The sequence below is a fragment of the Planococcus sp. CPCC 101016 genome (genome assembly GCF_007859295.1).
In the GTDB taxonomy this organism is placed as follows: Bacteria; Bacillota; Bacilli; order Bacillales_A; family Planococcaceae; genus Planococcus.
Genome location: NZ_VOHB01000002.1, coordinates 403,700 through 634,385 on the forward strand (window position 1 = coordinate 403,700; position 230,686 = coordinate 634,385).

A 230,686-nucleotide genomic window follows, 5' to 3' on the forward strand; every position below is an offset into this window, starting at 1 on the left:
AGAAATTAGTGCCAAATCCAAAGGCATTGCAGCTGCCGGCTCTCTGTTGCCAAAAACAACAAAAGGACTGACCGGACGCGCTCTCCTGAAAATGATTCAGGATGCACCGCCCGCACCGCCAACTGAAGGAAGCCTGTATGAGTCGGGCCCTGAAGGAACGGACGTATCTGGAAATTTACGAGAGCGATTAAAGGAACAAAAATAATGGAATGTGATAATGAGGAGGAATAAGCCATGGCAAAAAAGAGGTCCCATGAAGGGATGACAGTGTTGATAACGGGTGCTTCCAGTGGATTTGGAAAAGGTGTGGCCAGAGAGCTGGCAGCACAGGGCGCTAACCTCGTGCTTGCTGCACGCCGGACAGGATTGCTTGAGAAGCTGGCAGAAGAACTGGGGCCAAATGCGATTGCAGTGACGACAGATGTCAGTCAGGAAGAGCAAGTGGCACATCTCTTTGAAACGGCCCTCGCCCGCTTCGGCAAAATTGATGTTTGGATCAACAACGCCGGGGTAGGCGCGATTGGTCCGTTCACAGAAATTCCAGTAAAAGATCTGGCTCGCGTCGTTGATGTCAATGTCAAAGGGACCATCAACGGCAGCCATTTTGCATTGCGCCATTTCAAGGAATTGAAACGCGGCATCCTCATCAATGTCGGTTCGGTTACGAGTGAAATTGCTTTTCCATACTACACAGGATACAGTGCCAGCAAGCATGCAGTCTTGGGGCTCAGCTCCGCTTTGAACGAAGAAGTGAAACTCGAAGGTTTTGATGATATCCATGTCTGTACGGTAATGCCGTGGGCTACGGATACGCCTTGGTTTGAGCATACGGGAAATTATACGGGCCATATGGCGGAAATGAAACCGATGGATGATCCAAAAATCGTTATTGATGCGATTGTCGAATTGATTGATAAGCCGCAGGAAACGGTAGCGGTCGGTGCCAAGTCAAAAGCGTCGGCGATTTCCAGCCACATTCTGCCCGGTGCTACTGAAAAAATGAATGCCAAATTTGTTAAGAAAGTCATTGAAGATGCTCCTCCTGCGGGACCTACTAATGGCAGCCTGTATATTCCCATGGAAAAAGGCACGGAAGTGGAGGGTGGCATCCGGGAGCGGATGAAGAAGGAGTAAATAGGTTAAACCTGAAATATTTATAGTGGTATTTTATTTGAGCAAAAGTGGAGACAGGCTGTCTTGAAGCCTGTCTCTTTTTTTGATTTTTAAAGATAAAACAAATTTGTATCAAGCGATTGGTTATATTTCCTATCATTTACATTATAATTCCAGTGTGTTTGAATAGAGACAGCATTAAAAAAGGTGGGAATTCAATTGAACAAGACAGAAGACTATGAAAACATTAACCCGTTCACCTCTATTTGGACGCGGCCACGTGCAACGGTAAGACACGTCGTTGAGGAGAAGTCTCCAGGCTTTATCTTCCTGCTGATTGTTCTTTCGGGTTTTGCTGCAGGCCTTCTCAGCAGTTTGGATTCAGAGCAACTTTTTCCGGTAGGGGGTCTTTTGTTAATGGCTCTTTTCTTTGGGCCGATTGGGATTACAGTGAGTACTGCCATTGGAGCAGGCATTTATCTTTTGGTCGGAAAGCTGTTTAAAGGGACAGCTACCTATACAGAAATGTTCCGGGCCATACTGACTGGCCAGATTCCACAGATTTGGCTTCTTCCGATTGTCATTTTGTGGATGTTGGTGCAACCCGAAACCTATTTCTTGCAGCCCGGTGAAATGCCTTTTGCAGGTTCAGATCTGCTGTCGCTGATTTTCCTCTTGATTTTAGGAACTGTATCTATCTGGACCTTCGTTATCCAGTGCAAAGCAGTAGGAGAAGCCCACCGGCTTTCTTCTTGGAAAGGGTTCTTTATCATCATAATCCCAACCTTGCTGTTCATTATTGCGATTTCGGCAATTGTCGCCGTAATTTTAACGGCAATTGTATAAGATCTATTTAAAAAACAAGGCGACCTCTCCGGCTGCCTTGTTTTTTTAAGGTTTATCCGCTTTGCGGACGACTCCATCTTCTTCAATATCCGCCACTTCACGGCGGACGGTTTCGTTGATGACCTTTACATCTTTGACTTTGCGTTTGCCGATGACGATTTCTTCGCGGACCACTTTCTTCTTGCCAATATCCAGGCGCTCTTCGGAAAGGGGGATATAGATAGCATCACCTTTTTCATATGCTTCTTTCGGACTCAGCACTTGTTCGCCGTTTCCGCTATCCGCTTCTGAAGAAACTGAATTCTGTCCAACAACGATTTCCTCACGTTCCACGGGCACCTGGATTTCTTTGTTGTCATCCATCACCTGCTTGTGCACCTGGACTTCGCCTGTTTGAACCTGTTCTTTATCAATATTCAGCCGTTCTTCATGAAGTGTCAGGCTTTGTTCTTCGGCATTAAGGGGAGAGGGGGCATCCGGTTTAGCATTTGGTTTCAAGGCATTTTTTTGTTGGTCTGAAGATAAGCTGTCAGTGTAAAGAAGCAGCTTGCCGTTATTGACTTGCTGGAAATAATAATCCGTTTCTTCCTCTTCTAACCCCATTCGGTTAAAAGCATCTTTTGTGATATCTTCGCCCGATAAAAAGGCGATAACTTTCCCTTTAAAGTTGTCCCGGTCTTGGGTGTCGACATGAACGGAGGTGTACTCAATGAGCAAGGAAATTTGTTCATCATGTTTCGACACGATGTATAAATCCTCTTCTTCATAACCTGCTGCTTTTAATTCACCGATTTTAATCAAGGCTTGCGCTTGTGCATCAAAAAGACCGATGAGTTTGTTTCCTTTTTTCTCCATGTTTAGTTCCTCCTATGTCAGTTCCGCCAATTGAATTGATTAAAGCTAATTTACCCTTAGTTGAGTATCCGATAAACCTTGGCTAACAGAACCGGAAAAAAGGCGCCTCCGAAACAATCTTCGGAAGACGCCTTTTATTATTTCTTAAAACGAGTTGCGTTGATCTTTTTTCGATGGGATGTCTTCATCAATGTCCGCTTCTTCGCGGCGGACGGTTTCATTCACTACTTCAGTATCCTGCACTTTGCGTTTGCCGACAACGATTTCTTCGCTGACAACTTCTTTTTTGCTGACTTCTAAACGTTCTTCAGAGACAGGAATATGAATAGTTTCGCCATCGTCGTAAACGCCTTTATCTGTCAAACCGCCGTCTGTGGAGCTGACTTCTTCGTTTACCGGACGGCGCTCTATATAGACCTCTTCACGTTCAACCGGTACTTCAATGGTTTGTTGATCTTCGACAACATGTTTGCCGACATTCACTTCACCTGTCTGCACCCGTTCTTTATCAACACTCAAGCGCTCTTCATGAAGGCGCAAATGCTCTTCTTCGTCATGGCTGCGAGCAGTAGAACCTGCAGCAGTTTCGGCTGTTCCAGCTTGAGTTCCTGTATAAGGCTTATAGGATGTTCCGTAGTCACTATTTACATAGAGGACTAGCTTGCCATTTTCCACCTGTTGGTAATACTCATCCGCTTCGCTGCTTCCTAACCCCATTTGCGTGAAAGCATCCCGGGTAGAATCTTCTCCCGAAATAAAGGATTTGAATTTGCCCATCATATTATCGTCTTCCTGTGTATTCAAGTGAACATCCGTTTGACCTTGAACCATAGATAATTGGTCATCGTGCTTAGCGATTACGTACATATCTTCTTCATTGTAGCCTTGTGCTTTTAATTCACCGATTTTATGCAGAACTTCTGCCTGTACATCGTATGCCTGAATAAATGTTGTGCCTTTGTTTGTCATTGTCAATTCCTCCTAATAGTGATAAATCACCTGTGAAGTAAGGTAATGATAAACTACCCCGTTGCTTTTCAAAATAAACCCCCTTGCTATTGGAGCAAAGAGAAAAGCTTTTTATAAGTTTTGTTAGAAAGTACAGAAAACCTGTTGGAATATGGAGTATACATAGATTCAGCCGAACCGAATTTGAAGATAGAAGATAATTTTGAAAAGACATTAAAAATAGGACGACGGAAAAAATAGGGACTTGCTTTACTATTAAATCTTATATAGAATTTAAAACGTAATCATTACATTTTAAAGAAATAAAGGAAGAGGAGACAGCATGATGGGAAGACATATTCCAGTTACGGTTTTGAGTGGTTATCTGGGAGCCGGCAAAACGACATTGCTGAATCATCTATTGCATAACCAAGAAAATTTGAAGATAGCGGTCATAGTAAATGATATGAGTGAAGTAAACATTGACGCGGCATTAGTGAAGCAAGGCGGTTTTTCACAGACGCAGGAAAAATTGGTGCAAATGCAAAATGGCTGTATTTGCTGTACGTTGAGGGAAGACCTTATGGTGGAAGTGGAAAAGCTGGTTGAGCTTGGGAATATCGACTATATTGTCATTGAATCCTCAGGAATCAGTGAGCCGCTGCCTGTAGCACAAACTTTTACATACAGTGATAAAGAAATAGGAATTGATTTAACGAAGCTTTGCCGTTTGGATACCTTAGTGACAGTGGTGGATGGCTATGCTTTTTGGAAGGATTTTGCATCAGGTGAGTCTTTGTTGGACAGAAAGCAGGAAACGACAGAAGAAGATGTCCGTGAAATTTTGGATTTGCTGATTGACCAAATTGAGTTTGCCAATGTAATTCTATTGAATAAAATGGATTTGGTGTCACCTCAGGAACGCATTCAACTGCATGGGTTGCTTGCAGCTTTGAATCCAGAGGCGCAGATCATCGAAACTGAGCACTCAAAAGTGGCTTTGGACAGGGTATTGAATACCGGTTTATTCGACTTTGAAAAGGCTAGCCAAAGTTCCGGCTGGCTCAAGGAACTGAACGGTGAGCATATACCTGAAACAGAGGAATACGGGATTTCTTCATTTGTTTACCGCAGCCAGAAACCATTTCATCCGCAACGGCTGATGGATTGGATTATGGAGTGGCCAGTGGAAATTGTACGTGCCAAAGGCTTTCTATGGTTAGCGACAAGGACAGATGCAACTGTTCTCCTGTCACAGGCAGGACCATCACTCGGCATTGAACATGCAGGACAATGGGATCTGGAAAATGGCGTTAAAATGACCGAATTGGTGCTGATCGGAATTGGCATGGACCAGGCGGATATTATAAGAGGACTGGATCTTTGTTTGCTGACAGATGAAGAAACCAGTCAGGACTGGACGGGATTCCATGATCCACTTCCAGGGTTTCAATTACTTTCTTAAAGAGAAAAAGAGATGAGAATCAATATAGTATTAGCATATACTGCAACAGGGGACCGAGATGACAGCACAACTAAAAACAAGCGGACAAATCCGAAACGTACGGAACTGAAGAAATACAGCGTCGTCTCAAAAAAGTTACTATTCACTTGAAAATCAAACAGTTTTCAGGGATTTTAAATAAGCCATGCTTTTATTTTTAAGAATTTTTCCACTGCGATAAGACATTTTATAAAAATTTCTCAACAGCAGATAGAGGTCTGCTGTTTTTTGTTGTATAAGAAATCAGTTCTAAAGAATGAAATGTCCAAACAACATACAGTTCTCAAATGATATGCAGTAATATTGAACTATTGGTGCTATGATTAGGAAATAATTTGCATTTAAAGAAAAGTAATCTTTTTTTAATTATTAAAATACAGAAAGCAGGAATCTCGATGAGCATCGAAATTTTAAAGCGCAACAACGTTCAAGTGACCGGGCAAGGCGAAAAAACCTTGTTATTCGGCCATGGTTTTGGCTGTGATCACCGAGTCTGGAGCAATACCATCAAAGAGTTTGAAGGGGATTACAGAGTGGTCACATTCGACTATGTGGGATCGGGAAACAGTGACAAGACCGCTTATTCAAAAGAGCGGTACAGCACTTTAGACGGCTACAAGCAGGATCTCTTGGAAGTCTGTGACGCATTGGAACTTAAGGAAATGATATTCGTTGGGCATTCTGTCAGCGCCATGATCGGCATGCTGGCGTCGATTGAGCGTCCGGAACTGATGGAAAAAATGGTCATGATCGGACCATCTCCATACTATATGAACCAACCTGGCTATAACGGCGGATTTGAACAAACGGATATTGATGAATTATTGGATATGATGGAAACCAATTATAAAGAATGGGCGAAGTACTTGGCACCTGTCGTCATGCAAAATGAGGAGCGTCCTCAATTGGCAGAAGAGTTTGAGCAGCTCCTGTGTTCGAATGATCCAATGATTGCACGGCAGTTTGCTGAAGTGACGTTTACTTCAGACTTACGTGATAAGTTGGATAAAGTGACAGTGCCAACCCTGATTCTTCAGCCTAAATTTGATGCGATTGCGCCGCCTGAAGTTGGTCGGTATGTCCACGACCATATCGCAGGCAGTCAAATGATTGTGATGGAAGCTGTGGGACATAACCCGCATTTGAGCGATTCTGCAGAAACGGCGAAATACATCAAGGCATACTTGGCAAATTAGAGGAGTGAACACATTGGAACAAAGACTCGATAGAGCGCCTTGTGGTTATTTGGTTCTGGACCAGGAATTGCGCATCGTTGAAATGAATACAACATTGCAGAACATGACTGGGACAAATAATTCACAGCATATGCATGATTTGCTGACAATCGCTTCACGGGTTTATTTTCAGACGTATTTCACGCCCTCGATTAAGATGCATGGTACTGTAAATGAAATGTTTTTGACGCTGAAAAGTGATCAGGGGCCAATGCCGGTCCTAATGAATACAACAGAACATGAAGGATTTTACGAATGTGCTTTGATTCAAATGAGTGTTCGGGGAGAGTATGAAAAAGAATTGCTGTTGGCAAAGCGCAATGCTGAAAAGATTAACCGGGAAACAGCACAAGCTTATGAAAAATTGCAGACTTTGATGAATGAAGTGGAATGCAAACAGCAGGAATTAGTGAATCTTAACTCAGAACTTCAGCAACTGGCAACTACAGACTCGCTGACTGGTTTGAAAAATCGCCGTTACTTGGAAGACAGGCTTGAGGAGTTTTTGGCACAGGCAAAAAATGGCCGAGAAATTGCAATCTTGATTTTGGACATCGATCATTTCAAGAAAGTCAATGATACCTATGGCCATCAGACGGGCGATGCCGTGCTTCAAGAATTAGCGGACCGGCTAAAAAAGGAAGTGGGATCTGCTGATATCGTGGCACGTCTTGGCGGTGAAGAATTTATAGTAGTTATGCCGGACGCGGATACAGAAAAAGGCTTGGCTATGGGCACTGCCTTATGCACTCATATGGAATCCGCTGACTGGGCGCATGTGCCTGTCACAGTCAGTATAGGTGTGGCAGCATATGAGCAGGGAGATGAAGTGGTTAGTCTGCTGTCGCGGGCGGATGAATTCCTTTATAAAGCCAAAGCGGCTGGAAGAAACCAGGCTCTTGGAAGTTGATGCAAAGCTGTAAGATACATCCGCCTTCAAGGTGGATGTATTTTTGGATTGTGAATAATAAAATAAATCTATTACAATTTATGTTGCAACAGCTATAATGGAGCAAACGAGAATATTTTTGTCTTTGGAGGTTCTGATGGAAAAAGATAATCGATTGCTGGGGGAACGGGTATTAGCGGATAAGGAATTAATCGCTCAATTGATTCATGAAGAAGTGGTCAGAGACCTTCCGGCTGAACAGCTTCAAGCAAACGAAGCTTTTCTCGACACGGTCAATAGGACTCGAATCGATTTTATCGCATTGATTGGCGAATCAATCTGCAATAGCTGCGATGTTCAAAAAGTTTACAGTAATATTCAGAAGTGGGGAGATAGGACAGGAAACTTTTTCCTGGAGAATGACAGTTCACTCGATGACGCGTTGGCGGAAACTTCACTTTACCGTAAACATATTGGGAAAGTCATCAAAACAGAAGCTGTACAAAAAGAAATGAAGCTTCAGCTTCTTTTTGATGTTATGGAGTTTTTCCACTCTTTGCTAGATTATGCCGCTTATTCGTACACTCACGCTTATACGGAGTCGTATCAGCGGAAGTTGAAATCAGCGAGAAAAGAATTTCTTGAACTTTCTGCCCCGGTAGTGCCTGTCAGTGACCAAGTGGCCATTTTGCCTTTAGTGGGCAGTATAGAAATTGATCGGGCCCGCTACATTCTGGAGAAAACATTGCTGTCTGCGAACCAGTTGAAAATAAGCGTCCTGATTGTGGATTTATCCGGAGTGGTGCGGGTGGATTCGATGGTAGCGGAACAGATCATCAAAATTATTCAATCGCTGAAGCTGGTTGGTGTACGTTCAATTTTGACAGGGATACGACCTGAAATTGCCAGAACATTGACTGAAATTGGGGTCGACTTGAAAGATTTGGAGATCGGCGGCAGTTTGAAACGTGTATTGGAACAAATGAAAGTCGAATAACCGCAAAAATGCTGAAGCCCTCGGGCTTCAGCATTTTTTATTGCTAACTTTAATTTGTTACAGCTTCTGAATGGATATCGGGCAAAGATTTACGCAAGGTCATTGTTTCTTCCTCTGTTAACGGAATCATCGGCAAGCGCACTCCGCCTACTTCAACACCGGTCAAGTTAAGTGCAGCTTTGACAGGAGTAGGATTCGGTGCCGCGAACAATGCGTTCATCGTCGGCAATAGTCTCCGGTGAATGGCAGCAGCCGTTTTCACATCGCCAGTTTTGAAGCTGGTGATCATATCCTGCATATCGTTGCCGATAATATGCGCCGAAACTGAGACAATTCCGGTTCCGCCGATTGACAGCATCGGCAAGGTCAGACTGTCGTCGCCGCTGTAAACAGAAAATGAATCCGGAGTTTTTTCGATGATTTCTGCAGCTGCATCCAAGTCGCCGCTCGCTTCTTTAACAGAGACGATGTTGTCGATTTGGGACAGGCGAATGATCGTCTCCGGAGACATATTGACCACGCTGCGGCCTGGAATATTGTAAAGCATGATCGGCAGTCTGGTAGACTGGGCAATTGCCTGGAAATGCTGGAACATGCCTTCTTGGGAAGGTTTGTTGTAATAAGGCGTGACCAGCATGATGCCGTCAACGCCTGCTTCTTCCGCTTGTCTGGTCAATGAAATGGAAGCGCGTGTATTGTTTGAACCAGTTCCTGCGATTACCGGAATTCGTCCGGCGACTGTGTTGACGGTGAATTGGAACAATTCCACTTTTTCGTCTGTCGATAAAGTCGGAGATTCTCCCGTAGTACCGGCGACGACAAGGCCGTCTGAACCGTTTGCGATTAAATGCTCTATTAGTTTTTGCGTCGCTGGAAAATCGATTTCTCCATGGCGATCGAAAGGCGTCACCATTGCTGTGATTACTTGGCCGAAATTCATAAAGAACACACCCTTTTCTAATTTTTGTCGAAGCTTAGAGGTGAGGGGCCAGTCAGGAATGAACAAAAAAAGCAGCAACGAGGGGTCCCGTTGCTGCAGTAGAAACAATGTTTATCATTCGTTCCTGTGCATCAGATAGCCCTCCATATAGTTTCCTATATGACAGTCCTGCATCTATTCGATGCAGACCCAGCGAACAGGAACATGAGATTCCCGCCACTTCGGCAAATCCCCCTTTCGGCAAACGTCAATGGATCTCATCATCCTCGTTTTGCGTACTGATGGTTTTTGCGCCTCTATCCTACTCCATGTAAAATGGAGCAAGAAATATTTAATTAGCTGTACTATAACAAATTTTGCTGTCCATTGCAAGGTGAAGAACATAAAATTTTATCGGAAAGGAGTGGGTGAGATGAACGAACTGGCATATGAACGGCAATTGAACATCGCCACGGCAGGGAATCAGCCAGGTTTTACCGATTCTCTGCACCACAACCGCTATGAGCCGACTCCTTATGAATTGCTCGACAGGCTCTTTCAAGATTATCACCTGATGCCTGAAGACCGGCTGGTGGATGTCGGATGCGGAAAAGGACGCCTCAATTTTTATGTCCACCATTTATTTGGTATCGAAAGTGCAGGAATCGAAATGAATCCGGTATTTTATGGAGAAGCTTTAGAAAATAAAAAACATTATTCTAAAACGCATAAAATTTCGGAGAATATGATCGAGTTTTATAATTGTCTGGCTCAGGATTACCCCATCCATGCACGGGACAATAAATTTTATTTCTTCAATCCATTTTCAGTGCAGGTATTCATTAGTTTTATTAATCGAGTGCTGGATTCAGCTGAAACAGCTCCGCGGACGGTGGAACTGATTTTATTTTTTGCTCCGCAGGAATATAGCGATTTCCTGGAAAACAGTACCATTTTTGAATTGGTGGAGGAGGTTCAGCTGACCGGTTTCTATAAGGAGCCACGAGAGCGTTTTTTAATTTATCGTCTGCCCAAAATGGATTAGAAGTAAGAGGGCAACGGGTATGCTTAGAATAAAAAACAATTGTGAAGCGAGGGAGCCTTATGGAATGGAAAGGGAGAAAAGCCAGCAGAAATGTTGAAGACCGGCGTGGCAAAGGCGGTGCAGTGGTAGCGGGAGGCGGAATTGGAGGCATCCTGATTGTGCTGTTGGTGGCGTTCTTAGGCGGTGATCCGGGTGTCGTCCTGGATCAATTGGGCGGGTCTGCAGGAACAAGCTCAGTCCAGCCGTATGAAGCGACAGCGGAAGAAGAAGAGCTGGCAGAATTTGTCTCGGTTGTTCTCGCGGATACAGAAGAGGTGTGGACAGAAGTCTTTGCGGAAGAAGGCCTGGAATACGTTGAGCCGACACTTGTACTTTATACAGGAAGTGTCGAATCCGCATGTGGAACGGCAGGTGCGGCCGTCGGTCCTTTCTATTGTCCAGGGGATGACAAATTGTATATTGATTTAAGTTTTTACGATGAACTGCAGAACCAATTCCAGGCTCCCGGTGATTTTGCCATGGCCTACGTGGTTGCGCACGAAGTGGGGCATCATGTACAGAACCTGCTTGGCGTCATGAAAGAGGTCCAGCCTCTGCGCAATCAATTAAGTGAAGAAGAATACAACAAAGTGCAGGTTCGTCTGGAGCTGCAGGCCGATTACCTGTCGGGTGTCTGGGCACATCATGCACAAGGTATGGGTTATTTGGAGGAAGGCGATCTGGAGGAAGCACTGACAGCGGCAAGCGCAGTGGGAGATGATACCATCCAGCAGCGGTCACGCGGTTATGTAGTGCCGGAAAGCTTTACCCATGGCAGTTCGGAACAGCGCAAGCGCTGGTTCTACAAAGGCTTCCAAGCCGGTAATCTAAAAGAAGGCGATACCTTCAATGCGACCGATTTGTGACCTTGCGGCAATTTTAAAATAGAAAATTAAAGAGTGCGTCGTTGATATTTTCGCTGCAGTGATTCATTATAAAGAATAGACAGTCTTTTCATGTAGTTTGAAAAGAAATATAGTTCTATGAAGGAAGTACAACATGATGGATGACAATATCACACGCATAGAATACGGCGAAAAAGAATTAATTCTGATCGGTACGGCGCACGTTTCCAAAGCCAGTGCGGAGCAGGTGAAAGCAGTTATCGAAGCCGAGCAGCCGGATTCGGTGTGCATTGAATTGGATGCGCAGCGCTATGAATCGGTTACGCAGGGCAGCAAGTGGAAAGAGACGGATATTTTTAAAGTGATCAAAGACAAGAAAGCCAGTTTGCTGTTGATGAATCTGGCGATTTCCTCGTTTCAGAATCGTCTGGCAGATCAGTTTGGCATCAAGCCTGGACAGGAAATGATCCAGGGAATTGCGTCAGCTAAAGAAGCCGGAGCAGAATTGGTGCTTGCCGACCGCAATATCCAAGTGACGTTTTCACGCATCTGGGGCAATATCGGATTTATGGGCAAGGCTCAACTTTTAACTTCCGTATTCTTCAGTATTTTCAGCAAAGAAACAATTTCGGAAGAGGACCTGGAGAAGATGAAATCGCAGGATACCTTGAACGCCGTAATGAATGATTTCACGCAATCCTTCCCTAAATTGAAGGAACCGCTGATCGATGAACGGGACCAGTACCTGGCGCAAAAAATCAAAGAAGCCCCAGGCAAAAAAATAGTTGCCGTCCTCGGAGCAGCCCACATTCCGGGAATCATCAAGGAAGTTCATAACGAACACGATCTGGAGGAATTATCGAAAATTCCGCCGAAATCGAAATGGCCGAAAATCATTGGATGGGCCATTCCGTTGGCGCTAGTCGCTATGATCGCAGTCACATTCCTGAACAACCCTGCAGCGGGAATCGATCAGACCATCAGCTGGGTGTTGTGGACGGCATGTCTTGGAGCTATTGGAGCGACCTTAGCTCTCGGTCATCCACTGGCCATATTGACCGCTTTTGTGGGAGGTCCGATTGGGGCCTTGCATCCGCTTTTGGCTGCCGGCTGGTTTTCGGGGCTCGCGCAAGCGTATGTTCGCCGGCCGAATGTCGGAGATTTCCAGACCTTATCAAAAGACGTTTTTACCATCAAAGGATTTTGGGACAATAAAGTCACTCGTGTGCTGTTGGTAGTGGTGTTGACCAATATCGGAACAGCAGCGGGCAATGTCATTGGCGGACTGGATGTCCTCCGCTTATTTTTCCAGAATCTCTAAACGAATTTTTGACCGGATAGCGAAATTCAGCTATCCGGTTTTTTAGTTTAGTGCTGAGGTTTATTTTTGAAAAAGGGGTATAGATATGTAAGTGCTAGATAAAAGTAGGGAGGCGCGTAAAAGTGGGCTTCTTTCTGGTCGGGATTTTGCTTTGGTCATTGGTCATTGCTGCCGTCGTACTGGCGATTGTCGGCTTTTGGAGAAAGTCATGGCAAGCGCTTGCATGGAGCGGAATCGCTCTGCTTCCGCCAATGCTGCTTATTTTTATGGGGGAAGAGGGAACCTGGTTCCGCCTAAGTATCTTGTTGCCGCTGCTGTTGTTTATTGCCGCTTTTTTAATGAAACAGCAAAAGATTCAAAGCTCGTAGAACCGGATGAAAATTCATCCGGTTTTTCTGTGCATTTTATTAGCGTTTCCAAAGTTTGAGTTATACAATTATTATACAAAATGAAAAGGGGCACAGCCTATGAAATACATATTGGATCGCAGCAAACTATTCATCTTTTTGATTTTGATTTTTTCCATTATAGGCGTGTATACGTTTCTTACTTTGCCGCAACGTGAAATCCCGGAAACACCGTCAAGTCTGGTGTTGGTTTCGACGATTCTGCCTGGTGCAGGACCAGAAGAAGTGGAAACATCCATAACCAATCCGTTGGAAAGAGAGGTCCAGAAAGTGGACGGGATTGCTTCAATGCAATCCATTTCTTCGAATTCGGCTTCGATCATCACGCTTGAACTGGAGGATGGGGAGAATCCGGACGACCTGATCAACAGCATCCAACAGCAGGCGGGCAGTGCAGCTTCCGGATTTCCAGAAACTGCGCAGGCACCCTCTGTCGAAAAACTGGACCTGACTTCCCCTTTGGTCTCCTATATGTTTTACGGGGATGAAGAAGAGTTAGGCAATATGGAAAGCGCTTTATCCGAGTTATCCGATGAGGTGGAAGCGGTCTCTGGAGTAGCCGGCACGACAATTAAAGGATTAAATACACAACAAGTACTGATCGAACTGGACAGCGAAAAGCTGGCAGCCAATAATCTGCAGGCTTTCGAGGTGCTGGAATCACTGCAGCAGGCCAACCAACCGCTATCACTCGGAACCCATGACAATGGCAACGAGCAGGTCAGTTTGACCGTTCAGCAAAGCGGAGGCATCGAAAAGCTTGAGCAGCTGCAGGTAGGCGGAGCAGCTGTTCCGCTTGCTGACGTAGCCGCCATCGAAACAGTAGATCAGGAAACGACAGACATCGTCACTTTCGAAGGCGAGCGTGCAATTTCCTACACCGTTTTTTTGCAGACGGAGCAGGATGTGCCTTCTGTTGATGACAATGTGTCAGAAGTGATTGAGGCGTTTACCGAAACATTGCCGGCCGGAGTCCAGGCCGAAAAATACGAATCGCAGGCAGACAACGTCAACACAATCTTCGACAGCCTTTATATTTCATTGGCTATTGCGGTATTGGCGGTTTTGATTGTTACTACAGCGGGTCTGACCTTGTACGGAGCTTTTGCGGTTGCATTGACCGTGTTGGCGTCAGTTCTGATCGGCATGATTCCAATTCCGTTTATGGGTGTCGATTTGAATCAGATCTCGGTTATCGGCCTCATCATTGCCATCGGTATTCTGGTTGATGACAGCATCGTGGTCAACGACAATATCCAGCGGCGCTATAAATTGGGCGATTCACCGCTAAACGGCGCAATCACCGGCGTCCGCGAAGTATATCCGTCGATTATTTCCTCCAGTTTGGCAATTGTCGTAACCTTCTCACCATTGCTGCTGTTGTCCGGCGGCAACGGGGCGTTCATTAAAGCCTTGCCGAGTATCCTGATCACCACTATCCTTGCTTCAACGGTGCTGTCGATTACCTTGGTTCCGATGATGCAATACTTGAAAACGAAAAGAAGAGCGAAGAAAATTTCAGATACTCCTGGATTTTTAGGGAAGCCACTCGAAAAAATAGCGCTGTTTTATTCCAATAAAGTACTGAGAAGCGTGTTGAAACGTCCGATTCTTGTCGGAGTCGGCGGCTTGGTAGTGGCGACAGGTCTATTGTCTCTGGCGTTCTTTACGCCGTTTGAATTTTTCCCGGCAGCAGACCGGGAAGAAGTGACAATGGATGTCCGTCTGGCAGAAGGCACGACCATTGAAGAGACGAATGCATTTCTTGCTGATTTGACTGAGCAAGTCCAATCAGAAGATGAAAATATTACCGAAACGGCCATATTTGCCGGAGAAGGTTTGCCAAACCTGTTTTCAGCGTCGATGGACAATACTGGCGGCAACACGGGCCAGGCAGCGTTCCGCATCGATCGTGACAGCACGACGGCTGCCGACTTTATCAGCAAGTGGCAGCCAGAACTGCGTGAGCGTTTCCCAGAAGCAGAGATTTTCCTGGACACGATTGTCCAGGGGCCGCCTGTTGGCGCGCCAGTTACTGTAGACGTCAAGGGTGAGGACATTGCAGAATTAGAATCACTTCGTGATGTGCTGAAAGCGCAGATGCTGGAAAATGGCGCGACGATTGTAACCGATAATCTGGGAGATCCGGTACCGGCTATTGAATACGTACCGAACCGAGATGCTTTGCAGTCGAATAATATCGCGCTCAGCACCGTGACCAATCAATTGCAGCTCTTGACGCAAGGCGTGCCTCTCTACACCATCTATGAGGGACAAATGCCATATGAAGTATACTTGAAACAATCAGGCATTGAAGATGGGGAACCGATTGACTTGTCACAGTTTGAGGTTCCTTCACTTGCTGAACAAGGACCGCCGCAGTTGGTTCCGATGGATGAATTGCTGACGGCTGAAGAAACAGACCGATTGGCGCAAATCCCTCATCAGCAGGCAGACCGCACGATTACGCTGCGTGCTTTCGGCGAAGTCGATGATTTTGAAAACAGGATGCTGGACGTAGTGGATGCTGAACGCAATTCATTGCCGGAAGGATACCAACTGTCGACAGGCGGTGAAAATTCGGATCAGGAAGCATTCTTTGCTGAAATCGGCGTGCTGTTTCTGGTCGTGCTGTTGCTTGTCTACCTGGTGATTGCCTTCCAGTTTAAATCGTTCAGCTTGCCATTCCTTGTCCTGATCGCCGTTTATCTAGGAATTTCCGGTGCGATTCTCGGCTTGTTCCTGACACAGACACCGCTTAGTTTCCTTGGCGTTATGGGAATTGTTTCCCTGACAGGGATTGTCGTTCGAAATGCGGTTGTGTTGATCGACTTTGTGGAAGTGCGCCGCCTGTCCGGTGACTTTGATATCAAAGAAGCCATCATCGAATCAGGCTATGCCCGCATCAAGCCGATTCTTCTGACATCGATTACGTCGATTATTGCGCTCGTACCGGTCGCTTTGTCGGGAGACCCGTTGTTTGAACCGCTGGCAGTTACCATCATTGCCGGATTGGCGTTCTCAAGCTTGTTCACATTAGTGATGATTCCATCCTTGTACTTGGTGTTTTACCGTGTGAATCGCCGAAGAAATGAAGTTACCGAATAACGGCAAACTGCGCGGCCTCGGGGCTGCGCAGTTTTATTTGGATCGATGAATATTTAAAAAGCGAAAGGGTAAGCAATAAAGTAAAGGCTATAGTAGGGGGAGAGGGCATGGCGAAGATACGGCAGAAGGAAACAGAAACCGATATTGCGAAAGGTCCCTTTCTGGCTGTGCTGATGGCCGGGGTTTTTGTGGCTATCTTGAATCAAACCCTGCTTGCGACAGCTTTGCCGCATATCATGGACGACTTGAATATTACTGCCAATACGGCACAGTGGCTGACGACTGTCTTTATGCTGGTCAATGGTGTCATGATTCCCATCACCGCTTTTTTGATCGGAAAATTTTCTACACGCAATCTGTTTTTCGTGGCAATGGGTTTATTTGCGACCGGAACCATCATCTGTGCTTTTGCTCCAGGTTTTTCAGTTCTAATGGTCGGCCGGATTGTCCAAGCAGCGGGAGCGGGCATCATGATGCCGCTGACACAAACTGTACTGTTCATCATTTTTCCGGTTGAAAAACGCGGGCAGGCGATGGGCTTATTCGGACTGGTCATTTCTTTTGCTCCCGCCATCGGTCCAACGCTGTCAGGTTGGCTTGTCGGTCAATACCCTTGGCGAGCGCTGTTTTATATCGTTATACCGATTGCGCTTCTAGATTTGCTCCTGGCGTATTTTTTCTTGAAAAATGTCACTAAGCAAACCTTTCCAACCTTGGATTACTTATCGATTGTCCTATCGACGCTTGGTTTTGGAGGAATTCTCTACGGTTTTTCCAGCGCCGGCTCGCTTGGGTGGGACAATCTTGCAGTGAGTGTTTCCATTGGGGTTGGCATTATATCACTGGTGTTCTTTATCCGCCGGCAATTCCGTCTGGATGAGCCGATTCTGGAATTCCGGGTATTTGCCTATGGTATTTTTACTTTATCGACAATCCTGAGTGTGATCGTTTTTATTTCGATGATCGGCAGTGCGACAATCCTGCCGATTTATATGCAGAACATGCACGGCTTTACGGCGCTTGAATCCGGACTGATGCTGCTGCCGGGAGCCATCATTATGGGTTTGATGAATCCGATTACTGGAAGGGTTTTTGATAAAGTAGGAGGCAAATGGCTCGCTGTTGTGGGCTTGTCGATTGTAACGGTGTCCACTTTCCAATTTACAGTGCTGACAGCGACAACTTCTTTCTTGTATTTGACTATCATGCACGCAATCCGCATGTTTGGTGTCGCTATGGTGATGATGCCGGTAACGACAGCAGGGCTTAATCAGCTGCCGGAACGGCTGATTCCACACGGTACAGCCATGAGCAATACAATGCGGCAAGTGTCAGGATCAATCGGAACGGCTCTTCTAGTGACTGTGATGACCAGCACAGCGCTTGATCCTGAACAATATGGCGTTGAAGGATTGATACGCGGCGTCAACATTTCATTTATGGTAGTTGGTGTGTTAAGTGTCATTGGAGTGGTTTTATCGTTCTTTTTAAGGAAAACCGGCCCGGTAATGGAAGAAGAGAATGAGAAGAAAGGATAGGCTTGATTGAGGTGGAGAGAGAGCAAATGAAGGCGTTATCATTTTGTCACACGATAGCCATTTACTTCTTTCTTTAGATTTGGTAAGATGTCTGACGACAGTAGAGTTAAACAATGTATTTGCTTAATTTTCTGATAAAAAATATACCGATGAGGTGAAGTTGTGAATTTATTGTGGGGCATCTTTGGCGTATTCGTTGTTCTCGGAATCGCCTTCCTATTATCAAGCGGCAAGAAGTCTATTAAGCCACGGACAATTCTCGGCGGATTAGCTATCCAAATTACGTTTGCATTTATGGTGCTGGAATGGGAATTCGGTAGAAAACTCCTTTTGGGGCTTTCGAATCTAGTCCAGAACGTCATCAATTACGCAGGTGAAGGAATCGCCTTCGTGTTCGGCCCAGCGGCGGATACACAAGGTTTTGGTTTTGTTTTTGCTTTCCAGGTATTGACGATCATCATTTTCTTCTCTTCTTTAATTTCAGTACTTTATTATCTCGGCGTTATGCAGATTATCATTAAACTTTTGGGAGGCGCGTTGTCTAAGCTTCTTGGAACCAGTAAAGCGGAATCGATTTCCGCTGCGGCAAATATTTTCGTCGGCCAGACGGAAGCACCGCTTGTCGTACGCCCGTTCATCGCGGGGATGACCAAATCAGAGTTGTTCGCAGTAATGACTGGTGGACTTGCATCCGTTGCCGGTTCAACTTTAGCCGGTTACGCACTTCTCGGTGTGCCTCTTGAATACTTGCTGGCTGCCAGCTTCATGGCTGCACCAGCCGGTTTGATCATGGCTAAAATGATGATGCCAGAAACAGAGGAAGTCGAAGAAAAAGACTTCGTTATGGAAAAAGACCAAACTTCGGTCAACGTTGTGGATGCAGCGGCACGCGGAGCATCTGACGGCCTTCAATTAGCGTTGAATGTCGGTGCGATGCTTCTTGCGTTCATCGCTTTGATCGCTCTATTGAATGGTGTACTTGGTGGAATCAGCGGCTGGTTCGGTTTTGAAGGCCTGACCATCCAAAGCATTTTGGGCGTCATCTTCGCGCCGCTTGCTTGGGCGATCGGTGTACCTTGGGCAGAAGCTGTCCAAGCTGGTAGTTTCATCGGACAAAAATTGGTGCTTAACGAATTTGTTGCGTACACAGCCTTTGCTCCTGAAATTGCCGATCTGTCACCTAAAACTGTCATCGTTGTCAGCTTTGCCCTTTGTGGTTTCGCTAACTTGAGCTCATTGGCAATTCTTCTTGGTGGACTTGGTGCCATGGCGCCAAGCCGCCGCCCGGATATCGCCCGTCTCGGCATTCGCGCCGTTGCGGCAGGTATGCTCGCTTCATTATTGAGCGCAGCCATTGCCGGAATGTTCGTCTAAACTAACTATTATGAAAGGACTCGCAGCTGATGCGGGTCCTTTTTTTGTTTTAGTGCTTTTCGCTTGCGAAAAGCGGGGCATTTTGGGGTTATGGGTGGTCGGTTTTGGGAGATCGATTGGCTTATAGGCGCTTAAATGGATTTACGGTCGTTCGATTGATTTTACAGTCGCTCAGGCAAATTTGCAGTCGCTCAAAAATTTTTACAGTCGCTCAGCCGGATTTGCAGTCGCTCATCAACTTCCATGTAAATAGGCCCCGCAATTTGCGGGACTCAATTTTCACTATTCTCGATAATGATAGGTACGATTTTTCGCGGCGCCAGAGCTCTCTAAATCCAGTTTTGTCAGCAAGCGTTTAGCGACGGCTGGAGATTCCAATCCGCAAAACTCACGAAACTTCTGATTAGTGATCTCCGGCTCCACAAATGTGAAATACTCCTGAATCGCCAAAAGATGTGCTGAGGCATCATTCACACCACATTTGTTGCAGATCCAGCTGCGTTTGTCCCGCTGCATCGACAGGGTTCGGCAATGCCGGCAATAAACGCCGGGTTGCAAATCTTTCGGATCAATAAAATAGTGTGTGCATAAAGGGGGTTGTTTATAAGGGGTTTCATTGCTCAAAATCAGCTTTCTAATTTTACCCAATTTGATGTTTTCAGCTTCTAGGGGGAAAGCTTGCAGAATCCGTAAGAGGTATTCAATCATTTGATAGGTCTTGCAGATAGAAGCGCGATGCGGTTTGGACGCGAATTCGCAATCTTTGGCAGTAAAGACGATCAGTCCGGATACTGGCAGATTGATCTTTTTCATCTTGAAGAACTGCGTCAGAAAACGAATGTGCTTATTCAATTGGACTCTTGGATCTTCCATGATGGCTTTCTCTCCGGCCAAATTAATGCGATAAAATTCACCTGTCTTTTCATCAAAATGGAGTTGCCCGTTGATGTTTTTGGACTCAATGATGACAGCGCCGCGCTTCGTCAGCAGCAGGCCATCCATCTGAACGGGCCAAGTGCCCATTTTCAAGCTGATATCCCACAATATCTGAAATTCTTCCTCCAAATAAAATTCATTGAATTTCTTTTGCAGACGGCTCTCGCCTCTTTTTCCGGCAGTTGTCCAGTGGAGCTCCCGTTCAAGAAATGGCCGTTGCGGATGATGGTTTACCAGTCTCGCGAGCAGCAATTCCATAGCTTGTACCCGAGGCAATAAATCAATTTTTGTGCCTATATAGATTCCTCCTTCTCTAAATTAATAGAAGTATAGCATTTGAACTTTCTTTGCGGCTATCTTATTTTCAAACCTAATGCAAAAACCTAATTACAGGCTTTTCGCAAGCGAAAAGCGACCAGTTTTGAGTTATTTGGCCATTTGCAACCGTTCGTAGTGATTTACTGTCGTTCAGGAAAATTTGCAGTCGCTCAAAAATTTTTACAGTCACTTAGCCGGATTTGCAGTCGCTTAAATTTTTTTTACAGTCGTTCGCGGACAGTCCATTTCATCATCAAGCATATCTCCTTGACAGCTTTCTCTTTTTGGATTACACTCCTATCTTGGCTTACCTATTTCGATAGGTAGAGCGGGTAGGGAGAGGGCTAATTTAATAGAAGGTTATGACTATGTTTAATTGGATGGACCGATATTTTGGTCTTCAAGAAAACGACACAACGGTCAAACGAGAAATAACGGCAGGCTTGATCGGCTTTTTTACGGTGGTGTATATTATTGCCGTTAATTCGCTGATCTTATCGGAAGCTGGCATGCCGCTTGAAGCGGCAATTGTGGCAACCATTGCAGCATCGGTTTTCGGTTGTTTGCTCATGGGATTTTGGGGCAATGTACCGATTTTGCTGGTGCCGGGTATGGGAATCAATGCGTTGTTCTCCTATACGATGGTTCAGTCGATGGGCTTGTCGTGGCAGGAAGCACTGGCAGTTGTCTTTGTTTCGGGAATCATCTTTGTGGCAGTGGCATTTACGCGTTTTGCGAAAATGTTGAGTGCGGCAGTGCCTTATTCCTTGAAGGAAGCGATTACAGTGGGGCTCGGGTTATTTCTTATGTTGATTGGCCTTGAGAAGGGCGGCATCGTGGAACGCGGTACGAGTTCAATTCTGGCACTCGGGTCGTTTGCAGAAGCGCATGTACTGGCAACGGTGCTGACGTTTCTGATCGCGATTGTGCTGTTTATCCGCAATGTGCCGGGGAATTTCCTCATCACGATTGTGGTTGGTACAGTTATCGCTTCATTCTTCGGGCTGATCGATTTCGGCAGCATGAATGAATCATCGATCAATGCCGCGGAAGCATTTGCGGTATTCGGAGCGTTGTCGTTTGGGAATATCCTGTCCATAACCTTTTGGGTCGCGGTATTCTCGCTGACGATGGTGCTGGTGTTTGAGAACATTGGACTTGTCCACGGGCAAGTGGCATTCATCGAACGTCCGGAGAAATTCGGTCGGGCTTTTCAGGCGACTTCGGTGTCAGCAATGACATCCGGCGTTTTTGGCACGAGCCCAACAGTGGCAACGGTCGAAAGTGCAGCCGGCATGACAGCGGGTGGCCGGACAGGTTTGACGACCATTACGGCCGGCTTGCTGTTTCTGGTAGCTTCGTTCTTTATTCCTGTCATCAAACTGATTCCGGACAGTGCAATTGCGCCGATTCTGATCATCATCGGAGGCTTGATGCTGCAAAACATCAAAAACCTCGATATGAAGGACATGACCGAAAGCTTCCCAGCCTTGCTGATTGTGGCACTGATTCCGTTTACTTACAGCATTGCGGACGGTATTGCCATCGGATTCATTTTGTATCCGATTTTGAAAATCGCTACCGGCAGACGGCGTGAAGTTTCACCGGCTTTGTTTATCATCGCCGGCTTGTTCCTGGCGAATTTTGTGTTTCATTATTTAGGCTGAGGCCAAAACAGTAACGCACTTGCTGAGGCAAGTGCGTTTTTTTCTATTGCGGTGTACAATGAAGATAACAGGATGTAAAAGGAGCGGATAAAGATGAAATACACCAAATCCAAAATGGAGCAATTGGTCAGTGATCATCCGGAATTGAAAAAACGGTTGAAAGTGTTGATGAAAGACATGGAGCTTGAAAAAGGCTTTGCTTTAAAAGCGCTGTACCATTCTGAAGTAACGGACAATGGACCTTATCAAAAGGATTACCAAGATCTCGACTGGCAGTAAGCCTATAAAAAAACTATACAGAAACCCCCTCAATCTGCTAATTTGAGGGGGTTTCTGTCTGTGTTAAAACTTTTGCTTATCCAGCCATTGCTGCCATACCTTTAGATCGCTGCCCAAGTACCAGCGATTGCCTTCAGTTTGTTCACAATCGACACCCATTCCTCCGAGAATAAAATGCATTTCAGGATTCGCCTTGGCTAAAGTGTCGATATACTGATTGGCCACCGGAAGCAATTTAGGCGAAGCGATGGACATGCACATCAATTTGAAGTTCTGTTTAATGACCATTTCCTCTAAACCTTCCAGAGGCGTGTCCGGTCCGATATAAACCACGGAAAACCCGTTTTCCCGGAGGAATAAAGTGAATAATAACAACCCCAACTGGTGCTGTTCGCCGCTTGGGCTGAGTGCCATAGCCTTTGGCAAATTTGGTGAAACCGGAAAGATCCGGAAAAACTGATTGAAACGCTGTTGGACAATATGAGTAATCATATGCTCATGAGCTACACTGATGACCCCATTTTCCCAAGCTTCTCCAATGCGTACCATCAATGGCGCGATAATGTAAAAGAAGACTGTTTGGTGATGGAATAAAGAAAAATGCAGATCCAGTAAATAGTTAAAGCGCTCCGTATCCATCTCGGCCGCCGCCTGGAAAAGTTGATTTATTTGTTCGTCGTATTCCAATGTTTTGTTTTTATGATGTTCGTTAGTCGGGACAATGAACTGTTTGCGCGAAGCATGAAGCTTTTTTACGGCTTCGCTAATTTTCATGCCGTTATCCTGGACTTGTATTTTTAGCCATTTCAAATCTTCCAGATTTTGATCCGAATACAAGCGGTGTCCAGATTCCGTTCGAGCCGGAGTAATTGCGCTGTAGCGCGTTTCCCAGGAACGGATTGTCACTTTCGGCATATCTAAGATTTTGGCAGCTGCTTTGATATTGTACATAGCATTACCTTCATTCTATAGATTTTATGGTAAGTGTTGTACAAATATTATACAACGGATAAACAAACCCGTAAAGCTAGAGACAATATTCGACAAAAGAATAAAAAAGGGCTCTCAAAAGAGAGCCCATCAATAGCCAACAAATCTTATGCAGTTGCAGAGGTTTTGGCAGCGCGCGAACGCTGCCAAGAGATGGTGATAAACATGGTAATGATCAGCATAATCAGACCCAAGATGAATGGATAAATAATATTAACATCGTAAAGCGTGCCGGCAAGCAAGGGGCCAATTACATTTCCGATGCTCATATAAGCATTGTTCATCCCCATTGCAAAGCCAACTTCGCCATCTGCCATTTTTGAAATTAAGGTGTTCAAGACAGGGCGCAAAATAGAAGTGGCCAGGAAAATTATCAGGGAAACGACGAAAAACATGGCGTAGCTTCCTGCAAACAACGACATCAAGAAACCTAATGCCGCCACACCAAGGAATGTGATCAGAATAGCCACTTCCCCGTAGCGGCGAACAATCCGATCAACCACAAACAACTGAACAATAACGCTGACGACTCCAGTTGCAGTAATCATAAAGGCGATATCTTTCGCTGTTGAATTGAATTGATTATCCAGATAGAGGCCAACCACTGATTCATAAGCCAGCAGACCGAAGCTCATGACAAGGGTGATAACCAAAGGAATGAAATACGGCATTTTGGTGGAGCGGCCAATCTTGGTAAGCATGGATTCGTCATCTGTCAACGTGGCAGCCAATGCCGGATCGGCGTCTGTTGCATCGTGTTCTTTCAGCCAGATAACTGAGAAAATTACAGCGCCAAGCGATACCAGCGCAGAAACCAGGAAAGGCAGTTTTATGCCATAATCAGCTAAAAATCCACCAATCCCAGGTCCGACGACAATTCCAAGAGACATGGCGGCGGAAACCAAACTGGTTCCTTTTGCACGTTGGTCAAATGTCGTAATGTCTGCAATATAGGCGAAAATTGCCGGTATGAGCATGGCTGCTCCGATGCCGCCGATGACGCGTGACAGATACAGAATCGCGATAGCATCAGAAGCATAGAAAACGAACATGGATATGGTTAAACCCAATAATCCGTAGATAATCATTTTTCGACGCCCGTATTGATCTGCCCATTTTCCGGCGATCGGTGAAAAGACGAACATCGCAGCGGCAAAAATGGCGATCATCAATCCTGCCGCTGTCCCGCCTTGATCAATGGATTGCAGATATGAAGGCAGAATCGGAATGACAATTCCAAAGCTGGCTATGGCGATGAACATATTGATCATCAAGATAAAAATTTTCTTTTTTTGGTCGGCAGACATGTTAAGTATCCTCTTTTCTACTAAAATGTTAAGGTGATTTATTCCGTTTTACCGGATCAGTAAAGACCTGATTAGTATTTCTTTTTATATTCTTCAACTTTTCTATGTTATTTGAGCTTCCACTTCTTGTCAACGGAATAGACTTGAACTATTTACCAATTTTTAAGGCCATAAAAAAGGGAATCTCTAGACTAGAGATTCCGCTTCGGAAGCATCATTCGCTGCCAATAAAGCGAGTGTTTTGGCAGCGCGGGAACTTCGCCAAGCGACGGCAATCGACAACGTGACGATCAGCAGAGCGAGACCCAAAATAAATGGATAATTGATATTTAAATCGAATAGGAGACCAGCTGATAAAGGACCCAGAACATTTCCGAGACTCATATAAGCTGTATTCATTCCCATTGCAAAGCCGACTTCGCCTTGTGCCATTTTCGAAATTAAAATATTCAGCACCGGTCGGAGAATGGCCATAGCCAGGAAAATTACCAGACTGACACCGAAGAAAGCGGCATAGCTTCCGGCGATCAAAGACAATAGGAAACCGCCAGTCGCTACCCCGAGAAAGGCGATCAAAACAGCCACTTCGCCGAAACGCCTGATCAGGCGGTCAACCACGAAGACCTGGACAATGACGCTGACAAGGCCGGTGGCAGTAATCATCATGGCAATATCTTTAGAACTCGATTCGAATTGACTGGTCAAATACAAGCCAATGACGGATTCATAGGCGACCAGGCCGAAGCTCATAACAAAGGTGATGATCAGCGGAATAAAATACGGCATTTTGACCGAACGGCCGATTTGCTCGAACATCGTTTCCGCGTTGATAAACTCCTCGGCCTGTTTTGAGATTTCTTCTGCAGGCTCAATTTCCTTCAATAGGATGAGTGAGAACAGAACGGCTGTCAGTGTGACGATGGCAGATACCAGAAATGGCAGTTTCAGATCGAAGTCTGCCAGGAATCCACCAATCCCAGGTCCAATAACTAAGCCGAGTGACATAGAAGCTGTTACAAGACCTGTAGCTTTTGCTCGTTGAGCCGAAGTGGTAATGCCGGCCACGTAAGTGAAGATGCCCGGTACTAAAAAGGCGTCGCCGATTCCGCCGACAATACGGGAGGCATACAAAATCCAAATCGAATCGGTTGCATAAAACATCAGCATGGACACTGTTAACAGGGACAAGCCTAAGATGATGACTTTACGGGGACCGTAAGCGTCTGCCCATTTACCGCCGAGAGGTGAAAATAACAGCTGAGCTCCTGCAAAAATAGCGATCATGAGTCCTGCGGCAGTGCCGCCTTGATCAATAGACACGAGATAGGCGGGGAGGATAGGGACGATAATTCCAAAGCTTGCTATAGCAATAAACATATTAACCATCAATATGGTGATTTTTTTGCGTTGGCCAGAAGACATTAATAAAAGCCTCGTTTCATTTCATATTATTGCACGAACACATTTCGTTTTGACAATGTTTTATATATTAGGATGGATATCCGTTGAAGTCAATGGAATAAACTCAAATTATTATTACGAATGTGTGTCAAAATATTATTCTATAAAAAGAATTTTCTAATTATTTTCATTTTTACTCTCTATTTGGTTTCCTGTTTTCTAAAGTGCAAAGAAAAGCGGAAACGGTATTTTTAATTGCAAGCAAACAGAATTGAGATGGAAATTGCCTGGTTCACTTTGTTGCAGGATTGTGAAGAAGTGCCGGTGAAAAGTAGTTCTCAGAAGCTTGGTTTGTTTTGGAGGGATGGGGAATGAAGTATAATAGAGGTACAGGCCAAACAAACTAAAGCCTCTGAAAGGTGATATAGGTGGACAAAAAACTTCGTCGTATCAAAGCCATTGAATTACAGAATCGGGTTGTCTCTGCTGATGAGGCAGCGTCTTGGATTGAGGATGGAATGACACTTGGGTTAAGTGGGTTTACACGAGCAGGGGATGCCAAAGCCATACCGTATGCATTGGTTCGCCGTGCAGAAACAGAGCAATTTAAAGTGAATGTCTTTACTGGTGCTTCTTTAGGATCAGATGTAGATAAATTAATGGCGGAAGCGGGAATCGTCCATAAGCGCTTGCCGTTTCAGGCTGATCCCGCCATGCGCAGAAAAATAAATGCAGGCAATATGCTATTTGTCGATCATCATTTGTCCCAGACGGCTGAATGGATCCGGGCAGGGGTCATTGAACCAATCGACTTTGCTGTAATTGAAGCATTGGGGATGACAGAGGACGGCATGATCATTCCAACGACTTCCGTCGGAAACTCTTCGGTTTTCGTCAAGCATGCGAGAAACGTGATAATCGAAATCAATATGTCGCAGCCGGAATTGTTTGAAGGAGTGCATGATATTTATGAACCCGGATTGCAGGGGCAGCGTTCGCCGATTCCACTGACTCGGGTCAATGACCGTATCGGCACCATTGGTATACCGGTCGATCCTGAAAAAGTTCGAGGTATTGTTTTTACTGGGCAACAGGATTCTCCTTCTACGATTTTGGAGTCGGATGCGGAAACCGAAGTGATGGCTGGACATTTATTAAACTTCTTGCGGGCAGAAGTAAAGTCCGGTCGGCTGACCAATCGGCTCGCACCTTTGCAGTCAGGAATTGGGTCGGTAGCCAATTCGGTTCTTCTTGGTCTGATCGATTCGGAGTTTGATGATTTGGAAGTATATTCCGAAGTGCTTCAGGATGCTGTTTTTGACTTGATTGATGCGGGAAAAGTGAAGTTCGCTTCGGCTTCGTCCATTACCCTTTCACAGGAGAAAATGGACCAGGTATTTGGAAACTTTGAAGATTACCGTGATAAACTTATCTTGCGGCCACAGGAAATTACAAATCATCCAGGTTTGATTCGCCGGCTCGGACTTATTTCCATTAATACGGCATTGGAATTCGATATATACGGCAATGTCAACTCGACTCATGTTTCAGGCATCAAGATGATGAACGGCATTGGCGGATCTGGAGATTTTGCCCGCAATGCCCGTTTATCGATCTTTGTCACCAAGTCGATAGCGAAAGACGGCATCATTTCAAGTGTTGTCCCGTTCGCTTCGCACGTGGATCATACCGAACACGACGTAGATATTGTAGTGACCGAACAAGGCTATGCGGATCTCCGCGGCCTGGCTCCGCGTGAGCGGGTTCCTTTGATCATCGAACATTGTGTACATCCGATGTATAAAGATCAGATGCGCGCTTACTACGAGGAAGCGCTGCTGCGTGGTGGCCAGACGCCTCATGTGCTGGAAAAAGCATTTTCCTGGCATGCTAATTTAACCAATAACGGCACGATGCTTTTGTCAGAATAAAAGCAACCAACCAGTCCTCTTGAAGGGCTGGTTTTTCTAATGGAAGGAAGTTTTAAGGTATAATCAAAACATTGAGTTGAAACAGGAGGTTTACAATGGAAAGTTTTACACTGGGTTCGCTGTTGGACGTCATGGGAGAATTATTCTCTGATGAAATTTCAATAGCTGTGACGAATACGAAGGAATACATTTACTACAGGCCGAGCAAGCGGGTGGATTTGAAAATAAAGTCGGGAGATCCTGTAAAACCCGGTACTATTGCCCATAAAGCCTTACAGGCGAATCAGAAGACATCTGAATTCATCAATCGGGAAATTTTTGGCGTGCCTTATCATGGCATGGCCGTACCGTTTGAACATGAGGGAGAGTTGCAAGGCTGTGTGATGGCCATCTACCCCGCATTTACCGAAGGCAAGTCAGTGGTTACGGTAAAAAGCCCAGATGGCTGGAAGCCGATCCCTTTCACTGAGGTAAAGTATTTAGAGGTGAAAGACCGCAAAACCCATGTTCATGCTGAAGGCTATTCGGGCACCAATAAAAACTCCCTGCAAGAATTTGAATTCCTCTTGCCCCGGGAATCCTTCATCCGCTGCCATCGCTCCTTCATCGTTAATGTGCATCATATAGAAGAAATCTATCCGGATACACATTCAACCTTTGTTTTGGCGATGAATAACGGGCAAAAAATCCCCGTCAGCCAGTCCTATTCCAGCTACTTCAGAAAACTGCTGGGGTTCTAAAGAAAAGCGGAAGCAGCCGTGTAGATTCGACGGGCATAAGGCGCACTGGCGAAGCGGCATTTCTTCAGCCGCATAGCCAGAGTGACTTATGACCCTAGAATCTGGCTGCTGGAGCTGGACAAAAAGAAAAGCGGAAGCAGCCGTGTAGATTCGACGGGCATAAGGCGCACTGGCGAAGCGGCATTTCTTCAGCCGCATAGCCAGAGTGACTTATGACCCTAGAATCTGGCTGCTGGAGCTGGACAAAAAGAAAAGCGGAAGCAGCCGTGTAGATTCGACGGGCATAAGACGCACTGGCGAAGCGGCATTTCTTCAGCCGCATAGTCAAAGTGGCTTATGATCCTAGAATCTGGCTGCTGGAGTCTGGGAAATAAAGAAAAGCGTTACTTTCAGGGCAGCTTCAAGACACTGAAAGTTATGCTTTTTTTCGTTGATAAAATGCTGCTTCAAGTCTCTTATTCTCTGCTTGGCAGGGATAAACTCTTTTCCACTCTGCAAAGCTCGATTCCGAAACAGAATAAGTTAAAATTATCTAATAATTAAAAGATGATAGACAATGAAAAATTATACCCTTTTGCGTAAAGCAGGATTTTTAACTGAGTATTCGCTTATGAAAACGCTTTATTGAATTAAGGGAAATAAAACTAACTTCGGAAGAGAGTGATAATGATGGAAAAAAAACTTGAGCGCATTAAAGCGAAACAGTTGCAAGACCGGACGGTAACGCCGGAAGAGGCGGCTTCATGGATACAGGATGGCATGACTTTGGGGCTTAGTGGATTTACACGCGCTGGAGATGTGAAAGCGGTTCCTTTCGCATTAGTGAAACGCGCGGAAAACGAGAGCTTTAAAGTGAATGTGTTTACGGGCGCTTCTTTAGGCTCTGATATCGATCGGTTATTTGCGGAAGCGGGAATCGTCAACAAACGTTTGCCGTTCCAGGCAGAGCCGGCAATGCGCAAAAAAATCAATGATGGCGAAATGCTCTTTGTGGATCATCATTTATCCCATACAGCAGAATGGATTCGTACAGGAGTAACCGAATCGATTGACTTTGCAATCGTAGAAGCTCTATCAATTACAGAAGACGGTATGATCATTCCGACAACTTCTGTCGGGAACTCTGCTGTGTTTGCGAAGCATGCGAAAAACATTATCGTTGAAATCAATATGGCGCAGCCTGACTTATTCGAAGGATTGCACGACATCTATGATACCGGCAAACAAGGAGAGCGGTTGCCAATTCCTTTAACAGCTGTCGATCAGCGCATCGGCACCATCGGAATTCCAATCGACATGGAGAAGGTGAGAGGCATTGTTTTCACTGAACAGTTGGATTCTCCTTCAAATATTGTGCCGCCAGATGAAGATACGCAAATTATGGCGGATCACTTGCTTGAATTTTTGCGTTCTGAAATTCGCGCGGGCCGACTGACAGAAAAACTGGCTCCTTTGCAATCAGGCATCGGATCTGTGGCGAATGCTGTTTTGCATGGCATGGTCGATTCCGAATTTAAAGACCTCGAAGTATACTCTGAAGTATTGCAGGACGCTGTTTTTGATTTAATTGATGCAGGAAAAGTGAACTTTGCATCTTGCTGTTCGATTACATTATCCGAACCGAAAATGAAACAAGTCTTCGGCGAATTTGAAAACTATCGAAATAAGATTATTATGCGTCCACAGGAAATTTCCAATCACCCTGAAATTATCCGCCGACTCGGATTGATTTCAATCAATACTGCTTTGGAGTTCGATATGTACGGAAACGTCAACTCGACACATGTCTCGGGTACAAAAATGATGAACGGCATCGGTGGTTCAGGAGATTTCGCACGAAATGCCCGTTTGGCGATTTTTGTAACGAAATCGATTGCTAAAGGCGGCAATGTTTCAAGTGTGGTGCCGTTTGTTTCACACGTCGATCATACCGAACACGATGTGGATGTAGTCGTAACAGAGCAAGGCTATGCAGATCTGCGTGGACTGGCGCCGCGTGAACGTGTAGAAGTCATCCTTGAAAACTGTGTGCATCCAACATACCGAGACCAACTTCGTGCCTACTACGAAGAAGCGCTAACGCGCGGCGGTCAGACTCCACACGTGTTGGAGAAAGCTTTCTCGTGGCATACGGATTTGGCTGCAAACGGTACTATGCTGCAGAAAAAAGAGCAGTTGGTATAAGAAAAGCGTAAGCACCTTATAGCCCCAAAAAACCAGATGCCTTAAAAGCGTCTGGTTTTTTGGGTTAATGATTTCCATATATTTCAGCAGTACTACGTGAATACAATTCAATGATATGGCCAAATGGATCTTCGGTATAAACTAAGTAATGAGGCTTGCCCTTGTTGATATTCCAGATTTTGCTGCGCTGCTTGCCACCGTGCTGGACGGCTTTTTCGATAGTGCCGATTAGATCGTCAACGACCAGGCAAATGTGAAAAAATCCGGCGTGAGGCGAATACTGTTCAGCTTGATATGTAGGGTCTTGAAATTCAAAAAGCTCAATGCCGACGCCACCTGACGACATCAAATGGACATTGCGCATTTTTTTCAGCTCGGCGCCTTGGAGATCCAATGTCATCGCTTCCGAATTTTTATTCGCAGCGTTGAATTCGAATGGACCGGCTAAAATATAGAAGCCCAAAACTTTTTTGTACCAATCGATAGCTTTGTCCAAATCAGGAACTGCCAGTCCGACATGGGTAATAGCACTCATAATATCAACTCCTCTTTTCCAATATCTACCCTTGAAAACGAGACAGTAAGCAGGATTTTAAGTCAGATTTTTCTGTCTAAACAAAAATAGTTGTTGTCAAGCGTTATTTTTAGTATTATAATAAGCAATTGTGAAATTTGAAATGAGGGTTCTGAAATGAAAAATTCCATCTATGGATTAACGATAGATCAGCTAAAAGAATGGTTTTTAGAAAACGGCCAGAAAAAGTACCGTGCTGAACAGGTATGGGACTGGTTGTATATTAAACGTGTCACTGAATTCTCGGAAATGAACAATCTTTCCAAAGACTGCATCCAGCTTCTTGAAGATAACTTCACCATCCGTACATTGAAAGAAACCGTCAAACAGGAATCTGCGGATGGTACAATCAAGTTCCTTTTCCAAATGCAGGACGGCAATCTGATTGAAACGGTATTAATGCGTTTTAAATACGGGAATTCTGTCTGCGTAACAACGCAGGTCGGTTGTAACATCGGCTGTAGTTTCTGTGCCAGCGGACTTTTGAAAAAGAGCCGTGATTTAAACGCGGGTGAAATTGTTGAGCAGATCATGCAAGTTCAAGCGCATTTTGATGCACAGCAAAAAGATGAGCGCGTCAGCCATATCGTGGTAATGGGAATCGGCGAACCGTTCGATAACTACACGAATCTGATGGGCTTCCTGAATGTTGTTAATTCTCAAAAAGGCTTGGCTATTGGAGCTCGCCACATTACGGTGTCTACAAGCGGCATCGTACCGAAAATCTATGACTATGCAGACGAAGGCCTGCAAGTGAATCTGGCTATTTCGATTCATGCACCAACAAACGAATTGCGTACACGCATCATGAAAATCAACAAAGCTTACCCAATTGAAAAATTGATGGCCGCCATTGATTATTATTTAGAGAAATCCAACCGCCGCATCACGTTTGAGTATATTTTATTGCGTGACGTCAATGACCATGTAGAAGAAGCGAATCAGTTGGCTAAATTGCTGGAAGACAAGCGTCATCTATCATACGTCAATCTAATTCCTTATAACTCGGTGGATGAGCATGATCAGTATCAGCAAAGCACGCCGGAAGCAATCACCGCTTTCTACGATGCGTTGAAAAAGAAAGGCATCAACTGCGGAGTACGCCATGAACAAGGCGCTGACATCGATGCAGCTTGCGGACAATTACGAAGCAAGCAAATCAAAAAAGAGAAAAAAGTGGCAACCGTTTAATAATATGAAAAAAGCGTTCCTGAAATTTCAGGAACGCTTTTCTTTTGCCTGGAATTGAATGGCCACTCACACTTTTCTAGTTGTCCAGCTCCAGCAGCCAGCGTTTGTCGGAGCTAAACGGCTGCTTGCGCTTTTCTTATTTCCCACCAGAAGATAGATTGATTCCTTGGATAAAGTACTTCTGGAAGAAGAAAAACAGCAGGATGACAGGAAGGAGCACGAGAAGCGATCCGGCCATTAGATAATTCCATTGTGTACTAAGCTGTCCTTTGAATACTGCCAGTCCGAGTTGCAGCGTGTAGAGATTCTCATCGTTCAAATAAAGCAAAGGTCCGAGGAAATCGTTCCATGCGCCGTTGAACGAAAAAATAGCAACGGTTGCAAGTGCCGGTTTTGTTAAAGGAAGCCCAATTTTCCACCAAATATAGAAATGGTTTGCTCCTTCCATTTTTGCTGCTTCGATCAATTCAGTAGGAATAGTCATATAGAATTGCCGAAGCAGGAAAATATAAAAGGCACTTCCAAAGAAATGCGGCACAATCAAAGGATAATACGTATTAACCCATCCTAAATTGGAAAATAGAACATATTGTGGGATGAGTGTTACAAATCCGGGAATCATCATTGTCGACAGTACAATGGCGAACCAAATGCTTTTGCCACGAAACGGTATTTTGGCAAAGCCGTATGCAATAAAAGAATTTGCCACGACACTGCCAATCACTACAAAAGTCGTGATTGTAATGGTATTAAGGGTATAAGTAGTGAAAGGTGCAGCTTGCCAGGCGCGGATATAATTTGTCCATTCCCAGGATTCCGGAAAGAAGGACGGCGGGTACGACATAACTTCCCCCATGGTCTTTAATGAAGTGGCAAACATCCACCAGAGAGGCGACAGAACCAGAAGGCTTCCTGCAGCCAATAAGACGAAGTTCAAAATTTGCCACATATTATTCCGGTTGCCGCGGTGTTCCCAATAACGTATTTTTGTGTTGGTACCAGACTGGCTTTCCAGTCTATCCTGTTCATCAGAAAACTTGGTTTCTTCATTGGTCTTAGCCATTTATTTCTCCTCCCCTTCGTAATGCACCCAGCGGGGAGCCAGTTTCAAATTGATGATTGTCAGGATAAAGACGATGACGAATAAAATCCAGGACATTGCCATTGCATAGCCCATATTGAAGCTTCCGAAGGCTTGATTCCACATATAGAGATTGTAGAACAGCAAGGAATTTGCAGGTCCGCCTTCTCCATTCCCGGACATAATATAGGCTTCCTGGAAAATCTGGAAACCTCCAATTGTACTGGTGACAACATCAAAAAATATAACGGGAGTAATCATAGGGATTGTGATATGAAAAAATTGGCGTCCTCTGCTTGCTCCATCAATCTCTGCTGCTTCATACAGGTGTTTTGAAACGCCTTGCATACTCGCAAGATAAAGAAGCATTGATCCGCCGACACTCCAAAGTTTCATCAGGATTAAGGAAGGTTTAGTCCAATCCGGATCATACAGCCAGTTAGGACCGTCGATACCGACCCAGCCAAGGAGCAGGTTGACCATTCCGGTTCCTGGCTCGAGCAATTGCATCCAAAGCAGATATACGCCGACACCTGAAAGTACAGCAGGCAAATAGTATAAGGTCCGGAAATAACGAATTCCCGGTACATTTTGATTTAAAAGTGATGAAATGAAAATGGCTCCCAAAGTTGTTAGGGGGACGGAGAATGCGACATAGTAAATCGTATTCCACAAAGAAGTCCGAAAAAGACCATCTTCCATGATGAGCGATTGGTAGTTTTCCACTCCGATGAAATCCATCTGCGATGTAATATTATAGTCTGTGAAGCTTCCTGCTAAGGAAAACAATAAAGGCCCGGCGGTGAAAGCGAAGAACCCCACAATAAACGGTAAGATAAAAATATAGCCGTATATGCTTTCTTTGCGCCTCATGGTCAATTTTCTTTTTCCCAAAGGACTTTCCTCCTAGCTTACTGATTTTTCTCGATTAAATTTTTTATATCTGCTTCTGCTTGCGCCAGTGCTTCTTCGGCAGTCTTTTGGCCAAGGAAGAATTCATCAACTTGCGGATTGATAAAATTATAGTAGCCTGGTGCTTCTACAGGTGCGGGAGTCAGCAAAGTATTTTCCATACTCTCTACCGCCATCTGGTAGACCATTTGGCCTTCTTCCGTAAGATCACCAGACTGTGCAGCGGCTTCAGCTCCTTCGATATTGGCTACATTATCAAAGTTTTCCACTGCCCAGTATGTTTGTACTTCTTGATCTGTTAGATATTCGATGAACTTCCATGCCGCTTCCGGATCGCTTGACCCTTCAGGTATTTCAGCTACGAAACCACCGCCCCAGCTTGTGTGTCCGTTGCCTGGTTCATATTCAGGAAGCTGGACTACACCGAAATTCAGGTCTTCTGCGTACTCGCTGATTTGCTGATAGAATGTTGGTTGTTGAACAATCATAGCTAGATCGCCGCTGAAGAAAGGATTTCCTTGTTGGCTGTCAATTTGGGCTTGAAATGCATTGACAACATCTACTCCGATTCTCTCTCTCCAGGACTTCAGCCAGTTCAGGACTTCAACGTTTCTTTCCGTATTGATATTGACTGTGTCAGTATTATTATCTTCGCCAAAATAGTTTTCACCATTAGCATTTAGTAACCAGACATCATATCCGACGCCCCAAAGCGGATAGAAACCGAGACGTTCGTACTCATCGTCATTTTTAATGTCCAGTTTAGCTGCATACTCTTCCAGTTCTGCCCATGTTTCCGGCGGATCTTCCGGATCAAGGCCGACTTCTTCAAAGGCATCCTTGTTGTAGAAAAGCACACGTGTATCCGTATTGAAAGGGATGCCGTAAGAGTCTCCTTCATAAAGTGTTGCATTCCAAAGTTCAGGATAGAATTTTTCTGAGAAATCTCCACCGGTGAATTCAGAAAGGTTCATTGCCTGATTTTCCTTGCCGCGAAGCGCAGTTGCGTTAATATCGTTGATTACGACATCCGGAGGGTTGCCCGCTGCAATAGCAGCCAGTTCTTTTGTCCAAATATCTCCCCAAGGGCTGTAGGTATGTTTGACTTCGATTTCATCTTGAGATGCATTAAAGTCCGCAACAATTTTGTCAATAATCGGGCGTCTAAGTTCAGAACCCCAGAAAGACCAAAAATCGACCACTGTCTTGCCTTCCTCGTTAACATTCGCTTCATCATTGTTACTTGTCTGGAAGCCTGCGCAACCGCTAAGAATTAGAGCCGATATTGTTACACTGATTAAAAATAACCGCGTTTTTTTCATCTCTTCCTCTCCTTTTTTGTTTAAATAGATAAAGTCAGGGTATTTATGGAATAAATTTAACTTCGACTCCCGAAGATTTATAGGCTGCTCTGCGAGAGCCCTTCTAAATGGTTCCCCATTTTTCCTATTTAGAAACACAAAATATTCCAGCTTCTATAAAGAGAAGTATACAATAATAAATTAGGCTTTCCAACCTCGTATTTGTAATTTACAGATAACTAATTATAATTAGAATAAATCGAAAATAAGGAGAATGCGAAATGGCAGAGATCAAAATTGAAAAGCTAGGGAAAAGATATGACAAAGGCGCTCTTGCCGTCTCGGATTTTAATCTCCATATTCAGGACGAAGAATTCATCGTTTTTGTTGGTCCGTCAGGATGCGGTAAATCAACAACTTTGCGGATGATTGCAGGATTGGAAGAAATAACGGAAGGTGAATTTTACATAGATGGCAAACGGATGAACGAGGTCGAGCCAAAGGACCGCGACATTGCGATGGTTTTTCAAAACTACGCCTTGTACCCGCATATGACAGTATTTGAAAACATAGCTTTTGGTTTAAAGCTGCGGAAATTCAAAAAAGCTGAGGTTAAGAGATTGGTTAATGAAGCTGCAGCTATCCTTGGGTTGGAAGACTATTTAGACAGGAAACCAAAAGCGTTGTCGGGCGGACAGCGCCAGCGTGTCGCTCTTGGACGCGCCATTGTCCGTGATGCCAAAGTCTTTCTGATGGATGAACCTCTGTCCAACCTGGACGCCAAACTGCGTGTCCAAATGCGTGCAGAAATCGTCAAACTTCACAAAAGGTTGAAAACAACAACCATTTATGTGACGCATGACCAAACAGAGGCCATGACAATGGCTACTCGCATCGTAATAATGAAAGATGGGTTTATCCAACAGGTCGGTTCTCCGAAAGAAGTCTATGATTACCCGGAAAACCGCTTCGTAGGTGGCTTTATCGGTTCTCCTGCCATGAACTTTTTTGAAGGGAGAATTGAAAAAGGAGCTTATCTGATGGGGGACAAAGTGTTGGACATTCCAGCACAAGTAATGTCCATGTTGAAGAACGAAGGCTATGAAGGAAAAGCGGTCACCTTGGGTATTCGCCCAGAACATATTCACGTCAATAATGAGGATTTATCAGGCATTCCAGCGAGTGAATTCGAAGCGGTCATTACAGTTTGTGAACTGACCGGAGCTGAAACGATCTTGCACGCTGTTTACGCAGAACAGGAATTTATTGCGCGTGTAGATGCCGCTACAACAATTGAGCCAGGCCATACGGCGACGCTTGCATTTGATATGGCCCACGTGCATTTCTTTGATGATGAAACAGGAAATCGCATAAAAGCTGTAGAATTTTCTGAATCTATGATATAGTGATTTCGTAAATCACAAATAAAACACACCACTAGGGGAGCCGGATATCGGCTGAGACAGGCATAAGCCTGGACCCTTTGAACCTGATCTGGATCATACCAGCGGAGGGAAGTGGCGACCGTCTGCTATTTCTTTTATCGACTGCATACGCCGCTTCCCTTTGCCGGGAAGCGGCGTTTTTTATTTGGTCAAAGAACAGGGAAAGTGACCGTAACAGTCGGTCACTGAGATCTGAAAGCAAAGAGGAGATGGAGAAATGACATTTTGTGAAGAAGTAAGAGAAGAGTGCAACAGCTTGTGGCAGGCCAGTTTTGATCATCCGTTCGTTAAGGGCATCGAAGATGGAACATTACCGGTTGATGTATTCCGTTTTTATGTAATGCAGGACGCTTATTATTTATCTCATTTTGCTAAAGTACAGGCTATTGGCGCATCCAAAGCTAAAGATTTGGAAACGACACAGCGCTTTGCACTTCATTCCGCGCATACCTGCAGTGCTGAACTGGCTCTTCACGAATCCTTTATGGAACTGTTGGAAGTGACAGACGAAGAATGGGCTGTGTTTGAGCCATCGCCGACTGCGTACGCCTATGTGTCGCATATGTACCGCTCGTCAGAAGGTGATTTGGCGGACGTGTTGGCTTCTATTCTGCCATGTTATTGGCTTTACTATGAAATTGGAGAGCGCTTAAAAAATGCCGAACCCGATCATCCGATATACAACCGCTGGATTGAAACTTATGGTTCGGAGGAATTTGGAGCCCTTGTCAACGAACAGATATCCCGTATGAACCTGCTGGCGGAAGGATTGCCGGAAGCGCGGCGTCGTGAGTTGAAAAGCCATTTCCGCAAGAGCAGCTATTACGAATGGAATTTCTGGGATCAAGCATGGAGAAAAGAATCGTGGTCCATCAATTTTGCAGAAGGAGTGGGTGTTTAAAGATGCTCAACAAAATAAAGCAGGAAAATCCTCTAGTCCATTGCATCACCAATCATGTGGTATCGAATTTCCAAGCAAACGGTCTATTAGCAATCGGAGCTTCTCCGATAATGGGAGAAGCTCCTGAAGAAGCAGCAGAACTTGCTGCATTATCAAAGGCTTTGTCATTAAACATCGGCACCTTAAACGCAGAGTCGCTGAAAAGCATGCTGCTAGCCGGAAAAACAGCCAATCGAATTGGCATTCCTGTCGTTCTGGATCCTGTAGGAGCAGGAGCGAGCCGTTTCCGTTTAGCGGCTGTTCATGAAATTCTGGATACAGTTGACGTCAGCGTCCTCCGCTGCAATGCAGGAGAGCTTGCAGCTGTTTCTGGGAAAGAGTGGGAGTCGAAAGGCGTTGATGCGGGAGAAGGGCTTCTGGACATCAGAGAGATGGCCGTTTCTACCGCCAAAAATTTGGGATTGATTATTGCAGTCACCGGAAAAACGGATATTGTGACGGATGGAGAATCGGTGACTGAAATTCCTTTTGGGGATCCGGCTATGGCTTTCATAACGGGAACGGGTTGCTTATTGAGCAGTGTTACAGCTGCCTGCCTCGCCATTCAGCCAGAAAATCCGATGGAGACTGTTAGCAATGCGCTGCGGGTTTATGCTATTGCGGGAGAACAGGCTGGAAAACTTGCAGCTCTTCCGGGTGATTTCCATAGGACTTTCATCAATTGCTTGGCAAGTATAACAGACAGTGAAGTAAGTGAGCGCGTCACGATACAGGAGGGGATGTTATGAGTGAAATACCGCAAACTCTAACGATAGCGGGCTCAGATTCAGGAGGAGGAGCTGGCATCCAAGCCGACTTGAAAACTTTTCAGGAGCTGGGCGTCTACGGCACTTCTGTCATTACTGCGGTAACTGCTCAAAATACAACAGGCGTTTCCGCCATTTATCCGATGACTTCCCAAGCGGTGCAAACACAATTGGAGGCAATCGGCAGCGATTTTGAGATTGCTGCTTTAAAAACGGGGATGTTATTCGACCCGGAAATCATCGAGAAAACAGCAGCAGCCATCCAGCGTTACAGCTGGAAAAAGCTGATTGTAGACCCGGTCATGATTGCTAAGGGCGGTGCAAAATTATTGCAGCCGGAAGCTGTGGAAGCTCTTAAGTTTCATTTGCTTCCATTGGCCTATCTTATGACTCCGAATATTCCGGAGGCGGAAGCTCTGACCGGCATTGCCATTACAGATGCATCCAGTCGACGCCAGGCAGCTGAACAGATTTTATTGCTGGGTGCGCAATCTGTTGTGATCAAAGGAGGTCATGAAGCAAATACGAAGTATGCAGAAGATTACTTTCTGGATACAAATGGCGAATCGATACTGTTTCGCTCAGACCGGATTGAAACTGATCAGACGCATGGCACCGGTTGTACATTTGCAGCAGCTGTAACGGCGGAACTTGCCAAAGGACGAGATCTGCAGGAAGCGATCTGCACAGCTAAAGAATTTATTCAGGCTGCAATCAGCGATCCGTTGAATATTGGCTCGGGACATGGACCTACTAATCATGCAGCATATAAAGCGGGTCAAGCAGCAAACAGGGAGGCGGCCAGAATTGAAATTTTTCGATAAACCTGCGATCTATTTTATAATGGGTTCCCAAAATTCAGGGGCAAGAGATCCTTTTGAATTACTAGAAGCAGCGCTCAGCGGAGGAATTACTCATTTCCAACTGCGTGAAAAAGGACATGGAGCTTTGAAGGGGGAGGCGTTGCTCGAGTTTGCTTTGCGCTGCCGGCAGTTATGCCATAACTATGGCGTACCGCTGATTATCAACGATCATTTGGAACTGGCTTGCGAAATCGAGGCAGACGGCATTCATGTCGGTCAGGATGATGTATCGGCTTTATATGCTCGCAAGATGATAGGAAAAGAGAAAATTTTGGGTGTGTCTGTTCATTCAGTAAAAGAAGCACAACAGGCAATTTTGCACGGCGCAGATTATGTCGGGATGGGCCCGGTCTTCGGCACAGTCTCGAAACCTGATGCTAAAGCACCTGCGGGCGTCAAAGGAATACTGGCTGTCAAAAGTAAGTTTCCTGCCTTGCCAATTTTGGGCATTGGCGGCATCACTCCCGAAAATGCAGGGCAGGTCTGGAAATCAGGTGTATCAGGAATTGCCGTCATTTCAACAATTACGGAAGCAGAAGATATTGAAGGACGTATCAAGGCGTTGCGAACATCCTGCAAAGAGGGTGTCAAAGAATGAAAACAAAGAAACTGATCCTTATGGCAATGTTCGTTGCAATTGGAGTAGCTGGTTCAGCTTTTGTTTATTTCCCAGCAGGAATCGCGCGTGCATATCCAATCCAGCACGCTATTAATGTCCTCGCGGCTGTTCTTTTTGGACCTGGTCCGGCAGTGCTGATTGCTTTTCTGACCGGAGTCGTCAGGATATTGACGGGAACAGGCTCACTATTGGCTTTTCCCGGCGGAATGATTGGAGCATTGCTGGCTGGACTTATGTATGCTAAGTTCGGCAAAGTTTGGCTGGCTGCAATAGGGGAAGTAGTAGGAACGGGAATCATCGCTTCTTTGGTTGCTGTTCCTTATGCCCGGATTTTTTTAGGCACTGAATTCGGAGCTTTATTTTTTGTTCCTCCTTTTTTCATCTCTAGCCTGAGTGGGGCAGTTTTAGGAGTAGTATTGGCAACGCGGCTCATGAAGACAGATACCATAAAAGTTTGGCAATAACACATGAACTTTAGAAAGAAGTTTATAATTTCGCAATTGTGGGCAAACAAAGAAATATAGACTTTTGAAAAGGGAGTGGACAGATTATGGTAAGAGTTGCAGTCGAACACCCATTTACATCAGTACGTGAAGCATTAGAGAAAAAAGGGTATCAGGCAGAAATGCTGGAAGACAAATCAGATTCTACGGATTATGACGTTATCGTAGTGAGAGATCAGGAAGATTTAGCTGACTATCACATGAGCGTGTCCCTAGTTGAAGCTAAAGGGCGTACTTTATATGAAATCGTAGATGAAGTAGAAGAACGTCTTGTGCGCGGCGGTAAAATCCAAGCGCCACAGCCAACTGAAGCTGAGCGCAAAGATAGTGGCAGCGGCGGTGGCGGTTTCTTAGCTGGAGCAGCAACGGGAGCAGTTATCGGAGCAGCTGCAGGATTATTATTCGCACCAAAAAGCGGCAAAGAGCTTCAGGAAATGGTCAAAGAAAAAGCAGCCAGCTCTAAAGAGCAAGGCGATGACAGCTCAGGCGGCACAATGGATCAAGTGAAAGAAAAAGCGAATCAATTGAAAGATAAAACTACTGGTCTTACAGATAAAGCGAAAGAAAAAACTTCTGGAATTACAGAAAAAGCCAAAGGCAAAGCTGATGAACTTAAAGCAAAGCGTGTAGAAAAACAAGAAGAAAAAGAACTGAAAAAGCAAGAAAAGGTCGTTCAAAAAGAAGCGAAAGAGCAAGAAAAGGCTCAAAAAGAACATGAAAAAGCTGAAAAAGAAGTAGAAAAAGAGATTAAAAAAGCCGATAAAGAAGCCGATAAGGAAAAAAGCGGCATCGAAGTGGTTGAACTAGGCGATGCATCTGTCGAAAAAGACACTACCGGCAGCGTAACGGTCAAAGCTGAAGACAAAAACAAAAAATAAAAAAAGTTAAGGTGTCCGCCAGATAGTTTGGCGGACACCTTTTTAGTTTGAAGCGATAAGGCATCTGTTTTTTTAGAGAACAAACTTTTTTATCTGTCAGAGATACATGGGCGCTTCCGCTTTTCAGTGTCCAGACTCCAACAGCCAGCTCCTCGAGTCGCTTCAGAATTACCAGCAATGGCTAATAGCGCCATTACCGATAATTCTTCCAGCGCTTGTCGGAGCTGAACGGCTGCTTCCGCTTTTCTTCTTGTCCAGACTCCAGCGCCCAGCTCTTCGGGTCATAAGTCAATCCAGCTGTGTGGCAAAGAACGCCACTCAGCTGGCCTGCCTTATGCCTGTCAGAGCTACATGGGCGCTTCCGCTTTTCTTAGTCCGTTGCTACTTTATCGATTGGTTCATGGGGCTTTGGTTCCGGTACACGGGATAGGATGATGAGACCGATAACGAATAAAATAACAAGGCTGAAAACACCCATGCTTGAATTGCCAGTTACTTGGGAAGTGACTGCAACGAGCAGAGGGCCTGTGATTGCAGCAAATTTCCCAAAGACATTGTAGAACCCAAAGAATTCATTGGAATTTTCCTTAGGCACAAGTTTTCCGAAATAAGATCGGCTGAGTGCTTGGATGCCCCCTTGGCTAGTGGCCACAAGCATAGCCAAAATCCAAAAATCAGTAATGGTCTCCAAAAAGAAGGCATAGATACAGACTACAATATAAACACAGATTCCAACATAAAGCATTTTTTTGCCGGTAAACCGATTGGCTAAACGGCCATAAAGAATGGCGAATGGAGCAGCGACTACCTGCGTAACAAACAAAACAATCAAGAGATTGGTCGCGCTCAGACCCAGGTCAGTGCCATACGCAGTAGACAGAGAAATAATGGTGCCGACACCATCAATGTAAAAGAAATAAGCAATTAGAAACAAAAATAACGCACGGTATTGACGTATTTCCCGTATGGTTTTTCCGAGACGTTTAAAGCTTTGATGAACCGGATTGGGTTCACGTTCAATATAGTGAAGCTGCCTGACATGGCGGAACATAGGCAATGAAAAACAAACCCACCAGACAGCCGTAATTAAAAAGGCAATCCGGCTGGCAACGGTAACAGAAATTGGCAATACTCCATTTTGAGCTAGCAAGATAATGGCGATGGAAAGTATAAATGGGATGGTCGATCCGATATAGCCAAGTCCATAACCAAATGCAGAGACACTGTTCATTCGTTTTTCTGTAGTAACATCGACAATAAAAGCATCATAAAATAAATTAGCCCCCGTTGCTCCCAATGCTGCAAACACATAACAAATCAGCATCAATAACCAATTTTCACTTGGCACGAAAGCCAATAGCGCTGTAGAAATGGTGCCCAAGAGGAAGAAAGCTGTAAAAAACTTTTTCTTCATCCCCTGGTAATCGGCAATCGTCCCCAATATAGGTCCGATCATGGCCAGAATAAATGTGAAAATCGCAATTGTATACCCTAGATAAGCCGTGGAGTCAGATAGGCTGACACCTGCTTCGGTAGCTGATGCTTTATAATAGATCGGAAAAATCGCAGTTGTGATAATAATGGAGTAAGCGGAACTTCCCCAATCGTACAATGCCCAGCTTTTTTCTTCTTTCGAAAACTTCTTCATCTCTTTATCCCCTTTATTTTGCTTTGAAAAAATAAAGCCACGAACAGCCAGTTGATATGAAGTTCGTCCACTTGGTAAAATTTCTATATATCAGATAATTTCATTGTACAAGAAGACCCCGTAAAATGATGCAGAATGTTTAAAAAAATACAGAAATTTTACATATTAAGTTAATGAAAAATTTTCCTCTGAAAATTAAAAGGTGAAATTGCATCAAAGCGGAATTTTTCTTTTTACAAAATAACCAGTTAACACATGGCTTGAGTCTTTTTTAGGCTTCCTTTAAACTTAGGAAGGAACAGAAAGAAGGGCTTACATTTGAAATTGATTTCATGGAATGTCAACGGCTTGCGTGCCGTTATGAAAAAAGGATTTATGAATTTTTTTACTGAAGCAGACGCAGATGTATTTTGCCTGCAGGAAATCAAGTTGCAGGAAGGGCAGATAGAGATGAACCTTCCTGGCTATCATACATATTGGAATTATGCGCATAAAAAGGGCTATTCCGGCACGGCAATTTTTACGAAACATAAGCCGTTATCGATTCAATACGGTTTGGGGTCAGAAGAGCACGATACAGAGGGACGGCTGATTGCATTGGAATTCGACAGCCATTATGTGGTAACCGTCTATACACCGAACTCCCAACATGGCCTGCTTCGTTTAGATTATAGGCTATTATGGGAAGATGCCATTTTGTCGTTTGTAAAAAGCTTGGATAATCATAAACCCGTTATTTTATGCGGAGATTTGAATGTTGCTCACGAGGAAATCGATTTAAAAAATCCAAAAGCCAATAAAAAAAATTCAGGGTTTACACCTGAAGAACGCGGCAAAATGACACAGTTTTTATCCAGTGGCTTTATAGATACATTCCGACATTTCTATCCGACAGAAACAGGGTTTTATTCCTGGTGGTCGTACCGTTCCAATTGCCGTGAAAAGAATGTAGGGTGGAGAATCGATTATTTTCTAACTTCCCAAAATCTTATTTCGAAATTGAGAAATGCAAAAATTCATGCAGATATATGGGGTTCCGATCATTGTCCAGTCGAACTGGAAATTGACCTATAAAAAAACACACTCAAAAGAGTGTGTTTTTGCATGAAAGGCGAAATTTATAGTTTCACGTGAAACTATGCTAAGTTCATAACTCGTTGGGTTAGGCGTTTACAGTTGTCTTGGTCAAAATAATCAATGTAATCCGTGGCTTTCGGATACCATTCATTATAAGTGATTTTTTCCTCGACAATTTTCTTAAGATATTCGTAAACATGATCGATTGAATCGGCTTTATACCCATAAAGGTCTGTATCCAAGTCCAAATAGGTTCCTCTTTTTTCTAAATACTCTTGCTTATCGAACATAAAGAATACAATGGGTTTGTTCAGATAAAGGAAATCCCAGGAAACACTGGTGATGTCAGTCAGCAGCATGTCATTATGGTCAATGGAATACTCGATGGTTTCATGGTTAAAATCCAGGAATTTGATGCCGTGTTCATTATCAGTCAAACCGGTGAAATATCTTTCGAACTTTTTCATGAAAGGATGCAAGGCAATGTTCATGTGAAGGTTGTGGTCGGCAAGCAATTGCTGGATGCCTTCGTGTTTCAACAACCCTACCGTACTCTTGAAATAGGTGCTGTCGATAAACTCTTCTTTCGTCAAGTCAAAAAGCCATTCACGCCACGTCATCATCATCAAGATGTTTTTAACTTCTTTGGAAGGCTGATTGGGCGGATAGCGATCGAATCGGGGAAAGCCGGTAATAATTAGTTTCTGTTCGGGAATTTTCCATTTATTTAACTTTAGTTCATATTCATATTGAGATGCACAGTTGAAATAATCAGTGCGCTTCAATAATGGGACATCTTCTTTCTGAATCAGGATCTTTTTGAATCCTTCAATGCCATGACTGACGTGGGTAATGATTGTTTTGCGGTTAAGGAAGAGGAATTTGTCAGCTGCTGGTACGATATCGTAAAGAAGAGAGTGTCCATGGAACGTATAATCGGCCCGAAAAAACAACAAATAGTTTTTGAAACTTCCAAGTGGCACGGCATTTTCAATTTTTTCGTTTTTGGCATAGGAAGTTTTTGGGTCATACATCCAATAAGCAATTACTTGATCTTTATGATTGTTTATTAAGTATTTATGGTATACGGCGGCATTATCTTCGTATTTTTCCCCGAGGTTTCCGCCAACCAAGGCAATTTTCTTTCCGTTTTTTTTCTTCATGAAAAAGGAAAGAATATACGCCGCTGAGACTTTAGAAAATACCTTCAAGGGATCCCATCTCCCTTTTTCTTTTAATTCTACACTCATCTAAAAGCCCTGCTTTCTGCTAGTTGTCATTACTTTAGTTTTTCATATATTGCCGTCTTTGTCTATCTTCATTTAATAAACTAATTTTTCATTCAACTTTTACATGTTTTTAGTTCTCCAGAAATTAAAAGATTTTCTCTGCTAATGAGTTTTCTACTATTTTTCTTCAATAAAGCATAGTTGGAAATTAAGTTTGTCTTTATTTATTGCGTTTATTTTTGGGGAAAGGTGGGAAAAGTATAAGGTGATAGCACATTGCAGAGGAGGATATTCATGAAAGAGAATAATGAAGAGAAAAAGAATCAAATGGGTACCAGCGAAAATGAAGAAACGCTGACGAATCGACAAGGACATCCGATTAGAGATAATCAAAATATGCGAACTGTCGGGAACCGTGGCCCTGCTACACTTGAAAATTATCATTTCATTGAAAAAATCTCACATTTCGACCGGGAAGAAATTCCGGAACGAGTTGTCCATGCGCGTGGTGCAGGTGCATTTGGTTATTTTGAAACCTACGGCAAAGTCGGCGATGAGCCGGTGGAAAAATATACACGCGCCAAAGTATTTTCAGGTGCAGGAAAACAAACACCATTATTGGTCCGCTTCTCAACAGTTGCAGGGTCAAGACATTCTCCGGAAACAGATCGCGACCCTCGTGGTTTCGCAGTGAAAATGTATACAGAAGACGGCAACTGGGATTTGGTCGGAAATAACCTTAAAATTTTCTTTATCCGTGATGCCATGAAATTTCCGGATATGATTCATGCTTTTAAAACGGATCCGGCTTCGAACGTAGCAGATCCCCAACGGATGTTTGACTTTGTTGCACGGACGCCTGAAGCAACTCATATGATTACGTTCCTGTTCTCCCCATGGGGAATTCCGGCAACGTATCGTCATATGCAGGGATCCGGTGTTAATACGTACAAATGGGTCAATGATAAAGGTGAAGCAGTTCTGGTTAAGTATCATTGGGAGCCGAAACAAGGCATCCGTAACCTGACTCAAAAAGAAGCTTCTGAAATTCAGGCAGAAAATGTCGGGCATGCCACACAGGATCTTTATGAAGCAATTGAAAGTGGAGATTATCCTGAATGGGAACTATTCGTTCAGATTATGAGTGACGACGAACACCCAGAATTGGATTTTGATCCGTTGGATGATACAAAATTGTGGCCGCAGGATAAATTCCCATTCCTTCCTGTGGGGAAAATGGTGCTGGATCGCAATCCAGTCGATTACCATGCTGAGATTGAGCAAGCGGCATTCGGTACAGGAGTTCTTGTTGACGGATTGGATTTCTCAGACGACAAAATGCTTCAGGGCCGCACCTTCTCGTATTCAGATACGCAACGTTACCGTGTTGGAGCCAATTACCTGAAATTACCGGTCAATGCTCCTAAGAAGCGTGTAGCAACGAACCAGCAGCGGGGAGGTATGGATGTGAAGAACCCTGATGAAAATCCTTCGAATCCGCATATTAATTACGAACCTTCTGTTCTAGGGGGGTTCAAAGAGGCAGATTCGAGTGGAACGCCAGCTCATGAACCAGCCTATAACGATAAAGTAGTATCGGCGCCGATCGACCGTACCAATAACTACGGCCAGGCAGGTGAGACTTACCGCAGCTTCGAAGATTGGGAGCGTGATGAGCTGATCAACAATCTAGGAGACGCATTGTCAGTATGTGATCCCCGTATTCAGGAAGAAATGATCCATCACTTTACGCAGGCGGACGAAGACTATGGCCGCCGTGTCCGTGAGAATATGGAACAAAAGATGCAAGCTAATGAAGAAATGAAAAAAGCTGGACCGAAAGTATATGGCCAGCCAGCTGCTAACAAAGTAGCGCAAGGTGCTGCAGCTAAAGGACACGAAGCAAAACCATATTAATATCTTAAAAAAATACGGGTAAGCCGCTGTGGCTTGCCCGTATTTTTATTGGTTTTCTGCCTTATATCGAATTTGAGTTTTAATCATTGTTTACGGTTGGCTAAGGATGAATGATTCACTCCAAAAACATTTTCAACATCAATGAGAAAGGCGATGCCTTTGCCTGGAGCGTTCAAGTCAACGGCTTCTTCAATGCTTTTGACAACTTTCTCTGAATAGCTGCTTGGAACGAGCGTCAAAACCACATCTTTTTCAGGGTCGATAGTGAAGTTCAGAAACTTCTCCTGTTCGTTTACTCCTGTACCTCGACCGTTTAGTATAGTCCCACCTTCTGCACCGGCTTTTGCGGCGGCTTTTACTACAGTTGAAGAGTCACCCGAATTAACAATAGTTACGATTAATTGGAAATCTTTCGCTTCTGAATCCAAATCAGTAACACCTCTCTTTTTTTTCCTGTCATCTGTTCGGTGTGATAAATGCGGCACTCCAAGCAATTTACTTAAGTGAACTGTGAAGCCAAGACCATAGCCGGATTTCCCTAATTTTCCAGCTTCAGAAACGGCTTGTGCAACGGCTTTCTCGTTCTCTCCATCCAATGCGAAAAAGATGACATCCTTCTCATGGGTCGCAGGCAAACCTAAAAATGTAGCTTTTTCATTTCTTCCCATACCTTCCCCGTATATAATGGTTGCGCCATCAACCCCGGCATTTTTAGCGGCGGCAATTACATCGCGTGAATGTCCTCTTTTGACGATGGCGATCATCAATCTGTGATTAAGAATCATTGGTTTTCTTCCCACCTTTTTTAGTGAAGATTAGACCCAGTATGAGTACTGCGATGATTGGAGTGAGAGCGACAAGTGCAATCATGCCAAAGCCATCAGTCAAAGGGTCGCTGCCTGCTGTAGCACTTGAAATGCCAACTGCCACAGCAACGATAAATGTAACGGTCATGGGACCAGTTGCCACTCCTCCAGAATCAAAGGCGATGCCGATAAAAGTTTGAGTCGAAAAAAACACAAGTATGAGAGCAAGGAGATAACCAGGAATAATGAAATACCAGAGCGACCAACCAGTCAAAATTCTCAGCATGGATAAAGCGATGGAGACACCGACACCCATTGATAATGTGTAAAGCATCATTTTCTGAGAAATGTATCCGCCGGTTTCTTGGTCGACCTCGTCTGTCATGATGCTGACTGCCGGTTCTGCGAATGTAGCGGCAAAACCCAAGACAAAACCGATTGGAATCAAAAGCCATTTGTTCTCCCAGCTTCCAAGCGTTTCTCCCATCATCGTCCCAACCGGCATAAAGCCGACATGAACTCCTTGAAGAAAAAAAGAAAGACCGAAAAAGGTTAAAACGAAGCCTATTCCTACTTGCATAACACGCTGCATCGGCAGTTTCAGCATGAATATCTGAAAGGCAGCAAAGAAAATAAGGAGAGGGAGCAGTGCCATGCTCACTTCCAGCATGACTGTTTGAAATCCTTCGAAAATATGGATAGTCACCTGAATAACACCCCCAGGATCATGACTGCCAGAATGGGTCCAATAGAGGCGAGGCCAATCAAACCGAATTTCTCACCGGAACTGTCATCCTCTGAACGCAGTACAGAAGCAACGCCAATACCCAACGCCAGAATAAAAGGAACGGCCATCGGTCCAGTTGTGACGCCACCGGAATCGAAGGAAATAGAGATGAAGGCTTCGGGGACAAAGAAAGACAGTAGGAAAACCAAAGCGTAGCCGCCAATAAGCAAATAATGAAGAGGAATTTTAAAGATAGTACGGATCATTGCCAATGCAACGAAAATAGCCAAACCGAGAGAGACTGATAAGATTAATATCGCTGAACTGATTGCACCTCCAGAGACTTCGTCAATTTGTTTGGCCAGTACACGGACATCCGGCTCGGCTACAGTGACCGCGATGCCCAATAAAAAACCGGTGGCGATAATAAAACCGGCTTTTTTGGTACTGGGAAGCCTTCTGCCAATCATTTCGCCAATTGGCAATAGCCCGGCATTAACGCCGACAAGGAATAGAAAAAATCCAGTACTGACAAAAAGTACCCCGATGAGAAACTGAATGATTGCTTCAAAAGGCATTCTAATAATAACAATTTGTAAAACCAAGACGACTATAGTGACAGGAAGGATTGCGGCGGCAACTTCTTTGAAAGTGTCTCTCACATTTTCCATTGAATGTCCGTCTCCATTTCTGTTTTTTATTTCTATTCCCTGGGAATCCCTTCATAAACTTTTGCTTCATTGATATAAAAATAGCGTTGCCGCTCTAAAGAGTCGGCAACGCTATTACTAACCTGCTTTATTAAGAAAACATGAAAAAATCATCATATCTTTATTTTTTGATCAATTCTTCCAAAGCATCTTCTGTAGAAGAGTCGGCCAATTTAACGTTCGAACGGTATGCTGCTCGTGTGATCAAATGACCCGCCACAGGTGCTGTTAAAAAAACAAAAGTGATCCCCAATAAAAGCCGGACGCTGATAAAGTTTTCAGATGCCCAGAAATAGATGAAGGTTCCAGACAATGACAGCAGAACAGCAAGTGTAGAGCTTTTTGTAGCAGCATGCGAACGGGTATAAACATCCGGCAGCCGAAGAATTCCGATTGCGCTGATTACCGCCATTATACTGCCAATCAAAATCAGAAAAACCCCGAAATACTCAGCGATTATGTTTATGCTCAACGATATCGCCCCTTTCAACGAAACGTGCCAAAGCAAGTGTACTGATGAATGCAAGAATACCAACAATCAATATAACTTCAAGAAATGCATGCGTGTGGAGTACAACGGAAAAGACAGCTACTCCTGAAATCAAATTAACCCCGATCATATCCATTGCTACAACACGATCAGGCATGGAAGGCCCTCGAATAATCCGGTACAATGCCAGAATGATTGCCAGAATGAAAAGGGAGAGGGAAATGGTCAGTATGGTTTCAATCAATTTCTTGTCACCTCCATAATCGCTTTTTCAAAAACTTTAATGGACTTTAATACCGAATCACGTGAACTTTCCACATCCATTGCGTGGATATAGAAAATTTTCCCGTCTGGTGACACTTCCATAACGACCGATCCTGGTGTCAAAGTGAGCAGGAGGGCGAGTGTCGTCAATTCATAATCACCTTCCATACTGTGTTCATAAGTGAAGATACCAGGTTTTATGTTCAGCTTTGGACTTAAAATCTGTTTCATGATTAATAGACTGGATTGGAAAAGTTCTGAGACAAAGATCAGCAGCAGCTTAAGTGCCGAGTAAACTCGCAGCAAATAGAACTTTGTTCCAAAAAAGCGGTGCATGAGGAAAAGGATGCCAATACCAATCAAATATCCGGTCAGAAAAGTCGTGATATAAAAAGCATCTTCGTCCATCAGCAATGTCCACAATAACGCAATGGTGATATTTAATAAGAACTGAGCGGGCACTCTACTTCACTCCTTTCATAGAGAAAGTGGATTTACTCAATTATGCCCAATACAGCATCGATATAAATCCCAGGATCCAATAATGTTTCAGCAGCGGTCGCAACATAAGGCGCCAAACCTTCGATGCCTAAACCGATGCCAATGGTCAATAACACAAGTGCTAAACAGGGCAGCAGGACGCCTCTTCTCAAGGGCAGCTGTTCTTCTTTACTGACAATGGTTTCGCCCCAGAAACAGTTTTTAAAGATGCGTAGCAGCGAGTAAAGGACGAAAATACTGGATATCAGGGCTAAAGCTAGGAGGAGGTACGATCCACTATCAATTGCGGCCCCTGCTATCAGAACTTTTCCAATAAAACCGCTGAGTGGTGGAATGCCGGCAAGCGACAGCATAGTGATGAAAAAAGACCAGCCAAGCAATGGGTAGTTCTTCATGAGACCGCTCATTCCGGCCATTTTTGAGGTGCCGCTTAATGTGATCATTGTACCGACAAGAAGAAACAGCAGCGCTTTGGCCACCATATCATGAATAAAGTAGTAGATGGCCCCTTCAATTGCAGCAGGAGTGGATATTGCCAATCCTGCCAACATGAAACCGACAGCAATGATCACATTGTAAGCTGCAATGCTGCGGATATCATTGAAAGCGATGGCCCCTAGGCTTCCTCCGATTAAAGTCAACCCCGCCATAACGCCGATGAGGGTATGTGTGATTTCCGGCTGGTGATAAAAAATCAATGAAAAAACACGGAACAAGGCATAAACTCCAACCTTCGTAAGCAATGCGCCAAAAAGGGCAGAGGTGACAACAGGCGGTGAACTATAAGATCCGGGAAGCCAAAAGTAAAGTAACAACCCAGCTTTCAAACTGAACACCACCAAAAAGACGATGCTGATGGTGGTTAGAAGAGGTGTCTGCCCTACTTCCGCAACCCGTTCAGCTACATGTGCCATATTCAAAGTGCCGACAGTTCCGTAGAGGAAAGCCAAGGCCACCAGGAAGAACCAGGATGAAACGATATTAATCGATACGTACTTGATTGCTTCGCGCAGCTGACGTTTGGAATTACCTAAAGTCAGGAGTACGTAAGAAGACAGCAGCATGACTTCAAAGCAAACGAACAGGTTGAACAAATCACCAGTCAAAAAAGAACCGTTGACGCCGGCCGCTAGAAACAGTACCGTCGGATAAAAATACATGGTCTGCAATTCTTTGCTGGTGGAAATCAGGGCATAGCTCAGGCAGATGGTTGTTACAATGCTGGATGTCAACACGAGTAAAACGGCAAAGGAATCGGCAACAAACAAAATGCCGAAAGGCGGTTCCCAGCCCCCGAAATCCAAACGTATAATTCCATCAGCCTGAATCGCATACAAAAGATAAAATGATATGCCTGCAGTGACCGCCATGGCCGTAAGACTGATCCAGGCTTGGATGCGTCCGTAAGTGCGCAAGAAAATCAGCACTACGCCTATTATTATTGGAAGAAGCATGGGAAGGACTAAAATATTATTCATCATCAGAACCTCGCATAGCTCCTAAATTGTCTGTTCCCAATTCCTGATAAGCGCGATAGGCGAGCACCAGGATAAAAGCTGTAACAGCGAAGCTGATGACAATTGCCGTCAAAATTAACGCTTGAGGCAAGGCATCAACATACGACTCTGCTTCTTCCCCGAGCAAAGGAACCGTTCCCAGCTTCAAACCACCCATCGATAAGATCAGCAGATGGACGGCGTGAGACAGGATAGCTGTACCCAGGATGACGCGTACAACATTTTTTGATAATACAAGATAGATGGCGACCGTGGTAAGGACGCCGACCAAAATAATGATCAATGATTCCACAGGCTACTCATCCTCACTTATGCTAAGAATAATATTCACGACAACACCAACAACTGTCAGCGCGATGCCGGCTTCAAATATGGTGACAGTGGCAAGTTCAGTCTTACCGAAAATCGGCAAATCAAAGTAGCCGAAACTCTGGCTCAAGAAGGCCTCGCCGAAAAACATAGGGACAACACCGCTCGTCATGGCCAGCAATACACCGAATGCAGAAAGTTTTTTAAAGTCGATAGGCAATGCTTCACTGACGGTTTCTGAATCATAAGACAAAAACATCAACACGAAAGCAGAAGCAATAACCAATCCTCCAATGAAGCCGCCGCCTGGTTGGTTGTGTCCGGATAAAAACAGGTAGATGCCGAACGTTAAAATAATCAAAACGACAGCTTTTGAAACAGTTTTTAATATCACGTCATTGATGCTCATCTTTATCCGGCCCCTTTCCATGTTTCAAGCGGATTAACGTATAGACGCCGAGTCCGGCAATGAACAGAACAAGTGATTCAAGCATTGTATCAAAAGCACGGAAATCTCCAAGAATCGCATTGACAATATTGTCTCCACCGGCAAGTTCATAGGAATTTTCAAAATAGCCCGAAATGCTGGTGAATAGCGTTCCGCTGTTTACGGTCAGTCCAATCAGTGTGACCGTAACTCCAGCGCCGATGGCAATAATCGCGTTGCGAATATTTATCCGTTTTGAAGCATTGTCTTTTGTCCATTCAGGCAAGAAATTAAAGCACAGCAGGAATAATACAGTGGTCACTGTTTCGATGACCAATTGTGTCAAAGCCAAATCCGGTGCACGGAACAACACGAAGAAAATAGCGATAGAGAAACCCAGTACACCATTCAGTAAAATAGCTGTCAGGCGCTTTTTGGCAAACAGGATACTTATGGCGGCAATCGCCATGACGGCAGTCAACATGCCCTCGTAAACGCTGACTGGGGAATCGGCGGACAAGTCAATGGATAAGGCGCCGGTGAAAATCAATGCCCCGCCAGATACAGCAATAAAGAAAGAGAAGATGTAAGCAAAATAAGCAGGGAGATGTCCGGTCATATAATGCGTGGTAATCCAATTAGAAACCCTTTTCAAATCCTTCAGAAAAGAATTGTACAGCACAGTGAAAGTCCATCCCGCAGGCTGCAAGCGATAGATTTTGTACCAGCTGCGGATGGTAAGGAAAAGGACCGTTCCGATAACGATAATTCCTAAGGTCATAAATAATTCGGTATTAAAACCATGCCACGCTGAAATGTGGGGAGATGCTCCTGGAATTCCAGGAATGACGCCATTCAACGCGGGCCTCAGCAAGTGGTCACCTAATAGGTTTGGCATGAAGAACAAGGCGATAATTAAAACGCATAGAATGGCTGGAGAAATCAGCATTCCAATTGAAGGTTCCACCGGTCTTCTATCCAGTTTCTTCAAATGAGAAGGACCAAAGAAAGTTCGGAAAACAAAAATCATACAATATACAAAAGTAAACACAGAAGCGATCCACGCAATGATAGGAATCAGTAAGCCCCAGGTTGCGACTTCGAAAATTGGAAGTCCCGCCGCGTTAACGGAAGCCGTGAAGAACATCTCTTTGCTTAGAAATCCATTAAAAAAAGGAAGTCCGGCCATTGAAAAGCTGCCGATGACAGCGAATGTAAAGGTGATAGGCAGGAATGCCATCAATCCACCCAAGCGCCGGATATCACGCGTTCCCACCTGGTGATCGACAATGCCGACCACCATGAAAAGGGCGCCTTTAAACGTGGAGTGGTTGACCATATGGAACAATGCTGCAAAAACGGCCAAGCCATAAATTTCACCTTGACTGCCGGCTCCAAAATGGAGGGCTGCTGAACCAAGACCGAAAAGGCTCATAATTAAACCGAGTTGACTGATAGTGGAATAGGCGAGCAACGCTTTCAGGTCGGTCTGTCGGACAGCGCAGAAAGCTCCCCAGAATAAAGTGACAAGCCCGACAAGTGTGACTGTCCAGAACCAAGCAGCATCGCCGCCGAAAGTCGGGGTAAAGCGGGCAACCAAATAGATGCCTGCTTTAACCATGGTGGCAGAATGCAGATAAGCACTAACCGGAGTTGGTGCTTCCATAGCGTCCGGCAGCCAAATGTGGAAAGGGAATTGGGCAGACTTGGTGAATGCGCCGAGCAGCACCAGGAACATGGCCGGATAAAACAAGCTATGATCGGTGTACTGCCCCATGACAGCTGCAACTTCCCGAATGCTGAATGTTCCGGTCATGGAATGGAGCATTAAAAATCCGGCAAGCATTCCGAATCCGCCAAACACGGTGATCAATAAAGACTTTTGGGCACCGTAGCGGGAATTTTTCCGGTGATACCAGAAAGCGATCAACAAAAAGGAAGAAATACTGGTTAATTCCCAGAAGACGTATAGGACAAGGAGATTATCAGATAGGACAACGCCGAGCATAGCTCCCATGAACAGCAGCAAATAGGCGTAAAAATGCGGAAAAGAATCGGATGATGATAAATAGTAGATGGAGTAGAGAACGACAAGGCTCCCCATGCCGGTAATGAGTAAAGCCATGATCAAACTGAGGCCATCAAGATAAGTTGTAAAGTTTATGCCTATCGAGGGAATCCAATTGACTGTTTGGATCAGGGTTTCGTCAGTTGAAATAGTGGGGATCTGAAAGACGAAAATAGTGAATAGAACAAGTGGTACAAGCAGCACGAGCCAGCCGATATGCAAGGCTCCAGTTCGTTTATGTATGAGTGGGATCAAAGCGGTAGCGATAAAAGGAATCAATATGGCTAAAATCAATAGATGCACAGCAGAACCTCCGGTATTGGGATAGAAAAGCGAGTATGAATGGAAAAATTAATGAGCGGGTATATAATAAAGAAAAGTAGATTTCACCTTTGCTGTTGTTTGATGAGCTCTCAAAGCAGCCAATATAAATTATACAGGAAAACCTTGGCTTTTTCATTTGCCAGCCAATGCTGGTAAGAAAAAGGCCGGCAAGTTTTTTTAACTAGGAAATCTGAAAATTATTGAAACCCTTGATTTTATGTAAAGGAAGAAGTATAATTTCATAGTTTTGAAAGTCAGGATATGAATTATATTCCCAGAGGGGTGAACATAAATGAAGAAAATCAGAGGACGGATGGATGAGAGCATCCTGGTATGTGTTTTTTACGGGCCGAATGGCGAACGTTTGATCAATCGGGGTAATAAACTTGCTACCATGCTGGATTGTCCGTTGTATATTCTAACGGTGGATCAGTCATCCATTAACGAGTTCGATACTGAAAAAGCATCTTATATTGAACGCTGGAGAGAGCTTGCTGAAGAATACGAAGCTGAAGAATTTATGGTTCGTGATAATGAAAAACGCCCCTCTGCAAAAGTGATTGCAGAAGTGGCTCACGAATTTAATATTACGCAAATTATTATCGGACAGACGGCAAGAAGCAGATGGGAAGAAATTACCAAAGGTTCATTCCTGAATATGTTGTTGCGTGAGATTCCACTTGTCGATCTTCATGTCGTTTCGTTGGCGCGTACAGTGAAAGGCGTCGAAGGGGATGAGTTTGAAAAAGGCGTTCGCTGTTACTTGGTGAAGGATGAGGAGAGCTACAAAATTAATTTTACCCAATCAAAAAATTGTCAGCTCGAAGGGATCTTCTTCAAGGAAATCGGGACAGATTTCGATAACGGCATCTTCAAATTCATGCACGACAATAAAGTGTACCAGGTGGAAGTGACAGAAGACCGAATTGACTTGCCTGAGGTCATTGATGAATGCTTGGATAAAGAATTAGTGAAAAAATAATTTCAGACAACAAAAGGCTGCTTCGCCATCGAGGCAGTCTTTTGTTTGCTCAAGAGGAGAATCAGTCGGTTATGAAGAAAAGCAAAAGGTTGGAACCGCTTATCCCAAAGGAACTGGAAACCCGTTCTTTTGCAGCGGCCATAGATGGTGACCAGTACGTAAGCAATTGCAGAATCTCGCAGGAAACGATTGATTTCAGCACGGAAGACGCTCTTCATATCGACAATGTTGTTTTTGAAAACGTCAATTTTTTAGAAACCAGTTGGCCGCGTTCGGAGTTTGTCGATGTGGTTTTTTTGAACTGTGATTTGTCGAATGCCGATTTGAGCCGGACAGTTTTTCATCGGGCGGAATTCCGCAATTCCAAATTGGTTGGAACCAATTTTGCTGAAGCTGGAATCCGCCATACGCTTTTTGATGAATGCGTATTGAATTATGCCGTTTTCGGTTTTTCCTTATGCAATACTGTGAGTTTTGTCTCTTCCTCTATGCACTTTGCGGATTTTTATCAAATGGAATTGAAGACCAGCGAGTTTCATAAATGTGACATGAATGACATTAACTTTACAGAAACGAGCCTAAAGGGCATCGACTTAAGCAGCAACACCTTCGACAGCATCCAGGTATCGATTGAAAAACTTCAAGGGTGCAAGGTATCGTCAGATCAGGCTATCGCTTTTGCAAGGCAAATGGGAATGATCGTCGAAAACTAGTATTATAGAAGAAACATAAAAAAATGCCCGGCAGATTTAAACTGCCGGGCATTTTTATGTTAAAGAACATGGACGCCTTCGCTTTTCTTGTGTCTAGCTTCAGCAGCCAGCCTCTCGAGTCGCTTCAGCCTAACCAGCAATGGCAAAGAACGCCATTACCGGTTAGGCTTCCAGCGCTTGTCGAGGCTAAACGGCTGCTTCCGCTTTTCTTGTTACCGGACGCCTTTCATGAAGCTTTGGATGCGTGGTGCGAAGATGAACAATAGGATACTGAGGGCAATTGAGGCGCCTCCGATGATTCCGAAATACATCATTTCGTTTTCCACTGTGTAGAATTTGACCAACTGTGCATTGATTGCTTGAGCAGCAGCATTTGATAGGAACCACAGACTCATGGTTTGCGCTGAGAATGCTGCAGGAGCCAATTTGGTTGTCGCTGATAATCCCACAGGAGAAAGGCAAAGTTCGCCAAGTACAACGATGAAATAACTAAGGACAAGCCAGAGTGGATTAACTAATGCAGCAGGTCCGCCAAAATATGCCGGCAATAGAATAACCAGGAACGATAATCCTGCAAACAACAGGCCGAGTGAGAATTTTTGCGGAATAGACGGCTGTTTGCTTCCAAGTTTAACCCATAGCCATGCAAAGACCGGAGCTAGCATAATAATGAACAAAGGATTCAAGGACTGGAACCATGCAGGAGAAATGGTGATTCCTGCAAACTCAAGGTTCGTACGGGTGTCCGCGTATGCGGCAAGAATAGTTGATCCCTGTTCCTGGATTGCCCAGAACATGACAGAGGCGATAAATAAGGGAATGTAAGCCAATAGATGCGAGCGCTCAACTTCTGTTGTCTTTTTACTCCGATACATAACCGTGAAATAAGCGATTGGAATTAAAATACCAAAAATACCGACAATCGCCACAAAGCTATCAAATGTCAGCAATCCGGTCGGGATACCGATTGCTACGGCTGCTGCAATGATTAATGCGCCGATTGTAAAGATTTTGATCGTTGTTTTACGTTCTGAAGGTAATAAGGGATTCGGCACAACGGTTCCTGCCAGACCCAGATTCTTTTTCTTTGTAACTAAGAAAATGACCAAGCCAAGGAACATTCCGACTGCTGCAATACTGAAACCTAAATGGAAGCTGATTCTCATTCCTACAGTACCGACGATCAACGGTGCGAGGAAGCCTCCCATGTTGATTCCCATATAGAAAATGCTGAATCCGGCATCTCGGCGGTCATCATTTTCTTCGTAGATTTCACCAACAACACTCGATACATTCGGTTTCAATAAACCGGTACCCAGAACAATTAATACCATGGAGACGAAGAATAAAGCAAGGTTGCCGGGAATCGCTAGAGCGATATGCCCAAGCATGATGAGAATTCCTCCATAAAAAACAGCCTTTGATGTACCGAATATCCTATCGGCTAACCAACCACCGATAATTCCGGACATGTAAACAAGCGATCCGTAAATGGACATGATGGATAAAGCGGTGGTTTGATCAAGACCAAGACCGCCCTCGGAAATTTCGTAATACATATAAAAAACCAGAATGGCTCTCATTCCATAGTAGGAGAACCTTTCCCAGAACTCTGTAAAGAATAGCGTGAATAGCCCTTTGGGATGACCAAAAAAGCCTTTTTGAGGAACACTGCTGACAATTTCTTGTCTAGAATACTTTTCAGACATCATACTAACCTCCATTTGTTTATTCTAACATAATACTTTTTTTAGTTAAAAAAATCAAAAAAAATTTATAAACTAGTACAAAAGGCTTTAATAAACTTTTTATTAATAAAATTTTAAATAGTTTTTAAAACAATTATTTTTTTGAAATAGTTATTAATTTCTGATTAAGATAATTAACTAATTCAGACTTTCTGGTAATGAAAGTGATGAAAATTTAAAGTGTCTATTTACCTGCTATTTCGAATAGTTCTTAAAATGGTAAAATCAGTAATATAAATATCCTATTAATTTTCCATATTTAGTAATGATTAGTTAGTGTTCACTAATTATTCACACTTTTTTAAAGAATTATCCAAAAAAGATTGTGAAAAAGCGCAAGGTGCAGTATATTTAAAATAGTTAGAATATTAATTAGGGAGCAGGAGCATATAATGAAACAGTTAAGCAAACGAATCAAGGACTTAAGAGAAGCAAAAGGACTATCTACTGAAGAGTTGGCAGAAGAAATCGGCTTTGCAAAAAGTACGGTCTGGGCTTATGAAAGTGGAAAGAAACAAGTGTCTGTAGTGCATCTCGAAAGACTTGCAGATTATTTTGAGGTATCAGTCGACAGTTTGTTGGATCGCAGCGAACGGACAATCAATGTGGATCTTCAAAATACCAGTTTCTTAAACGACTACAATCTAATGTTGGATGACCAGCCGCTCAATCAGCATGAGATTGCCGAAGCTGCATCTTTCATTCAAGTTAAACGCCGTATGGGTAGTTATGGAGTCGCTACAAACTAATTACCGATAAGCCCAATAAAAATGCCTTTCCTTTATATAAAGGAAAGGCATTTTTTGTTGCAGAAAAGTGAGAGGAGTCGGAAAAATTCAAGTTTATCGAAGTCTGTTTATCTCATGTCCCTTCGGGAAGACATAAGGTATATGAAAAATGTATACCAGGAGGATGATTTAAATGAGTAAAACGATATTTATCACAGGAGCAGGAAGCGGACTGGCGAAAGGGGCAGCATTTGGTCTTGCAAAACAAGGGCATAAAGTGATTGCGCCAGTCGAAACGGCTCCGCAAGTTACAGCGTTGCGGGAGGAAGCTGTAGCAGAAGGAGTGGACTTGGACGTCTTTAAAATGGACATTAAAAATCCGCAGGACTTGGCGCAGATGCTGGAGTACGACTTTGATATTTTCGTCGCGAATGCTGCAGTCAATGAAGGCGGTCCGCTTTCAGAAGTGCCGATGTCTAATTTCAGGGAATTATTCGAGGTCAATGTCTTCAGTACTTTAGAGACTGCCCAAGTTGCAGCGCGCAAATTCGTAGCTAAAGGAAAAGGGAAAATCATTTTCATGTCTTCGATGGCTGGAATTATGGCGACGCCATACGTCGGACCCTATACTGCGACTAAGCACGCCATCGAAGCTATTGCGACGACGATGCAGAAAGAGCTGGAAGGCCACGGAGTACAAGTAGCGACCATCAATCCTGGGGCTTTTGCAACAGGCTTTAATGACCGCAGTGCAGAAGCGAAGTGGAAATGGTACGATGAAGCCATTCATTTCACCCGGAAAGAAGATATGGAAGAGGCGGACAAAGCTTTGGAAAATCAATACGATCCAGCTGACATGATTGCGAAGATGGTGGAAATCATCCCTCTTGATACACATAAATTCCGTACTGCCTTCCCTGAAGAAACTGAAAAGCAAATGAAAGAAGAGGAAGCGAAACGTTGGGAGATGGAAATTTAAAAGGAGGGGTATGAGTATGGAGCCTCAAGCAGAGATTGCTGCCATCCTGGAAGAAGGGAAAACGGATCTTCATACTGCCTGTAAACTATTCGATTCCTTGGAGACAGTAGATTTAGAGTTTCTTCTTGGGACTTGGAAAGGAAGAGATTTTCATACCGGCCATCCTTTGGATGGGATACTGAAGAAATTAAAGTGGTATGGCAAAGCATTCCATGATGCGGACAATGTAGATCCACTTCTTTTTGAATTTATAAAAGGAAAAGTGGTTGCGATTGATCCGGTGCCTTTTATGTCAAAACAGAAGTTAACGGAGGCAGCAGGCGGAGAAGCGCGTATGCGCATGGTTGAATTTCGCGGAAAACTGAGTGCTGCTATCATTTATGACCATTTGCCGATCCATGATCATCTTCGGAAAGTAAATGACAATTTGTTGCTCGGTATGATGGACCTTAAAGGAGATACCCAAGCGTTTTTCTTTTTGCTCGAAAAAGTGGAAAAATAAACAATCGTCCTGAGTGCTTATGCTCATGGGGCGATTTTTTATGGTTTTCTACCCTTCTTCCTAAGATTTAACCAAAGAAAAAGGCGCAAAAATGTGGTAAGCTAACTCATACGATACGAGTATTAGGAGTGTTCTATTTTGTTGGAAAGCGCGAAAAAATTACTGCAGTCCCATTTTGGCTATGAGTCTTTTCGGGTCGGCCAGGAACAAGCCATTACGCAGGTCTTTGAAGGGCATAATTCGATTTGCGTCATGCCGACAGGCGGCGGCAAGTCCATGTGCTACCAAATTCCCGCGCTTGTTATGGAAGGAACCACCATTGTTGTGTCGCCTTTGATTTCATTGATGAAAGACCAAGTAGATGCCCTTTTGGCAGCCGGCATACCGGCTGCTTATATAAACAGTTCCCTCGGTTTTGATGAAGTACGTGAGACGCTGATGGATGTTCAACGCGGTGCCGTCAAATTGCTTTACATTGCGCCTGAACGATTGGATTCGGAGATGTTCCTCAATGAACTGCAGGGAGTTCATGTACCCCTGATTGCTGTCGATGAAGCCCACTGTATTTCCCAATGGGGCCATGATTTCCGCCCAAGCTACCGTTTGATCAGTCGCATGACTGAACTGTTTCCCAATAACCCGACGGTACTTGCCCTTACTGCCACTGCCACCCCTCAAGTACGTGAAGACATTTGCCGGATCCTAGATATTGAAGAAGAGCACACCGTCATGACTGGTTTCGAACGTGCCAATTTGACGTTTTCTGTCGTACGCGGCCAAGACCGGGAGCGCTTCGTAAAAGAATACGTAGCGAAAAATGATAAGGAAGCAGGCATTATTTATGCAGCTACCCGAAAAACTGTGGATTCAGTGTATGAGATGCTCTTGAAGAAAGGCATTAAAGCAGCAAAATACCATGCAGGCATGCCGGATCATGAAAGAAAGCTCGGGCAGGAGCGGTTCCTGAATGACGAAGTTACTGTCATGGTTGCAACAAATGCGTTTGGTATGGGTATTGATAAATCCAATATACGTTTTGTTATCCATTATCAATTGCCGAAGAATATGGAAAGCTATTACCAGGAAGCAGGCCGTGCAGGCCGTGATGGCTTGCCAAGTGAATGTATTGTGTTGTACGCCTCTCAAGATGTCCAGACCCAGCGGTTCTTGATAGATCAAGCACAAGACCCTAGCCGCATTCCGGGTGAACTGGTGAAATTGCAGGGCATGGTTGATTATTGCCACACCGAAAGTTGTCTGCAGCAGTTTATTATCCATTACTTCGGAGATACAGCTGCTGAACCGTGTGGCCATTGCGGAAACTGTTTGGATGACCGTGAAAGCATGGATGTTACGAAAGATGTCCAGATGGTTCTGTCATGTGTCATCCGTATGGGGCAAAAGTTCGGCAAAGCGATGACTGCTCAGGTGCTGACCGGTTCCCGCAATAAAAAAGTGCTGGATTTCGGATTTGATAAGCTGTCGACCTATGGAATTCTGAAACACCAAAACGCCAAGGAAGTTTCAAACCTAATTGAATTTATGATTTCTCAGGAATTGTTGGCAGTAGAACAAGGTTCATTTCCAACAATTTATGTGCCTGACGGCGGAAGAGATGTGCTGCTTGGAAAACGGAAAGTGTTAAGAAAAGGTGCTGTTGTCACTAAACGCATCGCTTCAAATGATCCTTTATTTGAAGAGTTGCGTGTAGTTCGTAAAAGTTTGGCTGATAAAGCCGGGGTACCTCCTTTTGTCATTTTCTCTGATAAATCACTGCAAGATATGGTAGCGAGAAGACCAAAGAATGAATCAGAATTTTTAGAAGTTACTGGAGTGGGAGCCAATAAGCTTGAAAAGTATGGTGAAGCATTTCTGGAGGCAATTCATTCTTTTGATGCGATAAATAATTGAATAAATATAAGTAGAGAAACTCCATATAAAATACGGGTTTCTCTATTTTCAAATTGTCAGACTTGTATATTTATTCATTATAATCTTATGAGTATATGTCGCTCAATAAATGCGAATGGAAGCGTTTTCAACGTAATCATAGGATTTTGGCCTCAGAATAAATATTTTTTTACTCGGAGGAATTGTATATATATTCAGACTTATGATATACTATCAAAATATTATGACACATCAGTGTAATGAAGGAGGCGGTTTGATGAGCAAGAAAGAGTATCCAATCCCACAAGGGCTTTATCATCCAGAGCAAGAACATGAGGCGTGCGGAATAGGGATGATCGCCAATATTAACGGTAAAAAATCACATGCAATCGTTCAAAATGCGATAAATATATTGTGTAACCTGGAACATCGCGGAGGCCAATCGTCAGATACGAGTACAGGAGATGGCGCTGGTATCCTGACGCAGATTCCCCATCGGTTTTTCTTGAAGCAATGTGAAAAAGAAGGTATTACATTGCCTGAAGAAGGCAAGTATGGCATCGGTATGCTCTTTATGCCGCAGGATTACGATTTGCGTATGAAGACAAAAGAAATGATTCACCAAATCGTTCAGGAAGAAGGGCAAATTTGTCTTGGGTGGCGTCCGGTCCCAGTAAATGATTCATTCGTTGGTAAAGTCGCATCAAAAACCAAACCTGTTATTCGCCAAGTATTCATTGGCGCTGCAAACGGATTGGAAAACCGCATAGACCTTGAGCGGAAGCTATACATTATCCGTAAGCGGATCGAACAGGCAATGGTCGGCGAAGAAGATTTCAAAGACGTTTATTTCAGCAGCCTTTCAGCAGGTACAATCGTCTACAAAGGCATGCTTATTCCGGAACAATTAGATTCATTTTATATTGACCTCAACCATCCTGAATTCAAATCAGCATTGGCTCTCGTCCACTCTCGCTTTAGTACAAATACCTTCCCAAGCTGGCAGCGTTCACACCCTAACCGCTATTCTATCCATAATGGTGAATTCAATACCCTAAGAGGAAACGTCAATTGGATGCGCGCTCGTCAAATGCTTTGTGCATCTCCTGCATTCAGTGAACAGGATCTTCAAAAAGTACTGCCTGTTATCGATGAAACTGGCAGTGATTCATCAATGTTTGACAACTGCTTTGAATTTTTGCACTTGTCTGGAAGATCACTGGCACACACAGCGATGATGATGGTTCCTGAACCATGGGTAAATGATCCGACCATCAAACAGGAGAAAAGAGATTTTTATGAGTACCACAGCACCTTGATGGAACCATGGGATGGACCTGCTGCATTAGTCTTTACTGATGGCAAACAGATTGCTGCTTGTCTTGACCGAAATGGCCTGCGCCCAGCCCGTTATTATGTGACGAAGAGCGGCATGATCGTCATGGGTTCAGAAGTGGGCGCGTTGGACATCTTTGCGGATGACATCATCTACAAAGATCGCTTGCGCCCAGGTAAAATGCTATTGGTCGATTTGGAAGAAGGCAAAATTATTCCTGATGAAGAAATCAAACTTCAAATTGCAGGAGAGTTGCCATATAAAGATTTCATCGAAAAAAATATGTTCGATATGGAAGATCTTCCAGAGCCGACAAAGCCATCAAACTTTAACGAAACACAACCTTTAATCAAGCGGCAGCTGGCTTTCGGCTATACGATGGAAGAAGTTCAAAAAATCATTAAGCCATTAGCGACTGACGGCAAAGATCCTGTCGGTTCAATGGGCTATGATTCGCCTTTGGCTGTTTTATCGAAAAAACCACAGCTTCTTTATAATTATTTCAAACAGTTGTTTGCTCAAGTAACGAATCCTCCTATTGATGCGATTCGTGAACATATTATTACAGCAGCACGAACAACTATCGGTGCAGAAGGGAATCTGGTTCAACCGACTCCTGAAAGTGCCCGCCATATCCGGTTGGAAACACCGGTTTTGACAGATGCGGAACTTGAGAAATTGCGTCAGCAGAATATCGCTGATTTCAAATCCGCTACAATTTCGATGTTGTTTGCTAAAAATGCTGGAGCGGAAGCAATGGAGCAAAGATTAGATGCTATTTTTGCAGAAGCAGATCAAGCGCTTAAAGAAGGCGCCACATTGATCATTTTGTCTGACCGCGGCGTCAATGAAGAATATGCAGCAATTCCTGCTCTATTGGCAGTTTCGGGCTTACACCATCATTTAATCCGTGAAGGCACCCGTACACAAATGAGTATTTTGCTGGAATCTGCCGAACCTCGTGAAGTCCATCATTTTGCGGCACTTCTCGGTTATGGAGCAGAAGGCATCAACCCATATCTGGCTTTCGATACAATTAAAAATTTGGTTGAAATTGAAGATATTCCGAATATCAGCTTTGAGGAAGCGGAACAAACATATGTGAAAGCTGTTACCGACGGCATCATTAAAGTCCTATCCAAAATGGGAATTTCAACTATTCAGAGCTATCGCGGTGCGCAGATTTTTGAAGCAGTCGGCATCCATATGGATGTAATCGATAAATACTTCACTCGTACGTCCTCCCGTCTTGGCGGAATCGGCTTAGACATCATTGCGAAAGAAGTGCTGATGAGACATGAAGCAGCTTATCCGGTTGCCGAAGGGGACGATCAGGCTCTAGAGTCTGGCGACGAATTCCAATACCGAGAAAATGGTGAAAATCATCAGTATAACCCGAAGACCATCCATACACTGCAGCATGCATGCCGTACCAATAATTACGAAGTCTTCAAAAAATACAGCAACCTCTTAACCGATGAAAAAGCGAATCTCCAATCGCTGCGCGGCTTGATGTCATTTAAGAAACAGGCGCCAGTGCCGATTGAAGAAGTGGAAACCATTGAAGAAATATGTGCCCGCTTTAAAACCGGAGCTATGTCATACGGCTCTATCAGTAAAGAAGCGCATGAAGCACTTGCTGTTGCAATGAACCGCATAGGCGGAAGAAGCAATTCAGGTGAAGGCGGAGAAGAAATATCCCGCTTTATTCCAGATGAAAATGGCGATAATCGCCGTAGTTCCATTAAACAAGTAGCATCCGGACGTTTTGGTGTAACCAGCCATTACTTAGTGAATGCGGATGAAATTCAAATCAAAGTGGCGCAAGGGGCGAAGCCTGGAGAAGGTGGACATTTGCCAGGCAAAAAAGTCTACCCTTGGATTGCGGAAGTTCGCGGTTCTACACCAGGGGTCGAATTGATCTCACCACCTCCACACCATGATATTTATTCAATCGAAGATTTAGCTGAATTGATTTTCAACTTGAAAAATGCAAATCCAACTGCCCGTATAAGCGTCAAATTGGTATCAGCTGTCGGAGTTGGAACAATTGCTGCCGGTGTTGCAAAAGGCCGCGCTGATGTTGTATTGATCAGTGGCTATGATGGCGGAACGGGAGCGGCACCAAAAACCAGTCTGAAACACACAGGTCTGCCGTGGGAAATTGGTTTAGCTGAAACGCATCAAACACTTCTATTAAATGGACTGCGCGATCGGATTGTCGTTGAAACAGACGGTAAAATGATGACTGGCCGTGATGTAGTAACAGCGGCTCTTCTGGGTGCTGAAGAATTCGGATTCTCAACAGCGCCTCTAGTTGTACTTGGCTGTGTCATGATGCGCGTCTGCCATTTGGATACGTGTCCAGTCGGCATTGCGACTCAGAATCCTGAACTGCGCGAAAAATACGGCGGTGATCCGGAGCATGTTGCAAACTTCATGCGCTTTATCGCACAGGAAACCCGTGAATTGATGGCTGAACTGGGCTTCCGTACGATCAATGAAATGATCGGCCGCACAGATGTCCTCGAAGCAAACCAGGCAGTTGATCACTGGAAAGCAGGCGGCATTGATTTGAGCGCATTGTTGTATCAGCCGGACCTGCCGGAAAAAGTGGGACGCTATGCAACGATTAAGCAAAATCACGAATTGGAAAAAACCTTGGATCATCAGGAACTATTGCCTCGTTGCCGTAAAGCCATTGAAAACGGTGAACGAGTCGAAGTGGCAACAGCAATTCGCAATATTCATAGAGCTACAGGAACGATCATTGGCAGTGCCGTCTCGAAGCGCTATGGTGCGGAAGGTTTGCCTGACGACACTATCAATCTGAATTTCCAAGGGTCTGCAGGTCAAAGCTTTGGAGCGTTTATTCCAAAAGGGATGTCGATGAACTTAATCGGCGATGCCAATGATTTCGTCGGAAAAGGACTGTCGGGCGGTAAGATTACGGTCTATCCGGCATTGGATTCAACATTCATCCCTGAGAAAAATATTATCATCGGCAATGTTTCTTTCTATGGAGCATCCGCTGGCGAAGCTTATATTTATGGAGTGGCAGGCGAGCGTTTTGCTGTCAGAAACAGTGGAGCGAAAATTGTCGTCGAAGGCGTGGGCGACCATGGCTGTGAATACATGACAGGCGGACGTGTAGCAATTCTTGGACAAACCGGGAAAAACTTTGCAGCCGGCATGTCAGGGGGCGTAGCGTATGTCCTCGATGAAGAAGGCACGTTCAGCGAACGTTGCAATGCGGAAATGGTTCATTTGCAGCCGCTTGCCGATCCGGCAGAAATTGAAGAACTGCGAGAAATGATCGAGAAGCACGTACATTACACAAGCAGCGCCAACGGAGTCCGCTTATTGGCTCATTGGGAAATCTATTCTGCTAAATTTGTGCGCGTTATCCCGAAAGCTTACCTCCAGATCAACGAAAGAATCAACAAACTGCAAAGCAGCGGCATGGCGAAATCCGAAGCTGAAATGGCTGCTTTTGAAGAAAGCAAAATGGCGAACGCCGGGAAATAAGAAAAGCGAAAGCGGCTTGCGTCCCGAAGAGCTAGGTGCAGAAGTCTGGACATAGAAAAGCAGACCAAAATATCGGGCTTTCTTGTGCATCTAAATAAAAATCCAATGGTTTCTACTAACTAAAGTAGAAACTCATGGATTTCAACATGAGAAATTGTGAGTAGGAGGGAAATAATGGGGAAACCAACAGGATTTATGGAATATGGCAGACAGACACTCAAAGAGCGTCAGCCAGCTGAACGTACAAAAGACTGGAACGATTATACAATCCCTCTGTCAAATGAAGAAGTAGCTAAACAAGGTGCGCGTTGTATGGACTGTGGAGTGCCAACTTGCCATACCGGAATGGAACTGGATAATGTGACGACCGGTTGCCCGGTAAATCATCTCATCCCGGAGTGGAATGATTTGGTTTACCGTGGACAATGGAAAGAAGCCTTGCACCGTGAACATTTGAAGAACAACTTCCCGGAATTTACAGGAACAGCATGTCCGGCTCCTTGTGAAGGTGCATGTGTATTGGGAATCAATGAACCGCCTGTAGCAATCCGTACAGTAGAGCGTTCCATCATCGAACGTGGATTTGCAGAAGGTTGGGTAGTAGCGGAACCGCCTAAAACACGGACCGGCAAAAAAGTGGCAGTAATCGGTTCAGGTCCAGCAGGACTTGCGGCTGCTGCTCAATTGAACAAAGCGGGTCATCTGGTGACCGTATTTGAAAAAAGCGACCGTGTAGGCGGATTGCTGACATATGGAATTCCTGAGATGAAACTATCCTATGACATGGTCACAAGACGTGTAAAACTTCTTGAACAGGAAGGAATCACTTTCATTACCAGTGTAGAGGTCGGAAAAAATTACCCTTCTTCTAAATTGAAAGATGATTTCGATGCTGTGGTCATGTGTACAGGGGCGACTGTCCACCGCAATATTGATGTAGAAGGCCGTGATCTTGACGGTGTTCACTTTGCTATGGACTTCCTGCACACCAGCACGAAAAGTCTGCTGGATTCGAATTTTGAAGATGGCAACTATATTTCTGCGAAGGGCAAGAACGTAATCGTCATTGGCGGCGGAGATACAGGAACTGACTGCTTGGCGACTTCTGTACGCCACGATTGTGAAAGTCTTGTACAGTTTGATGTCTACGATAAAAAAGGTGCGATTCGTGATGAAAAAGGCAATCCGTGGCCGCAATATCCGAAAGTTCACCGGATAGAATACGGCCATAAAGAAGCAGCTGCCACTTTTGGAAATGATCCAAGAGCCTATGCGGTCATGACAAAGAAATTTGTCGGCGATGAAAACGGAAAAGTCAAAGAAGTGCATACAGTGAATGTGAAGTTGAAAATCGATGAACAAGGCAATCGGATTCGTGAGGAAATTCCAGGAACTGAAAAGGTATGGAAAGCGGATTTGGTATTGATTGCTATCGGTTTCAGCGGACCAGAACAGGACCTGATCCAGCAATTAGAAGTAGAAACAGAAGCGAATTCCACAGTGAAAGCGGAATACGGAAAATACACAACCAATGTAGAAGGCGTTTTTGCAGCGGGAGATGTACGCCGTGGCCAAAGCTTAATTGTGTGGGCTATTAATGAGGGCCGTGAAGCGGCTCGTGAATGTGATCGTTTCCTAATGGGGACGACTGTATTGCCGTAATAAAAAAGAATTGTTGATTAAGAGCTGTGGCAGAACTTGAGAGCAAGTTCTGCCACAGCTTTTTATGTGGAATTGCCACTTAGGCACAAATAGAATAATAAAATTATGTTAGAAATATGAGTTTATTTTAACTTTGACAGTAATTTGATAATCTGCTTTTCAACTAGATTTCATATATGTAAAAACCATGTCTTTTATCTAAATAATGCAATATCTAGTTGTGCAAAAGACCTACTGAGTATATACTATAGAAGGTAAGAGCTGGTATTTTAAGTCAAATTATAGTGAGATGTTATTTATTTTCACTTATAAGAGTTTGGAATTTCAATGCCTGCTACCTAAATAGAACTAGGGGGAAAAGATATGTTTAAAAAGAGTTTAATCGCTGTTTTGTTTTCATTGATTATGGCAATGGTTTTAGGTACGAGTGCATTTGCACAAACTGATATCCCACCTGTGAAATATGACACTAGCAAAGAGATGACGCCGGAAATCACTAAAGCGATAGAAAATATTAACTTAGTCAATGCTGAAATTGAGTCTGAGATTAATAAGGCTCAAAAAAGTTCAGAAGAAATTTTCGCAGCTTATCAATTAGAAGTAGAGAGCGTCGAGAGTATTTCAGAAAAAAATAAATTGTATTCTGTATATAATAAGAAAATTAACACATTAATAAACGACTTGAAAGCGACGACAAGAGAACTGACTAAAAATGGAATGAAAGCTGCTAGAGAAGCTGGCATTAATACGAGACCTGAATTGATTAGAGTCGAGTTCGCTGACCGATTTGCTATGATTGATCCGATGGTAGTAGTAGGTTGGTGAAACGATTTGTATAATAGCACGCTTGTAGAGTACTATGAGAGTACAGAATAATCTTCTGAATTCTCATAGTTTTTTAGAAGGAAGTGAACTTGTGAAAGGCTTAGATATATTAAAAAATGGATATCTAGAAAAAGTAAATAATGAGTCAACCTTTATAAGTTTACTAGGACGAGGGGACGGTCTCGAAATAATCAAACAAACAGTGATGAAGGATAAGTTAATCATTCTTTTTCCTGGTAAAGATGCGTCAGTTCATGAATTTTTTTATATACTAAATGGTGTTTTAGAAGTAGAAATTAACGATGAAAGAATTCAACTTAGAGAGAATGATTTTATTTCTGCTAAAAGTTTAGAAGAAACAGTTCATTTTACTGCTTTAACAGAGGTAAGTTTTTTATCTGTATCTACTGCTCCTACATTTCACTATCTTAGTGAAGTTATTAGCGAATTAAGAAAAATTGGAGCCGCTGTAGAACAAAAGGATCGCTATACTTTTAATCACAGCTCTCGAGTAGCTAATTATGCAGTAAAAACTGCTACTAAAATGAAATTGAGAAGAGAGCATATGGAAAATTTATTTTTGGCTTCCATCCTCCACGACATCGGCAAAATTAATATTCCGGAAGAAGTTTTAAAGAAACCGAGCAAATTAACAAATGAAGAATTTGAAATGGTGAAGAAGCATCCTGGTGATGGGGCTGCTATGATTCGTGACACTCCTTATGCCGATATTGCCGATATTGTGGAACAGCATCACGAGCGTGTTAACGGAAGAGGCTATCCGTTTGGACTTAAAGGCGATGAAATATTAATAGAAGCAAAAATTATTGGCGTCTGCGATACGTTCGATGCGATGACGGAAGACAGAGCTTACCGATCTGCCTTTTCTGTCGAATATGCAATGGCTGAGATTAACAGTTTGAGGGGAATTCAATACGATGAGGAAGTTGTAGAGGCTTTCGAACAGGTTCTGAAAGAAGAGGGAAGATTAGATTCATAGCGGCAGAACCCAGACACCCAGAACATTTTGAGGTGTCTTTTATTTTAGTTAAAATGTTTAGAATTATGTGATTTAGTCAATACTTTATACACAGTGATTTATACAAAATAAGGAGGAGATTCATATGGCTAGAAATTCATCAGGCGGCATGTTCGGTAAACTTGTATTGATTGGTCTTGGTGCTGTAATTGGAGCAGCAATGACTCAACAGAAGACGGAAACAGGTGGAACTTCTCAAACTAGCAAAGCAGATATGAAAGCGAATATTAAAAAAGGGCTCGATCGCTTAAATGAGCAATCAGGCGGCATGGTTGATAAAGTGAAGCCGACTGTCAACAAAGCAGTGGATAAAGTAAAAACTGCAATTGATGCGCAGCAGGAAATGATGAACAAAGAAAAAGAAGCATTGGACAAAGCTAATAAGACATTGCAGGATGATATCGGTGGAAATGCTGAGAAGAGCAGCAGCTCAACAAGCGACAAATCCACTACAAGCTCATCCGACAATATTTCTTCAAATACCGATAAACCGACAGGTGGGGTTTACGGAGGCAGCACGGCGTATACCGAATCATTGAAAAAAAATGATTCCGATGATTCGTCGAAAAAAGATAGTTCATCTTCAAATGATTCAACATTCGGAAAATAAATTTGGTATAATAGAACTAAGATAAGCTATGTGCGTTTCTTGAAACGGCATAGCTTTTTTCTTAATTCATTTTATCTGAATATTCTACGTTTTAAGGAGGTTGTTCATTTGTTTAAAACATATTCAACTGGAGCATTTTTTGATGAAATGTTTACACCGCAGGGAAAGCCGAAATCGCATTACAAGAAATTCTTTGAAGTGCTTCAAAACTTTTCGGCAGAAGAATTGAGAGAAAAACATGAAACAGCCCAATTGTCGTTTTTAAGGCAAGGCATCACGTTTACTGTCTATAACAATAATGTCGGTACAGAGAGAACGATGCCTTTTGATTTTGTTCCGGTCATCATTCCTTCCGAAGAGTGGGAAGTGGTGGAAAAAGGAATGATCCAACGGGCGGAAGCGCTCAATCAATTTTTGGAAGATGTCTATCATGACAAGCGAATTCTCCAAGATGGAATTGTTCCGAGGCGTTTAGTCGAAGAAAATCCTTATTATTATGAGGAACAAGTGAAAGATATTGATATTCCACTGAAAAATCATATCTTTTTAGCCGGAATCGATTTGATCCGGGACGAAAACGGAAAATATCATGTACTCGAAGATAATTTGCGCAACCCATCAGGCTTGTCATATGTTTATCAAAACCGGTATGTTATGCGTCAAGTCTACCCCGAATTTTTCGCCAATCAATCGGTTCATACCCTCGAGCACCAGTTATCCCATTTGCATCAAGCGATATTGGATCATGCACCGGAATCGAGAAAAGACAAAGCTTTTGCGGTCTTGTTAACGCCTGGAATGTACAATTCTGCCTATTACGATCATGTGTTTTTAGCGCAGCAGATGGGGATTGATTTGGTAGAAGGACGGGATTTGATCGTCAAAAAGAATATCGTCTATATGAAGTCAATCCGAGGTTTGAAGCGTGTGGATATTATCTACCGCCGAATTGACGATGATTACTTGGACCCTGAAGCTTTCCTGGCAGAATCGGCACTGGGTGTTCCGGGCTTGCTGCTGGCCTATAGAAAAGGCAACGTGGCTATCCTGAATGGCATCGGCAATGGAGTAGCGGACGACAAAGCCATTTACGCCTATGTACCGGATATGATCCGGTATTACCTGAATGAAGAACCCATCATTGATAATGTTAAAACCTACCTATTAGATAACCCGGAAGAGCGGGAATGGGTGTTGGATCATTTAAACGAATTGGTAGTTAAAAATGTCGGTGCTTCGGGTGGTTACGATATGTTGGTCGGGCCGCATGCTTCGGAAGAGCTGATTGAAAAATTCCGCGAAAAAATTATTGAATCCCCTCATCAGTATATCGCGCAGCCAACCATCAAATTATCCAGGGCTCCTGCATATCAAGGAGAAGAGTTTTACCCATGCCATGTTGATTTAAGAGTTTTTGTGGTCCGTGGAGTTGATACGCATGTTATGCCGGGCGGACTTTCGCGAGTTGCTTTAAAAGAGGGCTCGTTAGTTGTGAACTCTTCACAGGGCGGCGGCGGCAAAGATACATGGGTGTTCAAGAAAAGAGAAGAAGAGGGGGACGCCTAATGCTTAGCCGCGTAGCAAATTCTTTGTATTGGATGTCAAGAAATGTTGAAAGAGCTGAGAACAACGCCCGTATTTTGGATGTGCAATTATTGCAAATGATCGAAGCTGCTGATGAAGAATTGATCCGCGACGGTGATTGGAAGCTGATTTATGAAATTTGTGCTTCGACAGAAACGATGGAGCAGATCAAAGCCATGCCCAGCTACCAGGAGGACCAGCTTGTCCATTACCTGGCTATGGAAGAAACCAACTTTAATTCTGTTGCAAGCTGTGTAAAAGTCGTTCGCGAAAATGCGAGAATCAGTAGAGACCATATTCCGGATGATTACTGGGAAGCCTGGAATCGCTGTTATTTAACTTTAAAAGAAATAGACCATCAAAATTGCACCGTCAAGGAAATGCGTGAATTTCTTGAACAAGTCAAGCTGACATCATTGACCACTCAAGGAATCGTGGAGTCTTCTATGTCCCGGGGAGTGGCCTATCAAATTATTAAAATCGCTAAATGGCTGGAACGCGCTGAGAAAACAGCACGTATTCTAAATGTTGTTTGTGAACGTACAAGAGAGCGCGTATTCGAAGTTCAATCCGAAGATTATTATTATTGGTTGGCTGCGTTGCGAATGACAAATGGCTATAATGCTTACTTGAAAATGAATCCGCCGCAGATGAATCCAAAGAAAGTGCTGACATTCCTAATTGCCAATACAAATTTTCCGCGTTCAATCCGTTATTGCCTCACTCATGTCCGCCGGGCGATTGATGAGCTGGAAGGCGGGAAAATTTCTCATTATTCGTGGGAGCTTTATGCAAAGCTCGATCAGTTGCAGGAGGAGTTTGAAGAAATTAATATAGACGAGCTGAACTCAGATGAAATTATGGACTTTCTAAATGATTTCCAAAATGGCTGCAATGAAGTCGGACAAGTTTTTTCAAAAACCTATTACTTAAGTGATTCTGAGACAAAACCGATGGAGTCCAGCCAATCACAGAGCATGGGCACGAAAGGAATAACTTCAATGAAATATAAAGTAGAGCATACAAACGTATTTGAATATGAAACTATTGTAGATCAGAGCATGAACTCGATTCGTTTAAAGCCGAGAACTGATGAGTGCCAGCGGCTATTGTCTTATCGTGCAGAAATCACGCCGGCTTCGCTTACCAAAGAACATATTGATATTTGGGGCAATCACGTTGAAACTTTTTTCATTGCAGAGCACCATCAACATTTGGAAGTGAAGACAACGTCGATTGTCAGCATTCAAAAAAGTCCATTTATTCATCGAATTGATTATTCACCGGAAATGAGTGCTATTTTTCATTCGCAATTATTCGGAGAGCATTATCTGGCATTTTTAAGTAATACCGCCTATACGTATTTGACAATTGATCAAATGAAGCAAATTGACCGAGAACTCGGAATCATGAAAAATCCGGTACAGTATGCGGTTGATGTGATGGAATACATCCATAATCATTTCACCTACGACGGCGAAACAACGACAGTCGATACGAAAGCGGAAGAATCTTTTGAGTTGAGAAAAGGGGTTTGCCAGGATATTACCCACGTTATGCTTGGCATTCTGCGCAGTAAGCACATACCAGCCCGTTATGTCAGCGGCTATTTGTATGTCGGGGAAAATTCTGCACTTGTTGGTGATGCAGCAAGTCATGCGTGGGTGGAAGTGATGGTTCCCGGCATAGGCTGGGTGGGCTTGGATCCAACCAATAACGTCGAAGCGCTGGAAAATCATATACGAGTCGGCGTCGGAAGAGATTATAACGACGTCAGTCCGGTTCAGGGTGTCTACCGGGGCGGCAGCCAGTCGCTGGATGTCAAAGTCTCAGTCAGTTTGTTGGATCAATAAAAGAGGATTCACTCAAAAAAGGCATCTTCAGTCCATAGCAGCCGTTGAAATGGGATAAATCTTAATAATCGTTTAACGGCAGAATTTTCTAATCCGTGCGATAATAGGAGAACCTGAAATTTTTGAACGGAGATGGAGAGCAATTATGAACAATAAAAAGTTTAATGAGTACGGAATAAGTGAACCAATCGTAAAAGCCCTTGAAGGACTAGGCTATACAGAACCGACAGAAGTGCAAAGAAAAGTCATTCCTGTCGCCCTGTCAAAGACTGACTTAACAGTAAAGTCCCAAACAGGAAGCGGAAAAACAGCCGCTTTCGGGATTCCAATCTGTGAGTTGGTTGATTGGGAGGAAAACAAACCTCAAGCGTTAATCTTGACGCCTACACGTGAATTGGCGGATCAGGTAAAAGAAGACTTAACAAATATTGGCCGCTTTAAACGCATCAAAGCAGCGGCAGTCTATGGGAAGCAGCCTTTTGCCTACCAACAAGCTGAATTAAAGCAGAAATGCCATGTTGTAGTCGGAACACCGGGTCGTGTGTTTGACCATATCGAACGCGGTACACTGAATCTGGAGCGAATCGAGTACTTGGTTCTCGACGAAGCGGATGAAATGTTGAATATGGGCTTTGTGGAACAGGTTGAATCGATTATTAATAAGTTGCCGAAGCAGCGTACGACTATGCTGTTTTCAGCAACTTTGCCTGAAAATGTAGAAAACTTGCAGAAAAAGTATATGATCGACCCTCAACATATTGAAATTGCCTCAACAGAAAATTTGACAGCTCAAATCGATCATACCTTGTTTGTTGTAGCTGAACAGAAAAAGTTCTCCTTATTGCGTGACGTGACGATTATTGAGAATCCGGATAGCTGTATTATTTTCTGCCGGACAAAAGACAATGTCGATTTTGTCATGGAACAATTGGAAAAGCATTATTATACCTGTGATAAATTACACGGCGGAATGCTGCAGGAAGACCGTACTGCGGTCATGAACGACTTTAAACGTGGAGAATTCCGCTACTTGGTAGCGACGGATGTTGCGGCCCGAGGAATTGATATTGACAGTATTACGCATGTTATCAACTACGATCTGCCGATGGAAAAAGAAAGTTATGTGCATCGTGCCGGCCGTACAGGACGCGCTGGAAAAACAGGAAAAGCGATTTCGTTCGTTACGCCAAACGAAGACAAGTTTTTAACAGAAATTGAAGACTATATCGGGTTTGAAATTCCGCGCAGAACTGCTCCTTCAATCACTGAGGTTGAAGAAGCGATGCCGGACTTTACAGAAAAACTTGAAAGCCGTCCGAAATTGAAGAGAAATAAAAATGAGCAAGTTAATAAAGATATTCTTAAGCTATACTTTAACGGAGGCAAGAAAAAGAAGCTCCGTGCTTTTGATTTCGTCGGAACTTTGACAAGTATTCCTGGCGTAACGGCTGAAGACATCGGAATCATCAAAATTCAGGATACGGTTACCTACATTGATATTCTAAATGGCAAAGGTCCTATGGTTCTGAAAGCGATGAAAGATAAAACTGTAAAAGGAAAGATCTTGAAAGTGCATAAAGCCAATAAATAATAGGAAGAACGTACGCTGGTTAATAGCGTACGTTTTTTTATTTCCCTGGAAATTCAGATGGATGAATCATAAGGAATGGTTTGAAAGTCTTTTATTTTACCATTTTTTAGGTTTTAAAAAGAGTCTAATTAATACTTATGTCACAAAATGAAGCGGTATTGTAATGAAACATGCTCTTTATTGTTACGCCCCTGTAATATTCCCGTGCTATTTTAATTGTACTTAGAAAAAGCAAAGGGGATAGCAGATTGAAAAAACTATTGGCAGTCTTGAGTTTTGCACTGATTTTATTCCTAGGCACTTCGATTGAAAGTTCAGCAGCATCAACTGTATACACAGTAAAAAGCGGGGATACCTTATATAAGATTTCACAAACGCAAAAAGTATCGGTCAGCAATTTAAAAACTTGGAACGGCTTAAAGTCAAATACAATTTACCCGAAACAAAAGCTTCAATTGAAAAAAACAACTGCTAAGCCAGTTTCCAAAAAAACCACTCCTTCCCGTTCTACAAGCGGATCGGTAGCTAAAGAATTCACAGTAAGTGCAACGGCTTATACGGCCTATTGCAAAGGATGTTCAGGAATTACAAGAACAGGACTTAACTTAAAGAAAAATCCTGGATTGAAAGTCATAGCAGTAGATCCGAAAGTCATTCCACTTGGAACGAAAGTTCATGTTGAAGGTTATGGCTACGCAGTCGCTGGAGACACAGGCGGTGCCATTAAAGGAAATAAAATAGATGTTTTTATTCCGACCCAAAGCAAAGCGCTTAAGTGGGGACGCAAAAACGTAAAAATAAAAATACTAAACTAAGCGAAAAACCGGCTCATATTTATGAGGCGGTTTTTTTGTGTTCAGCTTTAATGCGTTTTTTTACTGCTGAGAACTATTTCGAAAGGAACAAGTTAAAAAGAGTGAAAGAGGGTAAATTCAAATAAATAGTCTTTTATAACCTTAGGCGGTATAATATTTGTATAATTAATGTAGAATGTTAGGGCGATTTGAAATGGAGGCATCTGTTATGTCGGAGAAGATGATTGTGATAGGGGCCGGACCGGGTGGCTTAGCTGCCGCAATGTTATTGGCCAGTAAAGGGTACCAGGTGGATGTCTATGAAAAACAGCCATGGGTAGGGGGCAGAAATGCAGAACTGCGACTTGGTGATTTTACTTTTGATACAGGTCCGACTTTTTTGAGTATGCTTCATTTAGTAGAAGAGCTTTTTGAAGCGACAGGCCGTAATTTAAAAGATTATATGAATGCTATTGAACTAGATCCCATGTATGAGTTGATTTTTGAAGACCAAAATCTGGTGATGACACGCAATAATCAGGAAATGAAAAAACAGATCAATGAAAATTTTAAAGGTGATGGCGACGGCTACGAGCGTTTTATGAAAGAAACCGGAAAGAAATTAGAAGCCCTATCACCCATGCTTCAATCGAAAATGGACAGCTATTTTGGCATGGTCCATCCGAAAGTCTTAAAGGCATTGCCAGAACTTGAAGTGAATAAAACTTTATATGATGTTTTGTCCCGTTATTTCAAAGATGAGCGGCTTAAAATGGCTTTTGCCTTTCAGTCCAAATACTTAGGCATGTCCCCATGGGAATGTCCAGGTGCTTTTTCCATACTTTCTTATATGGAGCATGCTTATGGCATTTATCATCCGATCGGAGGAGTTAATCAATTATCGCAAGCAATGGCAAAGGTTGTAGAAGAACTCGGCGGTAAAATCCACACCAGTACAGGTGTGAAGAAATTATGGATTGAAAATCGCAAAGTAAAAGGCGTGGACCTTGAAAATGGGCAGCGTGAAGCAGCAGACGAGGTAATTATCAACGGTGATTTTGCCCATGCCATGAATAATTTGGTGGAGCCAGGAATCCTAAAAAAATACACGCCGGAAAAGTTGGCAAAGAAAAAATATTCCTGCTCAACGTTCATGCTTTACTTGGGTCTTGATAAAAAATATGACCTTTCTCACCACACCATCGTATTCGCAAAAGATTATAAAAAAAATGTAGAAGAGATGACAAAATCACGCATTCTCTCTGCAGATCCTTCCATTTATGTGCAAAATGCCAGCGTGACCGATCCGACCTTGGCGCCGGAAGGGAAATCAGCGCTATACATTCTAGCACCAGTTCCCAATAACTTCAGTGAAATCGGTTGGGAAAAAGAACAGCATGCATTCCGTGAATTGGTATTGGATATTATAGAAGAAAAGACAGAATTCAAAAATTTGCGGGACCATATTGAAGTTGAAAAAATGTTGACCCCAATGGGATGGCAGGAAGATTATTCAGTTTATGAGGGAGCAACTTTCAATCTCGGACATCAATTAACGCAAATGATGGTGTTCCGTCCCCACAACAAATTTGAAGAATTAAGAAACTGCTGGTTGGTTGGAGGAGGCACTCATCCAGGTAGCGGATTGCCGACGATTCTGGAGTCTGCCCGCATTACCGCCAACGGCATTCTTAAGCAGCATGGCAAAGAAGGAATCCCGATTCTGCCTCTCCCAGCACTGGAGGGGTTTGCATGAAAATTGCTATGATTGGTGGCGGCGTCGGGGGAATGATGGGCGCATTGTATTTAACGAATATGGGGTTTGAAGTCACGATTTTTGAAAAAGAGGAAAAGCTTGGAGGCCGTTTAACTTTTGTTGAAAGGGATGGCTTTAAAGTCGATCAAGGACCTACAATTGTCTTATTGCCTGAAATGTTTCAAGAGCTCCTTCAACAGGCAGGGATTCCAGAAGAAGAAATCGAATTATTACTATGTGACCCACTTTATTCCATTCGTTTTCCGGATGGCACTGTCTATACCAAATATCCTGATATCAATCGTCAACTGGAAGAGATTAAAAATGTCTTTCCTGATGAAAAAGAAGGGTTTCTTCGGTATATTTCAGATGGGCGCAAGCGTTTTGAAATCGGAAAATCATCATTCTTAGAGCATTCATTTATCAATAAATCCGATTTTTTTACAGCCCAAAATATAAAAAAATTAATGAAGTTAAAGCCGCAGCAGTCTGTCAAAAAAATGACGTCAAATTATTTCCGGGATGAGCGGCTGCAATTAGCTTACTCCCTCCAGTCCTTGTATATCGGTGGAGATCCATTCCGTGCCCCCGCAATGTATTCACTTGTCCCTTTCAGTGAGCACGAACATGGAGTATATTATTTGAAAGGCGGCTACGGAAGTCTTATTCCAGTGTTGGAAAAAGCGCTGCGGTCACGAAACAACTTGACAATTAAAAAGAATTGCACGGTTAAACAGATTGTAACAGAAGATAAAAAAGCCAAAGGGATTGAAACAGCAGAAGGTTTTGAAGCATTTGATGCGATTGTTTACAACGGCGATTTTCCTGGAATTGAAAAAGTATTGCCTGAACAGAAAAAACGAAGTTATACGGCCTCTTCAGGATGTGTCTTACTGTATTTTGGTTTGAACAAAGTATACGAAGAAGGAAATGTCCATCAATTTTTTATTGGCGATAGTTACGAAGATCATATGGACGACGTATTTGTAAAGAAACGGAAGACCGAAAATCCGGCGATCTATACGTTCCACCCATCTAAGATAGATGATTCACTGGCTCCTGAAGGCAAGGGGGTTCTGTATGTATTAGTTCCAGTGCCGTCCGGGACGGACATCGACTGGGCGAGTGATACAGCTTGGATCGATCGAATCATTGATCGCATGGAAGAATTGGCTTTTCCGGATCTCAGGGAAGCAGTCGAATGGATGGAAGTCCGTACGCCTTCAGAAGCAGAAGCTTTCGGCCTGTTTAAAGGAGGCAGTTTCGGAATTGGTCCGACGCTGTTCCAATCAGGTGTTTTCCGTCCCCAAGTCAAACCATATAAAACGGATCGCTTGTATGCGGTTGGCGCTTCAGTCCATCCCGGAGGAGGCATACCGATTGTCATGCAAGGTGCAAAGCTGCTGGCAGAGCAAATCCAAGGCGATTTTGCAAAGGAAAGGGGCAGTGCATGATGAATTTGAAAGATGCTTATACCTCCTGTGAAAAAGTCATCGCTACACATTCAAAAAGCTTTTACAAAGCATTCTCTTTGCTCCCTAAGGAAAAGCGGAAAGCTGTTTGGGCGGTTTATACGTTTTGCCGGACAGTAGACGATATTGTAGATGAAGGGCTTAATTCCGAAGAAGAACTTGAACAATTCAAAAACGATTTTGAAGATTTCTTAACCGGGGTCTATGATTCCGAAAACCCGACATGGGTAGCGTTGGCACATGTATTTGAAAATTATGATATGGATGTCGAGGCTTTTAGGGGATTAATTACAGGACAGGAAATGGATTTGACCATCAATCGCTATCGCACGATGGAAGAACTGTTGAATTATAGTTACCACGTGGCCAGTACTGTTGGATTGATGCTGCTGCCGATTTTGGCTCCAGGCAAAACGGGCATCCTAAAAGAAGGTGCAATATCGCTAGGTTACGCTATGCAAATAACCAATATTCTCCGTGACATCGGAGAGGATCTGAAATTGGGCAGAATCTATTTGCCCGAAGAAATCATGGGCAAATATGAATTGTGTGAAGACGAACTGCGTTCCGGAATTGTCACTCCGCAATTCATTGCGGTTTGGGAAGAGCTGGCATCAAAAGCCGAGTTCCATTACAAAAAAGCTTTTGAGACCATACAGGATTATCCGCTATCTTCACGGGTTCCTGTCAAAGGAGCAGCGCTTGTATATCGTGAAATTCTCGTTACTATTCGATCCAAGCAATACAATGTCTTCCGCGAAAAGCATTACGTACCGGAAGAATCGAAGCAAGCGATTTTGGCTTGTTTGTAAACCGAAAAGTGGAAGCAGCCATCTAGCCGCGACAAGCGCTGGAAGTCTTACTGGTAATGTTGCCCTTTGCCATTGCCGGTAAGACTGAAGCGACTCGAGGGGCTGGCTGCTGGAGTCTGGACATCGAAAAGCGGAAGCGCCCATGTAGCTCTGCCGGGCATAAGACAGATCAGCGAAGTGGCATGTTTTAAGTCACGTAGCTGAGTTGGCTTATGCCCCAAAGAGCTGGGCGCTGGAGACTGGACAATGAAGAAAAGCGGAAGCGCCCATGTTGCTCTGATAAGCTTAATTGATATATATCCTTAATTGTAAAAGACACTTCCATCACGATGATGGAAGTGTCTTTTTGAATTTCCCAATGATTTTATTCGCTACATTCAAGCCGCTCAATACGACCATGGGTGATCCGCCGCCGGGATGTGTACTGCCGCCGACGAAATACAGATTTCGGATATCGCGGCTGGCATTTGGCGGCCGCAGAAATGCGTCTTTCGGTCGATTGGATGAAGGTCCATACAAGGCGCCGCGGAAAGATCCGAATTTATCTCGGATAAAAGCGGGAGTAAAGAGTTGCTCTTCCGCAAGATGACTGCGAATATCGACCCCATAGTTTAAAAGAAAGTCATAAATACGTTCTTTATAAGCCTCTGGATCAATTTGAAGATGCCCCTCTTTGGTCAGAGCGGGTGCATTGACAAGGATAAACAAGTTGTCGCCATCAGGAGAGACCGACGGATCCGTGTAGGAAGAATTACTGATGTAGACTGTCGGCTCATCGCTATAGACTGAAGCATCAAACAAGTCATTGAATTCCTTTTGATAATCCGAGGAGAAAAAGACATTATGGTGTTTGAGGCTGTCGAGTCGTTTTGTTAAGCCAACAGTTATAACAAATGCCGAAATCGACGGTTCGAATGCGGCAACCTTAGCGTCAGATAAGGATGGACGCTCCGCTTCATTGACCAAATCTGGAAATGCTGATAGCAGATCTCCATTTAAAATGACCAAGTCCGCAGCAATTCGGGTTCCATCTTCAAGCTCGATGCCGTGGGCTTCTCCGTTGTCCGTCATGATTTTTTTGACCACCGCATTGGTGTTCAATTGAGCACCGGATTTTCTGGCCACTTCAGAAAATGCTTTTGCAATGCCGGTGTTGCCGCCTTTTGTGTAGTAAACTCCTTCAACCAGTTCCAAGTAAGCGATCATGGAAAAAGTGGCCGGTGCCCGGTAAGGGGACGAACCGATGTATGTAGCATACCGGTCGAAGGCCTGAACAAGTAAGGGATCTTTGAAATAGCGCTGAAAAAAATGGTGCATGGATTCTGCCGGGCGAACTTGAGAAAGGGCGAAGCCAAGAGACGGTGAAAGGTAATCGCGCCAGGATTGAAAAGTCACCGGGAAAAAAAAGCGTTCCGATAATCTGTAAAGGCGGCTGATTTCTTTTATGAAAGCCGGGTATTTCTCCGCTGCCGAAGAATCGAAGGTTTGAAGATGGTGAATCATCTGTTCCTGATTGCTTGTAAAGTCAAATGCACGGCCATCTGGAAAATGATTGCGTGTATGTGCTTCTAAAGAAATGAACTCCAGGTAATCTGCTGGATTTTCACCTGTTTGGGAAATGACTTTATTGAAGACCGCCGGCATCGTAATCGTGTTTGGGCCGAAATCGAAATGATAACTCCCCAGTTTAACAGGCATAAGTTTGCCGCCCAAATGATTGTTTTTTTCAAAAAGCTCCACTTCGAATCCTGCATGTGCCAGTGTTACTGCGGAGGCGAGTCCACCTAATCCGCCGCCGACTATGACGATTTTTTTCATGAATAATGCCTTCCTTTCCATGAATAAGGCTGTTTTTTCAAAGATTTCCGCATGGATTGCATCAGGACACCCAACATTGCCGCAGCTTGCAGAGGAATTAGAAACGCCAGATACCAGCGTTGGTTGGTGACCATGTCGACATACCAGCGTTGAGCTACTGTCAGCAAGTAAGGCATGATCCACAAGTAGAAACCGCTGAACAGGCCGTATACTGCTAGCACTGGAGGGAGAACATAAAAGATCGTATAAAAAAGAATAAGGCCGACTGCAAGTACAGGTGAGCGTCCGATTCCGGCATAGCTGTTTTTCAGAAATCCTTCCCATACTTCAGAATTGGTGCTATACATCCGGCATTTTACCGACATTGTAATGTTGGCCAATACTACCTTGAATCCATGCTCCTTCATCTCACGGGCAATATGCACATCCTCGACCAGTGAAGTGTGGACCGCTGCATGTCCGCCGATTTTTCGGTAGCTGCTTGTTTCAAACATCATCCACATGCCGTTTGCCGCGGTAGCCGCTTTGAATTTCGTATAATTTGCCAAAGCAATCGGCAAGTGGAACAAGATGACAAAATGCAGCATCGGGACAAGAAGCTTGCTAAGAAAAGGCGATACATCAAAGGCTGGGAAGCCGGTTAACAATTGAGATTTTTTTCGCTGCATCAAGGCCAATGACTGTACAATCGCTTTTGGCCTGAAGCGGACGTCCGCATCGACGAACAGCAAATACTCCCCCGAAGCGGCTTGCTGCAATTGGTGGCAAGCATGGACTTTTCCGACCCAATTTTCAGGAAGTTCTTTGCCCTGCAGAATAGCAAAACGAGAGTCTCCAGCAATCGTCCGTTCCAGCTCATCTTGTGTTCGATCTGTGGATTGATCATTTAAAATAATGAATTCCACATGTTCGTATGAAGAATTTTTCAAAGACTTTACCAGAGTTTCTACATTGCGCTCTTCGTTTCTCATGGGTACCAGTACTGACACCAAAGGGGCAGCAGACAGTCTCGGCTCCTTAGGCAAGGCCGGGAGAAACAGGCGATTGATGATAATCCAAGCTAAAAAAGTCAAGTGGATCCCAATGTAAATGCCCATGATCATTTTCTCCTTTTTCCAAGCGATTGAAACGCATCGCTGTTTTCGCTGATAACCGTCTTTTTTAAGGAATCAAGCTGTTCAGTGCAAAGCTGCTGCAAATAAAGCGTTTTTTCTTTGCGGGTCATATGTCCAATTTCTTCAGTGGACACAGGCTCGTGCTGGCGGATCCAGATATCCGGTTTTTGTTGGTGCCCAAATGAATAGTAAAAGCTGAGCGGCACAACAGGAACTTCTGGGCAATGCTCCATCAGATAAGCGATACCGGTTTGAAAAGCCAGTGGCCTTGTTTCAAGGTGAAACTCATCTCCCTGAGGGAAGAGTACAACTGACTTTCCCTGCTTCAGCAATGCTTCAGCGTATTGGAGTGAAGTCAGAATCTCTTTTGGTTTTTGGCGATTGATAGAAAATGCTCCAAGGTAACGGAAATAAGAATGCTTTTTTAATCCTTCTTCATGCATCATCATGTGGATATCGTGATGCCAGACTGTACGGTTCAAATAGAAAAATACTAGGCCATCCCACCAGGAACTGTGATTGGCAATAAACAATACCGGCTTTTCGGGAATGGCTTTTACGCCTTGTCCAAGAAGGCGCGAAAAGGAGGATCGGATAAGCGGCGTCAAGTACAGATTAAAACCTGTTTCAAATAAAGCCGATTTCTTCGCATCAATCATACAGGTCGCCTCTTCCAGGCCAGTAAAACAATCAAAACAGTTAAGAAAGCAGTCAAGGAAGCGGCCAGTATTAATCCGCCGATTGCTCCAAGCATGATAAACATAGCGATCATTAATACATACAGCAGGACCATTCGTTTTTCAGGGAGTTTGGCCATAATGACCATAGATTTCTTTTTCATCGTCAAGTCGATTATAAGATGCAGAACAAACGCCACGACAAACCAACCGAAAAAATTGGTCCAGGGAATATCATAATAATGTCCGGTATCTTCCCATATCCAATATTGTTTAATTTGATAAGCCACCGGATCGATGATCAAATCAATAATGACGGCGCCAATCCCGCCGACTAGTGCATATAGTAAGCCACCGGAAGGAACAATCCAGCGCGCGACTACGTGGGTAGTGGCCATGACCATCAACCAGGCGAAACCAATCGCAATGGGGACGCCAAAAACATTCGGTGCAAAACGGTCTGTGTAATCATAGGAACCGAACAAAAAACCGCTGTCTGCGCCAGCCCATTCTACTATGAAGGTGGAGAAGAATATGAGGACGCCAATAGCCGAACCAACACCGATGCCAAAGCGTTTAAGGAAGTACAAAAAGCCTAAGGTGCCGGCAAGCATCAGAAAGAATGCATTGGCCCACTCCAGCCAGGAGGGCAGTAAATCGAAACCAAGTAAAATAATTCCGCATATGTACCAAAAAATAAAAAGTTTAAATATCCGATTTTCCCACATTATGAACAGCCCCTCAATAAATTCACTTATACAAAGATTATACAGGAGACTGTCATAAATATAAAAACATGTGAGGTTCTATAGAAAGAAAGAGTGGCGTGGTGACCATACAAGGTGTTTTAAGCTTCCAAAATAAGGGGATAAATGGTGTAGTTTACTTTGCCGTTAGTTAGTTTTTTCGAGACATTCAAGTAGTTAAGTAATGGAAATCACGTATTTATTTAAATTTAAAAGAAAATTTTATCTAATTTTTCTACGGAGGATATAGCTCAAAGCCTTGAGGAGCAAGCACTCAGCTGTAACTGTTGATTTATCTGAGTATATCGTTAGTCTTGAATTTTCTGTAAACTATTGCAGGGTTTCCTGCATAATAGTATACTTTAGAAGAGTAAATGAGTGTGTTCTTTAAGTGGAGGCGTTAAATATGCAGGATTTACTGCGAAGTGTGTCTAATTCTTACCCAGAATTTAGTTCAGGCCAAAAAAAGGTCGGTGATTTGTTTTTTAAAGAACCCATTTTTTTAGCGTTCTCTTCTGCTCTCGAAGTGGGCCGGCGAGTGAACGTCAGTGAATCGACAGTAATCCGCTGGACACAAAAACTTGGTTATAAAGGATACGCGGAATTTCAACAGGTCGTGCAGCGGAAACTTGCTGAAGAACGGCTGGATAAGGCGGAACAGAAAATTCCAGAACCTGTTGCTGATCAGTCTTTTCTGGAAAATTTATTGGATGCGGACATTTTAAGTATTGTTAAGCTGAAAAAATCGATAAACGAAGACAAACTTCTTCAAGTCGTCGATAAAATCAGCCAGGCAGATCGTGTTTACGTCACCGGCAACTTTTTCGATTATGGCATAGCCCATTGGTTTGCCAGCTGGTTGAACCTCGCACTCAATCATACTGAGATGATGTACTCTTCAACGGGTGAATACTATACCCAACTCTCCAAACTGGAGAAAGGGGACCTGGTGATTGCTTTTGTCTTTCCCCGGTATACAAGAATTGTCATCGATACATTGAGAAGCGCGAAAGAACAGGGAGCGAAAGTGATCGTTTTAACTGATTCTGAAGAATCGCCAGCCTGTGATTATGCAGACTATGTTCTTACCGTATCTGTGAATTCGAATCTAAGTATTGATTCGTACACATCGGTCCATGCACTTTTAACTTCGATTATGCGATTTGTATATGTCAAAGATCAGGTCAAAATAAATCGTAATTTGGCGAAGGTCGAAGCTGTCTACAAAGAGCGAAATCTTTTTATTCCGTATTAATAGCGAGTAAATCCGCTAATTTTTACAGGTAAATCTCTGATCGTGAAAATACGGTTGGAACCACTAACACTAGAGTAATTTTTTTATCTGGAAACACTCAATTTACTGGGAAATTCCGAAACGCCTCGGCGATTTGGTCAATTATAAACGAAAAGGGGAGAGCGAAATGAAAAAGAAATTGTCATTTTTAAGTGTAATTTTTTCTGCGGGAATGCTATTGGCTGCTTGTGGAGGGGATGACTCAACCAGTTCGGAAGAAGGATCAAGTACAGAAGGCGGGAATAGTGATTTGAACTTAGTAGAAGAGGGGAAATTCACTAGTGCTTCAAGTGGACTTTACAAGCCGTTCAACTATGAAGAAGGCGGTAATTTAACAGGATTTGATATTGATATCGGCAATGCGCTTGCTGAAGAAATGGGATTGGAACCAAACCCGGTAACTACACCTTTCGAAACAATTATTCAGGGATTGACTACTAACCGTTACGATGCGATTTTAGGATCTATGGCTATTACCGAAGAACGTGCTGAACAAGTGGCATTTTCTGATCCTTACTATTACTCTGGCGGGGTGATTTTCGTCCGTGAAGGAAATACTGAAATTACTTCAGAAGCTGATCTTGAAGGAGCGACAATCGGCGTAGTTGGCCAAAGTACGTACGATACAGCAGCGCAAAATTATACAGATGATATTCAATACTACAATAGTGACGTAGTAGCATTACAGGATCTAACAGTAGAAGGCCGTTTAGATGCTGTTATTACAGCCGATGTAGTAGGATTTGAAGCGCAGAATGCAGGTTTGGAAATCGAAATGGTCGGCGATCCGCTATGGATTGAACAAGCAGCTGTCGCTGTACGTCAAGATGACGAAGCTTTGCTTGAAGCGATCAATGAAGCTTTAGCAACTATTGTAGAAAATGGAACATACGAAGAAATTTCTCAGAAGTGGTTTGGACGTAACCTCCTCGATGTAGATCTTGAAGGAATTGAAATTCTCAACTAAATGAGCTGAGATGGGGAGGAGTGGCGTTTATGCCAGAGATATTTGTAACTGTATATGACGTATTCATGCGAACATACCCTGGATTTTTAGAGGCCACTGTCGTAACACTCCAATTGACAGCTATCGGTGTCATTTTGGGAACAGTGATTGGACTAATCTTCGCGCTGATGAAAATTTCAGGTTCAAAAATTTTACAGACTATCGCTAACATCTATATCACGATCATTCGTGGTACTCCGTTGATTGTACAGATTATGTTTTTGTATTTTGGTATTGTTGAACTTTATACAATGTCCAATTTCTGGGCTGGTGCTATAGCACTCGGTGTCCATAATGGTGCCTATATTGCGGAGATTTTCCGCGGATCGATCCAAGGCATCGATCCAGGACAGCGGGAAGCTAGTTTGTCACTCGGGATGGACCGCCGGCAGACCATGAGCCGAATCGTATTTCCACAGGCTTTGCGCCGTTCGATTCCGCCGCTTGGCAACCAATTCATCATTACGTTGAAAGATTCATCACTCGTTTACATCATCGGGGTAGCGGAAATCTTCTCTCTCGGAAACCGGGAAGCTGCACAATCATACCAGCCATTTGAATCATTCCTGGTTGTTGCGCTCTACTACCTCGTGCTTGTCATGATTTTCACATTCTTATTGCGTTTGTATGAAAACAAACTCGATGTCGACAGAGCCTAAGGAGGGACTAACATGATTATTGGAGAAAACATTCATAAATCCTTTGGTGACCTCGAGGTGCTGAAAGGCGTAGACCTTCATGTTAAACCTCAGGAAGTTGTCGTTCTTGTCGGAGTCAGCGGCTCCGGAAAAAGTACGCTTCTCAGGTGCTTCAACTTCCTTGAAATGATCAATGAAGGAAAAATTACAATTGATGGGCATACGGTCAATCCAAAAAAGGATAATCTAACAAAAATACGCGCCGAAGTTGGTATGGTGTTTCAGCATTTTAACTTGTTTCCTCATAAAACGGTATTGGAAAATGTAATAGAAGCACCTATAACCGTTAAGAAAATGAAGAAGGAACAAGCTAAAAAATTAGGAATGGAATTGCTGAAAAAGGTTGGTTTGGAAGACAAAGCCGGTGTTTACCCGAGTAAGCTTTCGGGTGGACAAAAGCAGCGTGTCGCTATTGCCCGATCACTTGCTATGCAGCCGAAAGTTATGTTATTCGATGAACCGACTTCAGCTCTCGATCCGGAATTGGTTGGAGAAGTGCTTCAGGTCATGAAGCAATTGGCTGAAGAAGGAATGACGATGGTGGTTGTCACGCATGAGATGAAGTTCGCTAAAGAAGTAGCGGATCGAATCATCATGATTGATGAAGGCAGGATCATTGAATCGGCAGATCCCAAAACCTTCTTTGAAAATCCGAAAAATGAACGGACAAAGCAATTTATTCAATTAGTTGAATAAGCTGTCGTCAAATGGGTTTAAAATACTAGTTGAGAAAGAAGGGGTCGGTTCATATGAACTGATTCCTTTTTTCTTTTAGGAATTGACGTTTGTTGCTCAACAAAACGGATAAGGTATAGTAATGAGATAATTTGAGGAGGCAGAAGGGATGAGAATCGAAGAAATCATGACGACAGATGTCGAAACGTGCATGCCCGAATCAACGCTTCAGGAAGTCGCCTCGAAAATGCGGGAAATCAACGTGGGATCTATTCCAATCTGTGAAGAAGGACGATTGGTTGGAATCGTGACAGACAGGGACATTGTCATACGCGGTTTAGCCGAACAAATTCCCAGCGATGCAGCCATATCGGAAATCTTGTCAGCGGAAGTCGTTACCGGAACGGTGGAATTGACTGTTGAGGAAGCGGCTGACTTGATGGCCGTACATAAGATCCGTCGGCTGCCGATTGTTTCGGATGACCGAGTGATTGGAATTGTTTCTTTAGGCGACTTAGCAATCAGAGACGTTTCGGCAAATCATTACGCGGAAAACACCATGATTGAAATATCTGAAATGGAATAACCGAAGCTTAAAAAAACCGGTTCATTTAAGAATCGGTTTTTTTTTGAGCATTATTCAGCTTTTTCAATCATCGAAGCAGAAATCATCGGCATATCTTCTTCGGCATTGCCTTCATAAATGCCGTCCGCTGTAATACTGTCTCCCACTTCTACAGGGGTTTCCGCCATATTTCGAATATATACTCGCATTTCTCCATCTCCCACAATAAAGGAAGGAAAGGCAATATCATCTGCCAGTTCTTCGACCGTGCCTTGTATAGAAACTCCTGTGCCTTCTTCGATACTGCCGGAAGCCAATTCTTCAAAACTTACAAACTCGGTGTCTTCTGCTTCTTCCGGAGCGGTGGGGTCCAACTCTCCTTCAGGAGCTTTTACTTCTGTCTGGCTTTCTTCAGTTACATCGGGTGCTGTCTCCCCGCATGCTGCTAAAATAAAAACCAGGCTTAATGGAATCAAAAATCTGTACATAGAAATCACGCTCCTCCAATAATTACCCTTGTTAGTTGAATATACCCTTTCTAAAACATATTTTAACCCTTCGAAGAGAACTCAACAAAGCAGCTGAACTCTTCAAACCTTCAAAAGCTGCCAGTCCTATGATTTTTGCTGTTCACTAAACGAATTACATATCTTTTCATTTGCCTGTACTGGGTGTATGGTTTGGGAAAAGGAATGAGGTGAAAAGATGGAATTGATTGAAACTCCGAATGCATTAAAAGAGAAAAGCAAACATGTCCAAAAAGCGTTAAGTTTCAGCAAAACAAAAGTTGTTAACATCCAGTTGCAGGCTGGAGAAGAGATTGCTGAACATGACTCACCCGCTGATGTCATCATTATCGTCCGCAGTGGGAAAGTTTTATTTTCAGTGGAAGGGGAGACGGTGGAGGCTGCACCTGATAATATTCTCCACATGAGCCCAAAGGAAAAGCATAGCCTGACAGCAATTGAGCCAAGCGATTTACTGGTTCTGCAAATTACTCCATGAAAAAAGCTCACGCTGACAATGCGTGGGCTTTTGTATGTTAAAAATTCAATTGTTTATATAGCGCTTCCGCTTTTATAATTGTCCAGCTCCAGCGCCCAGCTCTTTGGGTCATAAGCCAACCCGGCTGTGCAGCAAAGAACGCCGCTTCGCCGGTCTGTCTTATGCCCGTCAGAGCTACATGGGCGCTTTCGCTTTTCTTGTTACCATTCAAAATTTTCGGGGTACTCTGCCTTTATAGGGATTTCGTGTATCGATTTTTTGTAAGGTGTGGCGGCAGTTAGGAGTTGGTTGCGAAAAGCTGTATAGTCCTGGTCTTGTATTGCAATTTTCATAGCAATAGCCGATAAGCTCTGTTCGCGCTGCTGTTTGGTCATATCGATGTATTTCAAATTCAAGAAGTCGACGTACTGGACTGCATAATCATTCACTGTCACCGGCTGATTGAAGGCTTTCACTATCAGCTCAAATTCTTCCTGGGGCACATGTCCCTGCAAGCAATCAAGAACTAATGACTGAAACCGGAAAATGACCGGCAAATGGATATCCCATAGGGGGAATTGTTTTTCTTCCTGATAGAATTTAACGAAATCCTTCAAGGCGATGGCGGCATAAATTAATTCTGGCCATAGCACTTCAGCAGAAAAGTATATGTTCTTATCGGGTGCAATAAACCCGTGCTGCTTCATCGTATGTTCATGCAGACCATTAAAGACAAAATCGACATTGCGGTCGCCTTGGACTGCATGGCGAATTTCATAGGAAATGCCGAGGATACGCATACGGGATCCTTCATAGCCGTAATATTGGTCTTCTTTGCCTACCACCCTGTAAATAGCCTGATTGAGTTCATCCAGGTCGAAGTAGTCCCCGCTAATTTTAACGCCAGTATGATTCGGCGTGCTTTTCATCGTCAGCATGTCAGTATCCTCCTTAGCGTTTCGGTGTGTATTCGAGTTGATTGAATAATTCGTTGCGCTCTGCTTCGGTCAAATCGCGCCATTCACCGACAGCTAAGTCACCTAATTGGATATTCATGATGCGGACTCTCTGTAAATTGCGGACTTCATACCCCAGCGCTGTACACATGCGGCGTATCTGACGGTTCAAACCTTGACGCAATGTTAGTTTAAAAGTATACGCAGAGAGTTTGACGGCTTTTGCCGGAAGCGTCTTCGTATCAAGAATTTCCACGCCTTCTTCCATTTTTGCTATAAAGGATTCTGTAATAGGCATGTCGACTTTAACGATGTATTCCTTTTCGTGCTCATTTTCAGCCCGCAGAATTTCGTTGACGATATCCCCATCGTTAGTCAATAGGATGAGTCCTTCCGAATCTTTATCAAGCCGTCCTATATGGAAGATGCGCTCAGGATGGTTAACAAAGTCAACAATGTTCCCTTCAATATGGCGTTCTGTTGTACTGGTGATGCCCACCGGTTTATTTAAGGCCAAATAGACATATTGCTGTTTTGGCTGTTCGATGATTTGACCATCGACGCGAACTTCATCTTTTAGTTCGACTTTGCTGCCGAGTTCGGCCGTTTGTCCATTAATGGTCACCCGACCGGCCTCAATAAATTTATCGGCTCCTCGCCGTGAAGTGATTCCTGTCTCGCTTAAAAACTTATTGATTCGCATACTAAATTCCTCTCAGTTCTAAATTTCCTAGTCTCGCTCTCATTATACATCAACCGAACAGGCGAATAAAAAATTTCGACGTTTCACAGTTGCAATTTTTCGATTAGTTTGACAATATAGAAGGGAAGCTGTTATTGATGCGCCCAGGTATTTTGGATTATTGTAAGCGTGTACATAATAGTAATACGAGTAAAGGGGAGAAATGGGAATGGTCTATGCAATGCCAAACACAGAAGGTTCAAAAATTACGTTTAAAGACAAGTATGAGAACTTTATAAACGGAGAGTGGAAAGCGCCGGTCAAAGGGCAATACTTCGAGAACGTTTCACCGGTAACAGGCAAGAAGTTTACGGAAATAGCCCGCTCAACCGCTGAAGACGTAGAACTGGCTCTTGACGCAGCACATGCTGCAAAAGACGCATGGGGCAAAACTTCGGTCACTGAACGTGCCAATGCACTGCTGAAGATTGCAGACCGGATGGAGCAGAATCTGGAAATGTTGGCAGTTGCAGAAACTTGGGATAACGGCAAAGCGGTGCGTGAAACATTAAATGCCGATTTGCCGTTGGCAATTGATCATTTCCGTTATTTCGCTGGAGCAATCCGCGCGCAGGAAGGGTCATTGAGCCAAATCGACAACGATACGGTAGCATACCACTTCCATGAACCGCTTGGTGTTGTTGGACAAATCATTCCATGGAATTTCCCGATATTAATGGCTGTCTGGAAACTGGCTCCTGCTCTTGCTGCCGGTAACTGTGTCGTATTGAAGCCTGCTGAGCAGACGCCGGCAAGTATTCTTGTGTTAGCTGAACTGATCGGTGACATTCTGCCTCCGGGAGTTTTGAACATCGTCAACGGATTTGGTCTTGAAACAGGGAAACCGCTTGCTTCCAGCCCGCGTATCAGTAAAGTGGCATTTACAGGTGAAACGACTACAGGGCGTATGATCATGCAATACGCTTCACAGAACCTGATTCCGGTAACGTTGGAGCTTGGCGGCAAATCACCGAATATCTTCTTCAAAGATGTAATGGACCAGGATGATGCGTTCCTTGATAAAGCGATTGAAGGATTTGTCATGTTTGCTTTGAACCAAGGCGAAGTATGTACATGTCCATCTCGTGTATTGATTCAGGAAGACATTTATGACGAATTTATGGAACGTGCAATAAAGCGTGTAGAAGCAATTAAGACCGGAAATCCGCTTGATCCTGAAACAATGATGGGAGCACAGGCTTCCATGGAACAAATGGAGAAAATCCAATCTTATTTGGATATCGGCAAGCAAGAAGGCGCATTGGTTCTTGCGGGAGGCGATCGCAACGGCTTGGACGGCGAACTGTCTGAAGGCTTCTATATTCAGCCGACCGTATTTAAAGGCCATAACAAGATGCGTATTTTCCAGGAAGAGATTTTTGGGCCGGTTGTCTCTGTAACGACATTTAAAACGAAAGAAGAAGCGCTTGAACTTGCAAATGATACCTTATACGGATTGGGAGCTGGAATCTGGACGCGCGATACCAATACAGCTTACCGCTTCGGACGCGGCATCCAGGCTGGACGTGTGTGGACGAATTGCTACCATCAGTACCCAGCCCACGCAGCATTCGGCGGTTACAAAATGTCCGGCTTCGGCCGTGAAAACCATCTGATGATGCTCAACCACTATCAGCAGACAAAAAATATGCTGGTCAGCTACAGTGAAGACAAGCAAGGGTTCTTTTGATTCTGCGGCATTGCCAGTTGGAATTTTAAGAGGAAAAGGAAAGTAGGGATAGCAATGGTCGAACGCGTAATTGCGACAGATGCTGCTATTGAATTGATCCAATTGCTGAAGGAAAAGCACGGACCGGTCATGTTTCATCAGTCAGGGGGCTGCTGTGACGGCAGTTCACCCATGTGTTACCCTGAAGGCGATTTGTTCATAGGAGATCAGGATGTCCTAATGGGTGTGATCGGGGACAGCAAATTCTATATGCATAAAAACCAATTCGATTATTGGAGCCATACCCAGTTAATCATTGATGTGGTACCCGGTCGGGGTGGAATGTTTTCCTTAGAAGGAGTGGAAGGCAAGCGGTTTTTGACAAGATCGAGAGCCTTCACTGCTGAAGAAACGAAGGAATTGCAGGAGCAGATTTAAACGGAACCAGATGCCTAGGCATCTGGTTTTTTTATTGTCCGTCAATGCTGAAAATATGCTTAAAACCTTTATAAATCAAGGGGTGAAGATAGAATTCATACCGGAAAAATGGTATAATTTCAACATGAAAGGTGGTCATCGAATTGACGAAATTAGTGAACCGAGTTTCCCATGAACAAGCCAATCACGCGATCTCCTGCGCTTCACATTCTCTGGTTACGGAAGGATTTAATGTGACAAGTGAGGATGAGAATTTTGTTCGGTCGGTATTGACTGGTGAACGGACGGAAGCACAATTCCATCAGGCCATCAAAAGGAAGTTCGATGTCTAAGTATCAGCATGCCTCCATGTATTGCTATCCCGGGACTGATGTGTTGATTAATTTGTTTGATATACAGGATGAAGAAAAATTGAAGGAATTGGAGAAAGTCTACTCCTTGCTTCGTCTGTCGGAATTGCAGATACAGAAGCCGGCAGACCCTATGGATGTAGAAGCATTTTTAGCCATTCATCGATATCTTCTTCAAGACGTCTACCCATTTGCGGGTGAGTTGCGAAAGGAAATGATTTCTAAAGGCTCTTCTTCTTTTGCTCATCCCAAACACATTGAGACACATTTGCTGAAAATTTTTGATGAATTGAAGGAAGAGAATTATTTGAAGGAGTTGCCGCGCAATCAGCTGATTTCACGGCTTGCTTATTTTCTTTCGGAATTGAATGCACTTCATCCTTTTCGCGAAGGCAATGGCCGGAGTGTCCGTGAATTTGCGCGCCGCCTAATGATGAATGCCGGTTACCGGCTGGATTGGGAAAAGGTTTCTGAACCTGCAGAAATCATCAATGCTTTTGTTGATTCGTTCAATAAAGACAACAAGCGGCTTGAAACACTATTGGACGACATTGTTACTCCATAGAAAATGCCAGTTGCTCGGAGAGCGCTGGCATTTTCTATGCTTTACGATACAGGATTTCTGCGAAGCCACTCGATGCCAAATTCGACGAGGGGCTTCATGTCCACAAGGCGGGTTTGGGCTTGCCCTAATTTGCCTTCAACGACATCGCCAGGAAAGGCTTTAGCAATCTCAGGAAAGCGGTCTGAATCCATATCCACACAGTCATATGTCTGCCAGACCCTTTGGCCGTCAAGTGAAATTGCTGCGCCTTGCGGGGAAGTCGAACGGTTTTCCTGTACGAATTCAGCATAGTGGAGAGCTGTACATGAATCAAAGCCGACACCAATCAATAAAATTTTCACTTGTTCCTCCATCATTTTGGCAAGCGGAGAGTTTTTCCCGAAGGAATCTTCAAGCGGCTGTTCATTCATCCAAACGCCCGCCTTGCTCCCCCATGCCATAAAGGAATGGGAGGGATGCGGACTTCGGATAGTCATTGGATGCCGGTGGAAACATTCGGCAATCTTGCCCATGCCGCGCAATCCACTTAAGTGGGGATCAAAGGCAGGCAGATGATCACGGATTGGCTGATGCCAATTTTCAGGAACCGGCGGCTCCATCCAGTAAACAGGGTCTGAATTGTCCACAGACTGGGCGGGCATGATTAAGGTCCCCGAATCAGTAATGGTTTCCATTAAAGCTTCTACGACGGCCTGAGCGCTTCCAGAGATCCACCCCATGGATTTTAATGAGGCATGCACCATCAAGGCGTCGCCCTTAGTAATGCCGAGTTGATGAAATTGGTGTTTTAAAGTCTCTTTTGACTGGAATTCAGGTGTGTTTAAAATATTCAATAACTCTGACATAAACTATCCCTCCGATTTCACTATATTATAAAGGAAAGCCTGCTGTTTTGGAAAACCTCTGTCAGCGGCAATAGAGAAAGGAATGATGATCATGGAAGCAAAACCGATGAAAGAATCGAGAACCATTCAAACAAAATTGGTACTCCCGCCGGACACCAATCACATGGACTCCATTTTTGGGGGCAAGGTCTTGGCCTATATTGATGAGATTGCAGGAATTACGGCAATGAAGCATGCGCGCCGGCAAGTAGTAGTGACAGCATCTATCGATTCGGTGGATTTTCTTTCCTCTGCACGAGTAGGAGATGTATTGGAACTGGAAGCTAATGTTACTTCAACTGGACGGACTTCCATGGAAGTATATGTTCGGGTCAAGTCGAAGAATTTGCAAACAGGTGAAGAAAAGCTGACGACCGAATCGTTTTTAACAATGGTGGCAATGGGAGACGATGGCAAACCGACTCCGGTACCGCCTGTTCTGCCGGAATCACCGGGTGAAAAGCTCTTTTTCGAATCAGCCCCTGCAAGACGTGAACACCGAAAAATGCGCGTGAAGACACCAAGATAACAGCAAAAGGTGCATGGAAGAATCCATGCACCTTTTGTATCGGCAAGTATTAACTGACCGATTCACTTTCTGATTTAACATTTGCCAGCGTATTGCCGGGTTCGCTGCTGATAACTGACATGCTGCCATCCGTTTCAAGAACAACCGCTTTTACTTTTTCAGTAGATCCAAACCCAGTATTGCGGATGGCCTGTAGGATTTCAATTTCTTTAATCCTCTCTTTTTTCATGGCATTTCTCAGGAATTGTCCATCCAAGAACAGCAGGCGGGGTTCTGACTTGATGATATTGTTAAACCAATTGGAATGAACGGAAAGAAGGGTAAATACATACTGCAAAAGGATTAATAATGCAAAAGCAGTCAACCCTTCAAGAAGGCTGACATCTTTGCTTAATAAAATTGTGGCCAATGTCGAACCCAAAGCTACAGTTACAACCAAATCAAACGCATTTAATTTAGTTAATGTGCGTTTGCCTGAAATACGCAGGAAAATTACTAGCCCAACATAGGCTAAGAAACCGACTGTAACGATTCGGATAAAACTGTCGAAAGTAATTTCAAACATGTTTGCCCTCCTTTTATCTAAAGAAATTAATAAATTTATCCACATGTTGATAAGTTTTATTTATGCAAGAATATCAACAAAATTCACACATCTTATCCACATAACACACACAAATGGTGCATTAAATGTGCATAAGAATGAATATGAGGAAATTTTTATGTGGAAATCTCCCTTTTCAGGGAGTATTCCTGCTACTAATGTGTTTCCCTTTCTAGTTATCAACAAACGCATTAGGACAGTAAATGCTTGCAAGGGTTCATTTTTTTCGCAGCGGGAATAGAATGGATAATCTGATTTTGGTTGGAGGCTAGTAGAATGAAATCTTTCTTGAACTTGCTCCGTTATTCGGGGTTGGTTGTTTTTGCCGTAGGCATTTTCTTATTATTGCTTACATTGGTCAATTGGGCATCTGGTTTCACCGATGCTACATGGTTTCAGCTGTATTTTATCCGCTTGTATTTATTTCTCACAGTTTCGGGAATTTTGCTTTATATCCTTATCACGTTCCGAAGAAAAGACGATAAAAAAAAGGAGTAGCCGGAGCTACTCCTTTTCGCTGCTTCAAGGCCATTAGAAAACAAAGAAGGATTCCTGGCTGAATGAAACTTATTTTTTTGCTAACAATTCTTCGAAATAAGCGCCGAATTCTTTTGACCGCTTCAAAATGGTGCTTGAAGATACGCCGAATTTTTCGCTTAAATCTTTTGCTGACAACATTGGGCCTTTAACCAGTTCGTGATCCTGAAGGAATCTCCAATATCCGGCTACTAGAGCTTCCGGTTTCTGGACAGTTGGCTGCTGGCTTACAAGATAGCTGTTTAGGATGCTTGTGATATTGCTGATTGTTTCTTCATCGAATTCAGCTTGCTCGATGTGTTTATCGAGTTCTGTCATGACCGAATCGTGTTCCGGAGAAAGCTGGATGCTTTCTTCGACACTTCCTGTTGAATACTTGACGATTTGCTCGACTACCGCCAAGTAATTATCGCGTAGATAGCTTTCGTCTTGTGAAGCGTTATCGGCAGCAATTTGTGATTTCAATTGTTCGAAGAACGGATTGAATTCTCCGACGATCGTTAAATAGCCGTTAAGGAATAAAACGCCGTTTTTTCCAACACGGGAGTCCGGAAGAAGGATTGCCAATAAGCCTTGTCCGTTTTCCATATCAGTTGGTGGCTGATCTGCCATTTCAAGTGTTTCACCCGTAAAGATGTTTGTGAACTGAGCAGTTTCTGTATCGCCTTTGATGTATTGGCCAAGGAATACTTTTACATCTCTCCAGTTTTCAAGCACTTCTTTAGTTGAAGGGCGTTGGGCAAGTTCAATTTGTTTTGTCAAAAAGTCTTCCCACAGCTCCGGTTTTTTCATAAACAGGAAATTTTCAATAACAAATGCCTGTGCATCGTTTTCAGCCATTGATTGCATCAAACGTGGCTGCCAAGCTTGTTGTAATTCACGAAATTCTGCAAGTTGCTCCTGATTCGGGTTTTCCGAGAAGAACTGCTGGCGTACTTTGAACAGTTCATCATTCACCAAATCATTGATGGAAACAGTTTGCTGTTTTCCGTGACATTTCTTGTATTTCTTGCCGCTGCCGCATGGGCATGGATCATTTCTTCCTACCATTCTAATCACCTACATTTTTTATTGAGTGTAACATAAAATTGCGATACGCTCAAAAGTCTGACGATTCAGACGCCGTTGCCTCTATGGAGACAGCAAATGTTAAATGGGATAAGCCAAAAGTATGCACAAAGTTGATGCGGTATTATAATAAAAGGAAATAAGTAGGAGCAGGAGGGAACAATGTGTATGATGATCCGGTAAAAGAAGCAATTTCCTGGATGCGTGTCATTTTTATGACTGTGCTTCTTGTCGTGGCATCCAGACATTTCCTTTTTGAGCCTGTAGCTGTTCATGGTGAATCGATGATGCCCACATTTGAGGACGATGACAAAGTCATGCTAGTGAAAATCTATACAATAGAGAATTTTGATATGATTGTCTTTACCGCACCCAATGGAGTTAATTTTATTAAACGCGTGATTGGTGTTCCTGGTGACCGTATATCCATGAAGGATGACCAATTGTATGTGAATGGCAAGCCAGAAGCCGAACCTTATTTAGATAAGAACCGGGAAATGGCTCATCAACAAGGTTTTGAAAAGTTGACTGATGATTTTCAGGAATTTATCGTGCCGGCCGAATCTTATTATGTATTGGGGGATAACCGATTGAATAGCATGGATTCAAGAGTAATAGGCTTTATTTCCAAAGAATCCATCATCGGTGAAGTGAAGATCAGGCTTTCTCCTCTCGAACATATCGGGATCGTCAAATGATGCACAAACGCTCTATAAGTTTATGAAATGCAAAAAGGACAGTGGCCTATTTTCTGCCACCTGTCCTTTTTGAGTTTCAAAAAATGTTTAAACGGTCAATTCGGTTTATTGCCTCCATGATACGGGATTCGTCGACCAATAATCCCACACGTACAAAACCTTCTCCGCCATTTCCGAAGCCGCTGCCTGCGGCAACTGAAATGTCCGCTTTCTCAAGCAAGTAATCAGCGAATTCGACACTGGTAAAGCCCGCGGGAACAGGCAGCCATGCAAAGAAAGAGCCTTGCGGAGCTTTGATTTCCCAGCCGATGCGCGAACATTCGGCAACCAGTACATTGCGGCGTTTTTCATAGAGATCCACCAGATCGTCCACGCATTGCTGGTCAGCGGTCAGGGCTTCAGCAGCAGCCAATTGGACTGCCGGAAATAAACCTGCGAATAGATGATCTTGAATCAAGTTCAAGGCTTCGATCATTTTGGAATTGCCAACAGCAAATCCAATGCGCCAACCGGCCATATTATAGGTTTTCGATAAAGTATACATCTCGATGCCGACTTCTTTTGCTCCTTCGGATTGGAGGAAGCTCACCGGTTTTTTTCCTTCAAAGCCCACAGCGCCATATGCAAAGTCGTGGACGACAGCAATGCCATTGTCTTTTGCAAAGGCGACGGTCTCATCAAAAAAGTCTCCATTCGCCACGGCTCCTGTCGGGTTGTTTGGGTAATTCAGATACATCAGCTTTGCACGCGTTCGGGTGGATTCCGGTAGGTCACCGTAGTCCGGCAAATAGCCATTTTCAGGATTTAACCGCATCAGTTCATAGTCAATGTCAGCAAGCGGCGCTCCGGACAGGTAATCAGGATAGCCAGGGTCCGGGAGCAGCAATAGATCCTGTGGATTCAATAATGCTAACGGCAGTTCGACAAGGCCGATTTTTGTCCCGGCTAGGATAGCTACTTCCAAATCGGGATCGACATCGACACCGTATTCGCGTTTGTAGAAATCCACTGCCGCTTGGCGCAGCTCTGAAATCCCGCGAAAAGGTGAATACTTATGAGTTCTTGGATCGGCAGCTGCTGTTTGCAGCGCTTTGATGATATGGTCAGGGGTGGGTTGGTCGGGATTGCCCTGGCCAAGATTTATAACATCGCGCCCTTCGGCGATGGCTTTGCTTGTTTTAGCAACCAATGAAGCGAAAAATTGAGTAGGCAGGTTTTGCAGTCGATTTGAAAAGTCCATATGATTCTCCTTGTTTTCGAAATAATTGCACATCTATCCCAAATCTTATAGAGTTGAAGGTAACTTGTCTAGTGGAGGAGAAAATTATGAAAATTGCATGCGTTCAGATGGATATTGCTTTTGGAGAGCCGGAACTGAATTATCAGCGGGTCATGGATTATTTAAGAGAAGCGGCTGCAAACGGAGCAGATACCATCGTTTTGCCTGAAATGTGGAACACCGGCTATGCATTGACGGAGCTAGAGACCTTGGCGGACAGTTCGAACCGGACAGTGGAGCTGCTAAAGAGTTTTGCAAAAGAGCACGCTGTCAATATTGTTGGGGGCTCTGTTTCGACAAAAAAAAATGAAGGCTTTTACAACACTATGTATGTCGTAGACAAAAACGGTGAACTGATTTCGGAATACAACAAAGCGCACCGTTTCGGTTTGATGGATGAGCATATCCATCTTGAGGAAGGCAATTCACTGGGCACTTTCAAATTGGAAAACATTGTTTATGGCGGAGTCATCTGCTACGACATCCGTTTTCCAGAATGGATTCGTGCGCAAGCGCTGAATGGGGCAAAACTTATTTTTGTATCAGCCGAATGGCCGGAAGCACGAATTGACCATTGGCGCATCCTGTTGCAGGCACGCGCCATTGAGAACCAATGCTTTATCGTTGCAGTGAACCGCATCGGCAGTGACCCGAAAAATGAATTCGGCGGCAGCACTATGGTGATTGCGCCTTGGGGAGAAATTCGCTTGGATATGAAAAAGCAGGAAGGTATCGCGTATGTAGAACTTGATTTGGAAGAAGTGGAAGAAGTCCGGAAGCGGATTCCGGTTTTTGATGATCGCCGCGTACAATTGTATGAAAAGTTCAAAAAGTAGATTGACACGTCGTATTTATGTCTGTAACATAAAATTCAGTTAAATAACGTAAACTTATCAAGAGAGACTGAGGGACAGGCCCTATGACGTCCGGCAACCCCCGATTGGGAAGGTGCCAAATCCAACGGAACATGAAAATGTTCCGAAAGATAAGTCGAGAAACTAAATTTTTCGATGCTTCTTTCTTGATGAAAGAGGCATCTTTTTATTGGCGGGAGGAAGCTATGATACAGATTGAGAAATTGACGAAAACTTACACAACTAAGCATGGCACCGTCACCGGCGTAGATAATGTTTCAGTGAAAATCGGAAAAGGCGAAATTTTTGGAATTGTCGGCTACTCAGGCGCCGGCAAAAGTTCATTGATCCGGTGCATTAATTTGCTTGAACGGCCAACTTCAGGGAGCGTTACAGTAGACGGAAAAGATTTAACTCGATTGAACGGCAATGGACTGAGAAAAGCGCGTTTGAAAATCGGCATGATCTTCCAGCATTTTTACTTGATTAGCCAGAAGACGGTTTATGACAATATCGCTTTTGCGCTTCGGGCGGCAGGTACTCCTGCTAAAAATATTAAAAACCGTGTAGAAGAGCTGTTGGATATGGTGGGCTTATCCGATAAGCGGGATGTCTATCCAGCGCAGTTGAGCGGGGGGCAAAAACAGCGCGTCGGAATCGCGCGTGCACTTGCCAATAATCCGGCAGTACTGCTTTGCGATGAAGCGACATCTGCACTCGACCCGAATACCACTTTATCCATATTGCGGCTATTGAAAGACATTAACCGTAAATTGAATATCACAATTGTACTAATCACGCATGAGATGAATGTGGTTAAGGAAATTTGTGATCGAATGGCTGTTATGCAGGGAGGGCGCGTCATTGAAGAAGGTCAGGTTTATGACATTTTTGCAGACCCGCAAAAGGAATTAACGAAGGAATTCATCTCCAGCGTTGTATCGTTCAATGTTCCGGAGCATATTTTGAGCGGATTTACCGGAACAGTGGTGAAAGTGCTGTTTAAGGGCAATGTGGCAGGTGAAGGGGTAATTTCCGATATGCTTCAGGACTACCCGGTAAAAGGCAACTTTCTGCATGGGGCGATTGAATATATTCAAGAACGGCCTCTTGGTATTTTTATTATGGAATTGAAGGGTGCTTCGTCGGATGTAATGGCCGCGCTGAAGTATATGGAAAGCAGATCAGCAATTGTGGAGGTGATTCCGAATGGGCATTGAATGGGGACGAATTATTGAGCTTTGGCCGGAAATTCAGACGGCATTTTTTCAAACCTTGACCATGATTGGCATCTCGTTATCTGTAGCATTGGTTGTTGGCTTGCCATTGGGCATCTTATTATTCATCACAGACAGAGGTTTATTTCTCGAAAATCGACCGGTTAATTCCGTAGTCGGTTTCATTGTCAACATCGTGCGCTCCATTCCATTCATTATCCTATTGGTGGCACTTATCCCGTTGACGAAGTTCATTACGGGAACGACAATCGGACCGATAGCGGCCAGTGTATCATTATCTGTTGCAGCGATTCCTTTTTTTGCAAGAATTGTGGAAACCTCGCTTCGTGATATTGATAAAGGAGTCATTGAAGCAGCGATTGCAGTTGGAGCTACGCCGTGGATGATTATTAAAGACGTTCTGTTGCCCGAGGCGAAAGCGAGCATCGTTCAAGGTGTGACCTTGACCATCATCAGCCTAGTCGCCTATTCAGCAATGGCTGGTGTCGTGGGAGGCGGAGGCATTGGTGATTTGGCTATCCGCTTCGGCTATTACCGGTACGACAACACCATTATGATTGTCACAGTCGTTATTTTGATTGTGCTGGTCCAATTGATTCAGCAAGCAGGAGATTACACAGCGAAGGCTATCGATAAACGATAAGGGGAGAATGACATGAAAAAAATGGGATTGATTTTAGCAGCGAGCGTATTGGCTTTGGGAGCATGCGGCAGCGAAGAAGAAAATGAAACTTCTGGAACGACAGAAGAAGCGTCAAAAGAGATTAAGTTAGGAGCTACTGCAGGTCCATACAGCGATATGTTGAGCCAAGCGATTGTTCCTGGCCTGGAGGAAAAAGGCTATACGGTTGAAATTGTAGAGTTCAGTGACTACATCCAGCCGAATGTGGCACTTGATGGTGGAGATATCGATGCCAACTTGTTCCAACACACTATCTACTTGGAGAACTTTGAAAAGGAGCAAGGCATGGACCTGTCAGCATTAATCACAGTGCCAACAGCACCTATGGGCATCTATTCAAACCAATTCGACTCTTTGGAAGCTATTGAGGATGGTGCAACTATCGCGATTCCGAATGATCCGGTTAACGGAGCACGTGCTTTGTTGATGCTGGAGGATGAAGGTTTGGTTGAACTCGACCCTGAAGCGGATGTGCTGCAGGCTTCAGAACGAGACGTTGTCACGAATACGAAAAATCTGGTGTTCCAGCCGATTGAAGCAGGGCAGCTGCCGCGTGCAGTTGATGGCTCTGATTTAGCAGCTGTACCCGGTAACTTTGCATTAGCTGCGGAAATGGATCTTTTGGACGCATTGGTTCTGGAAAATATGCCCGATCAATACCGTAATGTTGTAGCGGTTACTGCTGACAATGAAGACAGCGAGTTGGCACAGGATTTAGTGGAAGTTGTAGAGTCAGATGAATTTGAAGCGGTAATCGACGAAGAATTTGAAGGTTTCGGCAAACCGGAATGGATGGCTGAATAAATTTTTCGAGCAGAAAGCCGCCCCAGAAAAACTCTGGGGCGGCTTTTATTTGTTCCAAAAAAGTTGATAAACGCTGTTTCAAGAAATGACTTTGACCATATGATGGAAAGGTTCGCCGATAATGGTCCAAGGCTCGGAAATGGAAAAGCCGAGGCGTTTGTAGAGACGGATGGCTCCATCTTTATCGATGTCAACGTTCAGTGAAAGTTTGCTGCCCCCTTGAGAAGCCGCCAGCTCTTCCGCAAATGCGAATAGTTTCGAACCGATCCCTTGTCCCTGAAAGGCCGGATCAACGGAAACGGTGTCGATATACCATTCATCGATATGAGCTTCCGGTTCAATGCTCCGCTCATGTCCCTCTTTTTTTAGCTCTTCAATCAAATAGCGGTCAAGGGCTTCGGCTTGATTGCCGTGATAGAGCACTAGAACTCCGGCGATGTCACCGCCCACTATAGCTGTATACGTATAACGGTGGCTATGGCGAGTATGTTCACCGCAAATCATAGCCTTTACTTTTTCCAGTACAGCTTCCGGTTCTGTCTGCGCCGTCATATGGTTAGCGATTTCACCGATTGCATGAATAATGAGCGGTGCTGCTTTTTCTGCGTCTTCAGGTCTCGCTTGTCTGATGATGATATTCATCGCGATCTACTCCTTTTGCTTGCATTAAGTCTGCTTTGACTGAAATAATAGTATATCAATGAAAAAGCCCTTTAACACGAAGGAGGCCAAAGCATGGAAAATACAAAACACGTCCTGACCTATGGAGACGCGTTTGTGGATTATATAGCAGCAAATACAACAAATGATCTCTTCAACCGCCACTTAGGAGGCGCTACGGTCAATGTGGCCGCAGGCGTCAGCCGTCTTGGTCTGCCATCAGGTTTTATCACAATTACTGGAGATGATGAGACTTCCACTTTTGTGCGCGAGGAATTGCTGAAGGAAGGTGTCGACTTGACGCATGCCGTTATGGTGCCGGAAAAACGGGTAAGCGGAGTTTATATTCATTTGACTCCCGATTTCGACCGCATATTTGCAGACTATGTGAATGAGACACCCGATCTTCAAGTAAAAGGCCACGAACTGAAAGCGGCATCTTTTGAGCAAGCCAGTATTTTTCATTTCTGTTCGGGTACTCTTTTCCATCCAGAGGCGAGAGAGACAACACGAAGAGCATTGGAACTGTCAAAAGAACATGGCGTCCTTTGTTCATACGATGTCAATATACGACCACTGCGCTGGGAAAGTGAGGAACTTTGCCGTAATACCGTACTCGATTTTTTACCGTCTGTGGATTTCGTTAAATTGACCACAGCAGAACTTGCCTTTTTAATGGAGACAGAATCGCTTGAAGAAGGAATCGTCCGATTTTCCCGGTTCCACATTCCACTGGTGTTTGTGACGGATGGGGAAAATGGCACTCATGCTGTTTATCAGAATCAAACTCATCATGTGCCGGTCATTCCTGTACAGCCCGTGGATACTACAGGAGCGGGTGATGCCTTTATGGCAGGCGTCATCCGCCATATTTACTTGAAAGGCTTACCTGAAAATCAGCGTGATGTCCTTGAATGTGCAGCTTTCGGAAATAAACTGGGAGCACTTTGTGCAACCAAAGCCGGTGCTTTGACGGCAATGCCACGGCTTGATGATATGATAAAAAAATAAAAATAAAAGGAGTGTGCATATATGGCTTTGCACAGTTTTCATTTAAAGGCGGATTGGCCAGGCCTCCGCAATGATGTTGGGAATATCGAGGTTGGCAATTTAAAAACACGCATTTCGATTCCACCGGAAATGGATGGACCGGGAATCGGTACAAATCCGGATGAAATGCTGCTGGGTGCCGCGGCTACTTGCTATATCATTACGCTTGCCGCCATGATGGAACGCAGTAAGTTGGAAAAGCAGTCCCTGACCATGAAGTCGGAAGGGATCGTTGAAGTGGAAAAAGGCGTGATCACCTACAAACGCATTATCCATAAACCACAAGTGGTCTTAAAAGCCGATGCTTCCGATAAGGATTTGGCGCTGGCTCAAAAACTTGCGGAAAAAGCTGAAAGCTCTTGCATGATCACCCGCGCTATCCAAGGCAATGTAGAAATTGAATTGCAGGCTGATATTCGAAAAGGAAACTAAAATTCTTGAACCGCCTTCGTCCAGTTGTTACGGGATGGAGGTTTTTTAATGGGCTGCTTTAAAAATAGACATTTTCTTTGCCTGAAATGTGATAGACTACAAATATTAAAAATTCAGTATTTTTTAGGGGTATTTACTATGCGGAATTTATCGCTTCAAGCAAAAATTATACTACTGAGTATGTCATTGATCTTATTCGTCACCATTGTTTTTGGAGGAATTGTCATTTATAACGAAGTTGGCGACACCAAAGAAAATGTTGGAACGCGTGCGTTGGAAACGGCAATCGGCATTTCGGTAATGCCAAGTGTTGTTGAGGCAATGGATGATGAAAATCCGGAAGATACCATTCAGCCTTTAGCTGAATATATGAGAAAACAAGTAGGTGCGGAATTTATCGTTGTTGGCAATAGGGAAGGCAGGCGCTATTCTCATCCTAACCCATCCCAAATTGGCAAAACAATGGTAGGGGGCGACAATGATCGCGCATTGGCGAATGCTGAATTCTATACCTCTGAGGCCCAGGGGTCACTGGGACCGAGCTTACGGGGGAAAGCTCCGATTTTTGATGGCGATGGAAATGTGGTCGGGTTAGTTTCGGTTGGCTATTTGATGGAAGACATTCAACAGATTATTATCGGGAAAATTCTAGAGCTGCTGCAATTTGTCTTGCTGGCTTTAGTAATTGGGGTTATCGGCAGCATCCTGCTGGCGAAGAATATCAGGAAAGAAACCATGGGACTCGAACCGCGCGAAATAGCGGCGATGTACCGCGACCGTGAGGCCTTGCTTTCTTCAATTGTCGAAGGGGTTATCGCTATTGATAATCAAGGGAAAGTCACGGAAATCAACCATTCGGCAGAAAGAATGCTTGGACTGACGCAAGCATCCATCAATGTTGATATCACTGAAGTCATTCCCCAGTCTAAAATGAAAGAAGCGCTGCAATCTGAAAGAACAGTCCGCAATGAAGAAATGCTGATTGGCAATAAAGTGCTCATCATCAATCGGACGCAGATCCTGCATGATGGCGAAGTTGTTGGTGTGGTTTCCACTTTCCGTGAAAAAACAGATATTCAGGAAGTACTGGAAACTTTATCTGAGATTCAGCAATATTCAGAAGGGCTGCGCGCCCAAACACATGAATATTCCAATAAACTATATGCGATCTCAGGTTTGCTGCAGCTCGGACAAAAAGAGGAAGCCATCAATTTGATTCAACAGGAGACCAAAACCCATCAGAACCAAACAAAACATATGCTAGACCACATTCAGGATAAAAAAGTGCAGGCAATTCTGCTTGGGAAAATGGGGAAGGCATCCGAAAACAAAGTCAAGCTGACCATTGATGAAAATAGTTCACTGGAAGCTCTCCCAGAACATTTTGATATTGCTAAGCTGATTCACATTTTAGGAAACCTGATAGATAACGCAATTGAAGAAGTTGCTCAGCAGCCCAACAAAGAAGTTTCTTTTTTCGTCACCGATCTGGGGCATGATTTGGTGATAGAAGTGGAAGACACAGGCCGCGGTATACAAACTGAGCATATGGAAGATTTATTTAATCGTGGTTTTTCAACAAAACTTGGGAAAAAAGACAGAGGATATGGATTGGCAATCGTTAAGCAAGCTGTCGAGGAGTTGAAAGGGACAATTGAAGTGGACTCTGAATTAATGAGAGGTACAGTCTTCACAGTCTTTTTGCCAAAGTAGGAAGTGAGGAGAAATAAATGATACAAGTATATATTGCTGAAGATGATTTTCGTGTGGCCAATATTCATGAACAATTTTTGCGGCAAATTGCCGAAGTGAATTTACTCGGAAAAGCAGGGAACTGCAAAGAAACTTTACAGGCGGTCCAAAAGCATGAAATCGATTTGGTTATTTTGGACAACTATATGCCGGACGGTTTAGGCATTGAATTGATTGACGACATTCGGGTCTTGAGTCCCCACACCGACATCATTCTTGTATCAGCTGAAAATGATAAGGCGTATATCGAAGCCGCCATCCGTAAAGGTGTAAAAGGCATCATCATTAAGCCAGCCACCTTGGAAAGATTCGTCTCCACAATTGTTAAATACATTGAAAACAAAAAGACGCTTCAAAATACCCGTGACATTGATCAGCATTTTCTGGATGATTTTTTTGGGATAGAACCTATTCAAAAACCGGCCGTTGGTGCGAAGGGAATCGATCCGCTGACCTTACAAAAGGTAAGGGAGGTTCTAGCGGGACATAGCTCGGGCATCACCGCTGAGAAAATGGGAGAGCAGATGGGCGCTTCGCGAACCACAGCCCGCCGGTATCTGGAACACCTTGTAGCCATCGATGAATGTTTTGCTGAATTGGCCTATGGAATTGTCGGACGGCCAGAGCGGCATTATTATATCAAAAAAGACTGATTCCAGAAATCAGTCTTTTTTTGCGTGAACTTTATGAACATAATGTATTCTAAACTCTTTATAAAACTTATTTTGAAAACGGTTACATTCTGAAAATTCGCAGTTATACTCAGAATAATTAAAAACACGAGGAGGAAGATTAATGAAAAAGACTATATTCACAAGCATTTTAGCGGCTAGCGCTTTATTATTTGCTGGATGCAACTCAGAAGGATCCACTAGCGGAGGAACAAGCGAAGATGGAACTTTCGAGCCTTCGCAAAATATCGAAATGGTGGCACCCGCTGGAGCTGGCGGGGGTTGGGATACAACTGCCCGTGAAGTGGCCAGAGTTTTTGGGGAAACAGACATCATTGAAGAGAACATGACTGTAGTCAATAAAGAAGGCGGCGGCGGAGCAATCGCCTGGGCTTACATTCACGGAAAAGACGACAGTCCCTATAACTTATTCGTGGCTTCTCCACCATTGATGTTCGTTCCGTTGAACGGGCAATCAGAGCATGGACATGAGGACTTTACACCGTTAGCTAATATGATTGCGGATTACGGCGCGTTTGCGGTGAGTGCAGACAGCGAATGGGAAGACTTGAATGACTTATTCGATCAGATGAAAGCAGATCCTGAAAGTGTGACGGTTGTTGGGACATCGGCTCCAGGAAGTATGGATCACATGCAATTTGTCCGGATTGCAAAAGCGGCAGGAGTTGATCCGACAAAGATCAAATATGTCTCTGATCAAGATGGCGGCGCTTTGACTTCAGTTTTGAATGGATCAGTCGATGTATTTTCTACAGGTGTAGGTGAAGTGGTTGAACAAGTTCGTGCCGGCAACATTAAAGTTCTTGGCATAACAGCTGAAGAACGAATGGAAGGCGAAGTTCTTTCAGACTTCCCGACAGCGATTGAACAAGGGATTGATGAAAGCTTTATCAACTGGCGCGGGTTCTTTGGACCGCCAAATATGGATCAGGCAGCTGTGGACTATTACGAAGCGAAGTTCAAAGAATTGAGTGAATCTGAAGAATTTGCTGAGGTGCGGGAAAAATACGGTTGGAACGAAATGTACTTAAATTCGGCAGAATATGAGGAATTCCTGAATACAGAATATGAAGAAATTGAAGTGTTACTGGAAGAAATCGGTTTAGGCAATTAAAAATAAAAGTGGAAACCGAATAGGCATTATTCGGTTTCTCTCTTTTCAGTTTAAAGGAGGCGTTTCATTTGCTGTCAACGATTAACCAAAGAATTGGTCTCATCTTATTTATTATCGCAGCCATTTACTTGTACCTAAGCTTTCAGTTGCCAAACTACCCGTATGCCCCAATAGATGCAGATGTCATTCCGAAAGGCTTGGGTGTCCTGATGCTTATTCTTTCTGCTGCACTCTTTTTTTCTAAAGTCATTGAGACGGAAGCAGAAAAAGCAAAACGCAACATCCCTAAAAAAGAATTATTGGTGTTGTTGGCTGTCTTTGCTATGATTTTTCTCTACATTCTCTTATTTGAAGCAATTGGATTCATCATCATGACAGCTGTTTTTATTTTTTTCAGTTCATGGTTTTTAGGATATACCAAATGGAAAACAAATATAATCGTTTCAATTTTATTTCCTTTGGGCATGTACGCGATATTCGTTTTTGCGTTAGGAATCTCGCTGCCTAAAGGCATTTTACCAATATAGGGGGTGTAGATCTTATGAGTGCTTTTGATGGAATGATAACAGGCTTTCAAGTTGCTTTAAGCTGGGAAGGCATCTTATTTGTTTTAATCGGTGTAATTGTAGGAACGCTGATCGGGATGATGCCAGGTCTAGGGCCTATCAGTGCCATCGCAATAATGATTCCCATTACATATGGAATGGATCCGGCACCGGCGTTGGTAATGATGGCGGGTGTATATTATGGAGCCGTATTCGGCGGTTCAACCTCTTCAATTCTATTGAATGCCCCGGGGATATCGGGAACTGTTGCGACTGCCTTTGACGGTTATCCTATGGCGCAGCAAGGCAAGGCCGGCAAAGCGCTGGCAATTGCTGCAATTGCGTCCTTCTTCGGTGGAACAGTATCAGTCATTATGCTGATGTTGCTGGCACCGGCATTATCCAGTGTGGCAATTTCCTTTGGGCCGCCTGCTTATTTCGCTTTAATGCTGATGGGCTTAACAGCCATCTCCAGTTTATCTGAAGGTTCTACTATAAAAGCAATGATTTCGGCAGTAGCTGGAGTGATGGTGGTTACGATAGGGATTGATCCGCAAACCGGTACACAGCGATTTACTTTCGGAAATATAAACTTATTGGATGGCTTCGACTTTTTAATTATTGCGCTTGGTCTATTCGCGCTGGCAGAAGTGTGCATGCTGGTCCTTAATCGAAAAAACCGCAGTTTGAGTGATGACCAAAAGCTGGGAAGCTTAAAAGTGACCCGTGCGGACTTGAAAGAAATGAGCGGTCCGATGACGCGCCAGTCTTTTGTTGGATTCATCCTTGGCGTATTGCCGGGTGCCGGCGCTACTATCGCTTCATTCATTAGTTATATTTTTGAAAAACGGATTTCAAAAAATCCGGAAGAGTTCGGAAAAGGCTCCATCAAAGGATTGGCTGCTCCCGAAAGTTCGAACAATGCAGCAACAAGTGGTGCATTCGTGCCATTACTGAGTCTCGGTATTCCAGGTTCAGGAACCACTGCAGTCATGTTAGGAGCTTTTCTGGTGTTGGGCGTCCAGCCGGGTCCGTTGCTGATGAGCGACCGTCCTGAAATTTTTTGGGGAATCATTGCAAGTATGTATTTAGGAAACATCTTTCTATTGGTTCTGAACTTGCCTTTGATCCCTTACTTAGCGAAAATCTTGAGCATTCCACGGCCTTTATTGATTTCGCTGGTCATCATGTTCAGCTTGATCGGTGTCTACTCAATCAGCTTTAATGTGTTTGATCTTTATATGCTGCTTGTTTTCGGAGCCTTAGGATTTGCCATGCGCGTCTTTTCTTTTCCGGCTCCTCCGTTCATCTTGGCATTCATCCTGGGTGGCATGATGGAGCAGGCGTTCAGACAGTCTATGACGATTTCAAATGGAAACTTAGCCATTTTTGTCAACAGCCCGTTGCCATTGTCGTTGATTCTTATTGCATTCTTGTCGCTTGTCATTCCAGGTCTTCTAAAATGGAGAAGCCGCCGCAAACTGGCTAAAATGTAAGGGGTGGCGATATGAGCTCTTCAGAACTTCGGCCTTGGCTCCTGCTTTCTCTATTGGGTTTGGCCGCTTCCTGCTTCTACTATACAGATGTGGGAGATGCCTATTCAGTCCAACAGCAATTAACGCTTCTTCTGCTGGTGATTGCCATCTATTTCTGGACGCTCAGTCCCTTGCCTTTTGCGGCATCAAGTCTGGTATTGATTGGCTTGATGCTGCTGTTTGGAGTAGTTGATCAGCCTGAAGAAGCTTTTGTAGGTTTCCTTTCAAATGCACTTTATTTTATTTTGGTGCTGTCCCTGATTTCAACGGCTTTAGTGAAGGCAGGAGTGGACCGGGTATTTGCCCATATCATTTTAAAGTTTAGCAAAGGTGGAGTCCGGGCAATATTGCTCGGTTTGCCTTTGCTAATTGCATTTATGCCCGTGCTTCTGCCATCGGCGGTCGCGCGATTTCGTATACTCGAGCCAATTATCGAACAGGTCAATGGCCGGTTCGGCTTTGGGCAGGAAAGTCTTTTTCGTAAATACTGTATGTATGTGATTGGAATGCTCAATCAAAATTCGACGATGATTGTGTTTACAGGAGGAGGATTTCCGATTCTGGCTGCGCAATTGATGAAGGATTTTGGAGGCATCCAGATTTCTTGGCTTGGCTGGTTTTTAAGAATTGCGCCGCCTTTATGGCTGGCCATGCTGATTATCAGTTTTGGGGTGTGGTTTTACTTCAAACGAAATAGCGATCCAATAATTTCTGTTCAGTCTCAAAATTTTCAAACAGAAGATAGAAAACTTCCGCCTCGTTTTTGGTGGATATTGCTTCCTTTTATCCTCATGATCGTCAGTTGGATTGTGCTGGATCACGAGCAGGTTCCATTGATCTTGGCCCCACTTCTATTGGTAGGCTATTATGCTATGCCGGTCAACGGGCTTATCACAAACGAAACGGTAAAATCGTATGATTGGGAAACCTTTCTGTTGCTGGGCTCTTCATTTTCACTCGGTTATGTGATTGAAGAGACGGGTACGGCCTTAGTTTTGGCTGAGCAATTGATGAGTTTATTGCCAAGCGGAGTTGGGGATTTCGGAAACATTCTCTATATAGCTTGTTTCATTTTTGCCTTGCGGTTCCTGTTTGTCGTCCCTTCAACTTCAATGATCATCATTTTTCCGATCATCATGAACTATGCAGAAATTTTGGATTTGTCTGTTATGGCTTCTGCATTTTTGGTTATTATGATCATTGGCGGGGTCACTGTTTTGCCGATTCATTCACCTACCACGTTTTTGGCTTTTCAAAAACATGCATTTTCCTTAAGAGAGCAGCTTATGGTCGGATGTTACTCGAGTTTTGTCATTACGGTCATTGCGATTACTTGGGCAATGCTCGTTTGGTAACGCCACTGAGTATCAATGGATTTGAAGAGATCTTACAGACATAAAATCTATACCGATATCCTTTAATGGGAAAAGAGAGGACGCCTTTTATAAGGCGTCCTCTCTCAGACTGTAGACAAAGTCAAATTAAAATGAATAGGATGTATAATCCAACCGGGCTGGCCACTTCGCTTTCCGTGGGCTCAGCTTCAGCCTCCTCGTCACTGGAAAAACCCATGCTCCTGCATCGCTGCGCTAGCTTCGTCGCAAAGGCTTGTCCTTGCAAGCTTCGGCCAATGCCTTTCCTGTGGGGTCTTCAGCTTTCGTCGCTGCGCTGCTTCCAACAGGAGTCTTCGTGGCCAGCCCGGTCGGGATCGTATGGTTTCAATCAAAGGCAGAAGCCTGTTAGTCAGCTCAGGATAAATAAAGCCTGAGTAAGACTGTTAAAAAACCTTTCACTCGAGGATCCGAAGCGCAAGGCGGCGAAGGGCAGAGATATGCTCCTGCATCGCTGCGCTGCTTCGTCGCAAACGAGTCAGGCACAGCCCGACTCGCTTCCTGCGGGAAAGCGAAGTGCCGAAATCCACTCGGACGTAAGGCCGAGTTAGTTCGGCGCGAGCCCGCGGAACGCGTCCGCCTGGAGCGCAGGATCCGGTGCAAGTAAAATGAAATAAAGTTTCATTCGTTTAGTGACATATATATTCTTTTGTCTACAAGCTCAGAGAGGACGCCTTTTATAAGGCGTCCTCTCTTTTATTTGTCAGCACTTTGTCCGCATATGGTTTCGATTCGGTCTGATGGATAGGTGTAGTTTCCAGTTCGCTCAATTTGGGCTACTTCATACATAACCAGTGCGACATCCCGTGCTTCAACCGGTTTGTATTTTTTCATTTTTCCTTTCAGCAATTTGCTTATGGCTGGACTAAGGACGGTAGCGGCTTTTTCTCCTAAGCGGAATTCCTGACGCTCACCAAGCAACAGGGAAGGCTGGAAAATATGCAGTGCCGTGAGGCCGATCTTCTTCAGGCGTACCTGCAGCTGTCCTTTGGTTCGGCTGTAAAAGACTTTGGAATCAGCATCTGCCCCCAGTGCCGTAATGATTAAAAAGTTTTTCACTTGCTGTGATTTTGCTAATTCGGCCATTTTAAGTGGATATTCATAATCGACTTTTTTAAATGCATCTTGTGAACCGGCTTTTTTAATGGTAGTACCCAAGCAGCAATAGACATCATCAACATCAAAATAGTTGGCGTACTGGTCCAGTTTGTCAAAATCAGTCACTACCTGTTCAAGCTTTTCGTGTGCCATTTCCAATGGACGGCGAACCAGAATTTTCACTTGGTTATAATTGGGGCTGTCTAAAAGGATATGGAGCAATTCATTGCCAACCAGTCCACTTGCACCTGCCAGTAAAGCAATTTTGTTATTCATTGTGAACGACTCCTTTTGCTGTGTCTTCTGTCTGTTAAAATCTACTATACCGCAAAATGCAGGGAATTGTCTTTTTGCTTTGATTCTTTGACTGAAGAGGTACAATAAGAGTAACAACGAAGGGAAAGGAAGAAGCGCATGAAACCAGTGATAGTCGCTGAAAAACCAAGCCAGGCCAAGGCCTATGCTGAAGCGTTCAAAACAACGAAACGCGACGGCTACATTGAAGTCGCGCCTGATGCGATTTTTCCGGAAGGAGCTTATATCACCTGGGGCATCGGACATCTTGTGGAGTTAAAAGAACCGAAGGCCTATGATCCAAAATGGGGCAAGTGGTCACTGGCTGCTTTGCCGATCCTGCCGGATACCTATCAGTTCCAAGTGGCACGGGGCAAAGCGCAGCAATTCGGCATTATCAAGAAATTGATTTTTCAAACCGATACGGTCATCAATGCCTGTGATGTTGACCGGGAAGGGTCCAATATATTTTATAGCATCTATTACCAGACAGGAGCTAAGGGCAAAAAGATTCAGCGTTTGTGGATCAATTCGCTCGAAGCTGACGAAGTAAGAAAAGGTTTTCAGGAACTGCGTGACAATCGACAGGATTTGCTGTTGTACCAGGAAGCAAAAGCACGCCAGATCAGTGATTGGCTCGTCGGGATGAATGGTTCCCGACTGTATTCGCTATTGCTTCAGGAAAAAGGGATACGCGAAGTATTTGCCATTGGACGTGTCCAAACGCCGACCGTCTTTCTGATTTATCAGCGGGAAAAGGAAATAGAAGCGTTTGTTCCAGAGCCTTTTTATGAAATTGAAGGCATCTTTGATGCTGAAAAAGGGCGCTATAAAGGAAAAGCGAAGCTTCGGGCAAAAGAACGAAAAGAAGCGGAGGAGCTCTTGGCCAAACACGCCATTTCTGCCAAGGAAGAAGGCGTCGTAGCTCAAGTAAAAACCACAGAAAAGCGTACACCTCCGCCCCAGCTGCATTCCTTGTCGACTTTGCAGGCGGCAGCCAACCGGAAGTGGAAATACAGTCCTGCTAAAGTGCTGTCTGTTATGCAAGGTCTCTACGAAAAGAAACTGGTCAGCTATCCGAGAACTGATACTCAGCACATTACACCGGGCGAATTCAGCTATTTGGCGGGACAGGTTGAGAAATACCAGCAGCTAATTGATGCGCCATTTCCGATTGCTTCCAAATCGCCGAAAAAACGCTTTGTGGATAGCTCCAAGGTGCAGGAGCATTATGCTATCATCCCGACTAAAACCATACCAACAGCAAGAAAACTGGAAGGATTGGCAAGAGACGAGCGCAATTTATACGAAGAAGTACTGCGGACAACATTAGCGATGTTTCATAAGGATTACCGGTACGCCGAAACAAAAGTGACCACGGATGTTAAAGGGCTATCGTTTTTTACAACAGGCAAAACAGAACTTGAAAAAGGCTGGAGAGAGCTGTTTCCTCCCGCCAAAGAAACGAAGCAGGAACCATCCTTGCCCGAACTGCGTGAACAAGAACGGGTAAAAAGTAAAATTGATATAAAAGAAAGCATGACGACACCGCCTAAACCTTATACTGAAGGCCAGTTGATTGCGATGATGAAGACCTGTGGAAAATTTGTCGAAGACGTGGAAGATACTGAAATCCTGAAAGAAATTGAAGGTCTCGGGACGGAAGCGACGAGAAGCGGCATCATCGAAACAATCAAACGCCATGAATATATTTCTGTCACTAAAAACATTGTCTCGATTACAGAAAAAGGCCGCATTCTGTGTCAGTCCATCGAAGGAAATCTGTTATCGAGCCCCTCGATGACTGCAAAATGGGAAACTTATTTGAAGAAGATAGGCAAAGGCGAAGGTTCAGCAGAAGTGTTTCTGGCGACCATCGGAAAGTTCATTCAGAAGCTGCTTGACGAGGTACCGGGGCAAATGCAGAAAAATGGATTGCCGGCAAAAATGGCGACGCCAGACGCCAAGGACGAAATCGCACTTTGCCCCCGTTGCAAAACGGGCATGATCGTATCGCGTAGAGGCTCTTATAACTGCACCGAACATGCCAATGGCTGCAAACAATCCTTTCCCGCTACTTTCCTGAAAAAAAGGCTGACGGCTAAGCAAATCGAATATTTATGCACAAGAGGAAAAACACCAGTCATCAAAGGTTTTGTTTCAAAAAACGGCAAGAAATTCAACGCGAAATTAGTGTTGGAAGATGGAAAGTTGAAAATGGAGTTTTAACTTTATACAGGAAGACTTGCATCCAGAAGCTTGATTGATTGCAATGGCTCAACTCTTTCTTTAATAATAAAAACAGAAAGCAAGGCATAACATTTACAGGAGAGGGAGTTTCGTATGAAATATAATTTTGATGAAATTGTAAACAGAAGAGGCACATACTCCATGAAATGGGATGGGGGAGAATTGATTAAGCAGTTTGGGCTAACGGAGAGATATGATGACGAAACCATTCCGTTATTTACCGCTGACATGGATTTGCCGGTTCCACAGCCTCTAGTGGAAGCTTTGCACAGAACCGTAGATCATCGGATTTATGGATATTCAGTTTTTCCGGATGAATATTTTGAGGCCATCCAGTCATGGCTACAGAAACGGCATGGCTGGAAAGTGGAAAAAGAACAGATTGTCTACAGCCCGGGAACAGTTCACGCATTAAACATTGCCGTTAAAGCATTCACAAATTTAGAAGATGGTGTGATGATTCAACGGCCTGTATACCCACCGTTCACTTCAGTCATTGAAGGAAATGGACGGAAAGTGGTGAATAATGCGTTGAAAGTAGATGAGGAAGGCTATTACTCAATCGATTTTGAGGATTTTGAAGCCAAAGCGAAGAGTGACGATACGACAATGTTTATTCTATGCAATCCCCATAACCCCACAGGAAGAATCTTCAACGAAGAAGAGTTAAAAAAGATGGCTGCTATTTGCCACGAAAACAATGTATTGGTTATAGCGGATGAAATTCATGGAGATCTGCTTCGCCGCGGAAATCAATTTATCCCGATGGCTAAAGCAGCAGAACAAACGGATCACATCATTACCTGCACAGCAATTAACAAAACCTTTAACGTTGCTGGATTGCATTGCACCAATGTCATCATCACCGATGAGAAGCTGCGGACAAAATTCGCAACTGAGATGGGTATGCAATTGGCTTCTCCATTTGCGATTGCCGCACTGATTGCTGTTTACAATGAAGGAGAAGACTGGCTGGAGCAGTTGACGGATTATATCGATGGAACCATGACATACATTAAAGAGTTTCTAGCTGAAAATATGCCGGAAGTAAAGGTTTCGATTCCGGAAGGGACGTATATCATGTGGCTGGATTTCAGCGGCTACGGTATTTCAGCTAAGGAAATCCATGACCGCATTTACAATAAAGCCAATGTCCTGCTCGAAGACGGCAGTATGTTCGGCGAAGAAGGAGAGTTTTATCAGCGGATCTGTACGCCTTCTCCACGCCCGCTCATTCAGGAAGCCTTAGAAAGAATAGCCAAAGAGTTCGAAGATATTTCCTCAAGAAAACTGGTAGAAAAAGCGGATAATTAATAAAAGGGCCGAATTTAAGGGCAATCCCTATTCCTGTTCCCTTTACCTAAGCCGTAGAATTTAGTACAATAAAAGAACTTGGAAAACAATAGCGTTTCCGACTTGGTATAAAATTTATTTAATGACTCCGGCTGATAACCATCGCCTTTCCACTCAATTTTATATCTTGGTTAAATATTTCAGACAATAGAGCTGACATAAAAGCCGAAAAGAATGCCTTTAAATAGAGGCAGTTCTTTTCGGCTTTTCTTATTTCTGAAAAAGAAAGGAAGCGATTTTTATGCATTACTTTGTAGATCACAAGAAAAAAAGAATTCATCAACGTCAATTTGCGGGAGACCGGTGCGGATTTGTAGAAACACCTGTGGAAAAAAGAGAGTTTACTGATAGAGCTGAATACATTGAGCAATTGGAGGAACGGGATTCGTATGAGTTCTGTCCGCATTGCCAAACAGCTCAGATGATTAGCAGTTAAAAAAGAACGTTCACATTAAGTACAAGCAGTTGCAGAAATTGGTTAAATACAAAAACCGTAAACAACTCGAGTTAGCTCACTCGACATTGTCTACGGTTACTCATACCAGCTAATAGCTGGTTTTTTTATTGTTTGGCAGTTTCTAAAAGCAATACAATATAGCCCTTATCGGTAATGAAATTCCAATCGAGAAAAACTTCCAAAATCGGTTGCTTCATAATAGCTTCAATGCGGGTCTGCAATACTAATCTTCTTTCCAAAGGGCGCTTGACCAATTTCAATTCTTCAACAAATCCGCCTCGAATCAATTCTTTTTCAATTTCCACAAAAATACCTGACCGTTCGATTAACAGCGTACGGTTGTTCAACCAGTACAACTCAGTAGATTCGGGAGTTTTCTGAGCTTTCCGACTGGCTTCCTCCACTTCTTCGCGAATGCTTTCCACGTGGATATCAGAATCCCACTCAATATCTGCCGCGGAGGACTTATCTGCCATGACCGCTAAAATCATACCGGTTTGATCATCTAAATTCCAATCTGCATAGACATCCTCGATCTCAAGCTTTCCGATTTTCCATAAATCCAATTTAATATCTGCAGCCAATTGATTCATCAATAGGTCCCGTGTCTCCAAAACTCTCCTATGTTCTTGCTGCTTCAGCAGGATTTTTTCAGTGGGTGCCAAGAATCCGCGAAGATGGATGGAGATGAATGGAGGCTTGACTGTTACAAAAACGGATGTAGGGCCTTTTCCGAAATGATCACGCAATAAGGTGGAAATATAGCTGCCAACTTCATTGTGTATTGTTTTTTCATTTGACATGATAAATTAGGTCTCCTTCTATTGTACAGCTATGGCCGAAACCGATTATTTGCCAATACGGTTTTACGCATCCTAAGTTTTATTTCGAAAGCACAATCTAGATTCTGCAACGGCTATAAGTTGCTTTGGACATGAGTTCAATTGGCTTCATTATACGGGATTGCTGTTGCTAATTAAAGAAATGAATAAAAGATGTTGGGATTTTGACGTCATATTCATTTATTTTGTAAAATTCTCGTGCTCCGTCTAACGTTACTAGGTTTATTGAATCAATTTCAGGGTTTCTTATTGAGTCTTTTTGTTTTACACCAGTAAAAAAAGGGTATTATTTGGAAAATGCCGTAATACTTCAGTTCTAGATATTCTAGATCGAGCAAGAGAGGAGGATTTCATGACTTCATCCACAAACAAAACTACCGATTATACAAAAGAAAAGAATCGGAGAGTTCATGCTAAAAGAAATGTCTGGTCCGGATTCCTATTTGGCATTGGATTAGTGGCTTTTATTGATGAAACCGTTTTTCATCAATTGTTGCATTGGCATCATTTTTACGACAGATCCACAACGGATGTGGGGTTGGTTTCAGATGGTTTTTTTCATGCTTTCAGCTGGTTTGCGACCGTAGCTTCTTTATTTCTTTTTGCTGATCTTCAGCGCCGTAAAGCCTTGTGGCCAAAACGTTGGCTGGGCGGCGTATTTGTCGGTGCGGGAGCATTTCAGCTTTATGACGGACTTGTTCAGCATAAATTATTGGAACTTCACCAAATCCGTTATGGAGTGGACTTATTGCCATACGATCTCGCATGGAATATTACAGCGGCGGCTTTGCTTTTGGTTGGATGGTTTTTACTGTGGAAGACTCCCAATACTCCTGCAAAGCCCAACGGCACCCGTGAGTAGGACATCAATCTTGCAGTGTTTGCCTAACTGCCACTGCTTATTGTCGTTCATACTTGCCTTTAAGTGGAACAAACAAGACTTCGTTTAAAAGAGTGGTATAAATTTTTCCGCTCGCATCTTTCTCAATCAATCGGAGTTCTTGGCTAAAGGCATTTCCAACCGGAATAACCATTTTTCCGTCTTCTCCCAGCTGTTCCAAAAGCTCTTTCGGCACTTCAGAAGCTGCGGCAGTGACCATAATGCGATCGAAAGGAGCGTGTTCTGGCCAACCTTCACTGCCATCTCCCAACTTAAAGTGGATATTGCGAAAATCCATTTGAGCGAGCCGCTCTTTTGCACGGTGATGCAGCTCGCCAATTCTCTCAATGGTAAAGACAGATCCAGAAAAAGCCGCCAATAACGCGGTTTGAAAGCCTGATCCGGTTCCCAGTTCCAGTACTTTCAATTCCGGCTGAAGGTCAAGAGCCAATGTCATTTCAAGAACTAAAGAGGGCTGGGAAATGGTCTGTTCAAATCCAATAGGCAGGGCTTGGTCAAATTTGGCCAGGTCTTTGTTGGAATCCATGAAAAAACCTCGATCCATCTGTTTGAAATAAGAAATGATTTCTTTTTTTTGGCTTTTCATTGCAGACACCCGCTTTCTTTTGCTGTGGTTTTCCGAATAAAGTAGCTGAGCCATGCATTTTCTGAGCAGTCTTGTTACATTAATTTTAAGGAAATAGGAGTGAACTGTATAGTAATAGCTACGGAATTCAAGGTGGAAAGAAGGGTTGAACATGAGGTTGCGGCAAATGACCATTGAAAAAGTTGAGGAAGGACTTCATCGAAATAGACAGCGATTGGAACTCGCTACTTTCGGTATGGGCTGCTTCTGGGGGCCGGAAGCCCGGTTCGGGAGCATGGCGGGGGTAATCCGAACGCGTGTCGGGTTTGCAGGAGGAACAATGCCATCTCCCACTTACCGGCAGATGGCAGATCATACAGAAACCATTCAAATTGAATTTGATCCACAGCAAATCAGCTACGAAGAGGTGCTCAAAGAATTTTGGCAGAACCATTATCCAAATCGGGATAATTACAAAGGAAGACAATATATTTCTTTGCTTCACTACCATACAGATCAGCAGCGACAGATCATAAAAAAAGTTCTGCCAGAAATGGAATCACGGTTGGGTGAATTGATTGAAACGGAAATTTCATCTTTTACCCAGTTCACTCTTGCTGAAGAGCGTCATCAAAAATACTACTTGAAACGCTATCCCAAAGCACTGGAACAACTGAAAGAGCTTTATCCGGACAGTCGGTTTTTAACGGATTCGACTTTCGCTGCACGACTTAACGGTTTTGTAAAAGGCTTTGGTACAAAAGACAGTATGCTGAAAGAAATTTCGCAATGGAGCATTGGAGAAGACGAGAAGGCTTATTTGACTGAGTTATTTGCAATGATGAAATGGTAATGAAAAAAGGGGCATTCAGCTCCAGATATGCCTGAATAACCAGGAGGGATATCATGAATTTACTTCCGACAGATTATGTGGAAATTGTCATGCGCTTATTGGCGGCTGCTCTTTTCAGTGGACTGATTGGCATTGAAAGAGAGGCGAAAAGCCAGCCGGCAGGTCTTCGAACACATTTACTGGTAGGAATAGGTTCCTGTCTCATGATGATTCTGTCAATAACAGGCTTTGATTCCTTTATCAATAGGGACAACAGCACGATTCGGTTTGACCCATCGCGTATTCCCTCCTATGTCATCAGCGGGATCGGATTCTTGGGAGCGGGCACCATCATTGTCCATCGCGGATCCGTTAAGGGACTTACAACAGCCGCTTCCGTATGGGTTGCTGCAGGACTGGGCTTAACTGTTGGTGCAGGCATGTATTTTTCGGCATTTTTGACCACTGTTATTGTTCTGCTGACCTTGTATGTTCTATATCATATCGAAAGTAAATTTTTTAAAAATCGCTTAAAGAAAAGTGTGCTAGTTACTGCCGAAGACCGGGAAGCCCTTTTTTCTGATTTGACTGCTGTATTTGCAGAATTACAAATGAACATTGCCGAATTTCAAATTGAAAACGCTATTTCTTATAGTGAGAAAAACTTTTCGACCTATAATTTTATAGTCGGTGAAGGGAAAGTTGACAATGAAATTAAATTAGTTCAGAAATTATATGAGGTCGAAGGGGTAAGCAAAGTAATCATATGAGTGAGAAAAAACCGAATGAGACCGATTTTCGGTTTTTTTTTGTGCACTTGGCAGTAAAGGAATACGCGTCACACAAATAGAACATAATCTATGCAGTCTTTTTTAGACAAAAAGAAGAGGTGATATCTAGTGGATCAAACAACATTGCTTTTGGCTTTGCTGCCAATTCTCGTCATTCAACTTGCTTTAATGATTTTTGCTTTGGTGGATTTGATTAAAAACCCCAACCCGAATGGTCCAAAATGGATGTGGGGCATAGTCATTGTCGTTATCAACATTATCGGACCTATTCTGTATTTTGTGTTGGGGAGGAGAAATTATTGAATATAGTTGATGTAAAAGGATTGACGAAGCGTTATGGACAGGAAAACGCAGTCGAAGATCTCTCTTTTGTATTGGAAAAAGGGACGGCTACGGCTTTAATTGGTCCAAATGGAGCGGGGAAAACGACAAGCTTGTCGATGCTGGCGGGTCTCTTGACCCCCACGAATGGAAAAATTACAATGGCTGAAGACTTGACAGTCGGGTTTCTGCCCCAATACCCGCAATTCTTTCCATGGTTAACAGCTCTTGAATTTACGGAAATGGCTGCAAAACTAAGTGGAGTTGAAATTGCAAAAGCGAAACTACAGGCAACTCGCACACTGGAATTTGTAGGCCTTGGAGCTGAGATCAATAAAAAAGTCGGTGCTTTTTCAGGGGGGATGAAGCAGCGTCTCGGCCTTGCGCAAGCAATTGTCCATCAGCCAAAACTTCTTCTTCTTGATGAACCGATTTCAGCTTTGGATCCAACGGGCCGCAGAGAAATCATGAATTTACTGAAGTCATTGCAGCAGGACACGACAATTCTGTATTCTACCCATATTTTGAACGACGCAGAAGAAATGACTGATCAGCTGCTGTTTATGAAAGGCGGGTGTTTGATTGAACAAGGGTCTTTGCGGGAAGTGAAAGAACGGCATGCAAATCCACAAATCCGAATACAGTTTCAAAGCAATTCCAGGGCTTTGGCATTTACAGAGAGGCAAATGTGGAAATGCGAAGTCAAAGAGAACTCGGTTTTTCTTCCTTTTTACGAAAATGGTCCGAACATGCAACAGGTTCTTCACGTGCTGGCTTCTGAAAAAGAGGACATTTTGGGTGTCGAATTTCAAACAGCTTCTCTAGAGGAAATCTTTTTAAAGGTGGTCGCTGCCGAATGAAGCACTTTGCTATTTTGCTGCAAAAAGAGTGGCGAGAAAACATCCGGAATTATAAGATTTTCTGGATACCGGCAATTTTTATCCTTTTAGGAATCACAGAGCCTGTAGTAAATTATTTTCTTCCACAAATTCTGGAGTCATCCGGCGGATTGCCGGAAGGAGCAGTTTTTGAATTGCCGACACCGCCGCCTGAACAAATATTGACGGCGGTGATGGAACAATTTCAAACCATTGGAATGGTTGTGCTGATCCTGGCTTATATGGGAACAATAGCTGGAGAACGAAAAAGCGGGACGGCCACGCTGTTGTATGTGCGGCCACTATCGTTTCCCGCCTATTTTCTCAGCAAGTGGGGAATGGCCGCTGTCGTTTCTTTAGCAAGTATATGGCTTGGCTTTTTAGCAGGGTATTATTACACTTTGTTGTTTTTTGGAAACCTTGAAGTAGTCAAGCTCCTTCAAATGGTGGGAACCTACAGCGTCTGGGTACTGCTGATTCTCACAGTTGTCTTGACTGCAAGTGCCGCTTTACCGAACGGCGGGCTTGCAGCGGCGTCCGCATTTGCCATGTACTTGCTTGCTCAGCTAGTTGATGGTTTATTTGGAACGAATTGGGCTGTTTCACCAGTGAAAATTCCTCAATACGCAGCAGCTTGGTTAACCGGAAAACCGGATAGTGGCAGTCTCGGAGGCGCCATCGCAATCGCTCTTCTCATTATTTTATCTTTATCCGCTTTTGGCAGCTGGATGGCTTGGAAAAACAAAGCTAGAACTAAAGTTTAGCTGAAAATGGCGTAAAGGAGCTAAAGCATATGCTGCACCATATTGAACTTAATGTATCAAATTTAGCGGAATCCAAATCGTTTTACACGGAGCTGCTGCCGCCGCTTGGATATACCTTGTTTCAGGAGTGGGGAAACGGCTTCAGTTACAAGTCAGGTCCTACATATATCGTCTTTGTACAGACCGACGAAAGATTTCTTCAGACTCCATACCATCGCAAGGAAACTGGTTTGAACCATTTGGCATTTTATGCGGATTCGCGCGCGCAAGTGGACGAGATGACTAAAAAAATGCGACAATGGGGTGCGCGTGTTCTATATGAAGATCTTCATCCTTACGCAGGCGGTCCAGATACTTATGCGGTTTTCCTTGAAGGACCCGATCGCTTGAAAATCGAAATTGTTGCAACAGGCGAAGTGGATACCCATACAAGAAAAACCTGAAATGTTTTTTGCTAGGTCCGTCATTTGACTGGACGGTGAAAAAGGGGCATTATACCCCGATTGACGGAATCAGAATCGAATAGAGGTTAATTTTTATGAAGAAACTCGCGGTATTTCTACTGCTCGTATTTATGGTGTGGGGTGGAATCTGGAGCAGTAATAAGTGGGTGCAAACTACTGAATATACGCTAGCGTCGGATAAGTTGCCGGAAGCTTTTGTTGGATCAAAAATCGTGCAAGTATCCGATTTACATAATGCAAGCTTCGGAAAGAATCAATCATCCCTGATAAATAAGGTGAAAGCGGCGAATCCTGATGTTATCTTTTTGACAGGAGATCTTGTCGACAGCAATCGCTATGACCTGGACGCCAGCTTGGTGTTGGTGGATGCACTTGTGGAAATGAGTAGAGTGTATTACGTCACTGGAAATCATGAAGTGGCTTCAAATAAGGTGGAAGAAATTACAGAAGCTTTACATGATCGGGGTGTAACGGTCCTGGCAGATGATTCTGTTGAATGGGAAAGAAGCGGAGAGACGATCCAAATTGCGGGAATTGATGATCCTTTGATGGTTCCGGATCTCCATGAAGAGGAAGCAACACGGAACAGCCTTGATCATGCACAATTGACAGATGATTTTACGCTGTTGTTGGCGCATCGCCCGGAATATCTGCCTATATATGCAGAAGACGGAGTGGATATTGTCTTTTCCGGACATGCCCATGGGGGACAGATTCGCATTCCTGGAATTGGCGGTTTGATTGCTCCGGGACAGGGTTGGTTTCCGAAAGTGACAGAGGGAATTTTTGAAAAAGATCAATCAAAAATGGTCGTCAGCCGCGGACTTGGGAACAGCACCTTTCCCGTTCGAATTTTTAATTTACCTGAAATTGTTGTAGTGACTCTGGAAAAAGGCTGAACCTATCTAGGGAGCGGAGAAGCGATGCAGGCAAATGTGGATCACTTCATTTACCGTTTAAGTTGCCCGGATTCACTTCAGCATCCACTTGTTACAGACAGTGAATGCAAACAAGGAGGCTTTTTAATGTGATTAAGAAAAAGGAAGTTTCATTGCACCGCTATTCCTCAAAAGTATCGATTGATTATGATTTGCCATCAGATCAATTGGAGTTTACACGTTTGCCTAAAGAAATCGTCGAAAAAGACGCCAAAGATCCACTGAAGCATTTCATCATCATCAAAGCGCGCGGAGAAGACGCAGGCTTTTTTGAACTTGATGAATCGGAAGACCGGAAGAAATATTCAGACAACCCGAAAGCTTTGCTGCTGAGAGGATTTTCAGTGAATCCGAAATACCAAGGCAGGGGGATCGCAACAGGATCCATTTATGCACTGCCGGAATTCATGGAAACGGAATTCCCGGATTTTGATGAAGTGGTACTGGGGGTCAATGCCCGCAATATACCGGCTCAACGCTTGTATCAGAAAGCAGGATTTAAAGACACAGGCCGGCGGATCATGCGCTCAAAAGGCGAGCAACATGTGATGTCTCTGTACATCAATAAAGCCAAGTGACAGCAAAACGCTGCCGCTTGGCTTTATTGCATTTATCCGAAATAAAGGTGCTTATGCAAACTGCATCCCGGATTAAACGGCGAAGAACAGTTTGGGCAAGTCGAAGCACAGGCTAAATAATCATCGACAGACAGTTCATGTCCGCAAGTCCCGCACAGAACCGCCTTTTCATGGAACCGGTCTTTTGGCCAAACCTGATGGCTGCCACAGCCTGCTGCTTTATGACATTCGAAGCACGAAAAGTATTCCTGGCAGCAATAAAACTTGATGGCAATCCGGTCAAGTGTTGAATGATAATGGGCACAGCGGGTTTCGGCATCTACTGAAATGCCTTTTACTGCATGGCGATGGACCATATCACATCTTCCTTTCTGAAGGGGAAATAGGGAATATAAGAGAGTTTAGCAGCTTCTTCTAAAAAGATAGCCTCAGTGCTTTGTTCCGGGAGAACCGGGTTTTAGAGAACGGTTTATGAAAATCCGCAGCGGAATAGTAGTCATTAAAAATAATCGGTTCGATTTATATGGTTCGGTTTATTTCTATGCTACTATGAAAGAGACGAAACTACGAATCTAATTCTTCGGGGCAAGGTGAAATTCCTTACCGGCGGTGAGCAGGCAACTGCAAGTCCGTGACCCGGTTGGGCGAATGCAGGCATAGGCCACTATGCTATGAGGCGCCCAAGCGGTGGAGCTGGTGAAATTCCGGCACCGACAGTTACAGTCTGGATGGGAGAAGAATTCAGAGATCGGTTCGTTATGTGCCTCTTCTTTTCAATTAGTTGAAATTGAAAGGAGGAATTTGTATGACTAAATCACTTTATCAGGGACCAGTCTCTGGAATTACAAGGCGTCACTCTTTAATTTTGCCCTCTTCCTTCAAGGAAACCGGGCCTCTTAAAGGCACAATAAACTGCCGAAACATCGGCCATCTTGCTAAAGAAGCAAGGCACATGTATACAACCTTCAGTAAAATCCTTTCCTCACCACCCATACGCCCCATGGTGGAAAGCACCCAAAAACTCGTACGGCCCCAATTGAATACGCTCTGGCGAACGGAGGAGTGTGCCTAAATGTTTACAGGTATAGTTGAAGAAGTTGGACACGTGGCTTCGGTCCGTGCCAAACCGCAGGCTATGGAGTTAACCATTTCCTGCTCACTGATTTTAGAGGACATTAAACGAGGAGACAGCATTTCCATTAATGGAGTTTGTTTAACTGTTTCGACTTTTGATGCTCAGACGTTTACGGTTGATGTCATTCCGGAAACGGTCAAATCCTCGACAATGAGTGGCTTGAAATCGGGATCGCGTGTAAATTTAGAAAGAGCGATGCCGGCAAACGGACGTTTCGGCGGCCATTTTGTCAGTGGACATATCGATGGCGTCGGCGTCATCCGATCCGTAAAAAAAGAAGCAAATGCTGTGACCAAAACAATTGAACTGGATTCTCGGCTGATGAAGTATATGATGCTGAAAGGATCTATCGCGGTTGATGGCACTTCATTGACTATTTTTGCGCTTGGAAACAATACAGTGACCATTTCCCTGATTCCGACCACACAGGAAGATTCTTTATTAGGAGAAAAAGGAATCGGAGAAAAAGTGAATATTGAATGTGATCTATTGGCAAAATATACCGAGCGTGTTCAAACAGCAGAACCGAAAATCAGCAGAAGTTGGCTGGCGGAAAATGGATTTTAGAAGGAGGCACTGAAAAGATGTTCTATACTGTAGAAAAAGCTGTCGAAGACTTGAAGGATGGCAAAGCAATTATTGTCATCGATGATGAAGACAGAGAAAATGAAGGCGATTTTATTGCATTGGCTGAATTCGCTTCGCCTCAAATCGTGAATTTGATGGCAACTGAAGGAAGAGGGTTGATTTGCGTGCCGATTGCCCAATCAATTGCGCAAAAGTTGGAGATTGGCCTAATGACCGATCATAATACCGACGAATTCGGCACGGCTTTCACGATCAGTATTGACCATAAAGACACGACTACCGGAATCAGTGCTTTTGAACGTTCCCACACCATCACCAGTTTGGTGAAGCCGGATGCAAAAGCAACTGACTTCAAGCGACCAGGCCATATTTTTCCGTTGATTGCGAAAGACGGTGGTGTGCTTGCTCGCACAGGACATACCGAAGCCGCTGTCGATTTGGCGAAACTGGCAGGATCAGCTCCGGCCGGCGTCATTTGTGAAATCATGAATGCCGATGGCACGATGGCGCGGGTGGATGATTTGTTGAAAGTTGCAGAACGGCTTGGACTTGGCATTTTGACGATTAAAGATTTGGTGTCTTACCAGCAAAAAAACCAAAACACGACAGCTTATTAATCTACTAGAGGAGATGGAATCGCATGACTGTACATTTTGAAGGATATTTAAACGGTGAAGGACTGCGCATCGGCATTGTTGTCGGACGCTTCAATGAATTTATTACAAGTAAACTGCTAAGCGGCGCAGAAGACGCTTTAAAACGCCATGGCGTTGAAGAAGATAATGTCTCGATCGCTTGGGTGCCGGGAGCTTTCGAAATTCCGCTTGTGGCAAAGAAAATGGCAGTGAGCGGAAACTACGATGCAGTCATCACTTTAGGGACAGTCATCAGAGGTGCAACTCCTCATTTCGACTACGTTTGCAGCGAAGTGGCTAAAGGCGTATCACGAGCGAGTGACCAAGGCAATATTCCAGTCATCTTCGGTGTCTTAACGACAGATTCCATTGAACAGGCAATTGAACGTGCAGGAACAAAAGCCGGCAACAAAGGCTGGGAATCAGCAGCTGGAGCCATTGAAATGGCCAATTTAATGAAGAAATTGTAATGCGGTACTCCTGAGCTTTGCTCAGGAGTTTTTTTTAGGTTAAAAGGTGGAATTTGGGGGAATGTGTTGTATAAGGGGATTAGGGCAGGCGAATCATATTTCTGTACTGGATTTAAGTTGTCTCGTCCATATCTCGTAAAGCAATGGATATCTTTCGGGCAGTAAAAAAATGCTCATTCCATTTTAAAAAGTTTCTTTGTTCTTAATAGGTAGTGTAATGAACCGAAAGTTTGTTTTAGTATAAATAAGCATGGCCATTTTAACGTGCAGCAAAATTGAATCAGGGTGGGAAACTATGGATAAGACAATTTATTTGATTAGGCATTGCCAAGCAAGCGGACAGGCGCCAGACGCAGAATTGACTGATGTGGGAAGAATGCAGGCGCAAGAATTAGCAGTATTTTTACAGAACCGGCAGGTGGTTCATTTTATCTCCAGCCCTTTTACGCGCGCCATCCAGTCTATCGAACCGGCAGCTGACCAGCTGGGGCTGCCGATCGAAATTGATGACCGCTTGGCTGAACGTGTACTGAGTTCTGAAGAACTGCCCGATTGGATGGAAAAATTAGAGCAATCGTTCGGTAATGAAGAGTTGAAGTTTTCCGGAGGCGAATCGGGAAAAGAAGCGACTGATCGGGCAATGGAAGTATTGAACGAAATGAAAGACAAAACCGCAGCAGTGACTCACGGAAATTTACTTGGCTTGCTATTGAAGCAGATTGACGAAAGCTACGGCTTCTCAGAGTGGAGAAAGCTGACAAACCCTGACGTTTATGAAGTGGAAATAAGAGACGGAAACGTTTCTGCTGCACGGGTATGGAGCTGACTCCGTAAAAAAGCCGACAGCGATTATCTGCTGACGGCCGGTGTGATGTGTTATTCAAGTGTGTTGCCTCCATTTGGAATCGGGTTATTCTTCAGCATGCCGGCTAAATGATAGGTGTTGTAAGCAAGCCTTTGAATAGCGGATTTAGTGAACTCGTTATCTCTTCCAGCGTCCATATAAGAATCACCGGGGCCTGCTTCACCGACCCAGTAAGCATCAACATTCGGCGGAATGACAAAGCCGATATGAGAAAGACCATAGAGAATGGAAGCGGCTGAATGTTTAGCTCCATCTTCGTTTCCGGTTATAGCGACACCGCCAACTTTGTTGTAGAAAATAGCTTGTCCTTTATCGTTGGTGACGCTGCTGCTGCCATACAGACGCTCAATGGCTTGGGTGGCCAATGAACTTTTTTCGCCAAGCCAGATGGGCGTTCCAATAATGAGGATATCTGCAGCCAATATTTTTTCCAGAATCTGGGGCCATTCGTCTCCTTCGCCCATATCATCCTGTACACCATAAGCGATGGAATAATCGGCTAAACGAATAATTTCTGATTCGACGCCTAATTGACTAAAATGAAATTGAACATCTTTAATGAAGCCTTCGGTATGAGAAGGTTCTTTTGAATTTTTTAACGAAGTATTCAGGAAAACTGCTTTTAATGATTGCATGGTATCGCTCCTTTTGAGTATTGAACTATTATAAGTCGATTATTTTTCTCACATTTCATTCACTAAGGAAAAGCATAAAAGCAAAGCTTTCTAGCGATCGTTTTCCGGAATTTATGTGAAATGTAAAGCTATTGTTTTTCAGAATTCAAATTCAACTTATACAATTTCCTATTCCCGTTTGGGATGAATGTATGCAACATTCGATTCGACTATTCGTCTGTAGAAAAGAGGTGGTTCCAATGAAAAAAACAGATGCACTGCCATATTTGCTTATTTTTCTCTTATTAATGATTAAAGTAAGCGCTTTTCGTGTGCTTATTTTTGATGCAAAATCGATTTTACATATTGTCTTGATTGAATTTCCGATGTGGGCTCTTCTGCTGTCGGCAGTTTTGCTGTTGGCTAAAAACCATTTGTGGAAAGCGGTCTGGGTTTTCAATTTCTTGGTTTCTGTCATCTTTTTTGTCGTGACACTTTATATCCGCTATTATTCTACTATTCCTTCCTATTACGATTTGCAGCAGCTGACTCAGACCGGCTCAGTCAGCAACACCATAACGATGCTGTCGACTCCATGGGATTTCCTGTTTTTCCTGGATGCGGTTTTGCTGATCTTCCTTGCACGACGCTGGAAACAACCAGTGAAATTGGCGGCTATGAAGTATGTAGCTGTCAGTATGGCAGCGGTTTGTACGGTTACAGTCGTTTATGCGCTTCAGCAGCCAATTATTGACGTTTCATATTTTGCAAAGGAAAATGGATTCCTGCAATCTCAAGTTGTTCAATTGTATAACCGTTCGACTGAAACCGCTCACGCCTCTTCAAGTCAATTATCGGCAAAAGAACTGGAAGAGCTAAAAGGCAATAAGTATGTGGAAGTCAGTGAGCAGGAAAGCTTTGGACTTGCTGAAGGTCGGCACCTGTTTATTATTCAAGTGGAATCCCTGCAGAACTTTGTCGTTGGCAGAACATTAAACGGACAAGAAATTACACCAAATCTTAATAAGCTGTTAAGTGAAAGTGCTTATTTTTCAAATGTCTTCCAGCAGATAGGGGCCGGCACAACTTCTGATGCAGAATGGATGGTCAATACAGGATTGTATCCGCAAGGTATGATTCCTACAGCCAATAGCCTGACCGGTAAAGAAGCACCTTCACTGGCACGAACATTAAAGGAAAAAGGCTATGGTTCTGCCACCTATCACGCTGATGATGTGACATTTTGGAACCGTGACGTCCTGTATCCAGTTTTGGGCTACGAAGAAATTTTTTCCATTGACGATATTCCTAATATTAAACAAGTTGGTTTCGGTCCGGCAGATGAAGTGCTTTTTGATTTTGCGGCGAATGAACTGCCTAGGCAGCTGAAATCCTACGAACGCATCTATGCCAACATCGTGACAGTGACCAGCCACACGCCTTTCGATATGCCCGACAACATGCAGTATCTGGATTTGCCTGCTGAATACGAAGGCATGTACATCGGTAATTATCTGCAATCGATCCGTTATGCAGACGAACAGATCGGTTCATTCATTGAAGAGTTGAAAGATCAGGGCATTTACGATGAATCCTTGATTGCCATTTTTGGGGATCATTCGGGTATGCATGGTACGTTAGTGACTGGAGAAGATCGTCAGCTCTTAGGTGGTTTTTTAGGGCATGAGTATTCCTTAAAAGATCAATTTACTATTCCTCTGATTTTTACGGGAGGGAATCTGTTCGAAGAAACTGAAATGACACGTCTCGGAGGCCAGACAGATATTATGCCGACCTTGCTTGCACTGCTTGGCGTTGAACATGAAGAGCCGATGATGGGACATAATCTGTTCGAGTATAAAAAGAATCTATTGGGCATGCGCTATTATATGCCAGGGGGATCATATATTCAGTCAGAACAACTGTATAAAGCACCGGGAGCCAAACTGCCGGAAGTTCTGTATGATCTGAAAACCATGGATGAGCGGCGAAAAAACAGCGAGGCAAAAAAACACATTGAAGATACGCAAACTTTAATGAATTATGCAGATACTTTATTGAAAGGCTATATCGAGGAATAATTTCCTCAGTTAGGATGAAGCCGTTATAATAGATAATAAGTATGAGACAAGGGGGAACTGGTCGATGGTGAAAGAATTTGAAAAAGAAGTCATGCAGGCAATGGATAAGATGTTTGAAAACGAAATGAAAAAAGTCAATGATGCACTTGAGCAGGATCTTTTAATTTCTTTAATTGGTGAAGTAAATGCCGGCAAATCATCCACTGTCAATAAAATCATTGGAGAGGATATTGCCAGCACCAACCCGATGCCAGGGGAAACAGTCAGTGTGGATCCTTATAATATCCGTGGACTTGAAAATATTAAATTTATGGATACTCCAGGATTAAATGACCCGAATGATGAAAACCCTAAAAAAACCTTGGAGTTTGTCCAGAAATCAGATGTCGTGCTGTTTTTCCTGAATGCCGCAGGCACCGTATTTTCCGAAAGTGAAAAAGAAAAGTTCAATGAAATCGAAAAACACAATAAAGACATTTTGATTGTTCTTAATAAGATCGATGCTGCTGAGAATATTCCATCAATCGTTCAATTCGTTAAGGAGCATACAGCTTATAAATATAAAGTCATTCCAATTTCTTCAAAAACAGAAGAAAATTTGGATACCCTGAAGAAGGAGATCCTTTTTTTGCTCGAAAAGAAGGGTAAGGACCTGCTCTTCGCCAAAAGCATGAAGGAAAAATCCTCTGCCGCTACGCGTTGGATTGTCGGTGCCGGCATTTCAGCCGGAGTCATCGGTGCTTCGCCAATCCCAGGTTCTGATGTATTGCCTTTGACAACCCTTCAGGCCGGATTGATCATCAAATTATCGAATCTTTACGACAAACCTTTAACCAAAAAAGCTGCGAAAGATATGATTGTCGTCACCGCTACGCAGACAATTGGGCATACCATCTACCGCCAGGCGCTGAAGTTCATTCCGGGAGCCGGTTCGATTATCGGTGGAACTGTCGCTTCATCTATGACATTAGCGCTAGGCTATGGCGTGAAATACGCTTATGAGAACAATATTGCCATAGACTACGATATGATCGGCGACTTGTTTGTAAAGTTGAAGGACCGTGAGAAAAAAGCCTGATGATTGCCGAACCGCTCTTCCATTCCGGAAGAGCGGTTTTCAATTTGCTTGCGTCTTTCGGATTTGTCATTTAACTTTAGGAGAAAGATAGACGGAGGTGCGGGATGAAAATATTGGTTGTAGAAGATAACCCGAGCGTCAGTTCCATGCTGGAGCTGTTCTTTTCAAAAGAAGGGATTCAGGGGGAGTTTGCGGCTGACGGGCTGGAAGGATATAAAAAATACAAGGATGGCATATATGACCTGCTGATTCTCGACTGGATGCTTCCGGGAATGGATGGCATCGCGCTGTGCCGCAGAATCCGGGAAGAAGGAAACGCGGTCCCCATCATCATGCTGACGGCAAAAGACAGCGAGTCCGACCAGGTCATCGGATTTGAAATGGGAGCGGATGATTACGTCACCAAACCATTCAGTCCACTGACTTTGATGGCGCGCATCAAGGCGGTCACGCGTCGTACGCAGAAAGCGGAACCTGCATCGGACCTTATTCAGACCAGTCATTTTACCGTGAACAAGGAAACCCGGGCTATCCTGAAAGATGGAGAAGCAGTCGATAGCTTGACGCCTAAGGAATTCGATCTGCTGGTATTTTTTCTGCAGCATCCGAAACAGGTATTCAGCCGGGAACAATTGTTGGAACAGGTATGGGGCTATCAGTTTTATGGCGATGAACGAACGGTAGATGTCCACATCAAGCGCCTTCGCAAAAAAATCAATGGCGGAGACAAGCTGTTCCATACCGTATGGGGAGTTGGCTATAAATTTGAAGAACACGCGAATTAAGTATTTCTATCAGCTGATTGCCAGCCATATGAGCATTTTGCTGATTGCTTTTTTGATTTTGAGTATTTTGTTCGTCCGCTACGTGGATGATTTTGCCTATAATGAAAAAGCGGAAGAGCTTGAAAGTTATGGCGAACAAATTATTGATGAACTCGAACGGGCGCGTCCTGGAACCAATCTGCAGTCCTACGTCTCAATTTTGGAGTCACAGAATATCAGTTTTATCGTTTTTGACCAGCAAAGCCGTATTTTGTATCCGGTCTCCGGCTCTTTTCCGCCTGTGGAACTCACGCAGGAAGAATGGAATATCATAGAGCAGGGAGAAACGCTTGTCGTCAATCGCGACGTGGAGCGATTCGAGTTCACCGTAACATTTGTGGCCATGCCTTATTTCGAAAACAACCAATTAGCAGGAGGCGTCTTGCTTGCTTCGCCTGTCAGCGGCATTAGTGAAATGATTGCCGAATTGAATAAAACCTTGATCACTACAATCTTAATTGCTTTAGCGATTGCGCTGTTATTCAGTTTATGGCTGTCGAAAATGCATGTCAGCCGAATTCAGCGGATGCGAAAAGCGACTTCCATGATTAGTGAAGGCCATTATGATGTCAATCTCCCAGAATCGAACTTTGATGAATTTGGTGACTTGGCACATGACTTCAATAAAATGGCTGCCAAACTCCAGCAATCGAATGAGGAAATCGACCGACTTGAGAACCGGCGGCGCCAGTTCATGGCGGATGTCTCGCATGAGATGCGGACGCCTTTGACAACAATTGCGGGCATCATTGAAGGACTCCGGAACAATATGATCGAGGAAGGCCAACGGGAAAAAGGCATCCGTTTAGCAAGCGAAGAAACAAAGCGACTGATGCGCCTAGTTAATGAAAACTTGGATTACGAAAAAATCAGATCCAATCAAGTAGTGCTGGCAAAAGAAGAAATCGAAGCAGATGAGCTTCTGGAGATTATCCAAGAACAGCTCTACCTCCAAGCGAAAGAGAAAGGAAATAGCATTGTCATTGAAACGAATCCCGGTGATATCATTTACGGAGATATGGATCGATTGATTCAAATTTTGATGAATATTGTCAAGAACGCTATTCAATTTACCAAAAATGGAGTTATTTCCTTAGCAACTCATTCTGAAGTAAATCACATGGTCATTATAGTGGAAGACAATGGAGCAGGAATTGATGTTAAAGAAATCGATTTGATTTGGCGGCGTTTTTATAAGGCTGATTTGTCTCGTGGAAGCGGTCAGTTTGGACTGGGGTTATCGATTGTCAGACAACTTGTCAGCTTGCACAATGGAGAAATTCATGTAGAAAGTGAAAAAGGAAAAGGTACGAAATTTATTATTCGCCTGCCGCATAGAGAATGACTTGGGAGAACTAGTCCCAAGTCTTTTTTTATACACGAAAGTTTTTATTTTTGTTAAAACTCTGGTCATAGTTTATTCATAATTGCTTGTTAAGGTATGTATAACGACTTAGGAAAAGAGGAAACTAAAATGAAAAAACTTTTGTATATCGGTATCGGAATAATAGCGGCTACAGCCATTTTTATGATGGTGGCATTTTCAGGGGACGAGACAGTAGCTTCGGTAGGGGACGCTGAAATATCAAAGGATGCACTGTATGAAAAAATGGTGGCTTCTTCTGGAGCAGCGACACTCGATGCTATGATTTCCAACGAAGTGGTTAAACAGGAAGCAGATAAGGCTGACATTAAGATCACCAAAGAAGAGCTTGAAGCGGAAATGGCAGTATATGAAGAAAGCTATGGCGGAGCGGAAGCGCTGGAACAGGCTCTTGCAGCAAGCGGGATGTCCATAGCGGATCTGAAAGAGGAAACGGAAACCTATTTAAAGGTTGAAAAGATAATCGGTCCGGATATTGAAATAACGGATGATCAGATTAGTGCTTATTTTGAAGAGAACAAAGAAGCGTTCGAGCAACCTTCGCAAGTAGAAGCGAGCCATATCCTTGTGGCGACTCAGGAAGAGGCAGATGAAGTTAAGGCGAAGCTGGATGATGGAGGGGATTTTGCTGAACTTGCAGCTGAATATTCTACAGACTCAGCAAATGCAGAGAGCGGCGGCGCTCTAGGTGTATTTGGTGCAGGTGAAATGGCGCCGGAGTTTGAGGAAGCGGCATTCAGTATGGCAGTTGATGAAATCAGTAAACCAGTAGAAACGGATTACGGTTTTCATATCATCCAGGTCACCGAAAAAACCGATGCAGCTGAAGCAAACTTAGAAGACAGCAAAGAACAGATCAAGGAAACTTTATTTGACGAAGCATTGAATACAAAGTATGCAGAATGGTTAGCAGAAAAAACTGAGTCCTATGAGATTGTCAATAAGTTAGCAGAATAGAGGAGGAAGTTAGTATGGGTTACTATAATTCATCTGAACTAAAAAGAAACAAAAAAGGATATTTTGCCTCCAGTTTTACAGGATTAATTGCTGGAGCTTTATTGGTAGGTGTGATCTTGCCAAGCGTAACGGATGCAGATTTAGAAAATGCTGAAGCAACTTCGACTACTGAGGCAGTCAGCGGATTGCAGACTTCTACGGTCGTGACTTCGGATGTGACAGAAATTGTTGAAAAAACCACTGATGCAGTAGTCGGGGTTTCCAATTTGCAGGTCGCACAACAAAATCCATTTGCTTCACAAACCAGTAAAGATGCGGAATCACAGGAAGCAGGCGTTGGATCAGGTGTCATTTATAAAAAAGACGGTGACACAGCTTATATTGTCACCAATAACCATGTCGTAGAAGGCGCAGAAGACGTAATGGTCACTTTGTCGGATGGGACTGAACTTGATGCGGAAGTATTGGGTATGGATGTCTGGACAGACCTAGCCGTTTTGAAAGTTCCGGCTGACAGTATTAAAACAGTAGCTGAATTCGGAGATTCATCCGTGCTGCAGGCAGGTGAACCGGTTATTGCCATCGGTAACCCTTTAGGTCTTCAGTTTTCCGGATCGGTGACGACAGGTGTCATTTCAGGAACTGAGCGTTTAGTGCCGATCGATGTAAATCAGGACGGTACAGAAGACTGGCAGTCAGAAGTTCTTCAAACCGATGCTGCCATCAGCCCAGGAAACAGCGGCGGCGCCTTGCTCAATGCTGAAGGGCAATTAATCGGCATCAATTCAATGAAAATTGCTCAAGATGCTGTAGAAGGCATCGGTTTAGCGATTCCGATCAATACAGCGATTCCGATTATTTCCGATTTGGAAACGGAAGGTGCTGTAGACCGTCCATCGATGGGTGTCAGCATTCTGGATTTAGCTGAAGTTCCAGCACAATACCGCAGTTCACAATTAAAATTGCCAGCAGAAGTGGAAGGCGGCATTGTGGTTGAGTCAGTGGTAGAAGGTTCAGGAGCAGCTGCAACAGGAATGGAAGCATACGATGTCATTGTTGAACTGGATGGCAAACCGGTGAACTCTGTTCTGGAACTGCGCCAATATCTCTACAACGAAACTGAAGTCGGAGACACGTTAAAAGTGAAAGCCTACAGAAACGGCGAACTCATGAGCTTCGAACTGAAATTAACAGAAAGTATTTAACAAGAAAAGCGGAAGCGCCCGTGTAGATTCGATGGGCATAAGCCAACCCGGCAGAGTGGCGCTCTTTGCCACGCAGTTGGGTTGGCTTATGCCCATCGAATCTGGGAGCTGAAGTCTGGACAATAAAGAAAAGCGGAAGCACCCGTGATGGGCGCTGGAGCCTAATGGTGCCCAATCTGCTAATTATTAAATTGTCTTAAGCATCAAAAAGACTTCCCGACAGATATTGGGAAGTCTTTTTGATGCTTGAATTTATAGACGGTTCATATAAAAAAGAACTTAGCTGAATACACCGAACCAATCCGTTGCGATTCCGACTCCGACGAGGATCAGGACCAAAACAACAAAAATGATGATGCCCAGCTGCAAAGGTTTGTAGCCCGTAGTTCGTGGTTCCTGAATGCCTTCTTTATCCTCAGGTGGACGGCTCTTCGCTTCTTCTTCGGTTTCTTTCATGTAATCTTCTTTTTCACTATTGCTCATTTGAATGCCTCCTTGAACTTGCTGTTAATTGTCTTTACCCCTTATAACAGAGGTTCAATCCACGTACTTTTCTTCGGTCTGCAATTCACGCTGCGTCAACTTCTGAGCCAATTCACGTCCGAAAAGCTGTGAGGATTGCGGGTCGCGGCCTGTAAGCACTTGTTTGCTTCCCCAGACAACATAGGCATCCTGATCTTTTTCCTCATGATAGTCCGCAATTTTTTTCAATTCGTCCTCAAGGCTGAATGGCAATAAATTCACTACTTCTTCCGGTTCTTTATCATTCGGATAACCGGTCACTTTCAGCCCTTCAAGAATTCCGCGCCCTTCTTTGGTTTTAGTGTAAATCAAAGGTGCCGGACCGTGGCAGACGGCTGAAACGATGCCTCCCAGTTCATGAACGATATTGATCACTGCATGCAAATCTTCGTTTTGCGCCAAATCAAACATAGCTCCATGTCCACCGACAATCATGATAGCGTCATATTCGCTTGCCTTTACGTCGACGATTGGTGTAGTCTTGTCCGCTATGCCTGAATCGTATTGCTTTTTATAAATACCCTCGGGATCATAATCTTCGCTTAAGCTAATGGGATCGACGACGGGTTTCCCACCATCAATGGAAGCGAGTCCCACAGTGTGCCCTTCTTTCTCCAGTTCTAATGCAGGTGCAAAAAGTTCTTCTGCCCACCAGCCTGTAACATAGTTGTTTTCTTCATCTGCATAGCCACTTGATAATACAGCCAATACTTTTGCCATGGTATCTTCCTCCTACTTTTAAAAAGTCCTTGTTTCTTCATTTACCCTGTAAGGAAATCCTGAAACGTGGGAGTTATGCAGAACTTGGAATTGAGTTCAAGATTATGCTACATTTAGTTAATGAAACGAAAGACGAGGTGGACAGCTTGAAAGAGTTAACCCAAAAAAACCAAGTGACCTTACTTGAAGCCATGCTTGATGGCAGTAAAGTTGGCACGATTGTGACCGATCCGTCACAAGATGACAACCCGATTATATATACCAACAAAACTTTTATCGAAATGACAGGATATACACAGGAAGAAGTGGTTGGACGCAATTGCCGTTTCCTGCAAGGTGCTGGAACGGGAAAAGAAGATGTGCAAAAAATGAAGAAAGCCATAGAAAATGAAGAAAAGATCATGCTAACTTTGCAAAATTACCGAAAAGATGGTTCTCCGTTTTGGAATCGGCTGGCCATCGAACCAGTTCGCTTAGGGGAAAAACTGTATTTTATCGGTACGCAAACAGATATTACTTTGGAACGTTCTCAGCAACAGGCCATTATGGCGAATGAAGATGAAATTGAAAAATTGATGCTGCCTATTTTATCTGTTCAGGAAAATGTGGCAACAGTGGCATTAGTAGGCACCATGAATCTGCAGCGTTTTGAAACCCTTAAGGTGAAAATCTGTGAATATGTCCAGAAGCATCGCATCGAACATGCTATTATCGACATTACCGGACTGTCCTGGAATGAAAAATCACCTCTCTATTGGTTTACACAAATCTATGAAGCCCTCCGAATTATGGGCAGCAAGCTCTATGTGACTGGCATTTCTCCGGCAGCCGCCCAACAATTTGCCAATGACATAGACCGTGACAACCGCTTGATCACTTTTTCGACGATTGAAAGAGCCTTGAGTTTCATTACACATAAAACAACAGATGAAAACCATATCAGTTGACTCCAGATTGGAATAAGAGTTAAGTTTTAACTGTTCTCAAATACTAATCAGGAAAGAGGTTGGAAAAATGTCAGCATTATTCACAACATCTGTAACAGCCACTGGTGGCCGTGAAGGAAAAGTCCTCTCTGAAGATAATGTACTGGATCTTCAATTGGTTTCACCTAAAGAATTAGGCGGCCCCGGAGGAGAAGGCACAAACCCTGAACAATTATTTGCAGCAGGCTATTCCGCATGTTTTGCAGGAGCTCTAAATTTAATCATTAAAAGAGAAAAAGCGGAAGTTTCTGGTTCTTCCATCAGAGCGGATGTACATTTTCTGAAAGATGAAACTGATGATGGCTACAAAATCGGTGTTACGCTAAACGCGCATCTGGAAGGCGTGGATGAAGAAACTGCCAAAGACCTTGTAGAAAAAGCGCATGCATTCTGCCCTTATTCCAAAGCAACAAGAGGAAATATCGATGTAGAAATAAAAATAGTATAGAACTTTTTAAAAAAGCCGGAAAGCTTATTTTTCCGGCTTTTTTTATTTCAAAACAGTAATGGTGAAAGCATACGACTACTGAAAGATACAGAATATGGTTTTAAAAAGACAGAGCGGGGTAGAAATATAATGCAGAGTCATACTGAAATTAAAGGAGGATGGAGGGAATGGATAAAGAAAAAAAGCAGCAGACTTCAGAAAAAAGTCAAGATGCAGGCAAGGATTCGGTAGAAAGTGGAACATCATTCAATGCAGGAGGAAATAACTCCGATTATGATGGCGGACATCCAGAAGATGCCTTGGCTCAAGAACATAGAAATAAAGAAAAACAGCAGGAACATCCAACTAATGAATCTTATAATGCAGGCGGTAATGACTCTGATTATGACGGTGGGCATCCAGAAGATGTGAAGCCGGAAAGCGAAGGTCATGTTGGCTCTAAAGACAAAAACTGAAATTAACCAGGAGGTTATATGTATGTTTTTTCACACAGGAGAACTTCAATATCACGCAAAACCGGATGCTCCAGATCCGGTATTCGCTAAACAGGTGCAGGAATTAATTGGTGGACAATTTGGTGAGATGTCAGTTGCCATGCAATACTTATTCCAAGGGTGGAGCACAAGAGGAAATGAAAAATACAGAGATTTGCTGATGGATACAGGAACGCAAGAGTTGGGGCATATTGAAATGCTGGCAACTTTAGTGGCCAGACTCCTTGAAGGGGCACCTGTCTATGAACAGGAAAAAGCCGCAAGTGATCCGATTGTTGGAGCAATCATGGGCGGCATGAACCCGCAGCATGCCATCGTCCATGGATTGGGTGCTTCTCCAAAAGACAGCAATGGTGTACCTTGGAACGCGGGATATATCGTAGCAAGCGGAAACTTATTAGCAGATTTTCGTGCCAACGTTAATGCGGAATCACAGGGACGTCTTCAGGTTGCCCGTCTATACAGCATGACGGATGACAAAGGCGTGAAGGATCTGTTCTCATTCCTGATAGCCCGTGATACGATGCACCAAAATCAATGGCTTGCTGCCATCAAAGAACTGGAAGCGAAGGAAGGCCCGATTGTGCCTGGAACACTTCCGCCTGAATGGGAAGCGACAGAATACGCCCATACGCTTTATACAAATTCAGAGAGCAGCAAAGAGCTAAAATGGATGCATGAACCTGCACCGGATGGCCATGAATTCAAGTTCGCCAAGCCTGAGCCGTTCAGTGTTAAACCAGAACTGAAACCTGCACCGCCAGAAGCTCATAATACATTGCCGGAAGAAAAATTAAAATAAAAAATTTAGAGGCTGTCCCGAGGTCATGAGCTGTGACTTTCAGGGGCGGCCTCTGTTTTTCTGTTAAAAATTCTTCTCGACTGAAAGAAGGGGAAAGGGTGGCAAAAAGAACTTGGATCATGAAGCAGGAATGGAAGAATGTTGTTTTTTTACATTGGCCAGTTAAAGAGGAATGGCTGCGGCGACTGGTCCCGAATGAACTTGAAATTGATCTGTACGACAATCAGGCATGGGTGGGTGTCGTGTTTTTTCAGGCAGAGGCTACACGTCTCCGGCTGTTGCCGCATGTTCCCGGAACAAGCTCCTTTCTGGAGTTAAACGTCAGGACATATGTTAAACATGGTAAAAAACAAGGGGTATATTTCTTTAGTCTGGATGCAGATAGCCGTCTTGCTGTATCGGCTGCCTCTATGGGTGGATTTCTACCGTATCGCCATGCTGACATGAGCAATACCATAAAGTCAGGTCAATGCGAATTCTTTAGTCGGCGAATTGAATTTGGCCAATATCCTGAATCTTTTAAAATGACCTATAAGCCAATTTCTAAGCTAATCACATCCAATAGATTGGAACAATGGCTGACAGAGCGTTATTGTTTGTGGACGAAGCCTGGAGAGCAGCTTTACCGAGTGGATATAGCACATTCACCTTGGTTATTGCAGTATTTAGAAGGAGAAATCTTCCGAAATACGATGGCTTCGTATCTTCCCATCTCTCTTCATCGGCAACTTCCGATAGCACATTATTCTATGGGACAGAAAGTTCGCTTTTTTGCGCCAGTGAAAGAGGCATAGAAAAAATACCGATGCAGTCGCATCGGTATTTTTAGGATTATTTCCGATTCGGTTCCTGTTTGAGGGTATGGGATGTCTCTTTGTGGCCCCAAACACGTTTTGTCAAATAAATATGGAAAAACCATTCACCGGCAGCAACTAGAACAGCCGTGTAAAGTGCTGGCATAACCAGTGAAAAGTCAGGGTTTTCAACCAACCATAACCCACCCAGCCAGATAATGAGAAATACCAAAATGAAATCTCCGCCAGTTGCCACTTTATTGGATGTTTTCGGATAAATGATCAAGTCACCAATAAAGCCTATAGCAGTAATGAGCAAACTAAGGATGAATATTTCAAAAATCCTTACTCCATAAGCAATTCCAAGCACCACAAACAAGACAGAAAAGACCATGCCAAACTTAATGAGAATTGCCTCTATATACTTCAAATTAGTCACCTCCTTCAAAAGAAGAGTTGTTACTTCCCCTATACCCGATTGCCTCTCTTCAACTCCTGGAATCTCCTAGAAAACAATAAAAAAACAGACCCGAGCATTCCGGGTCTGTTAAGGGTTAGGAGCTGATAAAATCTCCACCATTTACATGGATGGCTTGGCCTGTTACATAGGTTGAATCTTTCGAAGCCAAATACACGTAGGCAGGCGCCAGCTCAGATGGCTGTCCGCGGCGTTCCATTGGTGTATCTCCGCCATGCTCGCCGACTTTTTCTGCTCCAAAAGTTGCTGGAATCAGGGGTGTCCAAATTGGACCGGGTGCTACGGAATTTACCCGAATTCCCTGTTCAGCAATATTAGCTGACAATGAACGGGTGAAGCTCGTAATGGCACCTTTTGTTGAAGAATAATCGATTAGCTCAGGAGAGCCGCGGTAAGCAGTGACAGATGAAGTATTGATGATGCTGTCACCTTTCTCAAGATGAGGCAGGGCAGCTTGCGTCAAATAGAACATACTAAAGATATTGGTTGAAAAAGTTTCCATTAGCTGATCGGGACTGATTGCTAAAAAGTCGTCCTGTGGAAATTGTTTCCCGGCATTATTGACCAAAACATTCAATTGTCCGAATTCAGAAATGACATCCACTACCAGCTGATTGCAATTTTCCACATCACTGATGTCGGTGGCGAATTTAGCCCCTTTGGCTCCATAGGATTCAATCGCTTTTATCGTTTCATCAGCATCTTCGTGTTCATCTAGATAGGCAATGGCGACGCTTGCGCCTTCTTTCGCATAAGCGACTGCAACTGCACGGCCTATTCCGCTGTCGCCTCCAGTAATGAGCGCAACTTTACCTTCCAATTTTCCGGACCCTTTATAGTCCTTATCATCATAAATCGGTTCCGGGGTCATTTGCTCTTCAGAACCGGGCTGTTTTGATTGTTCTTGTGGATCTACCTGTTCATCGATTTCTTCGAATTTGTCTTTAGCCATAGTGAATCCTCCTTAGATTAAGTTGCATATTCTCAATATTCCCGCTGTCGATTCACTTAAACACACCAGCAAATAATAGCTGACTTAAAACAGCTAAAGAAACTTGAACTATTGACGGCCCAAAAAAAGAAACGCCAGGCTGAGCCGGCGTTTCCTTTTAATCGAGGGCATAAAGCAATTAAGATTCTCCAGTAACAACTCCACAAGCAATCCGATCTCCCGAGTCGCCGGATGGATCCGTCATTTGGTCATCTTCTCCTGCATGAATGACAAGAGCCGTACCGCCTTCTTTAAGAAGTGAGTTTTCTTCACCAATTGCCATTGTTACATTTTCAGCTGTAAATTCCTGTGTGGCTGTGCCATCATCGCTTACTTCAATATTCGGCAAATCTCCAGCATGCGGTCCGTCCGGATTGTCCATCCCGTGCATAGCACCTGTCGGATTAAAGTGACCGCCGGCTGATTCGAAATCAGGGGTTTCGCACATCCCTGTTTCATGGAAATGAATGCCGTGCATGCCTTCCTCCAAGCCTTCAACTTCAAGTGTCACCATAACGCCAGCATCTTCTTCGGATAATTCTGCAGTACCGATAGCATTTCCGTCACTGTCCATCATCTCAACAGTCAGCATGAGAATTTCTTCACTGCTTTCCTCTTCATCGTCTGTCTCATCTCCAAGCTGTGGTAAATCGTCGCCATCATCTTCAGGCTCCGGTTCCGTTGCACCATCGGATTCTGTCGGCGGATCCTCTGCGCTCTCATTGCCGCAGGCCGTAAGAAATAGTAAGAAAGCTATTGCCAAAATAAGCATAAGCCAACGCTTCATCTAAATTCCTCCCTCGAAATCATGTTATTCTACATTACACATATTTAAAGATGAATAAACGCAATTTTCTGAAATGGATTCTTTTGTAGGATAAAAAAGCTTTATCTTTTTCTTTTGCGGAAAACGAATAGTAATCCCAAAATCATGGATCCAATACTTATGAGAAGAGCTAACTTGAAAAATGGCGGTTGGTAGCTTAGGGAAATTTTGTTGTCGCCAGGCTCTAAAGAAATTGCAGAAAAGCCGTAATCAGCTTTCAGCACCTCGACCTGCTGCCCATTTACTTTTGCCCTCCAGCCGCGCTCGTAAGGAATAGCCAACTTTAAATAATCGTCGTTTTCTACATTGGAATAATCAAGGCTGACATGGCTGCCATCGATTACCAAGTTGCTGGATAAATCAGGTTGGCTGGCTTGTTCCCTCAAAATTTCGTAGGATTCTGAAGAAAGCTGGATTCCAGTTAATTCGTATGAGCCTTGTGGCAGGCGTATTTCAACTTGTTCTTCAGCCGGAATCCTTATCGTCAGATCGTCTACAAATGTTTTGTAGACAGACTGATTGGATTTTCTGGTAGTGTAATAATCATTGACTTGAAGAGGGAATCCTTGGTTGGCTGCTTTATTTTCCAAGTGAAAAGAAACAAACAAATCGCCATCTGCTTCGGTCGGGTTTTTTACTCGTACGTCTAAGCCGCCCGTTTCTTCAGTCACTTCCAGGTTGCCATCATTATAAGTTGCCCCGACCGCTGTTGCATCAAAATCGATTGAATTATTTCCGGAATCGGGCAGGGGAGCAGCATCTTGGGCTTCGTCGAGTACAATGCCCGTCAGCATAGCTTGTTCACGCATCAACATTGGCATTTCAGCTAACAGTTGTTCCTGATAGACCGTAGAAGTGGAGCGCGCAAATGGCAAAACATATTCATTTTCATGGACTGCATAGTTATCAGTTGAATAGATTTTGGTAAAGCCATAGGGAATGTTTTTATCTCCAAGCGGGCGGATAATGTATTTGCCCTGCAATAAGCTGTATAAGTTTGCTCGATTGCCAAGCGTCGCATAGCGGCTGACACTTTCGCGTCCCATGTCGATCTCAAGGTCGTACAGGTAAAAGTACAATAAGTTTTTGTTTAAAATACTGGAATACGCACTTAAACCTTGGAAGTCCTGAACGATTGGCGTATTGTTGCGTACACCTTCCATCCATTCAATACGGTAAATCTCCGCGGTTTCTTTTGAATGAATGTAATCCAGCATTTCATTGATTTCCGGGTCATCGTATTCGGGACCGGTTATCAGCTCTTTACTAACTTCAGAAATATTGCCGTCTTCAAGAATTTTCTCCACTTGATAGAGGTTGGCAAACAGCAATGTCCAGCCAAACAGAAAGGCCATTAGCAACCATTTGAAAAGCGGCTTTCTAAATTGAGTGTAAAAGAATAGCAGCAAAAGCGTAATAAGCAGATTGCCGAAAGTGAAGATGGAGACCAGTGAACTGATTGTGAAATACTCATCTCCATATGCGTAAAGTGCGAAACAGAAGAATGCAAAGACACCTGCAATTGCGAAACGCCGCAATGTAAATTTATGCAGTTGGTCGAATGCCGCAGCCACAGCACCACCCATAACCAATGAGAGAAAATATTCCCAGCGATATTGGGGAGCAGAGAAACCGTTAAAGACACTGCCAATTAATGGACTATGGTGCATGGCGATGCCTACAATTCCAAGCAAGGCAAAAAGCCTGAACGTTTTGTTACGGTATAGGAAGGCACAAAATAACAGCAACACAAAAAATGCCGGCAAAACAATGAATCGGCTATTGAATAAAATATTGTCCGTTACATCAATCCATGGAATCTCCTGCTGAAAAGGCGGCCTGTGGTTATTCAGGTACGCATATACCGCAGGAATAAAGGAAACAGCACTAATACCGGCTCCAATTAGTCCCGCGACTGCAAAATTCATTAAAACTTTCTTCTTATCCTGCTGAACTTGTTCGAGCGGGATAAACAGCCGGAAAAGAATATAGAGGGCAGTCAGTATAAAGTTGATGTAGGCAAAATAAAAATTGTCGATCATTGAAACAGCCACTGCAGCTAAAAACCAGCCGGGCTTTTGTTCACGAAAAATCTTTTCAACACCGAACAGTAAAATCGGAAGCCATAAAAAAGCATCTGCGAAAAATTCCCAGTACGTAACATGACGGAAATACATACCGGTAATGCCGTAAAGGGAAGCACCCAGTAGAGCAGCGGGTTTTGAAATCTTCATATACATGAACAGGCGTGTTGTGATGAATAGTACGGCTGCTAAGCGGATGATGCTAATAAAGACAGCCGCATTTGCCCAGAATAGCACATCCGTTTCCTGAATGATGTTAATCATCTTCAAGATGAAAACAATCGTCACTGTCATTAAGAACACGATGGATGTAGAGAAATAATAAGACAGTTCACTGAACGTGCCAGCTCCTAAGCCGAAATCAAACGAGTAGAAAAGTTCTCCACGGGTATATTGTTCATAGAGAAGATGCTTAAATGGCATCATTTGAGAAAGTCCATCGTTGATGCCTGTCATGAATTGGCCGCGTGACCATTGGTAGAGAAAAACAGCATGGCCAATCGCTGATAACAGTATACTGAAGAAGAACAGAAGAAGAGCAGGGCGTAGCTTTTGCATAGAGTCACCGTCTTTTTGCTTATTTTGGATGAGCCGTGTCCTTAAGGATTTTTCCGGACACGACAAAAGTTATGGGAACTGTAAATAATACCGCTGCAAACGGCGCAATGTTACTGTTCAAGTGAAGAAATTCAACAAATACGAAAATCAATACCGTCGAAACCGACATATTGACGACTTGTGTCAAAGGGAAATACAGGTATTTTTTCAATGTTGGTTTGATGCGGTAGGTTACATAACAATTTAAGAAAAAAGAGATGTTTAAACTGATCAAAAAACCCACGATATGCGCCAGCAGGTAAGGCAAAGAAAAAATGTTGTGAAGCACCAGGTAAATGGTGTAGTAGCTTAAAGTGTTGACTACACCGACAAAGACAAAACGGGTAAACTCGGTATTCAAAGCTTTAAGACTCATCGTATTCATCCACATTGCTGATATCCACAAGGAAATGCGGACGCTGTTTGGTTTCATTGTAGATGCGTCCGATATATTCGCCGATGACCCCGAGGCTGATCAATTGAATGCCGCCCAGTAAAAGAATTGCTGTAATCGTCGTAAAGTAACCGGGAGCTCCGACGCCTTCTTGCAAAATATTGTATAAGGTGACGAAAATATAGATAAGTGACAGGAACAGAACCAGGAAACCTGTATAGAAACAAATACGCAAAGGTTTCATATTGAATGATACAATGCCATCGATGCCGTAATTAACCAAGCTATTAAACGACCATTTCGAATCACCGTCTGTCCGTAATACATTTTCATAGTTGATGGTCTTTTTGCTGAGGCCGATCCAGGAGAACAGCCCTTTGGAAAAACGATTGCTTTCACTCAATGCGAGAATGGCATTGATGGCTTTCCGGCTGAGCAGCCGGAAATCTCCTTCACCGTCCTGCAGATCGACATCGGTAATTGAATTGATCAGTTTGTAATAAAGGGAGGAGAAGAGAGAGCGGACTTTGGAGTCTCCTGTGCGGGATCGCTTCGCCACGACCTGATTGAACCCCTCCTCATAGCCCTTCACCATTTCACCGATTAATGTAGGGGGGTGCTGCAAATCGCTGTCCATCACGATGGCAGCATCTCCTTTAATGCGCTTCAAGCCTGCGAGCATTGCCGACTCTTTCCCGAAATTGCGTGTCAACGAAATGTATTTAACGCTGTCATGAACTTCTGCTAGTTTTAAAATTTCCTGGAGAGTGCCATCACTGCTCCCATCATTGATGAACATAATCTCATAACGATATGGAAGCGACTCAAGTTCCTTTGTCAATTTAGCATACATGGAAGCGATGTTGGCTTCCTCGTTATAAGCAGGAACTACAATAGAGATAAGCTTCATTTTTATTTCTCCTTTCGAAATGCGCGTAAAAACCTTCTTTAGCTTACATTACCCGTGCGATTTAAGAAGTATGCCTCGGAGAAATGAAACTTCATGGCTTTAGATACGTATTAGTATACGTCAGCTGTTTCAAGAAAGCATTTGTCTGAAAATTCAGCGCCCGCCTACTCACCGTAAAGCTTATGAGTCCCGATATTATATTATTGTGGTCTGAATCTTCAGAGTTGCCGACAAACTTTATTCGTTGAATTTTACATGCTGGACCGATACCATTAAAATAGAATACATACTGATGAATGGAGAGTGTTAGGAATGGCTATTAATCTTGTCAAAGGTCAGAAAATCGATTTAACAAAAGGACGTTCATCGCTTTCAAGCATTATGGTTGGTTTGGGCTGGGACCCTGTCGCGACCAAAAAAAGTGGAGGTTTCCTAAGCGGCCTACTGGGCGGCGGAGGCGGAGCTGACGTTGACTGTGACGCATCCGTCCTATTGCTGGATGAAAACGGCAAGTTGACTGCGAAGGAAAACCTGATTTATTTTGGAAATAAAAAAAGCAAAGACGGCAGTGTTGTTCATTCCGGCGATAACCTGACTGGGGAAGGTGAAGGCGATGACGAAGTGATCAACATCGACTTGAAACGCATTTCCCCTTCTATTCATCGTTTGGTGTTTGTTGTTAATATCTACAATGCCAAACAGAAGAAACAAGATTTCGGCATGATTGAAAATGCCTTTATCCGTTTAGTCGATAACCAGTCGAAAGAAGAACTGGTACATTACAACCTCACCGATAATTATGCAGGCAAAATGTCTTTGATTACGGGTGAACTTTATCGCCAAGGAGCAGAATGGAAGTTTTCGGCCATCGGTGAGGGTGCTTCAGAACCTGATATAGGATCAATCGCAAACAAATATTCTTAAGGAGTGATGGAAAAATGGCAATCAATCTTTCTAAAGGACAAAAAGTGGATTTAACAAAAAGCAACCCTGGCTTATCTAAAGTGATCGTGGGCTTAGGCTGGGATACCAATAAATACGACGGCGGACAGGATTTTGATTTGGATTCTTCGGTCTTCCTTCTGAACAGCGAAGGCAAAACAGCTTCAGAAGCTGATTTTATCTTCTATAACAACACAACTGGTGCTGGTGGAGCCGTGGAGCACACAGGCGACAACAAAACTGGCGAAGGCGAGGGAGATGACGAGCAAGTTAACGTCAACCTCACCGCTATTCCAGCATCAATCGAAAAAGCGACTTTCGCCATTACAATCCATGATGCCGAAGCACGCGGCCAAAACTTTGGCCAAGTAAGCAATTCATATGTGCGTATCATAAACGGAGACACAAATGAAGAATTGATCCGCTACGACTTGGGTGAAGATTTCTCGATTGAAACTGCAGTTGTTGTCGGTGAACTTTACCGTCACGGTGGAGAATGGAAATTTAACGCCATTGGCAGCGGTTATCAAGGCGGCTTAGAGTCTCTTGTTAAGGACTTTGGCTTAAACAGCTGAGTGAACGATGGAAAAGCAAGGAGACTTTCTCCTTGCTTTTTCTCCATTCATATATGAAATGATAATTTGAACGGGCTGGTGCAGCAGCATGCCGGGAGGGATCACGTATGAGACATTTTAACGGATTGACAGATTCTGATTTAAAGACTTTTTTTAAATATTACCCGGCAGAATTTAACCGTGATACGGAACGGGAAACCTTAAGCCTGGCCTTGGGGGCAGCACTTTACACACCGGGGTCGAGAGCAGATTTTGCTCAGAAGATTTTGAGTGGCGATTATAGCAGTGGATCTTTCTCAGGGCTGACAACATTGATTGTCTGTCTGGAAGATGCGGTAGCCGATTCAGAGCTGAAGCGGGCGGAAGCAAATGTAGTAGCCGAGTTTAAAAAGCTGGAAAAAGTGGATGCGGTGCAGCTTGCAGCTGGTCCGACCTTGTTTTTGCGGGTGCGCACACCCGACCAATTGGATAAACTGGTCCGGCAGGCGGGAACGGCGTTAAGCGTATTAACAGGAATCGTTTTTCCGAAATGCCTGCCTGCTACATTGCCTTTGTTTTTTGCAGCATTGGATCGTGCCAGTGAAGCAGCGGGGAGAACCCTTTATGCACTGCCGCTGCTTGAAACAAAGGAAGTACTCTACAGTGAATTCCGCGAACAGACCTTAGAGGAATTACATCAAATCATGCGGTCGGAAGCTGATCGGATTTTAACGGTTCGTGTCGGAGCAACTGATTTTTCCAGTCTTTACGGCCTTCGTCGTCCAGCGGAGAGGACGATTTATGACGTACACATCATTCGGGATTGCCTAATGTCCATTCTGAACCGATTTGGCCGGGCTGAAGATGGGTTTACTGTTTCGGGACCTGTGTATGAACATTTTTCGAGTGGAGAGAGATTATGGCTTTCATCCAAACCTGAACAGACGCTGTGGGAAGAAGTCCAGTTGGATGTTCTAAATGGGTTTAGAGGGAAAACCTGCATTCATCCGTCGCAAATTTCAATCGTCAATACCGGTCACATAGTCTCGCTTGAAGCATATGAAGATGCTAACTTGATCCTCAATGAGAGCAGCAAGCGAAACGGTGTGCTGAAAAGCCCTAAACGCAATAAAATGAACGAAGTAAAACCGCATTTGAGTTGGGCAAAGAAACTGGCTGCTCAAGCGGAAGTCTATGGGGTGCTGCATGAAAACTATCAACCAATTGACGTCCTCAACCATATCCGGGCAAACCAATTATCAAATCAATACTAGATTATGGGATAACCTGGACATTAATATTTCTGTAGAAAATACTTATCCGGGCCTTTCACCGGAGTCGCTTTTTTCAGTCGCTTTACGTATCAATAAAAAGCGCCAATTTCTTTTCGTCAGCAAATTGATTGCTAAACATTTAGCCGTCCATCCTTCACTGGCTCTTGGAACTGGAACTTTACTGGCCTCTTTATTGATGGAAGAAAGTGGACTTGAAGGGCATCCTGATACGCGTGCTCTTGTCAAAATGATTGAAACAGGTGAAGTTGATCGTGAACTGAGCCTCAACTCACTTAGATTTAAAAAAGCTATGCCTGACAAAATTGTTTTTATTGGGATGGCTGAAACCGCTACCGGTCTTGGCCACTCGGTTTTTCAGCATTTTGAAGAAGCTGACTACATCCATACAACACGTGAAGAAATTGTCGGCATTACCCCATCTTTTGTCTTTGAAGAAGAACATTCCCACGCCACTTCTCATAGAGTATATGCATCTTCTGGTATGCTCGAAGAAGCGGATACCATCGTTTTAATCGATGATGAAATTTCTACAGGCAACACGCTATTAAATTTAGTTTGTGCATTGGATGATCAATTTCCAGGAAAAAACTATACTTCTTTGTCTATTTTGGATTGGCGAAATAACAGTCAAAAAGAAAAATTAGCAAAAATGGCAGCTGAGCGGAATATCCAGTTAACTGTCCTATCTCTGATGGCAGGACAATTCGACCTTGTCCATAGCACTGCACCTGAAGAGACCGAATTGATGGCACTCAGCAGCACGGGCTGCAAACTGCCGGATGCCGAACTGAGTGCAAAGAAAGTAGCGGCTGTATCTAAGAGCGGTCAGCAATACATTTCTTATACCGGTCGCTTCGGAATTACGAGCACTGAACATGATGAAATAGAAAAATGGGCAGAAGCTGCAGCTGGACAGGTGGAAGTTGCGAGTGATAAGGCGCTGGTTATCGGTATAGGAGAAAATATGTACTTGCCTTTGCGTTTCGCTTTGGCTTTGGGCGGTGCCCCGCTTGTTCAGACTACAACACGCAGTCCGATATTCGCTTCACCGACAGCAGACTATCCGATTAAAGAAAAGGTCAGGTTTGAATTGCCGGACGCAGAAGGAATCAACCAATTCGTCTACAACCTGAATGAATTGGATGTGGATCGGATATATTTGCTTGCTGAATCTGTCATTGAACTAAGCGAATGGCAGCCGCTGATTGCTTACTTGGAGAAAAAAGCACCAGTGGAATGGATATCTTTGACGACCCAAAGGAGTGAAGAAATCGAATGATAGCAACCGGTTTAGTGAAGACGAGTTATCCGAAAGAAGACATCACTTTCCTATTGAAAGACGTAAGTGAAGAGTTTGTTGAAAGCACATTGGAAGAACGGGAAAAAGCAGTTCAGACAGGTGCTCACTATGCAGAAAGACTGCCGATGGAATACCGGCCCTCTGATGAATACACAAATCTTTATCACGAAACGGTACTTAAGACCAAGCAGCAGCTAAGCTATCTGGTAGGACTGGTAACTCGCCGGATCTTCATGAATGCAGGAACAGACGATGTTGTCATCGTATCACTGGCGCGTGCTGGAAGCCCAATCGGCATCTTAATCCGACGTTACGCGCAGCAAGTGATGAATATGGAATGGCCGCATTACAGCGTTTCGATTTTACGGGATAAAGGCATAGATGAGAAAGCGATCGACACAATCCGTGCTGCACATCCGACAAGCCGCATCCAATTTGTGGACGGTTGGACTGGAAAAGGCGCTATTCAAAAGGAATTGACCAAATCGGTCAATAAGCTCAACATTGCAAAAGGTTTGGGACTGTATGACGATATGGCGGTTTTGGCAGATCCGGGTGCCTGTGCGGTCCTGTTTGGAACACGTGAAGACTTTCTAATTCCAAGCGCTTGCTTGAATGCGACAGTTTCAGGATTAGTAAGCCGTACCATCCTAAACAAGCTGTATATCGGTGAAGATGATTTTCACGGAGCAAAATTCTACGGTGAATTATTACAAGAGGATTTATCGAATGATTTTGTTGATCAGATCACTGAATGCTTTGAAGAGACACAGGGAAAAGTGGAAAAAGATGCTGTTTCAATGCCGGTTACGGCAAAAAGAACTTGGCAGGGCATGAAGGAAGTCGAGGCGATCGGACAGCAGATGTACAGTGAAACCGACTATCATCTAATCAAGCCGGGTGTTGGAGAAACAACACGGGTTTTGCTTCGAAGAAGCCCATGGAAGGTTCTGGTCAACAGCCTGGATAATCCGGATGTTCACCACATCTTGATGTTGGCAAAAGAAAAAGAGGTGCCCGTGGAAGTTGTTCCTGATTTATTCTACCGCGCAATCGGCTTGATCCGGTCAGGTAAAGAGATATGACAGTATTATTTGCCAGTGATTTGGATCAAACATTGATTTATTCCCGCAATTCCATGGGAATGGATGTAGCAGAAGAAGAATTGGTCGAAGTAGAGCGGTATGAAGGCAAACCCTTGTCTTTCATGACGAAAAAAAGCCAGTCGGATTTGTGGAACATCGCAGATTCAGCATTTTTTCTGCCCGTAACTACACGTACGCAAGCTCAATACGAGCGAGTGACAGGTATTTTTGAGGGTCAGCAGGCGCCGCGCTTTGCGGTCATCTCTAATGGCGCAGTCATTTTGGAGAATGGCGAGCCAATCAAGGAATGGTCGGATCACATCCGCCGACAATGCGTCAGCCGCAAAACAATCATTAAGGAATTGCTGCCGGAAATCAAACGCCATTTCTCAGAAGATTGGGTATTGAAAGTGCGGGAAGCGGACGATTGGTTCGTCTACCTGATTGTGGACCGTGCAAGATTTCCGGAAGATAAGCTGGATTTCTATACAACAGCTTTTAAAAAGCTTGGCTGGGGAATGTCTCTGCAGGGCAGAAAACTATATTTTATGCCAGAGAGCATCACCAAAGCAGGCGCCATGGAATACGTTAAAGATCGTCTCGGTGCCAGTTATGTCATAGCTGCAGGGGATTCGCTGCTGGATCTTGATTTATTGGAAAGTGCAGATTACAGCATGTTGGCTTCCCATGGCGAAGCGGTAAGAAGTGCGGTACCGGTATCTGGACATATTCACCAAACGGATAATCAAGGCATTAAAGCAGGCGAAGAAATCTTGACCCAAGTTGCCGAGATTTCACTACAGCGTAAGTAAGCAACAAAGCAAGGAGAGATTCCGATGGTTCAATTGCATCCGATCCCCGCCAAAACCTGGGATCCGGAAAAGATCGGGGAGTGGCTAAAAAAACCGATTGTGGATCACAGCGAAACAAAAATTGAGGAAAACCAGATTACGTATCCGCAGCTGCTTGGGCAAGTAACTGGCATGACGCTTGATGCCGATGAATACTTTGCGGCTATTTACGATGTCCTCGAAGCGTCGGAAGGGCGATTGATTCGGCTTTCCGACAGGATGGATAAGCATATTGAACAGGATCGACTGCGGACATTACAAGATCTGTTTGAAATGAACAAAAAAGAAAAAGGCTTGTCCCCAAACCGTATGGTGGCTTTTCTGGACGGCAAAGGCTTGTTGCCCAGATTGAAAGATACAGATTTGAACAGACGCTTGCGAGTGGTGCTGATTGATGTCCTGAAAGCGTTTCAGGAACAATCCGGGGGAAATACGACGCATTCCTCTTTCCGTCGGGTAACGACGGACCTGGTCAAGTGGATGTTCAATCATATAGAACCTCAAATCGAGAAACTGGATTTAGAAAAAGGGCTGCCAGGTTTTTTGTGGTATGGCAGCGCTACGGAAAGTGAAACGTGGTTTCTCAAATTGTCGGCTGCTTTTGGCTTCCATATTGTTGTTTATGATCCAAAAGGAGAGGGCTGGTTCGAACAGACAGTTGGAAAAGAAGGGCTCCATAGCCATAGTTTCCAGGTAAATGCTGATTCGCTTCTTCCTTTTCCTGAGGAAAAACCGAAACGTGTGGGAACTGTCGCTTACCGTGCAACGCAGGAAGTGGACCGGTTATTGCATCATGACGATTCAGGGCTTTATAAGCCATTCCAGTTCAAATCCTACCGGACGCACTCGGTCCGCTTGAAGACGACGATGGATGAAGCATTCATGTTAGCCAAAGAGCGCGCAATGGTAAGGCCATCTTTTTCGGTGGCAGCTGGAAGCGTCAACATTCCTGTTGTTTTCTCCAAACTTATGGGCATCGAAAAAGACCGCAAACGCTTCTGGGATAATGTTCATAATTTGACTGAACGTGAAGACACAAAACTGGTGCGAAGTTTCCCGTTCATTGAAGAACGAAAAGGCAATCAGCAATTCCACTACCGCGCCGCACTTGGCAAAGATGGGAAGCTCGATCCGGAAAAGATGAAAGCCGCACATTGGTGGAAATACAATAAATTACCGGATGGCGTCCAGACCGCGATAGCGGCAGCGATAGCGAGGCATGTGGAAAAACCGATTCTGCTTCCGCAAAATGGAGAATCGTTTGAAGAATTGCAGCTTTATGCTTTTACTCAATCAATGTCGCTTCCGGATTCGGTTATTCAGTTGATCCAGCTATTCGATTATCCCCAGTTTGTACCAACGATGCTGTTTTATAATGAGGAAAAAGACGGGGAGCTTAGCCGGGCGGACGCCAATGCAATTGCGTTGATACACGTTTTCGGACTTGATGTCATCATCATAAATCCACAAGGCCATCAGGATATCGAACGCTGGGTTGATCCGGAATCGTTTGATACGCATTGGCTGGACGAGCGTAGCTTCAATGAACCGTTCCGCGAGCCTTCAGTAGTGAAAAAGATATTTAAAAAATGGCTGTAGCCTAAAAGGAGTGAAAATCGATGACCAACATGCCCGATCAAATTGAACAACAGGAATTGGTGATGAAAGATGAAAACCAATTAAAGGTTCAGCTGAAAAAAGATCCTGAAGTTCTTCAGTTGGCTTCAAAAATTGATCCTAAAAACCAAATTGCTTTATTGGAATTCGGCCGCGAGCCTGCCAATGAAATTTCAGCTTTTACTGGGAAAGTTCTAAATTCCGTCCAAGCAAACAGTATGGAAGAATCCAGTGAATTGCTGAAGCAACTCGGTAAAATCATGGACAAATTCGACAAGAAGGATTTTGTCGAGAAGAAAGGCTTTCTCAATAAAATTTTCAATAAAGGCAATAAAGTGATCGAACAGTTATTCAATAAATACCAGACGATGGGTACTGAAATTGATAAAGTATACGTTGAAATCACAAAGTACGAAGGCGAAATGAAAAAGTCGACGACTACTTTGGAAGAGTTGTACAATCAAAATTTCAATTATTTTATGGAATTGGAGAAGTATATTGCGGCTGGGGACATCAAAGTCGAAGAACTGAAAGCCAAAGAACCAGCGGTCCGTGCTAAAGCGGAATCAGGTGATCAAATGGCGCTGATGGAATTGAATTCCCTGCAAAATGCAATCGAACTTTTGGAACAGCGGGTTTACGATCTTGAGATGGCGAAACAGGTTTCCTATCAAGCCGCGCCTCAAATCCGTATGCTGCAGCGCGGGAATACCAAATTGATCGGTAAGATCAACTCTGCTTTCGTCACGACTATCCCGATTTTTAAAACAGGATTGATCAATGCGATTGCGGCGAAGCGGCAGAACTTGGTTGCTGAGTCCATGAGCGAATTGGATCGCCGCACCAATGAAATGCTGTTGAATAATGCCAATGACATTTCACGCCAAAGTGTGGACATTGCAAGAATGTCCGGCCAACCGAGCATCAAGATTGAAACCATTGAACAGACATGGGAGACTATTATGCAGGGGATGAACGACACGCGCGAGATCGAACAGGAAAATCGCAAAATGCGTGAAGAAGGCCGTCTCCGCATCGAAGAATTACAGAAGAAATACGAAGACACTCAACGTAAAGCTAAATAATCGGAGGAGGAAATCAATATGTCAACAATCAACCTTTCAAAAGGACAGAAGATCGACTTAACGAAAACAAATCCAGGCCTAACAAAAGTGGTCGTCGGTTTAGGCTGGGATACCAATAAATACAGCGGCGGCGGAGACTTCGATTTGGACGCTTCCATTTTTTTGGTAGGCGAAAACGGCAAGTCACGCGGCCCTGAAGATTTTGTTTTCTACAACAATCTTGAAGGGGGCAATGGTTCTGTTGTCCATACTGGGGATAACCTGACAGGAGAAGGAGAAGGCGATGATGAGCAAGTAATCGTCGATTTGCCGAACGTTCCTGCAGATATCCATAAAGTCGTCTTTACAGTGACTATCCATGAAGCTGATAGCCGCGGACAGAACTTTGGCCAGGTTTCAAATGCATTTATCCGCATCGTAAACGAAAACTCAAACGAAGAATTGATCCGCTACGACTTGGGAGAAGACTTCTCGATTGAAACAGCTCTTGTAGTGGGTGAACTATACCGCCACGGAGGAGAATGGAAGTTCAACGCAATCGGCAGCGGTTATCAAGGCGGCCTTGCCGCATTAGTAAATGATTTTGGCTTAAGCTAATTAAAAAACCGTTTACCAGTTCACTTGAACTGGTAAACGGTTTTTTTAAAGATATCACATAGACTTTTAAATGACTTTGTCGGCTTTCAGCAGTGCATTCAAGAGAATATTGGCACCTTTCTCGATATCTTCCGGCAGGCTCAACTCCTGGGGACTATGGCTGATGCCGCCGATGCTTTTGACGAATACCATCGCGGTTTTAGTTAATGGGGCCAAATTCATAGCATCGTGTCCGGCCATGCTGGGCAGGATCTTATAGGGGATGCCGGACTCAACTGCTGCGTCTTCCAACAATTCGATCAGCTGTTTGTCGAAGTCGCATTCCTGTGTATTGTAGCTGTTTGTGACAGACATTTTCACGCCATGCCTATTTTTTATCTCGTAGAACGAGTCGTGTATATGCTGAACAAGGCTTTCACGTTCCTGTTTGTCGGAAGAGCGCACTTCAAGTGTAAACTCAACACGTCCTGGAATGATATTGGCTGAGTTCGGAAATACTTCAAATTTGCCGACTGTGGCAACTGTATCACTGGCAAGGTCGAGAGCCAGTTTTTGCACTTGAGCCACCATCTCGCTGGCTGCGACTAGCGCATCTTTCCGGCTCTCCATGATGGTTGTGCCGGAATGGTTCTGTTCGCCTTCAATTGTTACCAGATCGCGGTAGATACCGACAATGCTGTCGACTATTCCCACAGATAAATTTTCCTTCTCCAGTTTTCTTCCTTGTTCGATGTGCAGTTCAAAATAGGCTGCCATCGTCTTTTGTTTAGCGGCACCTATTTGAGAAAGTTTCCCTCCGGCTTTTTCTACCGCTTCTGCGAGCGTTCTTCCCGTTGAATCTTTAGCTTCATACAACTCTTCAGAACTTAACTTTCCGTTAAAAGCCCGGCTCCCCATAGTAGAAAAGTTAAATTCATTAGCTTCTTCTGCAGTAAAAGAAACAATTTCCAGAGGATGAGCCAAGGTGATGTGCTGGTCTCGCAAAGTTTGCACGATTTCCTTAGCAACAAGTACACCGAGAGCTCCGTCGTATTTTCCGCCATTCGGTACAGTATCCAGGTGAGATCCGATTACAAGAGGAAAATCTTTTTCTCCATTGCCCGGGAAAGTACCCCACACATTGGCAATGGCATCCACCGAAACGTTCATGCCCAATTCTTCCAGCTCTTGAGCGAAAAGCTCGCGCAACTGATAATCAGCTGCTGAAAAACTGGGGCGATTCACCCCTCCGTCTTTTTCTTTTCCATATTCGGCATAGGCTTCGATATCCCTCATCAACCGACTGATGTTAATATGCATGAAAGTTCCCGCCCTCTCTCTAAATTTATCCTTCAATAGTAACATAATAATCAATACATTCAGAATACTGAACACACTTTTTTTTATTTATGCTATCCTCGAAAAGAGTCAGTAAAACAGAGAGGATGAAATGCGATGGCATTAATCGATCAAGTCAAAGAAATTAGAAGAGCGCTGCATCAAAACCCGGAGCTGGGTGGAGAAGAATGGGAAACTTCGAAGCGAATCCAAGAAGAGCTGCATAAAGCGGGCATTCCATTTAAAACGGGGTTTGCAAAAACAGGGGTCCTTGGCATTATCGAAGGAAGTGCTGAAGGAGGTACAGTGGCTTTGCGTGCCGATATTGATGCACTTCCGATTCTAGAGAAGACAGAGCTTGCTTTTAAATCGAAAGTGGATGGCAAAATGCATGCGTGCGGCCATGATGCCCATACTTCGATGCTTCTTGGCACCGCTTTTAAATTGCAAGAGATGAAAGAGCAACTACCGGGACGTGTACTGCTCGTTTTTCAGCCAAATGAAGAAGCTTCGCCAATCGGAGGAGCAAGGCCAATGATGGAGGATGGTGTCTTCGATGAATTCAAACCGGATGTTATTTTTGGCCAGCATGTCTGGCCTGATTTGCCGGTCGGCCAGATTGGTGTGCGTGATAAAGAAATGATGGGTGCTTCTGATACGCTCTCCTTTACGATTAAAGGAGCGGGTGGACATGCCAGCATGCCTCATCAAGGAAAAGATGCCATTGTGGTTACAGCTGAATTCATTTCTTCCCTGCAGTCAATTGTCAGCCGTAATGTAAATCCATTAGAATCGGCTGTCATAACCATTGGGACGATCAATGGTGGATACAGATACAATGTAATAGCGGATGAAGTTGTATTAAAAGGAACTGTCCGGACATACAGCAAGAAGGCCAAGGATACAGTAAAACGCCGCCTCGAAAATTTGGTGAAAGGCTTTGAAATTGCTTATGAAGTGAAAATTGATTTTGATTATGTAGACGGTTATGGCGCTACCATCAACACTCCGGAATGGTCAGAGTTAGTAAGGGGCAGTGCCAGGGAGCTTTTGGGTGAAGACGCTTTGCCGGAAGTGGATCCTTCCATGGCTGGAGAAGATTTCTCCCGATTTCTAGAGCAAATTCCTGGCGCTTTTTATTGGCTGGGGTGTTCAGCGGCAGGAGAAGAATCACCCAAACCCTTGCACGATCCGGAATTCTTTTTTGAGGAAGCTGCTTTAGAAATAGGGATTGAAACCATGACAAAAGTGACAATGGAGGCTTTGGAAAAACTAAAAGGTTAATATTGTAAAACACGTACAATAATAATTAGAAATTCACAAATTGTCGGAATCACTTGATTATTCGTTGTTTGTTTGCCTATAATTAAAAAAAAGTTGAGAAATCCAGACAAAGAGGAGGCGCATTATGAAAAAACCGACACAGAATGGAGAAAAGAAAGGGGTTTTTATTCGCTTTCTGAATGCTATTGAAAAACTGGGCAACAAACTGCCTGATCCATTTATGATTTTTGTGTATTTGGCCATCGGAGTAATTATTGCATCTTTCATTTTCAGTTTATTCAATGCATCCGTTGTCCATCCAGGAACAGGAGAAACTTTGGCGATTGAAAACCTATTGTCTTGGGGAGGCCTTCAGTACATCATTACTTCGATGCTGACAAACTTTACCGGCTTTGCTCCGTTAGGAACGGTTTTAGCGATCATGCTCGGAATTGGACTTGCTGAGAAAGTGGGATTATTAGAAATTGCTATTCGCAAAACCATCATGAAAGCACCAGCTTCAATCGTTACTTATGCTATTGCTTTCGTAGGAATCATGGGAAACATCGCCTCTGATGCGGCTCAGATTCTTATTCCGCCTTTGGCAGCGATGGTCTTCTATAAATTAGGCCGCCACCCGCTTGCGGGATTAGCAGTAGGTTTTGCCAGTGCGGGAGCAGGTTTTACTGCAAACCTGCTCATTGTTGGAACGGATGCGTTGCTATCGGGTATTTCAACGGAAGCAGCTGCAATTTTGGATGATACCTTAATCGTCACACCTGCAGATAACTGGTACTTCAATATTGTTTCCGTTTTTGTTATGACCATTGTTGCTGGACTAGTGACTGAAAAAATCATCGAACCGAAATTGGGGAAATATGAAGGGACCGCGGTTATTGACGTAAGCGCTGAAGAACATCCAAAGGCAAACAAAGGCTTGCGCAATGCAGCCCTTGCAGCTCTTGCCTATATCGCAGTCTTAGTACTGCTGATTGTTTTGCCGGGTTCTTCTCTCCGCAATGAAGATGGCGGAATGATTCCTTCTCCATTCCTGACCGGAATTGTACCGATTATCTTGGGTCTTTTCCTTGTTCTCGGCATCGCTTACGGAAAAACAGTTGGGGCTATCAAGAATTCAGGAGATGCTGTCGGCTTTATGGCTGAATCCATAAAGGATATGTCCGGCTTTATTGTTTTAATCTTTGCAGCATCACAATTTATCGCTTACTTTACATGGACCAATATTGGAACATGGATTGCCGTTAACGGAGCTGAATTTTTGACACAGATCAACTTCACAGGCATTTACCTGATTGTTGGCTACATCTTATTCACTGCTTCCTTAAACTTCCTGATTACTTCAGGATCAGCAAAATGGGCATTGGAAGCTCCGGTATTCATTCCACTGTTCATGCAATTGGGTTATCACCCTGCCTTTACGCAGATGGCGTATCGTCTTGGTGATTCTTCAACAAATATCGTGACACCGTTAAATCCGTATTTTATCGTTGTTCTATCTTTCCTGAAGGAATATGACAAAAAAGCTGGCATGGGAACCTTAATATCATTGATGATTCCGTATACTTTGTCCTTCCTGATTGTCTGGATCATCCTGTTCTTGATTTTCTTCTTTACAGGATTGCAGTATGGACCTGGAATCACCCCGTATCTATAAAGACAAACTTTACTTAAAGGGGCTGCATCCCCGCTGAGTGTCAAGGCGACAAAAACTGAGCATAAGGAGGAGGGCAACAAGTGGCAGAAAAACTAATTGATGAACAGCTGCAAGAAGAGATGGTCAACTGGCGCCGCGATTTGCATAAGCACGCAGAATCCGGATTTTTGGAAATGCGCACCGCATCTCTCGTTGCCAAAAAATTATTCGATCTGGGCTACCCGTTGAAAATGGCTGGAGAAGTCATGAAAGCCGATCAACGGATGGGCGTGCCAAGCCAGGAAATTCTCGATGAACATTATCGCTGGGCTGAGGTGAATGGAGGAGATCCGGAATGGCTGCCAAATTTCAAAGATGGCATGACCGGGATAGTTGCTGAACTGGACACTGGCAACCCAGGACCAGTCCTTGCTTACCGATTTGATATGGATGCACTGGATATTCAAGAGGAACTGGCTGATGGCCATATTCCATTCGATCAGGGCTTTCAATCGGTCAATCCAGACAAAATGCATGCCTGTGCGCATGATGGACACACTTCAATCGGGCTGGGTTTTGCCAAAACCTTGATGGACAATAAAGAACAGTTGGCAGGAACCATCAAATTGATTTTCCAGCCTGCGGAAGAAGGGACCCGTGGAGCCAAATCCTTGGTGACAGCTGGCGTCGTTGATGATGTCGATATCTTCATCGCCATGCATCTCGGAACCGGTGTACCCACCGGTGAGTTTGTAGCGGGCAATGCCGGATTTTTAGCCACAACAAAATTGGATGTGATTTTTAAAGGGGTAGCTTCGCATGCTGGCGGCAAGCCGGAGGAAGGGCGCAACGCATTGCTGGCTGCGTCTTCAGCAGTTCTGGGGTTGCATGGAATTCCACGCCACTCAGCTGGAGCTTCGCGGATCAACGTCGGGGTGCTGAATGCTGGTTCAGGACGCAACATCATTCCGGCCACTGCTCACATGAAGATTGAAACCCGTGGAGAAACATCCGAAATCAATGATTATATTCGTGCTCAGGCATTTGCTGTTCTTGAAGGAGCTGCAGCAATGTATGGGGTGGAAGTCACGACTGAGGTGGTTGGGGAAGCTAAAAGCAGCATTCCAAGCAAAGAATTGGTTGAAGCTTTGCATGAAATCGCCCAAACTTCGCCTTATCTGACTAAAACAATTGATTGGTCCACCGATGCAGCAGGATCTGAAGATGCGACCTATTACATGGAACATGTAAAAGCGCACGGAGGCCTGGCTACTTATTGCATCGTTGGGAGTGATCTGGCAGCTGGACATCATAACGAACGATTCGATTTTGATGAAGCCTCTATGCTGGCTGCTGTTGATGTGCTGTATCGCTCTGTATTAAAACTCAGCAAACCATAAGAAAAAGACGGCAGAAATTCTGCCGTCTTTTTCTTATGCACGCTAATATATTGGTAAGCCCTCAAGAGAATCAGGTTAGATACAAAGAAATTTGAGGGAAGATGATGATTAGGATCAAAACGATGATAAATATCATAAAGAATGGGACCACGCCTTTTATAACTCTTTCAACTTTTTCACCGGTTATTCCACTAACAACGAACAAATTGAGTCCGACAGGAGGTGTAATCATTCCCAATTCCATATTGACTACCATAATGATAGCAAAATGGATGACGTCGATTTCCAAGGCTCCAATGATAGGAAGTAGAATCGGTAAAGTGATCAAAATGATTGCAGTCGGTTCAAGGAACATGCCAAGAACAAAGAACAGCAAACTGACGATGATCAAGAACGTCCATTTATTGAATCCGCTGTCACTGACCCAGGCTGCAAAATCCTGTGGAACTTGTTCGGTCGTTAGGAACATACCGAAAACCAAGGCTGCTGCTATGATCAGGAAAATCATCGAAGTGGTATTGATGGATTCTTTGGTGATCTCGATGAATTGCGACCAGTTCATTTCTCTGTAAATAAATATAGATATGATAATCGCATACAAAGCGGCCACAAAGGATGCTTCTGTTGGTGTAACGATCCCTGTATAGATACTGCCTAAAATGAGAACTGGCATAATGAGTCCCCATGTTGCTTTTAGGGTAGGGCGCCAGCGTTCATTTAAAGGAACTTTAGGCAAGCCGCCATAATTTTTTCGGTGTGCTACAAATACCGCATAAATAATCAAAGCTAAGCCAAGCAATAACCCCGGTAAAATCCCCGCAGAAAACAATCTTCCGGTTGACTGTTCAGAAACGGATCCGTAAAGGATTAGCGGGATTGATGGAGGAATTAGAATACCCAATGTTCCAGCGGCAGCGACCAAGCCCATGGAATAGCTCTTTTCATAGCCAGCTTTGACCATCATCGGAATCATGATGGCTCCAATAGCAGCCGCTGTTGCGGGACTTGATCCTGAAATGGCTGCGAATATCATACAGGTGATGACCGTAACTACGGATAAACCGCCCTTTGTATGACCAACCCAGGAGCGAATACACTCAATCAAATATTTGGATATTCCTCCTTTAGCCATGACCAAACCAGCGAAGACAAATCCAGGGATCGCCATTAATGTGGTGCTGTTGATGCCTGTAAACATTCTTTGGATAACCGTATTCAAGGAAAAATCAACCATATAGAGACCGACGATGCTGGAAACTGCCAGGCTGATTGCAATTGGTACCCGTAAGAAAGCAAAGACAAAAAGCAATATAATTACAATTACAGCTGCTTCCATTCTGCATCTCCTCCGCCCGTAACATTTTCTTTCTTGAAGAAATACCGATAAGCTTTTTCACAAAACCGGATAAACAATAAGGTGCCAGCAATCGGCATAATCAAATAATTAATCCAGATCGGAAAGCCCACATCAATTGTTTTGATATTTTGGCTGTAGGCAGTGGTCACCATATCCATGCCGGTCCAAATGATAAACACACTGAAGGCTGCGCCAATCACCAATGTAACCACTTGAGAAAAATGCTGCATTTTAGGTCCGAACCTGTCATAGACTACATCGATTGCAATATGCTTATCTTCTTTCAAGGCTGATGAAAAGCCAATAAAGATGGCCCAGACTAAAAGCATGGTATAGATTTCTGTCGCCCAGCTTTGGGACGTGCCTACAATGTAACGCATAAATACGGAGTAGAGGCTGATGCCGATGCCAATCAGGAACAGAACAATTGAGAAAGCGCTTTCAATACGATTCAGAAATTTCATTTGAATCCTCCTTAAACGTTTTGTATTTTGGATACGAGAAGAATTAGTCAAATCATAATACAACTCTAATTTAATAACAAGTTAAATTTTTGAATTCACTGAAAACTTATATGAGTATTTAGTGTTAATATTAACCTTATATTAATAGGTATATAGGATAATATTTACTTATATAAATAAAAATATGATGAAATATATAGAAAACAGAAAATTAAAATTTTTCTTTACAATCTTTTTTTATTATGCTAGTTTTGTGATGAGTTGTATCCAAAATTCATCAAAAGGAGATCAGCTTAAAATTTTTTGTAGTTAGCGCAACACGGGCTGAGAGAAAGGCAGGTGCAGTTTGAGAAATGTAAGCCCTTACAAAAATGTTTTAAGTATGTACAGGTTCAAAAACCAATAAGGGGGTTCTTTAGATGAAAAAGTATATTTTGTCTACATCACTTTTAATGTCAGCACTTGTATTGGCTGCTTGTGGCAGTGATGAAGCAGCAAGCGGTGGGGAAAGCGGAGGTGACGGTGTTCAGGAAATGACGATCAAGTTCTCTCACGTTGTAGCTGAAAATACACCAAAACATCAAGGTGCACTTGCAATGAAGGAATATATTGAAACAGAGTCAGATGGAGCCATCGAAGTGGAAATCTATCCTAATAGTTCATTGTTCGGAGATCAGGATGAATATCAAAACTTGGTAGCGAATAATGTTCAATTTATCGCGCCGGATTTAACCAAATTTGTCGGTAACAATCCACAATTTAATGTGCCGGCTCTTCCCTTCATGTTCGACAACGATGAAGAAGCGATTGCCTTCTGGGATGGAGAAAAAGGCCAGGAAATCTTAGGAAGCCTTGAAAGCGATGGAGTTCTTGGTTTATCAATGTGGCCAAACGGCGGTAAACATATTACCAATAACGAGCGGCCAATCGATTCGCCGGATGACTTCCAAGGCTTGAAATTCCGTACACAAGGCGGACAAGTACTGGAAGCTATCTACTCTGCTATGGGGGCTGGATCTGAATCCATTCCGTTTGGAGAGCTTTACACCGCATTGGATCAAGGGGTGGTAGAGGGGCAGGAAAATACATTCAGCAATATCGAATCCAAGAAATTTGATGAAGTACAAGACTACATGACGATTATGAATCATACGCGCGTAGATTACGCTGTATTCACCAATACGGATTTTTGGGATAGCATGAATGATGCAACTAAAGAAATTGTGCAAGCCGGGCTAGATGAAGGAACAACTGTGGCACGCGAAGAAGCAATGAGTTTGAATGAAGAAGCCCTGAAGTTGATTCGTGAAAGAGGATTGGTTGAAATCATTGAACTGACACCTGAACAAATCGAAGAGTTCCGGACAGCGTTGGAACCGATTTACGATGAGTTTGAGGATCAAATCGGTGCAGATGTATACGAAGCGGCACGTGAAGCTGCTGGTCAATAATAGTTGAGAGAACTGAAAAAGTTGGCTGATTCCATAGCCAGCTTTTTCAGTTTAAGTTTTGTTCAAGAAAAGAGCGTTGCTGGAGAACTAGCCGCCTGAAGCGGCAATACATTACAGACAGGAGAATGGAAATGAATAAAGAGAAATTCGAACAGGGACTTGAAATACGCAGAAGTGTATTAGGTGCAGAATACGTGGATAAGTCGATTCAAAATGCGACTGATTTTAATATGCCTATGCAGGAATTGGTAACCGAGTATTGCTGGGGAGAGATATGGGCTCGTCCAGGGTTGTCGAAAAAGACACGCAGCATGCTGAATCTGGCAATGATTACCGCATTAAACCGACCGCATGAATTAAAGCTGCATGTCCGGGGAGCCGTCAATAATGGCTTAACAAGAGACGAAATTCAGGAAGTCTTTCTGCAAACAGCCATTTATTGCGGTGTACCGGCGGCGATTGACAGCTTTAGGACAGCTAAAGAAGTATTTGATGAAATGGACAAAGAACAATAGTCCACATTTCCTCAGACGAATAGAATTCGTGATAGGAAAATCACAATCGTTACAGATAATGCACTGAAAATAGTCGATGCAAGAACAGCTTGAGCAGCAAATGCGGTTTCATTGTCGTATTCCTGTGCGATGATGGCACTGTTTACAGAACTTGGAACGGCAGAAGCGATAAACATTGCTTGAGCAGTTATGGCATCAACGTTGAGGAACTGAATGATGATAAAAGCCAGAAGCGGGCTGATGATGAGCCTTACACCGACACTCAAATAGACGGTCAGCATGTTTTTAGTGAAATTCAATTGAACGACCTGCGCTCCCAAAGTCAAAAGTGCTAATGCAATCAGTGCATCTGCAATATAAGAGCCAGGAGTGTAGAGAAACTGCGGGAGAGTAAGGTCAAACGCATTCAGCATCAGACCGAAAAACATGGCATAGAGCACCGGCATTTTAAAGTAAGGGACAGCAGCTTTGATTTTTGACTTGTCCAATCGCTGCAAGCTGATAATGCCATAGGAATAGACCAACAGGTTTTGAAACGTAAGAACCAATACCTGTACCGCCATAGCAATTGGATCTTGTCGGAAGGCCAAATCATTTACAGAAATTCCATAGTTGCCAGAGTTGTAGAAAAGAGAGCTATGGGAAAAAGCGATGCTCAGTCCTTTACTGAAGCCAAGGAATTTACTGATTATTTTGGATACAAAATACAATAATAAAGACAAAAAAATAAAAAACACCAATACTTTGAAAAACATTTCCCACGCCAAATCAGTTTCGTAAAGACGTATGAAAATCAATCCGGGAACCAAATAATAGATATTGATTTTTGCCAATGTGTGTAAATCAAATTGAAATTTCAAATGCAAAAATGCGCCAAGTCCAATCAAAATGAGTATAGGCACAATAATGTTTAAGAAAATATTAAAAATCTCCATGAAGGCACTTCCTTTCATTTCTTAAGAAAATTGAACAGTAGATGGTTTCTGTACAATATACACTATTGAGAAAATTATACCAATCAATTTTGGAACTGAGGAGAATCCACATGAACCTTCCTAAAAAGGTGAAAATAAACGAAGTGGTGCTAAGGGACGGGCTTCAGCTGGAAGACAAAGTGCTGTCAATCGATGAGAAAAAAATTTTATTTGATCAATTGGTGGAAGCGAAAGTTCAAACAGTGGAATTCGGATCTTTCGTCCACCCAAAATTGGTACCGCAAATGGCAAACAGCGGTGAGCTATTCGAGCTGATTTCAAAAAATGCTGACAGTATGAATTTGATTGCATTGATTCCAAATTTAAAGGGAGCAATGAATGCGCAGGACAAAGGCGTAAAAAAGGTGAATTTTGTTTTTTCGGCAAGCGATACACATAATCTGCAGAATGTCCAAAAAAGTACAGAAGAGTCGTTAGAAGAACTGAAGGAAATTCTACACTACTGCAATGAGCATACTATGGGCTTGAGTGTATCGATTGCGACGACTTTCGGCTGTCCTTTTGAAGGCGAAGTGAAGAAAGAAAGAATCCACTGGATTCTTGATCAACTGGCGCCATTGGGAATAGAAACAATTACGCTCGCTGACACTACTGGCATGGCAAATCCACAGCAGGTTTACGATCTGGTATCGGAGCTGGCAAGCAAGTTTCCAAAACAGCAATTCAACCTTCATTTCCATAACACAAGAGGCATGGGCCTTGCGAACATGATAGGGGCAATGCACGCAGGCATCACGAGTTTTGATGCTTCTTTAGGGGGTCTTGGCGGCTGTCCATTTGCTCCTGGAGCGACAGGCAATATCTGTACAGAAGATGCAGTCCATATGCTGCACAGTATGGGGATTAAAACTGGTTTGTCCCTGGATAGGTTGATAAATGCTTCACAGATGCTTCAGCAACTTGTCGGCCATGCAACACCAAGCTATGTCCTAAAGGCAGGGCCATATGACCGGAAGTATCCGGTTCCTGAAAAGAAATAGAAAGCTGAAATAAGTAGGGATTTTAATTTTGATCGTCTCAAAATTGTTTAGCTCTCTTATTGAAGCCATGCCCAAGTAGGGTGGAAAAAGGAAGTTTTTTAGTGCAACACAGACAGAAACTTGGAGGAGGCTATTATGACCAATTGGGAAACCTTAATTTTAAATGAAGAACATAGCGATGAGAATGTTTATATGATCGAATTGAACAGACCTGAAGCAATGAATTCACTGAATACAAAAATGGGTTTAGAGTTGATTGACTGCCTGAATCTATTGGAACAGCAGAAAAACCTGCGAGTCCTGGTGTTTACCGCTAAAGGGGATAAAAGCTTTTGTGCAGGAGCGGATTTAAAAGAGCGGAAAGGCATGTCTAATGAACAGTGGAAGCAGCAGCACGATATCTTTGAAGATGCCTATGAACTGCTGCGAAACTTCAAGTTTCCGGTAATTGCTGCAGTTAACGGCTTTGCTCTTGGCGGCGGTATGGAAATGCTGTTGAGCTGCGATCTGCGCTACGCTGCAGAACACGCCAAAATGGGATTACCTGAAGTGAAGCTGGGAATCATTCCAGGTGTCGGGGGGACTCAATTATTGCCGCGCGCCATTCCAGTCGGTTTGGCAAAAGAAATGCTTTTTAGAGGAAATCAAGTCGACGCGCAAAAAGCGTTGGAAGTTGGAATTCTAAATGGCGTTTTTTCAAAAGAAGATTTGTTGCCGAAGACCGTGGAGATTGCCAAAGAAATTGCGCGAAACGCGCCATTGTCCCTGCAAGCCATTAAAAAATCAATCCAAACCGGGCTTCACACAGATATCAACACCGCTTTGTCAATAGAACTGGATCAATACTATAAATGCGCAAATTCGGAAGATCGATTGGAAGGTGTTTTGGCTTTCAATGAAAAACGCAAACCAGAATGGCAAGGTAAATGAACAAAATAAGGCGTTTAATGCTTAACGGAAGGAGATGCCCCGAATGGAGCTAAGCAGACAATTGGCAAAATACACTTTAGCGCTCACATATGATGAATTGCCGGAAGAAGTCATATCATTTACGAAATTGTGCATTCTCGACTATTTTGGATCCGCGATTGCGGGGTCTGACAAAGTACCGGTTCAAATGGTCAGCGATTTGGTTAATGAAATGGGTGGGCTTGAACAGGCGAAGCTTTTTACTGGAGGGAAATCGAGCGTTTTAAATGCGGCTTTAGTGAACGGTGCAGCAAGCCATGTCATGGAGTTAGATGATATCCATAAAGGATCGATCATCCATGCGGCCACTGTTGTCATTCCAGCCGCGTTGGCTATTGCGGAATGGAAACAATTGAGCGGAAAAGAACTGATTACTGCCGTGGTGGCAGGATACGAAGTCTGCTTCAGAATCGGCGAAGCGGTTTCGCCCTCCCATTATTATTATTGGCATAATACGGCTACCTGTGGGACTTTCGGAGCCGCTACTGCTGCCGGTAAACTGCTTGGCTTAACGGAAGACCAATTGGCCAATGCCTTGGGAAACGCAGGGTCTCAAGCGGCTGGCTTATGGGAATTTATTGTAGACGGGGCCATGACGAAACAACTGCACACGGGTAAAGCTGCAATGAATGGCACATTGGCCGCCTTGTTGGCACAAAAAGGCTTTACCGGCCCCCAAAAAATCCTTGAAGGCGATCGCGGCTTCTTTAAAGCCATGAGCGAAGAGTATGATGCTTCAAAAATAACGAAAAACCTCGGTAAAGAATTCAAAGTCTTGGAGAACTCCTTTAAAATCCACGCCTCTTGTCGGCATACTCATCATGCCGTTGATTTATTGATTGACGTTTTCAAAGACCAGCATCCTTCACTGGAGGAAATCGAATCTGTGGATGTAGATTCTTATCAGGTAGCACTAAATATCACAGACAACGACGATCCTCAAACAGAATATGCGGCTAAGTTCAGTCTTCAATTTTGTTCGGCATTGGCTCTGCTGAATGGCCGTGCGGGCTTAGAAGATTTTAATCAAGATAAGCTTTGGGATGAAGACATCCGTAGACTCACCAAAAAAGTAAATGTCCATACGGATCCTGTAATTGATGCCAGTTACCCACGCCAATGGGGAGCAGCGGTCAAGGTCTTATTGAAAAATGGCGAAGAAATCAGTAAGCAGACAGATTTTCCGAAAGGAGATCCGGAAAATGCGGTGACTTCAGAGGATTTGCTTGAGAAATTCATGGGTATGGCCAGCCGTTTGCCGACTGAACAGCGTCAGCTTTTAGCAGAGGCTTTGATGAATCTGGAAGCCACAGTGAACATTGGTGAACTGATGGATACATTATAAGCAGCGCTAAAGTTGAGGGGACGAACAGATGCAACGGCAATTCATGTAAAGAGGGCGTTTTTATGGAACAGAACACGGAGAAAAAAGTGACAGTCGAGAGCTTGCAGAAACAAATGGAAACCTTGAATGAACAAGAACTAGAGCAAACAGCTTATTTGTTAACGCTTTTGCAAGAACCACCGGCTCATTCAACTGGCAATGCGGTGCCGATGCATTTTCTTGGACGATTTTTGGGCATGGTACAAAACCGAGATGGAACGACTGAAATGGCATTGGGTTTTCAGAATGAAAATACTTATGGGGTGGCACAGGGCGGCTCTATTTACACTTTGGCCGATGTCGCCATCGGTTTCAGCATCCTGCAAAATTTATCGGAAGGAGAAAAAGTTTTCACTTTGGAGTTGAAAGTGAATTTTATTGAGAAAGGCCAAGGTTCACGTTTGATTGCAACTCCTTTAATTCTTAGGCAAGGCAGAACTACAGTCGTGTCTGAATGCGCCATTCATGATGATTCCGGGAAATTAGTCGCAAAGGCGCTGGGCACCTTTTATATCAGTGGAGCACCAAAAAGGAAGGAGGGAGACAAATGAAAGAAATCACTTATGAAAAAATCGTGGAAGAAGTAAAGGCCATGTGCATGGAATCCAATTACAATCTCGGAGAAGACGTTTATTCGGCGTTTAAACAAGCATTGCAGACGGAGCGTTCGGAAACCGGCAAAGAAGTGTTGACGCAGCTGATCGATAACGCCGACATTGCTAAAGCCGAAAGGGTTCCCATGTGTCAGGATACCGGCACTGCAGTCTTTATGGTAGACGTGGGCCAGGACTGTCATATTGTTGGTGGAAGACTGGTGGATGCCATCAACGAAGGCGTAGAAAAAGGCTACGGAGAAGGCTATCTGCGGAATTCCATGGTCTACAATCCGATGAACCGGAAGAATACAGGAAACAATACGCCAGCCATAGTTCATATCGATTTGGTTGAAGGGGAAGAATTGACGCTGCATATGACTGCTAAAGGCGGCGGCGCAGAAAACATGAGCGCCTTGAAAATGCTGAAACCATCTGATGGGATGGAAGGAGTTAAGGCATACATTTTATCCATCGTTAGAGAAGCAGGACCGAATGCGTGTCCGCCGTTGGTCGTCGGAATTGGCATCGGCGGCAATTTTGAACGCTGTGCTTTTTTAGCGAAAAAATCTTTGTTCCGGCCATTGGGTGTACGGCATGAAGATCCTGCTGTTGCAGAGCTCGAACTGGAATTGATGGAGCAAATCAACCGGCTCGGAATCGGACCTCAAGGGATGGGAGGCAGTACGACTGCACTAGATGTCAAAGTGGAATTGGAATCTTGCCATATTGCGGCTTTGCCGGTGGCTGTCAATTTGAACTGCCACGCGAGCCGCCACCAAACGATCGTGTTGAAGTGAGGGGAATAGGATGCAGAAGAAAATCAATCTGCCTTTAAGCGAAGCAGACATTCAATCATTGAAAGCTGGAGACCGGGTTTTGTTGTCAGGTGTTGTTTACACAGCAAGGGATGCAGCTCATAAACGTATGGTGGAGCAGGAGAAAGAAGGCACGCCGCTGCCTGTTGAACTAGCTGGCCAAGTGTTATATTACACCGGACCTACTCCAGCGAAGCCTGGAGAAGTGATCGGTTCTGCCGGTCCTACGACGAGCGGAAGAATGGACTTGTATACGCCGGCGTTACTCGAAAAAGGCTTGAAAGGAATGGTTGGCAAAGGTTATCGGAGCCAAGAAGTCATTGATTCAATGTTGAAACATAAAGCCGTCTATTTTGGCGCTGTCGGAGGAGCTGCCGCATTGATTGCCCGTTCAATTAAAAAAGCGGAAATAGTTGCCTATGAAGATTTGGGAACAGAAGCCATTCGTAAATTGACCATTGAAGATTTTCCGGTATTTGTCATCAATGATATCCATGGCGGTGATATCTACAAAGATGGCGTCGCAAAATACAAGCAATAAAGAATGAGTGATAAGACACCCAAAAGGGGGCAGAACAGATGAAAGCAGGAATTATCGGTTTAGGAAATATGGGCGGCCGTATGGTGAAAAGGTTGCTGGAGCAAGGTGTGGAAGTTGGTGTTTTCGATCTCAATAAAGATTTTGTACGGAAATTTGTGGAGATGGGCGCAGAAGAGGCAACAAGCCCTGCTGATTTAGCACGGAAATATTCATACGTTCTCACGGTCTTGCCGAATGTCTTTATAGTTAAAGAAACACTGACGAGTCCGAAAGGTTTGATGGAGGGTATGAATTCCGACAGTTTGCTGATCGAAATGACAACATCGATTCCTTCTGTAACAAAAGAACTCAGTGCATTGCTGAAAGAGAAAGGCCTGAAGATGATTGATGCACCAGTGAGTGGAGGGGTCAAAAAAGCAGAAGAAGGTACTTTATCCATTATGGTAGGAGGAGAGGAAGCTGATTTTAATAGAGCTAAACCGCTGCTGGACTGCATGGGAGCCAATGTTTTTCATGTCGGAGAAGCAGGAGCGGGCCACACGATCAAGGCATTGAATAACATGATTTCTGCAACTACACTGGCTGCGACGGGAGAAGCGATGGCTCTTGGAGTTAAGTTGGGCCTTGACCCCGAGAAAATGCTAAATGTCATTAATGCGAGTACAGGCAGAAGTTTTTCCAGTGATTTCAAATTCCCAAATCAAGTGCTGACCAGAAAGTTCGAAGTCGGCTTTACCTTGGACTTAATGGTCAAAGATTTAAAAATCGCGATGGCGATGGCAGAAGAAGAAAAGGTGCCAATGTTTATTTCCAGCGCTTCCTTCCAGCTCTGGAAGCATGCCTGGTCTCAAGGAGGAGGCGACCAGGATCATACGGCGATTATAAAATATATTGAAGAGATGTTCGCTGTGGAAATTAAAGGGTCTTGATTCCCCAATACTCGAAGGTGGTCTTTAATGTTAAAATACAAGTATTCTTTACTGAATCTAAAGGAAAACGTATTTAAGGGGTGCCATATGGAGAAATTCAAATTAACAGAACAGGATAGAGCCACTCTACAGTATAAAGTGACAAACAAGCTAAGGGAATTAATACTCAAAGGCGAGTTTAAAATGGGCGAACGTCTGATGCAAGAGGAATGGGCACATAAATTGGGTGTCAGCCGGATGCCGCTTCGAGAAGCTTTGCGTCAGCTGGAAGTGGAAGGTCTAGTCAGAATTGAACCAAGAAGAGGTGCCGTGGTCACGCCGATTTCTACTGAAGATATTGAAGAGATTTACCAATTGAGAGCCCTTCTGGAAGGTCAGGCAGTCGTGAAATCACTGCCTTATTTAGGGAATGAGGAAATACAGGAACTTGAGAATTTATACGATGCGATGATTGAGCTAAAAGCTGACGAAAGCGATGTCGAAGTTTTTATGAAGCTGAACTCAGAGTTTCATCGGATTTTAAGGGAAAGCTGTCCGTGGAGAAGGATCCAGGGATTCATCGAAACCTTATGGAAAGGAATTCCACCCTATACGCCGAGTCTATTATCAAATCACCTGGAAGATTCGCATGAGGAGCATCGGCTAATGCTAGAATACGTAAAGCAAAAAGACGAAGTCCAACTGAGAAGAATTACAGAAAAGCATATTTTAAGGACTAAAGAAAACTTGATCGAGATGATGAAAGAATAAAGTTTTATATAGGCAAGAAATCGGGCAAGCGAGAGGGGAAAACGGTATGAAGCAAGTGGAATTAGCGGTTATTCCGGGAGACGGCATTGGAAAAGAAGTTGTTCCTGAGGCATTGCGTGTTTTAGATGCGATAGCAGAAATCCATGGTGGTTTAAAATTCAACTCGATCCATCATCCCTGGAGCTCAGAATATTATGTGCAGCACGGGGAAATGATGCCAAAAGATGGTTTAAGCAAGATTGCGCAAAGCGATGCGGTATTCCTAGGTGCTGTTGGAGACCCTTCATTGGTGGCTGATCATATTTCACTCGGTGGCTTGCTGTTGAAAATCCGCCGAGAATTTGAGCAGGTCATCAATATCCGACCTGCAAAACAATTGAAAGGCATCATCTCTCCCTTATCAAACCCGAGAGATTTCGATATTGTGATTGTGCGCGAGAACAGCGAGGGCGAATACAGCAGTATTGGAGGCAGGGTTCACAGCGGTGAGGATGAAATTGTCATTCAAAATGCTGTTTTCACAAAAAAAGGAGTTTCCCGCGTCATCGAATATGCCTTCGAATTGGCCAGGCAGCGAAGCGGCCGAGTCACGAGCGCTACAAAATCCAACGGAATCGTCCACTCCATGCCGTTTTGGGATGAAGTGTTCAAAGAAGTTGCAAAGAATTACGATGATGTTCAAACCAATAGCGAACATATTGATGCTCTTTCAGCTTTCTTTATCACCAAACCGCAAACTATGGATGTTGTAGTGGCGAGCAACTTATTTGGAGATATTTTAAGTGATATTGGAGCAGCCATAATGGGCAGTATTGGAATTGCGCCTGCAGGGAATATCAATCTAAATGGGAAATATCCGTCCATGTTCGAGCCGGTGCATGGTTCAGCACCTGATATTTACGGCAAAGGAATCGCTAATCCCATCGGACAGATTTGGACAGCTAAAATGATGCTCGATCATTTCGGAGAACTTGAAATGGGTGCGCTGCTGCTGGAAGCTATTGAAACTTCAATGCAATCTGGCATCAAAACGGCAGACATAGGCGGAAGTTCTTCCACCTCTGAAGTGTCCGATGAAATCATAGCAATCCTCCGAAAAAATTAAAGGCGAATCGCTTACAAATAAGAGCGACCTCTGCTAACCAAAATGAACTAAATTTTCTGAAATCAATTTACATTCAGTGATTTATTTAGTAATATAAGCATTAAAATAATATTGTATCCAATATCCAATAGCTAGAGAGGAGGCAGCGAATGTGTCACGCTCTTATTTATTCGTGCCCTCAACGAATCTTTCAATAATAAAGAAAGCGGTTTCATCTTCTGCTGATATTGTCATAATTGACTTGGAAGACGCTGTCGCACTATCTGAAAAACAAGTTGCAAGAGAAGTGCTGAGAGAAGCTTTGACCGCATACAAAAAGGAAAGCAAAATTATCGTCCGCATAAACGATTTAGGGACGTCTTTTTGGGAAGAAGATTTAGAAGTGGCAATTTCAAATGGTGCTCGAGGCATTATGGTTCCAAAAGCAGAGACAGCGCAGGAAATTCAAGCTGTTGCCAATAGAATACGTAAGATTCGGGAAGTCAAAGACGAAGAATTTGAAATGATTCCATTGATTGAAAGTGCCAAGGGGATGCAATTCTCCTATACAATTGCATCCGCCGATCCGCTAGTTTCTGCTTTAGCATTCGGATCAATCGACTTTTCATTAGATATTGATTGCGAATTGACGCCTGAAGGGCTGGAACTGTTGTTTGCCCGTTCGCAATTGGTCATTGCATCAAAAGCTGCTGGCATCAGCTCTCCTATCGATGCAGTTTTTCCTGATTTAACAGATGAAGAAGGCTTGGAAAAACAAGCGTTGTTTGCTAAACAGCTTGGTTTTAAGGGGAAGCTGGTCATCCATCCAAAACAGCTGGAACTTGTCCATCAAGTATTTTCGCCCACAGCTAAGGAAGTTGAAGCAGCCAAAGAAATTGTTGAGGCATTTGAAAAGGCTGAAGAAAGTGGTGTTGCTTCGATTAAAGTAGGAGGACAGTTTGTGGATTATCCGGTTTATAAAAAAGCGAAAAAAGTACTGGGAAACAGAAAGTCCTAAGAAATCTTCCTAAAAATTTGATGAGGTGAGCAAAGTGAAAATAAAGAAAATCGATGTAAAAACAGTGCCAATCAGCAGTCCCATCCGGAATGCTTATATAGATTTTAGTAAAATGACTACTTCTGCATTAGCAATCACCACTGATGTCATCAAAGATGGAAAACCTGTAGTCGGCTACGGCTTTAACTCAAATGGACGGTATGCGCCTACTTGTCTATTGGAAGAGCGCTTTATCCCAAGGCTGCTGGAAGCGGATCCAAAAGATATCGTAACAGACGATGGATCCAACCTGGATCCGCATAAAATACATAACATTATCATGGCTAACGAAAAGCCGGGAGGCCACGGCGAGCGCGCAGTTGCAGTGGGAGTCATCGATATGGCAGTTTGGGATGCCGTTGCAAAAATTGAAGAGAAACCTTTATACCAATTGCTTGCGGATCGCTATGGTACAGGCAAAACGGATGACAAAGTATATATCTATGCGGCAGGCGGCTATTATTTCCCGGATAAAGGATTGACCGAACTGCAGGGCGAAATGAGATCTTATCTGGATTTGGGCTATCGTGACGTGAAAATGAAAGTCGGAGGCGCTTCGCTAAATGAAGATTTGCAGCGGATTGAAGCAGTTCTGGCCATTTTACCGAAAGGCAGCGGATTGATGATCGACGCAAATGGCCGTTTTGATTTGGATTATGCCATCGAATTTGGTGAAAAAGTGAAAGACTATGAGTTGATTTGGTACGAGGAAGCTGGAGATCCTTTGGATTATCATCTGCAAGCAGAACTTTCCAAACGTTATCCGCATGCCATGGCAACAGGCGAAAATCTGTTTTCGCTTCAGGATGCGACCAATTTAATTCGTTACGGAGGAATGAACCCGGAAAAAGATTTCCTGCAATTCGATTGTGCGCTTAGCTATGGCCTGGTGGAATACTTGCGGATTCTCGACATGATGAAAGAACACGGTTGGTCTTCACGCCGCTGCATTCCCCACGGCGGTCATCAACTGTCCCTTAATATTGCAGCGGGTCTGGCACTTCATGGCAATGAATCATACCCAGGAGTCTTTGAACCTTTTGGGGGATTTGCGGATCGGTATGCGGTGGAAGATGGCTATGTAGGGCTTCCTGAAGTACCGGGAATCGGCTTCGAAGAAAAAAGTAATTTGTATGGATTGTTGTTGACGATCGGAAAATAGTGGCTGGCTAAGGAAAGGAGGGGTAAAGATGGCCGAGAAAATGGAATTCAATCAAGAGATTGCGACAGAATATGATAAAGGGGTGAGGCGGACTTTGCCGACTTATGACCCGATGCTTCGCCTTTCGCAAACCTTTCTGCGAAGTGCTCTTAACGAAAACGCCGAAGTACTGGTAGTCGGCTGCGGAGGCGGCAACGAATTGAAAGCATTTGGTGTACCGAATCCGGAATGGCGTTTTACAGCTGTCGATCCTTCGAAGGCGATGCTGGAAGCGGCCAAAGCCAAAGCGGAGCATGCAGGAATTGAAGATCGCATCGAGTGGATAAATGGCACGGTCATGGAGGTGCCAACAGAAAAGAGCTTTGATGGGGCAACCTGTATTCTCGTGTTGCATTTCGTGCCTGAACTAGAAGACAAAAAGGCATTGCTGATGAAAATAAGAAGCCATCTAAATCCAGGTGCCCCTTTCGTATTGGTCAGTAAATTCGGAGATCCGAATGATTCCGAATTTAAAGAGCTGGTGGCTTTATGGAGAAACTACTGGCTGGATATGACCAATCTGCCTGAAGCGCAAGTGGATGAGCTCATGAAAGGAACTTTAACCGAATCCTCGATTTCTGAATCTGCCATACGTGGACTATTGAGGGAGTCGGGGTTTCACCGGGTTGCGAACTTTTTCAAAACCAATCATTTCGGCGGTTGGATTTGTTATGCGGCTTCAAAAGAATAAGGATTCATTCTTTCTGCTTTTAAGTGAAGCTTTTCGGCTGGAAAAAGGGAGGAAGAAAACATGAAAAGCAATATGGCAGAAAACAGGAAAACACTTCTGTTTATAGGCATCGCTGTTTTGGGTTTTCTTACCGCCTATTTTCTATTGCCGAATGAATTTTCCTACGCTGCTAAAGTAATGACCAGCATCATTACGCTTGGAATTATCTTATGGTCACTGGAACCGATTCCGATTGGATTGACGGCATTAATTATTCTGTTATTAATGCTATTGTTCGGAATTGCTGATACTTCGGTTATCTTCAGTGGATTTTCCTCGCCTGCCACTTATTTGATTGTTGGCGGTATGATGTTGGCCACCGCAGTCAACGAAACTGCCTTGATTAAGCGGATGAGCTATACGATTCTGAAAAAATGGGGCAGCCGATCAGCAGGATTGCTAGGCAGCATTATCATTATTCAACAAATCCAGGCGTTCTTTATTCCTTCTACTGCTGTTCGGTCGGCGCTGATTCTGCCAGTTTCAACGATGATCATCGAAACGACCCATGCTGAACCGGGTGGGAATCTGCGGAAAATGATTATGCTGGGAGTTGCTTTTGGAGGGATTATCAGCGGAACCTCTGTTATGACTGCGGCTATCGGCAATATTTTGACAGTGGAACTGCTCAATCGTTTTGCGGGAATCAATATCACGTATTTTCAATGGTTTTACTACACGTTTCCAATTTGGTTGATATTGATTCCGGCAATATGGCTCATGCTGCTGAAGGTCTTTCCATTATCTGAAGACCAACAATACTTTCCAGCAATCAAAGATGAAATGACGGAGAAGTTGAAGGAATTGGGTCCGGTCAACGCGCGGGAAATACGCTGTTTGGCCATTCTGCTGGCAATCGTGATTTTTTGGCTGACAGAACCTCTTCATGGCCTGCATCCCAGTGTACCGGCATTAGCCGGTGTGGTGCTGATGACATTGCCAATTATCGGTGTCGCTTCATGGGAACCGGTCGTCCGGATCAACTACAATACCGTTTTGTTGATCAGTGTCACATTGTCTATGGGCTATACATTCGTGGATTCGGGTGCAGCTACTACCATCAGCCAATATCTCAGTGTGGGCTGGTTTATGCAGCTTATCCAAAATCCGTTTTCTGCTGTGGTCATCGTCATTGTTCTGGCTCAGATATTTCATAAGATGATTTCCAATGTCGCGACCGCTGTTGTGGTGCTGGTGCCGATTGTCATAAGCGTCGCGCAAAACGCCGGCATTGATCCACTGGCAATTGCTTTTACAACGGGATTGACCTGCCTTTTCGGATTTGTGCTGATTGTAGAATCCATGCCGAACCTGATTGCCCACAGCACCGGAATGATTTCGCAAAAAGATTTTTTGAAGCCCGGTTTATACGCCACAGTCCTATCAATGGCAACAACTATTCTGGTAGCTGCTACTTGGTGGAATTGGATTGGGCTGATTTGAACAAAGGTTTAAGTTGGGCTGCTTATTTTTAAATGAACACTATTGTGCTGAAACTACTCTTCAAACCTTTTTTAAAGCTATATAAAAAGATGATTTTAGTTCAACTAATACATCCAGAAGGAGGAATTCATATGCTGCCATTGGAAGGAATAACCGTTGTTTCTTTGGAACAGGCTGTTGCAGCGCCTTTTGCGACAAGGCAATTAGCCGATTTGGGTGCCCGCGTCATTAAGGTGGAACGGCCTGGGGTAGGGGATTTTGCCAGAAACTATGACAAAACGGTCAAAGGAATGGCCAGCCATTTTGTGTGGATTAATCGTTCAAAAGAGTCGTTGGCGCTAGATTTAAAACAGGAAGAGGCCAAGGAGGTTTTGCATAAATTGCTGGAAAAGGCAGATGTGTTCCTGCACAATCTTGCTCCAGGTGCGGTTGATCGGCTGGGATTCAGCGCCGCCGAACTGAAGGAGAAGTATCCAGAGCTGATCATTTGCTCGATTTCCGGTTATGGCACTGTTGGGCCTTACACCAATAAAAAAGCATATGATTTGCTGATCCAATGTGAAGCGGGGCTGGTATCAGTTACCGGAACTGAGGATACGCCCTCTAAAGCTGGAATTTCCATTGCGGATATTGCGGCAGGCATGTATGCCTATACCGGTGTGCTAACCGCTATCATTTCGCGCTATAAAACTGGAAAAGGTGCAATCATAGAAGTTTCCATGCTTGAAGCACTGGCGGAATGGATGGGATACCCTCTCTATTACTCTGCTTATGGAGAAAATGAACCCCAGCGAACCGGGGCAAGCCATGCAACAATTTATCCATATGGTCCTTTTAAAGCGGGGGACGGAAAAATGGTCTTTATGGGAATTCAAAATGAACGAGAATGGGTGGAGTTTTGTGAAACTGTATTAAATGATCCCGGTCTGGCATCTGATGCATTATTCAATAGCAATTCCCACCGAGTCGCCAATAAAACGGCTTTGAAAACAATTATCGAAGACGTATTTCAGACGATGGATTCCAGTCAAGTTATCGAGCGGCTGGAGCAGTCACGGATTGCCAATGCACGGCTGAATACGATGAATGAATTGGTCGAGCATCCACAATTAGCGGCACGCAATCGCTGGAGGGAAGTGGATTCGCCAGTCGGTAAATTAAAAGCGCTGATTCCTCCTGTTACATCAGATGAAGTGGATACCGTCATGAATCCAATTCCGGAAGTTGGCGAACATACGCAAACCATTCTATCGGAGCTTGGGTTTTCAGATCAGCAAATCGGCAAATTGACTACCTAACGAAAAGCGGGCATTCGAAAGGGGAAATGAGAATGACAAAATTAACATCACTGGAACGAGAGCAGTTGCGGCAGGAAGTGAGAAAGCTATGTTCAAAATTCCCTAATTCCTATTGGAGAAAGTTGGATCTTGAGCGGGAATACCCGTATGAATTTGTGGATGCATTAACAAAAAGCGGGTACTTGTCAGCATTGATTCCTGAACAGTATGGCGGCAAAGGTTACGGGATGATGGAAGCGACCGTCATTTTGGAAGAAATCAACCGCTCCGGAGGGCATGCTGCTGGTTGCCATGCTCAGATGTATACAATGGGCGCATTATTGAAGCATGGCAGCGAAGAACAAAAAAAACAATATCTCCCTGGAATTGCAGATGGCTCAATCCGCTTTCAGGCATTTTCCGTGACGGAAGAAAAAGCAGGATCGAATACAACTGCAATTGAGACTTTTGCTGAAAAAACGGCGAATGGCTATGTGGTCAATGGCCATAAAAATTGGACCAGCCGCTTACAACAGTCGGATTTGGTGATGCTTCTCGCACGAACAACTCCGATTGAGGAAGTTGGGGAACGGCGGACGGAAGGGCTTAGCCTGTTCCTGGTGGACCTGCGAATCATTCGTGAGCAACAGCCAGAATCTCTGATTGTTGAGCCGGTCCGTGCAATGTTCAATTATGCAACCAATCAAGTCTGGTACAAAAACATGGAAATTCCGGCTGAATGTTTGATTGGAGAAGAAGGCAAAGGGTTTCGCTATGTGCTGGACGGCATGAATGCGGAGAGGACTTTATTGGCAGCGGAAGCGATTGGCGACGGTTATTTCTTTATTGATAAAGCCACCAACTATGCCAATGAGCGCGAGGTCTTCAACCGGAAAATAGGTGAAAATCAAGGGATCCAATTCCCCATTGCCCGCGCTTATGCAGCAATAAAAGCAGCCGACTTGATGCGTTATGAAGCAGCAAGGCGATTTGATGAGGATGAAAAATTTGGAGAACAGGCCAATCTGGCGAAATTTTTGTCCAGTGAAGCGAGCTGGCAGGCAGCGAATGTCTGCCTGGATACATTTGGCGGTTATGGATTTGTCGATGAGTATGACGTGGAACGGAAGTTCAGAGAAACAAGAATGTATCAGGTGGCACCTGTCAGCAACAATATGATTTTGGCTTATCTTGGACAGAATGTCCTGAAGATGCCGCGCTCCTATTGAGGTCTATAAAAAAAGACGGCAGAATTTTTCCTACCGTCTGAGCTTGTAGACAAAAGAATATATATGTCACTAAACGAATGAAACTTTATTTCATTTTACTTGCACCGGATCCTGCGCTCCAGGCGGACGCGTTCCGCGGGCTCGCGCCGAACTAACTCGGCCTTACGTCCGAGTGGATTTCGGCACTTCGCTTTCCCGCAGGAAGCGAGTCGGGCTGTGCCTGACTCGTTTGCGACGAAGCAGCGCAGCGATGCAGGAGCATATCTCTGCCCTTCGCCGCCTTGCGCTTCGGATCCTCGAGTGAAGGGTTTTTTAACAGTCTTACTCAGGCTTTATTTATCCTGAGCTGACTAGCAGGCTTCTGCCTTTGATTGAAACCATACGATCCCGACCGGGCTGGCCACGAAGACTCCTGTTGGAAGCAGCGCAGCGACGAAAGCTGAAGACCCCACAGGAAAGGCATTGGCCGAAGCTTGCAAGGACAAGCCTTTGCGACGAAGCTAGCGCAGCGATGCAGGAGCATGGGTTTTTCCAGTGACGAGGAGGCTGAAGCTGAGCCCACGGAAAGCGAAGTGGCCAGCCCGGTTGGATTATACATCCTATTCATTTTAATTTGACTTTGTCTACAGTCTGAGACAGCAGAATTTTTCCTGCCGTCTTTTTTAATGCTCTATAACGTTAGCTTATTTTACAGCCGATGGCTTGACGCCTTCTGGTATTGGACAAGTATACGGTTCTTTCGCCCGCTTCTGTTCATGTTCGTCTTTGATTGCCTGCAGATCTTTAGGATTATTGAACAAATGGATGGCAGTGTTCGCCATAGCTTCGGAAGACAGTAGCATGCCGCTGTGGGCAAACGAGCTGATGCCTTGCGTTACCATTTGCCAAGTATGAAGAGGTGTCCCAAGTGCTGACGTGGCAGTAGTCAATTGAGCTGTCGGGACCACCCAGCTGACATCCGAAACGTCGGTGGAACCTGCCATGACTTCATCGGATGGGACATAATCGGAAATGATGTCCGAAAGGTATTTGCCTTCGAACTCGCTGCCGTCACCGCTGTAGCCAAAACTTTTGATGCCGGCAAGGAAATTATTTTTTTCGCCTTCAGACAAGGTCTGCCAAATGTCGGCAGCAAATTCCTTTTCTTCAGCTGTGGGACTGATTGCCCCTGCTTCGTGTAATTTATCGTTTAGAATCGTTTCCAGTGTTCGATTGGGTTCATAATTGGAGCAAGCTTTATCGAAGACGATCGTCATACTGGTTTCGGTCATCAATGCAGCACCCTCCGCAATTTTACAGACACGTTTATAGATTTCATCTACTTGTGCGACTTTAGGCGCGCGGATCAAATACAGCACTTCCGCTTCAGACTGAACAACGTTCGGTGAAAATCCTCCGCTGTTGGTGATGGCGTAATGCATTCGCGCTTCCTGTACGACATGCTCGCGCAAGTAATTGACGCCGACATTCATCAACTCCACTGCATCCAATGCACTGCGTCCTAAATGGGGGGAATTTGCTGCATGCGAAGCGATGCCTTTAAATCGGAAATAGACCTGGTAGTTGGCAAGGCTGGATAAACTCATGATTGTATTCGCAGAAGAAGGATGCCAGGTTAACGCAACATCCAAGCCGTCAAAAACCCCTTCACGCACCATGAAGGTTTTTCCGGAACCGCCTTCCTCGGCAGGACATCCATAAAACTTCACGGTTCCGCTAATATCGTTTTCCGTAAGATAAGCTTTAACCGCATATGCCGCAGCGAGGGAGCCTGTGCCAAGCAGGTTGTGCCCGCAGCCATGCCCAACCCCGCCCTGCTCCAAAGGTTCTTGTTGGGTTGAATTGGCTTTTTGACTGAGTCCGGATAAGGCATCGAATTCACCCAAAAACCCGATGACAGGCTTTCCTTCACCGTAGGATGCAACAAATGCTGTTTCGATGCCGCCCACTCCCCGTTCAACGATAAACCCTTCTTTTTCAAGTTCATCAGCTAAAAAAGAAGCTGACTCAAATTCTTGGTAGCGCGTTTCAGGATGTTCCCAAACATATTGGCTGATTGATTCAAAGCGATTCCTATTGCTCGATAAGTAGCCGCTGACTGCAGAGTCGATTGCCATATCAGTTCCTCCTTTGAAATAAATTCATAACCATTATAACAAAAATACACTCAATTCTGAAAAAAGGAACAAATTGATTCACTAAATCAAATTATGAAAATATTTTTTGTTTTTATTAGAGCTATACGGCTTCTAGGTTTATGAAAAATGGAACCGTTTTCAAAAAGTCTAAATATTTTTTATATATTGACAATGGATTTTAAGCTGTATATGATGGAGTCAATTCAAATATACAGATTAACTATGTTGATGGAGATACGCTTTGTGCAGAGAAATTTCAAGAGAGCTGATGGTTGGTGAGAATCAGTGGTTTCGGCATTTTGCAGCACTCCTGAATAGATGGATTGAACACCCCAGTAGGTCCATCCGTGTCATGTCCGTTACGCATGTGAACCAATGAGACTGTCAAATTACTGACAGTGAATTAGGGTGGTACCGCGAAATGGAAGACTCTTCGCCCCTTGCATCTTTATGTAAGGGCGAAGAGTCTTTTTTGTCGTCTTTATACAATCACTGCCCGCAAAAGCGGGGAAATCGAGAGGGGAATGAAATCTATTATGCTGACAGACCAACAAATTTTACGAATCCCAGGACCAACTCCAATTCCGCCAAGCGTGCAACGCGCAATGGCACAACCGATGATCGGCCACCGTGGCCAAAGCACATCTGAAATGATCAGCGACATCAGACCGAAATTGAAACGGGTTTTTGGAACCAAGCAGGAAGTCGTGATTCTTACAGGCAGCGGAACTGCAGGACTGGAAACCGCCGTAGTTAATACGGTTGCTCCTGGAGAAGAAGTTCTCGTACTCGTAACAGGTGCATTCGGAGATCGGTTTGCGAAAATTTGTAAAGCATATGATATTCAAACCCATGTCTTTGAAGTGGAATGGGGATTGGCAGTTGATCCGGAAGCGGTAAAAAATTTTCTTTTGGAGCATCCAGAAATCAAAGTGGTCTTCTCGACATTCTGCGAAACTTCTACTGGCGTGCTGAATCCAATCAAAGAATTGGCAGCCGCTGTAAAAGAAGTATCTGAAGCTTTGGTCATTGTCGACGGCGTGTCTTGTGTAGCCGGCACAGAAACCGAAATGGACAAATGGGGGATCGACGTGGTTGTCACCGGTTCACAAAAAGCCTTTATGCTGCCGGCAGGACTTTCATTTATTGCTGCGAGTGACCGCGCTTGGAAGAAAATCGAAGCTAATCCTCAGCCGCGTTTTTACTTAGACCTTAAAAAGCACCGCGACAATATATTAAAAGATACGACACCTTTTACACCGGCATTATCAATTTTATTCGGTTTGCAGCAAGTGCTTGACTTGCTTGAAGAAGAAGGGCTGGAAAATGTGTATGCTAGACACCGCTTGATGATGAACATGACCCGTGCTGCCTTTAAAGCATTGAGCATCCCATTGCTGACTTCCGATAAAGATGCATCGCCGACAGTCACGGCAGTAAAACCAGATGATTTCGACCCGGAAGAATTCCGCAAAGTAATGAAAAAAGAATTTGCTTTAGAAGTAGCCGGCGGACAGCAGCATCTGGCGAAAAAGATATTCCGTATCGGCCATATGGGCTATTGCTCGCCAGCAGATGTACTGCAGACAATCGCAGCGATGGAAATCGGTTTGATGAAAGTAGGAAAAGAAATCGAACTCGGCAAAGGGATTGCCGCTGCACAGCAAGTCTTTTTAACAGAAGGGAAGGAAACTAAATGACTTTTCATGTTTTGATCAGTGATCCACTCAGCGAAGAAGGAATCTACCCACTTCGTCAGGCAAATGGCGTGAATATTGTTATGGAAACCAATTTAACACCTGAACAATTGGGCGAGCGTATTGACGGATTTGACGCGTTGCTGGTCCGGAGCCAGACACAGGTAACTCGGGAATTGATTGAAAAAGCGTCAAATTTGAAGATTATCGGGCGTGCAGGGGTCGGCGTCGACAACATTGATCTGGAAGCTGCTACAGAGCATGGCATTATCGTGGTCAATGCACCAGATGGCAATACCAACTCAGCCGCTGAACATACGATGGCAATGCTCATGTCAATGGCACGCAAAATCCCTCAAGCGTTTCATGCTTTGCGCAATCAAAAATGGGATCGCAAGTCCTATGTAGGCGTCGAGTTGAAAAACAAAACGCTTGGAGTAGTCGGGTTTGGCCGGATCGGCCAAGAAGTAGCGGCACGTGCAAAAGGCCAGCGGATGAACATCATTGCTTACGATCCGTTTCTGACTGCTGAAAAAGCGGAAAAACTGGGAGTGGATTTTGGATCGGTGGAAGATGTGCTGAAAGTGGCAGATTTTGTTACTGTTCATACGCCATTATTGAAAGAGACCAAGCATTTGATCAATAAAGAGGCATTTGAAATCATGAAAGATGGCGTCCAAATCGTCAATTGTGCCCGCGGCGGCATCATCGATGAAAATGCGTTGTTCGATGCAGTGAAATCAGGCAAAGTGGCCGGAGCGGCACTGGATGTTTTTGAACAGGAGCCCATGGTTGATTTCCGTTTGCTGGATTTGCCGGAAATCATTGCAACGCCTCATTTGGGTGCGAGCACCTTTGAAGCTCAGGAAAGCGTAGCTGTGGATGTCAGCATGGACGTAGTCAGCTACTTCACGACGGGAACTGTCCGCAATTCAGTGAATCTGCCGTCTGTACCAAAAGAAATCATGAAGAAAATCGAACCTTACTTTGATTTGTCAGAGCGTTTAGGCGCCTTTTTAACGGACTTGACCGGCGCAGCTGCCGAGGAAGTCAATGTCCGCTATGCTGGTGATTTAGCCAATATGGAAGTCGGACCGTTGACGCGCAATATGTTGAAAGGCATGCTGAAGCGCCATCTTGGCAAACATGTCAATGACGTTAATGCCATGTACATCGCCAATCAAAAAGGAATTGTCGTGAACGAGCAAAAGACTACAGAATCCAAAGGGTTTACAAGCCTGATCACGGTAGAAGTGAAAACGGCAAAAGGAACACGAAAAGCAGCCGGCACCTTATTAAATGGACAAGGCGCACGTATCGTCAAAGTAGATGATTATTTAGTGGATGTGGTGCCAGAAGGGCATTTGCTATATGTTCGCCATAATGACCGTCCGGGTGTTATCGGACGTGTCGGAACTTTGCTCGGTCAAGAAAATGTCAACATTGCCACCATGCAGGTGGGACGCTCGAATATAGGCGGAGATGCAATCATGATGCTGTCCATCGATAAACCAGCCGAAACCAGCAGTCTGGAGCAACTAGCCAAACTGGATGAAATTGAGGGAGTGACACCCATCAATCTATAAATGACACAAAAGAGGCCCTCGCCATGAGGGCCTCTTTTGTGTTTAAATTTGTTCCAGCAGCTGAAGCAATTCTTCTAAATGCTGGATTTCGTATGTCGGAATAATGGATTCATGCGGAGCTTTTTGTTCCCGGTTTACCCAGACAGAACGGATCCCCGCTTTTTCGGCCCCGATGATATCTGTCATCAAATTGTCTCCAACCATCAACACCTCATCTGCAGAAAAACCGAACTGCGATAAAGCGTGATGGAAGATGCTCGGATCCGGTTTTCCTCTTCCAAAAGCGCCGGATATGATGATGTGGTCAAAGAAAGGAGCGATTTCCGGTGTGATTTCAAGTTTGGACTGCTGCAGGCTCGGAGAACCATTCGTCAAAAGTAGTAATTGATAATGTCCTTTTAAGTCTTCCAATACCTTTAGGCTTTCTTCGTAAAGAACAGGGTTTCTTTTACGGGCTTCAGGGAAGTATTCAGCAAGCTGACCACCGATATGGGAACTGTTTTCAATGCCGATTTTTTTCAAGCCGGCTGTCCAGGATTCCTTTCGATAAGCTGGAACAATGGTTTTCATTTGCTGAAAATCAGTTCCTTCATCGTCAAAGGTTCCCCAAAGTCCTTCAAAGGGATTAATGCCGATCATTTTGGTGAACTCATATGTATCATATCCTGCGTAAAGCTCAGTTGCTGCAGCTCTTACTGCTTCTTCCAAGCCGGAACAATTTTGGCCCGTTAATTCTTCAGCCAATTGGCACGTTTCCTGGAACGCTTTTTCAACACTTTTCTTGTCCCATAATAAAGTATCATCTAAATCGAAAAAAATCGCTTTGACCATCGGTTTGAGTTCCTCCTGACAATATTTTTACTTTGCTTAAGTGTACTGGAAAAGGGGATAAAAACATAGGGAGTTCGGAGTTCTGTCACTGAAAAGAACAAGGGGCAGGTGATATGATATGGGCAGGGAGTGAAAACAATGACAATAAGCAATTCGACCATGTTTTTATTGGAAGAAGCCATTGACTATATAGAAATTTGCTATGAAGAATTGGGCAAGAGTAAGCAGCTGAAAGCCGAAAGGCTGCTCGAAATCGAATTGGAAATCGAACAGACAGGAACTTACACCCACAGTTATGAAGAGTTGGAACATGGAGCACGCATGGCCTGGCGAAACAATAACCGCTGCATCGGCCGATTGTTCTGGAACTCTCTTACAGTGTTTGACGAGCGTCATCAAACGACGGCAGAAGGTATATTTGATGCACTGATAAAGCATATCGATTTTGCATCAAACCAAGGAAAAATCCGGCCAGCCATTACAGTATTCCGGGCAACGCAGAAAAATGAAGACTCCATACGCTTATGGAATCATCAGTTGATCCGTTACGCGGGGTACGAAACTCCTGACGGTGTTATCGGCGATTCAAGTTCAGTGGAATTCACGAAACATTGCCAGGGACTTGGATGGCAAGGAGCAGGCACGGCTTTTGATGTGTTGCCATTGGTGATCCAATTGCCGGGAGAGAAGCCTGTTTTGAAAGAAATTCCCAATCAGTCGATTATGGAAGTCGAAATCGGCCATCCGGAAATACCGGAATTTTCACAGTTGGACATCAAGTGGTATGGAATTCCTATTATTTCAGACATGCGATTGGAAATCGGTGGAATCGAATACAAGATGGCCCCTTTTAATGGCTGGTATATGGGTACCGAAATCGGCGCAAGAAATCTGGCGGACGAAGAACGTTATAATTTCTTGCCTGCTGTGGCAGAACTTATGCAATTAAATACGCAGTCGAACCGTTCTTTATGGAAGGACAGAGCTTTGGTTGAATTGAATATTGCCGTTTTGGAATCTTTCCAAGAAGCAGGTGTGACCATCGTCGATCACCATACAGCCGCCAAGCAATTCAAAAATTTCGAGAAAAAAGAAGAACTGGAAGGGCGCGACGTCACTGGTAACTGGGCGTGGCTGATTCCGCCGATGTCTCCGGCTACGACCCATATTTTCCATAAGCCCTATAACAATTCTTTGGTCAAGCCAAATTATTTCCATCAAAAAGCCCCCTATCAATTATAAGGAGAGGATCATGATGAAAGAATTTAAAGTGACTTATTTTTTCGATGAAGAGCATTATATTCGCCGTTTTATCCATGCCGAATCCCAGGAGAAGGCGGAAAAGCTGATACAGAGTGAGCGCGATCAGTATATCTCTTTCCACGACAGCCGGGGAATTTATCATGAATTGAACACCAGGGGCGTTCGGGTCATCCAGATTTCTGAATATCACCGGACGGACAAAGTATAACAAAAACGCAGCCTGCAATAGGCTGCATTGAGCTTATAGACAAAAGAATATATACTACTAAACGAATGAAACCTTATTTCATCTTACTTGCACCGGATCCTGCGCTCCAGGCGGACGCGTTCCGCGGGCTTGCGCCGAACTAACTCGGCCTTACGTCCGAGTGGATTTCGGCACTTCGCTTTCCCGCAGGAGTCGCCGCCTTGCGCTCCGGATCCTCGAGTGAAGGATTTTTTAGCAATCTTACTCAGGCTTTATTTATCCCAAGAAGACTAGCAGGCTACTTCCTTTGATTGAACCAACACGTTTTAAACCGGGCTGGCCACGAAGACTCCTGTGGTATCAGCGAAAGCTGAAGACCCCGCAGGAACGCAGTGACGAGGAGGCTGAAGCTGAGCCCACGGAAAGCGAAGTGGCCAGACCGGTTGGTTTATACATCCTATTCATTTTGGTTTGACTTTGTCTACAGTCTGAACGCAGCCTGAAATAGGCTGCGTTTTTATTGTAAACTAATTTAAGCTAAAAGTTATTTGAAACTCAGGAAGCCATCGTCCACGGCAACGGTTGACCCATTGATGGCTGCGGCTTCTTCAGAGAACAAGAATTTGACGACATTCGCCACTTTTTCAGGCTGAATCAGCTCATTGTGCATATGCAGAGCTGAAAGTGCTTTTTTCATTTCGGGATCCTCCCCGAGAATAGGTGTATCAATAAATCCAGGGGCGACGCCCACTACACGAATGCCATGTTCAGCAAGTTCAAGCGCTCCTGATTTTGACATCATGACGACAGCAGCTTTTGCAGCATTATAGTTGAAGCTGCCTTTAGCAGCCATTGAGCCATAAATTGACGCAGTGTTGACGATTGCGCCGGTTGTACCGAGCTCTACCATTTTCTTTGCGCCGTAGTAGATTCCGTAATAGACACTGTGCTGATCGACATCAATTACTTTATGGTAGGAAGCAGGATCCATTTCAAGCAAAGGCTTTACAAGACCGATGCCTGCATTATTGAAAATGCCGTTCAAAGTGCCAAATTTCTCGACAGCGAAGTCGACCATCGCTTCCACTTGCTCCGCTTTTGACACATCCACTTTGAATGAGGCGGCTTTTCCGCCTTCAGATTCAATATGAGACACGGTTTCATTAGCACCGTCTTCATTGAAATCGGCTACCACAATGGAATAGCCTTCTTTTGCTAATTGATATGAAGCATGACGTCCAATTCCGCTGGCGCCACCTGTGATGATTAAGACTTTGTTTTCTGCCATTATAAGTTCCTCCTATAAAGTTGTTGTTTTCTTTACAACTCAACACTACTCCTAATTAATCTTGAATTCAAAGTATTTGATCAGATAGAAACTAAGGTTTTTAACTGCAAAATACGTTACATCCCAAAAATATATACTATAATAGTACATAGTGAACTTCATAGAAAATGAGAATTTATAGAGAGAAGGAAATTTAATGGGACGCAAATGGAATAATATTAAAGAGAAGAAAGCATCCAAAGATGCCAACACAAGCCGGATTTATGCGAAATTCGGACGTGAAATATATGTAGCTGCGAAGCAAGGCGAGCCGGATCCCGAGTCGAACCAAGCCTTAAAGGTAGTTTTGGAACGTGCAAAAACCTATAGTATCCCGAGAGCAATTATTGACCGGGCAGTGGAAAAGGCCAAAGGCGGATCTGAAGAAAGCTATGATGAATTGCGCTATGAAGGATTCGGCCCTAACGGCTCTATGGTGATTGTGGATACTTTGACAAACAATGTAAACCGGACGGCATCGGATGTTCGTGCAGCTTTCGGCAAAAATGGCGGCAATATGGGCGTCAGCGGATCGGTCGCTTATATGTTCGATCATACAGCTGTATTCGGCATCGAAGGCAAAACAGCTGATGAAGTGTTGGAATTGATGATGGAAGCGGATATCGATGTCCGTGACGTCATGGAAGAAGAAGACGGCGTTATCGTCTATGCAGAACCGGATCAGTACCATTTGGTGCAGGAAGCATTCAAAAGTGCCGGTATTACAGAATTTACGGTAGCCGAGCTGACGATGCTTGCTCAAAATGAATTGCCTCTGCCGGAAGATGCTCAGACGCAATTCGAAAAAATGATCGATGCCATTGAAGATTTAGAAGATGTTCAACAGGTTTATCATAATGTGGATTTAGGAGAATAAAAGCAAGGAGCGCTTGGAGTATATCGAAGCGCTTCTTTTTTTTGAAAAAAATTCTGATAATTAAAAATTTGACTTGTAATTCAAAAACAGAACAATTATACTAACTTTGAAGCAATAGTAGAAAAAATTTGACTATTTATTTTTTGATTTAAAATGTAAGGGCTTTCATTCAAGAGAAGGAGGCGTTTTATGGAACTTCTAGAAATAAGCTTGTTTGGACGAGGAGGAGTCAAGGTATTCAAAGAGCGGCCTCAGACGATTGGGGAGATTGTCAGTACCAGCAGCAAAGCTTTCGCAGAAAAGTCTGCAGTGGTGACTGAAGATCAATCGTTGAGCTATCGGCAAATAGAGGAGCTGTCTTCCGTTATTGCAGCTAACCTTCAGAAGCAGGGAATTGCAAAAGGAGATCGAGTAGCAGTTGTTGTCGGAAACCGCGCAGAATTCCCTTTGTTGGTCATTGCCTGTGCAAAAATTGGAGCGATCATGGTTCCCATCAACGTTAAATTAGCGGTGGAAGAGCTTCAATATATTCTTGGCCATTCCAAACCGAGCGTCATTATCAGTGAAGATGAATTCATGGATAAAGTGGAAAAAGCTAACTCGGAATCGGTTGTAACGCCAGATAACATCTTTGTCATCGATGGACAAAACTCCTATGAACAGCTTTTGGAAAAGGAAACGCCTTTTCAACAAACCAAGGTCACAGAAGAAGACGGTATTTTCATCTTGTACACATCTGGAACTACCGGTCGTCCTAAAGGCGCGGTACTAACCCACATTAACGTTATTCACAGTTTGATGAATTATAAAATGGTTTTTGAAACTGATGAGACATTTAACACTTTGATTGCTGTACCGATGTTTCATGTAACCGGACTTGTCGGACAGCTTTTACATATGTTCTATGTCGGGGGTACGGCTTACAGTATGCGTCGTTACCAGAACGAGGAATACATCAATCGGATACTGCAATACAAAATCAATTTCCTATTTAATGTACCCACCATTTTCATCATGATGTCCACCAGTGAAGAGTTTCAAAAACACTCGTTTGACTTTGTGAAGAAAGTGGCTTTTGGCGGTTCGCCGATTTATCAGCAAACTTTCACGATGTTGAAAAAAGCGTTTCCTAATGCTCAGCTGCACAACGCTTATGGAGCGACGGAAACAACTTCACCGGCGACATTGATGCCGGTGAAATATCCAGATTCCAAAGTGACTTCAGTTGGCCTTCCTGTAAAAGTAGCGGATATAAAAGTCATGAATCCGGAAGGAAAAGAATGTCCGGTGGGAGAGTCAGGTGAGCTTTATATTAAAGGGCCGATGATCATTAAAGAGTACTGGGACAATCCGACAGCCAATCAAACCAGCTTTACGGATGGTTATTGGCATTCAGGTGACTTGGGAATCCAGGATGATGACGGATTCATTTACATTAGGGATCGCAAGAAGGACATGATCAATCGCGCCGGAGAGAAGATATTCTCGATTGAAGTCGAGGATGTATTAAAAGCACATCCTGATGTAGTGGAAGCGGCTGTCATCGGTGAACCAGATCCGGTTTTTGGAGAAAAAGTAAAAGCATTTGTGGTGGGTCCGAAATTGGATGGTGATGATTTTACTGCTTTAAGAGAGCATTGCAGAAAATCGTTGGCAAAATTTAAGGTGCCTGAAGAATTTGAGTTGATCGATAGCCTGCCGAGAAACGCATCCGGAAAAATTTTAAAAAATACGTTGAAAAATACTGGGGGAAAAACTAATGCTTAAAGAATTATCACCGAAAGCTGAAGAGTTAAGAGGGAAATTACTGAAGTTCATGGATGATTACGTCTATCCGAACGAATCGACGGTTGAGAAATACCTGCAAGAAGCAGAAGACCGCTGGACGATTCCACCGATTATTGAAGAGCTGAAAGAAAAAGCAAAAGAACAGGGTTTATGGAACTTATTTCTGGATCACCCGGAATACGGAGCGGGCTTATCAAATTACGATTACTCACATCTCTGCGAAATCATGGGCCGTTCTCTGATTGCACCCGAACTTTTCAACTGCAATGCACCGGATACCGGCAATATGGAAGTATTCATCAAATACGGAACGGAAGAGCAGAAAAAACAATGGCTGGAACCATTGCTGCGCGGGGAGATTCGTTCCTGCTTTTCAATGACCGAGCCGGCTGTCGCTTCTTCTGACGCCACCAATATTCAAAGCAGCATCGTCCGCGACGGGGATGAATATGTCATCAACGCCAAAAAGTGGTGGACAACAGGAGCGATGGACCCGCGCTGTAAAATCGCGATTGTCATGGGGAAAACAGATCCTACTGCTGCCAAACACCAGCAACAGTCGATGATTCTGGTTCCCTTCGATACACCGGGAGTGGAGATCATCCGTCCATTGACAGTCTTCGGTTATGATGATGCACCGCAGGGACATGCCGAAGTCCATTACACCAATGTTCGTGTACCGGCAACGAATATGCTGCTAGGCGAAGGGCGAGGCTTTGAAATTGCACAGGGCCGCCTCGGGCCAGGACGCATCCATCATTGCATGCGCGCCATCGGTGCTGCGGAACGTGCACTGGAGTTATTATGTAAACGGGCTGACAGTAGAGAAGCGTTCGGTTCGACTTTGGCAGAAAAAGACGTCATTAAAGAAATCATTGCGGAAAGCCGGATTGAAATAGAACAGGCACGCCTGCTGACCTTGCATGCTGCCCATAAAATTGATATGGAAGGTGCCAAAGCGGCACGTAAAGAAATTGCAATGATCAAAATTGCAGCACCGCGTGTTTCCTTGAATGTCATCGATCGCGCAATGCAGGTTTTTGGCGGAGCCGGCTTAACGGAAGATTTCCCATTAGCGGCACATTACGCCAATGCCCGGACACTTCGTTTGGTCGACGGACCGGATCAGGTTCATTTGCGTGATGTCGGCCGCCTTGAACTGCGCGAACAATTGAAGGAAAGTTCAAATGTGAAATAGAGGAGGGTGTTGTAATGAAAGCTTGGACAGTGGTCCGGACAGGAGATCCACAGGAAGCGCTTGAACTTGCGGAACTTCCAAATCCAGAACCAAAAGCTGGCGAAGTGCTTGTGAAAGTTGAGGCGGCTGCTTTAAATTTTTTCGATATCCTGCAATGCCAAGGGAAATATCAGGAAAAGCCTGACCTTCCCTTTACACCAGGTGCTGAAATTTCAGGTGTAGTGGAAAAAGCAGGAGAAGGAGTGGATATGCAAGCAGGGCAGCGTGTATTGGCGACTCCGCAATTGCCGAATGGCGGTCTTGCTGAATGGGTGATTGTAAAAGAAGAAGGGGTTTTCCCGATTCCTGACTCGCTTTCCTACAGCGAAGCAGCTGCTTTATTCATTACGTACCAAACAGCGTATTTCGCTCTGCACCGGACGGCCCGTATTCAACAGGGAGAAACCTTATTGGTGCATGCGGGTTCGGGTGGTGTCGGTTCTGCAGCCATCCAACTCGGTAAAGCGGCCGGTGCCACCGTTATTGCGACAGCCGGCAGCGACGAAAAAACAGCAATTTGCAAAGAGCTTGGCGCCGATCAGGTCATCAACTACCGGACGGAAGATTTCGTTTCCATTGTCAAAGAAAGGACCGGTGGAAAAGGTGCTGATGTCATCTTTGACCCTGTCGGCGGGGATACTTTCGACCGTTCCAGAAAATGCATCGCTTTTGAAGGGCGTTTATTGGTCATCGGATTTGCGGGAGGGCGGATTGCAGACGCGCCGACCAACCATGCATTGATAAAAAATTACTCTGTTGTAGGTGTCCACTTTGGTTTGTTCCGTAATTTATATCCGGAAGAGGTGATGAAAGCGCATCATAAATTGATGGCTTTGTATGAAACGGGAGCTGTTCGTCCAATGATTTATGAAGAATATCCATTCGATAAAGTGCCGGATGCTTTGGATTTATTGGGTGATCGAAAAACTTATGGAAAGCTGATAGTTAAGCCATAAGTGAGCTGGTAGAATCACAACAAAGCAGAAATGGATGATTCAGGCAATCTCTCAGGCACAGGATCATTAAAGCAGCACTTCATCTTTTTTGATAAACAGGTTCCTCGATTTAATGGAAATAGGATTGATTTTTGTAAGAGGTACAAAAAAGTTTTTACAATCACTACATTAAACGGATGGAGGGAAAATTTATGAAATCATTCAAATTTCGCTTTTCAGCAGCTGGTCTGGGTGTAGTTCTTCTTTTAGCAGGATGCGGTGGCGGCGAAGAATCAGGTGGATCTTCTTCAGAAGGAGAAACAATTACCTTGCGTGCAGCTACCGGACTCAGCGCCCAGCATACCTGGTGGGAAGCATCAATGGTGCCTTGGATGGAACGGGTGGAAGAATTGACGGAAGGTCAGGTTCAATTTGAATCTTTCACTGGAGGAGAACTGGTATCGGTTCCCGATGAAGCGGAAGCGCTTGAGACCGGGACAGTGGATGTAGCTATCGTTCTTCCGATTTACCAGCCGGACCAATTCCCGATGGCGGAAGTGACGATGCTGCCGCTGAATCATTCCGACACATTGATTGCTTCCAATGCGTGGAGAAAACTTCTTGAAAGTGAAGAGGAACTGGCAGATGGACAGACTTATACGGAGATGCAGTTTGGTAATTTCAAAGTGTTTCCGATATCCACTACACAGGAATATTCCATTTCAACAACTGGCCATGAATTTAATGCAGTCAGTGACGTAGAAGGCACTTCACTTCGAACGCCTTCCAGAATCCATGAGATTTATGCAGCTAAAACAGGGATCAACAGCGTCACGATGCCGGCCGTGGAAATCTATGATTCATTGAGCAGAGGGACATTTGAAGGAGCGTTTTACAGTATTGCCGACTGGACAGGCTACGGCTTCCAGGATTTATTCCGCTACACCTTAACCGGCATCAATTTCGGACATTTTAATGCCTTTATTGGAATGAGCCAAGACAAATGGGAAGAAATGCCCGAAAACGTACAAGAAGCGATGACACAGGCAAATGAAGAGCTGTTTGAATCAGGCGCTCAGGAGTGGATTGACCGTGCAGAAGAGATTATTCCTGAAAATGAAGCGAATGGCGGAAAATTCGTAGATTTCGCAGATTTGGATCCGGCAGTCCAGGATCATTTCAACCAGGGGATTGAAGAGACATGGACCGACTACGCAACATTATTAGAGGAAAATGGATTACCTGGAAATGACTTGGTTAAGGTGTGGAGAGATCTTCTAATTGAAGAAGGCGGCGAAGTACCAGAAGCCATTATGGATTTAGAATAGCCGTTTCGGGAAAAGGGAATAGCTTCTCGTCATAATGGCTATTCCTTTTTTCTATAATTTGATGCAAGGAGGTCTTGAAATGGATAACTTACTGGTCATAGGAATTATTCTGGCGATGATGATTGTCCTGTTGATAGCAGGTCTCTATATACATTCCGTCCTCCTCGCGAGCGGAATAATCGGCTTGATCCTACTGGAGGGTTTTGGGATACTTCCAGGCCTGCTGGGCAATGAACCGTTCAACCGCGTCGCGAGCTATACGTTGACGACCATTCCGCTTTTCGTATTAATGGCGCAATTTATTCTTCAGTCAGGACTGGTACAGGACATTTTTTACATGGTCCATAAGGTTTCCAAAGGGAAAAATAGTTTGCTTGGCATTTTGACCTTAATCATCGGCGGGTTACTTGGCGCAGTTTCCGGTTCTGGTACCGCAACTTCCGCCTCGCTTGGGCAAGTGGCAATTCCAGAGCTGCGCAAACACGGCTACAGTGCACCGCTTGCTGGAGCGATTGCAGCGTCAGGAGGTTCTTTATCGGGAATTATTCCACCCAGCATTATTCTAATTCTTTATGGAGTAGCAACTGAGACTCCTGTAGGCAGCCTGTTTGTTGGAGCGTTCATTCCTGGGATACTGACTATGATTGTTTTCATCCTTGTGATGCTTCTGTATTTTCGGTTGGATAGAAAAAAACGTTCGCAAATCGAAGAGCCCGTCATCCAAGACGCACCGCTGCCGGAAAAATTGTCCGTTATCCGCTTACTCATTGTGAGCGTTATTGCCATACTCATCGTGGTTGTTATTTTTGGAGGCATTTATTCGGGAGTATTTACGCCGACTGAGGCAGGTGCAGTAGGGGCGTTTGTCGGTTTGATCGCCGCATTGGTGCTGGGGAAAGTCAATTTCCAGTTTTTCAAAACCTCTGTAGTCGAAACTGTCAAACTTACCGGAATGGTCATGATCATTATGATTGGCGCTCAGATTTTTGGCCGCTTTGTTTCTTTATCCTTACTGCCGAGACGATTGATTGAATTGATTGAACCAATCATGGACACACCTGTATTGGTGCTGATTGCCATTTCGGTCGTCTTGTTCATCATGTTCATGTTCATCGAAGGTGCTGCGGTAATTTTGATGTCCATTCCAGTCATCCTGCCAATTATTCAGGAGCTGCAGGTTGATATTCTTTGGTTTGGGGTATTTGTTGCCGTCATTTGCACGATTGGGTTGATCACGCCGCCGGTCGGACTGAGTGTTTATGCAGTTGCTGGAGTCAGCGGGATCAGTTCTGGATCAATATTCCGTATTTCCATGGTTTTCGCCATTGTCGCTATGGTCGTCGTTTGTGGTTTGATGATTGCTTTTCCAGGGCTTGCCACATGGCTGCCGAATTCCATGTGAGCAACTGAAGGGAGTGGACTTAAATGAATGGTGTATGGAAGGCCTATAAAATTTTTCACTACATTAAACTGGCAGGAATATGGATCAGTGGAATCAGTGTACTCCTGATGATGCTAATGATTGTGTACGATGTGACGATGCGTACTTTCTTTTCAAGCTCAATACGCGGAGGGTTTGAAATCATTCAGAACTATATGATGCCTCTTGTCGTCTTTCCGGGCCTCGCATATGTATATGCGTCCGGTGTGTTGCCGAAAATGGATCTGATACTGGAAAAACTAAATAGCACAGCGCAGAGAATATTGATTTTCTTCATGTTGCTGCTCGAACTGTTTATTCTTGTGCTAATCGTCCAGTTCAGCTGGGAATACGCTATGAGCGGCTTGGAGCGCAAGACAGCGTTTCCGGCAGCGGGAACCTTATATCCCTTATATCCATTGTTTTTCCTGATTCCCATTGCATTTGCTCTAATCATCGTTGAAAACGTCTTTATTCTAATCAAAAATATTTTAGAGAAAAACCCTTCTTTGGTCATGAAAGAAACTAAATCTGTTCCTGAAGAAGTACTATGAAAACGATTGAATGAGGTGGTGGCATGAGTCTGCGTGAACGAAAAGCAGCTAAGAAAAAAGAGGATATTCTTCGTTCTGCTAGTTTGGTCATTTCTAGAAACGGCTATCATAATGCGACCATGGAAGACATTGCCGCAGAATTGCTGATGACTAAAGGAGCTCTTTATTATTACTTCAAAAATAAAGAAGAGCTGCTGTACAGTTGCCATGACCTTATCTTGTCAGCGGCTATGGAACAGGTGGAAGCAATCTTTTCAGAGGATTTGTCTTCGATGGAAAAAATGAAAAAAGCCGTCAAAACTCATTTGGACATCGCGATACGGGAAAAAGAGGTTTTTAATCTGATCGTGAAACCGGAACAGCTTTTTTCAGAAGAAAATATAGAAGAAATTATACAGAAGCGCGATCAATACGCAGGGATTTTCGACAGGATTATTGCAGAAGGCGTGAAACGGGGAGAGTTCAATGTTTCTGACAAAAAGATGGCACGGATGATTATTTTGGGTGCTACGAACTGGGTGCAAGTGTGGTATTCCCAGGAAGGCAAGTTCAGCAAAGAAAAAATAGAAGATATTTATGCCGAATATTTTTTGAAGATGCTGGCATAAAGCAGGGGAAAAAAGTTCATTCACCACGAACTTGCATGTTTTTCTGGAATCTTACTGACCCATTGAAGTGGGATAAACCTAAAGGATTTGATTGTGATGAGGAAAGTGCATGTCATAACTCAAAAAGAAGCAGTAGCAGAAGAGAAGTTGAAAGGATGCACAGCAGTCGTCATTGACGTTTTTCTTGCAACTTCAACGATCGCTTTTTTACTTGAAAACAATTTCGAACCCATTTATGCAGTGAAGGACAGCAGTCAGGCTATAGAGCTTTCCAAGCAATATAGTGAACCGCATATATTATTGGGAGAAACAAAGGGAGAATCCATCCACGGATTTCAATACCCAGATCCTTGTCTAATCAGATTGAGTGATAAGAAAAAAGCCGCTATCATCTGCTCGACAAATGGCACGATCGCCATTGAAAAAGCGAGCAAAGCCAATGTTCTTTTTGTCTCATCTTTGGTCAACGGCCATTTAATCGCAGAACGGATTCATCTGCAGCAGGACAATTCCTCTGTCGTTTTGGTCTGTTCGGGAAACGATGACCGTTTTTCTATGGAAGACTTTATTGGGGCGGGGCAGATAATCGAACACTTGCTGAAAAAAGGGGATTATGAATTATCAGATTCATCAAAGTTGGCGAGAGAAGCCTATTGTCATGCAGATGCAGCATCCTTTAAAGAGTTGTATGAATGTGAAACAGCGCATTTATTGAAGCATTTCGATTTTACGGGTTCTGTAGAATTTGTTCTTCGCCATCACGAGAAAATTGATGTGGTTCCCCTTTATACAGAAGGAAAAATTGTCAACGACCATCAGAAGATTAATACGAGAAGATCTTGGAGGAGGAGATCCATTGAAGAAAGAACATTGGACGGTGATTGAGCTCGAGCGTCAAGGAACCATTGCAGTACTGACTTTGAATAATCCCCCATTAAATGTACTGACGGATGAATTGCTGAACCAATTGGACGAAGCAGTCGACGAAATCCATCAGGAACAAGAGGTTCGCGCTATTGTATTGCGGGCATCTGGAGAAAAGGCATTTGCTGCAGGTGCTGATATTCGTCAGTTTCCAAGCTTAACGAAGGATAGCGGCATTGCGTTGGTTGAAAAAGGAAAAAAGATTTTCGATAAATTGGCTGATGGAAAACCCGTAGTTTGTGCTGTTCAAGGACTTGCTCTTGGAGCTGGATTGGAATTGGTGTTAGCCTGTGATATCCGAATTTGCGAAGAAAACGCAAAATTGGGATTGCCGGAAACAGGGCTCGGCATTTTGCCTGGCTATGGCGGCACACAACGGTTGGCGCGTCTGGTCGGCCCTGGAAAAGCCAAAGAACTGATTTTATCCGGTGAGGTCTTGTCGGGGGAAGAAGCGTATACAACAGGCTTAGTGGAAAGAGTGGTTCCACAAGGGCAAGCATTTGAATATGCGGTAAATCTGGCTCACGCAATAGCATCAAAAGCACCGCTGGCTGTGGCGAAAGCCAAACAAGCGATTGATGAAGGGCTTGAGATGAGTTTAGCGGCCGGGCAAGAATTAGAGACGCAATTGTTTTCAGAGCTCGCCGAAACCAAGGATATGCAAGAAGGCGTCAAAGCATTTGCTGAGAAGCGAACCGCTGATTTTCAGGGGAAATAAAGCCTGATGGGAGATGGATTGATGAAAAGTATAGCGATTGTTGGTGCAGGAATCATGGGAAACGGCATTGCGCAGGTAGCTGCTGAGGGGGGTTACGATGTTTTCTTGTACGACGTCAACGCGGAAAGTCTTGACAAAGGAGTAGCCAGAATTGAAAAGACGTTAGCCAGAAATGTTGAGAAGAAAAAAATCGATCAAAACCAGCGTGACGAAATACGGGGAAAGATTACTCCGACAGGTAATATTGGCGACTTGAAGGATGTTGATTTGGTTATTGAAGCGATTATTGAACAAATTGAACCTAAGAAAAGTCTTTTGGGGGAACTTGATGGCATCTGCAAGCCCTCCGCCATTTTCGCATCCAATACCTCCGGATTGAGCATCACCGAAATGGCCAGTTCGGTCAAACGTAGCGACAAGGTGATCGGCATGCATTTTTTCAATCCAGTTCCGGTCATGCAATTGGTCGAGATTATCAGAGGCGAACAAACGAGTGATGAAACTTTTGAAATAGCGCATAAAGTGGCAGAACGCTTCAATAAAACCGCGATCTCGGTTAAGGAAGCACCGTTATTTGCAGTCAACCGAATTCTAACTCCGATGATCAATGAAGCAATTTTTGTTTTATCGGAAGGCATTGCATCAGCGGAAGATATCGACAAAGGCATGATGCTAGGTGCGAGCCACCCGATCGGGCCGCTTGCATTGACCGATTTGATCGGCCTGGATACGATGCTGTTTGTGTCGGAAACACTTTACAATGAAACCAATGATTCCAAATACCGACCGGCGCCTTTATTGAAAAAATACGTTCGAGCAGGGCGATTGGGACGGAAATCAGGACAGGGGTTCTTTACTTATGACTGAGGATCAGGGAGTGGATAAGATGACTGCGGAAGAAAGAATAAACGACCCGATTGACTGGGCAAAAGTCGAAAGTCACCTGCGCAAATCGATGCCGGACTTGCCTGAAGGAGAAATGAGTGTTCAGCAATTTTCCGAAGGCTATTCGAACCTGACTTATTTAGTTAGGTTCGGCAGCTGGGAAGGTGTTCTCCGGCGGCCCCCTTTTGGCGAAGTACCGCCGCGGGCACACGACATGGAAAGGGAATACCGTATGCTCGAAAAAGTGAATCCGGTTTTTCCATTGGCTCCAAAACCTTATCTCTATTGTGAAGATCCAGAAATTATGGATAAGCATTTTTACATCATGGAGAAAAAACAAGGCGTGGTGATCGATGACGAACTTCCTGAATCCTATGGCAGCTCTGCCCAGGTAGGGGAAGCCATATCAAAAAATGTCATTACCACTTTGGTCCAGCTGCAGTCCATTGATTACCAGGAAGCAGGAATGGCTAATATGGGCAAGCCGGAAGGATTCATGGAACGTCAGGTAAAGGGCTGGATCAAACGCTACGGCCGGTCAAAAACCGAGGATATTCCGGCTTTGGAAGAACTGGAGCAGTGGCTGTCGGCCAACATTCCGGTTAATCCGGAAACCACTATTGTCCATAACGATTTTAAACTGAATAATATGGTGCTTGACCAGGACGACCCCGGCAAAGCGGTAGGCATCTTAGACTGGGAACTATCGACCATCGGAGATCCCTTAAGTGATTTGGGTTCGACAGTCGCTTATTGGGGGGGGCCGGATGAACCTGATATGGGCATCAACATCGTTACCAATCAGCCAGGGTTTTTCACCAGGAAAGAATTTATTGAGGAGTATGCGAAACAAAGCGGACGCGACGTTTCCAATGTAAATTACTACGTGACCTTCGGATTTTATAAGCTTGCCGTTATTTTGCAGCAAATCCATTATCGCTGGAAAATTGGAGAAATCGATGATGATCGCTTTAGTGACTTAAACCAAGCAGTTTCGAATTTAGTGGATTTAGCCAACCAAACCAGGAACGGACAATTGATAGAATGAAGATTTTTAAAAAGCAGGTGGACTAATGAGTGGACAAACGGCGGTTTTCGACTATGCCCCTTTTTTGGTGGAAGCGGGAAAAATCAAGGAATTTGTAAAAGCCTTGCAACTGGAAAATCCAATCTACAGGGATATAGAAGCGGCACAATCGGCAGGTTACCGGGGAATACCAGCGCCGCCGACATTTACGACGGTCATTGATTTTTGGAATGATCGAAATTTTTATCAGCTGTTTTCAAAATTTCTGAAGATTAATCCGAACAATGTGCTGCATGGAGAACAGGCTTATGAATATTATAAAACCATAGTGGCAGGCGACATGATCACGGCTCAAGTGACGGTAAAAGAGCAGTTTCATAAAAAAGGAAAGAACTTCTTTCTATTAGAAACAGTTTATAGAAATGAGCGAGATGAAACGATGGTAATTGGCCGAGCCACCCTCATTGAAATGACAGAGGTGAACTCATGAAAAAATTGGCGCCAATCATTAAAAAACCGATTACTGCTATTGATCTGGTAAAGTATTCAGGTGCATCCGGTGACTTCAATGAAATTCACACAGTATCTACCATTGCTAAAGAAAAAGGACTGGATGATATTATCGTTCATGGCATGCTGGTGATGGGATGGGCAGCGGCAGCCATAGAAACATGGTTTCCTGAAAGGCAGTTAAAATCTTTCCAGGTCCGCTTTCAGGCAGTGACTTTCCCAGGAACAGTGTTCGTTATTACCGGAATGCTGCTTGCTGAGTATGAAGGAGAAATCCAAATCAAAGATCAGCAGGACGAAACAAAACTGATAGGTGCATTTACATTGACTGGTGAACTCGCATAACTAAAAAAGACAGAATTTTCTTTCAACTGAAAGGGCTGAAAAATCATTATGCAAAATTACACCTATCCAACATTTGATCTGACCGGAAAAAAAGCGTTGGTTACCGGAGGGAGCAAGGGAATTGGACTTGCAATTGCCGCAGGATTGGCGCGTGCAGGAGCGGAAGTGTTAATTACCGGAAGAAATGAAACGGCTCTCGTGGAAGCTACTGATGAAATGAAGAAGCATGGCTACCAGGTTTCCTGGAAAGCTTCTGATGTCTCCTCGAAAGTAGAAGTGGAGAAGTTATTCGATTACATCGATCAGGAGTTTCAGCAAATTGATATTCTGATCAATAATGCAGGGATGAATATACGGAAATCATTGATTGAAGTGGAAGAGGAAGATTGGGATCGGGTAATCGGCACCAATTTAAAAGGAATCTTCCTGGTGGGGCAGCAAGCAGCCAAACGGATGATTTTACAAAAAAGCGGCCGCATCATCAACATCTCATCGATTCTCGGCAAAATCGGAAATCCACTGCAGACAAGTTATGCAGCCAGCAAAGGCGGAATTGATCAGCTGACAAAAGTATGGGCGTCCGAACTGGCAGAGCAAGGGATTACCGTCAACGCATTAGCGCCTGCTTACATAATTACACCTATGACCGAGCCATTTTTGCAGGACGAAGAACGGCTTGAAAAAATCATTAATCGAACGATGATGAAAAGAATGGGGCGGGCGGATGAACTGATTGGTCCAGCCTTGTTTTTTGCTTCGGATGCCTCTACTTATGTGACGGGGCAAATTCTTTACATCGACGGTGGATGGACTGCGAACTAAGAAAATATGAGGGGAACAAGGAGGAGTGAAATGGAGTACACAACTGTTGCAGAGCTGCTGGCGGCAAGATGCAAAGAATATCCTGATAAGGAATTCATAGTGGTCGAGGATAGAAATGGCGGTTTAGAAAGGCTGACCTACCAACAATTCCAAGAACAAGTTGGAAAACTGGCGCAAGTATTAAATGACAAAGGTATACGAAAAGGCGATAAGGTACTGCTGCATCTGCCGAATGGCAGTGCGTTCATGAAGTCCTGGTTGGCTATTCTGTCCATTGGCGCTGTAATGGTGCCGACAAACATCCTGTCGCCGGAGGAAGAAATGAAATACTTGGTAAGCCATTCTGAAAGCAAGCTGATCATTACTGAAAAAGAATATGAACAGAAATTTTCGAGCTTTCAACTGCCGATGCTGTTCTCGCGCCTTGGCGAAAACAGGCAAGGAAAGTGGCTGGAGAGGGAAAGTGAACAGGCAACTCAGTTGATGGATCTGCCAAGCCTTGCTTCGCAGGACGAAGCGGCGATTCTCTATACTTCAGGGACAACCTCAAAGCCGAAAGGCGTAGTGTTGACACAGCAGAATTATCTCCATACCGGAAAACAGATGGCTGAAACACTTGGTTATCAGCCGGAAGATCGCGTTTTGATTGTGTTGCCGATGTTTCATGGCAATGGCCAGTATTATATGGCAATGCCCGCCCTTTATGCAGGAGCCAGCATTGCCATTACCGAAAGCTTCAGTGCAAGCAATTACGTAAAACAAGCCAAACGGCTGCAAGCGACAGTCGGTTCTCTTTTTTCGGCTCCCATCAAAATGATCCTGAAAAAAGACTATGATCCTGAAGATGCAGATAATCCATTAAGGCTCGTCATTTATGCACAGGCATTAACTGAACAGCAATATGAAGAGTTTCGATCGAGGTATCAAACCCAGCTCCGTCAGCTATATGGCATGACGGAAACTGTTGCAATCCCTTTGATGAATCCCGTAGCAGACTTGCAGGACCCTATCAGCATCGGCAAGGAGGCTTGCGGCTATTCGGTCGTCCTAAGAGATGAAGAGGGCCAGGAAGTGGCGGTGGGCACAGAAGGGGAAATCACGGTTTACGGTGAACCAGGGGTAACGATCATGAAGGAGTATTTCAAAAATCCATCAGCTACAGCGGAAACGATTCGGGATAATTGGCTTTATACCGGAGACATGGCCAAAATTGATCCGAAAACTGAACTTTTCTACTTTGTGGATCGGAAGAAAGATATGATGAAGCGTTCGGGAGAAAATATAGCAGCTGGGGAAGTCGAAGCAGTCATCAATGAACATGAGTCCGTATTTGAAAGTGCCGTCGTTTCTGTACCGGATCCGGTCTATGAAGAATCCATTCATGCTTTTGTCATTTTAAAGGAAAACCGTAAATTGACAACGGACGAACTATTAGACTGGTGCCGTGGACGTCTGGCCAAATTCAAGGTACCGCAGGAAATTCATTTCACGGATGATTTTCCACGTACTTCTGTCGGAAAGATACAGAAACAACAGATGAAAAAATGGGTTTAAGGGGGAGCAGGAATGACTAAAGTAAAAACTGCAGAAGAGTTGGAAAGAGAAAGAGTGTTGAATGCAAATAAAAATAACCCCCTCGCAAAAGTAGCCGGGCTGTTTGCGCGGATTGCAGAAAGATGGCTTCCGGATGCATTCGTATTCGCTATTATTTTGACATCCATCGCTTTTATTGCAGGAGTTATTTTTACGGATTCAAGTCCTTTTGACATGATGACTTATTGGGGCGACGGAATGTGGGGATTGCTGACATTCACGGCTCAGATTATCACCACCTTTGTTTTAAGTTACGCTTTGGCATTGACGAAAACAGTTTCAAACACGCTTGAAAAAATCGCGGCTATTCCCAAGACGCCGAACTCCGCCATTTTGATGGTGACATTCACAGCACTCGGTGCCTCCCTGATCAGCTGGGCATTCGGTCTCGTGGTAGCAGGCATCATCGCGAAACTGGTTGCCAAGAAAGTCCTGGATGTCGACTATCGGGTGCTTGTCGCTGCCGGTTATTCAGGTTTCCTGATCTGGGAAGGCGGCTTATCCTCTTCTCCAGCTCTATTTGTAGCAACTGCTGGGCATGTCTTTGAAGGAGAAATCGGATTGATCCCTATTTCGGAAACTTTATTGTCAGCAGTCAATATCGCCATCGTAGTGGTCTTATTCTTTACGTTGCCGTTTGTCATGCGCCTGGTTCATCCAAAAAATCCTGAAGACCGCTATATTGTGGAACAATCACGCCTGGAAGATCCGGTTATTGAGGAAAGTACGCGTGAAGAAACCAATTATCCGAATGACAAAATTGAGAAAACACGTCTGATTCCGCTCATTGGAGGGTTTCTTGGACTCAGTTATTTGATTAATCATTTTATCGCCAACGGCTTTTCGCTGGATTTGAATACGGTCAACCTAATCTTCCTTACAGCAGCCTTGCTGTTGTTCTCGAATGTCCGCGAACTGGCCCAGGGATTGTTGAAATCTGTCAGCAGCGTCGGTCAATTCGTTCTGCAATATCCATTCTACGCAGGTATTATGGGAATGCTGAGCGCTTCAGGTTTGGCAGTCCTGATTTCTAACTTCTTTATTAATATTTCGACAGATACGACCTTGCCGCTTTGGACGTTTTTATCTGCCGGAATTCTGAATGTCTTTATTCCATCGGGTGGTGGGCAATGGGCAGTTCAGGCGCCGCTGGTCATACCGGCTGCACTTGAAATGGGAGTTGATCCAGCTAAGGTCGTTATGGCCGTTGCCTGGGGCGATAGCTGGACTAATATGATTCAGCCTTTCTGGGCAATTCCATTGCTTGCGATTGCGGGTCTGAAGATTCGCGACATCATGGGGTATACCATGATTGCCTTGATTTATGGGGGCTTGGTTATCGGGGCATGTATGCTAATTTTCTAAATTGATAAGGGAGAGATGGCAATGAAAGCGATTGTTGTGAAGGAAACCGGTCCGCCTGAAGTGATGAAATTGCAGGAGGTGAATAAACCTAAGCCTGACGCAAATCAGGTCTTAATCCAAGTTGAAGCGATAAGCGTCAATTTTGCAGATATCAAAGCTCGCCAAGGCCAATATCACGGAGTGGCAGCAGATTCCGCTTTTACGCCAGGTCTGGATTGTGCAGGGATAGTTACAGAGGTTGGCGAACAAGTAAAAAGCTTTAAGACGGGGCAGCGCGTCATGGCTTTTCCAGCGGGTGGTTCCTATGCTGAATTTGTTGTGGCATCTGAAAAGTTGACGTATCCGGTACCTGATGACATCAGCAGCGAAACTGCCGCAGCATCTTTGACTGTTGGCATCACCGCTTACAATGTCATTCAAAAGATGGCAAGACTCGAAAAAGGAGAGACTATTCTAATCCACGCAGCAGCAGGCGGTATTGGTTCAACAGCCATTCAACTAGCTAAACTGTTTGGGGCTTCCAAGATTTTTGGGACGGTCGGCAGTGATGAGAAAATTGCTCGTGCCAAATCTTTTGGAGCAGATGAAGTCATCAATTATCGCTCAGCAGATTTCGTTGAGAAAGTTAATGAACTGACAGAAGGAAAAGGCGCAGATATCATTCTTGATACGGTCGCAGGAGAAAATTTCGAGAAAAGCTTGAAGTGCCTGGCAACATTTGGACGAATCGTCTCTTTTGGCCATGCTAATGACGGGTCGAAACCGGGAATTGCAAAAACCAACGAGCTTCATTCAAGCTGTCGGACGGTCATAGGATATAGCACGGGCACCTACCGGAAGAATCGCCCTGAATTTCTAAGAGAAGGAGCAGAAAAGACAACTGAGTATCTGTTGCAAAAGCAGCTGGAAATTATCATCTCCAAGAGCTTTGCATTGGCAGACGCTGCGGAAGCACACGCCCATATTGAAAGCCGGTCGAGTATCGGTAAGGTTTTGCTTATTCCTTGATATGGGACCAAACGGAAAAGAAATTGAGGAAGGGGAAATCGGAATATGAATAATGTCTACTTAATAGATGGCGCAAGAACAGCTTTTGGAGGATTTGGAGGATCATTTGCTAATACGGATGCCACTGAACTCGGAGCGGCGACGGCAGTGGAGGCCTTGAAGCGGTCGAATGTAAAAGCGGAGGACATCAACCATGTGTTCTACGGGAATGTCATTCATTCCAGTTTGAATGCTGCTTATATTGCCCGCCATATCGGTTTAAAAGCGGGTGTGCCGAAAGAAGTACCGGCACTGACTTTGAACCGGTTATGTGGGTCAGGTGCTCAGGCAGTTGTCACTGCTGCACAGCATATTCTGCTGGGGGAGGCAGATTTGGTGCTCGCGGGAGGTGCCGAGAACATGTCGATGGCACCTTACTCCAGCTTTGATCAGCGCTTCAGCAAGTCGAAAATGGGTAATTTGCAATTTGATGATATGCTGACAGCGACATTGACTGATCAATACACAGGCGGCGGCATGGGCATGACGGCAGAAAAACTGGCGGAACAATACGATATTTCACGGGAAGATCAGGATGCGTTTGCGGTGGAGTCAAATCAAAAAGCCGCCCGGGCAACTGAATCCGGTGCGTTTGCGGAACAGATTGTCGGGGTCGAAGTGAAAACACGTAAAGGGTTTATGGTGGTGGAGAAAGACGAGCATATCAAACCGGATGCCAACCAGGAAGCCCTGTCAAAACTCCGTCCATCATTCAAAAAAGACGGCACGGTCACAGCTGGCAATGCTTCGGGCATCAACGACGGTGCTGCGTCACTTATTGTGGCAAGCGAAGAAGCAGTGAAAAAGCATAGTTTGAAGCCGATGGCGCGGATTGTTTCATGGGGAGTGGTTGGGGTCGATCCGACCATTATGGGCATTGGCCCTGTACCAGCTATCAAGCAGGCATTGGAACGAGCTCAATTGAAACTTGATGATATCGATTTGTTTGAGCTGAATGAAGCATTTGCTGCACAGTATTTGGCGGTGGAAAAAGAGCTTGGACTGGACCGGGATAAGGTCAATGTCAACGGTGGGGCGATTGCGCTGGGCCATCCGGTGGGTGCGAGTGGCGCGCGGGTATTATTGTCGCTGGCGTATGAGTTGAAGCGCCGTGGCGGCAAATACGGAGTGGCCAGCCTGTGCATTGGTGGTGGTCAGGGAATTGCGGTGGTGATTGAGCATGCTTAAGCTGCCGGTTATCGTGGCGCCAATGTTTTTGGTGTCCACACCCAAAATGGTCATAGAGGCATCGAATGCAGGCGTCATCGGGTCTTTTCCATTGTTGAATGCGCGCCCAATTGAAACCTGTGCAGAATGGCTGAAAGAAGTGAAGGAATCGCTCGAAGAGAAGCCCTGGGCAGTCAATTTCATCTGCCACCGCGGCTCGAATAAACGCTACGAAGCGGATTTTGAACTGATCCGCCAATATGAACCGCCCATCGTCATCACATCACTCGGCTCGCCGGCTGACGTCATTGAAGTTGTCCATGCATATGGAGGGCTGGTCTACTCGGATGTCGCCAATATCCGACACGCAAAAAAAGCGGCTTCCAGCGGAGTGGATGGACTGATTCTTGTGTGTGCGGGTGCAGGTGGGCATGGCGGGACAATCAATCCTTTCGCATTTATTGCGGCGGTTAAAAAATTCTATAGCGGAACGATTATTTTATCGGGCTCTTTATCTACGGGTGCAGATGTAGCTGCAGCCAAATTAATGGGAGCCGACTATGCCTATATGGGAACTCGTTTTCTGGCAGCTGAAGAAAGCAGTGCACCTGAAGAGTACAAACAAATGGTCATTGATTCGACAGTAGAAGACGTTCTTTATACCGACTCCTTCAGTGGTGTGCCGGTAAATGTGTTGATTCCGAGCTTGGTGAAGCAGGGAATCGACCCTAAGACCTTAAAGCCGAAAGATGAAATTGATTTGTCGCATTTGGTTAATGCCAAAGCCTGGCGGGATATCTGGTCGGCAGGCCACGGAGTCACCACCATCACGAAACGGGAGACGACCAAAGAAATAGTGGAACAATTGCTTGCTGAATTCGAGGAAGGGGTGGCTGGACTTGTACGAAACGATTAAAACCGAGCTGCAGGATGGAATCCTTACCTTAATATTGAATCGCCCTGACAAAATGAATGCCTATACAGAAAAGATGAGCGAGGAATTGCTGCATTTCTATAAAGAAGTCAATCACAACGACAACGTAAGGGTCATTGTGGTTACGGGAAGCGGTCGTGCATTCTGTGCAGGGATGGATTTATCGGTAGGAGGATCGACCTTCTCCTCTGAACAGTCTTCAGAAGAATACCGGGATCTGGGCGGTCAAGTCAGCCTGCAGGTATACGAAGTCAACAAGCCGGTCATTGCCGCCATCAACGGACCGGCTGTGGGCATCGGTATGACGATGACGCTGCCGATGGATATTCGGATCGTCAAAAAAGACGCGAAGATCGGATTTGTCTTCGGCCGGCGTGGAATTGGTCCGGAAGCGAGTTCCGGCTGGTTCCTGCCAAGACTTGTGGGGATCGGCAAGGCACTCGAATGGACATTGACCGGCCGTTACATACCGACTGCTGAAGCGGTGGAAGCGGGGTTGATGCAATACGAATCGGAAGATCCACTTGCTAAGGCTTATGAAATCGCCCGGGAAATTGTTGAGAATACAGCTGCGACATCCAATAGTTTCACACGACAGCTGCTGTGGAAGATGTTGGGGCAGGAGCATCCGCAAGCATCTCATTTAGTTGAATCGAAGTTTCTTCACTGGGCCGGGCAAAATGATGATGCGGATGAAGGCATTCAGTCATTTATCGATAAGCGAAAAGCTGCATTTCCGATGAAAGTCAGTGAGCTGCCGAATTTTTTTGAGTAGGCGGATCTTAAAATAAAGGACTGGATCCTATACAGACAACTTTTGATGTCAGTATAGGATCCAGTCCTTTTTTATCTACTTTCTTCTTTCCCAACTTCTAAACAAATTTCACTAATTAAGGCACAACGTTCGCTGAAATGATCAAAATGAATATGTTCATGGATTGCATGTGGGCCGTCGCCTGGAATGCCTAATCCATCAAGTGTCGGTATTCCGAGAGATGAAGTGAAATTCCCATCACTTCCGCCACCTGCTTTTGCCTCTTTTACTTCAATTCCAACTCTAGCTCCGGCAGTTACGGCTTTTTGATAAAGTTTTGCATTCGCATCATTTTTTTCAAGTGGAGGCCTATTTAACTCTCCAGTAATGCTAAGAGTTGCAGCCTTATTAATAGGTTTCAAATTTTCGAGAATATGTATAATTCTATCGGCTTCATCATAGGAGGTGACTCGGAAATCGATTTCCGCTTCAGCGGCTGCAGAAACAACATTACTGCTGGTACCCCCTTTGATAACTCCGACGTTCAGTGTAGTTTCCTTTTCATAGTCCGTCAGTTTTTCGAGCTCTATAATTTGCTGCGCCAATTCGAGAATAGCACTAACACCATCTTCATGATGATTTCCCGCATGAGCGCTGACTCCCTTTACTTTGAGAGTATACCGGCCAACTCCTTTTCTTTCGGTCTTTAGAGCATTGGAACCGAATACAGGTGGTTCCATTACCAAGACAGCATCACAGGTCGCAGCCTTTTGTTCAATGACGGCCCGGGAAGTTTTGCTGCCAATTTCTTCATCAGCAGTAAACAGAAAGACGGGTATAAAAGGCAGTTCATCAAGTTGGGATTGAAGTGAGCGAACTGCCCATACAGAAGACAGCAAGCCGGCTTTCATATCAAAAACTCCGGGGCCGTAAATGTCATCTCCTTTTTCTACTAAGGGAATGGCGTCAACGTCCCAAACTGTATCAAAATGGGATAAAAACAAGATTCGGGGTTTTGAACCGCTATCTTCTAACTCAAAAGAGAAATGATTGCCGGTTTCTTGTTGTTCAAAAACTTCATAATTCCAACTTCCTGTTAATCTTTTTTGGAAAATTTCCTTTAATAAATTCCCGCACTGATCCACGAGTGATTTGTTATGGCTTGGTGATTGGGCACGGATCAATGTTAGTAAATCATCTTTTATTGTTTCAGTGTGAGATGATAAATAGCTTTTGTAAGGGTTCATTTCCTTCTGCTCCTCTAATTTAATGATAATTATACATAAACACAAATAAATTAATAAATCAACCAATTTAGAAAAAACTGAAAATTACATTGACAGTAGTTATTAAAAGAAGGTAAAGTTAATAAAAAATTAAGGAAATTATCCTTAAATAAAAGGGAGGGATTTTTTGAACACAAAAATTGATGAGTTCATTGAAGAAAATCGTGAGTTGTACATTAAATGGCTTACTGAATTTTGCCGAATCCCAAGTGTGGCAGCCCAAAACAGAGGGATGGAAGATGCTGTTTCCTATTTGGATGATTTATTTGAAGAAGCTTTTTCTATAACTCCGGAGAAATTGCCTACAAAAGGTTTCCCAGTAGTATACGCCGAGCTGGAAGGAAAATCAGATAAGATTCTAAGTTTCTATAATCATTATGATGTCCAACCGGAAGACCCGATCGAGCTATGGAAAAGCCCTGCCTTTGAACCGGACATCCGGGATGGAAAAATCTTTGCCCGAGGAGTGGCAGACAACAAAGGAAATCTGATTGCCAGAATAGCAGCCATCCATGCAATCAAACAAGTCGGCTTGGAATTGCCGGTTGATGTTAAATTCATCTTTGAAGGAGAGGAGGAAATCGGAAGCTTGAATTTACCGGCCTTTGCAAAAGAATATGCCGAAAAAATTCATGCGGACGGATGTGTCTGGGAGTTTGGTTACCGGGATGCTGACGGTGCATTGCAAGTCTCACTTGGAGTCAAAGGTATGCTGTATGTCGAATTATCTGTAGAAGCAGCGAATACAGACTTGCATTCGGCCCAGGCGGCAATCATAGAAAGTCCGGTTTGGAAACTGGTTTGGGCATTGAATACACTGAAGGATCAGAAGGAGAGAATAACCATTCCGGGATTTTACGATGACGTCGAATCGATCACTCAGCTAGATGAAGAAATGTTGGCCCATTATCGGCTGGATGAAGCAGAAACCTTAAATAAGTTGGGGATTGAAGGCTTTCTACTAAATCTTGAAGGGATGGCATTAAAAAGAAAGCATCTTTTTGAACCAACATGTAACATTTGCGGAATTTTTTCCGGCTACATAGGAGAAGGAACAAAGACAGTATTGCCTTCTTCAGCTACAGCAAAATTGGATTTTCGTTTGGTGCCCGGACAAGATCCTGAAAAAATATTGCTGCAATTACGGCAGCACTTAAATAACCAAGGCTTTGAAGATATTACCATTAAAGTTACCAGTTCAGAGCGGGCTGCCCGAACAATTCCGGATCGAGAAATTGTTAAAGCAATGATAGAAGTAGCCAATCAATATTCGGATAAAAAGCCGAATATTGTTCCCAATACTCCAGGGACCGGTCCAATGTACGAGCTATGCCAGGCTCTCGGAATCCCATCTGCATCATTTGGCGTAGGAAACTTCGAATCGAATAATCATGCTCCGAATGAGAACATTTATGTTGATGATTATATTGAGGGGATTAAGATGGCGGCAGCGCTGGTTTTTGAGTTCAGCCGGCAATACGATAAACAGGGGAGTGTGGGTTAATGACAGTAAAGACAGACGGAATCAAGGAATTCAAAACTTTAAAATCATCACATCCCGACTGGCATGATTCCATAGAAGCTGTTTTTGACAAAGTGGTCGCTATTCGGCGCGATCTTCATAAGCATCCTGAACTGGCTTTCGAAGAAATCAGGACCGCTGGTATTGTGGCTGGATTATTAAAGGAATGGGGTTATGAAGTCAGGGAAGCTGTCGGCAAAACAGGCGTGATCGGCCTACTGCATGGAGCAGCTCCTGGGCCCGTTATCGGTTTGAGAGCCGATATGGATGCTCTTCCTATGAACGATAAAATAGATCAGCCATACCGAAGTGAGAATGATGGTCTCGCCCATACATGTGGACATGACGCACACACTTCCATCCTATTAGGAGTAGCGAAGCTATTCGCTGAAAGAGGCTTAGAGTCGGGAACTTTGAAATTAATTTTTCAACCGGCTGAAGAAATTGGACAAGGCGCAGATGCGATGATCAAGGACGGCGCATTGGAAAATCCTAAAGTCGATGCAATGGCAGGGCTTCACGTCCATCCTACATTGAAGACCGGCGAATTTTCAATTACTGAAGCAAAATACAGCTGTGCAGCTGTGGACATCTTCGAACTCGTCATAACGGGGGCTGGGGGTCACGCAGCCCATCCACATCAAACTGTCGATCCAATTCTGATTGCAGCTCAGGTCCTTGTCGCCTTACAGCAAATTGTAAGCCGTCAAACCGATCCTCTGGATTCGGTGGTTCTCAGTTTCGGACAAATCGAAGGTGGAACTAAAGCGACAATTATTCCGGATTCCGTGTTGCTGAAGGGCACTGTACGTACATTAAAACCAGAGACAAGGGCTCAAATGCCGGAAAAAATAGAATCGATTGCCACGGGAATAGCGAGAAGTTTTAAAGGGGATGCTGTCCTTACTTACCATCATGTCACACCATCAATTAAAATTGATGAAGAAATGCGAGGACTGTTGACTGAAACAGTAAGTGAGTTGTTCGGAGCTCAAGCGCTGCATATCGCCAGCCCTTCCATGGGAGGCGAGGATTTTTCTTACTTTTCCCAAGAGGTGCCTTCCGTCTTTTTCCGTTTAGGGACAAAAAATGGTGAACAGACTGCTTTTCCAAATCATAACAGTCGTTTTGATGTAGATGAACAATCGTTTTTGTACGGTATTTCGGTTTTAAGTTTACTGACACATAAATTCTTACAAACCACAAAGGGGGAAAAAGAATGAAGAAACAGCTCTGGTTATTGCTTTTAGTATTGACGCTGATTATTGCAGGGTGTTCAGGTGGAGAAACAAGCAACACAGAAGGTGAAGAACCGGTGGAAACAAGCGACAGCAAAACCTTGGTCATCGCAAATGGTACTGATATTGTGACGTTTGATATTCATGACCACAATACAACCTCTACGGAAGCTGTCCATGTCAATATGTTCAATTACCTGGTGACAAATCAGGGAGAAGATGGCTTCCAAGCTGACTTGGCTGAAAGCTGGGAAAATGTTGACGATACGACGTGGAATTTCAAGTTAAGAGAAGGAGTGACTTTCCACAACGGAGAAGAGCTGACTGCTGATGATGTGAAATATACGTTAGAACGAGTAGCTAAAGACGACACGTTACTGGAGCACGGCAATTATAATCAGATTGAAGCTGTGAATGTGATCAGTGATTACGAATTTGAAATCGTCACGAAAAACCCGGAACCGGCTCTGTTAAATCGCTTGTCCCGATTGGGTTCAGGCATTCTGCCACAGGAGTATATTGAAACTGAAGGCTGGGAAGTGTTTTTAGAAAATCCGGTCGGAACAGGTCCTTATAAATTCATGGAATGGCAAAGAGATGACCGTTTGACACTAGAAGCAAATACCGAATACTTTGGTGATGCACCGAAATGGGAAGAGCTTGTTTTCCGAAGCATTCCTGAAGATTCGACCCGTGTTTCTGAATTGCTGACAGGTGGAGTGGATGTTGCTGTGAATATTCCGCCGACAGACGTAGACCGCATCAATGAAACTGAAGGAGTCACGACTGTCCAATCGCCAACGCAACGTGTCATGATGCTAGTATTGCGGACAGATGAAGACAGTGTTACAGGAGATCCGTTAGTACGTGAAGCGATAGACCTTGCAATTGACAAACAAGCCATTGTCGATTCGTTGCTGGAAGGTGCAGGTACGGTTACACGCACGCGCGTTACTCCAGGAAACGTTGGGGCTAATGAAGATCTTTATGGACAAACACTATATGATCCAGAAAGAGCCAAAGAACTGCTTGCTGAAGCCGGCTATCCGGATGGTTTTGAATTGACATTGACAGGACCGAATGGCAGATATTTAAAGGATAGAGAGACGGTGGAGTTGATTGCCGCCATGCTGTCCGAAGTCGGGATTACAGTCAATCAGGAATTGATTGAATGGAGTGCCTTTAACCAGCGATATCAAGACCGTGATTTTGCCGAAATGTTCTATATCGGCTACGGCAACTCGATGTTCGATGCTTCGCTGGCATTGGACCGGCTGACAATTGAAAATGCCGAAGGTGAGACGGATTATGACAATCAAGAAGTAAATGATCTATTGCTGGCAGCGGAACAGAACATGGATCCCGAAGAGCGTGCACAACAATATCAAGAAGCTCAGGAAATAATTGCTGAAGATCGTCCTCAAATTTACATGTTCCAATTGGATGCAATTACAGGAATTAATGAGCGACTTGATTTTGAACCGCTTTTGAATGAAATGTTCTATGCTGACTCAATTACACTGAAGTAAAAAAGGGGGGATTCCTCCCTTTTTTCGATAGGAGGAGGAAATCGATGAAATATTTATTCCAAAGCATGGTAAAAACAATTCCTGTACTACTCCTCATAACTTTAATTGTCTTTTTGCTTATCCGTGTGACTGGGGATCCCGTTTCCTTAATGCTCCCAGAAACTGCTACAGAAGAAGAGCGCGATTCTTTAAGAGAATCAATGGGGTTAAATGAACCTTTGCCAATTCAATATTTCACTTACCTCGGAGAATTGGTGACCGGTGACTTCGGAGATTCATTCCGCTACAACACAGACGCACTTAGCCTGGTATTGGAAAGGCTGCCGGCGACCTTTGAATTGGCTATTGCCTCCATGATTGTGGCCATTATAATTTCCGTGCCGCTGGGTATTTTATCGGCAGTTAAGCGAAACAGTTTTTTCGATTTATTTATTACAGGAGGAGCAGTATTAGGGAAAGCGATGCCCAATTTTTGGCTTGGGATTATGCTGATCCTCTTTTTATCTGTTACATTTCAAATTTTCCCTGTTTCCGGGAGAGGAACACTCGGGCATCTGGTATTGCCGGCGATTACACTCGGAACAGGCATAGCAGCAGAAATGACAAGGCTGATAAGATCCAGTATGTTGGAGATTTTAGAGCAGGATTTTATTCGGACTGCCCGCAGTAAAGGCTTGGGAGAATCAATTATCGTAAACAAGCATGCATTCCGTAATGCGCTGATTCCTGTAGTGACCATCATGGCATTGCAGACTGCTACATTGGTAGGTGGAACGCTAATTACGGAAACGGTCTTTGCGTGGCCGGGACTCGGGCAATTGCTTGTACAGTCAGTAAATTTGCGGGATATGGCGGTTGTACAAGCTGCTACTTTCATCATTGCGATCTTTGTTATTCTCAGCAATCTGCTGGCAGATTTAATCTACCGGTTCTTGGATCCGCGCATTAAATATGAATAAAGGAGGGGCTCGAATTGACGCAAGCATCAGAAACAACGATAAACCAACAAAAAGGTGCAACTCAATCCTCCTTTAGGAAGCTGGCTAAACGTTTATTAAGAAGCAAAACGGGGATGACCGGGTTGGTCATTGTAGTGGCAGTTACATTGATGGCTATATTTGCTCCTCTACTTGCGCAGCATGATCCTGCTCAAACCAATGTGGTGAATCGTTTATTGCCGCCTTCATGGAGCGAAGGTGGATCCCCCGAATTTATTCTAGGGACAGACAATCTGGGTCGTGATATCTTGAGCCGCATTATTTATGGTTCGCGTATTTCCTTGTTTATTGGTATTACGGCAGTTTTGCTGGCGGGGGCCATCGGAATGGCACTCGGCTTAATCGCAGGTTATTACGGAAAAGTGTGGGATTTCGTAATTATGAGAACCGTAGACGCCCTGCTGGCTATTCCGAATATCCTTTTCATGTTGATTATTTTGGCGGTTCTTGGACCGAGCCTTACAACATTAATTTTGGTGCTTGGCGGAACGACTTGGGTGGTTTATGCGAGGATGGTGCGAAGTGAAACGCTGAGCATCAAAGAGCGTGATTATGTCAGATCGGCTAAAGCTATAGGGGCGAAAGATTTTCGTATTATCGTCAAGTATATTTTACCGAATGTCCTCTCCTCTTTTATTGTTATTGCAACGCTGAACGTTGCTACTACCATTATCCTGGAAGCCAGTTTGAGTTTTCTTGGGCTCGGAATCCAGCCACCCGATGTTTCCTGGGGCCTTATGTTAAGTGATGGGAGAGAATATATCGCTACTAGCTGGTGGGTCGCAACATTTCCCGGCATTGCAATCACTGTAACGGTGCTGGGTGTTATATTCCTGGGAGACTGGCTGCGTGATGTGCTGGATCCGAAAATTAAAGAATAAGTGGAGGTGAATAGGATCATGAGCAATGAATTGTTAAAGGTGGACGACTTAAAAGTTCGTTTTAAAACTGACGATGGGTATGTTTCAACAGTTAACGGCGTAAGCTTTACAGTGGAGCAAGGTGAGACCCTGGCGATAGTAGGAGAGTCGGGAAGTGGTAAAAGTGTCACTTCCCTTGCCCTAATGGGTATTTTGCCGGTCAATGGAGAGATTTATGAAGGCAACATTACTTTTGAGGATAAAGACTTGCGAAGCTTGAGCAAAAAAGAGTATCGCAAAATGCGCGGTGATGAAATCGCTATGATTTTTCAAGAACCGATGACCGCGTTAAATCCGGTTTTTACGATCGGCTATCAGTTGCGGGAAACATTGATTTTGCATAATAAGATGACCAAAGAACAAGCGCATAACAAAGGCATCGAAATGCTGGAGACGGTCGGAATACCGGATGCCGGAAGAGTGATGGGGAGATTTCCACATCAACTGTCCGGCGGTATGCGCCAGCGGGTCATGATTGCGATGGCTTTATCCTGTAATCCGAAACTATTGATTGCAGATGAGCCGACAACAGCATTGGATGTGACTATTCAAGCTCAAATTTTAACTTTATTAAGGAATTTAAAGAAAAACTTGAATACAAGCATTATTATCATTACCCACGATTTAGGGGTGGTAGCAGAATTGGCTGACCGCGTGGTTGTCATGTATGCAGGGGAAGTGGTGGAAACAGCTCCTATCCAAGAGTTATTTGATAATCCCCGCCATCCTTATACAAGGGGATTGATTTCTTCCATTCCTAAAATTCATGATGTGGTGGATGAGTTATATTCCATCGAAGGAACTGTTCCCAATCCTTCCAATATGCCCGAAGGTTGTAAATTTCATCCGCGCTGTCCTTTAGGAGATATTGAATGCACAAAAGTTCATCCTGATTTAGAGTACATCTCAGAAAAACATGCAAAACGCTGCATAAAAGTTAAAGGCTAGGAGGTGGCTGTATGCAATCGACAGAGGAAAAAGTAATTATGGAAGTGATCGGCTTAAAAAAACATTTTGATCTAACTAAAGGTTTTATCAAAAAGACCCACTCTAAAATAAAAGCTGTAGATGGCTTGAACTTCCAAGTATTCAAAGGTGAAACGCTTGGCATAGTAGGGGAGTCGGGATGCGGCAAGTCCACCACCGGCCAATTGATGCTGGGGCTGTTGGATGCAACTGAAGGGCATATCTATTTTCAAAATGAAGATATTTCAGCGATGTCTCAAGAAGAGCTACGGAAAGCCAGAAGAGACCTTCAGGTGATTTTCCAAGATCCCTATTCATCTTTAAATCCGCGTATGACTGTAGAGCAAATTATTGGAGAACCACTCGTCGTACATGGTTTGGCATCTGGTAAAGAGTTAAAAGAACAAGTCCGCGAGCTTATGAAACTTGTCGGCTTAAGAGAGCATCAAATGAAATTATACCCCCACGAATTCAGCGGCGGCCAGCGCCAGCGTATCGGTATTGCACGCGCATTGGCTTTAAAGCCGAAAGTCATTGTTTGTGACGAAGCAGTATCTGCATTGGATGTATCCATCCAAGCTCAGATTTTAAATTTATTAAAAAAACTACAGAAAGAAATGGATTTGACTTATATATTCATTGCCCACGGGTTGCCGGCTGTTCGTCACATAAGTGACCGCATTGGAGTGATGTACTTAGGAAAGATGGTGGAAATGGCTGACAGAGATGAATTGTTTACACATCCATTGCATCCTTATACGTATGCCTTACTGGATTCAGTGCCGATACCAGATCCGAAGCTAAGGAAAGAACATCAATTGATAAAAGGAGAAATTCCAAGTCCTATCAATCCTCCTTCAGGCTGTCCTTTCCACCCAAGATGCCCTTTTGCCACTGAAAAGTGTAAAATAGAGGTTCCGGAATATCGGGAAATCTTGCCAAATCATTTTGTCGCATGCCACTATCCTCTTTTACAGGAAGATACGAATGTGTTGCCCGATTCAGGTAGTTCCCAAGTAAATTGAAAAGGGTGTAGTAAAGAATGAAAGTACGTATAGGAGCAATAGGGCCAGCGGACTCATTAAAAGTCATACGTGAAGTAGCTGACGACGATGCGCGCATTGAACTTGTGGAATTTGAATACTTTCATCATGAAGAATTGCCCAATATTCTAAATAAACACCGATATGATGTGGCAAAATGGATATTCTCAGGACCGACTCCATACCATCATTGCCTGGAATTAGGATTGATCACCCCGGAAGAGGCTTCTTTTCCGCCGCTTCACGGCATGGCTATGCTCGGAACCTGTTTGAAAGTGATGCATGACCATGGCCGTTTTGTTGAAAAAATGAGCTTGGATACGGTTGATGAGCATGTTGTCCATTCTTTATTCAGTGAATATCAGCTGAGTAATATATCTTTTGAACTGTCATCATTCAAAGGGTATACGGACCATAAGGAACTAATTGATTTTCATGTAAGCAATTACCGTGCTGGAAATTCTGAGCTGGCGCTTACTTGCTTGCTGAAGGTTTATCTGGAATTGCAGCGGCTTGGAATACCGGTCTATAGAGTAGTTCCTTCCAGAATGGCTATAAAGACAATTTTCGATATTCTTTTTTCAAGAGCACAGAGCCATGTGTATGAAAAACAGAAAGTAGCGATTATTGGAGTGGATTTGCTACCCGCGGGCAGCGTCACCAAAAAGACAGTTTTCAGCTTTGAAGAAAATAGAAAAGTATTGGATTTGCAACAGGAGTTGCTCCGCCTGACAAAAATGTTGAATGGATCTCTAATAGACAAAGGAAGCGGCACTTATTTTATCTATACAACTCAGGGAGACTACGAGTTGCTGACGTCTGAAACTGCCATTTCCTTTATAGCTGAAGAGATCAATATGAGGACATCTTTAAAATTCCATATAGGCATTGGCGCAGGGTATACCATTTATGATGCTGAACAGCATGTTCAGCAGGCATTTGAATATGCCACCTCAATAGAAGGCTGCAAAGTGGCTTTTGTGAATGAAGATCATGTCTTTGCAAATTTGACCGAATTAAAATTCAGCTACGAAAGCAATTATCAGCTGCCTGAATACTGGCAAAATGTCTTGAAAAAGCACAAATATAAAGAAACGATTCCTGCGAAAATTTATCATTACATTAAATTAAAGAACTTAACCCATTTTACCAGTGAAGTGACTACTGCTTTGTTAAAAAATACGGACCGCAATACGAGACGCATTCTAAATGAGATGGAGCAGATGGGGCTAATAAAAAGCGTTGCTGAAGAAAAGAGTTCCAATAGGCCAGGGCGTCCGAAAAAAGTTTACGAATTGGTCATTGAACAAAAAGTGAAATGATCATTTAAATATAGAGTCTACTATATATAACGCCGTCAATAACACTTCTTGTATATGGGTATCGATGGTTTTAAACACTTCCAAAAAACGGAATGCCGTTTGCATCACCAAAATAGTTTGAGATGGAAGTCGGAATTTCAATGGGAGAAAAAACTCTTACTATATATTTTTTAACCTGCAACCTGTGTAAATGGACCTCCATTTATACGGGTTTTTTATATTTTAAAATAGTAATTTTATTTCGAATTCATAGTAGATTCCGTGAATTTCTTTAAAGTTGTAACGAATATATATATTCCTATAAAATAGTTTCTATGTCTAGAAACGAAAGAGGGAAATGAATGAAAAAACCTGGTTTAACCGTAAAAGTACTGACCGGTCTCGTTTTGGGAGCGATTGTCGGATTATTGATAAACCTATTCGCACCCGACTCATTTGATGCACTGAATACATATTTATTTGTGCCGCTTGGCCAAATATTTTTAAGTTTGATTAAAATGCTGGTTGTTCCTCTTGTGTTGTTTTCCATTATTCTTGGAACAGCGGGCCTTGGCGATCCGGCCAAATTAGGACGGATTGGCATTAAGACGGTCAGTTATTTCCTTGTCACGACCACGATAGCAATTGTCATCGGATTAACATTAGCCGCTGTCATTCAGCCGGGACTTGCAGGGGACTTTGATCTCTCCAGCGCGGAGTTTGAAGTACAGGAAGCGCCATCTGTAGGCGAGACGCTATTGGCTATGATTCCGACGAATCCGATTGCGTCATTAGTAGAAGGCAATATGCTGCAAATCATCGTATTTGCGGTCTTTATCGGATTAGCATTGACGACGCTTGGCGAAAAAACGAAAGGGCTTGTCCGTTTGTTTGAACAAGGTAATGATGTCATGATGTATTTGGTGGGCATAGTTATGAAATTTGCTCCTTATGGTACATTCGGACTGATTGCGACGGCTGTGGGTTCTCAAGGAATTTCAGCAATGAAAGCGATGGGTTCCTATATGGTGGTCATTGTAGCGGCACTTTTGATTCATGCAGTTTTCACTTACGGAGGGACCATCAAGTTCTTAGCCAAGAAAAGCCCCATCTGGTTTTTCAAAAAATTTGCGCCTGCCATGAGCGTGGGCTTCAGTACATCGAGCAGTACAGCGACATTGCCGATTTCGATGGAAGTGGCACAGGATGAATTGGGGGTGCCGAAATCTGTCAGCTCGTTCGTACAGCCTCTTGGTGCTACGATCAATATGGATGGCACGGCCATTATGCAAGGGGTCGCAACCATGTTCATCGCGCAGGCTTACGGTGTGGATTTATCGGCAATGGATCTTGTGACAGTTGTACTGACAGCTGTATTAGCAAGTATTGGTACGGCAGGTGTTCCGGGAGTTGGACTGATTATGCTGGCGATGGTGTTAAGCAGTGTCGGCCTTCCGCCAGAAGGCATTGGCTTGGTAATCGGAATAGACCGCTTGTTGGATATGACACGTACAGCTGTTAACATTTCAGGAGATGCGGCATGTGCAGTTTATGTGGCAGAGACTGAGAAAAAAAGAGATTTACGAATGGATAATATGAACGCTTGATCAAGAGGAATTCCTGCAATTTGCGGGAATTCCTTTTTTATACTGGTACAAGAAAACAGCGGATAAACAAACTAAAAAAAATATCGAACTGGAAAATGTTCACATTGACAAAGCGAAAGATGCACTATATATTATGTGTAACCGGTTACACATTGAAGAGAAACGGAGTCGTTGGTATGACCACTATTAAAGATGTAGCGAAAAAAGCAGGGGTCTCAGTAGCGACGGTCTCGAGGTTCTTAAATGACAGCGGGTATGTCAGTTCAGAAGCTGCCAAAGCGGTAACTGCAGCGGTAGAAGAGCTGAATTATGAACTGAATCCGGTTGCGCGTTCTTTGAATACGAAAAAGTCGAATCTAATCGGCTTGATTCTCCCGGATATCACAAATCCATTCTTTCCGGAGCTTGCTCGTGCAGTTGAAGATGTAGCTTTAACCTACGGATATACAGTGGTGCTATGCAACTCGGACGAAGATCCTGAAAAAGAGAAAAATTACATTGAAACCTTAAAGAAAAAATACATTGCTGGTTTTATTGTGACATCCAACCAGCTGGATGCACCGCATTATGCCAATGCCAATGTGCCAATCGTAGCACTTGACCGGGAAATTAACGAAAAAATTCCGACTGTCTCCTCCAATAACAAAGAAGGGGCAATTCTTGGAACCAATGCTTTGCTGGAAAGAGGATGTCGAAATGTCCTTTTTTTGAGAGGTCCGGAGGAATTGAATCCTGCGAATGATCGGTATGAAGGCTTTATGGAAGCGATTCAAAAATCGGATGTGCATTACCATGTAGTAACTTCACCTTTCCACTTTGCAGAATCGCAGAAAATTGTAGAACGCATGTTAAATGATAATCCGCAAATTGATGGTATTTTTGCCAGCAGTGACGTATCGGCTGCAGGGGCTTTAAAAGCGGCAAACACTGTCGGAAAGCATGTTCCGAACGAATTGCAGATTGTCGGTTTTGACGGAGTGGCAATGGGGGAAATGTTGTCACCCGGACTAACAACAATCGCACAGGATGTTTATAAGATGGGGGCAGTTGCGACACGTGTTCTGATCAAACAAATTGAGAATAAGAAGATCGAACAAAAATTTTATGAGGTTCCCGTGAAGTTGGTCGTTCGAGGAACAACAAGGAGTGTAGCGGAATGATTACAGTAGTTGGCAGCATCAATATGGATTTAGTCGTCCAGACAGACCGTTTTCCAAAGCAAGGAGAGACCGCGCTAGGCAATCTGTATACGACAGTTCCGGGAGGCAAAGGGGCCAATCAGGCAGTAGCAGCTGCGAGATTGGGCAGCGATATCCATATGGTCGGGGCAGTTGGCCAGGATGCTTTTGGTAACGAGTTATTATCCGGACTGAAGGATGAAGGAATTCAAGTGGAACATGTCAAAAAGATTGACGGCGCGAGCGGCATCGCCAATATTCTGCTGTCTGAAGGAGATAATCGTATTATCGTCGTGCCCGGTGCCAACTATAGTGTTACACCGCAGGAAATTGACGCTTTGACAGGTCAGTTGGCAGCGAGTGAACTGGTTATAATGCAATTGGAAATGCCGATTCCGGTTATTCAACGGACCTTGGAAATTTGTCATCAACACGGAGTGCCGACCATTTTGAATCCAGCGCCAGCCAGTGGATTTACAGCTGACTTTCTGCCATATTTCACCTACTTGACGCCGAATGAAACAGAAGCGGAAGAAATTTTCGGTGTAGATTGGGAACAGGCCTTAATAGAGTATCCAAACCGCCTTGTCGTGACACTCGGTCAAAAAGGTGCCCAATTTTACGATGGGGAAAAACATGTCCTAGTCGAAGGATTTGCTACAAAAGCGGTAGATACAACAGGAGCAGGGGATACCTTTAACGGAGCACTTGCCGCAGCATTGGCAGAAGGACAGGCATTCGGACAAGCAGTCCGATTTGCCAACGCTGCTGCCTCTTTATCCGTAGAGAAATTCGGTGCACAAGGCGGTATGCCTGAGCGAACTGCTGTCAACGAGCGAATGGCAGGTGAGTATTCATGAAAAAACATGGCATGATCAACCGTGACATAGCGTCAGCCTTAGCCTCCTTTGGACATACGGATTTGCTCGTTATCGGGGATTGTGGGTTGCCGATTCCCAAAGATGTTCCCTGCATCGACTTATCCTACAAAATAGGCGAGCCGGCATTCCTGACAATTCTTGAGGCAGTACTGGACGACTTCGAAGCGGAGGCGGCGTTTATTGCCCGGGAAATCATAGATGGGAATCCGGAAGTGGAAAAAGCGATTAAGAAAAAAATGAAAACTGACTATATTGCACATGAAGAACTGAAAGAGCTCAGCAAGCAGGCAAAACTGATTATCCGCACAGGAGAAGCGACACCTTACGCTAATATTGTCCTTCGTTCTGGCGTCATTTTTTAAAAAGGCAGGTGAGTTTAATGATTAAAATGACCGATATCTCTAAATCATTCAGCGGCAATAAAGTGTTGAAGAATGTCCATTTTGCTTTAGAAAAAGGAGAAATTCATGCGCTCATGGGCGAAAATGGTGCCGGAAAATCGACATTGATGAAAATTATGTCGGGAATTTATACAAGGGAT

At 44.0% G+C, this 230,686-nt stretch carries 222 protein-coding genes, 2 pseudogenes, 4 riboswitches and 1 other annotated feature (2 of these 229 cut by a window edge); of the genes and pseudogenes, 167 read left to right on the forward strand and 57 right to left on the reverse strand.

Annotation, left to right across the window (positions count from 1 at the left end; genetic code table 11):
• The 3 genes from FQV26_RS01890 to FQV26_RS01900 all read left to right on the forward strand — a co-directional run.
• Positions 1–205, forward strand: partial view of an SDR family NAD(P)-dependent oxidoreductase gene (locus tag FQV26_RS01890; RefSeq protein WP_146555681.1) — the 3' portion only. Its footprint begins 698 nt before the window's first position; 205 of the gene's 903 nt are visible here — the last part of the coding sequence; the start codon falls outside the window, past its left edge; the stop codon is at positions 203–205.
• A 29-nt stretch (positions 206–234) separates the two neighbouring features.
• Positions 235–1,134, forward strand: a complete 900-nt coding sequence (locus FQV26_RS01895) for an SDR family NAD(P)-dependent oxidoreductase (protein ID WP_146555682.1) — start codon at positions 235–237, stop codon at positions 1,132–1,134.
• Positions 1,135–1,332: 198 nt separating this feature from the next.
• The gene (locus tag FQV26_RS01900) at positions 1,333–1,959 is read left to right on the forward strand and encodes a Yip1 family protein (protein ID WP_186759593.1); all 627 of its coding nucleotides are present in this window, start codon (positions 1,333–1,335) and stop codon (positions 1,957–1,959) included.
• A 45-nt stretch (positions 1,960–2,004) separates the two neighbouring features.
• On the opposite strand, the gene FQV26_RS01905 is transcribed toward FQV26_RS01900, so the two are convergent.
• Entirely contained in the window at positions 2,005–2,814 is an 810-nt protein-coding gene (locus tag FQV26_RS01905) for a DUF2382 domain-containing protein (RefSeq protein ID WP_146555684.1), read from the reverse strand.
• 144 nt (positions 2,815–2,958) lie between these two features.
• Positions 2,959–3,783 carry a YsnF/AvaK domain-containing protein gene (locus tag FQV26_RS01910; protein WP_146555685.1) on the reverse strand — a complete coding sequence of 275 codons (825 nt, stop codon included), beginning with the start codon at positions 3,781–3,783 and terminating at the stop codon, positions 2,959–2,961.
• A gap of 325 nt (positions 3,784–4,108) precedes the next feature.
• On the opposite strand from FQV26_RS01910, the gene FQV26_RS01915 reads away from it, so the two are divergent.
• The 5 genes and pseudogenes from FQV26_RS01915 to FQV26_RS01935 all read left to right on the forward strand — a co-directional run bounded on the left by FQV26_RS01915 (position 4,109) and on the right by FQV26_RS01935 (position 8,387).
• Positions 4,109–5,227 (forward strand): GTP-binding protein, encoded by a 1,119-nt coding sequence (locus FQV26_RS01915; RefSeq protein ID WP_146557735.1) that lies wholly within the window; start codon positions 4,109–4,111, stop codon positions 5,225–5,227.
• Between the two features lie 12 nt (positions 5,228–5,239).
• Positions 5,240–5,385, forward strand: a pseudogene (rpmG, locus tag FQV26_RS01920) (50S ribosomal protein L33); the annotation flags it as partial.
• 276 nt (positions 5,386–5,661) lie between these two features.
• Positions 5,662–6,462 carry an alpha/beta fold hydrolase gene (locus FQV26_RS01925; protein WP_146555686.1) on the forward strand — a complete coding sequence of 267 codons (801 nt, stop codon included), beginning with the start codon at positions 5,662–5,664 and terminating at the stop codon, positions 6,460–6,462.
• A 13-nt stretch (positions 6,463–6,475) separates the two neighbouring features.
• Entirely contained in the window at positions 6,476–7,411 is a 936-nt protein-coding gene (locus FQV26_RS01930) for a GGDEF domain-containing protein (RefSeq protein ID WP_146555687.1), read from the forward strand.
• A 136-nt stretch (positions 7,412–7,547) separates the two neighbouring features.
• Positions 7,548–8,387: an STAS domain-containing protein gene (locus FQV26_RS01935; RefSeq protein ID WP_186759594.1), complete on the forward strand. Its 840-nt coding sequence runs from the start codon at positions 7,548–7,550 to the stop codon at positions 8,385–8,387.
• 49 nt (positions 8,388–8,436) lie between these two features.
• On the opposite strand, the gene dapA is transcribed toward FQV26_RS01935, so the two are convergent.
• Positions 8,437–9,327: a 4-hydroxy-tetrahydrodipicolinate synthase gene (gene dapA, locus FQV26_RS01940; protein WP_146555689.1), complete on the reverse strand. Its 891-nt coding sequence runs from the start codon at positions 9,325–9,327 to the stop codon at positions 8,437–8,439.
• 128 nt (positions 9,328–9,455) lie between these two features.
• A riboswitch (Lysine riboswitch) is annotated at positions 9,456–9,634 on the reverse strand.
• A 105-nt stretch (positions 9,635–9,739) separates the two neighbouring features.
• Here dapA and FQV26_RS01945 point away from each other — a divergent pair.
• From FQV26_RS01945 to FQV26_RS01975, 7 genes are all read left to right on the forward strand, one after another.
• Positions 9,740–10,351 carry a class I SAM-dependent methyltransferase gene (locus tag FQV26_RS01945; RefSeq protein WP_146555690.1) on the forward strand — a complete coding sequence of 204 codons (612 nt, stop codon included), beginning with the start codon at positions 9,740–9,742 and terminating at the stop codon, positions 10,349–10,351.
• Positions 10,352–10,410: 59 nt separating this feature from the next.
• A complete protein-coding gene (gene ypfJ / locus FQV26_RS01950) occupies positions 10,411–11,256 on the forward strand; it encodes a KPN_02809 family neutral zinc metallopeptidase (protein WP_146555691.1) in 846 nt (281 codons plus the stop codon).
• Between the two features lie 133 nt (positions 11,257–11,389).
• Positions 11,390–12,556 carry a TraB/GumN family protein gene (locus FQV26_RS01955; protein ID WP_146555692.1) on the forward strand — a complete coding sequence of 389 codons (1,167 nt, stop codon included), beginning with the start codon at positions 11,390–11,392 and terminating at the stop codon, positions 12,554–12,556.
• 122 nt (positions 12,557–12,678) lie between these two features.
• A complete protein-coding gene (locus FQV26_RS01960) occupies positions 12,679–12,924 on the forward strand; it encodes a hypothetical protein (protein WP_146555693.1) in 246 nt (81 codons plus the stop codon).
• A 99-nt stretch (positions 12,925–13,023) separates the two neighbouring features.
• A complete protein-coding gene (locus FQV26_RS01965; RefSeq protein ID WP_146555694.1) occupies positions 13,024–16,071 on the forward strand; it encodes an efflux RND transporter permease subunit in 3,048 nt (1,015 codons plus the stop codon).
• Positions 16,072–16,178: 107 nt separating this feature from the next.
• Positions 16,179–17,609 (forward strand): DHA2 family efflux MFS transporter permease subunit, encoded by a 1,431-nt coding sequence (locus FQV26_RS01970; RefSeq protein WP_146555695.1) that lies wholly within the window; start codon positions 16,179–16,181, stop codon positions 17,607–17,609.
• A 162-nt stretch (positions 17,610–17,771) separates the two neighbouring features.
• Complete coding sequence (locus FQV26_RS01975) at positions 17,772–18,983, forward strand: NupC/NupG family nucleoside CNT transporter (protein ID WP_146555696.1); 1,212 nt, start codon at positions 17,772–17,774, stop codon at positions 18,981–18,983.
• 282 nt (positions 18,984–19,265) lie between these two features.
• Here FQV26_RS01975 and FQV26_RS01980 read toward each other — a convergent pair whose 3' ends face one another.
• Complete coding sequence (locus tag FQV26_RS01980; protein ID WP_261384244.1) at positions 19,266–20,177, reverse strand: nuclease-related domain-containing protein; 912 nt, start codon at positions 20,175–20,177, stop codon at positions 19,266–19,268.
• 428 nt (positions 20,178–20,605) lie between these two features.
• On the opposite strand from FQV26_RS01980, the gene FQV26_RS01985 reads away from it, so the two are divergent.
• Both FQV26_RS01985 and FQV26_RS01990 read left to right on the forward strand, forming a co-directional pair.
• Positions 20,606–21,904, forward strand: a complete 1,299-nt coding sequence (locus FQV26_RS01985) for an NCS2 family permease (protein ID WP_146555697.1) — start codon at positions 20,606–20,608, stop codon at positions 21,902–21,904.
• 93 nt (positions 21,905–21,997) lie between these two features.
• Positions 21,998–22,183 (forward strand): hypothetical protein, encoded by a 186-nt coding sequence (locus tag FQV26_RS01990; protein WP_008432215.1) that lies wholly within the window; start codon positions 21,998–22,000, stop codon positions 22,181–22,183.
• A gap of 63 nt (positions 22,184–22,246) precedes the next feature.
• On the opposite strand, the gene FQV26_RS01995 is transcribed toward FQV26_RS01990, so the two are convergent.
• The 3 genes from FQV26_RS01995 to FQV26_RS02005 form a co-directional block, all read right to left on the reverse strand.
• The gene (locus FQV26_RS01995; protein WP_146555698.1) at positions 22,247–23,134 is read right to left on the reverse strand and encodes a MerR family transcriptional regulator; all 888 of its coding nucleotides are present in this window, start codon (positions 23,132–23,134) and stop codon (positions 22,247–22,249) included.
• 146 nt (positions 23,135–23,280) lie between these two features.
• A complete protein-coding gene (locus tag FQV26_RS02000; RefSeq protein ID WP_146555699.1) occupies positions 23,281–24,480 on the reverse strand; it encodes an MFS transporter in 1,200 nt (399 codons plus the stop codon).
• A gap of 186 nt (positions 24,481–24,666) precedes the next feature.
• Positions 24,667–25,902: an MFS transporter gene (locus tag FQV26_RS02005; RefSeq protein WP_146555700.1), complete on the reverse strand. Its 1,236-nt coding sequence runs from the start codon at positions 25,900–25,902 to the stop codon at positions 24,667–24,669.
• Positions 25,903–26,309: 407 nt separating this feature from the next.
• Here FQV26_RS02005 and scpC (FQV26_RS02010) point away from each other — a divergent pair, with 407 nt between their 5' ends.
• The 3 genes from scpC (FQV26_RS02010) (at position 26,310) to scpC (FQV26_RS02020) (ending at position 30,736) form a co-directional block, all read left to right on the forward strand.
• A complete protein-coding gene (scpC, locus tag FQV26_RS02010; protein WP_146555701.1) occupies positions 26,310–27,812 on the forward strand; it encodes a succinyl-CoA:acetate CoA-transferase ScpC in 1,503 nt (500 codons plus the stop codon).
• 95 nt (positions 27,813–27,907) lie between these two features.
• Positions 27,908–28,552, forward strand: coding sequence for a LytTR family DNA-binding domain-containing protein (locus FQV26_RS02015; RefSeq protein ID WP_146555702.1), 645 nt, complete (start codon positions 27,908–27,910; stop codon positions 28,550–28,552).
• Between the two features lie 669 nt (positions 28,553–29,221).
• On the forward strand, positions 29,222–30,736 hold the full coding sequence (gene scpC, locus FQV26_RS02020; RefSeq protein ID WP_146557737.1) for a succinyl-CoA:acetate CoA-transferase ScpC: 1,515 nt from the start codon (positions 29,222–29,224) through the stop codon (positions 30,734–30,736).
• Between the two features lie 64 nt (positions 30,737–30,800).
• Here scpC (FQV26_RS02020) and FQV26_RS02025 read toward each other — a convergent pair whose 3' ends face one another.
• Positions 30,801–31,271, reverse strand: coding sequence for a VOC family protein (locus FQV26_RS02025; protein WP_146555703.1), 471 nt, complete (start codon positions 31,269–31,271; stop codon positions 30,801–30,803).
• Between the two features lie 156 nt (positions 31,272–31,427).
• On the opposite strand from FQV26_RS02025, the gene rlmN reads away from it, so the two are divergent.
• The gene (gene rlmN / locus FQV26_RS02030; RefSeq protein ID WP_146555704.1) at positions 31,428–32,501 is read left to right on the forward strand and encodes a dual-specificity RNA methyltransferase RlmN; all 1,074 of its coding nucleotides are present in this window, start codon (positions 31,428–31,430) and stop codon (positions 32,499–32,501) included.
• Positions 32,502–32,637: 136 nt separating this feature from the next.
• Here rlmN and FQV26_RS02035 read toward each other — a convergent pair whose 3' ends face one another.
• Genes FQV26_RS02035 through FQV26_RS02045 form a run of 3 tightly spaced genes read right to left on the reverse strand, consistent with a single transcriptional unit; the run spans position 32,638 to position 35,816 of the window.
• Complete coding sequence (locus tag FQV26_RS02035) at positions 32,638–33,564, reverse strand: carbohydrate ABC transporter permease (protein WP_146555705.1); 927 nt, start codon at positions 33,562–33,564, stop codon at positions 32,638–32,640.
• Positions 33,565–34,476 carry a carbohydrate ABC transporter permease gene (locus FQV26_RS02040; RefSeq protein ID WP_261384245.1) on the reverse strand — a complete coding sequence of 304 codons (912 nt, stop codon included), beginning with the start codon at positions 34,474–34,476 and terminating at the stop codon, positions 33,565–33,567.
• Between the two features lie 17 nt (positions 34,477–34,493).
• A complete protein-coding gene (locus FQV26_RS02045) occupies positions 34,494–35,816 on the reverse strand; it encodes an ABC transporter substrate-binding protein (RefSeq protein WP_146555706.1) in 1,323 nt (440 codons plus the stop codon).
• Between the two features lie 260 nt (positions 35,817–36,076).
• Here FQV26_RS02045 and FQV26_RS02050 point away from each other — a divergent pair, with 260 nt between their 5' ends.
• From FQV26_RS02050 to FQV26_RS02080, 7 genes are all read left to right on the forward strand, one after another.
• The gene (locus FQV26_RS02050; RefSeq protein WP_146555707.1) at positions 36,077–37,201 is read left to right on the forward strand and encodes an ABC transporter ATP-binding protein; all 1,125 of its coding nucleotides are present in this window, start codon (positions 36,077–36,079) and stop codon (positions 37,199–37,201) included.
• 23 nt (positions 37,202–37,224) lie between these two features.
• Positions 37,225–37,328: riboswitch (TPP riboswitch) on the forward strand.
• 129 nt (positions 37,329–37,457) lie between these two features.
• Entirely contained in the window at positions 37,458–38,141 is a 684-nt protein-coding gene (tenA, locus tag FQV26_RS02055; RefSeq protein ID WP_146555708.1) for a thiaminase II, read from the forward strand.
• A 2-nt stretch (positions 38,142–38,143) separates the two neighbouring features.
• Positions 38,144–38,929, forward strand: coding sequence for a hydroxyethylthiazole kinase (gene thiM, locus FQV26_RS02060; protein WP_146555709.1), 786 nt, complete (start codon positions 38,144–38,146; stop codon positions 38,927–38,929).
• Entirely contained in the window at positions 38,926–39,771 is an 846-nt protein-coding gene (gene thiD / locus FQV26_RS02065) for a bifunctional hydroxymethylpyrimidine kinase/phosphomethylpyrimidine kinase (RefSeq protein WP_146555710.1), read from the forward strand. The genes thiM and thiD overlap by 4 nt, the downstream gene beginning before the upstream one ends.
• The gene (gene thiE / locus FQV26_RS02070) at positions 39,755–40,408 is read left to right on the forward strand and encodes a thiamine phosphate synthase (protein WP_261384246.1); all 654 of its coding nucleotides are present in this window, start codon (positions 39,755–39,757) and stop codon (positions 40,406–40,408) included. Before thiD ends, thiE begins: the two co-directional genes overlap by 17 nt.
• Positions 40,405–40,893, forward strand: coding sequence for an energy coupling factor transporter S component ThiW (gene thiW / locus FQV26_RS02075; protein ID WP_146555712.1), 489 nt, complete (start codon positions 40,405–40,407; stop codon positions 40,891–40,893). The genes thiE and thiW overlap by 4 nt, the downstream gene beginning before the upstream one ends.
• 86 nt (positions 40,894–40,979) lie before the next feature.
• Positions 40,980–41,810, forward strand: a complete 831-nt coding sequence (locus FQV26_RS02080) for a YkuS family protein (protein WP_146555713.1) — start codon at positions 40,980–40,982, stop codon at positions 41,808–41,810.
• A 370-nt stretch (positions 41,811–42,180) separates the two neighbouring features.
• On the opposite strand, the gene FQV26_RS02085 is transcribed toward FQV26_RS02080, so the two are convergent.
• The gene (locus tag FQV26_RS02085; protein WP_146555714.1) at positions 42,181–43,458 is read right to left on the reverse strand and encodes an MFS transporter; all 1,278 of its coding nucleotides are present in this window, start codon (positions 43,456–43,458) and stop codon (positions 42,181–42,183) included.
• Between the two features lie 318 nt (positions 43,459–43,776).
• Between FQV26_RS02085 and FQV26_RS02090 the strand changes: the two genes are divergently transcribed.
• A complete protein-coding gene (locus FQV26_RS02090) occupies positions 43,777–44,532 on the forward strand; it encodes an exodeoxyribonuclease III (protein WP_146555715.1) in 756 nt (251 codons plus the stop codon).
• A 62-nt stretch (positions 44,533–44,594) separates the two neighbouring features.
• On the opposite strand, the gene FQV26_RS02095 is transcribed toward FQV26_RS02090, so the two are convergent.
• The gene (locus FQV26_RS02095) at positions 44,595–45,785 is read right to left on the reverse strand and encodes a CDP-glycerol glycerophosphotransferase family protein (protein WP_146555716.1); all 1,191 of its coding nucleotides are present in this window, start codon (positions 45,783–45,785) and stop codon (positions 44,595–44,597) included.
• A 273-nt stretch (positions 45,786–46,058) separates the two neighbouring features.
• Here FQV26_RS02095 and FQV26_RS02100 point away from each other — a divergent pair, with 273 nt between their 5' ends.
• A complete protein-coding gene (locus tag FQV26_RS02100) occupies positions 46,059–47,681 on the forward strand; it encodes a catalase (protein WP_222433890.1) in 1,623 nt (540 codons plus the stop codon).
• An 83-nt stretch (positions 47,682–47,764) separates the two neighbouring features.
• On the opposite strand, the gene FQV26_RS02105 is transcribed toward FQV26_RS02100, so the two are convergent.
• From FQV26_RS02105 to FQV26_RS02150, 10 genes are all read right to left on the reverse strand, one after another.
• The gene (locus tag FQV26_RS02105; RefSeq protein ID WP_146555717.1) at positions 47,765–48,466 is read right to left on the reverse strand and encodes a P-II family nitrogen regulator; all 702 of its coding nucleotides are present in this window, start codon (positions 48,464–48,466) and stop codon (positions 47,765–47,767) included.
• Complete coding sequence (locus FQV26_RS02110) at positions 48,456–49,193, reverse strand: DUF1538 domain-containing protein (protein WP_146555718.1); 738 nt, start codon at positions 49,191–49,193, stop codon at positions 48,456–48,458. The genes FQV26_RS02105 and FQV26_RS02110 overlap by 11 nt, the downstream gene beginning before the upstream one ends.
• Positions 49,190–49,885 carry a DUF1538 domain-containing protein gene (locus FQV26_RS02115; protein ID WP_146555719.1) on the reverse strand — a complete coding sequence of 232 codons (696 nt, stop codon included), beginning with the start codon at positions 49,883–49,885 and terminating at the stop codon, positions 49,190–49,192. The genes FQV26_RS02110 and FQV26_RS02115 overlap by 4 nt, the downstream gene beginning before the upstream one ends.
• A 160-nt stretch (positions 49,886–50,045) precedes the next feature.
• Positions 50,046–50,396 (reverse strand): Na+/H+ antiporter subunit G, encoded by a 351-nt coding sequence (locus tag FQV26_RS02120; RefSeq protein ID WP_146555720.1) that lies wholly within the window; start codon positions 50,394–50,396, stop codon positions 50,046–50,048.
• A complete protein-coding gene (locus FQV26_RS02125) occupies positions 50,374–50,658 on the reverse strand; it encodes a Na(+)/H(+) antiporter subunit F1 (protein ID WP_146555721.1) in 285 nt (94 codons plus the stop codon). Before FQV26_RS02125 ends, FQV26_RS02120 begins: the two co-directional genes overlap by 23 nt.
• Entirely contained in the window at positions 50,655–51,140 is a 486-nt protein-coding gene (locus FQV26_RS02130) for a Na+/H+ antiporter subunit E (RefSeq protein ID WP_146555722.1), read from the reverse strand. The genes FQV26_RS02125 and FQV26_RS02130 overlap by 4 nt, the downstream gene beginning before the upstream one ends.
• 32 nt (positions 51,141–51,172) lie before the next feature.
• Entirely contained in the window at positions 51,173–52,657 is a 1,485-nt protein-coding gene (locus FQV26_RS02135; protein ID WP_146555723.1) for a Na+/H+ antiporter subunit D, read from the reverse strand.
• Positions 52,650–52,988, reverse strand: a complete 339-nt coding sequence (locus tag FQV26_RS02140; RefSeq protein ID WP_146555724.1) for a Na(+)/H(+) antiporter subunit C — start codon at positions 52,986–52,988, stop codon at positions 52,650–52,652. Before FQV26_RS02140 ends, FQV26_RS02135 begins: the two co-directional genes overlap by 8 nt.
• A 3-nt stretch (positions 52,989–52,991) precedes the next feature.
• Positions 52,992–53,414 carry a monovalent cation/H+ antiporter subunit B gene (locus FQV26_RS02145; RefSeq protein ID WP_146555725.1) on the reverse strand — a complete coding sequence of 141 codons (423 nt, stop codon included), beginning with the start codon at positions 53,412–53,414 and terminating at the stop codon, positions 52,992–52,994.
• On the reverse strand, positions 53,401–55,803 hold the full coding sequence (locus tag FQV26_RS02150) for a Na+/H+ antiporter subunit A (protein WP_146555726.1): 2,403 nt from the start codon (positions 55,801–55,803) through the stop codon (positions 53,401–53,403). Before FQV26_RS02150 ends, FQV26_RS02145 begins: the two co-directional genes overlap by 14 nt.
• 313 nt (positions 55,804–56,116) lie before the next feature.
• On the opposite strand from FQV26_RS02150, the gene FQV26_RS02155 reads away from it, so the two are divergent.
• On the forward strand, positions 56,117–56,806 hold the full coding sequence (locus tag FQV26_RS02155) for a universal stress protein (RefSeq protein ID WP_146555727.1): 690 nt from the start codon (positions 56,117–56,119) through the stop codon (positions 56,804–56,806).
• 71 nt (positions 56,807–56,877) lie between these two features.
• Positions 56,878–57,519 (forward strand): pentapeptide repeat-containing protein, encoded by a 642-nt coding sequence (locus tag FQV26_RS02160; RefSeq protein ID WP_146555728.1) that lies wholly within the window; start codon positions 56,878–56,880, stop codon positions 57,517–57,519.
• A 212-nt stretch (positions 57,520–57,731) separates the two neighbouring features.
• Here FQV26_RS02160 and FQV26_RS02165 read toward each other — a convergent pair whose 3' ends face one another.
• Positions 57,732–59,228 carry a peptide MFS transporter gene (locus FQV26_RS02165; protein ID WP_146555729.1) on the reverse strand — a complete coding sequence of 499 codons (1,497 nt, stop codon included), beginning with the start codon at positions 59,226–59,228 and terminating at the stop codon, positions 57,732–57,734.
• 431 nt (positions 59,229–59,659) lie between these two features.
• On the opposite strand from FQV26_RS02165, the gene FQV26_RS02170 reads away from it, so the two are divergent.
• The 16 genes from FQV26_RS02170 to FQV26_RS02245 all read left to right on the forward strand — a co-directional run bounded on the left by FQV26_RS02170 (position 59,660) and on the right by FQV26_RS02245 (position 82,228).
• Complete coding sequence (locus tag FQV26_RS02170) at positions 59,660–60,016, forward strand: helix-turn-helix domain-containing protein (RefSeq protein WP_146555730.1); 357 nt, start codon at positions 59,660–59,662, stop codon at positions 60,014–60,016.
• Positions 60,017–60,188: 172 nt separating this feature from the next.
• Complete coding sequence (locus FQV26_RS02175; protein ID WP_146555731.1) at positions 60,189–60,974, forward strand: SDR family oxidoreductase; 786 nt, start codon at positions 60,189–60,191, stop codon at positions 60,972–60,974.
• A gap of 16 nt (positions 60,975–60,990) precedes the next feature.
• On the forward strand, positions 60,991–61,476 hold the full coding sequence (locus FQV26_RS02180) for a DUF4334 domain-containing protein (RefSeq protein ID WP_146555732.1): 486 nt from the start codon (positions 60,991–60,993) through the stop codon (positions 61,474–61,476).
• 138 nt (positions 61,477–61,614) lie between these two features.
• Positions 61,615–63,387: a DNA helicase RecQ gene (gene recQ / locus FQV26_RS02185; RefSeq protein ID WP_146555733.1), complete on the forward strand. Its 1,773-nt coding sequence runs from the start codon at positions 61,615–61,617 to the stop codon at positions 63,385–63,387.
• 256 nt (positions 63,388–63,643) lie between these two features.
• Entirely contained in the window at positions 63,644–68,230 is a 4,587-nt protein-coding gene (gene gltB, locus FQV26_RS02190; protein WP_146555734.1) for a glutamate synthase large subunit, read from the forward strand.
• A 174-nt stretch (positions 68,231–68,404) separates the two neighbouring features.
• Positions 68,405–69,892 (forward strand): glutamate synthase subunit beta, encoded by a 1,488-nt coding sequence (locus tag FQV26_RS02195; RefSeq protein ID WP_146555735.1) that lies wholly within the window; start codon positions 68,405–68,407, stop codon positions 69,890–69,892.
• 363 nt (positions 69,893–70,255) lie between these two features.
• On the forward strand, positions 70,256–70,717 hold the full coding sequence (locus FQV26_RS02200) for a hypothetical protein (protein ID WP_146555736.1): 462 nt from the start codon (positions 70,256–70,258) through the stop codon (positions 70,715–70,717).
• 91 nt (positions 70,718–70,808) lie between these two features.
• Entirely contained in the window at positions 70,809–71,717 is a 909-nt protein-coding gene (locus FQV26_RS02205) for an HD-GYP domain-containing protein (protein ID WP_146555737.1), read from the forward strand.
• 124 nt (positions 71,718–71,841) lie between these two features.
• Positions 71,842–72,366, forward strand: a complete 525-nt coding sequence (locus FQV26_RS02210; protein ID WP_146555738.1) for a hypothetical protein — start codon at positions 71,842–71,844, stop codon at positions 72,364–72,366.
• Between the two features lie 108 nt (positions 72,367–72,474).
• Positions 72,475–73,932 carry a circularly permuted type 2 ATP-grasp protein gene (locus tag FQV26_RS02215; RefSeq protein WP_186759596.1) on the forward strand — a complete coding sequence of 486 codons (1,458 nt, stop codon included), beginning with the start codon at positions 72,475–72,477 and terminating at the stop codon, positions 73,930–73,932.
• Positions 73,932–75,803 (forward strand): alpha-E domain-containing protein, encoded by a 1,872-nt coding sequence (locus FQV26_RS02220; protein ID WP_146555739.1) that lies wholly within the window; start codon positions 73,932–73,934, stop codon positions 75,801–75,803. The genes FQV26_RS02215 and FQV26_RS02220 overlap by 1 nt, the downstream gene beginning before the upstream one ends.
• A gap of 145 nt (positions 75,804–75,948) precedes the next feature.
• Entirely contained in the window at positions 75,949–77,394 is a 1,446-nt protein-coding gene (locus tag FQV26_RS02225) for a DEAD/DEAH box helicase (RefSeq protein WP_146555740.1), read from the forward strand.
• A 248-nt stretch (positions 77,395–77,642) separates the two neighbouring features.
• Positions 77,643–78,209, forward strand: a complete 567-nt coding sequence (locus FQV26_RS02230) for a 3D domain-containing protein (RefSeq protein WP_146555741.1) — start codon at positions 77,643–77,645, stop codon at positions 78,207–78,209.
• Positions 78,210–78,417: 208 nt separating this feature from the next.
• Entirely contained in the window at positions 78,418–79,944 is a 1,527-nt protein-coding gene (locus tag FQV26_RS02235) for a phytoene desaturase family protein (RefSeq protein WP_146555742.1), read from the forward strand.
• A complete protein-coding gene (locus tag FQV26_RS02240) occupies positions 79,941–81,398 on the forward strand; it encodes a phytoene desaturase family protein (RefSeq protein WP_146555743.1) in 1,458 nt (485 codons plus the stop codon). Before FQV26_RS02235 ends, FQV26_RS02240 begins: the two co-directional genes overlap by 4 nt.
• A complete protein-coding gene (locus FQV26_RS02245) occupies positions 81,395–82,228 on the forward strand; it encodes a phytoene/squalene synthase family protein (RefSeq protein ID WP_146555744.1) in 834 nt (277 codons plus the stop codon). The genes FQV26_RS02240 and FQV26_RS02245 overlap by 4 nt, the downstream gene beginning before the upstream one ends.
• A gap of 324 nt (positions 82,229–82,552) precedes the next feature.
• Here FQV26_RS02245 and FQV26_RS02250 read toward each other — a convergent pair whose 3' ends face one another.
• From FQV26_RS02250 to FQV26_RS02265, 4 genes are read right to left on the reverse strand one after another with little or no spacing between them, the layout of a single operon-like run.
• On the reverse strand, positions 82,553–84,046 hold the full coding sequence (locus FQV26_RS02250; RefSeq protein ID WP_146555745.1) for a phytoene desaturase family protein: 1,494 nt from the start codon (positions 84,044–84,046) through the stop codon (positions 82,553–82,555).
• The gene (locus FQV26_RS02255) at positions 84,043–85,143 is read right to left on the reverse strand and encodes a glycosyltransferase family 2 protein (RefSeq protein WP_146555746.1); all 1,101 of its coding nucleotides are present in this window, start codon (positions 85,141–85,143) and stop codon (positions 84,043–84,045) included. The genes FQV26_RS02250 and FQV26_RS02255 overlap by 4 nt, the downstream gene beginning before the upstream one ends.
• 2 nt (positions 85,144–85,145) lie before the next feature.
• Complete coding sequence (locus FQV26_RS02260; RefSeq protein WP_146555747.1) at positions 85,146–85,820, reverse strand: lysophospholipid acyltransferase family protein; 675 nt, start codon at positions 85,818–85,820, stop codon at positions 85,146–85,148.
• On the reverse strand, positions 85,817–86,566 hold the full coding sequence (locus tag FQV26_RS02265; RefSeq protein WP_146555748.1) for a carotenoid biosynthesis protein: 750 nt from the start codon (positions 86,564–86,566) through the stop codon (positions 85,817–85,819). Before FQV26_RS02265 ends, FQV26_RS02260 begins: the two co-directional genes overlap by 4 nt.
• Before the next feature lie 424 nt (positions 86,567–86,990).
• Between FQV26_RS02265 and FQV26_RS02270 the strand changes: the two genes are divergently transcribed.
• The 5 genes from FQV26_RS02270 (at position 86,991) to FQV26_RS02290 (ending at position 90,843) form a co-directional block, all read left to right on the forward strand.
• Positions 86,991–87,839 (forward strand): MurR/RpiR family transcriptional regulator, encoded by an 849-nt coding sequence (locus tag FQV26_RS02270; protein ID WP_146555749.1) that lies wholly within the window; start codon positions 86,991–86,993, stop codon positions 87,837–87,839.
• A gap of 166 nt (positions 87,840–88,005) precedes the next feature.
• The gene (locus FQV26_RS02275) at positions 88,006–88,845 is read left to right on the forward strand and encodes a transporter substrate-binding domain-containing protein (protein WP_146555750.1); all 840 of its coding nucleotides are present in this window, start codon (positions 88,006–88,008) and stop codon (positions 88,843–88,845) included.
• A gap of 29 nt (positions 88,846–88,874) precedes the next feature.
• Complete coding sequence (locus FQV26_RS02280; protein WP_146555751.1) at positions 88,875–89,543, forward strand: amino acid ABC transporter permease; 669 nt, start codon at positions 88,875–88,877, stop codon at positions 89,541–89,543.
• A 12-nt stretch (positions 89,544–89,555) separates the two neighbouring features.
• The gene (locus FQV26_RS02285; protein ID WP_146555752.1) at positions 89,556–90,278 is read left to right on the forward strand and encodes an amino acid ABC transporter ATP-binding protein; all 723 of its coding nucleotides are present in this window, start codon (positions 89,556–89,558) and stop codon (positions 90,276–90,278) included.
• A 148-nt stretch (positions 90,279–90,426) separates the two neighbouring features.
• Entirely contained in the window at positions 90,427–90,843 is a 417-nt protein-coding gene (locus FQV26_RS02290) for a CBS domain-containing protein (protein ID WP_146555753.1), read from the forward strand.
• Positions 90,844–90,893: 50 nt separating this feature from the next.
• On the opposite strand, the gene FQV26_RS02295 is transcribed toward FQV26_RS02290, so the two are convergent.
• On the reverse strand, positions 90,894–91,310 hold the full coding sequence (locus tag FQV26_RS02295; protein ID WP_146555754.1) for a hypothetical protein: 417 nt from the start codon (positions 91,308–91,310) through the stop codon (positions 90,894–90,896).
• A 217-nt stretch (positions 91,311–91,527) separates the two neighbouring features.
• Between FQV26_RS02295 and FQV26_RS02300 the strand changes: the two genes are divergently transcribed.
• Positions 91,528–91,827, forward strand: a complete 300-nt coding sequence (locus FQV26_RS02300; RefSeq protein WP_146555755.1) for a cupin domain-containing protein — start codon at positions 91,528–91,530, stop codon at positions 91,825–91,827.
• Positions 91,828–92,027: 200 nt separating this feature from the next.
• Here the strand turns inward: FQV26_RS02300 and FQV26_RS02305 are convergent, their stop codons facing one another.
• Both FQV26_RS02305 and rluF read right to left on the reverse strand, forming a co-directional pair.
• Positions 92,028–92,744: a DUF6904 family protein gene (locus FQV26_RS02305; protein ID WP_146555756.1), complete on the reverse strand. Its 717-nt coding sequence runs from the start codon at positions 92,742–92,744 to the stop codon at positions 92,028–92,030.
• 13 nt (positions 92,745–92,757) lie between these two features.
• On the reverse strand, positions 92,758–93,465 hold the full coding sequence (gene rluF, locus FQV26_RS02310; protein ID WP_146555757.1) for a 23S rRNA pseudouridine(2604) synthase RluF: 708 nt from the start codon (positions 93,463–93,465) through the stop codon (positions 92,758–92,760).
• 208 nt (positions 93,466–93,673) lie between these two features.
• Between rluF and adh the strand changes: the two genes are divergently transcribed.
• The 4 genes from adh (at position 93,674) to FQV26_RS02330 (ending at position 96,526) form a co-directional block, all read left to right on the forward strand.
• Positions 93,674–95,194, forward strand: a complete 1,521-nt coding sequence (adh, locus tag FQV26_RS02315) for an aldehyde dehydrogenase (protein WP_146555758.1) — start codon at positions 93,674–93,676, stop codon at positions 95,192–95,194.
• Positions 95,195–95,248: 54 nt separating this feature from the next.
• Entirely contained in the window at positions 95,249–95,611 is a 363-nt protein-coding gene (locus FQV26_RS02320; RefSeq protein WP_146555759.1) for a DUF779 domain-containing protein, read from the forward strand.
• Between the two features lie 143 nt (positions 95,612–95,754).
• Positions 95,755–95,943, forward strand: coding sequence for a hypothetical protein (locus FQV26_RS02325; RefSeq protein ID WP_146555760.1), 189 nt, complete (start codon positions 95,755–95,757; stop codon positions 95,941–95,943).
• Positions 95,936–96,526, forward strand: coding sequence for a Fic/DOC family protein (locus tag FQV26_RS02330; RefSeq protein WP_146555761.1), 591 nt, complete (start codon positions 95,936–95,938; stop codon positions 96,524–96,526). The genes FQV26_RS02325 and FQV26_RS02330 overlap by 8 nt, the downstream gene beginning before the upstream one ends.
• A gap of 41 nt (positions 96,527–96,567) precedes the next feature.
• On the opposite strand, the gene FQV26_RS02335 is transcribed toward FQV26_RS02330, so the two are convergent.
• Positions 96,568–97,371, reverse strand: a complete 804-nt coding sequence (locus tag FQV26_RS02335) for an AAC(3) family N-acetyltransferase (RefSeq protein ID WP_146555762.1) — start codon at positions 97,369–97,371, stop codon at positions 96,568–96,570.
• A gap of 91 nt (positions 97,372–97,462) precedes the next feature.
• On the opposite strand from FQV26_RS02335, the gene FQV26_RS02340 reads away from it, so the two are divergent.
• On the forward strand, positions 97,463–97,939 hold the full coding sequence (locus FQV26_RS02340; protein ID WP_146555763.1) for an acyl-CoA thioesterase: 477 nt from the start codon (positions 97,463–97,465) through the stop codon (positions 97,937–97,939).
• Between the two features lie 49 nt (positions 97,940–97,988).
• On the opposite strand, the gene FQV26_RS02345 is transcribed toward FQV26_RS02340, so the two are convergent.
• Positions 97,989–98,504 carry a DUF421 domain-containing protein gene (locus FQV26_RS02345; protein WP_146555764.1) on the reverse strand — a complete coding sequence of 172 codons (516 nt, stop codon included), beginning with the start codon at positions 98,502–98,504 and terminating at the stop codon, positions 97,989–97,991.
• A 315-nt stretch (positions 98,505–98,819) separates the two neighbouring features.
• On the opposite strand from FQV26_RS02345, the gene FQV26_RS02350 reads away from it, so the two are divergent.
• A complete protein-coding gene (locus FQV26_RS02350; protein WP_146555765.1) occupies positions 98,820–99,041 on the forward strand; it encodes a hypothetical protein in 222 nt (73 codons plus the stop codon).
• A 69-nt stretch (positions 99,042–99,110) separates the two neighbouring features.
• Here the strand turns inward: FQV26_RS02350 and FQV26_RS02355 are convergent, their stop codons facing one another.
• Positions 99,111–100,130 (reverse strand): SEC-C metal-binding domain-containing protein, encoded by a 1,020-nt coding sequence (locus tag FQV26_RS02355; protein ID WP_146555766.1) that lies wholly within the window; start codon positions 100,128–100,130, stop codon positions 99,111–99,113.
• Between the two features lie 182 nt (positions 100,131–100,312).
• On the opposite strand from FQV26_RS02355, the gene lepB reads away from it, so the two are divergent.
• On the forward strand, positions 100,313–100,846 hold the full coding sequence (gene lepB, locus FQV26_RS02360) for a signal peptidase I (protein ID WP_146555767.1): 534 nt from the start codon (positions 100,313–100,315) through the stop codon (positions 100,844–100,846).
• A gap of 76 nt (positions 100,847–100,922) precedes the next feature.
• On the opposite strand, the gene FQV26_RS02365 is transcribed toward lepB, so the two are convergent.
• On the reverse strand, positions 100,923–102,086 hold the full coding sequence (locus FQV26_RS02365) for a pyridoxal phosphate-dependent aminotransferase (RefSeq protein WP_146555768.1): 1,164 nt from the start codon (positions 102,084–102,086) through the stop codon (positions 100,923–100,925).
• Positions 102,087–102,172: 86 nt separating this feature from the next.
• Here FQV26_RS02365 and FQV26_RS02370 point away from each other — a divergent pair, with 86 nt between their 5' ends.
• The 4 genes from FQV26_RS02370 (at position 102,173) to FQV26_RS02385 (ending at position 105,703) form a co-directional block, all read left to right on the forward strand.
• On the forward strand, positions 102,173–102,961 hold the full coding sequence (locus tag FQV26_RS02370) for a carbon-nitrogen family hydrolase (RefSeq protein ID WP_146555769.1): 789 nt from the start codon (positions 102,173–102,175) through the stop codon (positions 102,959–102,961).
• Positions 102,962–103,012: 51 nt separating this feature from the next.
• A riboswitch (SAM riboswitch) is annotated at positions 103,013–103,117 on the forward strand.
• A 68-nt stretch (positions 103,118–103,185) separates the two neighbouring features.
• Positions 103,186–104,199: a methionine ABC transporter ATP-binding protein gene (locus FQV26_RS02375; RefSeq protein ID WP_146555770.1), complete on the forward strand. Its 1,014-nt coding sequence runs from the start codon at positions 103,186–103,188 to the stop codon at positions 104,197–104,199.
• Complete coding sequence (locus tag FQV26_RS02380; protein ID WP_146555771.1) at positions 104,189–104,860, forward strand: methionine ABC transporter permease; 672 nt, start codon at positions 104,189–104,191, stop codon at positions 104,858–104,860. The genes FQV26_RS02375 and FQV26_RS02380 overlap by 11 nt, the downstream gene beginning before the upstream one ends.
• A 12-nt stretch (positions 104,861–104,872) precedes the next feature.
• Positions 104,873–105,703 (forward strand): MetQ/NlpA family ABC transporter substrate-binding protein, encoded by an 831-nt coding sequence (locus FQV26_RS02385; protein WP_146555772.1) that lies wholly within the window; start codon positions 104,873–104,875, stop codon positions 105,701–105,703.
• A 78-nt stretch (positions 105,704–105,781) separates the two neighbouring features.
• Here the strand turns inward: FQV26_RS02385 and FQV26_RS02390 are convergent, their stop codons facing one another.
• Entirely contained in the window at positions 105,782–106,345 is a 564-nt protein-coding gene (locus FQV26_RS02390; RefSeq protein ID WP_146555773.1) for a GNAT family N-acetyltransferase, read from the reverse strand.
• A gap of 93 nt (positions 106,346–106,438) precedes the next feature.
• On the opposite strand from FQV26_RS02390, the gene FQV26_RS02395 reads away from it, so the two are divergent.
• The 8 genes from FQV26_RS02395 to FQV26_RS02430 all read left to right on the forward strand — a co-directional run bounded on the left by FQV26_RS02395 (position 106,439) and on the right by FQV26_RS02430 (position 114,838).
• Positions 106,439–107,374, forward strand: a complete 936-nt coding sequence (locus FQV26_RS02395; protein WP_146555774.1) for a carbohydrate kinase family protein — start codon at positions 106,439–106,441, stop codon at positions 107,372–107,374.
• A gap of 21 nt (positions 107,375–107,395) precedes the next feature.
• The gene (locus FQV26_RS02400) at positions 107,396–107,845 is read left to right on the forward strand and encodes an OsmC family protein (protein WP_146555775.1); all 450 of its coding nucleotides are present in this window, start codon (positions 107,396–107,398) and stop codon (positions 107,843–107,845) included.
• A 138-nt stretch (positions 107,846–107,983) separates the two neighbouring features.
• Entirely contained in the window at positions 107,984–109,558 is a 1,575-nt protein-coding gene (locus FQV26_RS02405; RefSeq protein ID WP_146555776.1) for an ATP-binding protein, read from the forward strand.
• A gap of 17 nt (positions 109,559–109,575) precedes the next feature.
• Positions 109,576–110,250: a response regulator gene (locus tag FQV26_RS02410; protein ID WP_146555777.1), complete on the forward strand. Its 675-nt coding sequence runs from the start codon at positions 109,576–109,578 to the stop codon at positions 110,248–110,250.
• Positions 110,251–110,392: 142 nt separating this feature from the next.
• Positions 110,393–111,403, forward strand: coding sequence for a tripartite tricarboxylate transporter substrate binding protein (locus FQV26_RS02415; protein WP_146555778.1), 1,011 nt, complete (start codon positions 110,393–110,395; stop codon positions 111,401–111,403).
• A gap of 68 nt (positions 111,404–111,471) precedes the next feature.
• The gene (locus FQV26_RS02420; protein WP_146555779.1) at positions 111,472–111,930 is read left to right on the forward strand and encodes a tripartite tricarboxylate transporter TctB family protein; all 459 of its coding nucleotides are present in this window, start codon (positions 111,472–111,474) and stop codon (positions 111,928–111,930) included.
• A 14-nt stretch (positions 111,931–111,944) separates the two neighbouring features.
• Positions 111,945–113,444 carry a tripartite tricarboxylate transporter permease gene (locus tag FQV26_RS02425; protein ID WP_146555780.1) on the forward strand — a complete coding sequence of 500 codons (1,500 nt, stop codon included), beginning with the start codon at positions 111,945–111,947 and terminating at the stop codon, positions 113,442–113,444.
• Positions 113,445–113,455: 11 nt separating this feature from the next.
• Entirely contained in the window at positions 113,456–114,838 is a 1,383-nt protein-coding gene (locus tag FQV26_RS02430) for an SLC13 family permease (RefSeq protein WP_146555781.1), read from the forward strand.
• Positions 114,839–115,570: 732 nt separating this feature from the next.
• Here the strand turns inward: FQV26_RS02430 and FQV26_RS02435 are convergent.
• A complete protein-coding gene (locus FQV26_RS02435) occupies positions 115,571–116,248 on the reverse strand; it encodes an oxidoreductase (protein WP_146555782.1) in 678 nt (225 codons plus the stop codon).
• A 138-nt stretch (positions 116,249–116,386) separates the two neighbouring features.
• Here FQV26_RS02435 and FQV26_RS02440 point away from each other — a divergent pair, with 138 nt between their 5' ends.
• From FQV26_RS02440 to FQV26_RS02450, 3 genes are all read left to right on the forward strand, one after another.
• Positions 116,387–118,495, forward strand: coding sequence for a type IA DNA topoisomerase (locus FQV26_RS02440; protein WP_146555783.1), 2,109 nt, complete (start codon positions 116,387–116,389; stop codon positions 118,493–118,495).
• A gap of 114 nt (positions 118,496–118,609) precedes the next feature.
• Positions 118,610–119,830 (forward strand): MalY/PatB family protein, encoded by a 1,221-nt coding sequence (locus FQV26_RS02445; protein WP_146555784.1) that lies wholly within the window; start codon positions 118,610–118,612, stop codon positions 119,828–119,830.
• 280 nt (positions 119,831–120,110) lie between these two features.
• The gene (locus FQV26_RS02450) at positions 120,111–120,305 is read left to right on the forward strand and encodes a hypothetical protein (protein ID WP_146555785.1); all 195 of its coding nucleotides are present in this window, start codon (positions 120,111–120,113) and stop codon (positions 120,303–120,305) included.
• Between the two features lie 125 nt (positions 120,306–120,430).
• On the opposite strand, the gene FQV26_RS02455 is transcribed toward FQV26_RS02450, so the two are convergent.
• The gene (locus FQV26_RS02455; protein ID WP_146555786.1) at positions 120,431–121,129 is read right to left on the reverse strand and encodes a Na-translocating system protein MpsC family protein; all 699 of its coding nucleotides are present in this window, start codon (positions 121,127–121,129) and stop codon (positions 120,431–120,433) included.
• 391 nt (positions 121,130–121,520) lie between these two features.
• On the opposite strand from FQV26_RS02455, the gene FQV26_RS02460 reads away from it, so the two are divergent.
• Positions 121,521–122,030, forward strand: coding sequence for a DUF2243 domain-containing protein (locus FQV26_RS02460; protein WP_146555787.1), 510 nt, complete (start codon positions 121,521–121,523; stop codon positions 122,028–122,030).
• Between the two features lie 37 nt (positions 122,031–122,067).
• Here FQV26_RS02460 and FQV26_RS02465 read toward each other — a convergent pair whose 3' ends face one another.
• Positions 122,068–122,829, reverse strand: a complete 762-nt coding sequence (locus FQV26_RS02465; RefSeq protein ID WP_315898430.1) for a protein-L-isoaspartate(D-aspartate) O-methyltransferase — start codon at positions 122,827–122,829, stop codon at positions 122,068–122,070.
• Here FQV26_RS02465 and msrA point away from each other — a divergent pair.
• The 8 genes from msrA to FQV26_RS02505 all read left to right on the forward strand — a co-directional run bounded on the left by msrA (position 122,822) and on the right by FQV26_RS02505 (position 128,200).
• Entirely contained in the window at positions 122,822–123,487 is a 666-nt protein-coding gene (gene msrA / locus FQV26_RS02470; RefSeq protein ID WP_261384248.1) for a peptide-methionine (S)-S-oxide reductase MsrA, read from the forward strand. The genes FQV26_RS02465 and msrA overlap by 8 nt on opposite strands.
• Before the next feature lie 53 nt (positions 123,488–123,540).
• The gene (locus tag FQV26_RS02475; protein WP_146555790.1) at positions 123,541–124,236 is read left to right on the forward strand and encodes an MgtC/SapB family protein; all 696 of its coding nucleotides are present in this window, start codon (positions 123,541–123,543) and stop codon (positions 124,234–124,236) included.
• 129 nt (positions 124,237–124,365) lie between these two features.
• Entirely contained in the window at positions 124,366–124,560 is a 195-nt protein-coding gene (locus FQV26_RS02480; RefSeq protein ID WP_146555791.1) for a PLD nuclease N-terminal domain-containing protein, read from the forward strand.
• Positions 124,557–125,438 (forward strand): ABC transporter ATP-binding protein, encoded by an 882-nt coding sequence (locus tag FQV26_RS02485; RefSeq protein WP_146555792.1) that lies wholly within the window; start codon positions 124,557–124,559, stop codon positions 125,436–125,438. The genes FQV26_RS02480 and FQV26_RS02485 overlap by 4 nt, the downstream gene beginning before the upstream one ends.
• Positions 125,435–126,220: an ABC transporter permease gene (locus FQV26_RS02490; protein ID WP_146555793.1), complete on the forward strand. Its 786-nt coding sequence runs from the start codon at positions 125,435–125,437 to the stop codon at positions 126,218–126,220. Before FQV26_RS02485 ends, FQV26_RS02490 begins: the two co-directional genes overlap by 4 nt.
• Positions 126,221–126,249: 29 nt before the next feature.
• Complete coding sequence (locus FQV26_RS02495) at positions 126,250–126,663, forward strand: VOC family protein (protein ID WP_146555794.1); 414 nt, start codon at positions 126,250–126,252, stop codon at positions 126,661–126,663.
• A gap of 95 nt (positions 126,664–126,758) precedes the next feature.
• Complete coding sequence (locus FQV26_RS02500; protein ID WP_146555795.1) at positions 126,759–127,583, forward strand: metallophosphoesterase; 825 nt, start codon at positions 126,759–126,761, stop codon at positions 127,581–127,583.
• A gap of 128 nt (positions 127,584–127,711) precedes the next feature.
• The gene (locus FQV26_RS02505) at positions 127,712–128,200 is read left to right on the forward strand and encodes a GNAT family N-acetyltransferase (protein WP_146555796.1); all 489 of its coding nucleotides are present in this window, start codon (positions 127,712–127,714) and stop codon (positions 128,198–128,200) included.
• Between the two features lie 32 nt (positions 128,201–128,232).
• Here the strand turns inward: FQV26_RS02505 and FQV26_RS02510 are convergent, their stop codons facing one another.
• Positions 128,233–128,556 carry a CHY zinc finger protein gene (locus tag FQV26_RS02510; protein WP_146555797.1) on the reverse strand — a complete coding sequence of 108 codons (324 nt, stop codon included), beginning with the start codon at positions 128,554–128,556 and terminating at the stop codon, positions 128,233–128,235.
• 216 nt (positions 128,557–128,772) lie between these two features.
• Positions 128,773–128,944, forward strand: a riboswitch (FMN riboswitch).
• Positions 128,945–129,272: 328 nt separating this feature from the next.
• Between FQV26_RS02510 and ribE the strand changes: the two genes are divergently transcribed.
• From ribE to FQV26_RS02530, 4 genes and pseudogenes are all read left to right on the forward strand, one after another.
• Positions 129,273–129,902, forward strand: coding sequence for a riboflavin synthase (ribE, locus tag FQV26_RS02515; RefSeq protein ID WP_146555798.1), 630 nt, complete (start codon positions 129,273–129,275; stop codon positions 129,900–129,902).
• Positions 129,903–129,919: 17 nt separating this feature from the next.
• Positions 129,920–130,522: pseudogene (gene ribB, locus FQV26_RS02520) on the forward strand (3,4-dihydroxy-2-butanone-4-phosphate synthase); the annotation flags it as partial.
• Positions 130,523–130,563: 41 nt separating this feature from the next.
• Positions 130,564–131,028 (forward strand): 6,7-dimethyl-8-ribityllumazine synthase, encoded by a 465-nt coding sequence (gene ribH, locus FQV26_RS02525; protein WP_146555800.1) that lies wholly within the window; start codon positions 130,564–130,566, stop codon positions 131,026–131,028.
• 295 nt (positions 131,029–131,323) lie between these two features.
• Complete coding sequence (locus FQV26_RS02530; RefSeq protein WP_146555801.1) at positions 131,324–131,854, forward strand: histidine phosphatase family protein; 531 nt, start codon at positions 131,324–131,326, stop codon at positions 131,852–131,854.
• Between the two features lie 50 nt (positions 131,855–131,904).
• Here the strand turns inward: FQV26_RS02530 and FQV26_RS02535 are convergent, their stop codons facing one another.
• A complete protein-coding gene (locus tag FQV26_RS02535) occupies positions 131,905–132,528 on the reverse strand; it encodes a flavodoxin family protein (RefSeq protein WP_146555802.1) in 624 nt (207 codons plus the stop codon).
• 239 nt (positions 132,529–132,767) lie between these two features.
• On the opposite strand from FQV26_RS02535, the gene FQV26_RS02540 reads away from it, so the two are divergent.
• The 6 genes from FQV26_RS02540 to FQV26_RS02565 all read left to right on the forward strand — a co-directional run bounded on the left by FQV26_RS02540 (position 132,768) and on the right by FQV26_RS02565 (position 140,036).
• Positions 132,768–134,588, forward strand: a complete 1,821-nt coding sequence (locus FQV26_RS02540) for an LTA synthase family protein (protein WP_146555803.1) — start codon at positions 132,768–132,770, stop codon at positions 134,586–134,588.
• A gap of 64 nt (positions 134,589–134,652) precedes the next feature.
• Positions 134,653–135,666 carry a YcjF family protein gene (locus tag FQV26_RS02545; protein ID WP_146555804.1) on the forward strand — a complete coding sequence of 338 codons (1,014 nt, stop codon included), beginning with the start codon at positions 134,653–134,655 and terminating at the stop codon, positions 135,664–135,666.
• A 104-nt stretch (positions 135,667–135,770) separates the two neighbouring features.
• Positions 135,771–136,451: a response regulator transcription factor gene (locus FQV26_RS02550; RefSeq protein ID WP_146555805.1), complete on the forward strand. Its 681-nt coding sequence runs from the start codon at positions 135,771–135,773 to the stop codon at positions 136,449–136,451.
• Positions 136,432–137,835: a sensor histidine kinase gene (locus tag FQV26_RS02555; RefSeq protein WP_261384249.1), complete on the forward strand. Its 1,404-nt coding sequence runs from the start codon at positions 136,432–136,434 to the stop codon at positions 137,833–137,835. Before FQV26_RS02550 ends, FQV26_RS02555 begins: the two co-directional genes overlap by 20 nt.
• 129 nt (positions 137,836–137,964) lie before the next feature.
• A complete protein-coding gene (locus tag FQV26_RS02560) occupies positions 137,965–138,831 on the forward strand; it encodes a peptidylprolyl isomerase (RefSeq protein WP_146555806.1) in 867 nt (288 codons plus the stop codon).
• Between the two features lie 14 nt (positions 138,832–138,845).
• A complete protein-coding gene (locus FQV26_RS02565; RefSeq protein WP_146555807.1) occupies positions 138,846–140,036 on the forward strand; it encodes a S1C family serine protease in 1,191 nt (396 codons plus the stop codon).
• Between the two features lie 279 nt (positions 140,037–140,315).
• On the opposite strand, the gene FQV26_RS02570 is transcribed toward FQV26_RS02565, so the two are convergent.
• Both FQV26_RS02570 and FQV26_RS02575 read right to left on the reverse strand, forming a co-directional pair.
• Complete coding sequence (locus tag FQV26_RS02570) at positions 140,316–140,519, reverse strand: hypothetical protein (RefSeq protein ID WP_146555808.1); 204 nt, start codon at positions 140,517–140,519, stop codon at positions 140,316–140,318.
• Positions 140,520–140,573: 54 nt separating this feature from the next.
• Positions 140,574–141,278 (reverse strand): type 1 glutamine amidotransferase domain-containing protein, encoded by a 705-nt coding sequence (locus tag FQV26_RS02575; protein ID WP_146555809.1) that lies wholly within the window; start codon positions 141,276–141,278, stop codon positions 140,574–140,576.
• Positions 141,279–141,382: 104 nt separating this feature from the next.
• On the opposite strand from FQV26_RS02575, the gene ytvA reads away from it, so the two are divergent.
• The 5 genes from ytvA (at position 141,383) to FQV26_RS02600 (ending at position 144,802) form a co-directional block, all read left to right on the forward strand.
• Positions 141,383–142,225 (forward strand): YtvA family blue-light photoreceptor, encoded by an 843-nt coding sequence (ytvA, locus tag FQV26_RS02580; RefSeq protein WP_146555810.1) that lies wholly within the window; start codon positions 141,383–141,385, stop codon positions 142,223–142,225.
• Between the two features lie 67 nt (positions 142,226–142,292).
• Entirely contained in the window at positions 142,293–142,712 is a 420-nt protein-coding gene (locus tag FQV26_RS02585) for an organic hydroperoxide resistance protein (RefSeq protein WP_146555811.1), read from the forward strand.
• Between the two features lie 167 nt (positions 142,713–142,879).
• The gene (locus tag FQV26_RS02590; RefSeq protein WP_146555812.1) at positions 142,880–143,167 is read left to right on the forward strand and encodes a hypothetical protein; all 288 of its coding nucleotides are present in this window, start codon (positions 142,880–142,882) and stop codon (positions 143,165–143,167) included.
• Positions 143,168–143,189: 22 nt separating this feature from the next.
• A complete protein-coding gene (locus FQV26_RS02595) occupies positions 143,190–144,008 on the forward strand; it encodes a manganese catalase (protein WP_146555813.1) in 819 nt (272 codons plus the stop codon).
• 98 nt (positions 144,009–144,106) lie between these two features.
• Positions 144,107–144,802 carry a YqjF family protein gene (locus tag FQV26_RS02600; protein WP_146555814.1) on the forward strand — a complete coding sequence of 232 codons (696 nt, stop codon included), beginning with the start codon at positions 144,107–144,109 and terminating at the stop codon, positions 144,800–144,802.
• Between the two features lie 37 nt (positions 144,803–144,839).
• On the opposite strand, the gene FQV26_RS02605 is transcribed toward FQV26_RS02600, so the two are convergent.
• The 6 genes from FQV26_RS02605 to FQV26_RS02630 form a co-directional block, all read right to left on the reverse strand.
• Entirely contained in the window at positions 144,840–145,232 is a 393-nt protein-coding gene (locus FQV26_RS02605) for a DUF2512 family protein (RefSeq protein WP_146555815.1), read from the reverse strand.
• Positions 145,233–145,356: 124 nt separating this feature from the next.
• A complete protein-coding gene (locus tag FQV26_RS02610) occupies positions 145,357–146,232 on the reverse strand; it encodes an SDR family oxidoreductase (protein WP_146555816.1) in 876 nt (291 codons plus the stop codon).
• Positions 146,233–146,410: 178 nt separating this feature from the next.
• Entirely contained in the window at positions 146,411–147,058 is a 648-nt protein-coding gene (locus FQV26_RS02615; RefSeq protein ID WP_146555817.1) for a superoxide dismutase family protein, read from the reverse strand.
• Positions 147,059–147,159: 101 nt separating this feature from the next.
• Entirely contained in the window at positions 147,160–149,739 is a 2,580-nt protein-coding gene (locus tag FQV26_RS02620; RefSeq protein ID WP_146555818.1) for a YfhO family protein, read from the reverse strand.
• A 19-nt stretch (positions 149,740–149,758) separates the two neighbouring features.
• The gene (locus FQV26_RS02625) at positions 149,759–150,154 is read right to left on the reverse strand and encodes a GtrA family protein (protein ID WP_146555819.1); all 396 of its coding nucleotides are present in this window, start codon (positions 150,152–150,154) and stop codon (positions 149,759–149,761) included.
• The gene (locus FQV26_RS02630) at positions 150,144–151,088 is read right to left on the reverse strand and encodes a glycosyltransferase family 2 protein (RefSeq protein ID WP_315898437.1); all 945 of its coding nucleotides are present in this window, start codon (positions 151,086–151,088) and stop codon (positions 150,144–150,146) included. Before FQV26_RS02630 ends, FQV26_RS02625 begins: the two co-directional genes overlap by 11 nt.
• A 306-nt stretch (positions 151,089–151,394) precedes the next feature.
• Between FQV26_RS02630 and FQV26_RS02635 the strand changes: the two genes are divergently transcribed.
• The 9 genes from FQV26_RS02635 (at position 151,395) to FQV26_RS02675 (ending at position 160,408) form a co-directional block, all read left to right on the forward strand.
• Positions 151,395–152,006, forward strand: coding sequence for a TerD family protein (locus tag FQV26_RS02635; protein ID WP_146555821.1), 612 nt, complete (start codon positions 151,395–151,397; stop codon positions 152,004–152,006).
• Positions 152,007–152,020: 14 nt separating this feature from the next.
• Entirely contained in the window at positions 152,021–152,599 is a 579-nt protein-coding gene (locus FQV26_RS02640; protein WP_146555822.1) for a TerD family protein, read from the forward strand.
• A gap of 107 nt (positions 152,600–152,706) precedes the next feature.
• Complete coding sequence (locus tag FQV26_RS02645) at positions 152,707–153,852, forward strand: HpcH/HpaI aldolase/citrate lyase family protein (RefSeq protein ID WP_146555823.1); 1,146 nt, start codon at positions 152,707–152,709, stop codon at positions 153,850–153,852.
• Positions 153,785–155,152 carry a phosphoribosyltransferase family protein gene (locus tag FQV26_RS02650; protein ID WP_146555824.1) on the forward strand — a complete coding sequence of 456 codons (1,368 nt, stop codon included), beginning with the start codon at positions 153,785–153,787 and terminating at the stop codon, positions 155,150–155,152. Before FQV26_RS02645 ends, FQV26_RS02650 begins: the two co-directional genes overlap by 68 nt.
• Positions 155,149–156,258, forward strand: coding sequence for a cysteine protease StiP family protein (locus FQV26_RS02655; RefSeq protein WP_146555825.1), 1,110 nt, complete (start codon positions 155,149–155,151; stop codon positions 156,256–156,258). The genes FQV26_RS02650 and FQV26_RS02655 overlap by 4 nt, the downstream gene beginning before the upstream one ends.
• Positions 156,255–157,070 (forward strand): hypothetical protein, encoded by an 816-nt coding sequence (locus FQV26_RS02660; protein WP_146555826.1) that lies wholly within the window; start codon positions 156,255–156,257, stop codon positions 157,068–157,070. Before FQV26_RS02655 ends, FQV26_RS02660 begins: the two co-directional genes overlap by 4 nt.
• A gap of 24 nt (positions 157,071–157,094) precedes the next feature.
• Positions 157,095–158,708, forward strand: a complete 1,614-nt coding sequence (locus FQV26_RS02665) for a YceG family protein (RefSeq protein WP_146555827.1) — start codon at positions 157,095–157,097, stop codon at positions 158,706–158,708.
• 20 nt (positions 158,709–158,728) lie between these two features.
• Positions 158,729–159,811: a toxic anion resistance protein gene (locus FQV26_RS02670; RefSeq protein WP_146555828.1), complete on the forward strand. Its 1,083-nt coding sequence runs from the start codon at positions 158,729–158,731 to the stop codon at positions 159,809–159,811.
• A gap of 18 nt (positions 159,812–159,829) precedes the next feature.
• On the forward strand, positions 159,830–160,408 hold the full coding sequence (locus FQV26_RS02675) for a TerD family protein (protein WP_146555829.1): 579 nt from the start codon (positions 159,830–159,832) through the stop codon (positions 160,406–160,408).
• 66 nt (positions 160,409–160,474) lie between these two features.
• On the opposite strand, the gene FQV26_RS02680 is transcribed toward FQV26_RS02675, so the two are convergent.
• Positions 160,475–161,707, reverse strand: coding sequence for a Zn-dependent hydrolase (locus FQV26_RS02680; protein ID WP_146555830.1), 1,233 nt, complete (start codon positions 161,705–161,707; stop codon positions 160,475–160,477).
• Between the two features lie 135 nt (positions 161,708–161,842).
• Between FQV26_RS02680 and FQV26_RS02685 the strand changes: the two genes are divergently transcribed.
• The 3 genes from FQV26_RS02685 (at position 161,843) to FQV26_RS02695 (ending at position 166,042) form a co-directional block, all read left to right on the forward strand.
• Positions 161,843–163,009, forward strand: a complete 1,167-nt coding sequence (locus FQV26_RS02685) for a M20 metallopeptidase family protein (protein WP_146555831.1) — start codon at positions 161,843–161,845, stop codon at positions 163,007–163,009.
• A 124-nt stretch (positions 163,010–163,133) separates the two neighbouring features.
• A complete protein-coding gene (locus FQV26_RS02690) occupies positions 163,134–164,663 on the forward strand; it encodes an AbgT family transporter (RefSeq protein ID WP_146555832.1) in 1,530 nt (509 codons plus the stop codon).
• A gap of 80 nt (positions 164,664–164,743) precedes the next feature.
• Positions 164,744–166,042: an amidohydrolase gene (locus FQV26_RS02695; RefSeq protein ID WP_315898431.1), complete on the forward strand. Its 1,299-nt coding sequence runs from the start codon at positions 164,744–164,746 to the stop codon at positions 166,040–166,042.
• Between the two features lie 70 nt (positions 166,043–166,112).
• Here the strand turns inward: FQV26_RS02695 and FQV26_RS02700 are convergent, their stop codons facing one another.
• Positions 166,113–167,378, reverse strand: coding sequence for a TRAP transporter large permease (locus tag FQV26_RS02700; RefSeq protein WP_146555833.1), 1,266 nt, complete (start codon positions 167,376–167,378; stop codon positions 166,113–166,115).
• Complete coding sequence (locus tag FQV26_RS02705) at positions 167,363–167,863, reverse strand: TRAP transporter small permease (protein WP_146555834.1); 501 nt, start codon at positions 167,861–167,863, stop codon at positions 167,363–167,365. The genes FQV26_RS02700 and FQV26_RS02705 overlap by 16 nt, the downstream gene beginning before the upstream one ends.
• 419 nt (positions 167,864–168,282) lie before the next feature.
• On the opposite strand from FQV26_RS02705, the gene FQV26_RS02710 reads away from it, so the two are divergent.
• Positions 168,283–169,314, forward strand: coding sequence for a DctP family TRAP transporter solute-binding subunit (locus FQV26_RS02710; protein ID WP_146555835.1), 1,032 nt, complete (start codon positions 168,283–168,285; stop codon positions 169,312–169,314).
• A 131-nt stretch (positions 169,315–169,445) separates the two neighbouring features.
• Positions 169,446–169,829 carry a 4-carboxymuconolactone decarboxylase gene (gene pcaC / locus FQV26_RS02715; RefSeq protein WP_146555836.1) on the forward strand — a complete coding sequence of 128 codons (384 nt, stop codon included), beginning with the start codon at positions 169,446–169,448 and terminating at the stop codon, positions 169,827–169,829.
• Between the two features lie 11 nt (positions 169,830–169,840).
• Here the strand turns inward: pcaC and FQV26_RS02720 are convergent, their stop codons facing one another.
• A complete protein-coding gene (locus FQV26_RS02720) occupies positions 169,841–170,764 on the reverse strand; it encodes an AEC family transporter (RefSeq protein WP_146555837.1) in 924 nt (307 codons plus the stop codon).
• A gap of 110 nt (positions 170,765–170,874) precedes the next feature.
• Between FQV26_RS02720 and FQV26_RS02725 the strand changes: the two genes are divergently transcribed.
• The 15 genes from FQV26_RS02725 (at position 170,875) to FQV26_RS02795 (ending at position 185,809) form a co-directional block, all read left to right on the forward strand.
• Positions 170,875–171,804, forward strand: a complete 930-nt coding sequence (locus FQV26_RS02725; RefSeq protein WP_186759598.1) for a hydroxymethylglutaryl-CoA lyase — start codon at positions 170,875–170,877, stop codon at positions 171,802–171,804.
• 135 nt (positions 171,805–171,939) lie between these two features.
• Positions 171,940–172,734 carry an enoyl-CoA hydratase/isomerase family protein gene (locus FQV26_RS02730; RefSeq protein ID WP_146555839.1) on the forward strand — a complete coding sequence of 265 codons (795 nt, stop codon included), beginning with the start codon at positions 171,940–171,942 and terminating at the stop codon, positions 172,732–172,734.
• Between the two features lie 43 nt (positions 172,735–172,777).
• Entirely contained in the window at positions 172,778–174,118 is a 1,341-nt protein-coding gene (locus tag FQV26_RS02735) for an MmgE/PrpD family protein (protein ID WP_146555840.1), read from the forward strand.
• Positions 174,119–174,180: 62 nt separating this feature from the next.
• A complete protein-coding gene (locus FQV26_RS02740) occupies positions 174,181–174,708 on the forward strand; it encodes a PaaI family thioesterase (protein WP_146555841.1) in 528 nt (175 codons plus the stop codon).
• The gene (locus FQV26_RS02745; RefSeq protein ID WP_146555842.1) at positions 174,705–175,550 is read left to right on the forward strand and encodes a fumarate hydratase; all 846 of its coding nucleotides are present in this window, start codon (positions 174,705–174,707) and stop codon (positions 175,548–175,550) included. Before FQV26_RS02740 ends, FQV26_RS02745 begins: the two co-directional genes overlap by 4 nt.
• A 10-nt stretch (positions 175,551–175,560) precedes the next feature.
• Entirely contained in the window at positions 175,561–176,109 is a 549-nt protein-coding gene (locus FQV26_RS02750) for a Fe-S-containing hydro-lyase (protein WP_146555843.1), read from the forward strand.
• A gap of 38 nt (positions 176,110–176,147) precedes the next feature.
• Positions 176,148–177,038, forward strand: a complete 891-nt coding sequence (locus FQV26_RS02755) for an NAD(P)-dependent oxidoreductase (protein WP_146555844.1) — start codon at positions 176,148–176,150, stop codon at positions 177,036–177,038.
• A gap of 87 nt (positions 177,039–177,125) precedes the next feature.
• The gene (locus FQV26_RS02760; protein WP_146555845.1) at positions 177,126–177,788 is read left to right on the forward strand and encodes a GntR family transcriptional regulator; all 663 of its coding nucleotides are present in this window, start codon (positions 177,126–177,128) and stop codon (positions 177,786–177,788) included.
• A 46-nt stretch (positions 177,789–177,834) separates the two neighbouring features.
• Positions 177,835–178,893, forward strand: a complete 1,059-nt coding sequence (locus tag FQV26_RS02765) for a tartrate dehydrogenase (protein ID WP_146555846.1) — start codon at positions 177,835–177,837, stop codon at positions 178,891–178,893.
• Between the two features lie 151 nt (positions 178,894–179,044).
• Positions 179,045–179,890: an HpcH/HpaI aldolase/citrate lyase family protein gene (locus FQV26_RS02770; RefSeq protein ID WP_146555847.1), complete on the forward strand. Its 846-nt coding sequence runs from the start codon at positions 179,045–179,047 to the stop codon at positions 179,888–179,890.
• Positions 179,891–179,924: 34 nt separating this feature from the next.
• Complete coding sequence (locus FQV26_RS02775; RefSeq protein ID WP_186759600.1) at positions 179,925–181,091, forward strand: mandelate racemase/muconate lactonizing enzyme family protein; 1,167 nt, start codon at positions 179,925–179,927, stop codon at positions 181,089–181,091.
• Between the two features lie 28 nt (positions 181,092–181,119).
• A complete protein-coding gene (locus FQV26_RS02780) occupies positions 181,120–181,821 on the forward strand; it encodes a class I SAM-dependent methyltransferase (RefSeq protein WP_261384250.1) in 702 nt (233 codons plus the stop codon).
• A 60-nt stretch (positions 181,822–181,881) separates the two neighbouring features.
• The gene (locus FQV26_RS02785) at positions 181,882–183,303 is read left to right on the forward strand and encodes an SLC13 family permease (RefSeq protein WP_146555848.1); all 1,422 of its coding nucleotides are present in this window, start codon (positions 181,882–181,884) and stop codon (positions 183,301–183,303) included.
• Between the two features lie 131 nt (positions 183,304–183,434).
• Positions 183,435–184,601: a CaiB/BaiF CoA transferase family protein gene (locus FQV26_RS02790; protein WP_146555849.1), complete on the forward strand. Its 1,167-nt coding sequence runs from the start codon at positions 183,435–183,437 to the stop codon at positions 184,599–184,601.
• Between the two features lie 32 nt (positions 184,602–184,633).
• Positions 184,634–185,809 (forward strand): acyl-CoA dehydrogenase family protein, encoded by a 1,176-nt coding sequence (locus FQV26_RS02795; protein ID WP_146555850.1) that lies wholly within the window; start codon positions 184,634–184,636, stop codon positions 185,807–185,809.
• Between the two features lie 683 nt (positions 185,810–186,492).
• On the opposite strand, the gene FQV26_RS02800 is transcribed toward FQV26_RS02795, so the two are convergent.
• Positions 186,493–187,926 carry a M20 family metallopeptidase gene (locus FQV26_RS02800; protein WP_146555851.1) on the reverse strand — a complete coding sequence of 478 codons (1,434 nt, stop codon included), beginning with the start codon at positions 187,924–187,926 and terminating at the stop codon, positions 186,493–186,495.
• A 237-nt stretch (positions 187,927–188,163) separates the two neighbouring features.
• Positions 188,164–188,391: a binding site (T-box leader), on the forward strand.
• Between the two features lie 92 nt (positions 188,392–188,483).
• Between FQV26_RS02800 and FQV26_RS02805 the strand changes: the two genes are divergently transcribed.
• Positions 188,484–189,647: a pyridoxal-phosphate-dependent aminotransferase family protein gene (locus FQV26_RS02805; RefSeq protein WP_146557745.1), complete on the forward strand. Its 1,164-nt coding sequence runs from the start codon at positions 188,484–188,486 to the stop codon at positions 189,645–189,647.
• The gene (gene serA / locus FQV26_RS02810; protein WP_146555852.1) at positions 189,644–191,230 is read left to right on the forward strand and encodes a phosphoglycerate dehydrogenase; all 1,587 of its coding nucleotides are present in this window, start codon (positions 189,644–189,646) and stop codon (positions 191,228–191,230) included. The genes FQV26_RS02805 and serA overlap by 4 nt, the downstream gene beginning before the upstream one ends.
• Positions 191,231–191,272: 42 nt before the next feature.
• On the opposite strand, the gene FQV26_RS02815 is transcribed toward serA, so the two are convergent.
• On the reverse strand, positions 191,273–192,061 hold the full coding sequence (locus FQV26_RS02815) for an HAD family hydrolase (RefSeq protein WP_146555853.1): 789 nt from the start codon (positions 192,059–192,061) through the stop codon (positions 191,273–191,275).
• A gap of 138 nt (positions 192,062–192,199) precedes the next feature.
• Between FQV26_RS02815 and FQV26_RS02820 the strand changes: the two genes are divergently transcribed.
• Both FQV26_RS02820 and FQV26_RS02825 read left to right on the forward strand, forming a co-directional pair.
• Complete coding sequence (locus tag FQV26_RS02820) at positions 192,200–193,303, forward strand: nitric oxide synthase oxygenase (protein WP_146555854.1); 1,104 nt, start codon at positions 192,200–192,202, stop codon at positions 193,301–193,303.
• Between the two features lie 13 nt (positions 193,304–193,316).
• On the forward strand, positions 193,317–193,532 hold the full coding sequence (locus FQV26_RS02825; protein WP_146557746.1) for a hypothetical protein: 216 nt from the start codon (positions 193,317–193,319) through the stop codon (positions 193,530–193,532).
• A 523-nt stretch (positions 193,533–194,055) separates the two neighbouring features.
• On the opposite strand, the gene FQV26_RS02830 is transcribed toward FQV26_RS02825, so the two are convergent.
• Entirely contained in the window at positions 194,056–194,799 is a 744-nt protein-coding gene (locus FQV26_RS02830) for an SDR family NAD(P)-dependent oxidoreductase (RefSeq protein WP_146555855.1), read from the reverse strand.
• Positions 194,800–194,995: 196 nt separating this feature from the next.
• Here FQV26_RS02830 and FQV26_RS02835 point away from each other — a divergent pair, with 196 nt between their 5' ends.
• The 21 genes from FQV26_RS02835 to FQV26_RS02935 all read left to right on the forward strand — a co-directional run bounded on the left by FQV26_RS02835 (position 194,996) and on the right by FQV26_RS02935 (position 215,697).
• Positions 194,996–195,715 carry a YebC/PmpR family DNA-binding transcriptional regulator gene (locus tag FQV26_RS02835; RefSeq protein ID WP_146555856.1) on the forward strand — a complete coding sequence of 240 codons (720 nt, stop codon included), beginning with the start codon at positions 194,996–194,998 and terminating at the stop codon, positions 195,713–195,715.
• Between the two features lie 189 nt (positions 195,716–195,904).
• Complete coding sequence (locus tag FQV26_RS02840; protein ID WP_146555857.1) at positions 195,905–197,482, forward strand: class I adenylate-forming enzyme family protein; 1,578 nt, start codon at positions 195,905–195,907, stop codon at positions 197,480–197,482.
• The gene (locus FQV26_RS02845; protein WP_146555858.1) at positions 197,475–198,701 is read left to right on the forward strand and encodes an acyl-CoA dehydrogenase family protein; all 1,227 of its coding nucleotides are present in this window, start codon (positions 197,475–197,477) and stop codon (positions 198,699–198,701) included. Before FQV26_RS02840 ends, FQV26_RS02845 begins: the two co-directional genes overlap by 8 nt.
• Positions 198,702–198,715: 14 nt before the next feature.
• A complete protein-coding gene (locus FQV26_RS02850; protein ID WP_146555859.1) occupies positions 198,716–199,696 on the forward strand; it encodes an NADPH:quinone oxidoreductase family protein in 981 nt (326 codons plus the stop codon).
• Positions 199,697–199,887: 191 nt separating this feature from the next.
• Positions 199,888–201,003: a TRAP transporter substrate-binding protein DctP gene (dctP, locus tag FQV26_RS02855; RefSeq protein WP_146555860.1), complete on the forward strand. Its 1,116-nt coding sequence runs from the start codon at positions 199,888–199,890 to the stop codon at positions 201,001–201,003.
• Between the two features lie 79 nt (positions 201,004–201,082).
• Positions 201,083–202,405, forward strand: a complete 1,323-nt coding sequence (locus tag FQV26_RS02860; RefSeq protein ID WP_146555861.1) for a TRAP transporter large permease — start codon at positions 201,083–201,085, stop codon at positions 202,403–202,405.
• A 23-nt stretch (positions 202,406–202,428) separates the two neighbouring features.
• A complete protein-coding gene (locus FQV26_RS02865; RefSeq protein WP_146555862.1) occupies positions 202,429–202,977 on the forward strand; it encodes a TRAP transporter small permease in 549 nt (182 codons plus the stop codon).
• 23 nt (positions 202,978–203,000) lie between these two features.
• Positions 203,001–203,585 (forward strand): TetR/AcrR family transcriptional regulator, encoded by a 585-nt coding sequence (locus FQV26_RS02870; RefSeq protein ID WP_146555863.1) that lies wholly within the window; start codon positions 203,001–203,003, stop codon positions 203,583–203,585.
• Between the two features lie 96 nt (positions 203,586–203,681).
• Positions 203,682–204,470, forward strand: coding sequence for a 2-phosphosulfolactate phosphatase (locus FQV26_RS02875; RefSeq protein WP_146555864.1), 789 nt, complete (start codon positions 203,682–203,684; stop codon positions 204,468–204,470).
• Entirely contained in the window at positions 204,442–205,227 is a 786-nt protein-coding gene (locus FQV26_RS02880) for an enoyl-CoA hydratase/isomerase family protein (protein ID WP_261384251.1), read from the forward strand. The genes FQV26_RS02875 and FQV26_RS02880 overlap by 29 nt, the downstream gene beginning before the upstream one ends.
• Before the next feature lie 21 nt (positions 205,228–205,248).
• The gene (locus FQV26_RS02885; protein ID WP_146555865.1) at positions 205,249–206,094 is read left to right on the forward strand and encodes a 3-hydroxybutyryl-CoA dehydrogenase; all 846 of its coding nucleotides are present in this window, start codon (positions 205,249–205,251) and stop codon (positions 206,092–206,094) included.
• Positions 206,087–207,160: a phosphotransferase family protein gene (locus tag FQV26_RS02890; RefSeq protein ID WP_261384252.1), complete on the forward strand. Its 1,074-nt coding sequence runs from the start codon at positions 206,087–206,089 to the stop codon at positions 207,158–207,160. The genes FQV26_RS02885 and FQV26_RS02890 overlap by 8 nt, the downstream gene beginning before the upstream one ends.
• A gap of 25 nt (positions 207,161–207,185) precedes the next feature.
• Positions 207,186–207,629, forward strand: coding sequence for an FAS1-like dehydratase domain-containing protein (locus FQV26_RS02895; RefSeq protein WP_146555866.1), 444 nt, complete (start codon positions 207,186–207,188; stop codon positions 207,627–207,629).
• Positions 207,626–207,994 (forward strand): MaoC/PaaZ C-terminal domain-containing protein, encoded by a 369-nt coding sequence (locus FQV26_RS02900; protein WP_146555867.1) that lies wholly within the window; start codon positions 207,626–207,628, stop codon positions 207,992–207,994. The genes FQV26_RS02895 and FQV26_RS02900 overlap by 4 nt, the downstream gene beginning before the upstream one ends.
• Positions 207,995–208,042: 48 nt before the next feature.
• Positions 208,043–208,816, forward strand: a complete 774-nt coding sequence (locus FQV26_RS02905) for an SDR family NAD(P)-dependent oxidoreductase (protein WP_146555868.1) — start codon at positions 208,043–208,045, stop codon at positions 208,814–208,816.
• Between the two features lie 30 nt (positions 208,817–208,846).
• Positions 208,847–210,370 (forward strand): class I adenylate-forming enzyme family protein, encoded by a 1,524-nt coding sequence (locus FQV26_RS02910; protein WP_146555869.1) that lies wholly within the window; start codon positions 208,847–208,849, stop codon positions 210,368–210,370.
• Positions 210,371–210,382: 12 nt separating this feature from the next.
• Positions 210,383–211,774 (forward strand): short-chain fatty acid transporter, encoded by a 1,392-nt coding sequence (locus FQV26_RS02915; RefSeq protein WP_146555870.1) that lies wholly within the window; start codon positions 210,383–210,385, stop codon positions 211,772–211,774.
• Positions 211,775–211,795: 21 nt separating this feature from the next.
• Complete coding sequence (locus tag FQV26_RS02920) at positions 211,796–212,782, forward strand: quinone oxidoreductase family protein (protein ID WP_146555871.1); 987 nt, start codon at positions 211,796–211,798, stop codon at positions 212,780–212,782.
• 45 nt (positions 212,783–212,827) lie between these two features.
• Complete coding sequence (locus tag FQV26_RS02925; RefSeq protein WP_146555872.1) at positions 212,828–214,009, forward strand: thiolase family protein; 1,182 nt, start codon at positions 212,828–212,830, stop codon at positions 214,007–214,009.
• Positions 214,002–214,904 carry an NAD(P)H-dependent flavin oxidoreductase gene (locus tag FQV26_RS02930; RefSeq protein WP_146555873.1) on the forward strand — a complete coding sequence of 301 codons (903 nt, stop codon included), beginning with the start codon at positions 214,002–214,004 and terminating at the stop codon, positions 214,902–214,904. The genes FQV26_RS02925 and FQV26_RS02930 overlap by 8 nt, the downstream gene beginning before the upstream one ends.
• The gene (locus tag FQV26_RS02935; protein WP_146555874.1) at positions 214,888–215,697 is read left to right on the forward strand and encodes an enoyl-CoA hydratase-related protein; all 810 of its coding nucleotides are present in this window, start codon (positions 214,888–214,890) and stop codon (positions 215,695–215,697) included. The genes FQV26_RS02930 and FQV26_RS02935 overlap by 17 nt, the downstream gene beginning before the upstream one ends.
• A 71-nt stretch (positions 215,698–215,768) precedes the next feature.
• Here FQV26_RS02935 and FQV26_RS02940 read toward each other — a convergent pair whose 3' ends face one another.
• Positions 215,769–216,923, reverse strand: coding sequence for a M20 family metallopeptidase (locus tag FQV26_RS02940; protein ID WP_146555875.1), 1,155 nt, complete (start codon positions 216,921–216,923; stop codon positions 215,769–215,771).
• A 166-nt stretch (positions 216,924–217,089) separates the two neighbouring features.
• Between FQV26_RS02940 and FQV26_RS02945 the strand changes: the two genes are divergently transcribed.
• From FQV26_RS02945 to FQV26_RS03005, 13 genes are all read left to right on the forward strand, one after another.
• Positions 217,090–218,466, forward strand: coding sequence for a M20/M25/M40 family metallo-hydrolase (locus FQV26_RS02945; protein ID WP_146555876.1), 1,377 nt, complete (start codon positions 217,090–217,092; stop codon positions 218,464–218,466).
• Entirely contained in the window at positions 218,466–219,707 is a 1,242-nt protein-coding gene (locus FQV26_RS02950; RefSeq protein ID WP_146555877.1) for a M20 metallopeptidase family protein, read from the forward strand. The genes FQV26_RS02945 and FQV26_RS02950 overlap by 1 nt, the downstream gene beginning before the upstream one ends.
• On the forward strand, positions 219,704–221,251 hold the full coding sequence (locus FQV26_RS02955) for an ABC transporter substrate-binding protein (RefSeq protein WP_146555878.1): 1,548 nt from the start codon (positions 219,704–219,706) through the stop codon (positions 221,249–221,251). The genes FQV26_RS02950 and FQV26_RS02955 overlap by 4 nt, the downstream gene beginning before the upstream one ends.
• A 44-nt stretch (positions 221,252–221,295) precedes the next feature.
• Positions 221,296–222,210 carry an ABC transporter permease gene (locus FQV26_RS02960; protein ID WP_146555879.1) on the forward strand — a complete coding sequence of 305 codons (915 nt, stop codon included), beginning with the start codon at positions 221,296–221,298 and terminating at the stop codon, positions 222,208–222,210.
• A 14-nt stretch (positions 222,211–222,224) separates the two neighbouring features.
• Positions 222,225–223,130 (forward strand): ABC transporter permease, encoded by a 906-nt coding sequence (locus tag FQV26_RS02965; RefSeq protein ID WP_146555880.1) that lies wholly within the window; start codon positions 222,225–222,227, stop codon positions 223,128–223,130.
• Between the two features lie 18 nt (positions 223,131–223,148).
• Positions 223,149–224,117 carry an ABC transporter ATP-binding protein gene (locus tag FQV26_RS02970; protein ID WP_146555881.1) on the forward strand — a complete coding sequence of 323 codons (969 nt, stop codon included), beginning with the start codon at positions 223,149–223,151 and terminating at the stop codon, positions 224,115–224,117.
• An 11-nt stretch (positions 224,118–224,128) separates the two neighbouring features.
• A complete protein-coding gene (locus FQV26_RS02975) occupies positions 224,129–225,160 on the forward strand; it encodes an ABC transporter ATP-binding protein (RefSeq protein ID WP_146555882.1) in 1,032 nt (343 codons plus the stop codon).
• Between the two features lie 17 nt (positions 225,161–225,177).
• The gene (locus tag FQV26_RS02980; protein WP_146555883.1) at positions 225,178–226,500 is read left to right on the forward strand and encodes a hypothetical protein; all 1,323 of its coding nucleotides are present in this window, start codon (positions 225,178–225,180) and stop codon (positions 226,498–226,500) included.
• Between the two features lie 341 nt (positions 226,501–226,841).
• A complete protein-coding gene (locus tag FQV26_RS02985) occupies positions 226,842–228,086 on the forward strand; it encodes a dicarboxylate/amino acid:cation symporter (RefSeq protein WP_146555884.1) in 1,245 nt (414 codons plus the stop codon).
• 176 nt (positions 228,087–228,262) lie between these two features.
• The gene (locus FQV26_RS02990) at positions 228,263–229,246 is read left to right on the forward strand and encodes a LacI family DNA-binding transcriptional regulator (protein ID WP_146555885.1); all 984 of its coding nucleotides are present in this window, start codon (positions 228,263–228,265) and stop codon (positions 229,244–229,246) included.
• Positions 229,243–230,124: a ribokinase gene (gene rbsK, locus FQV26_RS02995; RefSeq protein WP_146555886.1), complete on the forward strand. Its 882-nt coding sequence runs from the start codon at positions 229,243–229,245 to the stop codon at positions 230,122–230,124. The genes FQV26_RS02990 and rbsK overlap by 4 nt, the downstream gene beginning before the upstream one ends.
• Entirely contained in the window at positions 230,121–230,507 is a 387-nt protein-coding gene (gene rbsD / locus FQV26_RS03000) for a D-ribose pyranase (RefSeq protein ID WP_146555887.1), read from the forward strand. The genes rbsK and rbsD overlap by 4 nt, the downstream gene beginning before the upstream one ends.
• Before the next feature lie 17 nt (positions 230,508–230,524).
• Positions 230,525–230,686: the beginning of a sugar ABC transporter ATP-binding protein gene (locus FQV26_RS03005; protein WP_146555888.1), read on the forward strand. Its footprint extends 1,338 nt past the window's final position; only the first 162 of its 1,500 coding nucleotides appear in the window; the start codon lies at positions 230,525–230,527; its stop codon lies off the right edge, out of view.

What these genes read in the sequence shown, in the direction of transcription:
- FQV26_RS02795 (WP_146555850.1), top strand. Translation starts at nt 184,634, where the DNA reads ATGACAAAATTAACATCACTGGAACGAGAGCAGTTGCGGCAGGAAGTG.
- FQV26_RS02840 (WP_146555857.1), top strand. Translation starts at nt 195,905, where the DNA reads ATGGAACTTCTAGAAATAAGCTTGTTTGGACGAGGAGGAGTCAAGGTA.
- FQV26_RS02350 (WP_146555765.1), top strand. Translation starts at nt 98,820, where the DNA reads ATGAAATCTTTCTTGAACTTGCTCCGTTATTCGGGGTTGGTTGTTTTT.
- FQV26_RS02565 (WP_146555807.1), top strand. Translation starts at nt 138,846, where the DNA reads ATGGGTTACTATAATTCATCTGAACTAAAAAGAAACAAAAAAGGATAT.
- FQV26_RS02100 (WP_222433890.1), top strand. Translation starts at nt 46,059, where the DNA reads ATGAAAGAGAATAATGAAGAGAAAAAGAATCAAATGGGTACCAGCGAA.
- FQV26_RS02905 (WP_146555868.1), top strand. Translation starts at nt 208,043, where the DNA reads ATGCAAAATTACACCTATCCAACATTTGATCTGACCGGAAAAAAAGCG.
- FQV26_RS01955 (WP_146555692.1), top strand. Translation starts at nt 11,390, where the DNA reads ATGATGGATGACAATATCACACGCATAGAATACGGCGAAAAAGAATTA.
- FQV26_RS02955 (WP_146555878.1), top strand. Translation starts at nt 219,704, where the DNA reads ATGAAGAAACAGCTCTGGTTATTGCTTTTAGTATTGACGCTGATTATT.
- FQV26_RS02050 (WP_146555707.1), top strand. Translation starts at nt 36,077, where the DNA reads ATGGCAGAGATCAAAATTGAAAAGCTAGGGAAAAGATATGACAAAGGC.
- FQV26_RS02105 (WP_146555717.1), bottom strand. Translation starts at nt 48,466, where the DNA reads ATGATTCTTAATCACAGATTGATGATCGCCATCGTCAAAAGAGGACAT.
- FQV26_RS02610 (WP_146555816.1), bottom strand. Translation starts at nt 146,232, where the DNA reads ATGGCTAAAGACAAATTCGAAGAAATCGATGAACAGGTAGATCCACAA.
- FQV26_RS02890 (WP_261384252.1), top strand. Translation starts at nt 206,087, where the DNA reads ATGACTGAGGATCAGGGAGTGGATAAGATGACTGCGGAAGAAAGAATA.
- FQV26_RS02080 (WP_146555713.1), top strand. Translation starts at nt 40,980, where the DNA reads ATGGTAAGAGTTGCAGTCGAACACCCATTTACATCAGTACGTGAAGCA.
- FQV26_RS02260 (WP_146555747.1), bottom strand. Translation starts at nt 85,820, where the DNA reads ATGATTGATGCGAAGAAATCGGCTTTATTTGAAACAGGTTTTAATCTG.
- FQV26_RS02340 (WP_146555763.1), top strand. Translation starts at nt 97,463, where the DNA reads ATGGAAGCAAAACCGATGAAAGAATCGAGAACCATTCAAACAAAATTG.
- FQV26_RS02180 (WP_146555732.1), top strand. Translation starts at nt 60,991, where the DNA reads ATGGAGCCTCAAGCAGAGATTGCTGCCATCCTGGAAGAAGGGAAAACG.
- FQV26_RS02850 (WP_146555859.1), top strand. Translation starts at nt 198,716, where the DNA reads ATGAAAGCTTGGACAGTGGTCCGGACAGGAGATCCACAGGAAGCGCTT.
- FQV26_RS02450 (WP_146555785.1), top strand. Translation starts at nt 120,111, where the DNA reads ATGCATTACTTTGTAGATCACAAGAAAAAAAGAATTCATCAACGTCAA.
- dctP (WP_146555860.1), top strand. Translation starts at nt 199,888, where the DNA reads ATGAAATCATTCAAATTTCGCTTTTCAGCAGCTGGTCTGGGTGTAGTT.
- FQV26_RS02465 (WP_315898430.1), bottom strand. Translation starts at nt 122,829, where the DNA reads ATGGTCATTTGCCGCAACCTCATGTTCAACCCTTCTTTCCACCTTGAA.
- FQV26_RS02910 (WP_146555869.1), top strand. Translation starts at nt 208,847, where the DNA reads ATGGAGTACACAACTGTTGCAGAGCTGCTGGCGGCAAGATGCAAAGAA.
- FQV26_RS02025 (WP_146555703.1), bottom strand. Translation starts at nt 31,271, where the DNA reads ATGAGTGCTATTACCCATGTCGGACTGGCAGTTCCTGATTTGGACAAA.
- FQV26_RS02990 (WP_146555885.1), top strand. Translation starts at nt 228,263, where the DNA reads ATGACCACTATTAAAGATGTAGCGAAAAAAGCAGGGGTCTCAGTAGCG.
- rluF (WP_146555757.1), bottom strand. Translation starts at nt 93,465, where the DNA reads ATGCGAATCAATAAGTTTTTAAGCGAGACAGGAATCACTTCACGGCGA.
- FQV26_RS02035 (WP_146555705.1), bottom strand. Translation starts at nt 33,564, where the DNA reads ATGGCTAAGACCAATGAAGAAACCAAGTTTTCTGATGAACAGGATAGA.
- FQV26_RS02410 (WP_146555777.1), top strand. Translation starts at nt 109,576, where the DNA reads ATGATACAAGTATATATTGCTGAAGATGATTTTCGTGTGGCCAATATT.
- thiM (WP_146555709.1), top strand. Translation starts at nt 38,144, where the DNA reads ATGCTCAACAAAATAAAGCAGGAAAATCCTCTAGTCCATTGCATCACC.
- msrA (WP_261384248.1), top strand. Translation starts at nt 122,822, where the DNA reads ATGACCATTGAAAAAGTTGAGGAAGGACTTCATCGAAATAGACAGCGA.
- FQV26_RS02820 (WP_146555854.1), top strand. Translation starts at nt 192,200, where the DNA reads ATGACAATAAGCAATTCGACCATGTTTTTATTGGAAGAAGCCATTGAC.
- FQV26_RS02460 (WP_146555787.1), top strand. Translation starts at nt 121,521, where the DNA reads ATGACTTCATCCACAAACAAAACTACCGATTATACAAAAGAAAAGAAT.
- FQV26_RS02940 (WP_146555875.1), bottom strand. Translation starts at nt 216,923, where the DNA reads ATGAACCCTTACAAAAGCTATTTATCATCTCACACTGAAACAATAAAA.
- FQV26_RS02285 (WP_146555752.1), top strand. Translation starts at nt 89,556, where the DNA reads ATGATTATTGGAGAAAACATTCATAAATCCTTTGGTGACCTCGAGGTG.
- FQV26_RS02845 (WP_146555858.1), top strand. Translation starts at nt 197,475, where the DNA reads ATGCTTAAAGAATTATCACCGAAAGCTGAAGAGTTAAGAGGGAAATTA.
- FQV26_RS01910 (WP_146555685.1), bottom strand. Translation starts at nt 3,783, where the DNA reads ATGACAAACAAAGGCACAACATTTATTCAGGCATACGATGTACAGGCA.
- FQV26_RS02900 (WP_146555867.1), top strand. Translation starts at nt 207,626, where the DNA reads ATGAAAAAATTGGCGCCAATCATTAAAAAACCGATTACTGCTATTGAT.
- FQV26_RS01925 (WP_146555686.1), top strand. Translation starts at nt 5,662, where the DNA reads ATGAGCATCGAAATTTTAAAGCGCAACAACGTTCAAGTGACCGGGCAA.
- FQV26_RS02005 (WP_146555700.1), bottom strand. Translation starts at nt 25,902, where the DNA reads ATGTCTTCTGGCCAACGCAAAAAAATCACCATATTGATGGTTAATATG.
- FQV26_RS02615 (WP_146555817.1), bottom strand. Translation starts at nt 147,058, where the DNA reads ATGAAGCGTTGGCTTATGCTTATTTTGGCAATAGCTTTCTTACTATTT.
- tenA (WP_146555708.1), top strand. Translation starts at nt 37,458, where the DNA reads ATGACATTTTGTGAAGAAGTAAGAGAAGAGTGCAACAGCTTGTGGCAG.
- FQV26_RS02860 (WP_146555861.1), top strand. Translation starts at nt 201,083, where the DNA reads ATGGATAACTTACTGGTCATAGGAATTATTCTGGCGATGATGATTGTC.
- FQV26_RS02950 (WP_146555877.1), top strand. Translation starts at nt 218,466, where the DNA reads ATGACAGTAAAGACAGACGGAATCAAGGAATTCAAAACTTTAAAATCA.
- FQV26_RS01980 (WP_261384244.1), bottom strand. Translation starts at nt 20,177, where the DNA reads ATGGAATTGCTGCTCGCGAGACTGGTAAACCATCATCCGCAACGGCCA.
- FQV26_RS02740 (WP_146555841.1), top strand. Translation starts at nt 174,181, where the DNA reads ATGGAACAGAACACGGAGAAAAAAGTGACAGTCGAGAGCTTGCAGAAA.
- FQV26_RS02490 (WP_146555793.1), top strand. Translation starts at nt 125,435, where the DNA reads ATGAAGCACTTTGCTATTTTGCTGCAAAAAGAGTGGCGAGAAAACATC.
- ribH (WP_146555800.1), top strand. Translation starts at nt 130,564, where the DNA reads ATGACTGTACATTTTGAAGGATATTTAAACGGTGAAGGACTGCGCATC.
- FQV26_RS02225 (WP_146555740.1), top strand. Translation starts at nt 75,949, where the DNA reads ATGAACAATAAAAAGTTTAATGAGTACGGAATAAGTGAACCAATCGTA.
- FQV26_RS02750 (WP_146555843.1), top strand. Translation starts at nt 175,561, where the DNA reads ATGCAGAAGAAAATCAATCTGCCTTTAAGCGAAGCAGACATTCAATCA.
- rbsD (WP_146555887.1), top strand. Translation starts at nt 230,121, where the DNA reads ATGAAAAAACATGGCATGATCAACCGTGACATAGCGTCAGCCTTAGCC.
- scpC (WP_146557737.1), top strand. Translation starts at nt 29,222, where the DNA reads ATGGAAAAAAAACTTGAGCGCATTAAAGCGAAACAGTTGCAAGACCGG.
- FQV26_RS02335 (WP_146555762.1), bottom strand. Translation starts at nt 97,371, where the DNA reads ATGTCAGAGTTATTGAATATTTTAAACACACCTGAATTCCAGTCAAAA.
- FQV26_RS02275 (WP_146555750.1), top strand. Translation starts at nt 88,006, where the DNA reads ATGAAAAAGAAATTGTCATTTTTAAGTGTAATTTTTTCTGCGGGAATG.
- FQV26_RS02920 (WP_146555871.1), top strand. Translation starts at nt 211,796, where the DNA reads ATGAAAGCGATTGTTGTGAAGGAAACCGGTCCGCCTGAAGTGATGAAA.
- rlmN (WP_146555704.1), top strand. Translation starts at nt 31,428, where the DNA reads ATGAAAAATTCCATCTATGGATTAACGATAGATCAGCTAAAAGAATGG.
- ypfJ (WP_146555691.1), top strand. Translation starts at nt 10,411, where the DNA reads ATGGAATGGAAAGGGAGAAAAGCCAGCAGAAATGTTGAAGACCGGCGT.
- FQV26_RS02835 (WP_146555856.1), top strand. Translation starts at nt 194,996, where the DNA reads ATGGGACGCAAATGGAATAATATTAAAGAGAAGAAAGCATCCAAAGAT.
- FQV26_RS02790 (WP_146555849.1), top strand. Translation starts at nt 183,435, where the DNA reads ATGCTGCCATTGGAAGGAATAACCGTTGTTTCTTTGGAACAGGCTGTT.
- FQV26_RS02220 (WP_146555739.1), top strand. Translation starts at nt 73,932, where the DNA reads ATGCTTAGCCGCGTAGCAAATTCTTTGTATTGGATGTCAAGAAATGTT.
- FQV26_RS02395 (WP_146555774.1), top strand. Translation starts at nt 106,439, where the DNA reads ATGGAAAATACAAAACACGTCCTGACCTATGGAGACGCGTTTGTGGAT.
- FQV26_RS01965 (WP_146555694.1), top strand. Translation starts at nt 13,024, where the DNA reads ATGAAATACATATTGGATCGCAGCAAACTATTCATCTTTTTGATTTTG.
- ytvA (WP_146555810.1), top strand. Translation starts at nt 141,383, where the DNA reads ATGCTACATTTAGTTAATGAAACGAAAGACGAGGTGGACAGCTTGAAA.
- FQV26_RS01895 (WP_146555682.1), top strand. Translation starts at nt 235, where the DNA reads ATGGCAAAAAAGAGGTCCCATGAAGGGATGACAGTGTTGATAACGGGT.
- FQV26_RS02675 (WP_146555829.1), top strand. Translation starts at nt 159,830, where the DNA reads ATGTCAACAATCAACCTTTCAAAAGGACAGAAGATCGACTTAACGAAA.
- FQV26_RS02875 (WP_146555864.1), top strand. Translation starts at nt 203,682, where the DNA reads ATGAGGAAAGTGCATGTCATAACTCAAAAAGAAGCAGTAGCAGAAGAG.
- FQV26_RS02540 (WP_146555803.1), top strand. Translation starts at nt 132,768, where the DNA reads ATGAAAAAAACAGATGCACTGCCATATTTGCTTATTTTTCTCTTATTA.
- FQV26_RS02530 (WP_146555801.1), top strand. Translation starts at nt 131,324, where the DNA reads ATGGATAAGACAATTTATTTGATTAGGCATTGCCAAGCAAGCGGACAG.
- FQV26_RS01915 (WP_146557735.1), top strand. Translation starts at nt 4,109, where the DNA reads ATGGGAAGACATATTCCAGTTACGGTTTTGAGTGGTTATCTGGGAGCC.
- FQV26_RS02985 (WP_146555884.1), top strand. Translation starts at nt 226,842, where the DNA reads ATGAAAAAACCTGGTTTAACCGTAAAAGTACTGACCGGTCTCGTTTTG.
- FQV26_RS02765 (WP_146555846.1), top strand. Translation starts at nt 177,835, where the DNA reads ATGAAGCAAGTGGAATTAGCGGTTATTCCGGGAGACGGCATTGGAAAA.
- FQV26_RS02345 (WP_146555764.1), bottom strand. Translation starts at nt 98,504, where the DNA reads ATGTTTGAAATTACTTTCGACAGTTTTATCCGAATCGTTACAGTCGGT.
- pcaC (WP_146555836.1), top strand. Translation starts at nt 169,446, where the DNA reads ATGAATAAAGAGAAATTCGAACAGGGACTTGAAATACGCAGAAGTGTA.
- FQV26_RS02510 (WP_146555797.1), bottom strand. Translation starts at nt 128,556, where the DNA reads ATGGTCCATCGCCATGCAGTAAAAGGCATTTCAGTAGATGCCGAAACC.
- FQV26_RS02270 (WP_146555749.1), top strand. Translation starts at nt 86,991, where the DNA reads ATGCAGGATTTACTGCGAAGTGTGTCTAATTCTTACCCAGAATTTAGT.
- FQV26_RS02400 (WP_146555775.1), top strand. Translation starts at nt 107,396, where the DNA reads ATGGCTTTGCACAGTTTTCATTTAAAGGCGGATTGGCCAGGCCTCCGC.
- FQV26_RS01985 (WP_146555697.1), top strand. Translation starts at nt 20,606, where the DNA reads ATGTTTAATTGGATGGACCGATATTTTGGTCTTCAAGAAAACGACACA.
- FQV26_RS02655 (WP_146555825.1), top strand. Translation starts at nt 155,149, where the DNA reads ATGATAGCAACCGGTTTAGTGAAGACGAGTTATCCGAAAGAAGACATC.
- FQV26_RS02390 (WP_146555773.1), bottom strand. Translation starts at nt 106,345, where the DNA reads ATGAATATCATCATCAGACAAGCGAGACCTGAAGACGCAGAAAAAGCA.
- FQV26_RS02445 (WP_146555784.1), top strand. Translation starts at nt 118,610, where the DNA reads ATGAAATATAATTTTGATGAAATTGTAAACAGAAGAGGCACATACTCC.
- FQV26_RS02680 (WP_146555830.1), bottom strand. Translation starts at nt 161,707, where the DNA reads ATGCATATTAACATCAGTCGGTTGATGAGGGATATCGAAGCCTATGCC.
- FQV26_RS02690 (WP_146555832.1), top strand. Translation starts at nt 163,134, where the DNA reads ATGAAAAAACCGACACAGAATGGAGAAAAGAAAGGGGTTTTTATTCGC.
- FQV26_RS02240 (WP_146555743.1), top strand. Translation starts at nt 79,941, where the DNA reads ATGAAAATTGCTATGATTGGTGGCGGCGTCGGGGGAATGATGGGCGCA.
- FQV26_RS01970 (WP_146555695.1), top strand. Translation starts at nt 16,179, where the DNA reads ATGGCGAAGATACGGCAGAAGGAAACAGAAACCGATATTGCGAAAGGT.
- FQV26_RS02500 (WP_146555795.1), top strand. Translation starts at nt 126,759, where the DNA reads ATGAAGAAACTCGCGGTATTTCTACTGCTCGTATTTATGGTGTGGGGT.
- FQV26_RS02330 (WP_146555761.1), top strand. Translation starts at nt 95,936, where the DNA reads ATGTCTAAGTATCAGCATGCCTCCATGTATTGCTATCCCGGGACTGAT.
- FQV26_RS02265 (WP_146555748.1), bottom strand. Translation starts at nt 86,566, where the DNA reads ATGTGGGAAAATCGGATATTTAAACTTTTTATTTTTTGGTACATATGC.
- FQV26_RS02785 (WP_146555848.1), top strand. Translation starts at nt 181,882, where the DNA reads ATGAAAAGCAATATGGCAGAAAACAGGAAAACACTTCTGTTTATAGGC.
- FQV26_RS02210 (WP_146555738.1), top strand. Translation starts at nt 71,842, where the DNA reads ATGGCTAGAAATTCATCAGGCGGCATGTTCGGTAAACTTGTATTGATT.
- FQV26_RS02380 (WP_146555771.1), top strand. Translation starts at nt 104,189, where the DNA reads ATGGGCATTGAATGGGGACGAATTATTGAGCTTTGGCCGGAAATTCAG.
- FQV26_RS01945 (WP_146555690.1), top strand. Translation starts at nt 9,740, where the DNA reads ATGAACGAACTGGCATATGAACGGCAATTGAACATCGCCACGGCAGGG.
- FQV26_RS02320 (WP_146555759.1), top strand. Translation starts at nt 95,249, where the DNA reads ATGGTCGAACGCGTAATTGCGACAGATGCTGCTATTGAATTGATCCAA.
- FQV26_RS02960 (WP_146555879.1), top strand. Translation starts at nt 221,296, where the DNA reads ATGAAATATTTATTCCAAAGCATGGTAAAAACAATTCCTGTACTACTC.
- thiW (WP_146555712.1), top strand. Translation starts at nt 40,405, where the DNA reads ATGAAAACAAAGAAACTGATCCTTATGGCAATGTTCGTTGCAATTGGA.
- FQV26_RS01990 (WP_008432215.1), top strand. Translation starts at nt 21,998, where the DNA reads ATGAAATACACCAAATCCAAAATGGAGCAATTGGTCAGTGATCATCCG.
- ribE (WP_146555798.1), top strand. Translation starts at nt 129,273, where the DNA reads ATGTTTACAGGTATAGTTGAAGAAGTTGGACACGTGGCTTCGGTCCGT.
- FQV26_RS02730 (WP_146555839.1), top strand. Translation starts at nt 171,940, where the DNA reads ATGACCAATTGGGAAACCTTAATTTTAAATGAAGAACATAGCGATGAG.
- FQV26_RS02290 (WP_146555753.1), top strand. Translation starts at nt 90,427, where the DNA reads ATGAGAATCGAAGAAATCATGACGACAGATGTCGAAACGTGCATGCCC.
- rbsK (WP_146555886.1), top strand. Translation starts at nt 229,243, where the DNA reads ATGATTACAGTAGTTGGCAGCATCAATATGGATTTAGTCGTCCAGACA.
- FQV26_RS02975 (WP_146555882.1), top strand. Translation starts at nt 224,129, where the DNA reads ATGCAATCGACAGAGGAAAAAGTAATTATGGAAGTGATCGGCTTAAAA.
- FQV26_RS02435 (WP_146555782.1), bottom strand. Translation starts at nt 116,248, where the DNA reads ATGAATAACAAAATTGCTTTACTGGCAGGTGCAAGTGGACTGGTTGGC.
- FQV26_RS02170 (WP_146555730.1), top strand. Translation starts at nt 59,660, where the DNA reads ATGAAACAGTTAAGCAAACGAATCAAGGACTTAAGAGAAGCAAAAGGA.
- FQV26_RS02930 (WP_146555873.1), top strand. Translation starts at nt 214,002, where the DNA reads ATGCTTAAGCTGCCGGTTATCGTGGCGCCAATGTTTTTGGTGTCCACA.
- FQV26_RS02135 (WP_146555723.1), bottom strand. Translation starts at nt 52,657, where the DNA reads ATGAATAATATTTTAGTCCTTCCCATGCTTCTTCCAATAATAATAGGC.
- FQV26_RS02595 (WP_146555813.1), top strand. Translation starts at nt 143,190, where the DNA reads ATGTTTTTTCACACAGGAGAACTTCAATATCACGCAAAACCGGATGCT.
- FQV26_RS02560 (WP_146555806.1), top strand. Translation starts at nt 137,965, where the DNA reads ATGAAAAAACTTTTGTATATCGGTATCGGAATAATAGCGGCTACAGCC.
- FQV26_RS02590 (WP_146555812.1), top strand. Translation starts at nt 142,880, where the DNA reads ATGGATAAAGAAAAAAAGCAGCAGACTTCAGAAAAAAGTCAAGATGCA.
- FQV26_RS02200 (WP_146555736.1), top strand. Translation starts at nt 70,256, where the DNA reads ATGTTTAAAAAGAGTTTAATCGCTGTTTTGTTTTCATTGATTATGGCA.
- FQV26_RS02620 (WP_146555818.1), bottom strand. Translation starts at nt 149,739, where the DNA reads ATGCAAAAGCTACGCCCTGCTCTTCTTCTGTTCTTCTTCAGTATACTG.
- FQV26_RS02865 (WP_146555862.1), top strand. Translation starts at nt 202,429, where the DNA reads ATGAATGGTGTATGGAAGGCCTATAAAATTTTTCACTACATTAAACTG.
- FQV26_RS02355 (WP_146555766.1), bottom strand. Translation starts at nt 100,130, where the DNA reads ATGGTAGGAAGAAATGATCCATGCCCATGCGGCAGCGGCAAGAAATAC.
- FQV26_RS02685 (WP_146555831.1), top strand. Translation starts at nt 161,843, where the DNA reads ATGGCATTAATCGATCAAGTCAAAGAAATTAGAAGAGCGCTGCATCAA.
- FQV26_RS02720 (WP_146555837.1), bottom strand. Translation starts at nt 170,764, where the DNA reads ATGGAGATTTTTAATATTTTCTTAAACATTATTGTGCCTATACTCATT.
- FQV26_RS02670 (WP_146555828.1), top strand. Translation starts at nt 158,729, where the DNA reads ATGACCAACATGCCCGATCAAATTGAACAACAGGAATTGGTGATGAAA.
- FQV26_RS02405 (WP_146555776.1), top strand. Translation starts at nt 107,984, where the DNA reads ATGCGGAATTTATCGCTTCAAGCAAAAATTATACTACTGAGTATGTCA.
- FQV26_RS02870 (WP_146555863.1), top strand. Translation starts at nt 203,001, where the DNA reads ATGAGTCTGCGTGAACGAAAAGCAGCTAAGAAAAAAGAGGATATTCTT.
- FQV26_RS02440 (WP_146555783.1), top strand. Translation starts at nt 116,387, where the DNA reads ATGAAACCAGTGATAGTCGCTGAAAAACCAAGCCAGGCCAAGGCCTAT.
- FQV26_RS02300 (WP_146555755.1), top strand. Translation starts at nt 91,528, where the DNA reads ATGGAATTGATTGAAACTCCGAATGCATTAAAAGAGAAAAGCAAACAT.
- FQV26_RS02475 (WP_146555790.1), top strand. Translation starts at nt 123,541, where the DNA reads ATGAATTTACTTCCGACAGATTATGTGGAAATTGTCATGCGCTTATTG.
- FQV26_RS02195 (WP_146555735.1), top strand. Translation starts at nt 68,405, where the DNA reads ATGGGGAAACCAACAGGATTTATGGAATATGGCAGACAGACACTCAAA.
- FQV26_RS02305 (WP_146555756.1), bottom strand. Translation starts at nt 92,744, where the DNA reads ATGCTGACGATGAAAAGCACGCCGAATCATACTGGCGTTAAAATTAGC.
- FQV26_RS02280 (WP_146555751.1), top strand. Translation starts at nt 88,875, where the DNA reads ATGCCAGAGATATTTGTAACTGTATATGACGTATTCATGCGAACATAC.
- FQV26_RS02825 (WP_146557746.1), top strand. Translation starts at nt 193,317, where the DNA reads ATGAAAGAATTTAAAGTGACTTATTTTTTCGATGAAGAGCATTATATT.
- thiD (WP_146555710.1), top strand. Translation starts at nt 38,926, where the DNA reads ATGAGTGAAATACCGCAAACTCTAACGATAGCGGGCTCAGATTCAGGA.
- FQV26_RS02885 (WP_146555865.1), top strand. Translation starts at nt 205,249, where the DNA reads ATGAAAAGTATAGCGATTGTTGGTGCAGGAATCATGGGAAACGGCATT.
- FQV26_RS02550 (WP_146555805.1), top strand. Translation starts at nt 135,771, where the DNA reads ATGAAAATATTGGTTGTAGAAGATAACCCGAGCGTCAGTTCCATGCTG.
- FQV26_RS02895 (WP_146555866.1), top strand. Translation starts at nt 207,186, where the DNA reads ATGAGTGGACAAACGGCGGTTTTCGACTATGCCCCTTTTTTGGTGGAA.
- FQV26_RS02815 (WP_146555853.1), bottom strand. Translation starts at nt 192,061, where the DNA reads ATGGTCAAAGCGATTTTTTTCGATTTAGATGATACTTTATTATGGGAC.
- FQV26_RS02640 (WP_146555822.1), top strand. Translation starts at nt 152,021, where the DNA reads ATGGCAATCAATCTTTCTAAAGGACAAAAAGTGGATTTAACAAAAAGC.
- FQV26_RS02760 (WP_146555845.1), top strand. Translation starts at nt 177,126, where the DNA reads ATGGAGAAATTCAAATTAACAGAACAGGATAGAGCCACTCTACAGTAT.
- FQV26_RS02780 (WP_261384250.1), top strand. Translation starts at nt 181,120, where the DNA reads ATGGCCGAGAAAATGGAATTCAATCAAGAGATTGCGACAGAATATGAT.
- FQV26_RS02385 (WP_146555772.1), top strand. Translation starts at nt 104,873, where the DNA reads ATGAAAAAAATGGGATTGATTTTAGCAGCGAGCGTATTGGCTTTGGGA.
- FQV26_RS02455 (WP_146555786.1), bottom strand. Translation starts at nt 121,129, where the DNA reads ATGTCAAATGAAAAAACAATACACAATGAAGTTGGCAGCTATATTTCC.
- FQV26_RS01935 (WP_186759594.1), top strand. Translation starts at nt 7,548, where the DNA reads ATGGAAAAAGATAATCGATTGCTGGGGGAACGGGTATTAGCGGATAAG.
- FQV26_RS02095 (WP_146555716.1), bottom strand. Translation starts at nt 45,785, where the DNA reads ATGAGTGTAGAATTAAAAGAAAAAGGGAGATGGGATCCCTTGAAGGTA.
- adh (WP_146555758.1), top strand. Translation starts at nt 93,674, where the DNA reads ATGGTCTATGCAATGCCAAACACAGAAGGTTCAAAAATTACGTTTAAA.
- FQV26_RS02635 (WP_146555821.1), top strand. Translation starts at nt 151,395, where the DNA reads ATGGCTATTAATCTTGTCAAAGGTCAGAAAATCGATTTAACAAAAGGA.
- FQV26_RS02755 (WP_146555844.1), top strand. Translation starts at nt 176,148, where the DNA reads ATGAAAGCAGGAATTATCGGTTTAGGAAATATGGGCGGCCGTATGGTG.
- FQV26_RS02250 (WP_146555745.1), bottom strand. Translation starts at nt 84,046, where the DNA reads ATGAAAAAAATCGTCATAGTCGGCGGCGGATTAGGTGGACTCGCCTCC.
- FQV26_RS02575 (WP_146555809.1), bottom strand. Translation starts at nt 141,278, where the DNA reads ATGGCAAAAGTATTGGCTGTATTATCAAGTGGCTATGCAGATGAAGAA.
- FQV26_RS02665 (WP_146555827.1), top strand. Translation starts at nt 157,095, where the DNA reads ATGGTTCAATTGCATCCGATCCCCGCCAAAACCTGGGATCCGGAAAAG.
- FQV26_RS02650 (WP_146555824.1), top strand. Translation starts at nt 153,785, where the DNA reads ATGAAAACTATCAACCAATTGACGTCCTCAACCATATCCGGGCAAACC.
- FQV26_RS02115 (WP_146555719.1), bottom strand. Translation starts at nt 49,885, where the DNA reads ATGGAAAATGTGAGAGACACTTTCAAAGAAGTTGCCGCCGCAATCCTT.
- FQV26_RS02415 (WP_146555778.1), top strand. Translation starts at nt 110,393, where the DNA reads ATGAAAAAGACTATATTCACAAGCATTTTAGCGGCTAGCGCTTTATTA.
- FQV26_RS02430 (WP_146555781.1), top strand. Translation starts at nt 113,456, where the DNA reads ATGAGCTCTTCAGAACTTCGGCCTTGGCTCCTGCTTTCTCTATTGGGT.
- FQV26_RS02015 (WP_146555702.1), top strand. Translation starts at nt 27,908, where the DNA reads ATGGAAAGTTTTACACTGGGTTCGCTGTTGGACGTCATGGGAGAATTA.
- FQV26_RS02235 (WP_146555742.1), top strand. Translation starts at nt 78,418, where the DNA reads ATGTCGGAGAAGATGATTGTGATAGGGGCCGGACCGGGTGGCTTAGCT.
- FQV26_RS02155 (WP_146555727.1), top strand. Translation starts at nt 56,117, where the DNA reads ATGAAGAAAATCAGAGGACGGATGGATGAGAGCATCCTGGTATGTGTT.
- FQV26_RS01905 (WP_146555684.1), bottom strand. Translation starts at nt 2,814, where the DNA reads ATGGAGAAAAAAGGAAACAAACTCATCGGTCTTTTTGATGCACAAGCG.
- FQV26_RS02045 (WP_146555706.1), bottom strand. Translation starts at nt 35,816, where the DNA reads ATGAAAAAAACGCGGTTATTTTTAATCAGTGTAACAATATCGGCTCTA.
- FQV26_RS02085 (WP_146555714.1), bottom strand. Translation starts at nt 43,458, where the DNA reads ATGAAGAAGTTTTCGAAAGAAGAAAAAAGCTGGGCATTGTACGATTGG.
- FQV26_RS02165 (WP_146555729.1), bottom strand. Translation starts at nt 59,228, where the DNA reads ATGTCTGAAAAGTATTCTAGACAAGAAATTGTCAGCAGTGTTCCTCAA.
- FQV26_RS02370 (WP_146555769.1), top strand. Translation starts at nt 102,173, where the DNA reads ATGAAAATTGCATGCGTTCAGATGGATATTGCTTTTGGAGAGCCGGAA.
- gltB (WP_146555734.1), top strand. Translation starts at nt 63,644, where the DNA reads ATGAGCAAGAAAGAGTATCCAATCCCACAAGGGCTTTATCATCCAGAG.
- FQV26_RS02970 (WP_146555881.1), top strand. Translation starts at nt 223,149, where the DNA reads ATGAGCAATGAATTGTTAAAGGTGGACGACTTAAAAGTTCGTTTTAAA.
- FQV26_RS02745 (WP_146555842.1), top strand. Translation starts at nt 174,705, where the DNA reads ATGAAAGAAATCACTTATGAAAAAATCGTGGAAGAAGTAAAGGCCATG.
- dapA (WP_146555689.1), bottom strand. Translation starts at nt 9,327, where the DNA reads ATGAATTTCGGCCAAGTAATCACAGCAATGGTGACGCCTTTCGATCGC.
- FQV26_RS02915 (WP_146555870.1), top strand. Translation starts at nt 210,383, where the DNA reads ATGACTAAAGTAAAAACTGCAGAAGAGTTGGAAAGAGAAAGAGTGTTG.
- FQV26_RS02570 (WP_146555808.1), bottom strand. Translation starts at nt 140,519, where the DNA reads ATGAGCAATAGTGAAAAAGAAGATTACATGAAAGAAACCGAAGAAGAA.
- FQV26_RS02000 (WP_146555699.1), bottom strand. Translation starts at nt 24,480, where the DNA reads ATGTCTGCCGACCAAAAAAAGAAAATTTTTATCTTGATGATCAATATG.
- FQV26_RS01995 (WP_146555698.1), bottom strand. Translation starts at nt 23,134, where the DNA reads ATGTACAATATCAAAGCAGCTGCCAAAATCTTAGATATGCCGAAAGTG.
- FQV26_RS02710 (WP_146555835.1), top strand. Translation starts at nt 168,283, where the DNA reads ATGAAAAAGTATATTTTGTCTACATCACTTTTAATGTCAGCACTTGTA.
- serA (WP_146555852.1), top strand. Translation starts at nt 189,644, where the DNA reads ATGACTTTTCATGTTTTGATCAGTGATCCACTCAGCGAAGAAGGAATC.
- FQV26_RS02805 (WP_146557745.1), top strand. Translation starts at nt 188,484, where the DNA reads ATGCTGACAGACCAACAAATTTTACGAATCCCAGGACCAACTCCAATT.
- FQV26_RS02545 (WP_146555804.1), top strand. Translation starts at nt 134,653, where the DNA reads ATGGTGAAAGAATTTGAAAAAGAAGTCATGCAGGCAATGGATAAGATG.
- FQV26_RS02255 (WP_146555746.1), bottom strand. Translation starts at nt 85,143, where the DNA reads ATGGGCATTTACATTGGGATCCACTTGACTTTTTTAGCTTGGATTATC.
- FQV26_RS02925 (WP_146555872.1), top strand. Translation starts at nt 212,828, where the DNA reads ATGAATAATGTCTACTTAATAGATGGCGCAAGAACAGCTTTTGGAGGA.
- FQV26_RS02725 (WP_186759598.1), top strand. Translation starts at nt 170,875, where the DNA reads ATGAACCTTCCTAAAAAGGTGAAAATAAACGAAGTGGTGCTAAGGGAC.
- FQV26_RS02700 (WP_146555833.1), bottom strand. Translation starts at nt 167,378, where the DNA reads ATGGAAGCAGCTGTAATTGTAATTATATTGCTTTTTGTCTTTGCTTTC.
- FQV26_RS02295 (WP_146555754.1), bottom strand. Translation starts at nt 91,310, where the DNA reads ATGTACAGATTTTTGATTCCATTAAGCCTGGTTTTTATTTTAGCAGCA.
- FQV26_RS02175 (WP_146555731.1), top strand. Translation starts at nt 60,189, where the DNA reads ATGAGTAAAACGATATTTATCACAGGAGCAGGAAGCGGACTGGCGAAA.
- FQV26_RS02375 (WP_146555770.1), top strand. Translation starts at nt 103,186, where the DNA reads ATGATACAGATTGAGAAATTGACGAAAACTTACACAACTAAGCATGGC.
- FQV26_RS02535 (WP_146555802.1), bottom strand. Translation starts at nt 132,528, where the DNA reads ATGCAATCATTAAAAGCAGTTTTCCTGAATACTTCGTTAAAAAATTCA.
- FQV26_RS02160 (WP_146555728.1), top strand. Translation starts at nt 56,878, where the DNA reads ATGAAGAAAAGCAAAAGGTTGGAACCGCTTATCCCAAAGGAACTGGAA.
- FQV26_RS02735 (WP_146555840.1), top strand. Translation starts at nt 172,778, where the DNA reads ATGGAGCTAAGCAGACAATTGGCAAAATACACTTTAGCGCTCACATAT.
- FQV26_RS02660 (WP_146555826.1), top strand. Translation starts at nt 156,255, where the DNA reads ATGACAGTATTATTTGCCAGTGATTTGGATCAAACATTGATTTATTCC.
- FQV26_RS02495 (WP_146555794.1), top strand. Translation starts at nt 126,250, where the DNA reads ATGCTGCACCATATTGAACTTAATGTATCAAATTTAGCGGAATCCAAA.
- FQV26_RS02645 (WP_146555823.1), top strand. Translation starts at nt 152,707, where the DNA reads ATGAGACATTTTAACGGATTGACAGATTCTGATTTAAAGACTTTTTTT.
- FQV26_RS02830 (WP_146555855.1), bottom strand. Translation starts at nt 194,799, where the DNA reads ATGGCAGAAAACAAAGTCTTAATCATCACAGGTGGCGCCAGCGGAATT.
- FQV26_RS02425 (WP_146555780.1), top strand. Translation starts at nt 111,945, where the DNA reads ATGAGTGCTTTTGATGGAATGATAACAGGCTTTCAAGTTGCTTTAAGC.
- FQV26_RS02585 (WP_146555811.1), top strand. Translation starts at nt 142,293, where the DNA reads ATGTCAGCATTATTCACAACATCTGTAACAGCCACTGGTGGCCGTGAA.
- FQV26_RS02245 (WP_146555744.1), top strand. Translation starts at nt 81,395, where the DNA reads ATGATGAATTTGAAAGATGCTTATACCTCCTGTGAAAAAGTCATCGCT.
- FQV26_RS02705 (WP_146555834.1), bottom strand. Translation starts at nt 167,863, where the DNA reads ATGAAATTTCTGAATCGTATTGAAAGCGCTTTCTCAATTGTTCTGTTC.
- FQV26_RS02365 (WP_146555768.1), bottom strand. Translation starts at nt 102,086, where the DNA reads ATGGACTTTTCAAATCGACTGCAAAACCTGCCTACTCAATTTTTCGCT.
- FQV26_RS02625 (WP_146555819.1), bottom strand. Translation starts at nt 150,154, where the DNA reads ATGAGTCTTAAAGCTTTGAATACCGAGTTTACCCGTTTTGTCTTTGTC.
- FQV26_RS02145 (WP_146555725.1), bottom strand. Translation starts at nt 53,414, where the DNA reads ATGAGCATCAATGACGTGATATTAAAAACTGTTTCAAAAGCTGTCGTT.
- FQV26_RS02800 (WP_146555851.1), bottom strand. Translation starts at nt 187,926, where the DNA reads ATGGCAATCGACTCTGCAGTCAGCGGCTACTTATCGAGCAATAGGAAT.
- FQV26_RS02980 (WP_146555883.1), top strand. Translation starts at nt 225,178, where the DNA reads ATGAAAGTACGTATAGGAGCAATAGGGCCAGCGGACTCATTAAAAGTC.